General features: G+C 69.3%; 199 protein-coding genes, 4 tRNA genes, 3 pseudogenes and 1 other annotated feature (1 of these 207 cut by a window edge). Of the genes and pseudogenes, 117 read left to right on the forward strand and 89 right to left on the reverse strand.

Going from position 1 to position 213,546, the window contains the following annotated elements:
* Window positions 1-561, forward strand: partial view of a 3-isopropylmalate dehydratase large subunit gene (gene leuC, locus NPA30_RS12575; RefSeq protein WP_256803045.1) — the final stretch only. 849 nt of this gene lie to the left of the window's left edge; the window shows 561 of its 1,410 coding nt (coding positions 850-1,410); its start codon lies off the left edge, out of view; it ends in the stop codon at window positions 559-561.
* Window positions 562-757: 196 nt separating this feature from the next.
* Window positions 758-1,921 carry a GGDEF domain-containing protein gene (locus NPA30_RS12580; RefSeq protein WP_256803046.1) on the forward strand — a complete coding sequence of 388 codons (1,164 nt, stop codon included), beginning with the start codon at window positions 758-760 and terminating at the stop codon, window positions 1,919-1,921.
* A 196-nt stretch (window positions 1,922-2,117) separates the two neighbouring features.
* Here the strand turns inward: NPA30_RS12580 and NPA30_RS12585 are convergent, their stop codons facing one another.
* Window positions 2,118-3,266, reverse strand: coding sequence for a GGDEF domain-containing protein (locus NPA30_RS12585; protein ID WP_256803047.1), 1,149 nt, complete (start codon window positions 3,264-3,266; stop codon window positions 2,118-2,120).
* A 199-nt stretch (window positions 3,267-3,465) separates the two neighbouring features.
* On the opposite strand from NPA30_RS12585, the gene NPA30_RS12590 reads away from it, so the two are divergent.
* A complete protein-coding gene (locus tag NPA30_RS12590; RefSeq protein WP_256803048.1) occupies window positions 3,466-3,939 on the forward strand; it encodes a GNAT family N-acetyltransferase in 474 nt (157 codons plus the stop codon).
* A 57-nt stretch (window positions 3,940-3,996) separates the two neighbouring features.
* Here NPA30_RS12590 and NPA30_RS12595 read toward each other — a convergent pair whose 3' ends face one another.
* On the reverse strand, window positions 3,997-5,172 hold the full coding sequence (locus NPA30_RS12595) for a YbfB/YjiJ family MFS transporter (protein ID WP_256803049.1): 1,176 nt from the start codon (window positions 5,170-5,172) through the stop codon (window positions 3,997-3,999).
* A gap of 291 nt (window positions 5,173-5,463) precedes the next feature.
* On the opposite strand from NPA30_RS12595, the gene sdhC reads away from it, so the two are divergent.
* The 5 genes from sdhC (at window position 5,464) to NPA30_RS12620 (ending at window position 11,969) form a co-directional block, all read left to right on the forward strand.
* Window positions 5,464-5,856, forward strand: coding sequence for a succinate dehydrogenase, cytochrome b556 subunit (gene sdhC, locus NPA30_RS12600; RefSeq protein WP_256803050.1), 393 nt, complete (start codon window positions 5,464-5,466; stop codon window positions 5,854-5,856).
* 11 nt (window positions 5,857-5,867) lie between these two features.
* A complete protein-coding gene (gene sdhD, locus NPA30_RS12605; protein ID WP_256803051.1) occupies window positions 5,868-6,245 on the forward strand; it encodes a succinate dehydrogenase, hydrophobic membrane anchor protein in 378 nt (125 codons plus the stop codon).
* Between the two features lie 2 nt (window positions 6,246-6,247).
* Entirely contained in the window at window positions 6,248-8,104 is a 1,857-nt protein-coding gene (sdhA, locus tag NPA30_RS12610; RefSeq protein ID WP_256803054.1) for a succinate dehydrogenase flavoprotein subunit, read from the forward strand.
* A 121-nt stretch (window positions 8,105-8,225) separates the two neighbouring features.
* Window positions 8,226-9,542: an LGFP repeat-containing protein gene (locus NPA30_RS12615; RefSeq protein WP_256803055.1), complete on the forward strand. Its 1,317-nt coding sequence runs from the start codon at window positions 8,226-8,228 to the stop codon at window positions 9,540-9,542.
* A 213-nt stretch (window positions 9,543-9,755) separates the two neighbouring features.
* Window positions 9,756-11,969 (forward strand): primosomal protein N', encoded by a 2,214-nt coding sequence (locus NPA30_RS12620; protein WP_372338798.1) that lies wholly within the window; start codon window positions 9,756-9,758, stop codon window positions 11,967-11,969.
* A gap of 22 nt (window positions 11,970-11,991) precedes the next feature.
* On the opposite strand, the gene NPA30_RS12625 is transcribed toward NPA30_RS12620, so the two are convergent.
* Window positions 11,992-12,828, reverse strand: coding sequence for a PDZ domain-containing protein (locus NPA30_RS12625; protein WP_256803057.1), 837 nt, complete (start codon window positions 12,826-12,828; stop codon window positions 11,992-11,994).
* Window positions 12,829-13,046: 218 nt separating this feature from the next.
* Here NPA30_RS12625 and NPA30_RS12630 point away from each other — a divergent pair, with 218 nt between their 5' ends.
* Window positions 13,047-13,445 carry an AGROH133_08824 family phage infection protein gene (locus NPA30_RS12630; protein WP_256803058.1) on the forward strand — a complete coding sequence of 133 codons (399 nt, stop codon included), beginning with the start codon at window positions 13,047-13,049 and terminating at the stop codon, window positions 13,443-13,445.
* A 12-nt stretch (window positions 13,446-13,457) separates the two neighbouring features.
* Here the strand turns inward: NPA30_RS12630 and NPA30_RS12635 are convergent, their stop codons facing one another.
* Complete coding sequence (locus NPA30_RS12635; protein WP_256803059.1) at window positions 13,458-13,898, reverse strand: hypothetical protein; 441 nt, start codon at window positions 13,896-13,898, stop codon at window positions 13,458-13,460.
* Window positions 13,899-14,156: 258 nt separating this feature from the next.
* Between NPA30_RS12635 and fsa the strand changes: the two genes are divergently transcribed.
* The gene (fsa, locus tag NPA30_RS12640) at window positions 14,157-14,807 is read left to right on the forward strand and encodes a fructose-6-phosphate aldolase (protein WP_256803060.1); all 651 of its coding nucleotides are present in this window, start codon (window positions 14,157-14,159) and stop codon (window positions 14,805-14,807) included.
* 36 nt (window positions 14,808-14,843) lie between these two features.
* On the opposite strand, the gene NPA30_RS12645 is transcribed toward fsa, so the two are convergent.
* The 6 genes from NPA30_RS12645 to NPA30_RS12670 all read right to left on the reverse strand — a co-directional run bounded on the left by NPA30_RS12645 (window position 14,844) and on the right by NPA30_RS12670 (window position 20,277).
* The gene (locus tag NPA30_RS12645; protein ID WP_256803061.1) at window positions 14,844-15,938 is read right to left on the reverse strand and encodes an NAD(P)/FAD-dependent oxidoreductase; all 1,095 of its coding nucleotides are present in this window, start codon (window positions 15,936-15,938) and stop codon (window positions 14,844-14,846) included.
* A gap of 30 nt (window positions 15,939-15,968) precedes the next feature.
* Window positions 15,969-17,279 carry a cation:proton antiporter gene (locus tag NPA30_RS12650; protein ID WP_256803062.1) on the reverse strand — a complete coding sequence of 437 codons (1,311 nt, stop codon included), beginning with the start codon at window positions 17,277-17,279 and terminating at the stop codon, window positions 15,969-15,971.
* A gap of 97 nt (window positions 17,280-17,376) precedes the next feature.
* Window positions 17,377-17,877, reverse strand: coding sequence for a DNA starvation/stationary phase protection protein Dps (gene dps, locus NPA30_RS12655; RefSeq protein ID WP_256803063.1), 501 nt, complete (start codon window positions 17,875-17,877; stop codon window positions 17,377-17,379).
* 233 nt (window positions 17,878-18,110) lie between these two features.
* Window positions 18,111-18,743: a peptide-methionine (S)-S-oxide reductase MsrA gene (msrA, locus tag NPA30_RS12660; RefSeq protein WP_372338801.1), complete on the reverse strand. Its 633-nt coding sequence runs from the start codon at window positions 18,741-18,743 to the stop codon at window positions 18,111-18,113.
* A 150-nt stretch (window positions 18,744-18,893) separates the two neighbouring features.
* The gene (locus NPA30_RS12665) at window positions 18,894-19,673 is read right to left on the reverse strand and encodes a succinate dehydrogenase iron-sulfur subunit (RefSeq protein ID WP_256803066.1); all 780 of its coding nucleotides are present in this window, start codon (window positions 19,671-19,673) and stop codon (window positions 18,894-18,896) included.
* Between the two features lie 175 nt (window positions 19,674-19,848).
* Window positions 19,849-20,277, reverse strand: a complete 429-nt coding sequence (locus NPA30_RS12670; protein ID WP_256803067.1) for a type II toxin-antitoxin system HicB family antitoxin — start codon at window positions 20,275-20,277, stop codon at window positions 19,849-19,851.
* A 402-nt stretch (window positions 20,278-20,679) separates the two neighbouring features.
* Here NPA30_RS12670 and NPA30_RS12675 point away from each other — a divergent pair, with 402 nt between their 5' ends.
* The 8 genes from NPA30_RS12675 to NPA30_RS12710 all read left to right on the forward strand — a co-directional run bounded on the left by NPA30_RS12675 (window position 20,680) and on the right by NPA30_RS12710 (window position 27,586).
* Window positions 20,680-21,240 carry a F0F1 ATP synthase subunit delta gene (locus tag NPA30_RS12675; RefSeq protein WP_256803068.1) on the forward strand — a complete coding sequence of 187 codons (561 nt, stop codon included), beginning with the start codon at window positions 20,680-20,682 and terminating at the stop codon, window positions 21,238-21,240.
* Window positions 21,240-22,769: a F0F1 ATP synthase subunit alpha gene (atpA, locus tag NPA30_RS12680; protein WP_256803069.1), complete on the forward strand. Its 1,530-nt coding sequence runs from the start codon at window positions 21,240-21,242 to the stop codon at window positions 22,767-22,769. Before NPA30_RS12675 ends, atpA begins: the two co-directional genes overlap by 1 nt.
* Window positions 22,770-22,801: 32 nt before the next feature.
* Window positions 22,802-23,689 (forward strand): F0F1 ATP synthase subunit gamma, encoded by an 888-nt coding sequence (locus tag NPA30_RS12685; protein ID WP_256803070.1) that lies wholly within the window; start codon window positions 22,802-22,804, stop codon window positions 23,687-23,689.
* A 23-nt stretch (window positions 23,690-23,712) separates the two neighbouring features.
* Window positions 23,713-25,167, forward strand: coding sequence for a F0F1 ATP synthase subunit beta (gene atpD / locus NPA30_RS12690; protein WP_256803071.1), 1,455 nt, complete (start codon window positions 23,713-23,715; stop codon window positions 25,165-25,167).
* A gap of 119 nt (window positions 25,168-25,286) precedes the next feature.
* On the forward strand, window positions 25,287-25,691 hold the full coding sequence (locus tag NPA30_RS12695; RefSeq protein ID WP_256803072.1) for a F0F1 ATP synthase subunit epsilon: 405 nt from the start codon (window positions 25,287-25,289) through the stop codon (window positions 25,689-25,691).
* A 58-nt stretch (window positions 25,692-25,749) separates the two neighbouring features.
* Entirely contained in the window at window positions 25,750-26,457 is a 708-nt protein-coding gene (gene lepB / locus NPA30_RS12700) for a signal peptidase I (protein WP_256803073.1), read from the forward strand.
* Between the two features lie 188 nt (window positions 26,458-26,645).
* On the forward strand, window positions 26,646-26,987 hold the full coding sequence (locus NPA30_RS12705; RefSeq protein ID WP_256803074.1) for a hypothetical protein: 342 nt from the start codon (window positions 26,646-26,648) through the stop codon (window positions 26,985-26,987).
* The gene (locus NPA30_RS12710; RefSeq protein ID WP_256803075.1) at window positions 26,984-27,586 is read left to right on the forward strand and encodes a hypothetical protein; all 603 of its coding nucleotides are present in this window, start codon (window positions 26,984-26,986) and stop codon (window positions 27,584-27,586) included. The genes NPA30_RS12705 and NPA30_RS12710 overlap by 4 nt, the downstream gene beginning before the upstream one ends.
* 1 nt (window position 27,587) lies before the next feature.
* On the opposite strand, the gene NPA30_RS12715 is transcribed toward NPA30_RS12710, so the two are convergent.
* Together NPA30_RS12715 and NPA30_RS12720 are read right to left on the reverse strand one after the other, a co-directional pair.
* On the reverse strand, window positions 27,588-28,295 hold the full coding sequence (locus NPA30_RS12715; protein ID WP_256803076.1) for an aspartate/glutamate racemase family protein: 708 nt from the start codon (window positions 28,293-28,295) through the stop codon (window positions 27,588-27,590).
* Between the two features lie 2 nt (window positions 28,296-28,297).
* A complete protein-coding gene (locus NPA30_RS12720) occupies window positions 28,298-28,822 on the reverse strand; it encodes an RNA pyrophosphohydrolase (protein WP_256803077.1) in 525 nt (174 codons plus the stop codon).
* A 146-nt stretch (window positions 28,823-28,968) separates the two neighbouring features.
* Between NPA30_RS12720 and NPA30_RS12725 the strand changes: the two genes are divergently transcribed.
* Both NPA30_RS12725 and mepA read left to right on the forward strand, forming a co-directional pair.
* Window positions 28,969-29,955 carry a Gfo/Idh/MocA family protein gene (locus tag NPA30_RS12725; RefSeq protein WP_256803078.1) on the forward strand — a complete coding sequence of 329 codons (987 nt, stop codon included), beginning with the start codon at window positions 28,969-28,971 and terminating at the stop codon, window positions 29,953-29,955.
* Window positions 29,956-30,049: 94 nt separating this feature from the next.
* A complete protein-coding gene (mepA, locus tag NPA30_RS12730; RefSeq protein ID WP_256803079.1) occupies window positions 30,050-31,036 on the forward strand; it encodes a penicillin-insensitive murein endopeptidase in 987 nt (328 codons plus the stop codon).
* A 54-nt stretch (window positions 31,037-31,090) separates the two neighbouring features.
* On the opposite strand, the gene NPA30_RS12735 is transcribed toward mepA, so the two are convergent.
* The 10 genes from NPA30_RS12735 to NPA30_RS12780 all read right to left on the reverse strand — a co-directional run bounded on the left by NPA30_RS12735 (window position 31,091) and on the right by NPA30_RS12780 (window position 41,519).
* Window positions 31,091-31,672, reverse strand: a complete 582-nt coding sequence (locus NPA30_RS12735) for a methyltransferase (protein WP_256803080.1) — start codon at window positions 31,670-31,672, stop codon at window positions 31,091-31,093.
* On the reverse strand, window positions 31,669-32,382 hold the full coding sequence (locus NPA30_RS12740; RefSeq protein WP_256803081.1) for a PIG-L deacetylase family protein: 714 nt from the start codon (window positions 32,380-32,382) through the stop codon (window positions 31,669-31,671). Before NPA30_RS12740 ends, NPA30_RS12735 begins: the two co-directional genes overlap by 4 nt.
* The gene (locus NPA30_RS12745; RefSeq protein ID WP_256803082.1) at window positions 32,379-33,479 is read right to left on the reverse strand and encodes an acyl-CoA dehydrogenase family protein; all 1,101 of its coding nucleotides are present in this window, start codon (window positions 33,477-33,479) and stop codon (window positions 32,379-32,381) included. Before NPA30_RS12745 ends, NPA30_RS12740 begins: the two co-directional genes overlap by 4 nt.
* Complete coding sequence (locus tag NPA30_RS12750; RefSeq protein WP_256803083.1) at window positions 33,469-34,548, reverse strand: glycosyltransferase; 1,080 nt, start codon at window positions 34,546-34,548, stop codon at window positions 33,469-33,471. The genes NPA30_RS12745 and NPA30_RS12750 overlap by 11 nt, the downstream gene beginning before the upstream one ends.
* Before the next feature lie 132 nt (window positions 34,549-34,680).
* Window positions 34,681-36,606 carry an FAD-binding monooxygenase gene (locus tag NPA30_RS12755; protein WP_256803084.1) on the reverse strand — a complete coding sequence of 642 codons (1,926 nt, stop codon included), beginning with the start codon at window positions 36,604-36,606 and terminating at the stop codon, window positions 34,681-34,683.
* Between the two features lie 81 nt (window positions 36,607-36,687).
* Window positions 36,688-37,434: a class II aldolase/adducin family protein gene (locus tag NPA30_RS12760; protein WP_256803085.1), complete on the reverse strand. Its 747-nt coding sequence runs from the start codon at window positions 37,432-37,434 to the stop codon at window positions 36,688-36,690.
* Between the two features lie 52 nt (window positions 37,435-37,486).
* A complete protein-coding gene (locus NPA30_RS12765) occupies window positions 37,487-38,551 on the reverse strand; it encodes an ABC transporter substrate-binding protein (RefSeq protein WP_256803086.1) in 1,065 nt (354 codons plus the stop codon).
* Window positions 38,552-38,573: 22 nt separating this feature from the next.
* Window positions 38,574-38,993, reverse strand: coding sequence for a tripartite tricarboxylate transporter TctB family protein (locus NPA30_RS12770; RefSeq protein WP_256803087.1), 420 nt, complete (start codon window positions 38,991-38,993; stop codon window positions 38,574-38,576).
* The gene (locus NPA30_RS12775) at window positions 38,990-40,465 is read right to left on the reverse strand and encodes a tripartite tricarboxylate transporter permease (RefSeq protein ID WP_256803088.1); all 1,476 of its coding nucleotides are present in this window, start codon (window positions 40,463-40,465) and stop codon (window positions 38,990-38,992) included. Before NPA30_RS12775 ends, NPA30_RS12770 begins: the two co-directional genes overlap by 4 nt.
* Before the next feature lie 19 nt (window positions 40,466-40,484).
* A complete protein-coding gene (locus NPA30_RS12780) occupies window positions 40,485-41,519 on the reverse strand; it encodes a tripartite tricarboxylate transporter substrate binding protein (protein WP_256803089.1) in 1,035 nt (344 codons plus the stop codon).
* A 142-nt stretch (window positions 41,520-41,661) separates the two neighbouring features.
* Here NPA30_RS12780 and NPA30_RS12785 point away from each other — a divergent pair, with 142 nt between their 5' ends.
* Window positions 41,662-42,651: a LysR substrate-binding domain-containing protein gene (locus tag NPA30_RS12785; protein WP_256803090.1), complete on the forward strand. Its 990-nt coding sequence runs from the start codon at window positions 41,662-41,664 to the stop codon at window positions 42,649-42,651.
* Here NPA30_RS12785 and NPA30_RS12790 read toward each other — a convergent pair.
* Window positions 42,641-43,600, reverse strand: coding sequence for a LysR family transcriptional regulator (locus NPA30_RS12790; RefSeq protein ID WP_256803091.1), 960 nt, complete (start codon window positions 43,598-43,600; stop codon window positions 42,641-42,643). The genes NPA30_RS12785 and NPA30_RS12790 overlap by 11 nt on opposite strands.
* Window positions 43,601-43,759: 159 nt before the next feature.
* Here NPA30_RS12790 and NPA30_RS12795 point away from each other — a divergent pair, with 159 nt between their 5' ends.
* From NPA30_RS12795 to NPA30_RS12835, 9 genes are all read left to right on the forward strand, one after another.
* Entirely contained in the window at window positions 43,760-44,500 is a 741-nt protein-coding gene (locus tag NPA30_RS12795; protein WP_256803092.1) for a class II aldolase/adducin family protein, read from the forward strand.
* 33 nt (window positions 44,501-44,533) lie between these two features.
* Window positions 44,534-46,342 carry a thiamine pyrophosphate-dependent enzyme gene (locus tag NPA30_RS12800; protein ID WP_256803093.1) on the forward strand — a complete coding sequence of 603 codons (1,809 nt, stop codon included), beginning with the start codon at window positions 44,534-44,536 and terminating at the stop codon, window positions 46,340-46,342.
* Window positions 46,339-47,211: an ABC transporter ATP-binding protein gene (locus tag NPA30_RS12805; protein ID WP_256803094.1), complete on the forward strand. Its 873-nt coding sequence runs from the start codon at window positions 46,339-46,341 to the stop codon at window positions 47,209-47,211. Before NPA30_RS12800 ends, NPA30_RS12805 begins: the two co-directional genes overlap by 4 nt.
* Entirely contained in the window at window positions 47,208-47,966 is a 759-nt protein-coding gene (locus NPA30_RS12810; protein WP_256803095.1) for an ABC transporter permease, read from the forward strand. The genes NPA30_RS12805 and NPA30_RS12810 overlap by 4 nt, the downstream gene beginning before the upstream one ends.
* Entirely contained in the window at window positions 47,945-48,745 is an 801-nt protein-coding gene (locus tag NPA30_RS12815; protein ID WP_256803096.1) for an ABC transporter permease, read from the forward strand. The genes NPA30_RS12810 and NPA30_RS12815 overlap by 22 nt, the downstream gene beginning before the upstream one ends.
* A gap of 68 nt (window positions 48,746-48,813) precedes the next feature.
* Window positions 48,814-49,764, forward strand: coding sequence for an ABC transporter substrate-binding protein (locus NPA30_RS12820; RefSeq protein ID WP_256803097.1), 951 nt, complete (start codon window positions 48,814-48,816; stop codon window positions 49,762-49,764).
* 80 nt (window positions 49,765-49,844) lie between these two features.
* The gene (locus NPA30_RS12825; RefSeq protein WP_256803098.1) at window positions 49,845-50,816 is read left to right on the forward strand and encodes an ABC transporter substrate-binding protein; all 972 of its coding nucleotides are present in this window, start codon (window positions 49,845-49,847) and stop codon (window positions 50,814-50,816) included.
* A 73-nt stretch (window positions 50,817-50,889) separates the two neighbouring features.
* Window positions 50,890-52,398, forward strand: a complete 1,509-nt coding sequence (locus NPA30_RS12830) for an aldehyde dehydrogenase family protein (RefSeq protein WP_256803099.1) — start codon at window positions 50,890-50,892, stop codon at window positions 52,396-52,398.
* A 36-nt stretch (window positions 52,399-52,434) separates the two neighbouring features.
* Window positions 52,435-53,427 carry a substrate-binding domain-containing protein gene (locus NPA30_RS12835; RefSeq protein ID WP_256803100.1) on the forward strand — a complete coding sequence of 331 codons (993 nt, stop codon included), beginning with the start codon at window positions 52,435-52,437 and terminating at the stop codon, window positions 53,425-53,427.
* 69 nt (window positions 53,428-53,496) lie between these two features.
* On the opposite strand, the gene NPA30_RS12840 is transcribed toward NPA30_RS12835, so the two are convergent.
* From NPA30_RS12840 to NPA30_RS12865, 6 genes are all read right to left on the reverse strand, one after another.
* Entirely contained in the window at window positions 53,497-54,276 is a 780-nt protein-coding gene (locus NPA30_RS12840; RefSeq protein ID WP_256803101.1) for an SDR family oxidoreductase, read from the reverse strand.
* Between the two features lie 16 nt (window positions 54,277-54,292).
* Window positions 54,293-55,441, reverse strand: a complete 1,149-nt coding sequence (gene dgoD / locus NPA30_RS12845; RefSeq protein WP_256803102.1) for a galactonate dehydratase — start codon at window positions 55,439-55,441, stop codon at window positions 54,293-54,295.
* Entirely contained in the window at window positions 55,438-56,355 is a 918-nt protein-coding gene (locus NPA30_RS12850; RefSeq protein ID WP_256803103.1) for an aldose 1-epimerase, read from the reverse strand. The genes dgoD and NPA30_RS12850 overlap by 4 nt, the downstream gene beginning before the upstream one ends.
* A gap of 2 nt (window positions 56,356-56,357) precedes the next feature.
* Complete coding sequence (gene araH, locus NPA30_RS12855) at window positions 56,358-57,308, reverse strand: L-arabinose ABC transporter permease AraH (RefSeq protein ID WP_256803104.1); 951 nt, start codon at window positions 57,306-57,308, stop codon at window positions 56,358-56,360.
* Window positions 57,309-57,313: 5 nt separating this feature from the next.
* Entirely contained in the window at window positions 57,314-58,822 is a 1,509-nt protein-coding gene (araG, locus tag NPA30_RS12860; protein WP_256803105.1) for an L-arabinose ABC transporter ATP-binding protein AraG, read from the reverse strand.
* Between the two features lie 67 nt (window positions 58,823-58,889).
* Window positions 58,890-59,873 carry an arabinose ABC transporter substrate-binding protein gene (locus NPA30_RS12865; protein WP_256803106.1) on the reverse strand — a complete coding sequence of 328 codons (984 nt, stop codon included), beginning with the start codon at window positions 59,871-59,873 and terminating at the stop codon, window positions 58,890-58,892.
* 149 nt (window positions 59,874-60,022) lie between these two features.
* Between NPA30_RS12865 and NPA30_RS12870 the strand changes: the two genes are divergently transcribed.
* Window positions 60,023-60,772: a FadR/GntR family transcriptional regulator gene (locus tag NPA30_RS12870; protein ID WP_256803107.1), complete on the forward strand. Its 750-nt coding sequence runs from the start codon at window positions 60,023-60,025 to the stop codon at window positions 60,770-60,772.
* 210 nt (window positions 60,773-60,982) lie between these two features.
* Here NPA30_RS12870 and NPA30_RS12875 read toward each other — a convergent pair whose 3' ends face one another.
* The 6 genes and pseudogenes from NPA30_RS12875 to NPA30_RS12905 form a co-directional block, all read right to left on the reverse strand.
* Window positions 60,983-62,497: an ABC transporter substrate-binding protein gene (locus NPA30_RS12875; protein WP_256803108.1), complete on the reverse strand. Its 1,515-nt coding sequence runs from the start codon at window positions 62,495-62,497 to the stop codon at window positions 60,983-60,985.
* Window positions 62,494-64,529 (reverse strand): annotated as a pseudogene (locus tag NPA30_RS19625) (dipeptide ABC transporter ATP-binding protein). Before NPA30_RS19625 ends, NPA30_RS12875 begins: the two are co-directional and overlap by 4 nt.
* The gene (locus NPA30_RS12890; RefSeq protein ID WP_256803252.1) at window positions 64,526-65,350 is read right to left on the reverse strand and encodes an ABC transporter permease; all 825 of its coding nucleotides are present in this window, start codon (window positions 65,348-65,350) and stop codon (window positions 64,526-64,528) included. Before NPA30_RS12890 ends, NPA30_RS19625 begins: the two are co-directional and overlap by 4 nt.
* 32 nt (window positions 65,351-65,382) lie before the next feature.
* Window positions 65,383-66,321 carry an ABC transporter permease gene (locus NPA30_RS12895; protein WP_256803110.1) on the reverse strand — a complete coding sequence of 313 codons (939 nt, stop codon included), beginning with the start codon at window positions 66,319-66,321 and terminating at the stop codon, window positions 65,383-65,385.
* A 20-nt stretch (window positions 66,322-66,341) separates the two neighbouring features.
* The gene (locus tag NPA30_RS12900; protein ID WP_256803111.1) at window positions 66,342-67,292 is read right to left on the reverse strand and encodes a proline iminopeptidase-family hydrolase; all 951 of its coding nucleotides are present in this window, start codon (window positions 67,290-67,292) and stop codon (window positions 66,342-66,344) included.
* Window positions 67,289-68,179, reverse strand: coding sequence for a proline iminopeptidase-family hydrolase (locus tag NPA30_RS12905; protein WP_256803112.1), 891 nt, complete (start codon window positions 68,177-68,179; stop codon window positions 67,289-67,291). Before NPA30_RS12905 ends, NPA30_RS12900 begins: the two co-directional genes overlap by 4 nt.
* A 174-nt stretch (window positions 68,180-68,353) precedes the next feature.
* Here NPA30_RS12905 and NPA30_RS12910 point away from each other — a divergent pair, with 174 nt between their 5' ends.
* Window positions 68,354-69,115 carry a LuxR family transcriptional regulator gene (locus NPA30_RS12910; RefSeq protein ID WP_256803113.1) on the forward strand — a complete coding sequence of 254 codons (762 nt, stop codon included), beginning with the start codon at window positions 68,354-68,356 and terminating at the stop codon, window positions 69,113-69,115.
* A 259-nt stretch (window positions 69,116-69,374) separates the two neighbouring features.
* On the opposite strand, the gene NPA30_RS12915 is transcribed toward NPA30_RS12910, so the two are convergent.
* Window positions 69,375-69,449, reverse strand: a tRNA-Gln gene (locus NPA30_RS12915).
* Between the two features lie 178 nt (window positions 69,450-69,627).
* Between NPA30_RS12915 and NPA30_RS12920 the strand changes: the two genes are divergently transcribed.
* Window positions 69,628-69,704, forward strand: a tRNA-Pro gene (locus NPA30_RS12920).
* A gap of 306 nt (window positions 69,705-70,010) precedes the next feature.
* Here NPA30_RS12920 and NPA30_RS12925 read toward each other — a convergent pair.
* A complete protein-coding gene (locus NPA30_RS12925) occupies window positions 70,011-70,958 on the reverse strand; it encodes a dihydrodipicolinate synthase family protein (protein ID WP_256803114.1) in 948 nt (315 codons plus the stop codon).
* Between the two features lie 119 nt (window positions 70,959-71,077).
* Complete coding sequence (locus NPA30_RS12930) at window positions 71,078-71,743, reverse strand: GntR family transcriptional regulator (protein ID WP_256803115.1); 666 nt, start codon at window positions 71,741-71,743, stop codon at window positions 71,078-71,080.
* A gap of 206 nt (window positions 71,744-71,949) precedes the next feature.
* Here NPA30_RS12930 and NPA30_RS12935 point away from each other — a divergent pair, with 206 nt between their 5' ends.
* Genes NPA30_RS12935 through NPA30_RS12960 form a run of 6 tightly spaced genes read left to right on the forward strand, consistent with a single transcriptional unit; the run spans window position 71,950 to window position 78,971 of the window.
* Window positions 71,950-73,008 (forward strand): ABC transporter substrate-binding protein, encoded by a 1,059-nt coding sequence (locus NPA30_RS12935; protein ID WP_256803116.1) that lies wholly within the window; start codon window positions 71,950-71,952, stop codon window positions 73,006-73,008.
* Between the two features lie 16 nt (window positions 73,009-73,024).
* Complete coding sequence (locus NPA30_RS12940; RefSeq protein ID WP_256803117.1) at window positions 73,025-74,458, forward strand: BPL-N domain-containing protein; 1,434 nt, start codon at window positions 73,025-73,027, stop codon at window positions 74,456-74,458.
* The gene (locus tag NPA30_RS12945; RefSeq protein WP_256803118.1) at window positions 74,451-75,515 is read left to right on the forward strand and encodes an ABC transporter ATP-binding protein; all 1,065 of its coding nucleotides are present in this window, start codon (window positions 74,451-74,453) and stop codon (window positions 75,513-75,515) included. The genes NPA30_RS12940 and NPA30_RS12945 overlap by 8 nt, the downstream gene beginning before the upstream one ends.
* Before the next feature lie 12 nt (window positions 75,516-75,527).
* Window positions 75,528-76,382, forward strand: a complete 855-nt coding sequence (locus NPA30_RS12950) for an ABC transporter permease (RefSeq protein WP_256803119.1) — start codon at window positions 75,528-75,530, stop codon at window positions 76,380-76,382.
* Complete coding sequence (locus NPA30_RS12955; RefSeq protein WP_256803120.1) at window positions 76,382-77,170, forward strand: ABC transporter permease; 789 nt, start codon at window positions 76,382-76,384, stop codon at window positions 77,168-77,170. Before NPA30_RS12950 ends, NPA30_RS12955 begins: the two co-directional genes overlap by 1 nt.
* A 4-nt stretch (window positions 77,171-77,174) precedes the next feature.
* A complete protein-coding gene (locus NPA30_RS12960) occupies window positions 77,175-78,971 on the forward strand; it encodes a gamma-glutamyltransferase family protein (RefSeq protein WP_256803121.1) in 1,797 nt (598 codons plus the stop codon).
* 213 nt (window positions 78,972-79,184) lie between these two features.
* On the opposite strand, the gene NPA30_RS12965 is transcribed toward NPA30_RS12960, so the two are convergent.
* The 8 genes from NPA30_RS12965 to NPA30_RS13000 are packed head-to-tail and all read right to left on the reverse strand — an operon-like array spanning window position 79,185 to window position 87,718.
* Complete coding sequence (locus NPA30_RS12965) at window positions 79,185-80,180, reverse strand: ABC transporter ATP-binding protein (protein ID WP_256803253.1); 996 nt, start codon at window positions 80,178-80,180, stop codon at window positions 79,185-79,187.
* Between the two features lie 17 nt (window positions 80,181-80,197).
* Window positions 80,198-81,229 (reverse strand): ABC transporter ATP-binding protein, encoded by a 1,032-nt coding sequence (locus NPA30_RS12970; RefSeq protein WP_256803122.1) that lies wholly within the window; start codon window positions 81,227-81,229, stop codon window positions 80,198-80,200.
* Entirely contained in the window at window positions 81,229-82,473 is a 1,245-nt protein-coding gene (locus NPA30_RS12975) for an amidohydrolase family protein (protein WP_256803123.1), read from the reverse strand. The genes NPA30_RS12970 and NPA30_RS12975 overlap by 1 nt, the downstream gene beginning before the upstream one ends.
* A 49-nt stretch (window positions 82,474-82,522) precedes the next feature.
* Window positions 82,523-84,112 (reverse strand): ABC transporter substrate-binding protein, encoded by a 1,590-nt coding sequence (locus NPA30_RS12980; protein ID WP_256803124.1) that lies wholly within the window; start codon window positions 84,110-84,112, stop codon window positions 82,523-82,525.
* Between the two features lie 39 nt (window positions 84,113-84,151).
* Window positions 84,152-85,069, reverse strand: coding sequence for an ABC transporter permease (locus tag NPA30_RS12985; protein WP_256803125.1), 918 nt, complete (start codon window positions 85,067-85,069; stop codon window positions 84,152-84,154).
* 11 nt (window positions 85,070-85,080) lie between these two features.
* Window positions 85,081-86,004 carry an ABC transporter permease gene (locus tag NPA30_RS12990; RefSeq protein ID WP_256803126.1) on the reverse strand — a complete coding sequence of 308 codons (924 nt, stop codon included), beginning with the start codon at window positions 86,002-86,004 and terminating at the stop codon, window positions 85,081-85,083.
* Window positions 86,001-87,446: an amidase gene (locus NPA30_RS12995; RefSeq protein WP_256803127.1), complete on the reverse strand. Its 1,446-nt coding sequence runs from the start codon at window positions 87,444-87,446 to the stop codon at window positions 86,001-86,003. Before NPA30_RS12995 ends, NPA30_RS12990 begins: the two co-directional genes overlap by 4 nt.
* Window positions 87,443-87,718 carry a hypothetical protein gene (locus NPA30_RS13000; protein ID WP_256803128.1) on the reverse strand — a complete coding sequence of 92 codons (276 nt, stop codon included), beginning with the start codon at window positions 87,716-87,718 and terminating at the stop codon, window positions 87,443-87,445. Before NPA30_RS13000 ends, NPA30_RS12995 begins: the two co-directional genes overlap by 4 nt.
* A gap of 484 nt (window positions 87,719-88,202) precedes the next feature.
* Between NPA30_RS13000 and NPA30_RS13005 the strand changes: the two genes are divergently transcribed.
* From NPA30_RS13005 to NPA30_RS13085, 17 genes are all read left to right on the forward strand, one after another.
* A complete protein-coding gene (locus NPA30_RS13005; protein ID WP_256803129.1) occupies window positions 88,203-88,979 on the forward strand; it encodes a DeoR/GlpR family DNA-binding transcription regulator in 777 nt (258 codons plus the stop codon).
* 47 nt (window positions 88,980-89,026) lie between these two features.
* The gene (locus NPA30_RS13010; protein WP_256803130.1) at window positions 89,027-89,845 is read left to right on the forward strand and encodes a BtpA/SgcQ family protein; all 819 of its coding nucleotides are present in this window, start codon (window positions 89,027-89,029) and stop codon (window positions 89,843-89,845) included.
* Window positions 89,842-90,825, forward strand: coding sequence for an ABC transporter permease (locus tag NPA30_RS13015; RefSeq protein WP_256803131.1), 984 nt, complete (start codon window positions 89,842-89,844; stop codon window positions 90,823-90,825). Before NPA30_RS13010 ends, NPA30_RS13015 begins: the two co-directional genes overlap by 4 nt.
* Window positions 90,822-91,922 carry a M42 family metallopeptidase gene (locus NPA30_RS13020; protein WP_256803132.1) on the forward strand — a complete coding sequence of 367 codons (1,101 nt, stop codon included), beginning with the start codon at window positions 90,822-90,824 and terminating at the stop codon, window positions 91,920-91,922. The genes NPA30_RS13015 and NPA30_RS13020 overlap by 4 nt, the downstream gene beginning before the upstream one ends.
* The gene (locus NPA30_RS13025) at window positions 91,919-93,412 is read left to right on the forward strand and encodes an FGGY-family carbohydrate kinase (RefSeq protein WP_256803133.1); all 1,494 of its coding nucleotides are present in this window, start codon (window positions 91,919-91,921) and stop codon (window positions 93,410-93,412) included. Before NPA30_RS13020 ends, NPA30_RS13025 begins: the two co-directional genes overlap by 4 nt.
* Window positions 93,413-93,468: 56 nt before the next feature.
* Complete coding sequence (locus tag NPA30_RS13030) at window positions 93,469-94,464, forward strand: autoinducer 2 ABC transporter substrate-binding protein (protein ID WP_256803134.1); 996 nt, start codon at window positions 93,469-93,471, stop codon at window positions 94,462-94,464.
* 78 nt (window positions 94,465-94,542) lie between these two features.
* The gene (locus NPA30_RS13035; RefSeq protein WP_256803135.1) at window positions 94,543-96,039 is read left to right on the forward strand and encodes a sugar ABC transporter ATP-binding protein; all 1,497 of its coding nucleotides are present in this window, start codon (window positions 94,543-94,545) and stop codon (window positions 96,037-96,039) included.
* Window positions 96,039-97,049: an ABC transporter permease gene (locus tag NPA30_RS13040; RefSeq protein WP_256803136.1), complete on the forward strand. Its 1,011-nt coding sequence runs from the start codon at window positions 96,039-96,041 to the stop codon at window positions 97,047-97,049. The genes NPA30_RS13035 and NPA30_RS13040 overlap by 1 nt, the downstream gene beginning before the upstream one ends.
* An 18-nt stretch (window positions 97,050-97,067) precedes the next feature.
* On the forward strand, window positions 97,068-98,066 hold the full coding sequence (locus NPA30_RS13045; RefSeq protein ID WP_256803137.1) for a dihydroxyacetone kinase subunit DhaK: 999 nt from the start codon (window positions 97,068-97,070) through the stop codon (window positions 98,064-98,066).
* Between the two features lies 1 nt (window position 98,067).
* The gene (locus NPA30_RS13050; protein WP_256803138.1) at window positions 98,068-98,679 is read left to right on the forward strand and encodes a DAK2 domain-containing protein; all 612 of its coding nucleotides are present in this window, start codon (window positions 98,068-98,070) and stop codon (window positions 98,677-98,679) included.
* 190 nt (window positions 98,680-98,869) lie between these two features.
* Complete coding sequence (locus tag NPA30_RS13055; RefSeq protein ID WP_256803139.1) at window positions 98,870-99,361, forward strand: CYTH domain-containing protein; 492 nt, start codon at window positions 98,870-98,872, stop codon at window positions 99,359-99,361.
* A complete protein-coding gene (locus tag NPA30_RS13060) occupies window positions 99,358-100,326 on the forward strand; it encodes a CHAD domain-containing protein (protein ID WP_256803140.1) in 969 nt (322 codons plus the stop codon). Before NPA30_RS13055 ends, NPA30_RS13060 begins: the two co-directional genes overlap by 4 nt.
* Before the next feature lie 114 nt (window positions 100,327-100,440).
* Window positions 100,441-102,249: a translation elongation factor 4 gene (lepA, locus tag NPA30_RS13065; RefSeq protein ID WP_256803254.1), complete on the forward strand. Its 1,809-nt coding sequence runs from the start codon at window positions 100,441-100,443 to the stop codon at window positions 102,247-102,249.
* 63 nt (window positions 102,250-102,312) lie between these two features.
* The gene (locus NPA30_RS13070) at window positions 102,313-102,522 is read left to right on the forward strand and encodes a type II toxin-antitoxin system CcdA family antitoxin (RefSeq protein ID WP_256803141.1); all 210 of its coding nucleotides are present in this window, start codon (window positions 102,313-102,315) and stop codon (window positions 102,520-102,522) included.
* The gene (locus NPA30_RS13075; RefSeq protein WP_256803142.1) at window positions 102,522-102,821 is read left to right on the forward strand and encodes a CcdB family protein; all 300 of its coding nucleotides are present in this window, start codon (window positions 102,522-102,524) and stop codon (window positions 102,819-102,821) included. Before NPA30_RS13070 ends, NPA30_RS13075 begins: the two co-directional genes overlap by 1 nt.
* 75 nt (window positions 102,822-102,896) lie before the next feature.
* Window positions 102,897-106,529, forward strand: a complete 3,633-nt coding sequence (locus NPA30_RS13080; protein WP_256803143.1) for a class I SAM-dependent DNA methyltransferase — start codon at window positions 102,897-102,899, stop codon at window positions 106,527-106,529.
* Between the two features lie 12 nt (window positions 106,530-106,541).
* Window positions 106,542-107,402 (forward strand): restriction endonuclease, encoded by an 861-nt coding sequence (locus tag NPA30_RS13085; protein ID WP_256803144.1) that lies wholly within the window; start codon window positions 106,542-106,544, stop codon window positions 107,400-107,402.
* Between the two features lie 1,049 nt (window positions 107,403-108,451).
* On the opposite strand, the gene NPA30_RS13090 is transcribed toward NPA30_RS13085, so the two are convergent.
* On the reverse strand, window positions 108,452-109,177 hold the full coding sequence (locus tag NPA30_RS13090) for an SDR family NAD(P)-dependent oxidoreductase (RefSeq protein WP_256803145.1): 726 nt from the start codon (window positions 109,175-109,177) through the stop codon (window positions 108,452-108,454).
* Between the two features lie 96 nt (window positions 109,178-109,273).
* On the opposite strand from NPA30_RS13090, the gene NPA30_RS13095 reads away from it, so the two are divergent.
* Window positions 109,274-109,666, forward strand: a complete 393-nt coding sequence (locus NPA30_RS13095; protein ID WP_256803146.1) for a winged helix-turn-helix transcriptional regulator — start codon at window positions 109,274-109,276, stop codon at window positions 109,664-109,666.
* A gap of 148 nt (window positions 109,667-109,814) precedes the next feature.
* On the opposite strand, the gene NPA30_RS13100 is transcribed toward NPA30_RS13095, so the two are convergent.
* Together NPA30_RS13100 and NPA30_RS13105 are read right to left on the reverse strand one after the other, a co-directional pair.
* Window positions 109,815-111,878 (reverse strand): TRAP transporter permease, encoded by a 2,064-nt coding sequence (locus NPA30_RS13100; RefSeq protein ID WP_256803147.1) that lies wholly within the window; start codon window positions 111,876-111,878, stop codon window positions 109,815-109,817.
* A gap of 91 nt (window positions 111,879-111,969) precedes the next feature.
* Entirely contained in the window at window positions 111,970-112,950 is a 981-nt protein-coding gene (locus NPA30_RS13105) for a TAXI family TRAP transporter solute-binding subunit (protein ID WP_256803148.1), read from the reverse strand.
* Window positions 112,951-113,272: 322 nt separating this feature from the next.
* On the opposite strand from NPA30_RS13105, the gene NPA30_RS13110 reads away from it, so the two are divergent.
* Window positions 113,273-113,560 (forward strand): hypothetical protein, encoded by a 288-nt coding sequence (locus tag NPA30_RS13110; RefSeq protein WP_256803149.1) that lies wholly within the window; start codon window positions 113,273-113,275, stop codon window positions 113,558-113,560.
* Window positions 113,561-113,578: 18 nt separating this feature from the next.
* Here NPA30_RS13110 and NPA30_RS13115 read toward each other — a convergent pair whose 3' ends face one another.
* The 3 genes from NPA30_RS13115 to NPA30_RS13125 form a co-directional block, all read right to left on the reverse strand.
* Window positions 113,579-115,246: an ABC transporter permease gene (locus NPA30_RS13115; protein WP_256803150.1), complete on the reverse strand. Its 1,668-nt coding sequence runs from the start codon at window positions 115,244-115,246 to the stop codon at window positions 113,579-113,581.
* A gap of 148 nt (window positions 115,247-115,394) precedes the next feature.
* Window positions 115,395-116,384, reverse strand: coding sequence for an ABC transporter substrate-binding protein (locus tag NPA30_RS13120; protein ID WP_256803151.1), 990 nt, complete (start codon window positions 116,382-116,384; stop codon window positions 115,395-115,397).
* A 138-nt stretch (window positions 116,385-116,522) separates the two neighbouring features.
* The gene (locus NPA30_RS13125; protein WP_256803152.1) at window positions 116,523-117,599 is read right to left on the reverse strand and encodes an ABC transporter ATP-binding protein; all 1,077 of its coding nucleotides are present in this window, start codon (window positions 117,597-117,599) and stop codon (window positions 116,523-116,525) included.
* Window positions 117,600-117,736: 137 nt separating this feature from the next.
* Window positions 117,737-117,789 (forward strand) — a sequence feature (sul1 is cis-regulatory element that is thought to sense ions involved in sulfur or methionine metabolism; They are found in Alphaproteobacteria).
* A 45-nt stretch (window positions 117,790-117,834) separates the two neighbouring features.
* Here NPA30_RS13125 and NPA30_RS13130 point away from each other — a divergent pair.
* From NPA30_RS13130 to NPA30_RS13180, 11 genes and pseudogenes are all read left to right on the forward strand, one after another.
* Window positions 117,835-119,319, forward strand: a complete 1,485-nt coding sequence (locus NPA30_RS13130; protein WP_256803153.1) for a SulP family inorganic anion transporter — start codon at window positions 117,835-117,837, stop codon at window positions 119,317-119,319.
* 20 nt (window positions 119,320-119,339) lie between these two features.
* Window positions 119,340-120,194 (forward strand): universal stress protein, encoded by an 855-nt coding sequence (locus tag NPA30_RS13135; RefSeq protein ID WP_256803154.1) that lies wholly within the window; start codon window positions 119,340-119,342, stop codon window positions 120,192-120,194.
* 149 nt (window positions 120,195-120,343) lie between these two features.
* Entirely contained in the window at window positions 120,344-120,421 is a 78-nt protein-coding gene (gene pqqA, locus NPA30_RS19630; RefSeq protein ID WP_372338802.1) for a pyrroloquinoline quinone precursor peptide PqqA, read from the forward strand.
* 42 nt (window positions 120,422-120,463) lie between these two features.
* Complete coding sequence (pqqB, locus tag NPA30_RS13140; protein WP_256803256.1) at window positions 120,464-121,375, forward strand: pyrroloquinoline quinone biosynthesis protein PqqB; 912 nt, start codon at window positions 120,464-120,466, stop codon at window positions 121,373-121,375.
* Window positions 121,372-122,402, forward strand: a pseudogene (gene pqqC / locus NPA30_RS13145) (pyrroloquinoline-quinone synthase PqqC). Before pqqB ends, pqqC begins: the two are co-directional and overlap by 4 nt.
* Before the next feature lie 5 nt (window positions 122,403-122,407).
* A complete protein-coding gene (pqqE, locus tag NPA30_RS13155) occupies window positions 122,408-123,550 on the forward strand; it encodes a pyrroloquinoline quinone biosynthesis protein PqqE (protein ID WP_372338803.1) in 1,143 nt (380 codons plus the stop codon).
* Between the two features lie 333 nt (window positions 123,551-123,883).
* Window positions 123,884-125,035, forward strand: a complete 1,152-nt coding sequence (locus tag NPA30_RS13160) for a TRAP transporter substrate-binding protein (RefSeq protein ID WP_256803158.1) — start codon at window positions 123,884-123,886, stop codon at window positions 125,033-125,035.
* Between the two features lie 91 nt (window positions 125,036-125,126).
* Window positions 125,127-125,711 carry a TRAP transporter small permease subunit gene (locus NPA30_RS13165; protein WP_256803159.1) on the forward strand — a complete coding sequence of 195 codons (585 nt, stop codon included), beginning with the start codon at window positions 125,127-125,129 and terminating at the stop codon, window positions 125,709-125,711.
* Complete coding sequence (locus NPA30_RS13170) at window positions 125,708-127,126, forward strand: TRAP transporter large permease (RefSeq protein WP_256803160.1); 1,419 nt, start codon at window positions 125,708-125,710, stop codon at window positions 127,124-127,126. Before NPA30_RS13165 ends, NPA30_RS13170 begins: the two co-directional genes overlap by 4 nt.
* Window positions 127,116-128,465, forward strand: a complete 1,350-nt coding sequence (locus NPA30_RS13175; RefSeq protein WP_256803161.1) for an amidase family protein — start codon at window positions 127,116-127,118, stop codon at window positions 128,463-128,465. The genes NPA30_RS13170 and NPA30_RS13175 overlap by 11 nt, the downstream gene beginning before the upstream one ends.
* The gene (locus NPA30_RS13180; RefSeq protein WP_256803162.1) at window positions 128,462-128,629 is read left to right on the forward strand and encodes a hypothetical protein; all 168 of its coding nucleotides are present in this window, start codon (window positions 128,462-128,464) and stop codon (window positions 128,627-128,629) included. Before NPA30_RS13175 ends, NPA30_RS13180 begins: the two co-directional genes overlap by 4 nt.
* Before the next feature lie 47 nt (window positions 128,630-128,676).
* Here the strand turns inward: NPA30_RS13180 and NPA30_RS13185 are convergent.
* Window positions 128,677-128,752: transfer RNA gene (locus tag NPA30_RS13185), tRNA-Phe, on the reverse strand.
* Between the two features lie 294 nt (window positions 128,753-129,046).
* Here NPA30_RS13185 and NPA30_RS13190 point away from each other — a divergent pair.
* A tRNA-Thr gene (locus NPA30_RS13190) sits at window positions 129,047-129,121 on the forward strand.
* Window positions 129,122-129,186: 65 nt separating this feature from the next.
* Here the strand turns inward: NPA30_RS13190 and NPA30_RS13195 are convergent.
* Window positions 129,187-130,251, reverse strand: coding sequence for a hypothetical protein (locus NPA30_RS13195; RefSeq protein ID WP_256803163.1), 1,065 nt, complete (start codon window positions 130,249-130,251; stop codon window positions 129,187-129,189).
* Window positions 130,252-130,495: 244 nt separating this feature from the next.
* Here NPA30_RS13195 and NPA30_RS13200 point away from each other — a divergent pair, with 244 nt between their 5' ends.
* The 6 genes from NPA30_RS13200 (at window position 130,496) to NPA30_RS13225 (ending at window position 135,629) form a co-directional block, all read left to right on the forward strand.
* Entirely contained in the window at window positions 130,496-132,802 is a 2,307-nt protein-coding gene (locus NPA30_RS13200) for an FdhF/YdeP family oxidoreductase (RefSeq protein WP_256803164.1), read from the forward strand.
* A gap of 13 nt (window positions 132,803-132,815) precedes the next feature.
* On the forward strand, window positions 132,816-133,052 hold the full coding sequence (locus tag NPA30_RS13205) for a hypothetical protein (RefSeq protein ID WP_256803165.1): 237 nt from the start codon (window positions 132,816-132,818) through the stop codon (window positions 133,050-133,052).
* A 127-nt stretch (window positions 133,053-133,179) separates the two neighbouring features.
* Window positions 133,180-133,977 (forward strand): SH3 domain-containing protein, encoded by a 798-nt coding sequence (locus NPA30_RS13210; RefSeq protein WP_256803166.1) that lies wholly within the window; start codon window positions 133,180-133,182, stop codon window positions 133,975-133,977.
* 134 nt (window positions 133,978-134,111) lie between these two features.
* Window positions 134,112-134,234 carry a hypothetical protein gene (locus tag NPA30_RS13215; protein WP_256803167.1) on the forward strand — a complete coding sequence of 41 codons (123 nt, stop codon included), beginning with the start codon at window positions 134,112-134,114 and terminating at the stop codon, window positions 134,232-134,234.
* A gap of 111 nt (window positions 134,235-134,345) precedes the next feature.
* The gene (purU, locus tag NPA30_RS13220) at window positions 134,346-135,200 is read left to right on the forward strand and encodes a formyltetrahydrofolate deformylase (RefSeq protein WP_256803168.1); all 855 of its coding nucleotides are present in this window, start codon (window positions 134,346-134,348) and stop codon (window positions 135,198-135,200) included.
* Between the two features lie 69 nt (window positions 135,201-135,269).
* A complete protein-coding gene (locus NPA30_RS13225; RefSeq protein ID WP_256803169.1) occupies window positions 135,270-135,629 on the forward strand; it encodes a hypothetical protein in 360 nt (119 codons plus the stop codon).
* 25 nt (window positions 135,630-135,654) lie between these two features.
* Here NPA30_RS13225 and NPA30_RS13230 read toward each other — a convergent pair whose 3' ends face one another.
* Both NPA30_RS13230 and NPA30_RS13235 read right to left on the reverse strand, forming a co-directional pair.
* A complete protein-coding gene (locus NPA30_RS13230) occupies window positions 135,655-136,485 on the reverse strand; it encodes a quinoprotein dehydrogenase-associated SoxYZ-like carrier (protein ID WP_256803170.1) in 831 nt (276 codons plus the stop codon).
* A gap of 54 nt (window positions 136,486-136,539) precedes the next feature.
* Window positions 136,540-137,499: a quinoprotein relay system zinc metallohydrolase 2 gene (locus NPA30_RS13235; protein ID WP_256803171.1), complete on the reverse strand. Its 960-nt coding sequence runs from the start codon at window positions 137,497-137,499 to the stop codon at window positions 136,540-136,542.
* Window positions 137,500-138,108: 609 nt separating this feature from the next.
* Here NPA30_RS13235 and NPA30_RS13240 point away from each other — a divergent pair.
* From NPA30_RS13240 to NPA30_RS13255, 4 genes are all read left to right on the forward strand, one after another.
* Entirely contained in the window at window positions 138,109-139,956 is a 1,848-nt protein-coding gene (locus NPA30_RS13240; RefSeq protein WP_306228889.1) for a methanol/ethanol family PQQ-dependent dehydrogenase, read from the forward strand.
* 173 nt (window positions 139,957-140,129) lie between these two features.
* Complete coding sequence (locus NPA30_RS13245) at window positions 140,130-140,708, forward strand: c-type cytochrome (protein WP_256803172.1); 579 nt, start codon at window positions 140,130-140,132, stop codon at window positions 140,706-140,708.
* A gap of 74 nt (window positions 140,709-140,782) precedes the next feature.
* On the forward strand, window positions 140,783-141,607 hold the full coding sequence (locus NPA30_RS13250; protein ID WP_256803258.1) for a substrate-binding domain-containing protein: 825 nt from the start codon (window positions 140,783-140,785) through the stop codon (window positions 141,605-141,607).
* Window positions 141,608-141,828: 221 nt separating this feature from the next.
* Complete coding sequence (locus NPA30_RS13255) at window positions 141,829-142,365, forward strand: PQQ-dependent catabolism-associated CXXCW motif protein (RefSeq protein WP_256803173.1); 537 nt, start codon at window positions 141,829-141,831, stop codon at window positions 142,363-142,365.
* Between the two features lie 507 nt (window positions 142,366-142,872).
* Here the strand turns inward: NPA30_RS13255 and NPA30_RS13260 are convergent.
* The 10 genes from NPA30_RS13260 to NPA30_RS13305 form a co-directional block, all read right to left on the reverse strand.
* A complete protein-coding gene (locus NPA30_RS13260) occupies window positions 142,873-143,136 on the reverse strand; it encodes a DUF2171 domain-containing protein (protein ID WP_256803174.1) in 264 nt (87 codons plus the stop codon).
* A gap of 172 nt (window positions 143,137-143,308) precedes the next feature.
* Window positions 143,309-144,040, reverse strand: a complete 732-nt coding sequence (locus tag NPA30_RS13265; protein WP_256803175.1) for a hypothetical protein — start codon at window positions 144,038-144,040, stop codon at window positions 143,309-143,311.
* Window positions 144,041-144,075: 35 nt separating this feature from the next.
* Entirely contained in the window at window positions 144,076-144,918 is an 843-nt protein-coding gene (locus NPA30_RS13270) for an ABC transporter permease (RefSeq protein WP_256803259.1), read from the reverse strand.
* A gap of 5 nt (window positions 144,919-144,923) precedes the next feature.
* Window positions 144,924-145,715, reverse strand: a complete 792-nt coding sequence (locus tag NPA30_RS13275) for an ABC transporter ATP-binding protein (RefSeq protein WP_256803176.1) — start codon at window positions 145,713-145,715, stop codon at window positions 144,924-144,926.
* An 8-nt stretch (window positions 145,716-145,723) separates the two neighbouring features.
* The gene (locus tag NPA30_RS13280; protein WP_256803177.1) at window positions 145,724-146,290 is read right to left on the reverse strand and encodes a cupredoxin domain-containing protein; all 567 of its coding nucleotides are present in this window, start codon (window positions 146,288-146,290) and stop codon (window positions 145,724-145,726) included.
* Window positions 146,291-146,388: 98 nt separating this feature from the next.
* Window positions 146,389-147,360: a YVTN family beta-propeller repeat protein gene (locus NPA30_RS13285; RefSeq protein WP_256803178.1), complete on the reverse strand. Its 972-nt coding sequence runs from the start codon at window positions 147,358-147,360 to the stop codon at window positions 146,389-146,391.
* Between the two features lie 246 nt (window positions 147,361-147,606).
* Complete coding sequence (gene gnd / locus NPA30_RS13290; protein ID WP_256803260.1) at window positions 147,607-148,584, reverse strand: phosphogluconate dehydrogenase (NAD(+)-dependent, decarboxylating); 978 nt, start codon at window positions 148,582-148,584, stop codon at window positions 147,607-147,609.
* Between the two features lie 147 nt (window positions 148,585-148,731).
* Window positions 148,732-149,361 carry a response regulator transcription factor gene (locus tag NPA30_RS13295; protein ID WP_256803179.1) on the reverse strand — a complete coding sequence of 210 codons (630 nt, stop codon included), beginning with the start codon at window positions 149,359-149,361 and terminating at the stop codon, window positions 148,732-148,734.
* Entirely contained in the window at window positions 149,358-150,740 is a 1,383-nt protein-coding gene (locus NPA30_RS13300; RefSeq protein WP_256803180.1) for a sensor histidine kinase, read from the reverse strand. The genes NPA30_RS13295 and NPA30_RS13300 overlap by 4 nt, the downstream gene beginning before the upstream one ends.
* A gap of 37 nt (window positions 150,741-150,777) precedes the next feature.
* Window positions 150,778-152,013, reverse strand: a complete 1,236-nt coding sequence (locus tag NPA30_RS13305; RefSeq protein WP_256803181.1) for an ABC transporter substrate-binding protein — start codon at window positions 152,011-152,013, stop codon at window positions 150,778-150,780.
* A gap of 128 nt (window positions 152,014-152,141) precedes the next feature.
* Here NPA30_RS13305 and NPA30_RS13310 point away from each other — a divergent pair, with 128 nt between their 5' ends.
* Genes NPA30_RS13310 through NPA30_RS13330 form a run of 5 tightly spaced genes read left to right on the forward strand, consistent with a single transcriptional unit; the run spans window position 152,142 to window position 156,444 of the window.
* Window positions 152,142-152,645 (forward strand): DUF3280 domain-containing protein, encoded by a 504-nt coding sequence (locus NPA30_RS13310; RefSeq protein WP_256803182.1) that lies wholly within the window; start codon window positions 152,142-152,144, stop codon window positions 152,643-152,645.
* Complete coding sequence (locus tag NPA30_RS13315; protein WP_256803183.1) at window positions 152,642-153,703, forward strand: (5-formylfuran-3-yl)methyl phosphate synthase; 1,062 nt, start codon at window positions 152,642-152,644, stop codon at window positions 153,701-153,703. Before NPA30_RS13310 ends, NPA30_RS13315 begins: the two co-directional genes overlap by 4 nt.
* A gap of 26 nt (window positions 153,704-153,729) precedes the next feature.
* Window positions 153,730-154,395: an amino acid kinase family protein gene (locus NPA30_RS13320; protein WP_256803184.1), complete on the forward strand. Its 666-nt coding sequence runs from the start codon at window positions 153,730-153,732 to the stop codon at window positions 154,393-154,395.
* 25 nt (window positions 154,396-154,420) lie between these two features.
* Window positions 154,421-155,878 carry a DUF6513 domain-containing protein gene (locus NPA30_RS13325; RefSeq protein ID WP_256803185.1) on the forward strand — a complete coding sequence of 486 codons (1,458 nt, stop codon included), beginning with the start codon at window positions 154,421-154,423 and terminating at the stop codon, window positions 155,876-155,878.
* Window positions 155,878-156,444, forward strand: a complete 567-nt coding sequence (locus NPA30_RS13330) for a DUF447 domain-containing protein (protein WP_256803186.1) — start codon at window positions 155,878-155,880, stop codon at window positions 156,442-156,444. The genes NPA30_RS13325 and NPA30_RS13330 overlap by 1 nt, the downstream gene beginning before the upstream one ends.
* A 48-nt stretch (window positions 156,445-156,492) precedes the next feature.
* Here NPA30_RS13330 and NPA30_RS13335 read toward each other — a convergent pair whose 3' ends face one another.
* The gene (locus NPA30_RS13335) at window positions 156,493-157,521 is read right to left on the reverse strand and encodes a hydantoinase/oxoprolinase family protein (RefSeq protein ID WP_256803187.1); all 1,029 of its coding nucleotides are present in this window, start codon (window positions 157,519-157,521) and stop codon (window positions 156,493-156,495) included.
* Between the two features lie 57 nt (window positions 157,522-157,578).
* Between NPA30_RS13335 and NPA30_RS13340 the strand changes: the two genes are divergently transcribed.
* Window positions 157,579-158,301: a HisA/HisF-related TIM barrel protein gene (locus NPA30_RS13340; protein ID WP_256803188.1), complete on the forward strand. Its 723-nt coding sequence runs from the start codon at window positions 157,579-157,581 to the stop codon at window positions 158,299-158,301.
* Between the two features lie 59 nt (window positions 158,302-158,360).
* Here the strand turns inward: NPA30_RS13340 and NPA30_RS13345 are convergent, their stop codons facing one another.
* The 9 genes from NPA30_RS13345 to NPA30_RS13385 form a co-directional block, all read right to left on the reverse strand.
* The gene (locus NPA30_RS13345; protein ID WP_256803189.1) at window positions 158,361-158,684 is read right to left on the reverse strand and encodes a metal-sensitive transcriptional regulator; all 324 of its coding nucleotides are present in this window, start codon (window positions 158,682-158,684) and stop codon (window positions 158,361-158,363) included.
* A gap of 337 nt (window positions 158,685-159,021) precedes the next feature.
* The gene (locus tag NPA30_RS13350) at window positions 159,022-159,876 is read right to left on the reverse strand and encodes a manganese catalase family protein (protein ID WP_256803190.1); all 855 of its coding nucleotides are present in this window, start codon (window positions 159,874-159,876) and stop codon (window positions 159,022-159,024) included.
* Between the two features lie 311 nt (window positions 159,877-160,187).
* Complete coding sequence (gene fae, locus NPA30_RS13355; protein WP_256803191.1) at window positions 160,188-160,697, reverse strand: formaldehyde-activating enzyme; 510 nt, start codon at window positions 160,695-160,697, stop codon at window positions 160,188-160,190.
* A gap of 235 nt (window positions 160,698-160,932) precedes the next feature.
* The gene (locus tag NPA30_RS13360; RefSeq protein WP_256803192.1) at window positions 160,933-161,820 is read right to left on the reverse strand and encodes a triphosphoribosyl-dephospho-CoA synthase; all 888 of its coding nucleotides are present in this window, start codon (window positions 161,818-161,820) and stop codon (window positions 160,933-160,935) included.
* Window positions 161,817-162,722 (reverse strand): RimK family alpha-L-glutamate ligase, encoded by a 906-nt coding sequence (locus tag NPA30_RS13365; RefSeq protein WP_372338804.1) that lies wholly within the window; start codon window positions 162,720-162,722, stop codon window positions 161,817-161,819. Before NPA30_RS13365 ends, NPA30_RS13360 begins: the two co-directional genes overlap by 4 nt.
* Window positions 162,723-162,768: 46 nt before the next feature.
* The gene (mch, locus tag NPA30_RS13370) at window positions 162,769-163,737 is read right to left on the reverse strand and encodes a methenyltetrahydromethanopterin cyclohydrolase (RefSeq protein ID WP_256803194.1); all 969 of its coding nucleotides are present in this window, start codon (window positions 163,735-163,737) and stop codon (window positions 162,769-162,771) included.
* Window positions 163,734-164,891: an ATP-grasp domain-containing protein gene (locus tag NPA30_RS13375; RefSeq protein WP_256803195.1), complete on the reverse strand. Its 1,158-nt coding sequence runs from the start codon at window positions 164,889-164,891 to the stop codon at window positions 163,734-163,736. Before NPA30_RS13375 ends, mch begins: the two co-directional genes overlap by 4 nt.
* A 5-nt stretch (window positions 164,892-164,896) precedes the next feature.
* Window positions 164,897-165,793, reverse strand: coding sequence for an NAD(P)-dependent methylenetetrahydromethanopterin dehydrogenase (locus tag NPA30_RS13380; protein WP_256803196.1), 897 nt, complete (start codon window positions 165,791-165,793; stop codon window positions 164,897-164,899).
* A 49-nt stretch (window positions 165,794-165,842) separates the two neighbouring features.
* Window positions 165,843-166,799 carry a beta-ribofuranosylaminobenzene 5'-phosphate synthase family protein gene (locus NPA30_RS13385; RefSeq protein ID WP_256803197.1) on the reverse strand — a complete coding sequence of 319 codons (957 nt, stop codon included), beginning with the start codon at window positions 166,797-166,799 and terminating at the stop codon, window positions 165,843-165,845.
* Window positions 166,800-166,868: 69 nt separating this feature from the next.
* On the opposite strand from NPA30_RS13385, the pseudogene NPA30_RS13390 reads away from it, so the two are divergent.
* The 13 genes and pseudogenes from NPA30_RS13390 to NPA30_RS13450 form a co-directional block, all read left to right on the forward strand.
* Window positions 166,869-167,234 (forward strand): annotated as a pseudogene (locus tag NPA30_RS13390) (4a-hydroxytetrahydrobiopterin dehydratase); the annotation flags it as partial.
* 109 nt (window positions 167,235-167,343) lie between these two features.
* The gene (locus tag NPA30_RS13395; RefSeq protein ID WP_256803198.1) at window positions 167,344-168,456 is read left to right on the forward strand and encodes a molybdopterin-binding domain-containing protein; all 1,113 of its coding nucleotides are present in this window, start codon (window positions 167,344-167,346) and stop codon (window positions 168,454-168,456) included.
* The gene (locus NPA30_RS13400; RefSeq protein ID WP_256803199.1) at window positions 168,456-170,087 is read left to right on the forward strand and encodes a formylmethanofuran dehydrogenase subunit A; all 1,632 of its coding nucleotides are present in this window, start codon (window positions 168,456-168,458) and stop codon (window positions 170,085-170,087) included. The genes NPA30_RS13395 and NPA30_RS13400 overlap by 1 nt, the downstream gene beginning before the upstream one ends.
* Window positions 170,084-170,995, forward strand: a complete 912-nt coding sequence (gene fhcD, locus NPA30_RS13405) for a formylmethanofuran--tetrahydromethanopterin N-formyltransferase (RefSeq protein ID WP_256803200.1) — start codon at window positions 170,084-170,086, stop codon at window positions 170,993-170,995. Before NPA30_RS13400 ends, fhcD begins: the two co-directional genes overlap by 4 nt.
* Window positions 170,992-171,801, forward strand: a complete 810-nt coding sequence (locus NPA30_RS13410) for a formylmethanofuran dehydrogenase subunit C (protein WP_256803201.1) — start codon at window positions 170,992-170,994, stop codon at window positions 171,799-171,801. Before fhcD ends, NPA30_RS13410 begins: the two co-directional genes overlap by 4 nt.
* Window positions 171,802-171,919: 118 nt before the next feature.
* Window positions 171,920-172,126 (forward strand): hypothetical protein, encoded by a 207-nt coding sequence (locus tag NPA30_RS13415; RefSeq protein ID WP_256803202.1) that lies wholly within the window; start codon window positions 171,920-171,922, stop codon window positions 172,124-172,126.
* A gap of 296 nt (window positions 172,127-172,422) precedes the next feature.
* Window positions 172,423-173,715: an urea ABC transporter substrate-binding protein gene (gene urtA, locus NPA30_RS13420; protein WP_256803203.1), complete on the forward strand. Its 1,293-nt coding sequence runs from the start codon at window positions 172,423-172,425 to the stop codon at window positions 173,713-173,715.
* Window positions 173,716-173,844: 129 nt separating this feature from the next.
* The gene (urtB, locus tag NPA30_RS13425) at window positions 173,845-175,482 is read left to right on the forward strand and encodes an urea ABC transporter permease subunit UrtB (protein WP_372338799.1); all 1,638 of its coding nucleotides are present in this window, start codon (window positions 173,845-173,847) and stop codon (window positions 175,480-175,482) included.
* A 241-nt stretch (window positions 175,483-175,723) separates the two neighbouring features.
* Window positions 175,724-176,884, forward strand: coding sequence for an urea ABC transporter permease subunit UrtC (gene urtC / locus NPA30_RS13430; RefSeq protein ID WP_256803204.1), 1,161 nt, complete (start codon window positions 175,724-175,726; stop codon window positions 176,882-176,884).
* 13 nt (window positions 176,885-176,897) lie between these two features.
* A complete protein-coding gene (gene urtD, locus NPA30_RS13435; protein ID WP_372338800.1) occupies window positions 176,898-177,851 on the forward strand; it encodes an urea ABC transporter ATP-binding protein UrtD in 954 nt (317 codons plus the stop codon).
* Window positions 177,852-178,223: 372 nt separating this feature from the next.
* Window positions 178,224-178,919 (forward strand): urea ABC transporter ATP-binding subunit UrtE, encoded by a 696-nt coding sequence (gene urtE / locus NPA30_RS13440; RefSeq protein WP_256803205.1) that lies wholly within the window; start codon window positions 178,224-178,226, stop codon window positions 178,917-178,919.
* Between the two features lie 82 nt (window positions 178,920-179,001).
* A complete protein-coding gene (locus NPA30_RS13445; RefSeq protein WP_256803206.1) occupies window positions 179,002-179,793 on the forward strand; it encodes an urease accessory protein UreD in 792 nt (263 codons plus the stop codon).
* Window positions 179,794-179,815: 22 nt separating this feature from the next.
* Window positions 179,816-180,118, forward strand: a complete 303-nt coding sequence (locus tag NPA30_RS13450; RefSeq protein ID WP_256803207.1) for an urease subunit gamma — start codon at window positions 179,816-179,818, stop codon at window positions 180,116-180,118.
* A 33-nt stretch (window positions 180,119-180,151) separates the two neighbouring features.
* Here the strand turns inward: NPA30_RS13450 and NPA30_RS13455 are convergent, their stop codons facing one another.
* Window positions 180,152-180,352 carry a hypothetical protein gene (locus NPA30_RS13455; protein WP_256803208.1) on the reverse strand — a complete coding sequence of 67 codons (201 nt, stop codon included), beginning with the start codon at window positions 180,350-180,352 and terminating at the stop codon, window positions 180,152-180,154.
* A 345-nt stretch (window positions 180,353-180,697) separates the two neighbouring features.
* Here NPA30_RS13455 and NPA30_RS13460 point away from each other — a divergent pair, with 345 nt between their 5' ends.
* Both NPA30_RS13460 and NPA30_RS13465 read left to right on the forward strand, forming a co-directional pair.
* A complete protein-coding gene (locus NPA30_RS13460; RefSeq protein WP_256803209.1) occupies window positions 180,698-181,270 on the forward strand; it encodes a HupE/UreJ family protein in 573 nt (190 codons plus the stop codon).
* A 66-nt stretch (window positions 181,271-181,336) separates the two neighbouring features.
* Window positions 181,337-181,642: an urease subunit beta gene (locus NPA30_RS13465; protein WP_256803211.1), complete on the forward strand. Its 306-nt coding sequence runs from the start codon at window positions 181,337-181,339 to the stop codon at window positions 181,640-181,642.
* Between the two features lie 78 nt (window positions 181,643-181,720).
* On the opposite strand, the gene NPA30_RS13470 is transcribed toward NPA30_RS13465, so the two are convergent.
* A complete protein-coding gene (locus NPA30_RS13470) occupies window positions 181,721-182,356 on the reverse strand; it encodes a hypothetical protein (RefSeq protein WP_256803212.1) in 636 nt (211 codons plus the stop codon).
* 113 nt (window positions 182,357-182,469) lie between these two features.
* Window positions 182,470-182,907, reverse strand: a complete 438-nt coding sequence (locus tag NPA30_RS13475) for a hypothetical protein (RefSeq protein WP_256803213.1) — start codon at window positions 182,905-182,907, stop codon at window positions 182,470-182,472.
* Window positions 182,908-183,081: 174 nt separating this feature from the next.
* Here NPA30_RS13475 and ureC point away from each other — a divergent pair, with 174 nt between their 5' ends.
* The 6 genes from ureC to NPA30_RS13505 all read left to right on the forward strand — a co-directional run bounded on the left by ureC (window position 183,082) and on the right by NPA30_RS13505 (window position 188,352).
* Complete coding sequence (ureC, locus tag NPA30_RS13480; protein ID WP_256803214.1) at window positions 183,082-184,794, forward strand: urease subunit alpha; 1,713 nt, start codon at window positions 183,082-183,084, stop codon at window positions 184,792-184,794.
* A gap of 96 nt (window positions 184,795-184,890) precedes the next feature.
* Window positions 184,891-185,367: an urease accessory protein UreE gene (locus NPA30_RS13485; protein ID WP_256803215.1), complete on the forward strand. Its 477-nt coding sequence runs from the start codon at window positions 184,891-184,893 to the stop codon at window positions 185,365-185,367.
* A 66-nt stretch (window positions 185,368-185,433) separates the two neighbouring features.
* Entirely contained in the window at window positions 185,434-185,709 is a 276-nt protein-coding gene (locus tag NPA30_RS13490) for a YrhK family protein (RefSeq protein ID WP_256803216.1), read from the forward strand.
* Window positions 185,706-186,371 (forward strand): urease accessory protein UreF, encoded by a 666-nt coding sequence (locus tag NPA30_RS13495; RefSeq protein ID WP_256803217.1) that lies wholly within the window; start codon window positions 185,706-185,708, stop codon window positions 186,369-186,371. Before NPA30_RS13490 ends, NPA30_RS13495 begins: the two co-directional genes overlap by 4 nt.
* The gene (gene ureG, locus NPA30_RS13500) at window positions 186,368-187,018 is read left to right on the forward strand and encodes an urease accessory protein UreG (protein ID WP_256803218.1); all 651 of its coding nucleotides are present in this window, start codon (window positions 186,368-186,370) and stop codon (window positions 187,016-187,018) included. The genes NPA30_RS13495 and ureG overlap by 4 nt, the downstream gene beginning before the upstream one ends.
* Window positions 187,018-188,352, forward strand: a complete 1,335-nt coding sequence (locus tag NPA30_RS13505) for an 8-oxoguanine deaminase (RefSeq protein WP_256803219.1) — start codon at window positions 187,018-187,020, stop codon at window positions 188,350-188,352. Before ureG ends, NPA30_RS13505 begins: the two co-directional genes overlap by 1 nt.
* Before the next feature lie 2 nt (window positions 188,353-188,354).
* Here the strand turns inward: NPA30_RS13505 and NPA30_RS13510 are convergent, their stop codons facing one another.
* The 8 genes from NPA30_RS13510 to NPA30_RS13545 form a co-directional block, all read right to left on the reverse strand.
* Window positions 188,355-189,137 carry a class I SAM-dependent methyltransferase gene (locus tag NPA30_RS13510; RefSeq protein ID WP_256803220.1) on the reverse strand — a complete coding sequence of 261 codons (783 nt, stop codon included), beginning with the start codon at window positions 189,135-189,137 and terminating at the stop codon, window positions 188,355-188,357.
* A gap of 328 nt (window positions 189,138-189,465) precedes the next feature.
* Window positions 189,466-192,033 (reverse strand): glucose/quinate/shikimate family membrane-bound PQQ-dependent dehydrogenase, encoded by a 2,568-nt coding sequence (locus NPA30_RS13515; RefSeq protein WP_256803221.1) that lies wholly within the window; start codon window positions 192,031-192,033, stop codon window positions 189,466-189,468.
* A 181-nt stretch (window positions 192,034-192,214) separates the two neighbouring features.
* Window positions 192,215-192,709: an ureidoglycolate lyase gene (locus NPA30_RS13520; RefSeq protein WP_256803222.1), complete on the reverse strand. Its 495-nt coding sequence runs from the start codon at window positions 192,707-192,709 to the stop codon at window positions 192,215-192,217.
* The gene (alc, locus tag NPA30_RS13525) at window positions 192,706-193,722 is read right to left on the reverse strand and encodes an allantoicase (RefSeq protein WP_256803224.1); all 1,017 of its coding nucleotides are present in this window, start codon (window positions 193,720-193,722) and stop codon (window positions 192,706-192,708) included. The genes NPA30_RS13520 and alc overlap by 4 nt, the downstream gene beginning before the upstream one ends.
* Window positions 193,719-195,146 (reverse strand): allantoinase PuuE, encoded by a 1,428-nt coding sequence (gene puuE / locus NPA30_RS13530; RefSeq protein ID WP_256803227.1) that lies wholly within the window; start codon window positions 195,144-195,146, stop codon window positions 193,719-193,721. Before puuE ends, alc begins: the two co-directional genes overlap by 4 nt.
* A 113-nt stretch (window positions 195,147-195,259) precedes the next feature.
* A complete protein-coding gene (pdxA, locus tag NPA30_RS13535; RefSeq protein WP_256803228.1) occupies window positions 195,260-196,282 on the reverse strand; it encodes a 4-hydroxythreonine-4-phosphate dehydrogenase PdxA in 1,023 nt (340 codons plus the stop codon).
* Window positions 196,279-197,622 carry a four-carbon acid sugar kinase family protein gene (locus tag NPA30_RS13540; RefSeq protein WP_256803229.1) on the reverse strand — a complete coding sequence of 448 codons (1,344 nt, stop codon included), beginning with the start codon at window positions 197,620-197,622 and terminating at the stop codon, window positions 196,279-196,281. Before NPA30_RS13540 ends, pdxA begins: the two co-directional genes overlap by 4 nt.
* A gap of 6 nt (window positions 197,623-197,628) precedes the next feature.
* A complete protein-coding gene (locus NPA30_RS13545) occupies window positions 197,629-198,657 on the reverse strand; it encodes a 2-keto-3-deoxygluconate permease (protein WP_256803230.1) in 1,029 nt (342 codons plus the stop codon).
* Window positions 198,658-198,834: 177 nt separating this feature from the next.
* On the opposite strand from NPA30_RS13545, the gene uraH reads away from it, so the two are divergent.
* The 10 genes from uraH (at window position 198,835) to guaD (ending at window position 211,681) form a co-directional block, all read left to right on the forward strand.
* Window positions 198,835-199,203, forward strand: a complete 369-nt coding sequence (gene uraH, locus NPA30_RS13550) for a hydroxyisourate hydrolase (RefSeq protein ID WP_256803232.1) — start codon at window positions 198,835-198,837, stop codon at window positions 199,201-199,203.
* Between the two features lies 1 nt (window position 199,204).
* Window positions 199,205-200,647, forward strand: coding sequence for a xanthine dehydrogenase small subunit (gene xdhA, locus NPA30_RS13555; protein ID WP_256803233.1), 1,443 nt, complete (start codon window positions 199,205-199,207; stop codon window positions 200,645-200,647).
* Window positions 200,647-203,043 (forward strand): xanthine dehydrogenase molybdopterin binding subunit, encoded by a 2,397-nt coding sequence (gene xdhB, locus NPA30_RS13560; RefSeq protein ID WP_256803234.1) that lies wholly within the window; start codon window positions 200,647-200,649, stop codon window positions 203,041-203,043. The genes xdhA and xdhB overlap by 1 nt, the downstream gene beginning before the upstream one ends.
* A gap of 295 nt (window positions 203,044-203,338) precedes the next feature.
* Window positions 203,339-204,244, forward strand: a complete 906-nt coding sequence (gene xdhC, locus NPA30_RS13565) for a xanthine dehydrogenase accessory protein XdhC (RefSeq protein WP_256803235.1) — start codon at window positions 203,339-203,341, stop codon at window positions 204,242-204,244.
* Window positions 204,228-205,766 carry an ABC transporter ATP-binding protein gene (locus NPA30_RS13570; protein WP_256803266.1) on the forward strand — a complete coding sequence of 513 codons (1,539 nt, stop codon included), beginning with the start codon at window positions 204,228-204,230 and terminating at the stop codon, window positions 205,764-205,766. Before xdhC ends, NPA30_RS13570 begins: the two co-directional genes overlap by 17 nt.
* Window positions 205,767-205,807: 41 nt before the next feature.
* On the forward strand, window positions 205,808-206,923 hold the full coding sequence (locus NPA30_RS13575) for an ABC transporter permease (RefSeq protein ID WP_306228912.1): 1,116 nt from the start codon (window positions 205,808-205,810) through the stop codon (window positions 206,921-206,923).
* Between the two features lie 5 nt (window positions 206,924-206,928).
* The gene (locus NPA30_RS13580) at window positions 206,929-207,846 is read left to right on the forward strand and encodes an ABC transporter permease (RefSeq protein WP_372338805.1); all 918 of its coding nucleotides are present in this window, start codon (window positions 206,929-206,931) and stop codon (window positions 207,844-207,846) included.
* A 28-nt stretch (window positions 207,847-207,874) separates the two neighbouring features.
* On the forward strand, window positions 207,875-208,957 hold the full coding sequence (locus NPA30_RS13585; RefSeq protein ID WP_256803238.1) for a BMP family ABC transporter substrate-binding protein: 1,083 nt from the start codon (window positions 207,875-207,877) through the stop codon (window positions 208,955-208,957).
* An 88-nt stretch (window positions 208,958-209,045) separates the two neighbouring features.
* On the forward strand, window positions 209,046-210,290 hold the full coding sequence (locus tag NPA30_RS13590; RefSeq protein WP_256803239.1) for a urate hydroxylase PuuD: 1,245 nt from the start codon (window positions 209,046-209,048) through the stop codon (window positions 210,288-210,290).
* The gene (guaD, locus tag NPA30_RS13595; protein WP_256803240.1) at window positions 210,287-211,681 is read left to right on the forward strand and encodes a guanine deaminase; all 1,395 of its coding nucleotides are present in this window, start codon (window positions 210,287-210,289) and stop codon (window positions 211,679-211,681) included. Before NPA30_RS13590 ends, guaD begins: the two co-directional genes overlap by 4 nt.
* Before the next feature lie 75 nt (window positions 211,682-211,756).
* Here the strand turns inward: guaD and NPA30_RS13600 are convergent, their stop codons facing one another.
* Both NPA30_RS13600 and NPA30_RS13605 read right to left on the reverse strand, forming a co-directional pair.
* Complete coding sequence (locus NPA30_RS13600) at window positions 211,757-212,410, reverse strand: glutathione S-transferase family protein (RefSeq protein WP_256803241.1); 654 nt, start codon at window positions 212,408-212,410, stop codon at window positions 211,757-211,759.
* Between the two features lie 423 nt (window positions 212,411-212,833).
* Window positions 212,834-213,546 (reverse strand): methyl-accepting chemotaxis protein (locus NPA30_RS13605; RefSeq protein ID WP_256803242.1); only part of this gene is annotated, 713 nt, incomplete at its 5' end.

The raw sequence follows: 213,546 nt of genomic DNA on the forward strand, positions 1-213,546 counted from the left end.
GCGGCCAACCTGCCGCCGATCGTCTCCTGGGGCTCCTCGCCCGAGGACGTGGTCTCGGTCGACGGCGTGGTGCCGGACCCGGCGGCAATTCCCGACGAGACCAAGCGCGCGTCGAAGAAGCGGGCGCTCGACTACATGGGCCTCACCCCCGGCACCAGAATGACCGACATACCGGTCGACCGCGTCTTCATCGGCTCGTGCACCAATGGCCGGATCGAGGACCTGCGCGCCGCCGCGGCCGTCATCCAGGGCCGGCGGATCGCGCCGAGCGTCTCGGCGATGGTGGTCCCCGGCTCCGGCATCGTGAAGGCGCAGGCCGAGCTCGAGGGGCTCGACCAGATCTTCGTCGCGGCCGGTTTCGACTGGCGCGAGCCGGGCTGCTCCATGTGCCTCGGCATGAACGAGGATCGCCTCGCCCCCGGCGAGCGCTGCGCCTCCACCTCGAACCGCAACTTCGAGGGCCGGCAGGGCTTCAAGGGCCGCACCCATCTCGTTTCGCCGGCGATGGCTGCCGCCGCCGCGATCGCCGGCCGCTTCGTCGACATCCGCGACTGGCACTGACGGCTCGGCCGCCGGCCCTGCGCCGGCGGCGCTCAAGCCGACGAGCCAACGCTTTGGATGCCGGGCGCTCTCCACGCAACCAGACCCGCGTCGAGCGCTAGAGCACGCTCTCGCTCCGTCAATACGCTCGGCTGAAATTAATTCGGTCCTAACGATCCCGCTTCTACAACATCGAGGCGCTCGGGGTGGGAATTCGATGGCTGCGCAGGGTCCTCTGTTTCTCTTCAACCCCTTCGGCTTGGCGGCCCTGGGCTTCGTGTTGCTGCGGCTGCGTCTGAAGCTCGGGGAGGCAGCGGTCAGCCTCTGGTGGTCGATCGGCTTCCTCACCGCGGCGGCCGCCTTCGTTCTCGAGTTCTCGCGCGGGATCCTGGAGCCGACGGTCGCCGTCTTCCTCGTCAACGCCGCGTTTCTCGCCACCGGCATCGCGCTCAACCGGGCCGTGGCGCGCACCTACGCCACCCCTGCGCGGGACGGCCCGATCGGTGTCATCGCGCTGGTCACGCTCGGGCTCATGATGTGGTTCCAGGTCGTGCATCCGGACACCGCCCTGCGCATCGTCATCGGCAGCCCGGTGCTCGGGCTGATCCTCCTGCATGCCGGGCTGCGCGTGCCGTTCGGCTCCCGCCGTCCACGCGATCATGCGATCCGCGCGTTCTTCGTGCTGCTGTTCGCCCTTCTCATCGCCCGCAGTCTTGCGACGGTCCCCTACCTGCCGCAGGGGCTGACCGTCGCGCAGTACCGGGTGTCCGACTTCTACCTCTCGATGCACATGGCGGCGGTGATGATCGGCCTGGTGCTCGCGGCGGTGATGATCAGCGCCGTGGTGCACGATCTCGTCGAGGAGCATCGCTTGCGCTCGGAGACCGATCCGTTGACCGGGATCCTCAACCGGCGCGGCTTTGAGGAGCAGGTGGGCGCCCTTGCCGGAACGCCGTGCGGACAGCCGCTGTTCGTCACCCTCGCCGACATCGACCACTTCAAGAGCGTCAACGACCGCTTCGGCCACGCGGCGGGAGACGCGGTCATCGTAGGACTCGCGCGGCTCCTGGTCTCGCTCTACGGCGAGGGCGCCGTGGTCGGACGGATGGGCGGCGAGGAATTCGCGATCGCCCGTCGCTTCGCCGACCAGCGCGAGGCGCACACGCTCGCGGAGATCGCCCGCGGCGCCTTCGCGGCGCTCGCCTTCGACGACACGGCGCCGGGCACGCGGTTCACCGTCAGCTTCGGCATTGCCGAAGTCGACGCCGCGGCGGGCCTGGCGGTCTCGCTCGGCAGGGCGGATGCCAATCTCTACCTTGCCAAGACGCGCGGCCGGGATCGGGTGGTCGGCGAGGAGAAGGCCGCGCAACTCGCCGCGTGAGGACGATGAGCGGGAAGCCCCGCGGCGCTCACGGCACGAGCCGGGCGCAGGAGTGACCGTGACCCGCCTTGCAGTCCGACGATCGGCGAGGGCCCGTCGGCTCGCAGACGGGACCCCGGAAGGCCCGTCGGCTCACAGCCGAACGTCGCGGAAATTCCGTATCACGTTCGACCAGAGTCAGATGAGGCTCCCGGCCTCAGGCCGCGGCGACCTGTGCCTCGGCGGCGGCGCGGAAGACCACCCGGTTCCGGCCGGCATGCTTGGCGGCATAGAGGTTGCGGTCGGCCCGCAGCAGCGTCTCGCCGAACAGCTCCTCGCCGTGGGCAAGGGCCACGCCGAAGCTTGCGGTCAGCCGACGGCCCTCCAGCGGTGAGGGCCACTTCGCGGTCGCGACCGCCTGGCGGAGCGTCTCGGCCAGCGCCTGCGCTTCCGCACCGGAGACGGCGGTCAGGTGTACGGCAAATTCCTCGCCGCCGATGCGGGCGACCGAGCCGATGGTGCCGACGGTGGACTGGATCAGGCGGCCGAGAGTCGCGATCACCATGTCGCCCGTGGCATGCCCATAGCCGTCATTGATCGCCTTGAAGTGGTCGATGTCGGCGAGGATCACGGCGGTGCCGCGGCTGCCGGCCTTCTGCGTCACCCGCTCTTCCAGGCCGCGGCGATTGAAGACACCCGAGAGGGGGTCCGTCGCGGCCGTCTGGCGCAGCATCTCGATCGCGTCGAGGCAGACTGCGACGAGCGCGGTGAGCGCGAAGAGGAGACTGAAGAGGGTGACGCTGGCCATGAACAGGACGGCCCAGGGCGTGTCGCGCCAGCCATCCAGGGTCAGGCCCTGCGGATAGATCACGCCATAGATCGTCTGGCCGGTGAGCACCAGGACGAGGGCCAACTGAACGAAGAAGAGGGCGCGATAGGCGGGCTTGTGCAGCGCCACGCGCAGATGCCACGCGCCGAGGAGCTGCAGTGCGGCGCACGCCATCTGCACATACGCGATCTCCCATGTGACGCTGTCGTAGACGATCAGTGCGACGGACGCCGCAGCGATCGTGGCGGCGATCAACGCACCGGCCATGCGGTCCTGCACCGGTTGCTCGAAGCGCAAGGCGAGGCCCCGGCTCATCGCAGCGATGGCCAGGAGCACCGTGGCGTCCTCGAGGAGCGCCTTGGGGATCTGCAGGTAAGGCAACGGGGTCGCCATCGAGGCGAAGCCGAGGGCCGCGACCAGATAGGCGAAGCTCCACCAGCGGGCCCCGCGCACCTGCGTCGACAGCAAGAGAAAAACACCGCCGGCTGCTGCGCACATCAGGGGCAGAAACCAGATCAGGAGATCGGCTGCGTTCACGGCACCCACCCCCAAAACGCCGACGTGTGCATCCTGTGAACGCAATGCCTCCCGTCGACCATCCGAAATCCATGTGTGCCTAACCTTAAGCCCGGGTGTGTAAACGGTTCGTCAACCCGTTTAATCGGCTTCGCAGGGATCGGCGTCACGGCTGCACTTGCGCTTGACGGCGGCCTCGTTCCGCGGGAAAGCCGAGATCATGGAGCCGAGCCCGCAGCCCGACATCGACATCGCACTCTTGCGTCTGAAGGACGCCCGCGATCTCGCGCCGCTTCTGTCGGCCTACAATCAGTCGCTGTTCCGCGGTGCGCCCGGTGCTCCGGACACCTTCTATGCCGAGCAGCTGCTGCAGGATCGCTCGGCAGAACTCCTCGGCGCGCGGCTCGACGGGCGGCTCGTCGGCTTCCTGATCTTCTACGATCTGCCCGACATCTGGACCGGCATGCGCTCCGGGCTCGCCGATCACGTCTATGTGGATCACCTCTACCGCCGCAAAGGCATCGCCAAGGCGATGATCGATCTCCTGGCCGAGGAGGCGGAGGGGCGGGGATGGTCCAAGCTGGTCTTCCATGCGCCGCGCAACGCGGGCACCAGCCGCCATCTCTACGAGCGCGTCGCTGCGCCCGCCGACTGGTCCACCTACGTCATCCGCTTCATCGACCGTCCCGTCTGACGCCGACCGGCATCGGCCAAGCCTGGCCGGCGGGTGCCGAACCCCGCTGGGCGTCGCTTAGGGCAGTGAATCGCGCACCGACAGGACGGCCAGCGTGGCGAGCGCCAGCGCGCCGGCGCCGAGGAGGCTCGCCAGGGCGAAGCTCCCCGTGAGATCGGCGGCCCATCCGCCGACGAGGGGCCCGACGATCTGGCCGACGCCGAAGGCCGCGGTCATCGCCGCCAGCACGCGCCGGCTGCTCTCCGGCGCGACCATCTGGCCGATCTGCAGCCCGTGCGCCGTCACCACCATGAAGGTGGCGCCGAGGAGCGCGCCGCCGACAAGGGGTGCGAGGCTTGCCGGCAGGGCGATCGAGGCAAGGACGCCGACCGTCTGCAGCACCAGCGCCAGCGGGTAGGTCGAGCGGAGGCCCGCCCGGCGCGCCAGCGGCGCCCAGGCGAGGATGGAGACGGCCGCCGTCAGGCCGGTGACGAACCAGGTCAGGAATTCGATCGCCGGCCCGGCATCGCCCATCCGCGCCATGGTGACGATGAAGGTCGCGGTGATCACGTAGCCGAAGCCGAAGAGGCCGTAGGACAGGGTGAGCAGCGACAGCGGCCGCGTCCAGGCGATCGATGGCTCCGGGGGCGGGACCGCGGTGTTGGCGACCGGTGCCGGCAGCAGCCGCGCGACGGCGGCGAGCATGGCGAGGGTCACCCCGGCGCAGGCGAGCCAGTCCGCGCGCCATGCCCGGGCGCCACCGCCGTCGAGGGTCGCGAGGAGGTAGACGATCAGCGAGGAGAGCGCGATGCCCATGCCGACGCCGCCGAAATGGATCGGCATGACGGTGCGATCGCCTGACGCCTGCGCCTGGCCCGACACGACGGCCGTCACGAAGATCATCGCGAACGCGCTCGCGAGGCCGGCGACGAATCGCACGAGCGCCAGGAGAGAGACATCGTCGGTGACGCCCATCGCCGCGAGCGCGAGGCTGGACACCAGGAGCGCGAGGAGCCCGATCCGGCGCTCCCGCCCGGCGCCCCAGCCGAACGAGGCGAGGATGGCGCCGGCGAGGTAGCCGGCGAAGTTCGCCGCCGCGATCCACCCGGCCTGGCTGGCGGACAGCGGCACGCCCGCCACCATCCCGGGCAGGATCGGTGTGAAGACGAAGCGGCCGAAGCCCATCGCGGCGGCCATGGCGATCGCGCCGGCCAGGGCCGTGCGGGCGGGGGAAGCGGTCGGGCGCTGAAGCATGAGCCTCTCATACCCGCGCCAGGCATCGCTGGACAGCGGCGGAGTTGCCTTCGAGCATCGGCCTGTGCCGTCGCGCCGGTGGTGGGCGCCGGCCGCAGGAGGCAGGACGATGCCGCACCGGCCGAATCGCCCTTGGCCTTCAATCGATTGAGACCTGGAATCATTCCAATCCGAATGGCGCCAGCTCTTGCATTCGCGTCCTCGTGCGCTTTTAACGTCGCAGTCCCCCGATTGCTGCGCTGCGCGCCGGCCGGGTGAGTCGGTGCACCGCAGAAAGGACGAGAGCCAAGGATGTCCGAGGTCAAAACCGCGCGGCCGATGTCGCCGCACCTGACGGTCTACCGCTTCACGCCCACCATGGCGATGTCGATCATGCACCGCATCACCGGTGTCGCGCTCTATGTCGGCACGCTGCTCGTCGCCTGGTGGTTGATCGCCGCCGCCAGCGGCCCGGAGGCCTTCTCCCACGTGGCTGCCTTCTTTGGATCGATCTTCGGGCGCCTCGTGCTCTTCGCCTACAGCTGGGTGCTGATCCATCACATGCTCGGCGGCATCCGCCATCTCGTCATGGACACCGGCCGCGGCCTGCAGAAGGAGCAGTCCCGTCAGGCCGCCATGGCGACGCTGATCGGCTCCATGATCCTGACCGTGATCCTGTGGATCATCGTCACACTCGCCGGCTGAGGAGGCCCGCCATGCTGATGAAGACGCCTCTCGGCCGGGTCCGCGGCTACGGTTCGGCGCGCGAGGGCACCGGCCACTTCTGGGGCCAGCGCCTGTCGGCGATCGCCAATATCGTCCTGATCACGGCCTTCGTGATCCTCCTGATCGATCTCCACGACGAGACCTATCTCGACCTGCGCGCCGCCTTTGCCAACCCGCTGATCGGCCTGATCGTCGGCCTCGCGGTGATCTCCTTCACCTACCACATGCGGCTCGGACTGCAGGTGGTGGTCGAGGACTACGTGCACGGCGCCTCGAAGCTGCCGCTCCTCATCCTCAACACCTTCTTCTCGGTCGCGGTCGCCGTCGCCTGCCTGTTCGCGATCGTCAAGCTGAGCTTCGGAGCCTGATCATGGCCGACACCCAGACCTTCGGCGAGACCGCCCAGCCGCACCGCACCGCACCGGCCGTCAACGGCGCGGCCTACCAGTTCATCGACCATACCTTCGACGTGGTCGTGGTCGGCGCCGGCGGCGCCGGCCTTCGTGCCACGCTCGGCGCGGCCCAGGCCGGCCTCAAGACCGCCTGCATCACCAAGGTCTTCCCGACTCGCTCGCACACGGTCGCGGCACAGGGCGGCGTCGCCGCCTCGCTCGGCAACATGGGCCGCGACGACTGGCGCTGGCACATGTACGACACCGTCAAGGGCTCCGACTGGCTCGGCGACCAGGACGCGATCGAGTACCTCGTGCGCAACGCGCCGGCGGCGGTCTACGAGCTCGAGCATTTCGGCGTCCCCTTCTCGCGCACCGAGAGCGGCAAGATCTATCAGCGGCCGTTCGGCGGCATGACCACCGAGTTCGGCGAGGGTCCCCCGGCGCAGCGCACCTGCGCCGCCGCCGACCGCACCGGCCACGCCATCCTGCACACCCTCTACGGCCAGTCGCTGCGCTACTCGTCCGAATTCTTCATCGAGTATTTCGCGATCGACCTGATCATGGACGAGGAGGGCGCCTGCCGCGGCGTCGTCGCCCTGTGCATGGACGACGGCACGATCCATCGCTTCCGCGCCAAGAAGACGATCCTCGCCACCGGCGGCTACGGCCGCGCCTACTTCTCGGCGACCTCCGCCCACACCTGCACCGGCGACGGCAACGCCATGGTGCTGCGCGCCGGCCTGCCGCTGCAGGACATGGAGTTCGTGCAGTTCCACCCGACCGGCATCTACGGCGCCGGCTGCCTGATCACCGAGGGCGCCCGCGGCGAGGGCGGCTACCTGACCAATTCCGAGGGCGAGCGCTTCATGGAGCGCTATGCCCCCTCGGCCAAGGACCTCGCCTCGCGTGACGTCGTCTCACGCTCGATGACGATGGAGATCCGCGAGGGCCGCGGCGTCGGCAAGGGCAAGGACCACATCTTCCTGCACCTCGACCACCTCGACCCGGCAATCCTCCACGAGCGCCTGCCGGGCATCTCGGAATCGGCCCGCATCTTCGCCGGCGTCGACGTGACCCGGGAGCCGATCCCGGTGCTGCCGACGGTCCACTACAACATGGGCGGCATCCCGACGAACTATCACGGCGAGGTGCTGACCAAGCGCGACGGCAACCCGGACACCGTGGTCCCCGGCCTCATGGCTGTGGGCGAGGCGGCCTGCGTGTCCGTTCACGGCGCCAACCGGCTCGGCTCCAACTCGCTGATCGACCTCGTCGTCTTTGGCCGCGCCGCGGCGCTGCGTTGCGCCGAGACGGTGAGCGCGGGCGAGGGCCAGCCGACCCTGCCGGCCGGTGCCGGCGACAACTCGCTCGCCCGGCTCGACCGCTTCCGCCATGCCAGCGGCGGCACCTCGACGGCCGAACTGCGCGACCGGATGCAGCGCACCATGCAGTCGAACTGCGCCGTCTTCCGCACCGGCGAGGTGCTGGAGGAGGGCCACGAGAAGATCCACGAGGTCTTCCGCGCCTCCGACGACGTGCGCGTCAGCGACCGCTCGCTGATCTGGAACACCGATCTCATCGAGACGCTCGAATACGACAACCTCATCGCCCAGGCCGTCGTGACCATGGACTCGGCGCTCGCCCGGCAGGAGTCGCGCGGCGCCCACGCCCGCGAGGACTTCCCCGACCGCGACGACGTGAACTGGATGAAGCACACCCTGTCCTTCTGCGACACAGCCGCCAAGACCGTGACGCTGGAGGACCGGCCGGTGCACACCTACACGCTGTCGAACGAGATGGAGTACATCAAGCCGAAGAAGCGGGTGTACTGAGGTCGCGACATTCCCTAAGGGAAAGAATGGACGGCAATAGTAATCGAGATTGCCGTCCGGAATTGGCGCCGCTAGTCTAAGGCTCTCGTTCAATGCGCGAGGGTCGAAGATGCGTGGAAGCGTGTTGCCTCGTCTCCTGCTGGCGCTCCTTTTCTGTATCGGGGTGTGCACGTCGGCATCCGCCTTCGCCGTCTACGGGGCGATCGGCGACAAATACACCCAGCTCGGCAAGGACCGGAGCCCGGTCGGCGCGCCGCTCAGCGACGAGGCCGACGCGCCCTACGGCGGCCGCTTCAACAACTTCCAGTGGGGCGCCATCTACTGGCACCCGACCATCGGCGCCCACGCGGTCTGGGGCGCGATCTTCGGCAAGTGGAACGAGCTCGGCAGGGTCGGCTACGGCTATCCGATCACCGACGAGACCGGCACGCCGGACGGGCGCGGCCGCTACAACCACTTTCGCGCCCTGCAGATCAACGGCAAGCCGGAGGCGTCGATCTACTGGACACCGCAGACCGGAGCGCACGCCGTCTACGGCGCAATCCGCGCCAAGTGGGCGGGGCAGGGATGGGAGCGCGGCCGCCTCGGCTACCCGGTGAGCGACGAGTATCAGGACGGCAACGGCCGCCGGAGCGACTTCGAATGGGGGTCGATCCGCTGGACCGCTGCCGGCGGCGCGGTGGTGAGCTACGCCGGTTCCCTGCTGCCGCCGACGGGCGGCTTCGGAGACATTGCGATCCGCGGCGTCGAAGTCGCCATGATGGGCCGGCCGATCGGAGGCAACACCGCCTTTCTCAGCGAGATGGAGCTGTGCCGCATCATCCGGTCGAGCCAGGACAGGATCGGCAACACGATCAAGGACCTCGCCCGCGGGCAGATCAACCCGCGGATCCGGCCCTTCAGCATCCGCTCCGACGCGCGCGTGCAGATGTCCCCCAATTGCGGCGCACGCGCCGCGGTCGTAACGGCCTGCGCCGACTCGGCGCGGATCCGGCTCCTGTTGCCGCGCAACGTCTTCTTCATCAACATCACGACACCCGGCCCCCTGCCGGGCTGGGCCGATCCGCGGTTCTCGATCGATTTCGATCTGTCGGCGGACGCGCAGATCATCCTTCCGACGCGCGCGGGCGCCCCGCTGGGACTGGGGCAGGTCACCGTCCGTGCGACGAACCTCCACTGGGACTCGCAAAATCTCACCGGGGATGTCGTCCGCCTGGCGAACTCGATCGCGACGCTGCTGACTGGCAACGACCTGACGGCGCAGTTCACGCGCGATCTCAGCTTTTCCTTCGGCGGCGTCACCACGACGCTGGGCCAGCTCTCGCCGCTGACGAGCCGCCTGCCCGCCAATGCCCGCATCGAAAGCTGCGTCGTCGGCAACGTGCTGCGGCTCGACGGACGCACCGATCCGGCTCCGCCGCCGCTGGTGGTCAGGTAGCCACAGCGAAACCGGTCCGCCGGCTTGGACCGCGTCCTTCTTGTCGGCGCCGATCCGGAGCGGGCGACACGGCGTCCACGGGAATGCTCCTCGCCGCCGAACGGGTGGCTTGCTGCATCGGGCGGACCTTGCCGTAGCGAAGTCGCAGGAGATCGTCGTTTCGGCGCCGCGACGTGGTTTGCGTGGCTCGGCCGATCCGCCTATCTCCGCAGCGTGTCGATCTCGTCCCCATCCCCGCCTGGCCCCATGGGCCAGCTGTTCCCGGCGCAGACCGTGCCGGTGCTGGTCCCGCTGCCGACCGAGCGGCCCTATTCCTACGTCGTCCCGGACGGAATGACGGTCGAGCCGGGCTCGATCGTGCAGGTGCCGCTCGGACCGCGCCAGGTGGCCGGCATCGTCTGGGACGGCCGCACCGACGACGTCGATCCGAAGAAGCTGCGGGCGATCACCCACGTCTTCGACTGCCCGCCGCTCGACGCCGCGATGCGGCGCTTCATCGACTGGGTCGCCGACTATACGCTGGCGCCGCCCGGCCTCGTGGCGCGCATGGCGTTGCGCGCGCCCGCCGCCTTCGACCCGGAGCCCTGGATCGAGGGCATCGCGCCGACCGGCACGGCGCCCGAGCGGTTGACCGGCGCGCGGCTGCGGGTGCTCGATACGGCGCACGAGGCGCCCGCCTGGTCCCGCTCCGGCCTCGCCCATGCGGCGGGCGTGTCGAGCTCGGTCGTCGACGGGCTGATCAAGCTCGGTGCGTTCGAGGCGGTGCGCCTGCCGCCGGCGCCGGCTGTCGCCGCGCCCGACACCGGCTACGGCCGTGCGGCGCTGTCGCCCGAGCAGTCTGCCGCGGCCGGTGCACTGGTGGCGGCGGTGCGAGGGGAGGGCTTTTCGGCGACACTGCTCGAGGGCGTCACCGGCTCGGGCAAGACCGAGGTCTATTTCGAGGCGGTGGCCGAGGCGCTCGACCAGGGACGCCAGGTGCTCATCCTCCTGCCCGAGATCGCGCTCACCCAGAGCTTCATCGACCGCTTCCATGCCCGCTTCGGCGCGCCGCCCGCCGAATGGCACTCCGACGTCGCGCCGCGCCAGCGCGAGAAGATCTGGCGGCAGGTGGCCGAGGGGCGCGTGCGGGTCGTCGCCGGCGCGCGCTCGGCGCTGTTCCTGCCGTTCAAGGAGCTCGGCCTCGTGATCGTCGACGAGGAGCACGATCCGGCCTACAAGCAGGAGGAGCGGACCTTCTACCACGCCCGCGACATGGCGGTGGTGCGCGCCTCGATCGGGCGCTTTCCGGCAATCCTCGCCTCGGCGACGCCGTCGGTCGAGAGCCGCGTGAATGCCGAGACGGGGCGCTACGGACACGTGACGCTCGCCGGTCGCTTCGCCGAAGCCGCGATGCCCGACCTCGCGCTGGTGGACCTGCGGCTCGCCGCGCCGCCGCGCGGGCGCTTCGTCTCGCCGGTGCTGACGACGGCGATCCGCGAGACGGTGGAGCGCGGGGAGCAGGCGCTGTTGTTCCTCAACCGGCGCGGCTACGCGCCGCTGACGCTCTGCCGGGTCTGCGGCCACCGGTTCCAGTGCGCCGCGTGCTCGACCTGGCTGGTCGATCACCGCCTGCGCGGGCAGTTGCAGTGCCACCATTGCGGCTTCTCGATGCCGCGCCCCGAGCATTGCCCGGAGTGCGGCACGCTCGACCATCTCGTCGCCTGCGGGCCGGGCGTTGAGCGCGTGGCCGAGGAGATGGTCACGACCTTTCCCGACGCACGCGTCATCCTCCTCTCCTCCGACCTGCCGGGCGGCGCGCGGCGGCTGAGGCGCGAGCTCGACGCGATCGCCGGCGGCGAGGCCGACATCGTCATCGGCACCCAGCTCGTCGCCAAGGGCCACCACTTTCCGCTGATGACGCTGGTCGGCGCGGTCGATGCCGATCTCGGTCTCGCCAATGGCGATCCACGGGCCGCCGAGCGCACCTTCCAGCTCCTGCACCAGGTGACGGGTCGGGCCGGCCGCAGCGGGCGCAAGAGCCGCGGCCTGATCCAGACCTACCAGCCGGAGCATCCGGTCATGCAGGCGATCGCCTCGGGCGACGCCACCCGGTTCTACGCGCGCGAGGTCGACGAACGGGCCCGCGCCGGGCTGCCGCCCTTCGGCCGGCTCGCCAGCCTCATCGTCTCCGCCGACAGCCGCAAGGCGGCCGAGGAACACGCGCGCGAGCTGCGCCGGGCCGCGCCGCCGGACGCGGAAATCGAGGTGCTCGGCCCGGCCGAGGCGCCGCTGGCGGTGCTGCGTGGCCGTCACCGGTTCCGCCTCCTAGTACAGGCGAGCCGGCGCGCGCCGCTGCAGGCCTACGTGCGCCGCATGGTGGCGACCGCGCCGAAGCCGCGCGGTTCGGTCGACGTCCAGGTGGACGTCGACCCGCAGAGCTTCCTCTAAGCCTCAGGTCCGGTCGGTCACATCACTCGTCGTCGTCGCCGCCGCCATCGTCGCCGCCACCGTCGTCATCTCCGCCGTCGTCGTCTCCGGCGTCGCCGCCGTCGTCATCCATGCCGCCGTCCCCGTCTCCGTCGTCCGCGCCGTCGCCGTCCGACATGTCGTCGTCATCGCCGGACCCGGCGTCGCCATCGCCATCGCCGTCCGGGGCATCTTCGTCCTCGGTCGCGGCGCTGTCGTCCGTCGTCTCCTCCGTCGTCGCGTCCTCGGTGCTCGTTTCCTCGCTGGTCGCCTCGACCTGCTCGATCTCGGTCTCCTCGCTCTCGTAGGACGTCTCGATTTCCTCGGAGTACTCGGAGACGAACTCGGAGTAGGAGAAGGAGCTCGAGCTGTAGCTCTCCCAGGACGCGATGCTGCCGACCGCGATGCTCTCCTCGAACAGGGCCAGCGTGATCACCGCTGCGACCGGCACGATCGCGCCGCCGCGCGCCACGGAGAAGCCATAGCTGGTGGTGCCCCGCTTCAGGCCACGGGCGACCGCGAGATCGAGCTCGACCGGCTTGTTCACCCGGCGGCCGCCGATCTCGGTGAGGACGTCGCCGGGCTTGATGCCCTGCTGCGCGGCGATGCCGCCCGGCTGCACGGCGATCACGAGCAGGCCCCTCTGGCGGGGCTCGAGCCCGAAGGCCTTCACGACCGAGCGGTCGATCGGCATCAGGACCGCGTCGAGTGCCTTCGACACGGAGGGTGCGGGGAGCTTTGCGCCGGCGGCGAGGGCGGCCGTCGGCGGAACGACGGCATACGCCGTCAGGATGTGGCTCGTCGCCACCAGCATACGCAAGGCGCGATAGATCGTCTTCATGGGAAGAGAACTCGGCGGAGGAATTCCGCGAGCTCAGGAGACACCTCGGCGCGATGGCTGTCCATCGTCCGCGCGTGGCCGCACGACACTTGCACGCGGGGTTGCAAAGCTGCCACAGCCGCCGCCGGACGCGGAACTGCCGCAGGCCGAGGTGGACGGCACGCCGGCGATCGTGTTGCCTGCGCGCGCCGACTCACTGCAGCGCCGCGATCTTCGTCATGCTCTTCGTCTTGCCCGAGACCACCGCCGATCTCCTGCCCTTCGTCGCCTCGGTGGTGACGCTCCTGCTCGGCCTGATCATGCTGGTCGCCCCGGCGGCCGGCCTCTGGCTCGGCCTGTTCGGCAGCTATGCCGGCATGGGTCCGGCGATCCCGGTGGCGCGAGCCGACGCGGGCGGCTTCCGGCTCGGCGTCGGCATCATGGGGCTGATGATGTACGACCAGCCCTTCCTGCAGTTCGCGCTCGGTGCCGGCTGGGCGGCGGCCGCGCTCGGCCGCCTCCTGTCTCTGGTCCTCGATCGTGGCGCGATCGGCGCCAACCTCGTCTGGCTGGTGCTCGATCTCGCGCTCACCGCCATGCCCCTGGCGCCGGCTCTCGGCTATGTCAGCGCGTTCTGAGCGCCGACCGGCTCAGCCCTTGCCGGCGGATGCCGGCGCGCTGCCACCCGTCTGGCTCTCCCCGGCCCGGCAGGCATCCGACTGGGTGTTGAGGAAGCCGAAGATCTCCACCTGATCCGCCTGGCCGACGCGCTTGTCCTTCAGCATGCGCTCGGCCACCGGCGGCGAGACGACGGTCGCGATGAGATAGTCGCGCTGCGGGTCGCTGAGCCCCTCGACGGTCTTTTCGGCGAGGCAGTGACAGGCGCCTTCGCTCATGTCCTTCATCTGGATGCCGCAGAGGCCCGTGATCAGCTTCACCTGATCCGGGCTGCCGGGCGCCGGCATCTGGCTCCGTGTCGCGGTGTCGGGAGGCGCATCCGGAACCGTGTCGTCGGCCCGAGCCGGCAGCGTTCCGAGGCTGGCACAGCCCATGAGGCCCGCAGCGACGCCGAGCCTGATCCACTTACGCATCTTCCCATATCCTCCCGTTCGGGGCGCTCTCCGGTGCCTCACCGGAAGGCTAGGGCGTTTTCGGCCGCAAGGCGAGAGGACCGGTCGAAGGCGGGGGCGCTGCCGCCGGTGCGGCCGCGCTGGCGCCTCGCCTCGACGCCTGCGCCCTTCGGGCGATCTGGCAAAGACTCCCGAACATTCCTAGGTACAGGCCATAGCGTCGTCCGCCGGACTCCTGATAAGGGTCGCGCGACACATCCTCACTTGCGAGAGGCACCCATGAAATTCTTCGTCGACACCGCCGACGTCAACGACATCCGCGAGCTCGAGGATGCGGGCCTGATCGATGGCGTGACCACCAATCCGTCGCTGATCCTGAAGGCGAACCGCCCCATGAAGGAGGTGATCGCCGAGATCTGCGAGGTGACGCCGGGCCCGGTCTCGGCCGAGGTTACCGCGCTCGAGGCCGAGGAGATGGTGCGCGAAGGTCGCATCCTCGCCGAGATCGCCGACAATGTCTGCGTCAAGCTGCCGCTGACCCTCGATGGCCTCAAGGCCTGCAAGACGCTGACCGATGACGGCTTCCAGACCAACGTCACGCTCTGCTTCTCGGCGACCCAGGCGCTGCTCGCGGCCAAGGCCGGTGCGACCTACATCTCGCCCTTCATCGGCCGGCTCGACGACATGAACATCGACGGCATGCAGCTGATCGCCGACATCCGTCGCATCTACGACAATTACGACTTCGAGACCGAGATCCTCGCCGCCTCGATCCGCACCATCAACCACGTGCGCGAGGCCGCGCTGCTCGGCGCCGACGTTGCCACCGTGCCGCCGTCGACCCTCAAGGCTCTGGTCAAGCACCCGCTGACCGACAAGGGCCTCGAGCAGTTCCTCGCCGACTGGAAGAAGACCGGCCAGAGCATCTGACCGGAGCGTCGTGACGACGCGGGAAGGCCCGCGTCGTCATGCGCCGTAGCGGCGCTGGTAGCGCCGCATGAACCGCCGGTCGAGCCAGTGCTTCAGCCACAGCATCAACCGGCCGTGCCGCCACTGCCGGCCGCGCATGGCGAGGCCCGTCTCGTCGCCGAGGTCGAGGATCGACAGATAGCGTGCCTGCGGCCGATAGGCCTCCGGCGGTCTGCCGTCGAGGGCGGCCAGCAGGTTGTCGCGCAGGATCGGCCCGGCACGTACGCCGTAGACCCCGATCTTCGGCAGGTCGTAACCTTCGATCGCCGCACAGTCCCCCGCGGCGAAGACCCGCGCATCCTCGCGCGCATGCAGCGCCGTCGTCACCTCCAGTTCGCCGCTCCGCCGGGTCGGCAGGCCGAGCTCCGCCATCACCGGACTGGCGGCGAGGCCGGTCGCCTGCACCAGCACGTCGAAGTCGAGCCCGGCGCCATCCGCGAAGACGATGCGGTGCGGCCTCACCGAGGCGATGCGCCGGTTCAGCAGGATCTCGGCGCCGGCTGACCCCAGCCGCTGCGCCGCCGCTGCGGACGCGCCCGGGGGCGCCTTCGGCAGCAGCCGGTCGGCGGCACAGACGAGGATCACCCGGAAGGCTCGGCGCTCATCCCTCGCCAGCCGCAGGAGGTTTCCCGCAAGCTCGCAGCTCGTCGGACCACCGCCGGCGACGGCGATGGTCAAAGGCCGGCTGTCGGCCAGCAGCGCCTGCCGCAACCGCTGCAGGTTGGCGATCGGCTTCACCGTCCACACGTCGGGCGAGTCGACCGGAAACGGCTGCCGGACCGTGCTGCCGACGTTGAACGAGACGAGGTCGTAGGACGGCCGGCGGCCATCCGCCAGGATCAGGCGCCGTGCCGGGCGATCGAGGCCGGCAACTCGGCCGCACAGATGCGTGGCACCACAGCTTGCCGCGAGCCGCTGCGGGTCGACGGTGTCGGCCTCCTCGCTCGCGGTGCCCGCGAGCATCGCCGAGCCGAGCCCGGAGTACCAGAAGCGGCCGGGGTCGATGACGCACAGCTCCGTGCCGCGCTGCCGGAACGCCCTCGCCGCGAGCAGCACCTCCAGATGCGCGTGGCCGGCGCCGACAAGGATCACCCGGCGCGTCGTCCGTCCGCCGTCCACCGTTCAACCGGCCGTGGGCGCGTGTGCTTCGCGGTCGGCAGCCGGCGGCGGTTCCTCCTCCTTTGGCCGGATGGCGAAGCGGACGAGCCGCTCCAGCGTCAGGCCCTGGACGAGGATCGAGAAGATCACGACGCCATAGGTGGCGGCGAGGATGATGTCGCGCTCCGGGCCGCTCGGCAGCGACAGGGCCAGCGCCACCGAGATGCCGCCGCGAATGCCGCCCCAGATCAAGACGGCGACCGTGCCGCGCGAGAACCGCTCGCGCAGCCGCACCACCTGGAACGGCAGGTAGACCGCGACGCAGCGTGCGGCGAGCACGATCGGGATCGCGGCGAAGCCGACGAGGAGGTGCGAGGCCTGGTACTGGATGACCAGGAGCTCGAGCCCGATGAGCATGAACAGGAGCGCGTTGAGGATGTCGTCGACGAGCAGCCAGAAGCCCGTGACGTAGCGCTGCGTCACGTCGCTCATCGCATAGGCGAAGCCCCGTTCGCCGATCAGGAGACCGGCGACGACCACGGCGATCGGACCGGACAGGTGCAGGTCCTGCGCCAGGGCATAGGTGCCCATGACGAGGGCGAGCGAGATCAGCACCTCGATGGCGTAGTCGTCGATCGCGTGCATCATCCGGTAGGCGACGTAGCCCGTCGCGAGGCCGAACAGGGCGCCGCCGAGCGCCTCGACGGCGAACAGCTCCGCCACGTCGGCGAGGCCGATGGAGCCGCCCTCCGGGCCGCCCACGGCGATTGCCACCACGATGGTGAAGACGACGACGCCGACGCCGTCGTTGAACAGCGACTCGCCGGCCATGTCGATCTCGAGCGTCTTCGGCACCTGCACGGCCTTCAGCGTCGAGAGCACGGCCACGGGATCGGTGGGACTGATCAGCGCGCCGAACACCAGCGCCCATGCATAGGGAAGCTCGAAGCCGCTCCAGCGCAGCACCAGGTAGAAGGCGGTGCCGGCGACGAAGGTCGAGATCACGACGCCGAGCGTCGCCATCAGCCCCACCGACAGGCTGCGGCTCTTCAGCGTGCTCCAGTCGACATGCAGGGCGCCGGCGAAGAGGAGGAAGCCGAGCATCCCGTCCATCAGCGTCTTGTTGAAGTCGATCGACTGGACGGTGTTGGCGAGTTCGGTCGGAAAGCGCAGGGACGGGACGGCGGCGTGGAAACCGACGAGGAGCAGCGACGCGGCAAGGCCGAGCACAAGCAGCCCGATGTTGTTCGGAAGCTTCACGAACAGCCGGTTGGCCCAGCCGAACACGGCCGTGAAGACGAGGAGGAGCGCGGCGAAATCGAAGAGCGTCAGCATCCCGCGATTGTGGCGCCGCGCCGGGCGATGGCAAGCATCGCTGTCGAAGGCCGCGTGCCGGCGGACGGCGGGGAGCCGCCGCCCGCTCCGCCTGCGGTCAGGCCTGGAAGTGGCTCTCCAGGAAGTACAGCGAGATGTCGAGGCCGCGGCCGACCTCGGTGAGGAGGTCGGACGTCAGGTCGTCGCCGGCCTCGTCCGATTCCTCGATGCCCTCCTTCACCGCGCCGCTCCACTTGGCGAAGGAGTCGGCGAGCCGCTTCAGATGGTCCTCGGACTTGACGAGATCGAGCGGGTAGGGGTCGAGCAGGGTGTTCTCGCTCGACGCCTGCACCGTGCCGCGCGCCTGCCCGCCCATCGCGGTGAGCCGCTCGGCGATCTTGTCGACATACTCCTCCGTCTCCTCGTGCAACTGGTCGAACAGCTTGTGCACGGCGATGAAGTTCATGCCCTTGACGTTCCAGTGGGCCTGCTTGGCCTGGTAGCTGAGGTCGATGGCGGTCCCGAGATGCTTCTGCAGCAGCTCGACCATCGACTTGCGCTGGTTCTCGTTCTGCGGGTTCTTGGTCGAGTGCAGGGTGACACCGGTCTTGGTGGCCATGATCGTCTCCTTCGGGTTCCGGATATCAATGAGCCTGACGGCTTCGGACCCGAATCTGGGACGCGCCGCGCCGCCGGCCAGAGGCCGCCGAACGCGACAGGCCCGCGCGCCGTTGCACGACGCGCGCGGGTCAGGCGGCAGGCCGCTGCGGGTCGACCGTCGAGAAGCTGCCGATGGAGAGCGCGCAGGAGCCGATCAGAGGCCGGCGTATCGGCGTCGCCTGCTTCGTCGCCTCAGCTCGAGTGGTCCTTGATGCCCTCATAGGCCTTGTCGCCCCAGACCTCCTCGACCCGCGCGTTGCGGCCGCAGGCGTAGCGGTAGTAGCGATACTTCAGCGGGTTCTTCTCGTAATAGTCCTGGTGGTAGTCCTCGGCCGGGTAGAAGGTCGAGGCGGGGACGACCTTGGTCGCCACCTTCCGGCCGAGATCCTTCTCGATCGCGGCTTCGGAGGCCTGCGCCTCCTTCAGCTGCGCATCGGACGTCGCGAAGATCGCGGTCTTGTAGCTGGCGCCGCGGTCGCAGAACTGGCCGCTGCCGTCGGTCGGGTCGACCGAGTGCCAGTAGGCGTCGAGGAGCTGGGCGTAGGACACCTTGGACGGATCGAAGGTGATGCGCACCGACTCGTAGTGCCCGGTGCCGCCGGCCGAAACCTGGTGATAGGTGGGATCCTTCAGGCTGCCGCCGGTGTAGCCCGAGGTGGTGTCGAGGACGCCGGTGACGTGGTCGAAGTCGGATTCGACGCACCAGAAGCAGCCGCCGGCGAAGATCGCCGTCTCGGTCTTCTGCTGCGCGCCCGTGGGTCCGGCGGCGCCCGCCGCCAGGAGAGTTGCGGCAAAGGCCAGTCCGGTCGCCCGCTTCGCACTCATCTGCATCACCTGCCTCCGATCTCGATCCGGCTCCGACGGCGGCCGAAGGCGCCGTCAGGCAAGCGGATCATAGACCAAATGCCCGGCTGCACGGACAAGACAACTCGCCGCGACGGCCCTGTGAGCCGTCGCCGGGCCAGCGCGAGGGCGTCAGACCCGCCGCTCGACCATCATCTTGCGGATCTCGGCGATCGCCTTGGCCGGGTTCAGGCCCTTCGGGCAGGTCTGCGTGCAGTTCATGATGGTGTGGCAGCGGTAGAGCCGGAACGGGTCCTCGAGATTGTCGAGGCGGGCGCCGGTGCCTTCGTCACGGCTGTCGATCAGCCAGCGATAGGCCTGCAGGAGGACGGCAGGACCGAGATAGCGCTCGCCGTTCCACCAGTAGGAGGGGCAGGAGGTCTGGCAGCAGAAGCAGAGAATGCACTCGTAGAGGCCGTCCAGCTTCTCGCGGTCGCCGTGGCTCTGGCGCCACTCCTTCTCCGGCTCGGGTGTCACCGTCTGCAGCCACGGCTCGATCGAGGCGAGCTGCGCGTAGGGCAGGCTGAGATCGGGCACGAGGTCCTTGATCACCGGCATGTGCGGCAGCGGATAGACCTTGATGGCCCCGCGGATCTCGTCCATGCCCTTGGTGCAGGCCAGCGTGTTGCCGCCGTCGATGTTCATCGCGCAGGAGCCGCAGATGCCCTCGCGGCAGGAGCGACGCAGCGTCAGGGTCGAGTCGACCTTGTTCTTGATCCAGAGCAAGGCATCGAGGACCATCGGCCCGCAGTCGTCGAGATCGACGTAGAAGGTGTCGATGCGCGGGTTCTGCCCATCATCCGGCGACCAGCGATAGATGCGGAACTCGCGCAGGTTGGTGGCGCCCGCGGGCTTCTCCCAGACCTTGCCCTCGGTCATCCTGGAGTTCTTCGGAAGCGCCAACTCGACCATGTCTTCTGTCCCGGCTGCCAGTTTAGAATCGGCGCAAACATAGCCAGTGCGCCGCAAAACGCCAGCAATGATTCGGCCGGAAGGGCCGGCTCGCCGCCGTCGGACGATCGCAGACAAGGCTTGAGATGTGACGACCCCGCTCGGGCTCTCGGCCCCGCCGCGATGCCCGGGCTCCTCAGGCGGCGGCGCGGGTGGTGATCACGATCTCCCGGCCCATTGCGGCGAGCGCCGCCTCGAGCTGCACCAGACGGGAGGCGTGATCGATGTCGAGCAGCCGGTCGACGATCATCGGCTGGACGTCGCCAAGGAGACGCCGCAGATGCGCCTTGCGCATGCCGGTCGCCACCATCGCGTTGTGCAACTCGATCTTCAGGACGGTGATCGGCGGAAAGCTGACGAAGAGCGTCGGCTCCTCGCTCGGCAGGGCGATGGCCCGGCGATCGGCGATCCGCGTGGCGAAGGCGGCCCAGATTGCCTCGCGCACCGGCGAGACGATGTCTGTGTCGTCGTCATCGGCGCAGGTGACCGAGACTTCGGGCAGGAGCGGGCAGGTGATGAGGAGCCGCTCCTGCGGCCCCGCCGCGACGGCGAAGGGATAACGCATGGCCAGATCTCTGCTTGCGAAGGCCTCGACCGATATCGGCGAACGCATCCGCATGGGTCCGCGATCCCTCGCATGCTCGCGATGGGAGTGCAACAGTTTTGTTGCATCGGTTTGTGGTTGCGGCGGGCGCTCGGCCACGACGTCTCTTCCACCGTTCCCGCCCCGCGGCGCGCGGCGGCTCTAAGGCTCCGCACGTGAGGTCGGGCGGATTGTCGCATTTCCGGGCGCACCGCGTGTTGTCGACGGCAAAACCCTATGCTAGAGGGTCCACAACTCCGCTGGCGCGAGGCTTTCCACGGCTTCGGGGCGGGAGGAAAATCAACGGTTTCAACGGCTTGATCCTCACCGCCGCAAGCGGCGCCGGTCGGTCTTGAACAGAAAACGGAAGAAAAGCGGACGTCCGTGGCTGAATCATCCTCTCCTGTCTCAGGAGTCGCAGAACGCTACGCCCAGTCGCTCTTCGAGCTCGCTCGCGACGAGGGCTCGATCGACACGGTCGAGTCGGAACTCACCCAGTTTCAGGCGCTGATCGACGAGGATGCCGACTTCCGGCGCCTGGTCGAGAGCCCGGCGTTCACCTCCGACGAGCAGTCGCGCGCCATCGCGGCGATCGTTCAGGCGGTCGGTGCGAGCGCGCTCACCGGCAACTTCCTCAAGGTGGTCGCCGGCAACCGGCGGCTCTTCGTGCTGCCCGGCATGATCCGGGCGTTTCGCCAGCTTGCCGCCGCTGCGCGCGGCGAGGTCGAGGCCGAGGTGACGAGCGCTCGGCCCCTGACCGACGCCCAGCGCGGCGAGCTTGCCGACGCCCTCGGCAGCTACTCCGGCAAGACCGTGAAGATGCGTGAGCGGGTCGATCCCGCGATCCTCGGCGGCGTCGTCGTCAAGATCGGGTCGCGTCAGATCGACACCTCGCTCCGCACCAAACTCAACTCCCTTAAGCTCGCGCTGAAAGAGGTCGGCTGATGGAAATCCGCGCCGCGGAAATCTCCGCAATTCTCAAGAACCAGATCAAGAATTTCGGCAGCGAGGCCGAGGTCTCGGAAGTCGGCCAGGTGCTTTCCGTCGGTGACGGCATCGCCCGCGTCTATGGTCTCGACAGCTGCCAGGCCGGCGAGATGCTCGAGTTCCCCGGCGGCATCCGCGGCATGGCGCTGAACCTTGAGTCCGACAATGTTGGCGTCGTGATCTTCGGCTCGGACCGCGACATCAAGGAAGGCGACACGGTCAAGCGCACCGGCGCCATCGTGGAAGTGCCGGTCGGCAAGGGCCTGCTCGGCCGCGTCGTCGACGGTCTCGGCAATCCGATCGACGGCAAGGGCCCGATCGACTCCACCGAGCGCCGCCGCGTCGACGTGAAGGCGCCGGGCATCATCCCTCGCAAGTCGGTGCACGAGCCGATGTCGACGGGCATCAAGGCGATCGACGCGCTGATCCCGATCGGCCGCGGCCAGCGCGAGCTGGTCATCGGCGACCGCCAGACCGGCAAGACCGCGATCCTTCTGGACACCTTCCTGAACCAGAAGCCGGCCCACGACGAGGGTCGCGAGAACGACAAGCTCTACTGCATCTACGTCGCCGTCGGCCAGAAGCGCTCGACCGTCGCGCAGTTCGTCCGCACGCTCGAAGAGCGCGGCGCCATGCAGTACTCGATCGTCATCGCGGCGACGGCCTCGGACCCGGCGCCGATGCAGTACATCGCGCCGTTCACCGGCTGCGCCATGGGCGAGTTCTTCCGCGACAACGGCATGCATGCCGTGATCGGCTACGACGACCTGTCCAAGCAGGCCGTCGCCTACCGCCAGATGTCGCTCCTGCTGCGCCGCCCGCCGGGCCGTGAGGCTTATCCGGGCGACGTGTTCTACCTGCACTCGCGCCTGCTCGAGCGGGCCGCCAAGCTCTCCGACGCCCACGGCGCCGGTTCGCTGACTGCGCTGCCGGTCATCGAGACGCAGGGCGGCGACGTGTCGGCCTTCATTCCGACCAACGTGATCTCGATCACCGACGGCCAGATCTTCCTCGAGACCAACCTGTTCTACCAGGGCATTCGCCCGGCGGTGAACGTCGGCCTCTCGGTCTCGCGCGTCGGCTCGTCGGCCCAGATCAAGGCGATGAAGCAGGTCGCCGGCTCGATCAAGGGCGAGCTCGCGCAGTACCGCGAGATGGCGGCGTTCGCGCAGTTCGGTTCCGACCTCGACGCCTCGACCCAGCGCCTCCTGAACCGGGGCGCGCGCCTGACCGAGCTCCTCAAGCAGCCGCAGTTCTCGCCGCTGAAGACGGAGGAGGAGGTCGCGGTGATCTTCGCCGGCACCCAGGGCTATCTCGACAAGCTCAAGGTGTCGCAGGTCGGCGAGTTCGAGCAGGGTCTGCTCAATTCGCTGCGCAGCGAGCACAAGGGCGTGCTCGACACCATCGCCACCGAGAAGCAGCTGTCGGACGACACCCGCGGCAAGCTGAAGTCGGCGATCGACGCCTACGCCAAGACCTTCGCCTGACCAGTCGTTCGAGCGAAGGAAGAAGGTAGCCCATGCCGTCGCTAAAGGACCTGCGCAACCGTATCGCCTCCGTGAAGGCGACGCAGAAGATCACCAGGGCCATGCAGATGGTCGCGGCGGCCAAGCTCCGCCGTGCCCAGGATGCGGCCGAGGCGGCGCGCCCCTATGCCGAGCGCATGGCCGCGGTGCTCGCCAACATCGCCGGTGCGATGGAGGGCGACGCGCCGTTGCTGATGACCGGCACCGGCAAGGACGACGTGCATCTGCTCGTCGTCTTCACCGCCGAGCGCGGCCTCGCCGGCGCCTTCAACGCCTCGATCGTGCGCCTGGCGCGCGAGCACGGCCGCAGGCTCGAGGCCTCCGGCAAGACGGTGAAGTACATGGTCGTCGGCAAGAAGGGCTACGACCTGATGCGCCGCGACGTCGGCAGCAAGATCGTCGACCGGCGCGACCTGCGCGAGGTCCGGCAGATCGGCTTTGCCAATGCCGACGCCATCGGCGCCAAGGTCATCGAGATGTTCGAGACGGGCGAGTTCGACGTCGCGACGATCTTCTTCTCGGCGTTCAAGAACGTCATCACCCAGGTGCCGACGGCCCAGCAGGTGATCCCGGCCGCGGTCGCCTCCGAAGAGGGTGCCGAGGCCGTGCGCGAGGCGGCGGGCGGCGCCGTCTACGAGTACGAGCCGGATCCGGCCGAGATCCTCGCCGATCTCATCCCGCGCAACATCAAGATCCAGATCTTCCGCGCGCTGCTCGAGAACGCCGCGTCCGAGCAGGGCGCACGGATGAGCGCGATGGACAACGCGACCCGCAATGCCGGCGACATGATCAACAAGCTGTCGCTCTCCTACAACCGGCAGCGGCAGGCGCAGATCACGACCGAACTCATCGAAATCATCGCGGGCGCCGAAGCGCTCTAAGCATCGAGAAGGAGGCCCCGAGGGTGGCTGACACGATTAGCACTACCGGCCAGAAGACCGGCCGCATCGCGCAGGTCATCGGCGCCGTCGTCGACGTCGAGTTCGACGAGCATCTGCCGGAGATCCTGAACGCGCTCGAGACCGACAACAACGGCACGCGGCTGGTGCTCGAGGTGGCCCAGCATCTCGGCCAGAACACCGTCCGCACCATCGCGATGGATCTCACCGAGGGACTGGTGCGCGGCCAGGCGGTTAGCGACACCGGCGGCCCGATCACGGTGCCGGTCGGCGACGAGACGCTCGGTCGCATCATGAACGTTATCGGCGAGCCGATCGACGAGGTCGGCCCGATCAACGCCGAACAGAAGCGCGCCATCCACCAGCCGGCCCCGCCCTACATCGAGCAGTCGCCGGAAAGCCAGATCCTCGTCACCGGCATCAAGGTGATCGACCTGCTCGCGCCGTATGCCCGCGGCGGCAAGATCGGCCTGTTCGGCGGCGCCGGCGTCGGCAAGACCGTGCTGATCCAGGAGCTGATCAACAACGTCGCGAAGGCGCATGGCGGCTACTCGGTGTTCGCCGGCGTCGGCGAGCGCACCCGCGAGGGCAACGATCTCTATCACGAGATGATCGAGTCCGGCGTCAACAAGGACCCGCACGAGAACAACGGCTCGACCGCCGGTTCGAAGGCCGCGCTGGTCTACGGCCAGATGAACGAGCCGCCCGGTGCGCGCGCCCGCGTCGCGCTGTCGGGCCTGACGATCGCCGAGCACTTCCGCGACCAGGGCCAGGACGTGCTGTTCTTCGTCGACAACATCTTCCGCTTCACCCAGGCGGGTTCGGAAGTGTCGGCGCTGCTCGGCCGCATTCCCTCGGCGGTGGGCTATCAGCCGACGCTCGCCACCGACATGGGCGCGATGCAGGAGCGCATCACCACCACGACCAAGGGCTCGATCACCTCGGTGCAGGCCATCTACGTGCCGGCCGACGACCTGACCGACCCGGCGCCGGCCACCTCCTTCGCGCACCTCGACGCGACGACGACGCTGAACCGCGCGATCTCCGAGAAGGGCATCTACCCGGCGGTGGATCCGCTCGACTCGACCTCGCGCATCCTGTCGCCGATGATCGTCGGCGAGGAGCACTACACGGTCGCGCGCCAGGTCCAGCAGATCCTGCAGAAGTACAAGTCGCTGCAGGACATCATCGCGATCCTGGGCATGGACGAGCTGTCGGAAGAGGACAAGCTCACGGTCGCCCGCGCCCGCAAGATCGAGCGCTTCCTGTCGCAGCCCTTCTTCGTCGCCGAGGTGTTCACCAACACCCCGGGTCAGCTGGTCCCGCTCGAGGACACGATCCGCTCGTTCAAGGGCCTCGTCAACGGCGACTACGATCACCTGCCGGAGTCGGCCTTCTACATGGTCGGCTCGATCGACATGGCGATCGAGAAGGCCGAGAAGATGGCCAAGGCCGCCTGAGCGGCTGAGCGCGTCGAGGGGCCGGCGGCTGCCGGCTCCATGAGAACGACCTGAGAAAGCCGGCGCGCCGGCTTTCGCTTTATCGGCGACCTCCAGCGTCGCGACACGGGATGGGCAGGATGGCCGACAGCTTCAAGTTCGAACTCGTTTCGCCCGAGCGGCTCCTGATGTCGGAGGACGTCACTGCCGTCGTGGTGCCGGGCACGGAAGGCTACCTGACCGTCATGGCCGGCCACGCGCCGCTGATGACGACGCTGAAGCCCGGTGTGGTGGAGGCGACCACCAGCGGCGGCGCCCAGCGCCGCATCTATGTGCGCGGCGGCTTTGCCGACATTTCGATGCAGGGCTTCACCCTCCTCGCCGAAACGGCGACGCCGGTCGAGGACCTGAAGCCGGAGGATCTCGACCAGCAGATCCGCAACGCCGAGGAAGACGTGGCGGACGCCGACACGCCGGAAAAGCGTTCGCATGCCGAAGCTCAGCTCGGCCAGCTCAGGGACGCCCGCGCCGCCATCGGCATGTGACCGCCGGCGCGCTAGATGTCCGGCGGCGGTCGCTTCAGGCCGCCATCGGAGTTCAGACATGCGGCGTGCCCTGATACCGGTCCTGTTCCTGCTTCTCTGTCCGGCGGGTCCGGCTTTCGCAGTCGAGACCATCACCATCCCCGGCGACTCGATGCTGCCGACGCTCGGCGCCGGTGACGTGGTCACGGCCGGCTTCGACGGCGTTGACGACGACGCGCGTGCGCAAGATGCGACCGCGGCGCAGGCGCGCGATCCAGCCTCGGCGCTGAAGCGCGGGGACATCCTCGTCTTCCGCACGCCGGATGGATCAACTCAAGTCGATCGTCTCATCGGTCTGCCCGGGGATCGCGTGCAGATGCAGGGCGGCATCGTGGTGCTGAACGCCGTGCCGCTGCGCACCGAACTGGTCCAGTCGCTCGCGGGGGCCTGCATGCCGGGGCGCGACTGCAGCTTCCTGCGCGAGACATTGCCCGGCGGGCGCAGCTACGTCATTGAGCGTACGGCGGCACACGCAGGGGGCGACGAGACGGCCGAGGTCACGGTGACCGCTGGCCACTACTTCGTCCTCGGCGACAATCGCAACAACTCGCTCGACAGCCGCTTCGTGGGGACGACGGCCGAAGCCCGGAACTTCTTTCCGGACGGCCTGGTGCCGGAGGACGCGGTCCTCGGGTATCTCAAGCTCATCCTCTACAGCGCTCGCGCGGGAGACGTCGCTCAGCGCCTGGCGGGTTTCCCGAACGCTCAGGCGCTGGCGCGCCAGTGAGTTAGGACGAACAAGCTCGGGCCTTGGATAGCTTGAGTGATTGCGTCGGTGGCGCCGCCGAATAGTTCTGTGGCGGTGCCCAGCGTATCTCCGATTCACCACTAGACGTGCTGCCTTAGGCCTAGGCAATTCTCGTGACGTGTGGTATTGCAATAGTGCAATCGGAGATTGGGGGTGGGGGGGGGACGGTGTTCGCGCTCAAGATCAATGATCCTGTCGTCCTCATACCCGACATCAACACTGGCGTGACGGCTGCGGCATCGTCCAATCAAGAACTGGAGGCAGACGTCTACAAAGATGTCAACAGAACTCCTGCTAGATACCTCAAGCAAGACATTATGCCGCCGACAAGTAGCTCCTTGCGGACGCAAATTAATGGCGAATTCGTAGCCATAAAGTTTGACCACGATGGCAACAAGCGGGTAGCGACATTTCACTATGCATCGGGGGACATATATTATCACAAAGTCAAAAATGGTGTACGTATAACGCGCTATATGAGTGGAAGGGTAAAGCGTGAGGTTCTTTGACGCTTTACGAAAAGACGGACGTTATATTAAATATTATAAATATATCGATATCCTATGTCACCCTCGTTATTGCGATAAATGCCCTGAGCGCGTGGAAACAGCAGGTGGATTACTCGACGATGTCGGAGGTCCGCACCGGCGCGCTGCGACAACTTATGATACTTGATGCTGCTCTTCAATCAGCGTTCGGGCCCGATTTTCAAACGATGCTGCCGTTATCTGATCCTTACAAATCGCTGATAGACGAAGAAAAGTCTAAGCCTAGAGCATTTGACGCGATGTATCACACCATATATTATGCAAATAAGGCATTCGAGAGTCTTGATGCTATAGGTGAAATTAGAGTATTTCTGGGCCATTCCGATAAAACAAAGTTTGATGATGTCCGGGGACGAGTATTGTATGAGGTCGATAAGCTAAGGCGATTTGCAGACCAGATGATCAGAAGCGAAATGGTTCGCGGCGCCGCTGACGAAGGCGAGAAGGCACTATGGAATGACTACATAATTGATAGAGAAGGACGACATAGGGCTCAGATGTCAGCGTTGACATCAGAGATCCTGGCGATAATTAACAGTCTTCCGAATCTTTCTGCATAGCTTAAGCTAAGCGGCAATATTCGAGCGCCCGCTCGACGGCCGCCGTCGCGTGCAGCGCCGTCGTGTCGAACAGCGGCAGGTCCGAGTCCTGCGGGCGCAGCAGCAGGGTGATCTCGGTGCAGCCCATGATGATCGCTTCGGCGCCCTGTTCGGCGAGGCGCTCGATCACGCCGCGATAGATCGCCCGGGACTCCTCGCGCACGGTGCCGAAGACAAGCTCGTCGTAGATGATCCGGTGCACCTCTGCCCGGTCCTCGGCCTCCGGAACGAGCACGTCCAGCCCGTGGCGCTCCGTCAGCCGGCCGCGATAGAAGTCCTGCTCCATCGTGAAGCGCGTGCCGAGCAGGCCGACCCGCGTGACGCCTGCCTGCTGCAGCGCCTCGGCCGTCGGATCGGCGATGTGGAGGACCGGCAGCCCGCTCATCGCCGCGATCACGTCGGCGACCCGGTGCATCGTGTTCGTCGCGATCACCAGGAAGGCCGCGCCCGCCGCCGCGAGACCCTTGGCGGCCTCGCCGAGGATTGCCGCCATTGCCGGCCAGTCGCCCGTCCGCTGCAGCGCTTCGATCTCGGCGAAGTCGACCGAATGAAGCACGAGGCGGGCCGAGCTGTGCCCGCCGAGCCGTTCCCGGCAGTGCTCGTTCATCAGCTTGTAATAGAGCGCCGTCGATTCCCAGCTCATGCCGCCGAGGATGCCGATGAGCTGCATGGTCAGGTCCCCGTCGCTGCGCCGAGATGACGGAAGGCCGCGATCACCTCCTCGTAGACGCCGCGCTTGAACGGCACGATGAGGTCGAGCACCTCGTCCATCGGCTTCCACGCCCACTCGCTGAACTCGGCGGTGTGACCGCCGGGCGGCGGATCGATGGCGATCTCGCTCTCTGCACCCTCGAAGCGGAAGGCGAACCACTTCTGCTTCTGGCCGCGGAACTTTCCCTTCAGGGCGATGCCGACGAGCTCGGGCGGCAGCTCGTAGGTCACCCAATCGGGCGTCTCGCCAAGCAGGCTGACGCTTTTGATGCCGGTCTCCTCGTAGAGCTCGCGATAGGCGGCCTGCTGCGGGTCTTCGCCTTCGTCGATGCCGCCCTGCGGCATCTGCCAGAGCTTGGCCGCGCCCTCCATCTCGCCTTTCGGCTCCGCGATGCGCCGGCCGACCCAGACGAGGCCGGAGGCGTTCAGCACCATGATGCCGACGCAGGGGCGGTAGGGCAGGCTGTCGGGGGAGGGATGTGCCATGGCCGGTGTCCTCGTCTTCGCGCTGGGGCAGGCTTAGCCCGCCGCGTGTGACGCGAGCAAGGCGAGGGGGGCCTGTCCCGCGATGCGCGGTCGCGTGCCGGCGGCAAGCGGTGTAGACAGGGCGCCGGAAGCAAGGGAGGCGTATCATGTTTCGTTGGGGCATCCTGTCGAGCGCGAAGATCGCCCGCGAGCAGCTGATACCGGCGATCGCGGCATCGCAGAACGGCGTCGTCGCGGCCATCGCCAGCCGCGACGTGGTGCGCGCGGAGGAGGTGGCGCGGCAGTATGCGATCCCGCTCGCGCTCGGCTCCTACGACGAGCTGCTCTCGCGCGACGACATCGACGGCATCTACATCCCGCTGCCGACCGCGCAGCACGTCGAGTGGACGCTGAAGGCGATCGAGGCCGGCAAGCACGTCCTGTGCGAGAAGCCGATCGCCTTGAACGCCGGGGACCTCGAGCCGCTGATCGCCGCGCGCGACGCGGCCGGAGTTACCGTCGCCGAGGCCTTCATGGTGCAGCACCACCCGCAATGGGCCAAGACGCGCGCGTTGATCGCGAGCGGCGCGATCGGCACGCTCCGGCATGTCCAGGGCGCCTTCAGCTACCACAACGTCGACCCGTCCAACATGCGCAACCGGCCGGAGCTCGGCGGCGGCGCGCTGCCCGACATCGGCGTCTACCCGACCGTCGTCACCCGGCTCGTCACCGGCGCCGAGCCGCTGGAGGCCGCGGCGCGGGTGGTGCGCGATCCCGCCTTCGGCACCGACATCTATGCCGACTGCCGGCTGCGCTTCGCCGACTTCGACTGCTCCTTCTACGTCGCCACGCAGATGGCGGCGCGCCAGTCGATGGTGTTCCACGGCAGCGACGGCTTCATCGAGATCGAGACGCCGTTCAACGTCGGGAGCTACGGCCATCCGGTGCTGCGGCTGGAGGACCAGGCGCACGGACGGGCGGAGGTCTTCCGCTTCGGCAAGACCGACCAGTACCGGCTGCAGGTCGAAGCCTTTGTTCGCAGGGCGAGGGGCGAGGACGCGCCGATCTTCACGCTGGAGAACTCGGTGGCCAACCAGCGGGTGATCGACGCGCTCTACCGGGCCGGCAAAAGCGGCGGCTGGGAGAGCGTCTGAGCGGGGCGACCGCCACGAAAGCGACGCATCCGGGCGGCAGGACTGCGATCACGAGCGGCGGCCGCAGCGCGAGGCAGGGATCCAGGAGATGACGATGACGGTTTCGCGCGGGCTCCTGGCCGGCCTGGCTCTTCTTGCGGCGTCGCTGAGCGCACCGGCCTTCGCCCAGTCGACCCCCGCCAAGCAGCTCTTCAGCGCCGTCAAGGCGCCGTCGGCGCAGCCGACCGAGAGCATCGGCTTCTACGCGAAGGGCTGTCTCGCCGGCGCCGACGCGCTTCCGGTCGACGGTCCGACCTGGCAGGCGATGCGCCTGTCGCGCAACCGTCATTTCGGGACGCCCGCGCTGGTCGACTTCATCGAGCGCCTGTCGCGCAAGGCCGCGGCCGAGGACGGCTGGCCGGGCCTTCTGGTCGGCGACATGTCGCAGCCCCGTGGGGGACCGCTGCCCTACGGCCACGCCTCGCATCAGGTCGGCCTCGACGCCGACATCTGGTTCCGGCCGATGCCGAACCCGCGCCTGTCGGTCGCCCAGCGCGAAACCTTCGAGTTCCGGTCGATGCTGAAGAAGGGGACCTTCGAGGTCGACGACCGGATCTGGACCGCCAGCCATCTCGGCCTTCTCAAACTTGCCGCCGAGGATCCCAAGGTGCAGCGGATCTTCGTCAATCCCGGGATCAAGAAGAAGCTGTGTCAGACGGCGGGTCGCGACCGCGCCTGGCTGAACAAGGTGCGGCCCTACTACGGGCACGACGAGCACTTCCACGTGCGCCTGTTCTGCCAGCCGGGCTCGCCGGACTGCGAGACGCAGCAGTCGACCGGAAGCGGGGACGGCTGCGATCAGCTCGACTGGTGGTTCAACGTCGCCCTGCAGCCGCCCAAGCCCGGCACCAAGCCGCCGAAGCCGAAGCCGCCGATGACGCTGGCCGATATGCCGCGCGCCTGCCGCGCCGTCCTCGCGGCGTCCGCCAAGGGCAGCGGCCGGGCCGGAGCGGAACCGGCGGCTGAAAGCGAGCCGGCCGTCGCTGCCTCCGCGGGGCCGGTGCCTCCGGTGCCCGTGCCGATGGGCCGTCCCGCACGCTGAGGCCGCAGTGGCCGCTTGCGTTGCGCCTCGATACGCGTCGAGGCCGCCGTCGGCCTATGACCGCGGCTTCTTGAAGGCGACGCAGCGATAGTCGCGGCCTGCCCATGCGCCGCACGGGATCATCCGACGTCCAAAGGCCTGCAGGATCGCATGATGCGCGATGGCCGGCGGTTGCGCGGCGTCGTCGAACGGTCGGACGTGATGCAGCGCGACGAGCCGACCGCCGGGTGCGAGGCGCCGGTCGAGCATGTCGAGCAACCGCGCAAGGTCCCGGCGCGACAGGTAGTAGGCGATCTCGGACATGACGACGAGGTCGAACGGGCCCGGCGCGATCTCCTCCGGCAGGCGTGCCTGGCGGATTTCAACATGAGCGAGATCGGCGGTGCGCCGACGAGCGGCAGCAACGGCGGTGGGCGCTGCGTCGACAGCCAGGAGGTTCAGACATCGCGCGGCCAGCGCGCGCGTCGTCTCGCCGTTGGCGCAGGCGAGCTCGAGCCCGCGGCCGAACAACCGACTGCCGCAGGCCCGCACCAGGACCTGCCGCTTGTGCATCTCGAACCGCGACCAGCGGTAGTTCCAGGGATCTTCGTTCGCCCTGAACTTCGCCTCGAACCCGTCCGGATCGATCGGTTTCATCGGAGCGGCCGCCAATAGACCTCGAGCGGGCCGGTCAGGCGCGCGATGGTTCCGGCCGACAGGCGGAACCCCTCCGGGTCGTCCGCGATCAGGTCGCTCGCCTGGCTGAGATGCGCCGCCACCGCGGCGCGCTTGCGCGCCACCTGCGCATCGATGTCGAACACCACCCGCTCCGCCTCGCCCGGCAGGGGATGATCGTCCGGGTGACCGAGTTCGTCCAGCCAGACGGCATACTCCAGTCGCTCCGGATCGAGCCCGGCGGCGGAGAGGGCCTGCGTCGTCAGCAGCCAGGCATCGCGGTGATCGCAGTGCGGGTCGCGCCGCCAGGGCAGGATGACGAGGTCGGGCTCGAAGGCGCGGACGAGCTCGGTCACTCGAGCCAGTGCCGCCGCGTGCGCCGGCGTGCCGGCCGGCGGCATCGCCGCGTCCGGCAGGCGCAGGAAGATCCGCGGGGCACGCGCGGCTCCGAGCCGCACCAGCGCCTCTTCCGCCTCCTGCTCGCGCTGCGTCGCGAGACGCGCGCGCGGCCAGGTCGGGGAGTTGCGATGCGACGCGCCGCCATCGGTGACGAAGAGGATGGAGAGCGCCCGACCGTCGGCTGCCAGAGCTGCGATCAGGCCGCCGCAGCCGAGGGATTCATCGTCCTGGTGCGGCGCGACGACGAGGATGCGTCGATGCGGCAGCGACAGCGGATCGCGGACATCGCTCACGGCGCACCGCCGCCTGGCAACCAGTCTCCCGCCGCGAGCGCCGCGCCGGCGCCCGCCAGCGCGCCGTCCGGATTGGGCTGGCGCAGATAGGTCCGCAGATCCCGGATCAGGCGCTCGAGTGGATGCGGGGCGATGAAGCCCGCGGCACCGACGCTGCGCTCGGCGATCTCGAGCACATCCAGAGCCGCGGCCTCGACGGCACAGCGCGTCGCGTTGGCGACGGCGACCAGCCGATCGGCGACCGGCCCCGCTTCGGGTTCGTCCTCGGCCGCCCTCCAGGCCTCGGCGGCATGGTCCAGCCAGAGCCGGCAGGACTGGACGGCGATCCCCATCCGGCCGAGGCGATGGCGTTGATAGGGGTCGCCGGCGCGCCCGGCGCGCCGCAGATGGGCGAGCACCGCGTCGAGCACCGCGTGGGCGCCGCCGGTCTGCACCGCCGCGAAGCGGATCGCGCCGCCGGAGAACCAGGGCTGGCCGACATAGTCGTCCGGCGCACCCAGCCGCATCGCCGGCTCGACCGGCAGGCCGCTGAAGTCGACGACGTGGCTGCCGGAGGCGCGCATGCCGAGCGGGCGCCACCAGCTGCGGTCGACCGGCAGTCCGCTCAGGGGCATCAGCAGCATCTGTCGCCCGTCATTCGTCGGCACCGTCACGATGGCATGGCTCAACCCGTCGATCCCGGTCGCAAAGCTCTTGCCGCCGACCAGCCGCCCGTCTTCCAGTCGCAGCGGGCGGTCGGGAATGTCGGTGTTCCAGATGCCGAGGCTGCCGCCCGCAGTGAGGATCGCTTCGACCGCTTCGACCTGGGAGGGCAAGCCGAAGCGACGCACCAGCCAGAGCGCGTTGACGTGACCTTCGAAGATGCGACCGGTGCTGAGGTCGCCCCGCCCGACAGCCGACAGCACCCGCAGCAGGCGGCGCATGTCACCGAGCGGAGGGGCCTGGATCAGCCCGAGTTCACCCAGTGCCTCCATCGCCGCGTGTGGAAAGCAAGCCCCGGCGTCGTTGTCGACCGATCTGAGGGCGGCCGCGGCGGTCACCTCTGCGAGCGCATCCTCCACGAGGGCACCCGGCGAAGGCGCGGCATCACGCGGCATCCTGTTCTCCTTCCGCTGTCGCGATCATCGCCTCGACAGACCGCATGGCCTGCGCCACCGGCACGGTCGGCGGCGCATCGGGCGCGTCTCCGGCGAAGCGCTCGACGAGCGCGGCGCCGCTGTCGCGCTCCGCCAGTTCGCGCAGCCCGCCGGGCGACATCGACAGCAGACGCGCCGCCTCCGCAAGGGTCGGGCGGGCAGGCTCGTCCAGCCGTCGCAGGGCTCGCCGCAGTGTCAGGCGGTCGAAGATCGCCTGCGGGTCCTCGACGAGATGCGCCCGGCCTTCCGCCTCCGCGGCCACCCAGTCGCGGATGCAGGCGGCCATGCCGCCGGCGGCACGGCCCTTGAGGCGCGCCGATACGGTGACGGTGACGGCCAGGTCGTGCCGCAGCTTGAAGCCGCCGGCGCGAAGCCGGCTCACCAGCCCGAGATCCTCCCGCACCGGCAGCGCCGGCAGGCCGCCGACCGCGCGGTAGGCCGACCCGCGCACCGCGAGGCTGCCGCCGCTGTGGTCCCAGTGCCGCGGCCAGGGATCGTGCGGCAGCGGATCGATGAGGCTCGACAGCCGGTCGACGCGCTCGGCGTAGAACCACTGGTCGAGCGCCCGCCGCCGAAAATCTGGGCCGAGCAGCGCTTCTTCCGCCGGATCTCCGATCAGGCGTCCGCCGACGGCATCGGCGCCCCGCTCGAGCGCCGCGAGGTTGGCGGAAACCCAATCCGTAGGAGGGACCGCGTCGGCGTCGGTGGTCAGGATCACCGTCCGGTCTTCCGCGCCGCCAAGCGCCAGAGCCTCCTCGACGGCAAGTCGGCGCGCCGATCCGACATGCGCCTCGGGTGCGGGAAAGGCGACGACGACGGGATGAAGCGCCAGTCCCGGCTGGCAGGCTGCCGCGTCGAGCGCAACGGCGAGCGAGGCATCGGTGCAGTTGTTGAAGACGATCACGACCGGCAGCGGCCGACCCGCCCCGGCATACCAGTCTTGCGCACCGAGAGCGGCGATCAGGCGGGGCAGGCGGGCGGCTTCATCGCGGGCCGGCACCGCCACCACCGGATCGAACGCGAACGCCATCGACACGCCACCTCACAAACACTACAGGGCCGGAGTATAAGCAGGAGCGTTCGCGGAAGTTCCGGCCGGCGGATCGGGATCGTCCCGATCACGCAGTTGTCAGCGTCATGAGGGATGGCGCCGTGAACGGGTTCAGCCGGCGTCCCGCATGAAGCCGGCAAAGAAAGCGGCGAGCGCGTCGAGCTCGTCGAGCGGCAGAACGTGGGCGACGTGCTGATCCGGGCGGACCACGACCAGGCAACCGCGCTGGCGATCGATCGCCCGCATCTCGAAGACGTCGCGGCCGCTCTTCAGGTCGGCGCAGAAGATCTTCTCGTAGTCGCGCAGTCCGTACCGGCCCTTCTGTGGCAGCAGCAGCGGCGGCATCGCTTCCAGGTCGAGAGCCTGATGGCCCTCCTGGAACACCGCGCGCACATCGATCACCGAATCGATGTCGGCTGTCTTCGGCGTGTAACGCAGGATGGGCGAGTCGGAAGCGGTCGACAGAAAGCGGCAGAGGGTGGCGATCGCCTCGCTCCCGCCCTCGCGCGCCGCGGGTGCGAAGGCGAAGAGGCGCCAGCGGCCATCCGCCTTGACCGCATGGCCGAGTTCCACGGGCTTGGCATCGGCGAGCCGGATCACCGGCGCCGAGTGGAAGCGCATCCCGAGCGGGAAACCGGTGGCAAGCGCCTGCCAATCGCGTCCGCCGGTGATCAGCGAGGGCTGGTACTGCGTCGCCGTGCCGGCGGTGAAGCGGCCCTTCTGAACGAAATAGCGCTGGAACTCGGCCGGGTCGACGCCGTCGCCGCTCGTCTCGCCCGAAGACTTCGGCGGGGCGCTGAACATCTTCGCCCACTCGCGATCAAAATCGATCAGCTCCTGGGCGACCGCATGCCGCTCACCCGAATAAGTGTGCAAGAGGTGCTCGCCAGCCTGTGCGCGCAGCACCGCCGCCAGCTTCCAGCCGAGATTGAAACTGTCGCGCATCGACACGTTCATGCCCTGTCCGGCCTTCGGGCTGTGCGTGTGGCAGGCGTCGCCGGCGATGAAGACGTGCGGCATGCGCTCCGTGTCGCCCTCGGGCACGTCGTCGAACTTGTCGCAGAGCCGCTGGCCGATCTCGTAGGCCGACCACCAGGCGACCTCCTTCACCTCGAGCGTGTAGGGCTGCAGGATGCGCTGTGCGGCGGCGATCAGGTGCTCGACCGTGAGGTTCTTGCTGGCGACGCGCTCGTCCTCGGCGAGCTTGTCCATCTCGACATAGATGCGGATGAGATAGCCGCCCTCGCGCGGGATGATCAGGAGGTTGCCCTCGTTTGCCGACTGGACCGCTGCCTTCAGGCGCACGTCCGGGAAGTCGGTGACCGCCAGGACGTCCATCACGCCCCAGGCCTGGTTCGCGGCCTCGCCGTGCAGCGCCCGGCCGATCGAGCGGCGCACCGCGCTGCGGGCACCGTCGCAGCCGACGACGTAGCGAGCGCGTACGGTCTCCACCACACCCGCATGCGCGTCGTCGGTGCGCTCCAGCCGCACCGTCACCGGATGCGAGGCGGCGGACTCGGGCCCGGCGTCGATCTCGAGGTCGAGCAGGCGGCGGGCGTAGTCCGGCTCCAGCCGGGTCGGCGCGTTGCGCATGACGTCCAGCAGGAAGTCGTGCACCCGCGCCTGGTTGAGGATGACGTGCGGAAACTCCGACAGGCCGTCCTCGGTGTCCTGCACCCGCCCGGCGCGCACGATGCGGCCCCGCTCGGTCTCGTCCGGCTTCCAGAAGCTCGTCTCGTTGACCCAGTAAGCCTCCTTCAGGACGCGGTCGGCGAAGCCGAAGGCCTCGAACATCTCCATCGTCCGGCAGGCGATGCCATCGGCCTGCCCGAGCGACAGCGGTCCCGGCTTCTGCTCGACGATGCGCGTCGTGATGTCGGGAAAGGCGGCGAGCTGCGCGGCGAGCGTCAGGCCGGCCGGCCCGCAGCCGACGATCAGGACGTCGACCGCGTCCGGCAGCGCGTCACTGCGCGGGGCGCCCGCCGCTTCGGCGATCTCGGGACTGCCGGTTCTGAAGCCGTTGAGGTGGAACTGCATGATGGGACCCGGAAGCTGTTGGAGACGATGCGAGGCTGCAGCGCCATGCCGGCGAAGCCGGAACGGCCGAATACGGTCGGACTAAAGCCCGCCGTAGCCCGCGCGCGCCACCCAGTAGTCCCAGGCGCGCGCCACCGGCATCGGGCTCAGCAGCATGCCGCTGGTCTTCTCGATCTCGCCGTCGGTGAGGTAGGTGACCTCGCCCATCTGCCGCGTCGAGTGAATCAGCTCGGCATTGTCGCGCAACCCGATGGAGATCATCACCACCGCCTTCAGGTCGCTCGCCGCGCAGGTCGCGCCGTGGCCGCGCATCAGCACCGCCCGGTTCTGGCCGAGCGTGCGGGCGAGCGAATGGCCCATCGGCATCGAATCGACCAGCATGTTCGTGTCGCCGAACTCGTGCTGGCTGTCCCAGACCGGGATCGTCGCGCCGATGACGGAGGCCATGTGGAACATCGGCCGCAGCGACACGTCCGACATCGTGAAGGGCAGGATGGACCGGGCGTGGTGATGCGTCACCGCGTTGACGTCCGGTCGGTCCTTGAAGATCGCGCCGTGGATGTGGCGCTCGGCATAGGGCTTGCGGGGGTCGTCGCCGACGAGCTCGCCCTCGAGGGTGAACTCGAGGATGTCGTCGCGCGAGACGATTTCGGGGCTGCGCGAGCGCGACAGGAAGTAGCGTTCGGGGTTCAGCGGATGGCGCACGCTGACATGGCCGAAATTGTCGATGATGCCTTCGCGCGCCAGGATGCGGTTGGCCATGACGAGCGTCGTGAGCGTCGCCTCGACGACGTCCCGGTCGTGGCTTGCAGCGTTTGAAGCGGACATTGAGCGGATCCTCCCAGAACCGGTGTCTTAGATGGTGCCGAACGGCGCGACGTCACACCTTGACGCTGGACCGGACTTCTTTGGGGAAGAGATCTTCCGGATCCAGACGGCGCTCGGTGATGCCCTGCGCGTGCCCGAAGCGGCAGAAGGCTTCGAGCGTCGTGCGGTTGGCCTCAAGCCCGTAGGGCCAGAAGTCCTCGCCGAAGGTCTTCTGCACGTCGCTGGCAAAGCTCGCGATCCACGGCAGGGGGATGCGCGACACCGCGACGTCGAGGGTGCGCTCCAGCCCGATGCGCTTGGCCTCCTCGAAGGCCTTGATCAGGCTCGTGCCGATCCAGGGGTAGCGCTCGAACACGGTGCGGCGGACCGACATGGTGTGCATGATCGGGAAGATGCCGGTCTCGGCGTAGTAGCGGCGCTCCTCGGCCTGCGGGTCGTCGAACAGCCGCCGGACCCGTTCGTCGCCGGCGGTGAAGGCCTTGGGCGGCCGGGCCGTCGCGATGGCATCGACCTCGCCGGCGAGCAGCATGTCGTTGAGGCTGGTGTCGGGCCGGCTGGAATAGCGGATGCCGTTCGGCAGGTTCAGCCGGACCTTCTCCTCGCGGCCGGCCTGGTTGACGCCGGCCTGCACCCATTCGACCGAGGCGAGATCGAGTCCGTAGCTCTCCTGCAGCATGCCGCGCACGTAGATGCCCGCGGTCTGCGCCCATTCGGGAATGCCGATGCGCTTGCCGTTGAGATCGTCCGGCGTGCGGATCGTGGAATCGGCGCGCAGGTAGAGCGCCGAGTGCCGGAAAACGCGGGACGGGAAGACGGGAATGCCGACCATCGGCGCGTCGCCCTGCGCCGTCAGCGCGAGGAACTTGGCGAAGGACACCTCGGAGACGTCGAACTCGCCGTGCTTCAGGAAGCGGAAGAAGATCTCCTCCACCGGCAGGAGCAGCGGTGTCAGCGTGATCCCTTCCGGCTCGACATCGCCATAGGCAAGGCCGTGGACGTGGTCGTAGTCGGCCATCGCCAGCGTCAGGTGCAGGCGCGCGGTGCCGCCGCTGCGCAGGAGTTCGGGCAAGCGCGCGGCGGATCCACCGGAAGGCGCGGCGGTGACATCGAGGCTCATGGGTTCGTTTCCTTGCGAGAAGTCAGCGGACGAGAGGGGCGACCAGCCAGCCCCAGTCGAAGTGCAGGCCGAGCACCCGCACGAACAGGATCTCCACGACCGCCGCGATGCCGATCGCCAGGGCCAGCGCGGGCAGCGGCTTCGTCTGGCGTGCCAGCGCGTAGACGAGGCCGTAGAGCGGCAGAGCGATGCGGAAGCCGAGGAGATAGATCAGCGGCAGCACCGCCAGCAGCCACAGGACGGCCGTCAGGGTGAGGGGCGTGCCCTCCTGCGGTGGCGGCTCGCGCAGGGCGAGCACGCCGAACACGACCACGCCGCCGGCGGCGATCGCGGGGAAGACGTTGGCGCTCGCCGGATATTCGCCGAGCGTCATGCCCCAGACGACGAGGGCGACGACCAGGAGTGCAGTCGCAACGATCAGGATGCGGTCGGCGCGGATCATGCAGGCCTCCGGCGCAGGCGTGCTGTCAGTTTGGGTGCGGCCAGCGCGATGACCATCAGCGCGATCAGGATCAGGCAGATCGGCCTGACGATGAAGGCCGGTCCGTAGATGTTGAGCGCGATCTCGAGGTAGCGCTCGACAGCCGGGCCGAGGACGAAGCCGAGGAGCAGCGCCGCCCGATTGAAGCCGAAGCGCACGCAGGCGAGGCCCACCGCACCGAACACGAAGGTGAAGAGAACGTCCTGCATGTTGTTCTCGGTCGAGTAGGCGCCGAGCAGCGCGAGCGTCAGCAGGAACGGCACGAGCAGGCGCGGCGGCACGTTGACCACCCGCGCCAGGAGCGGCGTCAGCGCCAGCATCAGCCCGGCGGCGAGCACGTTGACGACGGCGAGGATCAGGACGAGGCCGAGGCCGATGTCGAGATGGTCGCGCAGGAAGTTGGGGCCCGGCTGCAGGCCGAGCACCAGGAAGGCGCCGAGGAGCAGCGCCATGCCGGAGCTGCCGGGCACGCCGAAGACCAGCGTCGGCACCAGCGCGCCGCCTTCCTTGGCGTTGTTGCTCGCCTCCGGCGCGATGACGCCCTCGATGATGCCGGTGCCATAGCGCTCCGGGTTCTTGTCCGACTGGCGGGCGGCGGCGTAGGCGACGAAGGGCGCGGTCTCGCCGCCGACGCCAGGAATGATGCCGATGATCGAGCCGATCGCCGAACTGCGCAACACGAGGCCCATGCGGGAGAACACCGCCTTGCAGCCGTCGAAGAGCTGCTTGCCCGGCAAGTCGCCCTTCGACTGCTCGAGCGAGCCGCCCGAGGCGAGCGCGACGAGCTCGGGAATGGCGAAGAGGCCGAGGGCGAGCGGGATCAGCCGCAGCCCGTCCAAGAGGTAGTCGTAGTCGAACCAGTAGCGCGGCACGCCGCTCACCGGCTCGTAGCCGATGAAGCTGATGAAGATGCCGAAGGCGCCGGCGAAGAGGCCTTTGGCGGGCGAGCCTGCCCCCACCGCGGCGAGGAAGGTCAGACCCATCAGCGAGAGCAGGAAGGTCTCGGGCGGCCCGAACATGAGGATCACAGGCCGCAGCACCGGCAGCAGGACCAGCAGGACGAGGGCGCCGAAGACGCCGCCCACCGCCGAAGCGGTGAGCGCCGCGCCGACCGCGGTGCCGCCGAAGCCGGCATTGCGCAGCGGCACGCCGTCGACCACCGTCGCCGCGTTCGGCGGCGAGCCGGGGATGCCGAGGAGGATCGCCGTCACCGAGCCGCCGGTCGAGACGACGGCATGGGCGGTGAGGAGGAAGGCGAGGCCGGCGAAGCCGTCCATCCCGTAGACGAAGGGGATGAGAACGGCCATCGCCGTCAGGCCGCTCAGCCCGGGCAGGAGCCCGAACAGAAGACCCACCGGCAGGGCGCAGACGACAGCCCAGACCACGCCGGGCTGGAGCGTCTGGCTGCCCGCACTGAGGAGTGCGTCCCACATGATCCTGCTCGCGCCCCGCTCAGAAGTACTTGGAGAGGAGCACGTTGCGGATCTCGGACAGCTTGTCCTCCGGCAGGTTGCCGAAGATCTTGTCCACCGTCGCCTGCACGTCCGCGCCCGAAGCGTAGTCGATCGGCAAGCCACGATCCTCGGCGGTCTTCACCAGCTCCGGATCGCTCAGCACCTTCTCGAAGGCGCCGCGCAGGTACTCGATGCGGTCGTCCGGCGTGCCCGGCGTGGTGATCAGGGCGCGGCCGATGTCGACGATGCTCGCCCGGAAGTCGATCCAGAAGGCGCCGTCCTGGGGCACGTCGACCGCCTCGAAGATGGTCGGAACGTCGGGCAGGAGCTTGGAGTGCTTGTGGCCGATCACCGCGATCGGCACGAGCGAGCCGTCCTGCGAGTAGTCGCGGGCGCTGCGATCGGTGACCGCCATGCCGGTGACGTCGCCGCGGATCGCGGCGAGCGAGGCTTCGCTCGATCCCTTGAAGCCGACGACGAGGTTGCACTTGAGCTGCAGCGACTCGCAGACCACTGCGGCGGTGTCGGTCGGACCGTCGACGCGGCCGAGCCCCGAGAAGCTGAGCGTCTTGCCGTCCTTGCCGGCCGCCACCATGTCCTTCAGGCTGGTGTAGCCGGACTCCTTGCTGGCGAGCAGCACCCAGGGTTCGGCGGCGACGCGGCCGAGGAAGGGCAGGTCCTGCAGCTTGAAGCGCACCGCCGGCGCATCGGTGATCTGGCCGAGCGCGGCCGGCACGCCGTTGATCAGCATGACGCTGAGACCGTCGGCCTCGGCCGAGGCGACCTGGTTGATGGCGGTGATGCCGCCGCCGCCGGGGCGGTTCTCGACCACGACCGTCGCGCCGGTGACCTTGCCGAGTTCGGGCGCCAGAAGGCGGGCATATTGATCGAAGCCGCCGCCGGGACCGGTGCCGACGATGAGGTGAATGGTCTCGTTCTTGTAATAGTCGGCGGCGGATTCGTCGGCCGCTGCGGCGGTCAGGCTGCTGCCGGCCAAGAAGGCGGCCGCGATGAGGGCGCTGATCGGTTTCATGGTGTCCTCCCGTTCTTGTTATGGCCGGGAAGCTAGCGCCGGAGCCGACGCGAAACAAAATCGTTGCGCTGCTGGCAGATAGAACTTTTACTTATATCGCGCTCGCCGGCAGGGTGGCGCGACCACGGCGTTGGGAGGCGACGTGAATCTCAGGCAGCTCGAATATTTCGTCGCCATCGTCGAGGCGGAGAGCTTCACGCGCGCCGCCGAGGCGCTCGGCGTCGCCCAGCCGGCGCTCGGCCAGCAGATCCGCAAGCTCGAGGAGGAGCATGACGTGCGGCTGTTGCGCCGCCACTCGCGCGGGGTCGAGGCGACCGAGGCCGGCCGTCTCCTGCTCGACCACGCGCGGCGCATCCTGCCCCAGGTCGATGCGGCGACGGCCGCGCTGCGCGACTTCGCCGTCCGGCCGCACGGGCGGATCAATCTCGGACTGACCACCACGATGAGCGGCATCCTGGCGGGTCCGCTGATCCGGCGCGCCGCCGAGGAGATGCCCGGCATCCAGCTCTGCCCGGTCGAGGAGATGTCCTCGGTGCTGATGGAGTGGGTCGCCGAGGAGCGGCTGCAGATGGCGCTCGCCTTCAACGTCGCGAACGTCGCCGGTCTGCGCTGGGAGCCGGTGCTGCAGGAGAGCCTCTTCTTCGTCGAGAGCAGCGGCAAGGGCAAGGCCGACGGCGGCACCATCACGCTTGCCGAGGTCGCCGAGCATCCGCTTGTCGTGCCGGCCTCGCCGCACAGCATCCGCTCGCTGATCGAGGAGCGGGCCACTGAGGCCGGCATCCGGCTCAACGTCGTCTACGAGGTCCACGCCGTCTCGATGGTGCGCGATCTCGTCGGCCAGAGCATGGCGGCGACCGTGATGCCCTACAGTGCGGTGGAGGAAGGGGTGCGGGCCGGCCGGCTGATCGCCAAGAAGATCGTGGCGCCCGAGGTGACCCGCGACCTCTTCTTCATCCATCCGGAGCGGCGTTCGCTCTCCAAGGCCGAGCTCGCGCTGAGGGCGGTGCTGCTCGACATGCTGGCGCAGGAGATGCCGCAGCGTGACTGGCGGCCGATCGCCGACCGGCAAGCCTCGATCGCCGCGCTGGAGCGGCGGTCGCGGCCGCTCGGCAAGGCCTGGTTCAGCGCCTGACGGCGCTCACCGTCGGCCCGGACGGCACCGACACAAGGGAGAAGGCATCGTTCTCCCGGCAGACCGCTTCGAGAAGGTCGGTGACGACGCGCATCAGCTGGCGCTCGCTCGCCGTCGGCTCGACGTCCGCGCTGCGCGCCATGTAGAGCGTGCGGGTGATCGAAGGCGCGGTGATCGGGCGGGCGACCAGCGTGCCGGCCTCGACCTCGCGCGCGATGGTGCCGAAGGGCAGGATGCCGCAGGCCATGCCCCGCGCGATCAGCTCCTTCATCGCGGGCATCGATTCGACCTGATAGGGGATCTTCAGCGTCGTGCGGTTCTCGGCCATCGTCTCCTCGACGAGCTGCCGGATGAAGTCGCGCTCGCTCGGCATCACGAAGTTCGGCCGGGCGAGATCGGCAAAGGGCATGGGCTCCCGGCGGTCGAAGGGCGAGGCGGGCGCGCAGACGAAGAACAGCACCTCCTCCAGCAGCGGCCGGCAGTCGAGCCCGGTCTCGTCCGGCACCGAATAGGCGAGCGCGAGGTCGAGCCGGTCGCGGCCGAGCCGTTCCAGCAGCGTGTGGCTGAACTCCTCGAAGATCTGCAGCCGGATCTGCGGAAGCTCCTCGGCGACGAGCTGGACGAGGCGGCTCGTCAACACGGTCGTCAGGCTCGGGGTGAGGCCGAGCGTGATCGTGCGCAGCTCCTCGGCCGCCGTCTCGCGCAGCCGCCGCTGCACGTCGGTGAGCCGGCGCAGGATGTGGCGCGCCTCTTCGAGAAAGATTGCGCCGGCCTCGGTCGGCCGGGCGCCGCGGCGCGTGCGCTCGAGCAGCGTGACGCCGAGCTGCTCCTCGAGCGCCTTCAGCTGCAGGCCGAGCGCCGGCTGCGCCACATGCAGCGCGGCGGCGGCCTGCGTGATGCTGCCGGTGTCGCAAACGGCGACGAAGAACTCCAGCTGCCTGAAGCGCACGATCGATCCTCCCGCCGCCGAGCCTCTATCGAAACCCAATGCCGGTCAAACCATTTCGGTCTGACTGCAGCAGAAACATGTATTGGACAGTCTGGCGGGCTTGCGATTTCCTGCCGGCGATCAGAGGGCGGAACGCCCCGGTCTCGGGAGGAGAAAACGGTGCAGCGCACTTTGCAGCCGGTCCATGACCTGGTCCTGGCGAACCACATCCTGGCGCACGAGGACGTGCTCGACGCCTTCGGCCATGTCAGCCTGCGCGACCCCGACAGCTCCGGCCATTACCTGCTGGCCCGCGCCCGCAGCCCCGAGGTGGTCGAGGCCGACGACATCCTGCGCTTCACGCTCGATTCCCGCCCGGTCGATCCCCACGGCCCGGCGAGCTATTCCGAGCGGGTGATCCACGGCTCGCTCTACCAGATGCGGCCCGACATCGGCGCGGTCTGCCACTTCCACGCCCCGTCCATCATGCCGTTCTGCATCACCGGCAAGCCGATCACGCCGGTGTCGCATCTCTGCGCCACCGTCGGCCCGGTGCAGTTCTGGTCGAGCCGCGACGACTTCGGCGACACCAACCTCATCGTCGGCAGGCCGGAGGAGGGCGACTCGCTCGCCCGCGCCATGCAGGGCGACTGGGCGGTGCTGATGGCCAATCACGGCGCGGTGGTGGCCGGGCGGAGCCTCAAGGAGATGGTGTTCCGCACCATCCAGCTCTGCCGCAACGCCGCCCTGCTTCTGGCCGCGCAAGGCCTCGGTCCCGTCGATCCGCTGACCGAGCGCGAGACTGCGCTGTCGGCCGAATTCAATCTGCGCCAGCCGGTGCTGGAGCGGGCCTGGGACTATTGGAGCCGCAGGGCGGGCGGCTCGACGGCAGCGGCGACGGTGGAGGCCGTCGCCGGCTGAGACATCCGCTTCGGCGGTCTGGGAGGAGTACCGATGACCATTCAGGACCGGGGTCTCTCCGGCGGCGGCGACGCGTCCCGCCTGATCGAGCGCCCCATCGAGCACCACGATGCTCAGCTGTTCGGCAGCGACGTCGTCGCCGACACGCTGGGCGCGCTCGACATCCCCTATATCGCGCTGAACCCCGGGGCGAGCTTCCGCGGCTTCCACGACAGTCTCGTCAACCACCTCGGCAACGAGGAGCCGCAGATGCTGCTCTGCCTGCACGAGGAGCATGCGGTGGCGATCGCGCAGGGCTGGGCGAAGGTCACCGGCAAGGCGATGGCCGTCGCGGTCCACTCCAATGTCGGGCTGTTCCACGCCACGATGGCGATCTTCAATGCCTGGTGCGATCGCATGCCGATGGTCGTCTTCGGCGCCACCGGTCCGGTCGACGCCATGCACCGCAGGCCCTGGATCGACTGGATCCACACGGCGCGCGACCAGGGCGCGATCGTGCGCAACTACGTCAAGTGGGACGATCAGCCGGCCTCGCCGGGCGCCGCGCGGGAGGCTCTGGCCCGGGCGAAGTGGATCGCCGAGACGATCCCGCAGGGTCCGACCTACGTCAACCTCGATGCCGGCATGCAGGAGGCGCCGCTCGCCGAGCCGCTCCCGGACATCCAGCTCGACCGGCTGATGCCGCATGTCGACTACTCGCCGGGCGCCGGCGCCGTCGCCGACCTCGCGCGCCGCCTGAAGTCGGCCCGCCGGCCGGTGATCCTCGTCGGCCGCGTCTCGCGGTCCGAGGCAGGATGGGCGCAGCGCATCGCGCTGGCCGAGGCGACCGGGGCGCGGGTCCTCACCGACCTGAAGATCGGCGCCGGCTTCCCGACCGACCACCCGCTGTCGCTCGCGCCTCCGGGCGTCTTCCCGCTGCCGCAGGCGCAGGCGGCGCTCGACGAAGCCGATCTCGTCCTGTCGCTCGACTGGGTGGTGCTGCAAGGCGTGCTCCCGGCGGCGAAGAGGCCCGGTGCGCAGATCGTCCATGTCTCGCTCGACCACCACATTCACAACGGCTGGAGCATGGACCATCAGGCGCTGACGCCGGTGGACGCATACATCGCCGCCGATCCCGATGCGCTCGTCGCCGAACTGTGCCGCGAGATGGACCTGTCTCCGTCCGGGACGTACCGGCCGGCGCCGCAGCCCGAGATCGCCGTGCCGGCGGACCCGCAGGCGCCGCTCGGCGTGCCGGATCTCGCCCGCCAGCTGAAGCGGGCCGTCGGCGACAGGGCGATGTCGCTCCTGCACCTGCCGCTCTCCTGGGACGGCGCCTTCTGGCCCTTCCGTCACCCGCTCGACTTCCTGGGGTCGGACGGCGGCGGCGGCATCGGCGGCGGGCCCGGCATTTCCGTCGGCGCGGCGCTGGCGCTGCGCGGCATGGGCCGCCTGCCGATCGCGATCTGCGGCGACGGCGACTTCCTGATGGGCGTCACGGCGCTCTGGACGGCGGTTCACTACCGCATCCCGCTGCTCGTCGTCGTCGCCAACAACCGCTCCTTCTACAATGACGAGGTGCATCAGGAGCGGGTCGCGCGGATGCGCGGCCGGCCGGTCGAGAACAAGTGGATCGGCCAGAAGATGGCCGATCCCGAGATCGACCTCGCCGCGATGGCCCGCGCCCAGGGTGCCGCCGCCTTCGGCCCGGTGCGGGACCGGGCCGCGATGGACGCGGCGTTCGCGGATGCGATCCGCGCGGTGGAGCAGGGCGGGGTCGCCGTGGTCGATGTCAGGGTCGAGCCGGGCTACACGCCGGCGATGGCGGGCGCGCTGACGCGCGAGAGCGGGAGCAAGGCATGAGCACCGCCACCAACCTCCACCAGGTCTCGCGCAAGGGCGCTGCGGCAGCGACGGGCGGCCAGCCGATCCTCACCGTCGACCACGTCGTCAAGAGCTTCGAGACGCCGCAAGGCAAGGTGACGGCGGTCGACGACATGTCGCTCGACGTGCGCCAGGGCGAGTTCGTCTCGGTCATCGGCCCGTCCGGCTGCGGCAAGTCGACCCTGTTCAACATGATCGGCGGGCTGCTCTCTATCACCGAGGGCGAGATCGCGGTCGCCGGCGAGCGGGTGAACGGCCCGCACCCCTCGATCGGCATGGTCTTCCAGGAGGAGTCAACGTTCCCCTGGCGCACCGTCGAGGAGAACGTCGCGTTTCCGCTGGAAATCCAGGGCGTCGGCAAGGCCGAGCGGCTGGAGCGGGCGCAGCACTTCATCAAGCTGGTGGGCCTGCAGGGCTTCGAGAAGCGCTTCCCGGCGGAGCTGTCGGGCGGCATGCGCCAGCGCGTGGCCATCGCTCGCACGCTCGCCTTCCAGCCGAAGCTTCTCCTGATGGACGAGCCCTTCGCGGCGCTCGACGAGCAGACCCGGCTCCTGCTCGGCGACAAGGTCACGCAGATCCAGCAGGAGCTGAACCAGACCGTCGTCCTCATCACCCACAACATCACCGAGGCGGTGCAGCTCTCCGACCGCATCCTGATCATGACCTACCGGCCGGGTCGCACCAAGCGGATCATCGACATCGACCTGCCGCGGCCGCGCACCTCCGAGATCGTCGGCAGCGACGCCTTCGGCCGCTACGTCGCCGAGATCTGGAACGACCTGCGCGAAGAGGCGAGCCAGGGGATGCAGGACGAGGAGGCGCTGGCCCAGCAGCGCAAGCGCCCATGAGGAGCCTCGATCGCTACGGCCCCGCGGCGCTCGGCTTCGGCGGCTTCGTCCTGTTCCTCGTCGTCGTCGAGATCCTGATCCGGCTCGGGCTGATCAACGGCTACATCGTGCCGCTGCCCTCGCAGGTGATCGTCGCCCTGGAGCGGGTGATCGCCGAGGAGGGCATCCTGCCGCGCTTCCTCTTGACCGCCGGCGAGGCGCTCGGGGCCGGCCTGCTGGTCGCGCTGATCGGCATCCCGCTCGGCATCCTCCTCTTCGAGGCGGACCTCCTGCGCCGGGCGACCGAGAACTGGGTCGCCGCCTTCGCCGCCGCGCCGATCGTGCTGGTCTATCCGCTGTTCCTCGTCATCTTCGGCCGCTCGTCCTGGACGATCATCGCCATCGGCACGGTCGCCGGCCTGCCGCCGGTGATCCTGAAGACGCTCGAAGGCCTTGCAGGGGTGCGCCCGGTGCTGATCCGCGTCGGGCGCTCCTTCAACCTGACGCCCTGGCAGCAGTTCCGCACGATCCTGTTCCCGGCCGCCGTGCCGACCATCTTCGCCGGCCTCCGGCTCGGGTTGATCTTCGCGATGATCAACGTCGTCGGCGTCGAGTTCCTGATCAATTTCGGCGGCCTCGGCCCGCTGATCAACGAGCTGTCCGAACGCTACGACATGCCGGCCACCTATGCGGCGATCTGCTTCGTCGTCCTGGTCAGCGTCCTCTTCTTCCTCGCCGTCGAAAGGATCGAGAAATGGCTTCGACCGGCGTCCTGACCTCCTCCGAGCGCGCCTCCGGCTGGCGGCCGGACCCCGTCCTGTGGGTGCGCCTCGCAATCATCGTCGGCGTGCTCGTCCTCTGGCAGGTCGTGGCGATGTCCGGACTGCTCTACCAGGACGTGGTGCCGCAGCTGCCGGCGATCGTCGCCGCGCTGGGCCGGCTTCTCGTCAACCCGGAGCTCTACCGCAATCTCTGGGTGACGCTCTACGAGACGGTGCTGGCCCTCGTCTTCGGCGGCGTGGCCGGACTCTTCGTTGGCATCGTGCTCGGCGGCAGCCGCTTCTTCGGCAGGGCGTTCGAGCCCTATCTCTACTATCTCGGTCCGACGCCGAAGATCATCTTCTTCCCCGTGATGATCATGTGGTTCGGCACCGGCGGCGGCTCAAAGATCGCGATGGGCGCCTTCTCCTGCTTCTTCCCGGTGGCGCTCTCGGTCGCGGTCGGGATGCGGGCGATCCCGCCGATCCTGATGCGGGTCGGCCAGAGCTTTCGCGCCAGTCCGCGCCAGATGGTGCAGAAGATCTATCTGCCGGCGATGCGCGAACCGGTGGTCAACGGCCTGCGCCTCGGCTTCGGCATCGCGCTGATCGGCGTGCTTCTCGCCGAGACCAAGCTCTCGAACCAGGGGCTCGGCTTCCTGGTCATCCAGAACTACCAGCGCTTCGACATGCCGGCAATGTACGCGCTCCTGATCGCGATCTTCGTCCTGTCGATGGGCGCCAATGCCGCCATCACCCGTCTCACGTCGAGATCCGCCGCGTCGGGAGCGCGGTGAGACAAGCCGATGGCCGGCGGCGGGAGAGCCGGCGGCCACGCCACATAACATCCGGGAGGAACAGTCTCATGCGTATCAAGCTCATGCTCGCCGCGCTTCTGGCGAGCACCATGGCCGGGCAGGCCTTCGCGGCCGACAGCCTGAAGCTGGCGATCGGCCAGCGCGGCAACTGGGACACGGCGGTCGCCGAGCTCGGCCAGCGCGGCGGCATCTTCAAGAAGCACGACCTCGAGCTCGACCTGCTCTATACGCAAGGCGGCGGCGAAACGCTGCAGGCGGTGATCTCCGGCAGCGCCGACATCGGCGTCGCCGCGGGTACGCTCGGCGTGCTCGGCGCCTTCTCCAAGGGCGCTCCGGTGCGCATCATCGGCGCGCAGGCGACCGGCGCGGCCGACTTCTGGTACGTGCCGGCCTCGTCCAAGATCCAGTCGATCAAGGATGCCGGACCGGACACCACGATCGCCTATTCGACCAACGGCTCGTCGACCAATTCGATGGCGCTCGGCTTCGTGCAGCAGTACGGCCTGAAGTCGAAGCTGGTCGCGACCGGCAGCCCGTCGGCGACCTTCACGCCCACGATGACCGGCCAGGTCGACATCGGCTGGTCCTCGCCGCCCTTCGGCTTCGATGCGCTCGACCAGGGCAAGATCCGCATCGTCGCCCGCGGCAACGACGTCGAGTCGATCCGCAACCAGTCGATCCGCACCCTCATCGGCAACGCCCAGTTCGTCGATCAGCACAAGGACGAGCTCGACCGCTTCATGGCCGCCTACCGCGAGACGGTCGACTGGATGTATTCGAGCGACGAGGCGCTGAAGATCTATGCCGACTTCGCCGGCACCGACGAGAAGACCGCGAGGCGCATCCGCGACGAGTTCTTTCCCAAGAGCCTGATCGACCCCGACGAGATGAAGGGGCTCGACCAGATCATGGCCGACGCCGTCACCTACAAGACGCTGTCGCAGCCGCTCTCCGACGACCAGCTGAAGACGCTGATCCAGATCCCGCCGCGCCAGTAGCGAGGCGGCGACCGGAGGCGGCGGGAGACGCCTCCGGCTTCCATGCGACGTGTGACACCATCAATCCGGGAGGACTATCAATGCGCAAAGCGCTTCTGACGCTCGGTCTCGCCTTCAGCGCCGCCATCGGGGCGGTCGCTGCGGTTCAGGCCGCCGACCTCGACACCTTGAAGCTCGCCATCGGCCAGCGCGGCAACTGGGAGAACTCCCCGGCCGAGCTCGGCCAACAGGCGGGGATCTTCGAGAAGCACGGGCTGAAGCTCGACATCCTCTACACCCAGGGCGGCGGCGAGACGATGCAGGCTGTCCTGTCCGGCAGCGTCGACATCGGCATCGGCGTCGGCACCTCCGGCATCCTCAGCGCCTTCGCCAAGGGCGCCCCGGTGCGGGCGATCGGCAACTCCACCACCGGCGCCAACGACCTCTACTGGTACGTGCCGGGTGACTCGCCGGTGCAGTCGATGAAGGACGCGGACGGCAAGACCATCGCCTACTCCTCCAACGGCTCGTCGACCAACACGACCGTGCTCGGGCTCATCCAGGAGTTCAAGGTGAAGGCCGAACCCGTCGCCACCGGCAGCCCCGCCTCGACCTGGACGCAGACCATGTCCGGCCAGGTGGACATTGGCTGGTCCTCGCCGCCGCGCGGCGTGCCGGAGCTGCAGTCGGGCAAGATCCGGCTCGTCGCCCGCGGCAGCGACGTGCCGTCGCTGCGCAATCAGACGGTGCGCCTGATGATCACCTCGGCACCGGTGCTCGACCAGAAGAAGGACCAGATCAAGCGCTTCGCCGAGGCCTACGCCGAGACGCTGGACTGGATGTACTCCGATCCGAAGGCGCTCGAGGCCTATGCCAAGTGGGTGGAGATCCCGGTCGACGTCGCCAAGGAGACGCGCGACCAGTTCTACCCGAAGGAGAACCTTCGGCTGAACCGCCTGAGCGGCATCGACGACGCGATGGCGGACGCCGTGCGGCTGAAGTTCATGGCCGAGCCGCTGAGCCAGGACCAGCTCGACACGCTGATCCAGTATCCGACCAAGCCGACCGAGTGACGCGACGCGCGCCGGCTGCTCCACCCGGAGCGGTCGGCTCGCCTCCCTCCTGTTCCAGCCGAGGACCTTCGCCATGCCCGACCATCGCCCGAGCGAGATCGATTCCCTGCTGCCGCTGCAGCGCGGCCTCTTCATCGACGGGGCGTGGCGCGAACCCGCCTCCGGCCGCTTCGTCGAGCTGACCAGCCCGGGCACCGGCGGCTCGCTCGGCAAGGTCGCGGAAGCCGGCGCGGCCGACGCCGAGGCCGCCATCGCAGCCGCCTACACGGCCTTCCGGAGCTGGCGGGACGTCGCGCCGAACGAGCGGGCGAAGATCCTCAGGCGCATCGCGCAGATCGTGCGCGACAACGCCCGCGAGCTCGCCACCATCGACGCCGCCGACTGCGGCAACCCGATGACGGCGATGCTGGGCGACGCCGACATCGCCAGCGCCCAGCTCGACTTCTTCGCCGGCCTCGTCACCGAGATGAAGGGCGCCTCGATCCCGATGGGCCCGAACGCGGTGAACTTCTCGCTGCGCGAGCCGCACGGCGTCGTCACCAAGATCATGCCCTTCAACCACCCCTTCATGTTCTGCGCCGGCAAGATCGCGGCGCCACTGGCGGCGGGCAACACGGTGGTGGTCAAGCCGCCCGAGCAGGCGCCGCTGTCGGCGCTGCGCTTCGCCGAGCTGATCGAGGGCCTGCTGCCGCCCGGCGTCTTCAACCTCCTGCCCGGCGGTCGCGAGGTCGGCGAGGTGCTGTCGAGCCATCCCACCGTGGCAATGGTGTCGCTGATCGGCAGCGTGCGCACCGGTCAGGCGGTCATGCGTTCGGCCGCCGAGACGATCAAGCCGATCCTTCTCGAGCTCGGCGGCAAGAACGCGCTGATCGCCTATCCCGACGCCGACCCGAAGGAGGTCGCGACGGCGCTCGCCGCCGGCATGAACTTCACCTGGTGCGGCCAGTCCTGCGGCTCGACCAGCCGCGGGTTCGTCCACCGCTCGATCTACGACGCGGTGCTCGGCCACCTCGCTGAGGCCTGCGCCGCCTATCGACCGGGCCTTCCGACCGAGCCCGGCACGACCATGGGCGCGATCGTATCGAAGGCCCAGTACGAGCGGGTGCTGTCCTATATCGAGAGCGCGAGGTCCGAAGGTGCCCGCCTCGTCAACGGCGGCAAGCATCCGGAGGACGCGGCGCTGGCGAACGGCTTCTTCGTCGAGCCTACGGTGTTCGCCGACGTGACGCCGCAGATGCGCATCGCCCGCGAGGAGATCTTCGGCCCGGTGCTGGCGGTGGCGCCCTGGGACGACGAGGCGGCGATGCTGGAGGAGGTGAACGCCGTCGACTACGGCCTCACCTGCTCGATCTGGACCAACGACCTCGCCCAGGCGCACCTCGCGGCCCGGGAGGTCGAGGCCGGCTATGTCTGGATCAACGAGGTGTCGAAGCACTTCCTCGGCGCACCCTTCGGCGGGGTCAAGCAGTCCGGACTCGGCCGGGAGGAATGCCTGGAGGAGCTGCTCGCCTACACTCGCGAGAAGAACGTCCACGTGCGTCTCGACCGCCGCCGCACGCGGCTCTCTCAGGGCACGGCCTGAGTCCTCGTCGGCGCGCCCTTCAACGGAAAGACCACAATGAGCAAGCTTCGCCTCTCCATCGCGGTCGGCGACTACGACCGCACGCGTCCGCTGATCGACGGCACCGTCCAGATCGACGGCGTCGATCCGGTGTTCATGACCCTCGACCCGGAAGAGATCTTCTTCCGCGCCTTCCGCCATGCGGAGTTCGACGTCTCCGAACTGTCGCTCAGCTCCTTCTCGGTGAAGACGGCGCGCGACGACTGCCCCTATGTCGGCATGCCCGTCTTCCTGTCGCGGGCCTTCCGCCACACCTCGTTCTACGTCAACACGGGGGCGGGCATCGCTCGACCGGAAGACCTGCGCGGAAAGCGGGTCGGCGTGCCGGAATACCAGCTGACCGCCTGCGTCTGGGGCCGCGCCATCCTGAAGGACGAGTACGGCGTCGATCCGTCGGAGATCACCTGGGTGCGCGGCGGCATCGAGCAGCCCGGACGGCCGGAGAAGATCGCGGTCGACCTGCCGGAGGGGACGCGGCTCGAGAATGCGCCGGAGGGGCGCTCGCTCTCCGACCTCCTCCTGTCGGGCGAGATCGACGCGATGCTGACGCCGCGCGCGCCGTCCTGCTTCGACCGGGGCGACCCGCGCGTCGGCTGGCTGTTCGCCGACCCCGTTGCGGTGGCGAAGGAGTATTACGCGCGCACGAAGCTGTTTCCGATCATGCACCTCACCGGCCTGCGGCGCGAAATCGCCGAGGCGCATCCCTGGCTGCCGGGCGCGCTGATCAAGGCCTTCAGCGAGGCGAAGGCGGTGGCGGCGCGCAAGCTCTCCGACACCTCGGCGACCAAGGTGACGCTGCCCTTCGTGGAGGAGCGGCTGCAGGAGGCACGCACATTGATGGGACCGGACTTCTGGTCCTACGGCTACGGGCCGAACCGGGAGACGCTCGACGTCTTCCTCAAGCACCACCACGCGCAGGGGCTGTCGCCCCGGCAGCTCGAGGCCGCCGAGCTGTTTCACCCGGCGACGCTGGAAGCGCACCGGATCTGAAGCACCCGGCGCGGGACGGGATCGGCAGGGGTCCGCTCCAATCGATCGGGCGCTCCGGCAGCCAGAATCCTAGACGGGATGCTGCTGGACGCTGAGCCCGCCATCCACCGTCAGGCAGGTCGCGTTCATGAACGGGCACTCGTCGGAGATCATGAAGACCGCGGCGAGCGCGATCTCCTCCGGCGTGGCGATGCGCCCGCCCGGGTGGAGCCGCAGGGTCTCGGCCTTCGCCGCTTCGGGATCGGGAAAGCTGGTCCAGTAGTCGAGCACCTTCTGGGTGGCGACGTAGCCGGGTGCGAGGGCGTTCACCCGGACCCCGTGCGCGGCATATTCGAGCCCGAGCGACTTGGTCATGCCGAGCAGCGCATGCTTGGCGAGCGGGTAGGGGAAGGTGTGCGCGATGATGGTGAAGGCGTGGGTGGACGCGATGTTGAGGATCGCGCCGCCGCCCGCGGCGATCAGGTCCGGCAGAACCGCGCGGCAGCAGGTCCAGGCGCCCTTGAGATTGATGTCGAAGCAGCGGTCCCAGTCGGCATCGCTGCTTTCGAGCGGCTCGGCGAAGACGTTGACGCCGGCGTTGTTGATGAGCGCGTTGATCGGTCCGATCGCCTGCCTTGCCCGCTCGACGGACCGGGCGATGGCCGCTGCATCGGTGATGTCGGCGACGCACCACGTCACGCAGTCGGGCTGCAGCCCCAGCGATCGCGCCGCGGTCTCCAGGCGGTCGCCGTCGACGTCGAGGAGGAGCAGGCTGGCACCCTCGCGTGCCGCGGCTTGGGCGATGGCGAAGCCGATCCCCTGCGCCGCCCCCGTGATCATGATCCGTTTGCCGAGAAGCCGGTCGACCATTAGCGCGCCCTGAAAGTTACCATTCGGCGAAGCTGCCGTCGCGATGCCGCCAGATGGGGTTGCGCCACCGGTGGCCTTCCTTGGCACGCTCGATCACGTAGGCCTCGTCGATCTCGACGCCGAGACCGGGCCCGTCCGGGATCGCGACGTAGCCATCCTCGTAGTGGAAGACGCCGGGGTTGGAGACGTAGTCGAGGAGGTCGTTGCCGGCGTTGTAGTGAATGCCGAGGCTCTGCTCCTGGATGCAGGCATTGTAGCTCACCGCATCGACCTGCAGGCAGGCGGCGAGCGCGATCGGGCCGAGCGGGCAGTGCGGCGCTAGCGCGACGTCGAAGGCTTCCGCCATGGCCGCGATCTTGCGGCACTCGGTGATGCCGCCGGCATGGGAGAGATCCGGCTGGATGATGTCGACCAGGCCCTCCTGCAGCACCGCCTTGAAGTCCCAGCGGGAGTAGAGCCGCTCGCCGAGCGCGATGGGGACCGACGCGTGCGAGGCGATCTCGCGCAGCGCCTCGCGGTTTTCCGAAAGGACCGGCTCCTCGATGAACATCAGCCGGTAGGGTTCGAGCTCGCGGACGAGGACCTTCGCCATCGGGCGGTGCACGCGGCCGTGAAAGTCGACGCCGATCCCGACATGCGGGCCGACGGCCTCGCGCACGAGCGCGACGCTTTCGACCGCCCGATCGATCCGGGCATGGGAATCGACGAACTGGAGTTCCTCGCAGCCGTTCATCTTCAGCGCCTGCGCACCACCTGCGACGGCCGCTCTGGCGCTGGCCGCGACGTCGGAGGGACGGTCGCCGCCGATCCAGGAATAGATCTTGATGCGGTCGCGGCAGCGTCCGCCGAGAAGCTGGTGGACCGGCTGGCCGAGGGCCTTGCCCTTGATGTCCCAGAGGGCCTGGTCGATCCCCGCCAGCGCGCTCATGTGGATCGCGCCGCCGCGATAGAAGCCGCCGCGATAGAGGACGTTCCAGTGGTCCTCGATGCGCATCGGGTCGGTGCCGACGAGATAGTCCGCGAGCTCGTGCACCGCGGTCTCGACGGTGAGGGCGCGCCCCTCGACCACCGGCTCTCCCCAGCCGACGATGCCCTCGTCGGTCTCGATCTTGAGGAACAGCCAGCGCGGCGGGACGATAAAGGTCGACAGCTTGGTGATCTTCATGATGCGGGCCCTTGCGATGTCGGCGAGGGGGGCGGGAGGCGCTCCGGGCGCAGCCGCAGGGCGCCGCGCAGGCGTTTGCCGGTGCCGAGGACCGTCAGGCCGCCGAGATCCGGCATCGCATGCGCCCCGGCAAGGTGCGTCATCGGCTCCAGGCAGAACCAGTCCGAGGCGCAGTCGGGATCGAAGCTCGCGTCGGGCACGAACAGAAAGGCGTGGCGGAAGCACGGATCCGCGTCCAGACGCAACGCCGTCTGCTGCTCCGGCCAGGTGATCCGCGCAGAGCCGCTCCAGCCCTCGAGGCCGTTGTTGACCCAGCGGTCGGGGAGAGGGCGTGGCGCCGCGAAGTGGAGATCCGCGGGGACCGGACCAGGCTCACCCGGCAGATGGCCATCGGCCTCGCTCCAGAACCGCGCTGCGGACGTCGACATTGTCGTGCTGGACGCGCGGGGAAAGAAGGGATGCCATCCGAGCCCGAAGGGCAGCGGATCGTCCCCCTCGTTCTCGACCGAGAGCTCGATCTCGAGCGTCCCGTCCCGGATCGTGAGCCTCTGCAGGGCCCGGTAGGCGTAAGGCCGGCCCACGTGCCGAAAGCTGAGGCATGCCGAGCTGGTATCGGCCTGCTCCACGGCCCACTCGCCGAGCCAGGCATCGCCGTGGAGGTAATGGACGTCACCCAAGGTGTTGGGTGGCAGGCGGTGCTCGGTGCCGGCGTGGACGAAGCGGTTGTCCCGCAGCCGGTTGCCGAAGGGGATCAGCGGAAATGCGGCCGCTTCGCCGGCCGCTGCATCGTCGCCGCTCTCGCGCAGAAGCGACGTGCGGTTCCGGCCGTCGCCCCAGACGAGGCGGGTGAACGTACCACCGCGTGTCGACAGGCGTGCTTCCAGACCGTCTGCGGCGAGGGTGACGATGGCCATCGTCAGCGCCGCACGAGGGTTCGCGAGCGGAGATTGTCGAGGAGCACCGCGAACAGCAGGATCAGACCCCGCACGACATACTGGTAGAAGGCCTGGATGTTGAGGAGGTTCATGACGTTCTCGGCGATCCCGAGGATCAGGACGCCGACGATGACCCCGCTCATCGTGGCGCGGCCGCCGGCGAGGGAGACGCCGCCGAGGACGCAGGCCGAGATCACCGACAGCTCCAGGCCCGTGGCCGCGTTCGGCTGGCCCGAGGTGATGCGGGACGCCAGCAGGATCCCGGCGATGCCGCACACCAGGCCCTGCAGCGTGAAGATCCAGATCCGGCCCCAGTCGACGTCGACGCCGGCAAGGCGGGAGGCCTCCGGGTTGCCGCCGATGGCGAGCGTGTTGCGGCCGAACACCGACCGGTTGAGCACGAAGCCGAAGATGGCGAACAGCAGGAGCATTACCCAGACGGGCGTCGGGATGCCGAGGAAGCGGCTGAGGGCGAGCGAGTAGAAGCCGGGATCGTTGATGCCGACGGCACGGCCGTCGGAGGCCAGCAGCGCCAGGCCCCGGACGATCTGCATGCTGGCGAGCGTCGTGATCAGCGCGTTGATGCGCAGCTTGGCGATGACGACGCCGTTGCCGAAGCCGACCGCGGCGCTCGCGGCGAGCGCCGCGAGGAGACCGACCACGATCGAACTCGCGGCATTCGAGACCATGACGGCGACCATGCCGGCGAAGGCGACGATGGACCCGACCGACAGGTCGAAGTCGCGCGAGGCGAGGCACAGCATCATGGTGCAGGCGACGATGCCGATGGTGACCACCGACTGGAGGAGCCCGAGCACGTTGCGCTCGGTGAGGAAGTTCGGGACGGTCAGCGAAACCAGGGCGAGAGCGAGAACAAAGAGGACGAGCAGTCCCTGTTCGCCGAGAAGAACACGCTTGATTGTGGTGGTCATGGGACTCAGGCTTTCCGGACGTGACGGGCGCGGTCTGGAAGGGCGGCCGCCAGGAGCGTGCCCTCCGAAAAGCCGGCGCGGGTGAATTCCCCGGTGATCTGCTGGTCGCACATGACGAGGATCCGATCGCAGATCCCCATGATCTCCGGCAACTCGCTGGAGACGACGACGATCGAAAGCCCGCGCTCGGCCAGGGCGTAGAGGATCTCGTAGATCTCGGACTTGGCGCCGACGTCGATGCCGCGGGTCGGCTCGTCGACGATCAGCACCCGCACCTCGGGTTCCGACAGCCAGCGCGCCAGGATGACCTTCTGCTGGTTGCCGCCCGAGAGGTTGACGATGTCCTGGCGGTGCGAGGGCGTGCGGATCCGCAGGGTCTCGATGAAGCGGTCGGCGGTGGCGGCCTCCTGTCTCGGCCGGACCACGCCGAAGGGCGAATGGTGGCGGCGCGAGGAGATCGCGATGTTCTCCGCCACCGAACGGCTCTGCACGATCCCGTCGGCCTTGCGATCCTCCGGGCAGAGGACGAGGCCGGCACGGATCGAGCGCCGCGGCTCGGGCAAGCCGAGCGAAGTGCCGTCGAGCCGGACGCTGCCGCCGGCTGCCGGGTCGGCGCCGTAGACGAGGCGCATCAGTTCGGATCGGCCGGCGCCGACGAGGCCGAAGAAGCCGAGGATCTCGCCGGCGCGCACCTGGAACGACTGCGGCTGCGGAATGCGCGCGCCGTGCAGGGCCTCCACCTCCAGCCGGACCGGACCCGGCGTGCGCGGCCGCCAGCTCCAGATGTCGGCGATCTCGCGCCCCACCATCTCGGCCACCAGGCGCTCGCGCGTCAGCCCGTCCATCGTCTGGTGATGCGCCGCAAGACGCCCGTCGCGCAGCACCGTGCAGCCATCGCAGAGACGGAAGATCTCATCCAGACGGTGCGAGACGTAGAGGATGACCTTGCCGGCGCTGCGCAGGCGGCCGATCAGCCGAAACAGGATCTCGCTCTCATGGGCGGACAGCGAGGAGGTCGGCTCGTCGAGCGCGATCACCGAGGCGTCGACCATGACGGCCTTGGCGATCTCGACCATCTGCCGCTCGCCGATCGACAGATCCGACACCTTCCGGCGGGGATCGATGTCGATGCCGATCTCCTGCAGGATCCGCCCGACATCGGCGAACAGCGAGCCGAAGCGGACCACGCCGGCCCGGGCCGGAAAGTGGCCGAGGCGGAGGTTCTCGGCGACCGACAGGTTCGGCACGAGCTGCAGCTCCTGGTGGACGACTGCAACGCCCGCCGCGAAGGCGTCGCGTGTCGAGCCGAAGCGCTGGGGCGTCCCGTCGATCAGCACCTCGCCCGCGTCGGCGCGGGCGTCCCCCGACAGGATCCGGATCAGCGTCGACTTGCCGGCGCCGTTCTCCCCCATGAGGCCGTGCACACGGCCGGCAGGAACCCCGAAGCTGATGTCCTCCAGCGCGCGAACGCCCGGATAGGATTTCGAAATGTGAGAGATCTCGAGAGAAACCAAGGGACTGCCCTTCGCGATGCCGCCGGCGGCGTCCGTCTGCCGCCGGCATGCGTCCGCCAACCTGCTCTTACTGAAGGCCGAGGTCCTGCCGGACCTTCTGGTAGTCGGCGCGCGTCGCGAGCTGGCCGCTCGTGAGGGTCAGCTTGTCCGGCTCCTTGCCGTTGGCGATCCAGTCGTACATGTCGAGCGCGGTTTCATAGCCGTGCCGCTTCGGACTGATGATCACCGTTCCGAAGAAGCCCGTCGGGTTCGGCTTCTTGAACTCGTTGATCGCCGAGTCCGCGCCGCCGATGCCGACGCCGATCACGTTCTCCGGCGGGATGCCGACGCTCTCCGTCGCGCGAACCGCGCCGAGCACCGCCTCGTCGTTGAGGCCGACCGCAACCCAGTGCTTGATGTCGGGATGGGCGTTGATCACGGTGGTCGCCGCGTTGAGGGCTGCCTCCGTGTCGGTCTTCGCCTGCGGCGCGTTGAAGATGTGATCGGCCGGGAAGCCCGCCTTCTGCAGCACGGACGTCGCACCCTCGACCCGGTCGACGGCGGTCGGGAGCTGGTCGTAGGACACCTTGATCATGCCGACTTGCGACATGTCCCAGCCGCGGCTCTTGATCTCGTCGGCGATCGCCTGGCCGACGGTCTCGCCGATCTTCGTCGCCGAGATGCCCATGTGCGGGACGCTCTCGATGGGCTTTCCCTCGTTGTCGACGAGGCGATCGTCCACCGTCATCAGCTTGAGATCGTTGGCTGCGGCCTTGGCCGCAATTCCGGGACCGAGCTTCACGTCGGGCGTGCAGATGATGAAGCCCTGGGCGCCCTGGGCGCCGAGATTGTCGATCGCCGACTGGACCTTCTCGCCGTCCTGCGCGCCGATCTCGACGAGGGTGAAGCCCTTCTCCTTGGCGGCCTGCTGGGCGAACTTCCATTCGTCCTGAAACCAGGGCTCCTCGGGCTGCTTGACGATGAAGCCGATCTTGACGTCCTGCGCGGCAGCGCTGCCGATGGCGATCATAAGGGCCGCTCCCGCGAGAGCGGCGTGCTTCCAGATCCTCATTCCTACCTCCCAGCCGGAAATGTCCGCATGCGGCGGAACGGCTATGCGTAGACCGCCTGTGTGTGACACGTCAACATTTGTGTATGACTTATACCGGCAGTTGTCGGTCCTGACGAAATCGGCCACAAGCAGGTCTCTGGAGCTGCGTCATGTCGGTCGTCTCGCCCAATCCCTCCTCGTCTGCCCCTCGACCCCGTCCGCGGGTCGGGCGCGACTTCGTTGCCGCACTGGCGCGCGCGATCGTCGACGGACGCTATCCGGACGGATCGACCCTCCCGCGGGAACAGGATCTCGGGGCAGAGTTCTCCGTCAGCCGCACCGTCGTTCGGGAGGCTTTGAAGACCCTTGAATCGAAGGGTGTCGTGCGCTCGCGGCCGCGGGCGGGGACGCTGGTCCGGGCGCGCTCGGAGTGGAACCTGCTCGACGCCGATCTCCTGGACTGGATGGGCGACGCGGTCGTCGACGACGATCTGCTGGCGTCGGTTCTGGAAGCCCGTCGCGCGATCGAGCCCGTCGCTGCCGAGGTCGCGGCGGAGCGGGCGAGCCTCGCCGACATCTCGAGCCTCTACTCTGCCTGGGAGGCAATGCGCGACGCGCCGCCCGGCGACGACCCCGCGTTCACGGCAGCCGACGCGGAGTTCCACCGGATCCTGTTGCGGGCGAGCGGCAATCGCGTCTTCGTGCAGCTGTCGGACGTCATCGACGCGGCGCTCACCCGGGCCCTCGACCGCTCGAACCGGTCGGTGCGCTCGCACCTGGAGACGGTCGAAATCCATCGCCAGCTGGTCGAAGCCCTTCGTCTGCGCGACAAGGCCGCGGCCCGCAGGTCGTCGGAGAAGATGCTGGAACTGGCTGCCCGCGATCTCGAGCGAATGAAGCTGCGCAAGCCGAAGGGCTAGACGGGGATCTTCATGCCGTGGGTGATCCGCCGGAGCGATCCGCACAGCGGCGCCAGCGGCGCCCGGCGCCTCTTCCGGGGCCACGTGCCGCCGGCGACCCTCCGGCAGGACCGCGCGGCGGTGCCGGGCGGCCGGTGATGGCGATCGCTCGCTCCGGGACCGGCCCTTGCCGGAAGGTCGGCCCCGGATCGGATCAGGGTTGCCGTCGGCTCACTGCTTGTCGGTGTCTTCCAGGAAGAACCGGCCGAGCGGGTTCTGGTAGAAGTTGCTGACGCCTTTGCGCGAGACGTTGATGTAGGGGCTGTAGTAGAGGTCGACCCAGTTGACGTCCTCCTTGGCCTGCTTCTGCAGCTCGACATACATCTGCTCGCGCTTGGCCGGGTCCATTTCGATCCGCGCCTCGGCGACGAGCTTGGCGACGTCCGGGGCCTTGTAGCGCGTCATGTAGTTCATGTTGGTGTCGTCGCCGAGGACGAAGGTGGTCTTCTGGTCGGGGTCGAGGATGTCGTTGGTCCAGTAGCCGACCGCGACGTCGTAATTGCCGTCGACCAGCTGGTCCCATTGCTGGCTGGCGTCGATCTTCTGGATGTTGACCGTGACGCCGGCCTTGGCGAGTTGCTGCTGCAGCAGCACCGCGATCTGCTCGTCGACCTCGTCGCCGGCCTTGACCAAGTAGTCGAACGACAGGTCGCCGGCGCCGGCGCTCTCGAGCAGCTGCTTGGCCTTTTCCGGATCGTAGGGGCGGCGCAGGTTGTCGGCGTAGTAGTAGAGCGCGCCCTTCGGGATGTAGGAGTTGGCGACCTCTCCGATGCCGAAGGTCACGGTGTCGATGATCGCCTGCTTGTCGATCGCGAGATCGAGCGCCTGGCGCACCTCCTTCTTGCCCAGATCGCCGTGCTCGTGGTTGATCAGCAGCGCATCCTCACGGGTCGACGGTTCGAGATGCACCTCCAGATCGGGATCCTGCTTCAGCTGCGCGACGCGCGAGAACGGGACGAAGATGGCGGCGTCGATCTCGCCGGCCTGGACCTTGAGCATCCGCGTGTTGTCGTCCGGGATCGATATCCACTCGACGCCGTCGAGCTTGACGCGGTCGGCCTGCCAGAAGTTCGGGTTCTTCTCGAGCACGACGCGGTCGCCGCGCGCCCAGTCCTTGACCGTGAAGGCGCCCGAGGCGACCGGCTTGGCCGCATAGGCCTCCTCGCCCATCTCCTCCATCGCCTTCTTCGAGATGATCGAGGCGCCCGGCATGGCCAGCGTCGACAGGAAGGGCGCCGACGGCGAGGTCAGCTTGACCACCAGCGTGTGGTCGTCCGGCGTCTGCATGTCCTCGATGATCTTGTAGGAGTCGCTCCACAGCGAGAGCTCGTCGTCCCGGATGCGGGTCAGGGAGAACTTGGCGTCCTCGGCGGTGATCGGCGTGCCGTCGGAGAACTTCGCGTCGCGCAGGGTGAAGGTGTAGGTCAGGTTGTCGGACGACACCTCCCACGACTCCGCCAGCCCGGGCTCCAGTTTGGTGCCGGTCTTGTCGACCCGAACCAAGACGTCGAAGACGTTGGAAAACACCCAGAAGTCGATGTTCTGCGCGGTCGCGATCGGGTCGAAGGTGGTGGAATCCTCGCGGCGGCCGATGCTGAGGACACCGGCCGCCTCGGCGATGCCGGTGCCGAGGGTCAGGGCGGCGAGGGCGGTGGCGGCGGCAAGGTGCAGATGTCGTCTGGTCATGCGGACTCTCCTGTTGCGATCGGAATTGGGGACGCGTTCAGCGGGGTCGGCAGGGCGCCGGGCTCGAGGATGCAGGCCCAGCCGTGATCGTCGCGGCGGCGCAGCGACGGCGGCGGGTCGGCGTGGCAGCGCGCTTCGGCATGGGGGCAGCGGGGATGGAACGGGCAGCCGGCCGGCAGGCTCAGCGGGCTCGGCGGCTCGCCCTGCATCGGCGCGTCCGGCAGGACGATGTCCGGATCGATCTCCGGAATCGAGCGGATGAGGGCTGCCGTGTAGGGGTGGCGCGGCGCCGAGAACACGGCCTCGGTCGGACCTTCCTCGACGATCCGGCCGAGATACATCACCGCCACCCGATCGCAGAGCCGGCGCACGACCGCGAGATCATGGGCGATGAAGACCAGCGTCAGGTTCATCCGCTCCCTGAGGTCGATGAACAGGTTGATGATCTGGCCCTGGATCGAGACGTCGAGCGCGGCGACGCACTCGTCGGCGACGATCATCGTCGGCTCGATCGCGAGCGCCCGGGCGATGCCGACGCGCTGGCACTGTCCGCCGCTCAGCGCCTGCGGTCGCCGGTTCCCGAGCGTCGGATCGAGACCGACGAGGCTCAGAAGTTCCGACACCCGCGCCGGGATCTCGGCCGGCAACACCTTGCGGTGGACGCGCAGCACTTCGGCGATCGCCTCGCCGGCGGTGAGGCGCGGGTTGAGGGCGTTCGACGGATCCTGGAACACCATCGCCGTCTCCCGCCGAAGTCGGGCAAGATCCGCCCGGCGGCCGGCTGTCACGTCGATCCCGGCGAAGGCGACATGGCCGGAGGTGACCGGTTCGAGCCCGAGTATGGCGCGGCCGAGCGTGCTCTTGCCGCTGCCCGATTCGCCGACGAGGCCGATGGTCTCGCCGCGCCGGATGGCGAGCGAGACGCCGTTCAGCGCCTTGACGCTGCGGCGCCACAGACCGAGCGCACCGCCGCCGGAGACGGGGAAGTGCAGGACGAGATCGTCGACCTCGAGCAGCGACGCGGCCCGGTTCATGCCGTCTCCCGCGTCCGGAGGCTCGCCTGCCGAACGGGATTGTGGCAGGCGGCGAGGTGGTCGGGCGCAAACGGGTCCAGCGGCGGCTGCACCTCGGCGCAGGGCGAAACGGCATGCGAACAGCGCGGATGGAAGCGGCAGCCGGACGGCAGGGCATCGCTGGCGGGCGGGTAGCCGGGGATCGTGCGCAGCCGTCCCGAGCCGCCTGCCGTGCCCGGCTGGCAGGCCATCAGCCCCGCCGTATAGGGGTGCCGCGGATGCGCCAGCACCTCGCGCTTCGGCCCGATCTCGCAGACCCGTCCGCCATAGAGGACGCAGATCGAATCGCAGAGCTGGGCGACGACGCCGAGATCGTGCGTGATGAAGATGATCGACAGGCCGCGGCTGTCGCGGATCTCCTTCAGCAGCCGCAGGATCTGCGCCTGCACGGTGACGTCGAGGGCCGTCGTCGGCTCGTCGGCGATCAGGATCTCGGGATCGGAGGCCAGCGCCAGCGCGATCATCGCCCGCTGCCTCATGCCGCCGGAGAATTCGTGCGGGAACGCCGCGGCACGCTGCGCCGGATCGGGAATGCCGACCTGCCGCAGCAGTTCGACCGCCTTCTCATTCGCCTGCCGCCGCCTGCCGCCCTGGTGGAAGCGCACGCTCTCCGCGATCTGCTCGCCGATCCGCATCACCGGGTCGAGATGGCTCGCCGGGTTCTGGAAGATCATGCCGATCCGCCGCCCGCGAATGCTGCGAAAGGCGGCCTCGGGAAGGCCCATGATCTCCTCGCCGGCAAGCTCGACGCTGCCGCCGGCGAGCGCCAGCCGGCTGCTCGGCAGGAGCCGCATCAATGCCCGGCAGGCCATGGTCTTGCCCGAGCCGCTTTCGCCGACGAGCCCGAGGATCTCGCCGCGCCGCAGTGCGAACGACACGCCGTCGACGATCCGCGTGGCGGCCTCGCCGGCCCGGCTCTCGACCGTCAGACCCTCGACGCGCAGCAGCGGCGCGCTCATTGCCGCACGCCCAGCTTCTCGCCGAGCCCGTCGGCGACGAGGCTGAAGCCGAAGGCGAGGAGCACGATGGCAAGACCTGGGAAGGTGGCGATCCACCAGGCCGAGGTGACGAAAGCCTGGCCCTCCGCGACCATGATGCCCCATTCGGCGGTCGGCGGCTGCACGCCGAGGCCGAGATAGCTGATCGCCGCCCCGTTCAGGAGCACCAGCACCGCGTCGGACATCGAGAACACGATCGAGCCGACCATGGCGTTCGGCAGCAGATGGCGGAACATGATGCGGGCGTGGCCGAAGCCGAGGCTCCGCGCCGCCATCGCGAAGTCGCTCTGCCGCAGCACCAGGATCTGCGCCCGGATCAGCCGGGCGTAGGAGACCCAGCCGACCAGCGCCATGGCGATGTAGAAGCTGGCGAGTCCCGGCCCGAGGATGGCGATGATCGCCAGCATCAGGACGAGGAAGGGGAAGGCGAGGATGATGTCGACGACGCGCATGAACAGGCTGTCGGTCAGCCCGCCAAAATAGCCGGACAGCGTTCCGGCGGCCGTTCCGATCAGGAACGGGAAGATCACGCCGAGAACCGCGATCTGCAGATCCACCCGCGTGCCCCAGACGACGCGCGAGAGGATGTCGCGGCCGTAATTGTCGGTGCCGAAGGGATGCGCCGCCGAGGGGGCCGCGAGCCGCGCCGTTGCGTCCTGGAAGATCGGATCGTAGGGCGCGACCAGCGGCGCCGCGACCGCGACGAAGACGAACGCCGCCAGCAGCACCGCACCGATCAGGAGCGCATGCGGCATGCCGGCCGTCCGCCGGCGCAAGCGCATGCGGCGCGTCGGTGCCGGCGCGGCGAGCGCGCTCACAGCGTCACCCTGGGGTCGAGGGTGACGGTGAGGACGTCGGCGAGGAAGTTCACCACCACCGAGGCCACGGCGAAGACCATGGCGACGCCCTGCACCACCATGTAGTCGCGGGTGAAGATCGCCCGCACCAGCAGCTGTCCCATCCCGGGGATGGCAAAGACGCTCTCGATGACCACGGTGCCTCCGATCAGCCAGCCGATGTTGACGGCGAGAAGGTTCAGGGTCGGGATCAGCGAGTTCGGCAGCACGTGGCGGCGGAAGACGACGCTCTCCGGCAAGCCGCGCGCGCGCACGGCCGTCGCCGCGTCCGACTGCGTCTCGGCGATCAGGCTGGCCCGCAGGCTGCGGGTGAGGACGGCCGACAGCGACAGCGCGATGGTGAGGCACGGCAGCACCATGTGGTGCAGCTTGTCGATCCAGGTGTCGCCGTAGCCGGACACCGGGAAGAGGTCGAGGCGGACGCTGAACAGGATGATCAGCATGATGGCGAGCCAGAAGGCGGGCAGCCCGAGGCCGCCGGTCGACACCACCCGGACCAGGTGGTCCACCCAGCCGCCGCGATGGGTGGCGGCGAGCGTCGCCAGCGGCACCGCGATCAGCAGCGCGAGGACGACGCTGCCGAGCACCAGGACGACCGTCGGCTCCAGCCGCTCGAATACCAGTCCGAGCACGTCGACCTTGTAGAGGATCGAGCGGCCCATCTCGCCATGGGCGAGGTTCTTCAGGAAGTAGAAATACTGCGTCCACAGCGGTTCATCGAGGCCGTACTGGGCGCGGATGCGGGCGAGGGCGGTCGGCGTCGCCCGCGTGCCCAGCAGGATCCGCGCGGGGTCGCCGGGGATCGCTCGCACCAGCAGAAAGGTGATGACGCTGATCCCGAACAGTACGGGCAGCAACTGCAGCGGTCGGGTCAGAACGAAGCGGTAGCGGTGCATCCGCGGTCAGCGTCCCCTCGTCAAGCGCGGCGATCCCGCCGCTGGCGTCCCAGGAAGTCGAGGAGCACGGCGCGGTAGGCCTCCGGCTCCTCGTAGAAGGGCGAATGCGAGCTCTCCTGAAAGATCCGGATCTCGGATCCCGGGATCGCGCGGTGCATGCGCGCGGCGCAGGCCGGCGTCAGCACGTCGTGCGTGCCGCCGAGGATCAGCGTCGGCCAGGTGAAGCCGGCGATCGCCTCGGTGCGGCGAAAGCTGCGGATCGAGCCGGTGTAGCAGTACTCGTTCGGCCCCTGGATCGCTTCGAAGATCGGCGCGTTGTAGCCGGCCTTGGAGCGCCGCACCGGCTCCGGACGCTCGGGCAGGCGACGGATGTGGCGGAAGTCCAGAAGGTCGACGGCGGCCTTGTAGGCGGGATGATCGTAGCGCTCCTCCGCCTCGAAACGCTGCATCATGGACACCGTCTCCGGGCCCAGCGCCGAGCGCAGCCGCTCGATCTCGGTCAGGAGATGCGGGATGTCCGCCGCCGTGTTGGCGAGCACCATGGAGGCGATGCGCTGCGGGTGGGTGAGGGCGTATTCGATGCCGCACCAGCCGCCCCAGGAGTGGCCGAGGACGTGCACCCGGTCGAGCCCGAAGGCGGCGAGCACCGCCTCGACCTCCTCGACGTAGCGGTGCAGGGTCCACAGGGCCGGGTCGTCCGGATGATCCGAGGCGCCGGTGCCGAGCTGGTCGTGCACGACGACGCGGTAGCCCGCATCGACCAGCGGCAGATGCGGATCGCGCAGGTAGTCGCAGGGCAGGCCCGGGCCGCCGTTCAGCAGGAACAGGACCTCGTCGCCGGTGCCGTAGCTGTAGCCGATCACCGTGCCGCCGGGCACGGCGATGTCGCGGCGCTCGTCCGGTTCCCGGTCCTGCCAGACCGCAAAGCCGGAGGGCGTCTCGCTCGAGTCCCGGATGGTGGCCGCCGTCACGTTCGGCCCCGCCGCTCGAGGAAGTCGAGGAGCACCGGGAAGAAGGCCTGCGGCTCCTCGAAGAACGGCATGTGGCTGGAGTTCGGGAACACCTTCAGTTCTGCGTCGGGCAGGGCGTGCTTCATCCGCGCCGCGCAGGCCGGCGTCAGTTCGTCGTGCTGGCCGACGGTGATCAGCACCGGCACCGTGATCCGGTGCATGTCGGGGATGCGGTTCCAGTCCTTCAGGTTGCCGGTGTAGAGGAATTCGTTCGGGCCCTGGATGGTCTCGTAGGGGGCCATGTTCCAGTCGTTCAGCGAGCGCTGTACGGGCGCCGGCCAGTCGGCGAGACGGCAGACATGGCGATAGTTCAGGATGGTGATCGCTGCCTGGTATTCGGGATGCGACAGCGTCCCCTCCGCTTCGTGCCGCTGCATCATCGCCACCGTCTGCGGGCCGAGCGCCGCGCGCAGCCGCTCCAGCTCGGAGACGAGATGCGGGATGTCGGCCGCGGTGTTCTCCAGGACGAGCGTCTTCAGCGCCTCCGGATGGGTGAGGGCATACTCGATCGACAGCCAGCCGCCCCAGGACTGCCCGACGAGATGCACCCGCCCGAGCCCGAGCGCCTGGCGCACCGTCTCCACCTCCTCGACGTAGCGGGTGATGGTCCAGAGCGCGGGGTCGCTGGGCCGGTCGGAGCGGCCGGTGCCGAGCTGGTCGAAGGCGACGACGCGGTAGCCGTGGTCCTTGAGGCAGGAATGGGAGTCGCGCAGATAGTCGCAGGGCAGGCCGGGCCCGCCATTGAGGCAGAAGACCACCTCCTCGCCCGCACCGAAGCTGTAGGTGACGACCCTGTGGCCGGCGACCTCGACCTCTCGCGTCTCGTCCGGTTCGATCTCACGCCACACGCCAGCGCTCCTTATTCTGCCCCGCCGGCATCTCGCGGCGCGGCAAACCAGACTAGCCAGGCCCGCCGATCCACTTCCAGCTATCAGTTCTGATAGGGTCTCCGGCGGCGAGCTTGCATGCGGACGCCCAAGATGTAAACATGCCTGCGAATTGATCAGGCGGCGATGTCCTTGATGTTCCGGCATGTTTCCGAGATCGAGACCTACTTCGCGCAGGCCGGGTCGCTCGCCGGACGCATCGAGCTGGCGACGCAGGCGATGGCCGGGTTCGGCCTGACCTCGCTGGTCTACGATTACACGCCGGTGAAGTACGCGCATGGCGGCGAACTGATCACGCCGTCCTACCTCAGCATGCGCAATCTGCCGCGCGACATGGCGAGCATCTGGTGCGACGAGGGCTACTACCAGATCGATCCGGTCCAGCAGCTCGCCTTTCGCTCCAGCGCGCCGTTCGTCTGGTGCTATCGCTCGAACGGACGCACGCGGCTCAACCGCTTCCTCGGGGACTGCCACGCGCCGGTGATCGACTACGTCCATGACAGCCGGATCACGTCCGGCATGACCGTTCCGGTGCATCTGCCGGACGGCGCCTGCGCGACCGTGACCGGGATCTGCCAGGACGCCGCCGACGACTTCGAGCGCGAGGCCGGCGAGGTTCTGGCCGCGTTCGGCCTGTTCGCGCACGTGATGCACGAGGCGCTGCAGCGGCTCTTCGACGACGGCCAGCGCCGCTCGCGCGGGGTCCAGCTGACGCCGCGCGAGCGGGAATGCGTGCGCTTTTCGGCCGACGGCCTGTCGGCGAAGGCGATCTCCGCGCGCATCGACCGCGCCGTGCCCACGGTCGAGATGCACCTGAAGTCCGCCGCCCGCAAGCTCGGCGCCCGCAACCGGGCGCAGCTGATTGCCCGCGCCGCGCATTACGGGCTCCTGACCTGAGACTGCCGACCTCGCGTGTCCTGCGTCTCGTTCGCCGCGGCTCGCACTGCCGACGGGGGAGGCGGGTGATGAGTAAACGGCTGGAGCCCGCTCGGATGTGTTCGGAAGGAGATGGCGCCGACGACGTTCGGCGCGCCACCCCGATCGCGCGGCGAATCGGCCGCGGACTTCGGCGCCCTTCGATGCGGCGAGCCGGCGGATCCGTATTGCCCGTTTCCGGTCATCGGGTGGTGGCGGACTGGAAGGGCTTTGCCGGCTCTGGCTGGGGCGGCAGGATTCGAACCTGCGTATGGCGGTACCAAAAACCGCTGCCTTACCGCTTGGCGACGCCCCATCGGCTCCAGACGGAACGGCGGGAGCTATATCTCGTCGCTCGCGGAGTGGCAACGCGCTGCCCGTGTGGCGCGGCCCAAATCGCCTGCGCCCCTGGCACGGACCGCCGGCTTCGACCGTGTCGCCGGTTTCGGCTTGCGGCGACGGTAAGCTCTCGCTATATACGCCGCCGCAGGTCACGGAGTGTAGCGCAGCCTGGTAGCGCACCTCGTTCGGGACGAGGGGGTCGCAGGTTCAAATCCTGCCACTCCGACCAGCCAGCCCGTTTGCACGCATCGGGCTTCACGGAGCCTCCCGAAAGGGCTTCGAGCCTCCCGACACAGAAACCGTGACAGATGCAACGCCGGACATCCCGGTCGAGTCCGTCGGGAATCGAGGACGGGCCCTTCTCGAGACGTTAGACGTCGGAAGCCGCCCGATCCGGACTCCCGGCATCGGCTGGTGCATCGTCTTTGCCGCATCGACCTTAAGCCCGTGGCTGCGGGCCGCGACGACCCCGCTTGGCAGCGCCGCTGCCCAGCCGAACGCTCTCCGGCCGGGCGAGCGGGTGATCGCCGGGGATCTACTGGTGGCGCGCCGTCTTCGACCACTCGGCATACCAGCTCCGGAACAGGTGGTACTGCTGCTCCGCATAGCCGCGCTGCGCCTCGGTGAGGGCATCGGTCTCGTTGAAATGGTGCGTGTAGGCGGCATCTCCGGTCATGACCATCAGGTGCTTGTAGAAGAGGACGAGGTCCGGCCCCTCGTCGAAGGAGGCGAGGACCGCGAAGGCCTCGTCGAGTTCCTTCGCCCGGGCGCGCGCGGCAAGGTCGCCCGCCGCCGCCTTCTCGCAGAGCGCGACGAGGTGCAGCACCTCCTTCGGCAGGACGTTGCCGATGCCGGTGATCGCGCCGGTCGCGCCGCAGTTGACGTAGCCGTGGAACACCTTGGTGTCGACGCCGACCATCAGCACCACCTCGTCGCTGCCGGAGGTGATGGTCTCGGCGGCATAGCGCAGGTCCGCCGCGCCTCCGAACTCCTTGAAGCCGACGAGGTTTGGATGCTCGGCCCGCAGCGCGAAGAAGAGGTCCGCCCGGGTGGCGAAGCCGTAATACGGGCTGTTGTAGATCACCGCGGGCAGGTCCGGAGCGGCCGCGAGCACCGCCTTGAAGTGCGCCTTCTGCGCCGTCGGCGAGCTGCCGCGCGACAGGACGCGCGGGATCACCATCAGGCCCTTCGCGCCGACTTCGGCGGCATGGGCGGCATGGGCGACGGCGGACTGCGTGTTGACCGCGCCGGTGCCGACGATCACCGGGACGCCTGCGGCGGCCAGGCGCGCCACGCCCTCCTGGCGCTCTGCGTCGGTCAGGAGCGGCCAGTCGCCCATGGAGCCGCAATACACCACCGCCGACATGCCGGCCTCGACGAGCTCGCGCCCCTTGCGCACGAGCGCGTCGAAGTCGGGGGAGCGGTCCGGCCCGCAGGGTGTCATCAGGGCGGGGATGCAGCCGGTGAAGATGCTGTTGTCCATGGGACGGGGTCCTTGCTTCGGTGTGGATGTCGTATCGGATGCCGTTCGGTTCGGAGCGGACGGGTCTCCTTTGGGCGTCGCCTCGGGCTCGACCGCGCGGGCGGGCGTCGGAGCCGCGCTCATCGATCCTGGGCCTCGTCGAGAGCCGCCCGCAGGTCGGAGCGGACGCCGTCGATGTGCTGCCAGAGCGTGGCGGTCGCCGCCGCCACGTCGCCGCTGCGGCAGAGCGCGAGCAGCCGGCCATGCTCCTCCATGGCACGATCCAGCGCCGCGGTCGTCGACAGCTGCATCCGCGTGTAGCGCTCGGAGGTCTGGAGGAGGCCGGCCACGATCTGCCGCGACTTCGGCTGGTCCGCCCGGGCATAGAGGGCCATGTGGAACTGGGCGTTGAGGACGCCGTAGGCGCGCTTGTCGCCGGCGGCGGCGGCCTCGGTGTAGCGCTGGTGGATCGTCTCGGCCGCGGCGAGGTCGTCGCCGGTCATGTGCACCATCGAGCTCGCCAGAAGGCGCGGCTCGATCAGGCTCCGCAGCGCGAAGACGTCCTCGATTTCGGCGCGCGAGACGCCGGACACGACGGCGCCGCGATGCGGCTCCATCGTCAGCAGACCTTCTGCATCGAGTTGCAGGAGTGCCTCCCGCACGGGGATCCGGCTGACGCCGAACCGCTCGGCGAGCGCATCCTGCCGCAGCAGGGTCCCGGCCGCATAGTCGCCGGAGAGGATGGCGTCGCGGATCTCGTCGAGCAGCGCGCGGGCGAGCGTCTTCGGTCTCGGCTGGAGCGTCATCAACGTTCGGTTCAACCTCGCATCTTGAAGTTGTCGTATACTGTATACGATGCGCGGACGCCATCGTGCCACGGCGAAATCGCGGCCGTCTGACCGCGGATATGCGGACAACGGCTTCCTGCGGCAAAGTTGGCATTCAAAGTTGCGCGCTGAACGTATCCCGTATACAAAATTGAAACATGATCGAGATGACGAGAGGACGGACGATGAAGAGACGCGATTTTCTCAAGCTCGCTGGCTCGACGGCGCTCGCGTCGCCGTTTCTCGGCGCGGCACCCGTGTTCGCTCAGGATGCGTCCAGCATCTCGATGATGACGTGGGGCGGCCTGTGGGGCTCCAGCATGGCCAAGCGCGTCGGCGAGCCGTTCACGGCCAAGACGGGGATCAGCGTCGTCCAGGATACGGGGTCGAGCCCGGTCGAGCGGATCACCAAGCTGAAGATCAGCGCCGGCGACCAGATGTACGACCTCGTCCAGCTGCATGACGGCGTCGTGCCTCTCGCCGAAGCCCAGGGCGTCCTGGAGACGCTGGATCCGGCGAGCCCCCGCCTGTCGAACCTTGCGGCGGTTCCGGACCGCTTCAAGAGCGACGGTTGGGTGGCGATGATCTATTCGGCGCTCGGCATCATCTACAATCCCGACATGGTGAAGACCCCGCCCACCAGCTTCGCCGACCTGTGGAACGAAGAGTATGCCGGACGCATCGTGCTGCCCGACATCAACCACTCGATCGGTCCGTACATCGTGCCGATCGGCGCACTGGCGGCCGGCAAGGATCTGAAGGACGCGGATGCCGGCTTCGAGAAGCTGCGCGAGCTGGCCGCGCTCGATCCGATCTGGGCACGCGACACCGATTCCATCATGGGCGCGCTGACGAGCGGCGAGGCGGCGATCGGCCTCCTCTACAAGTCGCAGACCTACACGGTGCGCGAGAAGGGCGCGAAGGCCGAGTGGGTGTTCCCGAAGGAGGGCGCGATCGCCTACATGTCCGGCACCAGCATCGCCAAGGGCAGCAAGCACCTCGAAGCGGCGGAGACCTACGTCAACATGACGATCGATCCGGACATCCAGGGCTGGGTGGCCGAGGTCTACAACTACGCGCCGACCAATCCGCAGGCGCTCGCCAAGCTGTCGCCGGAGCTGCAGGAGCGCGTGCAGTTCACGCCCGAGCAGAACGACCGCATCATCGCGCTCGATCAGGACTACATGTCGCAGAACCGCGCCGACTGGACCGATCGCTGGAACCGCATCATCGCGGGCGGCTGAGCGGCCCGGACCCTGCATGAGCGTCGCCTTTGCCGAACCCGGGCCCTTCGACGGCGCGGCCCTCGCCTTCGTCAGCCGCGCCCGCGCGGCGGGCGGCGTCCGCCGTCGGCTGTCCGGAGCGTACCTGCTGCCGGACGCGCTGGCAGAGCCCGCGCGCCGCGCCGGACTGCGTCCGTCCGACGCCGGGCCGCAGACGGGCGCCCAGGCGGATGCGGCAAAGGGCGATGTGCTGCCGCCGCCGCCGCCGCGGATCGCTCTCTACCGCGGCGCTGCGGTCGGCTATCCCTACTGGGCCTATTATGCGCATGCGCTCCTGAGCGTCGGACTGGTGCCGGAGCCGGTCGATGCCGAGGCCATTCTCGCCGGCGCCCTCGACCGCGCGGACTGCCTGGTGATGCCGGGAGGCTTCGCCACCTGGGGCCTCGACCGGGCGGAGCAGCGCGCGCATCTCGACGCGGCGGTCCGCAGCTTCATCGACGGCGGCGGCGCTTACGTCGGCTCCTGCGGCGGCGCCTACTACGCCTCGTCGGGCCGTCCGGGATGGCTCGACGCCTTTCCGCTGACGCCCCGCTACACCCAGGAGTATCTGTCCACCGGCGCGGGGCTGGTGAGCGTTCGCCTCGGCAGCCACGCGCTGGCGCAGGGCCTGCCGCCGGCGATCGAGATGCCGTACTACCACGGGCCGGTCTATGATCGTCCGGACTGGCCGGCGGCCGAAGACGGTCCTGCCGTCGCCGGCGCCTTCCGCTCGTTGGTCGCCCCGTCCCGGCTGTTCATCGACAACCCGCTGTCTGCCGAGCGCTTCGCCGAGATGGCCGACCGCCCTGCGATCCTTGCACGACGGGACGTCGGCGGCCGCTTCGTCGTGTTCTCCCCGCACCCCGAGATGGGCGAGTTCGTGCGCAAGGGCATCGCGCTCGACGGCTATGTCCGGCATTACCTCCCGATCCGCGGCACGAAGGTCATGGACGAGACCCTGCGCTTCTACATGGCCGACGAGTCCGCCGGCTTCCGGCTGATCGCGAACGCGGTCGACTGGCTCTGCCCGCAGGGCGCGCGGGGCGAGGCCGGCGATCGTCCCGCTCCGGCGCACGATCCGCTCGACCGCCTCGATCCGCTCGTCGCCTGCGGCCTGGCAGCGCTCGACCGCCTTGCCCGCCAGGAGACCGCCGAGATGGAAGGCCTCGTGCGGCGGCAGGCCGAAGCGCTGTCGGAGGAGTGGGCGCGCCTGCGCGATCCGCTGGCGACCGCGTCCGGCCGCAGCGCCGCGGCGATCGTCGCCGTGCTCGATGCGGCGGCCGACGATGCCGGGCCGGATTTCGAAACGCGCTTTGCCGGCGCACGCCTCGCCGAGGCGCTGGTGCTTTGCGAGCTTCCCGTCCGGCTTGCCAGCGTCGCCCGACGCTGCCTCCTCTTGGACGCCCAGATCGCAGAAGGATCGCATGCCTGAACGCGCCGCCGACGTCCGGTTCGAAGCGACGGAAAAGTCCTTCGGCCCGGTGCACGCCCTCCATCCGCTGTCGCTGACGATCGAGCCGGGAACGCTCTTCGCCCTGCTCGGTCCATCCGGATGCGGCAAGACGACGACCCTGCGGCTGGTCGCCGGTTTCGAACAGCCGAGCGCGGGGCAGGTGTTCATCGCCGGCAAGGACGTGACGGGGCTGCCGGCCTACAAGCGCAATTTCGGCATGGTCTTCCAGAGCTTCGCGCTGTTTCCCCATCTCACGGTCGGCGAGAACGTCGCCTTCGGCCTGCAGATGCGCCGCGTCTCGCGCAGCGAGACGGCCACGCGGGTCCAGCGCGCGCTCGATCTCGTGGCGCTCGGCCGCTACGCGGACCGCTATCCGTCCGAGCTGTCCGGAGGCCAGCAGCAGCGCGTCGCGCTCGCCCGCGCGGTCGTCTTCGAGCCGGACGTGCTCCTGCTCGACGAGCCGCTGTCGGCGCTCGACAAGATGCTGCGCGAGCAGATGCAGGTGGAGATCCGGCAGCTGCAGCAGCGGCTGGGGATGACCACCGTCTTCGTCACGCACGACCAGGAGGAGGCGCTGACCATGGCGGACCGCATCGCGGTGATGCGCGACGGTCGGCTGCTGCAGGCCGGTGCGCCGCGCGACATCTACGAACGGCCGGACTCACAATTTGTCGCGACGTTCCTCGGCGCAAGCAACATCCTCACCGCGACGGTCGAGGGCATCGAGGACGGTACCGTCGTCGCCGCACTCGCCGGCCAGACGGTGCGCGCCGCCGCGCCGCCACGCCAGCCCGAGCGCGGCGCCGAGATCGCCCTCGCTCTGCGGCCCGAGCGGATCGCCATCGGGGAGACCGGCCTCGTCGAAGCCCGGGTCGAAGACTTCATCTACCGCGGCGCGACCGTGCAGGTGTCGCTGGATCTCGCCGGGCAGCCGCTCAACGCGACGCTTCCGAGCGACCGCGCCCTCGGGCTCAAGCCGGGCGCACAGGTTCGCCTCTCCTGGCCCGACGACGCGCTCGTCGCGCTGTCGGGCTGAGGAGCCGCGCCGATGCCCTCGCTCCGCCTGTCCAGTCTGGCCCTCCTCGCGCCGCCCGTGCTGCTGCTCGGCGTCTTCTTCGTGATGCCGCTCTGCTATCTCCTGTTCGTCAGCTTCATGACGAACTCGATGGGCGATCTCTACGAGACGGTCCCGACGCTGGCGAACTACACGGAGATCGTCTCCGACCCCTTCTATCATCTCATCATCGAGCGCACGCTTCTGTCGACGGCGGTGATCCTGATCGCCTGCTTTCTCATCGGCTACCCGGTGGCGCTCTACGCCTCCCGCCTCGAGGCCCGCGGCCGGCTCCTCCTGCTGATGGCGCTGATGGTGCCGCTGATGGTCTCCAACGTCGTGCGCGCCTATGGCTGGGTCGCCATCCTCGGCCGGCAGGGTGTGGTGTCGGGAACGCTGAACACCGTCGGCCTCGTCGATCGCCCGATGTCCTTCCTCTACGACTTCCAGGCCGTCACCCTCGGCCTTCTGACCATCCTTCTTCCCTTCATGGTGATCACGCTCACCAATTCGCTGATGACCATCGACGAGCGCTATCGTGAGGCGGCGGAGGCGCTCGGAGCCGGGCCTTGGCGCACCTTCCTGCGCGTGACGCTGCCGATGTCGAGCCCCGGCATCGCGTCGGGCCTGATGCTCGTGACCTTCCTCACCCTGTCGGCCTACGTGACCGTCGCGCTGCTCGGCGGGCCGCGCTACAAGCTGCTCGTCAGCTTCGTGTTCGACAGCGTCTCGTCCTTCCGCTGGCCTCGCGCCGCTGCACTGTCCTTCGTGCTCCTGATCCTGGCGCTGGTCGTGGCCGCCGTCATCCAGATCATCGTCCGGCCCGGCCGGGTGAAGGGGCGCGGCTGATGACCTTCGGCGGCGTCCTCCTGCGCGCGATCGTGGTGATCGCGATGGGCCTGATCCTGGGGCCGATCGTCATCGTCCTCGTGCTGTCGTTCAGTTCGGGCAACTCCCTGTCCTTCCCGCCTCCGGGCCTGTCGTTGCAGTGGTTCGTGGAGTTCTTTCACGCCGGCCAGATGCGGGACGCCTTCCTGCTCTCGATCGGGCTCGCCTTCGCGGCGGCCTGCGGATCCACGCTGGTCGGTCTCCTGACGGCGCTCTACACGACGCGCCGGCGCGGCATCCTCGGCTCGGTCCTGCAGACCCTGGCGATGGCGCCGCTGGTGTTTCCGGCGCTGATCCTCGGCCTCGCCCTGCTGCTGCTCTACCGCACGATCAACATGCCGGTGCTGCCCGGCCTGTTCGTCGCGCATGTCGTGGTCTGCCTGCCTTATGCCTTCCGCGCGGTGCTGACCTCGCTGCAGAGCTTCGACACGCGCTACGAGGAGGCGGCCCACAGCCTCGGCGCGGGGCCGGTGCGCGCCTTCATGCGCGTCACGCTGCCGATCATCTGGCCCGGGGTCCTGTCCGGCTGGCTGTTCGCCTTCGTCGTCTCGTTCGGCGAGCTGAACACCGCGCTCTTCCTGACCGGGCCGGGCGTGACCACGCTGCCGATCGAGATCTTCAGCTACCTGCAGTTCCAGGGCAACCAGCTTGTGGTGGCCGCGGCCAGCGCCCTGCAGGTCGGCGTCATCCTGCTGCTCCTGCTGGCCGCCGAACGCGTGATCGGCGCGCGCCGGATCGTTTCGAGGTGAGACCATGACGCAGTTCACGACGCGGCCCGAGCTCAAGGGAACCTTCGGCGCGGTGTCGGCCACCCACTGGCTGGGCACCGCGGTCGGCATGTCGATCCTGGAGCGCGGCGGCAACGCCTTCGATGCCGCGGCGGCGATCGGCTTCACGCTGCAGATCGTCGAGCCGCATCTGAACGGCCCGGGCGGCGAGGTGCCGATCATCGCCATGCGCGGGTCGGACGCGACGCCCGTGGTGATCTGCGGCCAGGGCACCGCGCCGGCGCTCGCGACGACCGAGCGGTTCCGCGAACTCGGGCTGAAGATGGTGCCGGGCACGGGCCTGCTCCCCGCGGTGGTGCCGGGCGCCTTCGGCGCGTGGCTGCTGCTCCTGCGGGACTACGGCACGATGCCGCTCGACACGGTGCTGGAGGCGGCGATTGGCTATGCCGAGCGCGGTTTCCCGCTGTTGACGCGCGCCGCCGACAGCATCCGGCCGGTGCGCGATCTCTTCACCGAGGAATGGCCGAGTTCCGGCGCCGTCTGGCTCGACTCCGGCAATGTGCCGACGACGGACGTGCCGTTCCGCACCCCGGTGATCGCGGCGACCTATCGCCGGATCCTCGCCGAGGCCGATGCCAGCGCTGGCCCGGGCGCCAGCCGCGAGATGCGGATCGAGGCGGCCCGGCGCGTCTTCTACGAAGGCTTCGTCGCCGAGGCCATCGACGCCTTCTATCGACGGGAGGTGCTGTTCGACACGACCGGTCGCCGCAATGGCGGCCTCCTGCGCGGTGACGATCTCGCCGCCTGGACGGCCACCGTCGAGCCGACGCTCTCGCGGCGCTTCGCGGGCGTCGAGGTGCACAAGACCGGCCCGTGGGGCCAGGGCCCGGTGATGCTGCAGCAGCTCGCCCTGCTTGAGCAGCGCGGCATCGCCGATCTCGATCCGCGCAGCGACGCCTTCATCCACACGGTGGTCGAGTGCGCCAAGCTCGCCTTCGTCGACCGCGAGACCTTCTACGGCGATCCGGACTTCAGCGACATTCCGGTCGACGTGCTCCTGTCGGACGACTACGCCCGCCGGCGCGCGGCCTCGATCACCGATGCCGCCTCGCGCGAGCTCGTCCCCAGCCATCTCGAGGACGCGGCACGGCGGCTGGCGATCATCGCGGCGCGCGCCGGAAGCGAGGTGCCCGAGGGGCCGGGCGGCGGCGAGGTGACCTTTGCGCCGCTTCCCGCCGTGGAAGGCGACACGGTGCATCTCGACGTCGTCGATCGCTGGGGCAACATGGTGTCGGCGACGCCCTCGGGCGGATGGCTGCAGTCCTCGCCGGTGATCCCGGAGCTCGGCTTTCCGATCTCGACCCGCGGTCAGATGTTCTGGCTCGACGAGGGCCTGCCCTCGACGCTGCGCCCGCGCAGCCGCCCCCGCACCACGCTGACGCCGACCCTCGTCACCCGCGACGGCCGCCCGGCGATCGCCATCGGCACGCCCGGCGGCGACCAGCAGGACCAGTGGCCGCTCGTCGTGCTCCTGCGCCGGCTGTTGCACGGCCAGGGCCTGCAGCGGGCGATCGACGCGCCGATGTTCCACTCGCGGCACTTCCCGGGGTCGTTCTATCCGCGCGACTACCAGCCGAACCGCCTGCTGATCGAAGGTCGTCACGACGCCGGTGTACTGGACGCCCTGCGCGGCCGCGGGCACGATCTCACAGTCACCGAGGACTGGGCGCTCGGCCGCGTCTGCGCCGTCGAGAGCGACAGGTCGCTCGTCCGCGCGGCAGCGACGCCCCGCCACATGCAGAGCTACGCGATCGCGCGGTGAGGCCTCAGGCGATCGTGCGACGGCGCGCCGGTCCTCACGGGACGATCGCTTGCGCCGTTTGAGGTCAGGCGCGCGGCCCGATCGGCATCGATCGAGTCTCGCCGCCGATCTTCCATAAGCACGGCATCCTCGGACGGAACGACATCGGCAGGCCGGGCGCCGCGGCGCGTTCGGCCATCCTCGTCGCGTCTGCCGCCGCGGCGGGGGGTCGGCTCAGGTGCGGTCGGAGAAGTGGCAGGCCGCCCAGTGGTCCGGGCGCACCTCCGCCAGCGGCGGCGTCACCTCGGCACAGATCCCCTGCGCCATCCAGCACCGGGTCCGGAAGGGGCAGCCGGACGGCGGATCGATCGGGCTCGGCACCTCGCCCTTGAGCACGATGCGCTCACGCCCGCGCACGCCGCCTTCGCCGGGAATGGCCGACAGGAGGGCCTTGGTGTAGGGCATCCGCGGGTCGGCGTAGAGTTCCTCGGCCTTCGCCACCTCGACCAGCTTGCCGAGATACATCACCCCGACGCGGTCGCTGAAATACTCGACGACGGACAGGTCGTGCGCGATGAAGAGGTAGGTGAGCCCGAACTCCGCCTGCAGCTCCGACAGGAGGTTCAGCACCTGCGCCTGAACCGACACGTCGAGCGCCGAGACCGGTTCGTCGGCCAGGATGAACTTCGGCCGGAGCGCGAGGGCCCGGGCGATGCCGATCCGCTGGCGCTGGCCGCCGCTGAATTCGTGCGGATGGCGATCGAGATGCTCGCGGCGCAAGCCGACCCGCTCCACCAGCCACTCGACGCGCTCGCGCCGCTCCGGCCGGGGGAGGTCGCGCTGGATGTCGAGCCCCTCGGCGATCAGCTCGCGCACCGTCATCCGAGGATCGAGCGAACTCATCGGGTCCTGGAAGATCACCTGCAGGTCCTTGCGCCGGCGGCGCAAGCGCCGGCGCGAGAGGGAGGCGAGATCCTCGCCCTCGAACCGGACCTCGCCGGCGGTCGGCGTCTCGAGCCGCACGATCGAGCGGGCGAGGGTCGACTTGCCGCAGCCGGATTCGCCCACGAGGCCGAAGGTCTCGCCCCTGAAGATGCTGAAGGAGACGTCGTCGACCGCCTTCACCCATTGGGTTCGGCCGGAGAGGAGGCCGCCGCCGACGGGGAAATGGGTCTTGAGGTTGCGCACCTCGAGGATCGGGTCCGCCTCGCGCGCCGCAGGCGACGTCATGGGTTCGGCGGTGGTCGTCACGGCGTCGCCCCTCCCTCATAAAGCCAGCAGGCCACCAGGCGTCCGTCGCCCGGGTCCTTCAGGGGCGGCATTGCGGTGCAGACCTCCATCATGTGCGGACAGCGGGACTGGAACGGGCAGCCCTGCGGCATGGCGAGCGGCGCCGGCACCGCGCCCGGGATCGCCTGCAGCGGGCGTCCCTTCATGCCCGGCTGCGGCATCGAGCCGAGCAGGCCGACGGTGTAGGGATGCTTGGGGTCGTCGGTGAGCTTGGCGACGCTGCCGCGCTCCATGACCCGGCCGCCATACATGACGATGACCTCCTCGCAGACCTCCCGCACCACCCCGATGTCGTGGGTGATCAGCAGGACCGCGGTGTCGACCCGCTGCTGCAGGTCGCGCACGAGGTCGAGGATCTGAGCCTGCACGGTGACGTCGAGTGCGGTGGTCGGCTCGTCGAGGATCAGGAGGTCCGGCTCGTTGGCGAGGGCGAGCGCGATGGTGACACGCTGGCGCATGCCGCCGGACAGCTTGTGCGGATACTCGTTGACGCGCACCTCCGGCGCCGGGATGCCGACCATCCGGAACAGCTCGATGGCGCGCTCCATCGCCTGCTTCCGGCCGATCGGGCGGTGGGCGAGGATCGCCTCCACCACCTGCGACCCGACGGTGTAGACGGGATTGAGCGCGGCCATCGGGTCCTGGAAGACGAGGCTGATCTCGCCGCCGCGGATGCGGCGGACGTCACGCTCGGGCAGTTCGACGAGATCGCGCCCCTTGAACAGGATCCGGCCGCCGGCGATGAAGCCCGGCCGGTCGATCAGGCGCATGATCGACAGCGACGTCACGCTCTTGCCCGAGCCGGATTCGCCGACGATCCCGAGGCTGGCGCCGGCGGCGAGGTCGAAGCTCACGCCATCCACCGCCCGCACCGTGCCGCCCGAGGTCCTGAAGAAGGTCTGCAGGTTCTCGACCGTGAGCAGGGCCGGCGGCGCCGCTGCGCCGCCGCGGGAGGTCACGGCTTCGGCCTGGCCGGTTGCCATGCCCATCAGGCCCGGGCGCTCGGCGTGATCCGCATGTCCGTGCCCTGCATCACCATGCGCACGTCGCGCAGCGCCTTGAGATCGTCGAGCGGGTTGCCGGCGACCACAAGGACGTCCGAGGCGAGGCCAGGTGCCAGCGTGCCGGCCCTGTCCTCGATGCCGATCGTCCGGGCGGCGAAGCCGGTGGCCGCGACGATCGCCTCCATCGCGGTCATGCCGCCGCGCTGCATCAGCGCGATCTCGGTCGGCAGGGCATCGACCGGCGTGAAGCGCCAGCCGGCATCCGTGCCGGCGACGAACTCGACGCCCGCCTGCCGCAGCTGGGCGAACTGGTCGAGATTGTCGTCGAGCATGCGCAGCCAGCGATCGAGGATCGACTGCTCGGCCGGCGTGCGGTCGGTCTTGGCCTGCATGGCCTCCACCATGTAGCCGCCGACGGCGAGCGTCCCCGTCACCGGGATGCCGGCCTTGCCCAGCTTTTCGGCCACCGCCGCGTCGAAGATCTGCTCGCCCTTTGCGTTGACGATGAAGCCGGCATGCTCGATCTGGTCCACCCCGGCCTCGATGGCGTACTCGATCGAGGCCGCGCACAGGCAGTGCGCGGTGATCTTGCGGTCCATCCTGTGCGCCTCGTCGGCGATCGCCGACAGCTCCCGCTGGCTGAAGGCGGGGAGCCAGGAGATGGTGTTGACCGTGCCGCCGCCGCTCGCCATCACCTTGATGAAGTCGGCGCCGAGGCGGACCATCTCGCGCACCTTCAGGCGCAGCCGCTCCTCGCCGTCCGCCTCGCCACCCCAGTACCAGGTGTGGCCGCCCGTCACGGTGATCGGCTGGCCGCAGGCGCAGATGCGCGCGCCGCGCCCGTAGCCGAGTTCGAGCGTCCGGCGGACGTCGATGACCGTGCGGCCGGAGCCGCCGACGTCGCGCACCGACGTGATGCCGGCGTCGAGCGCCTTCGAGGCGGCGAAGCTCGAGGTCGCCACGAAGACGCCCTCGGTCTCGCGCATGGCGTCTTCCAGCGTCGACCCGTCGCCCGGCAGGTTGAGGTGGACGTGGGTGTCGATCAGACCCGGCAGGATGGTGCAGCCGGGAAAATCGAGCACCTCGGCGTCGGCCGGAACCAGCTCCTTCGGGGCCTGCCCCTCGAAGACCCCCTTGACGATGCCCCCCTCGACGAGGAGGACCGCGTCCTTGAGGGGCGCCTTGCCCGTGCCGTCGATGAGCCGGTCGGCCTTGATCAGAGTTGTCAAAGACGTCACTCCACTGGTGTTCGAACTGCTAGGGGGTGGTGCCGGCCCGTCACTTGGCCAGCGACGCCGCGCCGAAATACTCGAAGCCGCCGCCCGAATAGGTCACGCCGGTCAGCTTGTTCGACATCATGACGAGGTCGATGTTCTCGCGGATCGGCATCATCACCGCCTGCTCCATGATGATCCGCTGCGCGTCGGAGTAGATCTTGACGCGTTTGTCCGGGTCGGTCTCCTGCTGTCCCTTGTTGATCAGGTCGGTCAGCTCCGGATTGGTGTAGTGGCTCCAGTTGAAGTACTGGTCCGGCAGGAACCACAGGTGCAGCGCGTCGGGATCGACGGCGATGTACTGCAGCGGGGTCAGCGACATGTCGCCGTGGATGTTGGCCGCGAGCCAGGCCGGCGTCGCCAGCTGCTCGACCTCGGCGTTCATGCCGGCCTTGCGCAGGTAGCCCTGGATCGCCTGCGCGATGAGCGGGTAATGCGACACGGTCGAGATGGCGGTCAGCTTCAGCGTGAGCTGCTTGCCGTCCTTCTCCCAGAACTCGCCGGGCTTGGTCCAGCCGGCCGCCTTCAGCGTCTCCGCCGCCTTGTCCGGATCGAAGGGATACATGTCCTCCAGCGACGGGTCGTGGCCGAACACCTCCTTGACGAGCGGGGTGTTGTTGACCGGGTAGACGCCGGCCTCGGCGAGCTTGATCACGCCCTCGCGGTCGACGGCGTACATGATCGCCCGGCGCACGGCGACGTCGTCGGTCGGCCACTTCGAGGCGTTGATCGGCGCGAAGATGCCCATGCCGGTGATCGGGACGGACAGGCTGGTGTAGCGCGAGGTCTGCGGCGACAGCGCCTTCCAGAAGATCCCGGGGGTCTCCTGCATGATCTGCGACTGGCCGCTCTGGAACTGGGCGACACGCGCCTGGGCGTTGGGGACGATCTGGAAGGTGATCTTGGCGATGTCCGGCGGACCGGCATGGCCGACGGCGGCCGGACCCCACTGGTACTTCTCGTTGCGCTTCACGACGACGCTCTGGTTCGGCGTGTAGCTGACGAACTCGAACGGCCCCGTGCCGGTCGGATGCAGGCCGAGATCCTTGCCCCACTTCTTGATGGCGGCCGGCGACTGGATGCCGAGATAGGGCTCGCCCATCTGGGCGAGCAGCGGCGCATAGGGCTGGGCGCAGGTGATCTCCACCGTGTACTGGCCGGTCGCCTTGGCCGATTTGCACGGGCCGAGGAGGTTGAGCCCGATGTTGGACTGGGTGTCCTTGTCGGTGATGTAGTCGATGTTGGCGACCACCGCGGCGGCGTCGAACGGCGTGCCGTCGTGGAAGGTGACGTCGTCGCGCAGCTCGAAGGTGTACGTCTTGCCGTCGTCCGACAGCGTCCAGGACTTGGCGAGATGCGGCGTGATCTTCAGGTCGGGCGTCAGCCAGACCAGCGTGTCGAACATGTTGACGTCGAGAGGCCCCACGTCGCGCGCACCGGTGGTCGCAGGGTTCAGCGTGTCCACCGGCTCGCCCCAGCCGACCACCAGCTCGGCGTTCTTGTCGACCGCGGCGGTGTCCGCCTGGGCGAGGGCCGCGTGCGAGGCGACCGAGAGGGCTGCGACGGCGCATGCACGCAGGATCGATTTCGTCATGTCATGTCTCCTTGGGGCCGGGGGAAAGGATGCGAGGCGCTAGTGGCGCGCCAGCGTGGGGTCGAACTCGTCGCGCAGGCCGTCGCCGATGAGGTTCACCGAGACGACGAAGAGCGAGAGGAAGGCGCCGGGAAAGACGGTGATCCACCAGGCGATGGTGATGTAGACCTGGCCGTCGTTGAGGATCGCGCCCCACTCCGGCGTCGGCGGCTGCACGCCGAGGCCGATGAAGCCGAGGGCGGTGATCCACAGGGCGGCGATGCCGAGCCAGGTCGTGGTCAGGACGATGATGCCGGCCGAGACGTTGGGAAGGATGTGGCGCAGGATGATGCGCAGGTCGCCGGCGCCGAGCGTGACCGCGGCGCCCACATAGGACAGGTGACGCACCTCGGCTGTCGCCCCCTCGACCATCCGGGCGTAGATCGGCGTCAGGATCGCGGCGATCGCGATCACCCCGTTCAGGAGGCCGGGCCCCAGGATGGCGGTCACCGCCAGCGCGAGCAGAATGCCCGGGAAGGCGAGCAGCAGGTCGACCAGCCGCATGATGACGAAGCCGACGGGGCCACCGAAGTAGCCGGCCACCAGGCCGATGGTGGTGCCCGCGACCGCGCCGAGGACGACGACGCAGAGGCTGGCGAAGATCGTCGTGCGCCCGCCGTAGAGGACGCGCGCCAGCATGTCCCGGCCGAAGGCGTCGGCGCCCATCGGGTGCTCGAAGGATGGTGGCGAGAAGGTCGCCATCGGATCCTGGGCATTGGGATCGAGCGAGGTCAGCAGCGGCGCGGCGAGCACCAGGAGAACCAGCACCGTGCAGATCAGGAGGCCGACGGACAGGCTGCGGTGCCGCAGCGCCCGCAGAAGCGGATGGCGGCGCCGGGCCGGCACCGTCGCCGGGTCGGCGGCGGGGCTGCGGGTAGCCGCTTGCGGTGTCTCGGCGGCGGTCTCGAGAGTGGACATCGCGCGCTCCTTCATCGCCCGGTGATGCGGGGATCGAAGATCGGGTAGAGCAGATCGACGATGAAGTTGATGAGGGCGTAGAGGATCGCGACGATGAGGACGACGGCCTGCACCGTGAGGTAGTCCTTCGCCAGGATCGCCTGGACGAGCAGGCGGCCGATGCCGGGACGCGAAAACACCGTCTCGACGATCACCGTGCCCGACAGGAGCTGTCCGAACTGGATTCCGACGATGGTCAGGATCGGCAGCAGCGCGTTGCGCAGGACGTGGCGCAGGAAGACCTGGGCGCGCGTGATGCCCTTGGCGCGCGCCGTCACGACGTGCCGCTGGACCTGCGCCGCGATGATCGAGGAGCGCACGAAGCGGGCGTTGAAGCCGATCGTGCCGAGCGCCAGCGTCACCGCGGGCAGCACGAGGCCCTTCCACGAGGTGCCGCCGACGACGTCGAACCAGGGCAGCGTCACCGCGAAGAGCAGGATCAGCAGGAGGCCGAGCCAGAAGCTTGGGATCGACATCGCCGTCAGCGCGATGCCCATCGTCACCGTGTCGGCCGCGCGGTTGCGCCGGACCGCGGCGAAGGCGCCGAGCAGGAACCCGATCCCGACCGACAGCACGAGCCCGGCGAGGGTGAGCTGCAGCGTCGCCGGAAAGTTCGCCGCGATCAGTGAACTGACGGACTGCTGGTTGCCGTAGGAGTAGCCGAAGTCGCCCCGGAGGACGCCGCCCATCCAGCGCAGGTACTGCGTCACCAGCGGCTGGTCGAGACCGAGCTGGTGGTGCAGCCGGTCGACCAGCTCGGCGTCGCCGGCATTGGTGCCGAGGAGCGCGATCGCCGGATCGCCCGGGATGAGGCGGATCATCAGGAAGACCAGCACGCTGACGCCGAAGGCGAGGGCGACGATGGCGATCAGCCGCTGCAGGAGGTAGGCCCTCATGTCCGGGCCTCCGCAGGGCGGTTCGGCTCGGGCGGCGCGACCTCGCCCAGCGCGGGATGCAGGCTGTGCCAGGAGGTGTGCGCCTCGAATGCCATCGCGGCGGCGAGGATCGCGGTTTCCCGGAACGGCGCACCGGCGAACTGCAGGCCGGTCGGCAGGCCGTCGCGGCCGAAGCCGTTAAACACCGAGATGGTCGGCGACCCGGAGAGTACGCCGGCAAGATTCAGCGGCCGGCCGGCATCGCGCGGCAGCATGTATTCGAAGGTGCGGTCGACGTGGGACGCGACGGTGCCGAGGGTCGGCGCGAGCAGCGCGTCATAGCCACAGGCCAGCGCGCCGAACTGCGCCGCGATGATGGCCCGGATGCGCTGCGCGCGGATGTAGTCGTGTGCCGGCAGCACCGCGGCGGCGATGCGATGGGCGTGGGCCTTGGCCGCGGTCAGCTCGACGGTGCGGCCGGACGCGATGAAGTCGTCGAAGGCCGCGTAGACCTCGGCCGAGACGACGATGTTGGTGACGTCGGCGTAGGGCAGCTCGGGTAGCGAGACGAACTCGACCGTACCGAGGCTCTTCAGCACCTCGAGCGATGCCTCGAAGGCGCTGCGCACCTCTGCGTCCGCCTGTTCCATGGCCGAGGCGATCACGCCGAAGCGGAAGCCGTTCTGGCGGGCGCTGTCCGGGCGGAACGCCCAGGGCGCGGCGAGGGTGGTGGGGTCGCGCGGGTCGAGGCCGGTGATCGCCTCCAGCACCAGTCCGCAGTCGCGCGCCGAGCGGCACAGCGGTCCCAGCCGGTCGAGGGTCCAGCACAGCGTCATCGCGCCGAAGCGGCTGACGCGCCCGAAGGTCGCCCGCAGGCCCGCGGTGCCGGTGAAGGCCGCCGGCAGGAGGATCGAGCCGCCGGTGTCGCTGCCGATGGCGAACGGCACCAGTCCCGCCGCGACGGCGGCCGCCGGTCCGCTGGACGAGCCGTTGGTCCAGCGCGTCGGATCCCAGGGATTGGCCGGGGGGCCGCTGAGCGAAGCGTCCGGGTGATCGTAGCCCATGCCGCCTGCAAGCTCGATCGTCGCGAGCTTGGCGACGAGGATCGCGCCGGCGTCGCGCAGCTTGCGCGTGACGGTCGCCTCCTCGTCGAACTGCTGCGCGGCGAACGGGCGCGCGCCCCAGGTGGTCGGCGCGCCAGTGGCCGCGACGATATCCTTCAAGCCATAGGGAATGCCGTGCAGCGGGCCGCGATCGAGGCCGGCCCGCAGTTCCGCTTCGGCGAGACGTGCCTCCCGTCGGGCCGTCTCGGGCATCAGGCTGGCGACCGCATTGAGCGGACGGCCGACCCGCTCCAGGCGATCCAATGCCAGCTCCGTCAGCTCCACCGGCGACAGCTCGGCGCGGCGCAGCATCGCCCCGAGCGTGCCGATGTCGAGAAAGGCGAGGTGGTCATCCGTCATCGGGAGTCGTCTCCGGCGATGGCGGCGAAGCGGAAGGCGGGCAGATCGCAGTTGCGCAGCGGAACGCGGTGCAGGGTCTCGGTGCTGCGGATCTGCTGCGCGAGGCAGTCCGCGACGGCCGCCGCCTGAGTCTTGCTCAGAGGCGTCGGGCGCTGCGCCTCGATCGCTGCGAGCAGGTGGGTCGCGAGCGCCGCCGCCGCCGTCGTGCCGAGGCTCGGATAACCGGTTTCCCCGACACGGTCCGTAGCGGCGGAAGCTTCGTCGACTGCCATGCGCTGTACGCCTCGCTCGGCTGACTGTTCTACAGATGTGATACAGTCGGCGGCGCGCCCGCCGCTGTCAACACCAATCGATAATCAGTCTGACTGAATTTTTGGCAGGGCGAGGTGAAGGGCTGACTTAAGGGTAGCGCATCGGCAGGTTCCTGTAATGGTTGCGCCGGGTCGCGCAAACGGGGGCCTTCGGGTGCGTCTGTCGACGCCAGCAGTGCCGCGCCTCCAGCGCGCAAAGCGTCCTAGTTGACTGGCACATCAACCAACACTGCATCCGCTGCTCGCCGCCCTACGGGCGGTGCTCGATCCCCTGTCGGGGCCTTTCACGGCATCCGCGACGGTCCTGATCGCGCCGATCCTCCTGCGTCGAGCCGCAACCGCTCCTGCCGCCGACGGAGCCGGCTGCCTTGGCCCCGGCTGGGGTTAGAGCCGGATCGAACACCGCCGCTTGACGAGGGCAAAACGATCATTAATGATCATCGGCATGGCTGACGAGCTTCGCCAGATCCGGTTCCCGCAGGAGCGCCACCGCCGCATGGCGGCGCTGCTCGCGGAGCGTGGCCATCTCACCATCGGCGAGCTGACCGCGCATTTCGGTGTCTCCGGGCCGACGGCCCGGCGCGACCTGTCGGTGCTGTCGCGCGCCGGTCTTGCCGCGCGCACCCATGGCGGCGCCATGGCGCCTGGCCGGGGCACGCCGGACGAGCCGCTGTTTCTGGAAAAGCTGCGCCTGCACGACGCCGCCAAGGCGCGCATCGGCATGGCGGCGGCGGCTGAGGTGCCGGATGGCAGCACGGTGCTGCTGGATTCAGGCACAACCGCACTGGCCACCGCACGGGCGTTGGCGGGCCGCGACCTGCGGGTCGTCGCCACCGACCTCAAGGTGGCGGAGGCCGCCGCGGCCGGCGCGACCCGGGTGATGCTGGTCGGCGGCGAGGTGCGCAACGGCTACTACAGCATCGTCGGCGCCTGGGCGCGCGCGATCCTGGCGGGCCTGACCTGTGATGTTCTGGTGCTGGCGGCGGACGCCATCGACCGCGACGGCATCTCCAACTCGACGGCCGAGGAGGCCGAGGTGAAGCAGGCCGCCATCGCCTGCGCCGGCCGCACCATCCTCGTCGCCGACCACTCCAAGCTCGGGCGCCGGGCGCCGGTTCCGGTCTGTGGCCTGGAGGCGGTCGATCTCTTCATCACCGACCGCCGGGCCGCCAGTCGCCTGGATCCGTACCGGGCGGCCGTCGCAGCCATACAAGTCGTATGAGGCGCCGCAGCTCCTGACGGCGCCCACCAGGGAAGAAACGAGACGCCATGAACAAGTTCAAGACGCTGTTCGCCGATATCAAGCCGGTCATCGCCATGGTCCACCTGGCGCCGCTGCCGGGCTCGCCGCTGTACGATCCGGCCGGCGGCGTCGCGGCGATCGTCGAGGCGGCGCGGCGCGATCTCAGGGCGCTGCAGGCGGCGGACGTCGACGCGGTGATGTTCGGCAACGAGAACGACCGGCCCTACGAGCTGGCGGTCGACACCGCCTCCACCGCCACCATGGCCTATGTCATCGGCCAGCTGCGGGGCGAGATCGAGAAGCCCTTCGGCGTCAACGTCCTGTGGGACCCGATGGCCTCGGTGGCGCTGGCCGCGGCGACCGGCGCCTCGTTCCTGCGCGAGATCCTGACCGGCACCTATGCCTCCGACATGGGGCCGTGGACGCCCAATGCCGGCGCCGCCATGCGCTACCGCGACCGGCTGCATCGTCCGGACGTCGCGATGCTCGCCAACGTGTCGGCCGAGTTCGCCTACTCGCTCGACCGGCGCGAGCTCGCCGACCGTGCGCGCTCGGCGGTGTTCTCCTCGATCCCGGATGCCATCCTGGTGTCGGGCGCGATCACCGGCGAGGCCGCCGAGATGACCGATCTCGTCGCCGTCAAGGCGGTGCTGCCGGACACGCCGGTGCTCGCCAACACCGGCGTCAAGCACGCCACCGTCGCGGACGTGCTGAAGGTCGCCGACGGCTGCATCGTCGGCTCCTCCCTGAAGGTGGACGGCGACACCTGGAAGCCGGTCGACCCGGAGCGCGCCGTCGACTTCATGCAGCGCGCCAAGGCCGCGCGCAGCGGCCGGACCGCATGAGCGCTCGGCGCGACACCACCGGCTCCTACGTCGCGGGGCTCGCGGGCCTCGCGGTCACGATCTTCGTCGTGCTTGCCGTCGCCGCGCCGAACTTCCTGTCGCAGGCGAACCTCACCTCGATGGGCTCGCAGTTCCCCGAGTTCGGCCTGCTGGCGCTGGCGGTGCTGCCGACCATGATCTCCGGCGGCATCGACCTGTCGGTGGTGGCGATCTCCAACCTCGCCGCGGTCGTCGCGGCATTGCTGCTGCGCGCGGGGCCCGAGCTCGCGCTGCTGGCGATCCCGGCGGCACTGCTGACCGGCCTCGCCTGCGGCCTCCTCAACGGTCTTCTGATCGCAGTCCTGCGCCTGCCGCCGATCCTCGCCACGCTGGGTACGCTGCAGCTGTTCGGCGGTCTTGCCATCGTCATCACCCGCGGCCCCGCGATCACCGGCCTGCCGGCCTGGTATGCCAGCTACGGCAACGCCTCGATCGGTGGCGTCCTGCCAGTGCCGCTCCTGGTCTTCGGGCTGGTGGCGCTCGCGCTCGGCCTGCTGCTCCGGCTGACCGCGACCGGGGTGCGCATGCGCCTGTTCGGCGCCAACGCGCGCGCCGCGCAGTTCGCCGGCCTGCGCGAGCGCGGGCTGATCCTGCGGATCTACGGCGGCGCCGGCGTCATCGCCGCGCTGGCCGGGCTGGTCATCCTCGCCCGCGCCAACTCCGCCAATGCCGACTATGGCGGCTCCTATTTGCTGCTCGTCATCCTGATCAACATTCTCGCCGGCGTCAGCCCAGCCGGCGGCTTCGGCACCACGCTCGGGGTCGTCTTCGCTGTGCTGACGCTGCAACTGATTTCCAGCGGCCTCAACTTCCTCGCCTTCGACGCCTTCACGCGCGACCTGTTCTTCGGCGGCCTCCTGATCGTCGTGATGTCGGTGCGCGTCCTCGTCGAGAACGGCCTGGTGCCGGTGCCGCGCTTGCGAAAGGTCTCGTTACCATGAAGGAACGGCTGCGCGCCTGTCTCGCCGAGCTGATGCTGATCCCCGGCCTTGCCGGCCACGAGGATCGCGTCCGTCGGCACATTGCCCGTCGGCTCGCCGACATCGGCCTCGATTCGCGGGCCGACCGGCTCGGCAACCTGATCGCGACGCTGCCGGGCGATCCCGGCGCCCCGAGCGTCATGCTGTTCGCCCACACCGACCAGCTCGGCTTCGTGGTCCGCAAGATCGAGGCGAGCGGGCTGATCCGCATCGAGCGGCTCGGCGGCGTGCCGGAGAAGGCGCTGGCGGCCCAGTGCGTACTGTTCTGCGTCGGCGAGGGGCGGGACGTGCGCGGCGTCGTCGCCAACAAGAGCCACCACGCCACGGCGCCGGAGGAGAAGTACAAGGTCACGCCCTATGCCGACCTGTTCATCGACGTCGGCGCCGACAGCGCCGATGCGGTGCAGGCGATGGGCATCCGGATCGGCACGCCGGTGGTCTACGACCCGCGGGTGGTGCCACTCGCCGGCGACCGGGTCGCCGGCACCTCGGTCGACGATCGCGCCGGCTGCGCCGTGGTCATGGAGGCGGCGCGGCTGTTGAAAGAAGTCTCGCTGCGGCCGACCATCCACTTCGTCTTCGCCGTGCTCGAGGAGTTCAACCTGCGCGGCGCGATGGTGGCGGCGCAGGCGCTGCGGCCCGACATCGCCATTCAGCTCGACCTGGCGCTGACCGCCGACACGCCCGACATGACCCACCGCGGCGAGGTGCGGCTCGGCGGCGGCCCGGCCATGAGCCTCTACTCCTTCCACGGCCGCGGCACCCTCAACGGCACGCTGCCGCATCCCGCGCTGACCAGCCTCGTCGAGGCGACCGCCGAGGCCGAGGGCATCCCGCTGCAGCGCACCGCCCATGTCGGCGCGCTGACCGACTCGTCCTACGTGCAGCTGGTCGGCGAGGGCGTCGCGGTGATCGACCTGTGCTTCCCCAGCCGCTACACGCACACCGCTCTCGAGGTCTGCGACCTCGGCGATCTCGAGCAGCTGACGCGCCTCGTCGCCGCGGCCATCGCCCGCATCGACGCCGGCTTCAGCCTGGATCGGGACCTCTACACGTGAGCCGCGCCTATCTCGGCATCGACATCGGCACCTTCGAATCGAAGGGTGTCGTCGTTGCCGGCGATGGCCAGGTGCTGGCCAGCGCCCGCCGGCCGCACCGGATGATCGTGCCGCGGGCCGGCTGGGCCGAGCACGACGCGGAGGCCGCCTGGTGGGGCGAGTTCGCCTCGATCAGCCGCGAGCTGACCGCCGACGCCGCGGTGTCGGCATCGGAAATCCGGGCGGTCGGTGCGAGCGGCATCGGGCCCTGCATGCTGCCGGTGGACGCCGACGGGCAGCCGCTGATGAACGCCGCGCTCTACGGCGTCGACACGCGCGCCGCCGCCGAGATCGAGGAGCTGACGGCGGAGATCGGCCGCGACGCGCTGCTCGCCAGCGGCGGCAACCTCCTCACCTCGCAGTCGGTCGGCCCGAAGATCCTGTGGCTGCGCAAGCATCGGCCGGAGCTGTTCGCCCGCACCGACAAGATCCTGAACTCCAACTCCTTCCTGGTGCGCCGGCTGACCGGGCGGACGGTGATCGACCACTATTCCGGCTGCGGCTTCTCCCCGCTCTACGACATCGCGACGCGCAGCTGGACCGACCGCTACGCCGACCGGATCGTGGCGCCGGAGCGGCTGCCGGAGCTGTGCTGGTCGACCGACGTCGTCGGCGGCGTCACCGCGGCGGCGGCCGAGGCCACCGGGCTGATGCCCGGGACGCCGGTCATCGCCGGCACCATCGACGCGGCCTCGGAGGCCGTCAGCGTCGGCGTCTGCGGTCCCGGCCAGATGATGGTCATGTACGGCTCGACCATCTTCATCATCCTCGTCACCGACCGCCGCGTCGAAGATCCGCGGCTGTGGTACTCGCCCTGGCTGTTCGAGGGGCGGCACGCCTGCATGGCGGGCCTCGCCACCAGCGGCACGCTGACCCACTGGTTCCGCGACCAGTTCGCCCGCGAGCTCGACCCGGCCGAGGCGATGCGCCGGCTGGCGGAGGAGGCCGCCACCTCTCCGGCAGGCGCCAAGGGGCTGGTCGTGCTGCCCTACTTCTCCGGCGAGCGGACGCCGATACACGATCCCTATGCCAAGGGCATGATCTTCGGCCTCGACCTGACGCACGAGCGCCAGGACCTGTACCGCGCCGTGCTGGAGGGCATCGCCTACGGGGTCCGCCACGTGCTCGACACCTACGCCGAGAACGCCCGGTTGCCGGAGGCGATCGCGGCGGTCGGCGGCGGCACCCGCAACGACGTCTGGTTCCAGGCGGTCTCCGATGCCGTCCGGCGGCCGCAGGTGCTGCGCCGCGAGACCATCGGCGCCAGCTACGGCAACGCGTTCCTGGCGGCGCTGGGCGTCGGCGACGCGGCCGAGGGCGATATCGAGCAGTGGAACCCGAGCGAGCGCGCCGTCGCGCCCGTCGACGCCAACCGGTCGGTCTATGACGCGGGCTACCGGCTGTTCCGCCAGCTCTACGACCGCAACAAGGATCTCATGCGCCCGACGTGAGGGCCAGGGAGGAGGAGCGGCCGGTCGGCGGCCGCTCGCAACATGGGAGAGAGTGCATGACCATCAGTCTGAAGAGGTCCCTGATCGCCGCCGCCCTCGGGCTGGGCATCGCCGCCAGCGGCGCAAGTGCCGCTGCCGCGCAGGACAAGTCCTACTCCATCGTCACGGTGGTGAAGCTCTCCGGCATCGCCTGGTTCAACCGGATGGAGGAGGGCGTCAAGCAGTTCGCCAAGGACACCGGCAACAACGCCACCCAGGTCGGCGCGGCCACGGCCGATTCCGCCCTGCAGATCCAGTTGATCGAGGATCTGGTGGCGCGCGGCGTCGACGCCATCACCGTCGTCCCGAACTCGCCGCAGGCGCTCGAGCCGGTGCTGAAGCGGGCGCTCGACAACAACATCGTCGTCATCGGCCACGAAGGCGCCGACCTCAAGAACATCACCTATGACGTCGAGGCCTTCGACAACAAGGCCTATGGCGAGCACCTGATGAAGCGCCTCGCCGAGGACATGGGCGAGGAGGGCGAGTACGCCGTCTTCGTCGGCTACCTCACCTCCAACACCCACAACCAGTGGGTCGACGCCGCGATCGCCTACCAGAAGGCCCACTACCCGAAGATGACCCTCGTGGTCGACAAGCTCGAGTCGCAGGAGCAGCAGCAGGTCGCCTACCAGAAGACGCGCGAGCTTCTGCGCACCCATCCCAACCTCAAGGGCGTGCAGGGCTCGGCCGGCACCGACGTGGTCGGCGCGGCGCTGGCGGTCGAGGAAGCCGGCCTCAGCGGCAAGGTGAAGATCGTCGGCACCAGCCTGCCGTCGATCGCCGGCCCCTATCTCGGCACCGAGATTGACATGATATCCTTCTGGGATCCGGCCAAGGCCGGTTACGCGCAGGACGTCCTCGCCGTGAAGGCGCTGAAGAAGGAGCCGGTGAAGGCGGGCGACGATCTCGGCGTGGAGGGCTACAACGACGTCAAGGTCGACGGCAAGGTGGTCTACGGCCAGGCCTGGGTCGACGTCACCGAAGAGAACGCCGACAAGTACGACTTCTGATCGAGCGGACGGGGCCGGCGGTCTGCCGCCGGCCCTGTCCACCGCCTGTCGTCCGTTCCGCGTCCGGGAGCTCTGTCCGTGGCTGAACCCCTGCTCACAATGTCCGGCATCAGCAAGGCCTATGGCCCGGTCCGGGTGCTGGAGAACGTCGACCTGTCGCTGTCGGCGGGGGAGGTGCGGTGTCTGGCCGGCGAGAACGGATCGGGCAAGTCGACACTGATCAAGATCCTGTCCGGCGTCGTGGCGGCCGATGGCGGCACGGTGACGATCGCCGGCCGCCGGCTCGGCAACGATGCGCGGGCCGCGATCGATGCCGGCCTGTCGGTGATCTACCAGGACTTCTCGCTGTTCCCGAACCTGACGGTGGCCGAGAACATCGCCTTCCTGCGCTTCGTCGCGCAGGGGCGGCGCTGGAACAACATCGCCGAGCAGCGACGGCTGGCGGGCGACGTGCTGGCCCGCATGTCCGTCGACATCGATCCCCGCGTTCTGGTCGAGACGCTCCCGGTCGCCTCCAAGCAGCTGATCGCCATCGCCCGCGCGCTCGCCAACGACGCCCGCATCATCGTCATGGACGAGCCGACCACGGCGTTGACCCGCAACGAGGTCACGCGCCTCGCCGGCATCGTTGCGGCGTTGAAGGACGACGGCGTCGCCTTCCTGTTCGTCAGCCACAAGACCGAGGAGGTGTTCAGCTTCTGCGACACCATCACCGTCTTGCGCGACGGCCACGTGGTGGCGGCCGGCGCGGTCGGGGACTTCGATGCCGACCGTCTCGGCCGGGAGATGACCGGCCGTTCGATCGCCCATGAGCGGATCGCGCGCGCCGATGCGCCGCCGCAGCCGGTCTTCCTTGAAACCCGCGGCCTGACCCGCCGGGGCGACTACGCCGACATCTCGCTCGAGTTGCGGCCTGGCGAGATCGTCTCGATCCTCGGGCTGCTCGGCTCCGGCCGCACCGAACTCGCGCAGACGCTGTTCGGCATGGTGGCGGCCGACAGCGGCGAGATCCGGATCGGCGGCGAGCCGGTCGCCTTCGCCCACAGCAGCGAGGCGGTGGAAGCCGGCATCGGCTACGTGCCGGAGGACCGGCTGACCGAGGGTCTGTTCCTCGACCAGCCGATCGGCGACAACATCACCGTCGCCAGCCTGGAGCAGTCGGCGAGCGGCGGCCTGCTCGACCGCCGCTCCCTGGCCGAGCGGGCGCGCCGGGCGGTGGAGCGGCTGCGGATCCGCACGCCCGGCATCGAGCCGCCCGTGGCCACCCTGTCCGGCGGCAACCAGCAGCGGGTCGTGCTGGCCCGCTGGATGGAGCGCTCGCCGGCACTGATGATCCTGAACGGGCCGACGGTCGGCGTCGACATCGGCTCCAAGCGCGAGATCCACGAGCTGCTGGTCGGCCTCAACCGCAGCGGCACCGCGCTGCTCGTCGTCACCGACGACATCGGCGAGGCGCTGGCGCTGTCCGACCGCATCCTGGTGATGGTGAACGGCCGGATCACCGCCGCGTTCGATCCGCGCACGGCCGACGAGGACACGCTCTACGCCGCTGTCACCACGGGAGGAGACCGCTGATGTCGCGCCTCGTCGCCCTGATCGCCTCGCCGCGCAGCGTGGTGTTCCTCACCGCCGTCGTCTTCGCGCTGGTGATCGGCGCGCTGAACCCGAACTTCCTGTCGGTCGCAACGCTGATCGACCTCCTGCGCAACTCGCTCGTCACCGGCATCTTCGCGCTCGGCGTCATGATGGTGCTCGCCTCCGGCGGCATCGACGTCTCGTTCACCGCCGTCGGCGTCTTCGCCATGTATGCGACCGTCAGCCTGGTTCTCGGCCTCGACCTGCCGATGCCGGTGGTCGGCTTCTTCGTCATCGCTGCGCTGATCGGCGCCGGGCTCGGCATCCTCAACGGCCTGCTGATCGGGGTGCTCGGCCTGCCGACGCTGATCGTCACGCTCGGCACGCTCAGCTTCTTCCGCGGCGCGCTACTGACCTTCGTCGGCACCACCTACATCTCCAACGTGCCGCGCAACGTCATCGCCTTCGCCCGCACCAACATCGTGCGGCTCGAGAACGCCGTCGGCCAGCTCGTGTCGCTGCCGCTCGCCTTCGTGGTGCTGGCGGGCGTGGCCGTGGTGGTGGCGTTGATGATGAACGTCACCCAGTTCGGCCGGAAGATCTATGCCATCGGCGGCTCGGAGGAGGGCGCCCGGCGCATCGGCATCGACGTCGGCTGGGTGAAGCTGCGCATCTACGTGATCGCCGGCGGCATCGCCGGGCTGGCGGGGATGACCCACTTCACCCTGTCGCGCATGGCCAATCCCTTCGACCTCGTCGGCTCCGAACTCGACGTCATCGCCGCGGTGGTCCTGGGCGGCGCCCGGATCACCGGCGGGCACGGCAGCGTGTCCGGTGCGCTGCTCGGCGCGCTGGTGATCACCATGATCAACACCTCGCTGCTCAGCGCGGGCGTGCCCTCGTACTGGCAGAAGGTCGTGGTCGGCGTCCTGATCCTCGTCGGCACGGGTCTGCCCATCGCCATCGAACGCTTTCGCAGCCAGCGCGCGCGCCTCGCCCGCCCAGCGTGATCCAGAGGGAGGAAGACGATGAAGAAGATCCTGAACGCGCCCAGCGCCTATGTCGACGAAATGCTGGAGGGCTTCACCGCCGCCCATCCGGAGTACTACCGCCAGCCGGAGCCGCGGGTGATCGCCCGCGCCGGGGGCGCCACAGCCGGCAAGGTCGGCATCGTCACCGGCGGCGGCTCCGGCCACCTGCCGATCTTCACCGGCTATGTCGGCCCGGGCTTCCTCGACGCCTGCGCCATCGGCGACGTCTTCGCCAGCCCGTCGGCCGAACAGATGGCGAGCGCCATCCGCCAGGCCGACGGCGGCGCCGGCGTGCTGCGGCTCTACGGCAACTACGGCGGCGACGTCATGAACTTCGACATGGCCGGCGAGATGGTCGACATGGAGAACGACATCGCCACCACCACGGTGCTGCTGGCCGACGACGTCGTCTCGGCGCCGAAGGCCGAGGCGGCCAAGCGGCGCGGCGTGGCGGGCATGGTCTACGCCTTCAAGATCGCCGGTGCGGCGGCCGAGACGAAGGCGGATCTCGCCGAGGTCACGCGGGTCGCCCAGAAGGCGGCGGACGCCTGCCGCTCGATCGGCATGGCGCTGTCGCCCTGCGTGGTGCCGCAGGCCGGCAAGCCGACCTTCACGCTCGGCGAGGACGAGATGGAGATGGGCATGGGCATCCACGGCGAGCCGGGGATCTGGCGCGACAAGCTGAAGCCCGCCGACGCGATCACCGACGAGATGGTCGACCGGCTGGTCGACGACCTGCCGCTGGAACGCGGCGCGCGGGTCTCGGTGCTGGTCAACTCGCTCGGCGCGACGCCCCTGGAGGAGCTCTACATCATGTACCGGCGGGTCAAGGCGCGGTTCGACGGTATGGGCGTATCGATCGTCATGCCGCTGGTCGGGCGCTACGCCACCTCGATGGAGATGACCGGGGCGACGCTGACGATGATCGCGCTCGACGACGAACTCGAGCGGCACCTGCGTGCGCCGGCGGCCTGCGCCTACTGGCAGGTCGCCTGAGATGGCGGCGGACAGCTTCGATACGGCGGCGCTGGGCGTCGCCCTGCAGCGGGTGGCGCAGGGTGCGGAGGCGGCGGCGGCTGAGCTCAACGCCGCCGACGGTGCGCTCGGCGACGGCGACCTCGGCATCACCGTCTCGCGCGGCTTTGCCGAAGCCGCGGCCGCCGCGTTGCCGGAGGATGTCGGGCTGGCGTTGCTGGAGTGCGCCAAGGCCTTCCAGCGGGTGTCGTCCTCGTCCTACGGGACGCTGGTGGCGACCGGGTTCATGGCTGCCGCCAAGCTTGCCAAGGGCCGGTCCGCCGTGCCGGCCGACGAGGTCGCGGCGCTGGTCGCGGCCGCCCGCGACGCGATGATGGCGCGGGGCAAGGGCGCGCTCGGCGACAAGACGGTGCTCGACAGCCTCGACCGAGTGGTCGAGGGCCTGAAAGGCGCCGCGCCCGAGCGGATGCAGGAGGCGGCCGTCGCGGCGGCGCGTGACACCCTGGTCGCGTTCAAGGGCCAGCCCTGCCGGCTTGGCCGGGCGCGAATGTTCGCCGAAAAGAGCGCAGCGCTCGACGATCCGGGGCAGCTCGCCTTCCTGCGCATCCTCGAATCGCTCGCGGCAGGATCATAAGGATCGGCCGCGGTGACGCGGCTCGTACAAGCCGAAGGCGTCGCGGCGCGATCCGCGCCGGCTGCTGGCGCATGCCACATCGACGCGCCCGAGGCTAGAGGCTGCAGCCTGCGCGGCGACAGGCTGGCAAACGACGCTTCGCCATCCATATCAGCCGGGACTGTCGTCTTCGAAGGGACGAGCCGCCGACATGCCGACCGAGACCGAGCGCAAGTTTCTCGTCCAGAGCGACGGCTGGCGGTCCGAGGCCGGCCCGCCCCGCAGCCTGCGCCAGTTCTATCTCGGCATCCGCGAGGCGTTCTCGATGCGCGTGCGCATCGCCGACGGCACGCAGGCCTGGCTGACGATCAAGTCGGGCAAGGGGATCGTGCGGCACGAATACGAGTATGCGATCCCGCTGGTCGATGCTCTCGAACTCGAGGCGCAGGCCGTCGGCAGCGTGATCGAGAAGCGGCGGTTCGAGGTGCCGCACGGCCGGCATACGGTCGAGGTCGACGTGTTCGCGGGTGTGCTCGCCCCGCTGGTGCTGGCGGAGATCGAAGCCGAGGATGCGGCCGCGGTGGTCGAGCTTCCCGCCTGGCTCGGGCCGGAGGTCACCCATGACGGCGCCTACACCAACGCCGCGCTGGCACTGAACGGCCTGCCGGCGCGCCACTCTCGCGCAGAAGCGGACGCATCTTGAGCTACCGCATCGATCCCGCCCAGCCGCTCGACCACGAGATCCGCCGCATCGCCGGCAAGCAGATCGAAGCGGCGCTCGATGAGCTGACGGGCGAGGCCTCGGACCGCCACGAGGCGATCCACGAGGCGCGCAAGCGGTTCAAGAAGCTGCGCGGCCTGCTGCGGCTGGCGCGCACGGCTGACAAGCGCTTCTTCCGCAGGGCGAACCGGCAGCTGCGCGAGGCTGCGGGCCAGCTGTCCGGTACGCGCGACCGGGCGGCGCTGATCGAATCCCTCGACGCGCTGAGCGCGCATCACCGCAGCGAGGTCGACGCCGCGGTCTTCGCCCCGGTGCGCGAGGTGCTCGTGGCCCGCCGGGACGCGGCGGTCGCGGCCGAGACGGATCTGGCGGTGACCCTGGATGCGGTGACCGGCGAACTGCGCGACGTGCGCACCCGGCTCGACGGCTTCGTCCTGCCGGACGGGCCGAAGAGTTCCGGAGCGATCGCGGCCCGAGGCTTCGCGCTCAACCTCGCGCGCGGGCGATCGGATCTTGCGACCGCGCGCAAGAGCGAGCGCGCCGAAGCCTACCACGACCTGCGCAAGCGGGCGAAATACAACTGGATGCACCTCAAGCTCCTCGAGCCGCTCTGGCCGGAAGTCTTCACGGCGACGGCCAGGCAGGCCGACCGGCTGGGCGACGCGCTCGGGCTCGACCACGACTATGCGGTCCTGCGCGGCGAGATCGCGCTGGAGCCGGGCGCCTTCGGCCCAGAGCGCGAGCTGTCGATCGTGCTGGCGCTGATCGACCGGCGCCAGGGCGAACTGCGGCGCGAAGCGTTGGAACTCGCCGGCCGGCTTTTCCTCGACAAGGAGGCGGTCGCCGAGCGCCGCATCTGCAAGCTTTGGCGGGCGGCGGTCGAGCGCGCCAACGCGCCCGACTACGGCACGCCGGCGGAGGAGGCGCGCGCGCTCGACCCGGCTTGAGGCGCGGGACCGACGCCGGCCCGCCGCGCGGTGCGCGGCGTTGGCCGTGGACCGCCGGGTTTCCGTTCCGCAAACCCAGTTCCTAAGATTGTTCGAAGCCTCTATATGCGGCGCATGACAGACACGCCGCTCGACCACATCCGCAACTTCTCCATCGTCGCCCACATCGACCACGGCAAGTCGACGCTCGCCGACCGGCTGATCCAGATGACCGGGGCGATCGAAAGCCGCGAGATGAAGGACCAGATCCTCGACTCGATGGACATCGAGCGCGAGCGCGGCATCACCATCAAGGCGCAGACCGTCAGGCTCGAATACGACGCCAGGAACGGCGAGCACTACGTCCTCAACCTCATCGACACGCCCGGGCACGTCGACTTCGCCTACGAGGTGTCGCGCTCGCTCTCGGCCTGCGAGGGCGCGCTGCTCGTCGTCGACGCGGCGCAGGGCGTCGAGGCGCAGACCCTCGCCAACGTCTATCTCGCGCTCGACAACGACCTCGAGATTGTCCCCGTCCTCAACAAGATCGACCTGCCGGCGGCCGAGCCGGACAAGGTCAAGGAGCAGATCGAGGAGGTCATCGGCCTCGACGCCTCCGAGGCCGTGCTGATCTCGGCGAAGGCCAATCTCGGCATCGACGCGGTGCTGGAGGCGATCGTCACGCGCCTGCCGCCGCCCAAGGACGGCGACCGCGCCGCACCGCTGAAGGCGATGCTGGTCGACAGCTGGTACGACCCCTATCTCGGCGTCGTCGTCCTGGTGCGCATCATCGACGGCGAATTGAAGAAGGGCCAGACCATCCGGATGATGGGCACCGACGCCAAGTACCCGGTCGACCGGGTCGGCGTCTTCACGCCCAAGATGGTGCCGGTCGAGGCGCTCGGCCCTGGAGAGCTCGGCTTCATCACCGCCTCGATCAAGGAGGTGGCCGACACCCGCGTCGGCGACACCATCACCGAGGACAAGCGGCCGACGCCGCACATGCTGCCGGGCTTCAAGCCGGCCCAGCCGGTGGTCTTCTGCGGCCTATTCCCAGTCGACGCCGCCGATTTCGACGACCTGCGCGCCGCGATGGGCAAGCTGCGCCTCAACGACGCGAGCTTCTCCTTCGAGATGGAGTCCTCCGCCGCGCTCGGCTTCGGCTTCCGCTGCGGCTTCCTCGGCCTCCTGCACCTCGAGATCATCCAGGAGCGGCTCAGCCGCGAGTTCGACCTCGACCTGATCGCGACCGCCCCCTCGGTGGTCTACCAGATCCGCCTCACCGACGGCACCGACATCGACCTGCACAACCCGGCCGACATGCCGGACGTGGTTCGGATCGACCACATCCAGGAGCCCTGGATCAAGGCGACGATTCTCACGCCGGACGAGTATCTCGGCAACATCCTGCAGCTCTGCCAGGAGCGGCGCGGTGTGCAGACCGACCTCTCCTATGTCGGCAAGCGCGCGATGGTGTCCTACGAGCTGCCGCTGAACGAGGTGGTCTTCGACTTCTACGACCGGCTGAAGTCGATCTCGAAGGGCTACGCCTCCTTCGACTACCAGATGACCGACTACCGCGAGGGCGACCTCGTGAAGATGTCGATCCTCGTCAATGCCGAGCCGGTCGACGCGCTGTCGATGCTCGTCCACCGCAGCCAGGCCGACCGGCGCGGTCGGGCGATGTGCGAGAAGCTGAAGGAGCTGATCCCGCAGCACCTTTTCAAAATTCCGATCCAGGCGGCGATCGGCGGCAAGGTGATCGCCCGCGAGACGATCTCGGCGCTGCGCAAGGACGTCACGGCCAAGTGCTACGGCGGCGACGCCACCCGCAAGCGCAAGCTCCTCGAGAAGCAGAAGGAGGGCAAGAAGCGCATGCGCCAGTTCGGCAAGGTCGAGATCCCCCAGGAGGCCTTCATCGCCGCGCTGAAGATGGACAGTTGAGCGGGGACGCCGCCCCGTGCTAGTCTCGTCGCGTGGCTTGTCTCCCATGAGCGGAGTGTGCGCATGCACGGCGTGGTCATCGACCCGGTCCTGCTGGCCGAAGCGGAAGCACTGAATGTCGACGTCGCCAGCGCGGCATCGAGAGGCGTCGAGCAGGCCGTCCGCGCCGCCCGCCACTCGCAGTGGCGCGACGAAAATCACGCCGCGCTCGCCTCGTCGAACACCTTTGTGGAGAAGAACGGCCTGCCGCTCGCCCGTCACCGCCTGTTCTGATGGCGCGCCATGACGTCTTCATCCATCGTGATGGAGAGGGCTTCCTGCTGGATGTTCAAGCGGACATCCTCGATGCACTGGCGACGCGCGTGGTTGTGCCACTCTTGCCAATCCGCAGTGCTCCAGAGCCGGCGGCGCGCCTCAACCTTGTCTTCACGATCGGCGAAACGAAGGTGATGATGGCAACGCAGTTCCTTGCGGCTGTCCCCTCGTCGATCCTGATCGATCGCGTCGCCAGCCTGGAATCCGAGCACGACCTCATCGTCGCCGCACTCGACATGGTGTTTCAAGGGTTCTGATCGCCTCCCGCTCACATAGCCCTTGCCGCACAACCTTTCGTTTGCTTACCTCCGGCCCAGTATCGGGGGGGCGGGATGGACGACCGGCAGAGAGGCGAGGGGACCGAGGCGGCGGTCGAGGCGTTCATTGCCATGTGGTCGGCCTCGGGCGGGGCGGAGAACGCCAATGCGCAGGGCTTCATCCGCGACCTCTGCGATCTCTTGCGTGTGCCCCGGCCGGATGCGACGCGCGAGAACGAGGCGCTGAACAGCTACGTCTTCGAGAAGCGCGTCGATCACCGGGTTCGCGGGCTCTCCGTCGCCAACCGCATCGACTGCTACAAGCAGGGCTGCTTCATCCTCGAAGCCAAGCAGTCCTCGACGCAGAGCCGGCGCGGCGTGGCCGATCCGGATCAGGGCGAGCTGATGCCGTCACAGGCCGCCGCCGTGCGCGGCGGCACCGCCAAGCGCGGCACCGCGGCCTGGGACAAGGCGATGCGCTCGGCTTACAACCAGGCCGTCTCCTATGTCGGCGACCTGCCGGCCGGCCACCGCCCGCCGCCCTTCGTCATCCTTGTCGACGTCGGCCACGTCATCGAGCTCTACGCCAACTTCTCCGGCCAGGGCCGCAACTACACCCAGTTTCCCGACCGCCAGTCCTTCCAGATCCGCATGGAGGATCTTCGCGATCCCGCGGTGCGGGCCCGCCTCGCGGCCGTCTGGACCGATCCGCACGCGCTCGATCCGGCGAAGAAGTCGGCCGAGGTCACGCGCGACATCGCCGAGCGCCTGGCGAGGATCGCCCGCAGCCTGGAGAAGCGCCACGACCCGAAGGACGTCGCCGAGTTCCTGATGCGCTGCCTGTTCACGATGTTCGCCGAGGATGTCGGGCTGCTGCCGCAGGACTCCTTCCGCGACCTCCTGGAGAAGATGAAGGAGACGCCCGCCAACTTCGTCCCGGCGCTGGAGTCGCTCTGGACGGTGATGGACACCGGCGGCTATGCCCCGCATCTCAACGCCACGCTGAAGCGCTTCAACGGCGCGCTGTTCAAGACCCGCACCGCCCTGCCGCTGGAGGCGGAGGCGATACACGAGATGTGGGTCGCGGCGCGGCGCACGTGGGAGGACGTCGAGCCGGCGATCTTCGGCACGCTGCTCGAGCGCGCGCTCGACCGGCGCGAGCGCTCCAAGCTCGGCGCGCACTACACGCCGCGCGCCTATGTCGAGCGGCTGGTCGTGCCGACCATCATCGAGCCGCTGCGCGAGGACTGGCGCACCGTCCAGGCCGCGGCCGAGGTCGACCGCGCCGCCGGCCGGAGCGACGCCGCGCTGCAGCGCATCCGCGCCTTCCACCACACGCTCTGCACCTTGCGCATCCTCGATCCCGCCTGCGGCACCGGCAACTTCCTCTACGTCTCGCTGGAGCTGATGAAGCGGCTCGAAGGCGAGGTGCTGGACGCGCTGGAAGGCTTCGGCGAGGAGCAGGCGCGCCTCGCGATGGAAGGCGAGACGGTTTCGCCGCGCCAGTTCTACGGGCTGGAGCTCAATCCCCGCGCGGTGCCGATCGCCGACCTCGTGCTGTGGATCGGCTATCTCAAATGGCAGATCCGCACCGGCGGCGCGGCGTCGATCACCGAGCCGGTTCTGCATGCCTACGGCACCATTCGCCAGCAGGACGCGATCCTCGCCTATGACGCCCGCGAGCTCGCCCGCGACGAGAGCGGCGCGCCGGTCACCGTCTGGGACGGGTTGACGAAGAAGGTCTCCCCCGTCACCGGCCTCGACATCCCCGACGAGAGCGCCCGCCGCGAGACTTTTGTCTACCGCAACCCGCGCGCGGCCGAGTGGCCGCAGGCCGACTTCATCGTCGGCAACCCGCCCTTCATCGGCGGCAAGGACATGCGCGCCGAGCTCGGCGACGGCTATGCGGAAGCCGCCTGGAAGGCGCGGCCGCACATGCCGGGCGGCGCCGACTTCGTCATGCACTTCTGGGACCAGGCGGCGCAGTATCTGCGCGAGGGCTGGAAGCCTTCCGGCAAGGGCAAGCCGCATTTTCCCCGCCGCTTCGGCTTCATCACCACCAACTCGATCACCCAGACCTTTTCCCGCCGGATAATCGAGCGGCATCTCTCGGCCAAGGCCCCGCTCAGCCTCGTCTATGCCGTGCCCGACCACCCCTGGCTGAAGGCCTCGGACAAGGCGGCGGTGCGCATCGCCATGACGGTTGGAAAGCGTGGCGATCAGGAGGGCGTGCTGGCCGAGGTCGTGCGGGAGGAGGGGCTAAACACCGATGCCCCGCTGGTGACGCTGACGGAACGTAAGGGAAAGGTTCTTACTGATCTACACCTCGGAGTTGATTTATCTAAACTGCGCCTTCTAAATAGCAACGAAGCAATCGGCCTAAAGGGGTTTGAGCTAGGAACTCAGGCGCTCCTTATTTCAGCAGATCGGTGTAATGCACTCATCAAATCCAATCATTTGATTTTAAAATATATATTCCCCTATTTGAACGGCAACGATTTGAAGAATGGAAGAATGAACCGATATGTGATCGATACCTATCCCTCTGGATGGGAAGAGCTCAATACGTCGCCAGAATTACAGAATTACCTTCTTACCGAAGTTCGCCACTCACGTAATCCGAACACTGACGCTCACGTGCTGGAGCGTTGGTGGCAGTTTCGACGGACGGGGGCCGCCATACGGGAAGCCGTCTCTGAGCTCGAACGCTTCATCGCTACAACGAGAACCGCCAAGCACCGTTACTTCACCTTCCTCTCAAGCGAAGCAAGAGCCGAGAGCAAGATAGTTATTATCGCGGCTGACGCGGCTGCTATACTGACCCTGCTATCCGCTAGACAGCATATCGCATTTGCTAACCGCTTAGGCGGACGGCAGGGCGTTGGCAACGATCCTGTATATCAGCATACTGACACCTTCGACCCCTTCCCCTTCCCTGCCTTCTCCGACCTTCCGCCCGCGCTCGTTGCAAAACTGTCCGAGCTCGGCGAGCGCCTGGACGCGTTTCGCAAGGCGCGGCTGGCCGAGCATGACGATCTCACCATGACCGGGCTCTACAACGTGCTCGAACGGGTGCGCGAGCTGGAGGGGGGGGCGCCGGTCGAGCCGCTGACGGACAAGGAGCGCTCGATCTACGAGCGCGGCCTCGTCGGCATCCTGAAGGAGATCCACGACGAGATCGACCGCCTGACCTTCACCGCCTATGGCTGGGACGACCTCGCCCCCCGCCTCGTCGGCAAGCCCGGCGCGACGACGCCTTCGCCGCACAAGAGCGAGGACCAGGAGGCGGCCGAGGAGGAGCTGCTGACCCGCCTCGTCGCGCTGAACCAGGAGCGCGCGGCGGAGGAGGCGCGCGGCCTCGTCCGCTGGCTGCGGCCCGACTACCAGATCCCGAAACTCGGCCACAAGGTCGCGCGGCCCGAGGCGGCGACGCAGCTGGAGGTGGAGATCCCGCTCGCGGCGAGCGGCGAGGCGCTGCCGAAGCTGCCCGATGACGTCTTCGACCGCATCAAGGTGGTGCGGGCGCTGCTCGCCCGCGCCCCGTCGCCGATCCTGCCGAAGGACGTCGCCGCCGCCTTCGCCGGCCGGCAGACGGCCAAGAAACTGGAAGGCGTCGCCGCCGTCCTCGCCAATCTCGCCGAGCTCGGCCTCGCCCGCACCGGCGAAGGCCCCGACGGCGCCACCCGCTACTTCGCGCCGAGGGGATGAGAAGAAAGCAGTATGGCAACCAGAGGCGACGTTCCGAAACTGGGCCCGTGCATCGAGGCGACGGTCGAGACATTGAGGATGCTCGGTGGCTCGGCCTCGAACGAGGAGATCCATGATAGCGTCGTCAAGCTTCTCGCCATTCCTGCCGACGTGGCCGAGGTACCGCATTCGAATGGTAGTATGACAGCTTTGGCCTACCGTCTGCATTGGGCCAGGACCTACCTCAAGAAGGTTCAAGCGGTGGACAACAGCCAGCGCGGAGTTTGGACGCTAACGACCATCGGTCGAGCGATGTCGGCTGAAGAGATCGGGGACGTGGTACGCCGCGTACGCGTTGAGGACGCCGCACAGCGGAAGGCGCGGGCGAGCGTCTCCAACGGCGATGTGGACGAAGGCGAAGGGGAAGGCGACGGTGCTGCCTGGTCCGAGCGGCTTCTCGCTGTCCTCAAAATCATGCGGCCCGACGCCTTCGAGCGTCTGTGCCAGCGCGTCCTGCGCGAGGCCGGCTTTGTCAAGGTTGAGGTCACCGGCAAGAGCGGCGACGGCGGCATCGACGGTATCGGCGTTCTGCGCGTCAACCTCGTGTCGTTTCAGATCCTGTTCCAGTGCAAGCGCTGGCAAGGCTCGGTCGGCGCCTCGACGGTGCGCGACTTTCGCGGAGCGATGATCGGGCGGGCCGACAAGGGGCTGATCATCACCACCTCCACCTTCACGCCGGACGCCCGCCGCGAGGCGACACGCGACGGCGCGCCGGTGATCGACCTCGTTGACGGCGACGACCTCTGCCAGCTGCTGAAGGACCTGAAGATCGGCGTCACCACCAAGCTGGTGGAGGAGATCGAGATCGACGAGGCCGTGTTCGCCGCGATCTGAGACAGCACGCCACCGGAGGCGGCCTGTCCGATCCGAGGCCGGCGCTCTCCAGATGTGCGCCGCCTCCGAACGTGCACCAAGCCTCCCTCTGCTTCGTCATCCTCGGCTCACCGGGCTGGAGATCCATGCCTCGGCACATCCCCTGCCGCCGCGGCGCGGGTCGCTGCCTGATCGAAGGGCCATTCCCGATGCGTCGCGGCCTGGATTCCCGCGCTGGCGCGCGAGGATTGCGAAGGGGGCGAGGAGGACCGTCAGGGCCAAGGCGTCGCTCATCTTATCCCCGCCCTCTCGTACTTCGCCTATCCTCCGTTCACCGCCGGCCCCTGAACGGGCGCGATTGATCACCGGGATCTTTCGAGGGTCGGCGGGCGGTGGCCGTGCGGCGCTCCGTCCGGAGGGGCATTGCGCGGTCGGGACGGACCAGGCCTGCCCTCCGTTCTGCGGGGAGGGCGGACAACGTTGCAACGCCGGCTTCGGAGGTCGTTCTCCTCCCGGCGGCGATCCGAAGCCCGGGCCGCAAGGCTCGCGGCGAAGGCCGGGTGAAGCGCGGGACACGAGACCTCGCGCGCGTCTTGGAAAACGCCGCGCGGAACGCCGGAGGCGGACCGAACATAATCAATGTCGGAGGGTCTGCCTCCGGCGTTCCGCCGCCCGTCACTCGGGCGGCCCCCGGGGCCCCGCCAGCGAGCCGCAAGGCGACGCTTAAGGGCGGGGCAAAGAACCGCCCCCGCCAGCGAGCCGTCAGGCGACGCTTAAGGGCGGGGCAGAGGATCCTCCCGCCAGCGAGCTGTCAGGCGAAGCCTAAGGGCGGGGCAGAGAACCACACCTCGGCTCATCGAGCGCGAGAGCGCCGACGCATGTCCGGCGGTCCGCCTGTAGCCCGTGCCAGACGGACCGAGTTTTGCCTCAGGCGGTGACGCCGTGCCGCCGCCTCCTTGCGGCTCGCCTCGCTTGCGCAGAAACACAACCGGTTCCGCGTGATCCTGAAGGGCGCACGCTGCGCCATCCGCATCCGCAGCATGGTCGCGCCTCGCCCGGCATGGCAGAGGTCAGACCTGTGCCATGCCGCCGTCGACCGGCAACTCGACGCCGGTGATGAAGCTCGCCTGATCGCTGGCGAGAAACAGCGCCGCCGCGGCGACTTCATCGGCACGCCCCATGCGGCCGAGCGGGATGAGCTTGGTCAGCGTCTCGCGAACCGCGCCGGACGCCGCCGCCATCATGGCGGTGTCGGTTGGCCCGGGTGCCACGACGTTGACGCGGATGTTGCGGGGCGCGAGTTCGTTGGCCCAGGTCCGCGCGAACGAGCGCACGGCGGCCTTGGTCGCCCCGTAGACGCCATAGCCTTTGGTGCCGATCGCGTCGGCGATCGACCCCACCAGCACGATCGAGCTGCCATCCGGCATCATCGCCGCGGCGGACTTGGCGGCAAACAGCAGCGCGCGCACGTTGAGGCCGAAGGTTCGGTCGAAATGCTCTTCGCTGATGTCGTCGAGGGTCGCGAACTCGGAGATCCCGGCGTTGACGACGAGCACGTCCACCCGTCCCACCTCGCCGCGCACCGCCTCGAAGAAGGCCTCGAGCGCCGTCAGGTCGGACGCGTCGACGCGTCGCGCCCGCAGCTCGCCGGTCCCGCGTTCGACCTCCCTCTCTTCGGCGCGACGACTGGTGGCGTAGACCGTGGCGCCTTCCGCCGCGAACTGCTCGGCGATGGCGCCACCGATGCCGCCATGGCCGCCGACCACGACGGCGATTTTTCCTGCAAGCCTGCTCATACGTCCTCACATCGCTGGTGATGACGTGCAGATATATTCTCTATATCTAAGCGCAAGAACGCACCTGTCGGTGCGTAGATAGCGAGGCGTATATCGATGTCCGACGACGTGCTCGAACTGCCGCTCGATGTTACTGCCACGCGGCCCATCCTCGAACAGATCGCCAACAAGTGGACGGTGCTGATCCTGAGCGTGCTCTGCACGGAACCGGCGCGGTTCAACGACCTCAAGCGCCGCCTCGACGGCATCACCCACAAGGCGTTGTCCGAGGCGTTGAAGCGTCTGGAGCGCAGCGGCCTGATCAGCCGCAAGATCTTGCCGACGCAGCCGATCGGGGTCGAGTACACGATCACCGATCTCGGCTGCTCGCTCCGCGAACCCTTCGCTGCTCTGTACAACTGGTCACTCGCCAATGGCCCTACGTTGGAGAAGGCCCAGCATGCCTATGACGCATCGCGGAAGAACGGAGGGTCCGGAAAGGCGATCTAGCCCGGAGGGCTTGCGGCCCCTTTCGCGGAGGTGCCGACGATGTCTGCGGGAGAAATGTCGCCGCGATCTCGATCTGACGACACCAGGCACGGTCTGCCTTCGTGGTCAGCCGCCTTGAAGGCGGTGCAGAAAATCACGCGGCCGGCGCTCAGGCCGTGACGGGGCCGCCGCCTTCGCCGCGCCCGAGCCCGCCGAACTGGCGGATCGCGACGGGCACCAGGAGCACGACGCCGGCGAGCGTCGAATAGAGCTCCGGCGCGATCAGGAGGACGGCGGCGAGCGTCAGGAGCACGCGCTCCCAGGTCGCGGTGCGCGTCAGGAACCAGCCGGAGAGCGCCGCGCCGAGGCAGGCGATACCCGCCACGCAGCCGGCGAAGGCGAGGATGAAGCTCGTCCAGGTGAAGCAGTCGGTGACGAGCAGCAGCGAGGGCGAGAAGACGAAGACGAAGGGCACCAGCGCCTTGCCGAGCCCGAGCCGGAAGGCGGCGTTGCCGGTCTTGAACGGATCGGCCCCGGCCATGCCGGCCGCCGCATAGGCGGCGAGCGCCACCGGCGGCGTGATATCGGCGAGGACGCCGTAATAGAAGACGAAGAAGTGGGCCACGATCGGCTGCACGCCGAGCAGGCCGAGCGTCGGTGCGGCGATGGTCGCCATGATGATGTAGTTCGCCGTGGTCGGGATGCCGCAGCCCATCAGGATGCAGACGACGCCGGTCATGACGAGGGTGAAGAGCAGCGTCATGGTCTGCGCGGCCATCAGCCAGGCGGGCACGATGGCGCTCGCCACGCTCGACATCTGCGCCGCGGTGGTGGTGACGATGTAGGAGATCTTGAAACCGACGCCGGTCAGCGTCACGACGCCGACGATGATGCCGACGGTGGCCGCGGCCGCGCCGACCGCGAGGGCGTATTTGGCGCCGTCGCGCAGGCAGGCGACGATGTCGGCGACGCTCATGCGCTTCTTCGGGTTGAGGAGGCCGACCGCGATGCAGAGCGTGATGCCCCAGAAGGCGGCGAGATAGGGTGTGTAGCCGGCGAAGAGGACGCCGATCAGGGCGACCAGCGGGATCACCGTCGGCCAGTCGCGCCTGAAGGCCGCCTTGAGGTCCGGCATCTCGTCCGGCCGCAGGCCGCGCAGGCCGCTGCGCTTGGCCTCGAAATGCACCTGCAGGAGCACGCCGAAGAAGTGCATGAAGGCCGGCACCACGGCGGCGAGGATGATCGTCGTGTAGGGCAGGTTGAGGAACTCGATCATCAGGAAGGCCGCGGCCCCCATGATCGGCGGGGTGATCTGGCCGCCGGTCGAGGAGGCGGCCTCGACCGCGCCGGCGAACTCGCGGCGGTAGCCGAGGCGGATCATCGCCGGGATGGTGAGCGAGCCGACGGTCACGGTGTTGGCGACCGAGGAGCCGGAGATCATGCCGAACAGCGCCGAGCCGAAGATCGAGACCTTGGCCGGGCCGCCGGCGAAGCGCCCGGCGACGAAGGCGGCGCAGTCGAGGAAGAGCTGGCCGAGACCGATGCGGGTGGCGAAGACGCCGAACAGCACGAAGTGGAAGACGTAGGTGGCGACGACGCCGAGCGCGATGCCGTAGATGCCCTGCGAGGTCAGATAGAGGTGGTTGACGAGCTGCGCGACGGTCGCGCCCGGGTGGACGAGGATGCCCGGCATCGACGGTCCGTAGAGCGCGTAGAGCATGAACAGGACGGCGATCACCGGCAGCGGCCAGCCCACCGAGCGGCGCGTCGCCTCGAGCAGGATCAGCACCAGCGCGCCGCCGAGCCACACGTCGGCCGTGCTCGGATTGCCGACGCGGAAGGCGAGGTCGTCGAGCGGGATCAGCGGCACGTGCATGACGGCCGCGACCGCCAGCAGCGCGATCAGCCAGTCGTAGAGCGGCACGCCGAGCGGCGCCATGGCGCTCGACCGCTGCGCCGGCGCGTAGCCGCGTGCGGTCAGCGGGAAGACGAGGAAGATCAGCGCCAGCACCATCGAGAGGTGGATGCCGCGGTGCATGGTCTCGCGCAGCAGGCCGAAGCCGGCGGTGTAGTAGTGGAAGATCGACAGCGCCACGAGCAGCCCGCCGACCACCCAGGCCGCGGTCGGCAGCAGCGGACGGAAGCGGATCTCGGCGTCGAAGCGCTCCTCGAGCTCGCGCGCCTTGTCCTCGTCGAGCTCCATCGGCCCGATGCCGTCCGGCTGGGTGGTCATGTCCTTGCGCGTGTCCTGCTGCCGCGACGATGGCCAAACGACCCGGCGGCGCGGCGCCGCCGGGTCGTCGATCGTGGTGAAGCGGGCGGCCTTACTTGAGGACGCCGGCTTCCTTGTAGAAGCGCTCTGCGCCCGGATGCAGCGGGATCCCGAGACTGGTGGTCGCGGTGTCGAGCTGGATCAGCTTGCCCTTGGCATGGCCGGCGTCGAGCGCGGCGCGGGTCGCCTCGTTCCACATCACCTTGGTGATGGCGTAGACGAGGTCGTCCGACTGCTTGGCGCTCGTCACCCACTGGGCGGCCACCGCGATGGTGTCGGTCGCGTCGACGCCCGGATAGGTGTTGGCGGGCACCGTGTCCTTCTTGAAGAAGCCGTAGTCCGTCAGGAGCTTGTCGGCTTCGGGCCCGGAGATCGGCACGAGCTTGATGGCGGTGGAGTTGGCGAGCTCGGAGATCGCGCCGGTCGGGTAGCCGCCGACGAAGAAGTAGGCGTCGAGCGCGCCGTCCTGCAGCCGCTCGCTGGCCGGTCCGGGCTTCATGTACTCCGCCTCGAGGTCGTCGTCCTTCAGGCCGTAGGCGCCGAGGACCAGCCGGGCGTCGACGATCGTGCCGGAGCCGGGCTCGTCGAGCGAGACGCGCTTGCCCTTGAGGTCGGCGACCGAGTTGATGTCGGCGTCCTTGCGGGCGACGAGGTGGATCGTCTCGGGATAGAGCGTCGTGATGAGGCGCAGGTCCTCGACCTTGCCCTTGTCCTGATAGAGACCCGTGCCGGTATAGGCCCAGTAGGCGACGTCGGACTGCGAGAAGCCCGATTCCATCTGGCCGGACTGGATGGCGCTGATGTTGGCGACCGAGCCGTTGGACGCGACGGCGGTGGCGACGAGTCCCGGCACGCCCTTGTCGCCGTTGCCGGAAATGGCGTTCGCGATCAGGCCGCCGATCGGATAGTAGGTGCCGGCCGTGCCGCCGGTGCCGATCCGGAAGAATTGCGGCGCCTGCGCCAGCGCTCCCGCAACCCCGAGCGTGAGAGCGCCGACGACGGCGCTCGCGAGCAGAACTTTGACCCGCTTCATCTGAACCTCCTGCAGACTGACAAGAGGACCACATTGCGCCGGTCGCGGCAGCGCTGTCCATTTCGCTGCGGCGAAATCCGGCCGGAAGATGGCATCGAGCCGGCGCGGGCGGTGCGTTTTCCCCATATCCCTGCGCGCAAAGCGCGCGGAGGGATCCCGTTGGTAAGTCTTGTTGCCTTCGAAAAGCCGAACCGTCGCCTTTACCGTGCGACCACCGCGATCCAAGGCGGCTGACTGATTCCATCGCGGAATACGGCTCGGTTTACAGCGTTTTAACCCTGCTCAGTGAAACTTTGAACGGTTCGAGTTTGGAGATTCGGTCGTGAGGGCAATTCATCTGGACGAGCAGTTGCGCATCCGCTTTCCTGGGCAGGATCCGTCCTTCGCCGCAGGTGTGGAGATCGGTATGCTGGCCACCTTGATGAGCCAGAAGCCGCGGGAGTTCTCCCGTCAGATCAGTGCGGTCAACGTCGATCAGGCGCGTATCGTCGGGCGCAAGCTGGGCTACGCCATCGCCGAGATGGAAGAGGCCTCGCCGGGCGAGATGCGGGTGACCTTCCGCGACACCTCCATCGCCCCGAAGCTGAAGCTGATTCGCTGCACCGGCTGATGCGGAGGCCGCGCGCGCTCACGCTCGCCACGGCACGGTTCCGGCCGGCAGACGGCGGGCGGACATCGAGACGAGCCCCGCGAGCGCCAGCGTCACCGCCACTGTGACCACCGCGAGCGCCGCGGCGGCTGTCGCATTCCCCTCGTAGTTCAGGAAGAACACGACGACGCCGAGCGTCTCGTGGCCGGTCGACCAGAGCAGCGCCGAGACGGTGAGCTCGTTGAAGGCGGTCATGAAGATGAGGAGGGCGCCGGCCCCCGCAAAGGGCGCGGCGGCGGGCAGGACGATCGACCACAGCCGGCGGACCGTCCCGGCGCCGACGATGCGCGCCGCCTCGTCGAGCGCCGGCTCGATCGTCTCGAGCCCCGAGACCACCGGCCGCAGCGCCAGGGTCAAGAAGCGCGCGAGATAGGCCGCGAGCAGAATCCAGAGGGTGTTGTAGAGCGAGACGCCGAGAAGCGGCAGCGGCGGCAGAAAGGCCATGATCACCCCGATCGACAGCGCCATGCCCGGTATGGCGTAGGGCGTGTCGGCGACGAGATCGAGCGCGCGGGCGAAGCGCCGCCGGCGCATCACCGACAGATAGGCGAGCGGCACGGCGAGGCCGGCGCAGACGATCGCGGTGGCGCTGGCGAGGACGAAGCTGTTGAGGAAGGCGCGCCGCGTCGCGTCGTTGCCGACGAGCGCAAAGCGGTAGTTGTCGAGCGTCGCCGTGTCCCAGCCGAGCGGGACGCCGACCGCCGGCGTGAGCGACGTCGCCAGAAGGGCGGCGAGCGGCAGCAGCGAGATCGTGCCGAGCAGCGCCCAGACCGCAAGCTCGGCCGGCCGGCGGGCGCGTCCGAGCCGGAAGGGTTCGAGCCCGGCACCGGATCGGTCGATCGCGACGGCATGGCGGGCGGCGAGCCGGGCACGCACGACCAGGGCGGCGACAGCCAGCAGCACCAGGATCAGGGCGAGTGCCCCGACCTCGCCGAGCACCGACGGGCCGAAGCCGTTCAGCCGCTGGTAGATCAGCGTGGTCAGGACGGTGACCCGTCCGGGAATGCCGAGCAGGGCGGGCACGCCGAAATTGCCGATGGCCGAGACGAAGGCGAGGATCAGCCCCGCGAGGATCGACGACAGCGTCAGCGGCAGGACGACCCGCAGCACGATCGTGACCGGCCTGGCGCCGACCACGCGGGCGGCCTCGACGACGTCGCGCGGCAGCGCGGCGAGCGCAGCGCGCACGGCCAGGAAGACCAGCGTCGAGTTTTCGATGCCCATCACGAAGACGATGCCGCCGAAGGAATAGAGCGGATTGGTCGCGCCGTAGGGCGCAGCGAGACCGAGCGGGGCGAGGATCGGGCTGGACGGTCCGACGAGATCGATCCAGGCGAGCGCGGTGATCTGCGGCGGGATCAGGATCGGCAGCATCAGGACGAAGACCATCGCGGTCTTGCCGCGGATGTCGGTCAGCCTCACGGCAAAGGCCATCGCGGTGCCGATCACCGCCGACAGGAGCGCGGACAGGACGCCGGCCCCGAGCGTGTTCATCAGCGCCCGCTCGGTCGAGCGGCTGGACCACTGGTCGAGGAGGAGGCCGAGCGGCGCGCCGTCGCGTCCGGGGCCGAGCGCCTCCACGAGCAGCCGGCCGAGGGGCCAGAGCGTCAGAACCGCCAGATAGACGGCGACGAGCGCGAGAAGCATCGTCTCGCCGGAGAGGCGCGGTACACGGGCCACAAGCGCATGGCGAAGGCGGCCGGCCGACCCGGCGGATTCATCGGAGACTGTCACTGACGCTGCGCCGTAGGGGGAAGGAGGTCGGAGCGCGGCAGCGCTCCGACCTGCGGGAGTATCAGCCACCGAAGAGTTCGGCGAACTCCTTCTTGTTCGCCTCGTCGTCGCCGAGCATCTTCGTGTAGTCGGCGTCGAGGAACTTCAGCGACGAGACCGCCGGATAGCCCTTGGGCGGGGTCATGTCGGGGAAGATCGGGAAGTAGCCCTGCGCGACCGACTGCTCCTGCGCGGCCTTCGACAGCTGCCAGTCGACGAACGCCTTGGCGGCCGCCTCGTGCTTGGTGCCCTTGAGGATCGCCACCGGCTGGGTGATCACCGAGACGCCTTCGGCCGGAAACACGAAGTCGACCGGCGAGCCCTTCGCCTTGGCGTTCAGCGCCATGTACTCGATGATGATGCCATAGGCCTTTTCGCCGCGGGCCACGGCATCGACGACCGTGCCGTTGCCCTGGCCGGCGACCGCACCGGCGTCGGCGAGCGTCTGGTAGTAGTCCCAGCCGAGCTCGGGCTGCTGCACCACGGTGCCCACATGGATCACCGCGGCGCCGGAATAGAGCGGGCTCGGCATGATCAGCTTGGAGGCGACGTCCGGCGCCGTCAGGTCCTTCCACGACGTCGGCGGCGTCTTCACGAGGTTGGTGTTGTAGATGATGCCGGTGGTGATCAGCTTGGTGCCGAAGAAGGTCCTGTCCGGATCGACGACCGAGGCCGGCAGGTTCTCGACCGGCGCATCCGCATAGGTCATCAGCCGGTCGTCGTTCTTCAGGCGCGTCATGGCGACCGCGTCGGCGATCAGGACGACGTCGGCCTGCGGGCTGCCAGCCTGGAACTCGGCCTGCAGCTTGTTCATCACCTCGGTGGTGCCGGAGCGGAAGAGGTCGACCTTGATCTCCGGGTGATCCTTGTTGAACGCCTCGATGACCGCGGCCATCTGCTCGGTCGGCTGCGAGGTGTAGACGGTCACCGTGTCGGCGCTCTGGGCCGAGGCGGCGCCGGACAGGGCGGTGAGGAGCAGGCCGGCAAGCGCCGACTTCAGAACGGGCATCATGGCTGGATCCCTTGCGAGGAGGGGTGGCGCCGAGGCGCGGTCGACGGACCGGCCGGACGGGCTCGATCCTTCGGCACCGCTAGCAAGCGCGTTTAACAGTTCGGTGACAGACGCGGCCGTCGCGGTTCCGGCGGAGCCTCAACCGCCGTCGCTGGCCGGAACCACCCAGCCGCCGCGCAGGCGCAGGCCGACTGCCGCACCGGGCTCGAGAGCCGCGGTCGCGACGGCCTGAAGAGGCGCATCCGCAAGCCCCTCCACCCGCAGATCGCAGACGAAGCCGTCGCCGCGATAGACGCTGTCGGTCACCACGGCGGTCGGCAGCCGGCTCGCCCGTGCAGCTTCGATCGGGAGGAGTTCGACGTCGGCGGGTCGCAGCGCCAGCAGTCCGGCGCCGGGTTCGGCGAGGCCCGGCACCGCGAGCACCTGGCCGGCGAGCGTGATCCGGCGGGTGCCGTCTGGCTCCACGGCGACAACGTCCACGGGCAGCATCGCCGCGCCGCCGATGAATCCGGCGACCATGGCATTGGCCGGCGCCCGCCAGAGCTCGGTCGGCGAGGCGATCTGCTGCAGCCGGCCGCGGTCGAGCACGGCGATCCGGTCGGCGAGCGCCATCGCCTCGCTCTGGTCGTGGGTGACGTAGACGAAGGTCGTGCCGCTTTCGCGGTGGATGCGGCGGAACTCGCGCTGCATCGCTCCTCGCAGGTGCGCGTCGAGGTTGGCGAGCGGTTCGTCGAGCAGGATCAGCGGCGGCTCGAGCGCCAGGCATCGGGCGAGGGCGACGCGCTGGCGCTGGCCACCCGACAGCTCGGCCGGGCGGCGTGCGCCATAGCCGCCGAGCCCGACCGTCTCGAGCGCGGCGGCGACGCGGCGGCGCCGTTCGGCGGGGGTCAGGCCCTGCACCTTCAGGCCGAAGCCGACATTGCCAGCGACCGACATGTGCGGCCAGAGCGCGTAGGACTGGAACACCATGCCGAGCCCGCGTGCCTCGGGTTCGACGAAGCTGCGATCGTCGCAGACGACCCTCTCGCCGATGCGGATCGCGCCGGCGGTCGGTCGTTCGAGGCCGGCGACGAGGCGCAAGAGCGTGGTCTTGCCGCAGCCGGATGGGCCGAGCAGCGCCAGGAACGCGCCGGGCTGCACGGTGAGCGAGACGTCGTCGACGGCGCGGCCGGCACCGAAGCTCTTGCCGAGGCGGTCGAGGGTGAGGCTGGCCATGCGGATCCGGAGTGAGAGGCGTGCGAGGTGCTTATGCCGCCGTCACATGACGGTTTTGTGCAAGGGGAGGGCTGCGGGCGGGCGGCGGCGATCAGCGGTTGATCTAGCAGGTGCAACATGGCATCCGAGCTGTCACGCATGGACCCGCGAGCGCGGGTGGCTACGCCGGGCGCCCATCCCCCGGCCAACCTTGCGGCCGGCGCTGCGATCCGCCGCCGGTCCTACGGTAGACAAGATGACCTCAGTTCAAACGCTCCGCCGGGAGTGGTTCGGCAATGTCCGCCGCGACCTCCTCGCCGGCCTCGTCGTGGCGCTCGCCCTCATTCCGGAGGCGATCGCCTTCTCCATCATTGCCGGCGTCGATCCGAAGGTCGGGCTCTACGCCTCCTTCTCGATCGCCGTCCTGACCGCGATCTTCGGCGGTCGGCCCGGCATGATCTCAGCCGCCACGGCCGCCACGGCCGTCCTGATGGTGACGCTGGTGCGCGACCACGGCCTGCAATACCTCTTCGCCGCCACGATCCTCGCCGGCCTTCTCCAGATGCTGCTCGGCGTCCTGAAGCTCGGCAATGCCATGCGGTTCGTCTCGCGCTCGGTGATGACGGGCTTCGTCAACGCGCTGGCGATCCTGATCTTCCTCGCCCAGCTGCCCGAACTCGTCGGCGTGCCGCCGCTCACCTACGTGCTCGTCGCCGCCGCGCTCGCCATCATCTACCTGCTCCCGCGGCTGACGACCGCCGTTCCCTCGCCGCTGGTGGCGATCGTGCTGATCACGGCGGTGTCGCTGGCGCTCGGCCTCGACGTCCGGGTGGTCGGCGACATGGGCGAACTGCCGGACGCCTTCCCCGTGTTCCTGCTGCCGCAGATCCCGCTCAACCTCGAGACGCTGCTGATCGTGCTGCCCTATTCGGCGGGCATCGCGATCGTGGGCCTGCTCGAGTCGCTGATGACGGCGCAGCTGATCGACGATCTCACCGACACCGAGTCGGACAAGAACCGCGAATGCGTCGGCCAGGGGATCGGCAACTTCGTCACCGGCTTCTTCGGCGGCATGGCCGGCTGCGCCATGATCGGCCAGTCGATGATCAACGTGAAGTCGGGCGGGCGCGGCCGGCTCTCCTGCTTCGTGGCGGGCGTGTTTCTCCTGTTCCTCGTCGTCGTCCTCGGCGACTTCGTGCGGGTGATCCCGATGGCGGCGCTCGTCGCGGTGATGATCATGGTGTCGATCGGCACCTTCTCCTGGAGCTCGATCGTCAACCTCAGGAGCCATCCGCGCCGTTCGTCCACCGTCATGCTGGCGACGGTCGTGGTGGTGGTCTGGACGCACAACCTCGCGATCGGCGTCGTCGTCGGCGTGATGCTGTCGGGCGTCTTTTTCGCTTGGAAGGTGGCCCAGCTCTTCCGCGTCAGCTCGACCCTGTCGGCGGACGGCCACACGCGGACATACCGGGTTGAGGGGCAGGTCTTCTTCGCCTCCGCCGACCGCTTCGCCAAGGCCTTCGACTACCGCGAATCGCTGGAAAAGGTCGTGATCGACGTCGGCCCTGCGCACATCTGGGATCTGTCCGGCGTTGCGGCGCTCGACAAGGCCGTGTTGAAGTTCCGGCGGGAGGGCGCCGAGGTTGAGATCCTCGGCCTCAACGAGGCGAGCGCGACGCTGGTCGACAAGCTCGCCATCCACGACAAGCCCGGCGCGACCGACCTGGTCGCCGGGCACTGAGGACGCGGCGGGAGGAAGCGATGAACACCATTCTGGCCTGCATCGACGGGTCGATCTACGGCACCAGCGTCTGCGGCCATGCCGCCTGGGCGGCGCAGCGCCTCGGCGCACCGGTGGACGTCCTGCACGCGCTGGGGCGGCGCGAGGTGCCCTCGACGCTCTACGACTTCTCGGGGGCCCTCGAGTTCGGGGCGCGCGAGACGCTGCTGACCGAACTCGCCGAACTCGACGCGCAGAAGGCCAAGCTCGCGGGCGAGCGGGGCCGGGTGATGGTCGAGCAGGCGGTGAAGCGGCTGCGCGCGTCCGGGGTCGGCGAAGTGCACGAGCGGCTGCGGCATGGCGACCTCAGCGATGCCATCGCCGAGCTCGATCCGCAGACGCGGCTGGTGGTGATCGGCAAGCGCGGCGAGGCCGCCGACTTCGCCAAGGGCCATCTCGGCTCCAACCTGGAGCGGGTGATCCGCACGAGCCGCAAGCCGCTGCTCGTCGCCTCCCGTGCCTTCCGGCCGGTGGAGCGCTTCATGGTCGCCTTCGACGGCGGCCGCAGCTCGCACGCGATCATCGAGCGCCTGGCCGACAGCCCGCTGCTCGCCGGCCTGCCCTGCCACCTGTTCATGGTCGGCGAGGCCGCCGGCGATCCCGGCGAGCGGCTGCGCCAGGCGCAGCAGCGCCTCGTCGGCGCCGGCTACCAGGTGAGCGTCGGGGTCGGGGAGGGCGAGCCGGAAGCCGCGATCGCCGAACGGGTCGAGCGCGACGGCATCGGCCTTCTCGTCATGGGCGCCTACGGCCATTCGCGCATCCGCCACCTCATCGTCGGCAGCACCACCACGGCGCTGATCCGCGCGACGACCGTGCCGGTGCTGGTGGTGCGGTGAGGGCCTGAAAGCGCCGATGCCCGAGACGGCGGCATCGTCTGCCTTTGGATTGTGCGACGGCTTGACCGGGAACCTTGAGCCGCGCATGCTGTTGCGACTGGGCACCGTGGAAAACCGTCGGCTTTGCCGATAGCCAAGTGGAGGACCCCATGGCCTGGAAGAAACCTGCAGTGACCGAAGTCTGCGTCGCGATGGAAATCAACGGCTACATGCCGATTGAATTCTGATTGAGCGTCGCATCCGATGATGGCAGGCGGGGAATTCCCCGCCTGCGCGTCGTCGTCCTGGGGTCGGCGGCGGGCGGCGGATACCCGCAGTGGAACTGCCGCTGTCGGGTCTGTGCGCTGGCATGGTCGGGCGACACCCGCGTGGCGGTGCGCACGCAGTCGTCCATCGCCGCGACCGCGGACGGCGAGCACTGGCTTCTGATCAACGCATCCCCGGATCTGCGACAGCAGATCATCGATACGCCCGCGGTGGCTCCGGCTGCGATGGCCGATGTATCGTCCCGTCATTCGCCGCTGCGCGCGGTGCTCCTGACGAACGGCGACGTCGATCACGTGGCGGGACTTCTGACGCTGCGGGAGCGCCAGCCTTTGACGCTCCATGCCACGGGCGAAGTTCTGCAGGTGCTGGCGGACAACCCGATCTTCGGCGTCCTCGATCCCACGCTCGTGGCGCGCCGCGCGGCTCGGCTCGACGAGACCTTCGAGCCCGTGCCTGGACTGTCGGTGACCCTGTTTGCGGTGCCCGGCAAGGTGCCGCTGTATCTGGAAGGTGAGTCTGTGGACGTCGGCTCCGAAGGCGAGATGACGGTCGGCGTCCGGCTCGAGGCCAGGGGGCGGACCGCGCACTACATCCCCGGCTGCGCTGCGGTGACCGAACGTCTGCGCGAGCGGATTGCCGGGACCGACCTTTTGCTGTTCGACGGGACGGTGTTCGAGGACGACGAGATGCGGCAGGCGGGCGTCGGCGAGAAGACCGGTCGACGGATGGGACACCTTCCGATCGCGGGCTCCGACGGCAGCCTCCTCGCGCTGGCCGATGCCGATGTCGGTCGACGGATCTACATCCACATCAACAACACCAACCCCATCCTGATCGAGGACTCGCCCGAGCGCCGGATCGTGGAGGAGGCCGGCTGGGAGGTGGCGCGGGACGGTATGGAGTTGCGGCCATGACGGAGCTGAACGAGCGCGCGCTGATGTCGCCGGACGACTTCGTGGCGGCGGTGCGGGCCATCGGTGCCGAGCGCTACCACCACCTGCACCCGTTTCATCGCCTGTTGCATGCCGGGCGGCTTGAAAAGCCGCAGGTGCAAGCCTGGGCCCTCAATCGCTACTATTACCAGTCGCAGATCCCCATCAAGGACGCACATATCCTGGCGCGGTTGCCGACTGGCGCGCTGCGGCGCGAATGGCGCCGCCGGATCATCGACCACGACGGTGAAGGCGAGACGCGCGGCGGCATCGACAAGTGGATCGCGCTCGCCGAAGGCGTCGGGCTCGACCGCGACCTCGTCGTCTCCGGAGAGGGTATCCTGCCCGGCACACGCTTCGCGGTGGACGCCTACGTGCATTTCGTGCGCGAGCGTTCGCTGCTCGAGGCGATCGCCTCGTCGCTGACCGAGCTCTTCTCGCCCGACATCATCGGCGAGCGGGTGCGCGGCATGCTGGAGCACTATCCCTTCGTCACCCGCGAGACGCTCGCCTATTTCGACAAGCGGCCGGGACAGGCCAAGGCGGATTCCGACTTCGCGCTCGCCTATTGCGTCGAGCACGCGCGGCGACGCGAGGACCAGGAGGCCGTGCTCGACGCGCTCCGTTTCAAGTGTGCCGTCCTGTGGAGCCAGCTCGACGCGCTGCACTACGCCTATGTCGAGCCGGGCCACGTGCCGCCGGGCGCCTGGCGGCCGGGGGAGGCGGTCCGATGAGCGCGCTCGCCGACGACTGCGTGCCGACCCTGCCGCGCGGCGTGCGCCTGCGCGAGGATCACGCGCGCGGCGGCACAATCCTCGTCGCACCCGAGCGGATCTTCACCTGCGACGAGATCGCGACCGAGATCCTGAAGCGCTGCGACGGTGCCGCGACGCTCGCGGCGATCGTTGCCGATCTTTCCGCGACCTTCACGGTCGGCAGCGACCAGATCCGACCGGACGTCGAGGAGCTTCTGATAAACCTGCGCGACAAGCAGATGGTGACGCTATGAACGAGATCGTCACGCCGACGCCGTCGGCCGGCCCTGCCGCCGCGACGCCGATCGCCACGCCGCCGCCGCTCGGCCTCCTCGCCGAGCTGACGCACCGCTGCCCGCTGCGCTGCCTCTACTGCTCCAACCCGCTCGAACTCGACGCCCGCTCGGCAGAACTCGACACCGACACCTGGAAGCGGGTGTTCTCCGAGGCGGCCGCGCTCGGCGTCATCCACGTGCACCTCTCCGGCGGCGAGCCGACGGCGCGCAAGGACATCGTCGAGCTGACCCGCCACTGTGCCGAGGTCGGGCTTTACACCAACCTCATCACGTCAGGCATCGGCGTCTCCGATGCGACGCTGGACGCGCTTTACAAGGCTGGTCTCGACCATGTGCAGCTGTCGCTGCAGGGCGCGGACGAGGGCACGACGGAGGCGGTCGGCGGATATCGCGGCGGCTTCGAGCGCAAGGCGGCCTTCGCGCGCAAGGTGGTGGAGCGCGGCTTTCCGCTGACGCTGAACGCGGTGATCCATCGCTTCAACATCCATCAGGTTCCGGCGCTGATCGAGGCGGCCGTCGCCTGGGGCGCCAAGCGGCTGGAGATCGCCCACACCCAGTATTACGGCTGGGCGCTGAAGAACCGTGGGCAGCTGATGCCGGCCCGCGCCGACGTCGACCGGACGATCGTCGAGGTCGAGGCGGCGCGCGAGCGCCATCGCGGCGTTCTGACGATCGATGCGGTGTTTCCGGATTACTACGCGCGCTTCCCGAAGCTGTGCAACGGCGGCTGGGGCGCACGCGTGATGAGCGTGACGCCGGCGGGGCTCGTGCTGCCATGCCATGCGGCTCAGACGATCCCGCATCTGCGCTTCGCCTCGGTGCGTGACACCGCGCTCGCCGACATCTGGGCCAGCGACCCGGCTTTCGAGGCCTATCGCGGGACGGCCTGGATGAAGGAGCCCTGCCGCAGCTGCGAACGCAAGCATGTCGACTACGGCGGCTGCCGCTGTCAGGCACTGGCGCTGACGGGCGATGCGGCCAATGCCGACCCGGCCTGCGTGAAGTCCGAGTTCCACACGATGCTCTCCGACCTCGCGGTGATCGAGGCAGAAGCAACGCCCGATCGGGCGGAGGCCTCCTATCGCATGTTTCGTAAGGATAGCTGACGTCTTGGCCGCCCCTGCAGTGCGATCTGCAGACGGAAGACCTTCGCGCTGCAGCAACGGCTGTATCGGTCTTATCCTAACGTCATAGCCGCGGCACCTTGCCGCATCTTCCGCATTCACCTACGCTGATCTGACCGGAGGCGGGTTGGGAGGCCCGCTGACGGTGCGTGACGCCTGCGTCCTGGGAGGGGCGCAGGCGCGGGCGGACCGCGTGACGCGCCGCCCCCGGACCCGAGTGCTGAAGGCGCCGGCCGCTCGACGCTTCGAGCCCTGGAAGGGCCGTTCAGGTGAAGCAACGGGCGCGGTGGCGTGTCCGGATGGGAGGAAACAAGAATGGCTGACACGCAGACCGAATCCGTTCACCGCAAGCCGGTCGACCGCCGTGCCTTCCTGCGCACCGGCCTCGTCGGCGGCGGTGCCGTCGCCGCCTCCACGCTTGGCGCGCCGGCCGTGCTGGCCCAGGCGCCGCTGGTCGTGAAGATGCAGACCTCCTGGCCCGCCTCCGACGTCTGGCAGGAGATGGCCGGCCAGTACGTCAAGCGGGTGGAGACGATGTCCGGCGGGCGGATCAAGATCGATCTTCTGCCGGCCGGCGCGGTCGTCGGCGCCTTCCAGGTGCTCGACGCGGTCAACGACGGCGTCCTCGATGCGGCCCACTCGGTGTGCGCCTACTGGTACGGCAAGAACAAGGCCGCCTCGCTGTTCGGCACCGGCCCGGTCTTCGGCGGCAATCCGACCACGATGCTCTCCTGGTTCTACCAAGGCGGCGGGCGCGAGCTCTACCGCGAGCTGACCCAGGACAACATGGGCCTCAACATCGTCGGCCTGCTCGGCTTCCCGATGCCCGCCCAGCCCTTCGGGTGGTTCACCAAGCCGGTGGCCGGCGCCGGCGACATCAAGGGCCTGAAGTACCGCACCGTCGGCCTGGCGGCGGACCTGATGCAGTCCATGGGCATGAGCGTCGCCCAGCTGCCTGGCGGCGAGATCGTGCCGGCGATGGAGCGCGGGGTGATCGACGCCTTCGAGTTCAACAACCCGTCCTCCGATCGGCGCTTCGGCGCGCAGGACGTCGCCAAGAACTATTATCTCGGTTCCTACCACCAGGCGTCGGAGGCCTTCGAGTTCCTGTTCAACAAGGACTTCCTGGACGATCTCGACGACGACCTGCGGGCGATCATGGAGTACGGGGTCGAGGCGGCCTCGACCTACAACACCGCCTTCGCACTCGACAACTATTCGGCCGATCTCGCGGCGCTGCGCGACGAGGACGGGGTAAAGATCCAGCAGACGCCGAAGGACATCCTGTCGGCGCAGCTCGAGGCCTGGAGCGCGATGATCCCGCAGCTGGAAAGCGATCCCTTCATCAAGAAGGTGCTCGACAGCCAGCGCGCCTGGGTGGAGCGCGTCACCTACTACGAGCTCCTGAACGCGCCGGACTACCGGCTGGCCTACGAGCACTTCTTCCCGGGGAAGCTTCCGACCTGAGCGGTCTCATCCGGTCCCCTTCCGGCGGCGCCGACGGGCGCTGCCGGACCCGCCTTCGGGGCTTTGCACCCTGCGTTACGACGGGACGTCCATGCTCTCCTTCATCCGCTTCGCCGACGCGCTGTCGGCGGCCTTCGGCAAGGCGTTCGCCTGGCTGATCATCCTGATGACCTTCGGCACCAGCTACGAGGTCTTCGTCCGCTACGTCCTGAACAGCCCGACGCCCTGGGCCTTCGACGTGTCCTTCATCATGTACGGCACGCTGTTCATGATGGGCGGCGCCTACACGCTGTCGCGCGGCGGCCACGTGCGCGGCGACTTCCTCTACCGGATGTGGCCGCCCCGCACGCAGGCGGCGGTCGACCTCGTCCTCTACCTGATCTTCTTCTTTCCCGGCGTGACGGCACTGATCGCCGCCGGCTGGAAGTATGCCAGCCGCTCCTGGCGCTACGGCGAGGTGAGCGCCAACAGCCCGGCCGGCATCCCGATCTTCCAGTTCAAGACGGTGATCGTGGCGGCCGGCATCCTCCTCTTCATCCAGGGAATCGCCGAAGTCCTGCGCGCCGTCCACTGCCTGCGCACCGGCGTCTGGCTGCGCGGCGACGGCGACGTCGAGGAGACCGAAGACGCAATGATGCGCCAGGCGAGCGCGGCGGAAGGCGACGCACACCCATGACCGACCCGCAGATCGCCCTCGCCATGCTGGGGCTCTTCATCCTCCTCGTCTTCCTCGGCTTTCCCATCGCCTTCACCCTGATGGCGATGGGCATCGGCTTCGGCTACTACGCCTATTTCGACGCGCCGCGGATGTGGCGCGGCTTCAACCGGCTCGACGAGACCGCCTCGACCTTCGATTCGATCTCGCTCTGGATCGACGGCTTCCTCAACAACCGCGTCTTCGACCTCTTCATCAACCAGACCTACACGGTGATGTCGAACGAGGTGCTGACCGCGGTGCCGCTGTTCCTGTTCATGGGCTACGTGGTCGAGCGGGCCAACATCGTCGACCGGCTGTTCTCGACGCTGAACGTCGCTGCGCGCCGGATCCCCGGCTCGATGGGCGTCGCGGCGCTGATCACCTGCGCGCTGTTCGCGACGGCCACAGGCATCGTCGGTGCGGTGGTGACGCTGATGGGGCTGCTGGCGCTGCCGGCGATGCTGAAGGCGCGCTACGACCATTCCTTCGCGGCCGGCATCATCTGCGCCGGCGGCACGCTCGGCATCCTGATCCCGCCCTCGATCATGCTGATCGTCTATGCGGCGGCCTCGGGCGTCTCGATCGTGCGGCTCTATGCCGGCGCCATGCTGCCCGGCCTGATCCTCGTCGGCCTCTATCTCGTCTATGTCGTCGGCCGCTCGATCCTGCAGCCTTCGGCCGCGCCGCGCCCGACGGTCGAGGAGGTGCCGCCGGTCCCGATCGGCCGGATGATCGGCATGATCGTCACCTCGTTCCTCCCGCTTGCCCTGCTGATCCTCGCCGTGCTCGGCTCGATCCTCTTCGGCCTGTCGACGCCGACCGAGGCGGCGGCGATCGGCGCGCTCGGCGGCATCGTGCTGGCGCTCGCCTACCGGGCGCTGTCGTTCCAGCGCCTGCGCGAGTCGGTCTACCTGACCATCCGCACCACGGCGATGGTGTGCTGGCTCTTCGTCGGCTCCTACACCTTCTCCTCGGTCTTCTCCTATCTCGGCGGCGAGCGAGTGATCGCCGAGTTCGTCGGCGGCCTCGACCTGACGCCGCTGCAGTTCCTGCTGCTCGCCCAGCTGATCATCTTCCTGCTCGGCTGGCCGCTCGAGTGGTCGGAGATCATCATCATCTTCGTGCCGATCTTCCTGCCGCTCCTGAAGATCTTCGACATCGATCCGCTGTTTTTCGGGGTCCTCGTCGCGCTGAACCTGCAGACCTCGTTCCTGACCCCGCCGATGGCGATGTCGGCCTACTATCTGAAGGGCATCGCGCCGCCGGAGGTGCGGCTGACCCAGATCTTCGCCGGCGTCCTGCCCTTCCTGGCGATGGTCTTCATCGCCATGACCATCGTCTATCTCGCGCCGCAGGCGGTCTATGCGCTGCCGGAGATGTTCTATGACCGCTGATCCCCGGCTTCTCGATGCGCCCGTCGGGCTTCTCCTGGATCGGCTTTCGACGGGGGCGTTGCGCGCGGGCGAGCTCGCCGAGGTCCTGATCGCCCGGCTGTCCGCGGAGGGCGCGGCCGGGCTTGCCTGGCACGATCCGGAGCATCTGCGGCGGCAGGCGCAGCATCTCGACGCGCAGCGGCTGCGCGGGCGGCCGATCGGCGCGCTGCACGGACTGCCGGTGGCGGTCGAGGACGGGATCGACACGGCGCGCATGCCGACGGGGCAGGGCCTCGCCGCGCTCAGGGACCGCGTTCCGGAAGAGGACGCCGCCCTCGTCGCAGGGCTGCGTCGGGCGGGCGCGGTGATCGTCGGCAAGGCGAAGCCGCGGTTGCCCGGGCTGTCGACCGAGCCGGTGTCGAGCGGGCCAGCGCTTTCCGGTGACTTAGGTGTCGCCGGCGAGAGTCTGACGGTGCCGACGGCCGAGGGGGTGCCGGCCGGGCAGCGTCCAGCGAGCCGCCAGCCGCCGGGTCTCGTGGCGGCGCTCGCCGCGCGTCAGGCCGTCTTCGGCGTCGGGGCCGACGCGGACGGCAGCCTTACCGTCGCCGCGGGCCAGCACGATCTCGTTGCGTTGCGCCCGACGCCGGGCCTGATCGATCGTGCCGGCATCCTGCCGGTCGCGCCCGGCCTCGACGCGGCATGCGTCGTCGCAGCCGACCTCGACGCGGCGGCGCGCCTCGCCGACGGGCTTTGCGGCACGTCGTCGGACCTGCTGCCTGCGCCACCGCCTCGGCTCGCCGAAGCGGCGGCGGGCCGGCCACCGGTGGCGCCGACGCTTGGCTTCCTCTCGCTGCCGGGGATCGCCGGCGACGCGGCGGGCGCCGAGGCCCACGACGCGCTGTGCGACATTCTCGGCAGCGGCGCCTTCGCCGCGCGCCTCCCCGCGCCATTCGCGCAAGCCGGGGAACAGATGCGGCGGGTGCTGGCGGCTGAGGCGGCGCACGCCCTGGCGCCCATCCGCCGGCGCTTCGAGACGTCGCTGCCGGCCCGCACGCTGGCGCTGATCGAGGCGGGGGCGGCGATTCGCGCCGGCGACTATCTCGCCGCGCTCGACTGGCGACGCGTGCTGCGCGCGGGGCTCGAGAACGCACTCGAACGCTGCGACGTCCTCGTTCTTCCGGACGGACCCGCACTCGCGGTCTTCCTCGGCCTGCCGCTCGTGACGCTGCCGCTGCTGCAGGACGCGAGTGGGCGGCCGGTCGCGGTGCACCTCGCGGCGCGGGCGGGCGAGGATGCGCGGCTGGTGCGCACGGCAGCCTGGCTGCAGACCGTGCTCAAGCGCCTGGAGGTGGCAGCATGACGCTCGAACGGTTCCTCACCCTTCTCGCCTTCGCGGTGTTCTGCGGCTTCCTCGCGATCCTGATGCTCTGGGTGCCTCGGCTCGATCTCGGTGCGGTGGTCGTCGTCGCCGTGCTTCTGTGCGGCTACGACCTGTTCCGCCACCGGCCGCCGAACGGCCGGTAAAACTCGAGCTGCTCAGAGGGCTTAACGAGAACTCAGGAGCGGTGGGATGGTGCCCAGGGGCGGAATCGAACCACCGACACTGCGATTTTCAGTCGCATGCTCTACCAACTGAGCTACCTGGGCATCACGCTGCGGAGGCGCCGCCTGGTGGGGCGTCTCGCTCGCGAGTCCGGGCCTTATAGAGAAGCCTTTCGGGGCTGTCCAGCCTTCGTTCGAACTGCACGGACTCGGGTTCACGAGCTCGCTCGAAGCAGCCCTCGCACGCGGCCTCTTCACCAGGACGGTTGCCGGTGCGATGTCCTGCGGCCGGGGCGAGGCGGTCCGTGAAACTGCCTTTCGCCAGGCTGGCCAGGATGAGCGCCAACGCCTTGCGCTTACGGAAGGTCTATGGCAAAAGCCGCCGCGTCGCTTCGGCGAGCTGCGGTAGCTCAGTGGTAGAGCACTCCCTTGGTAAGGGAGAGGTCGAGAGTTCAATCCTCTCTCGCAGCACCAGCGTCGTTTCCTCAGATCTGTCGGCCGACTGAACGCGTGTTTTCGCGTGGGTCGATGCCGTTGCGTCAGCGGTCGGCCGAACGCTCGTCCGGGCTCTTTTCCTTCGGCTTCACCGTCGAGCGCACGACCATGAACTTGTTGAGGACATCGAACCAGAAGGGTCCGCCGAGCATGATGGCCAGAGCAGTGATGACCCAGCCGAACGGCATCAGGAACAGGGAGCCGGCCTTCTGGCAGTCGTCCGTCCCCGTGTCGCCGCCCTTCGACGCGGCCCGTGAGGGGCAGAACTGGGGATAGGGGACCGGACCAGGTGTCGTCGACCACCGCCAGCCCAGGGGCAGGCCGAGATCCTGGAGCGCTCCGGACAGGGCCCCGAGATCGGCGCCGACGGGAGCGTCGGCGGCGGTGCCGGCATCGCCGGGCGCAGCCGGGGCGCCTGCACCCGGCAGGTCCGCGATGCCCCGTGCCCGCACGCTTTCCGCTTGCGCGACGACAGCGGCGCGCAGCGTCTCGTCACGCAGCAGCTTGTCGGCGATCGCGAAGGCATCGACGTTGAAGACGATTGCCGCCCCGAGGCCGATGCCGAGCATCCAGCGCCCGCTGGTGCGCGTGTACCAGCCGGAGACACGGTCCATCGTGCCGTCGAACCACTCTTCCAGCGTCTTGCGAAGCCGGTCCATGTCTCCGCCGACGGCATTCAGCATGGTCAGGACGACCTCCTGCACCTCGTTGCGCGGCTCGGTCTTGCGCAGGGCAGCCTCGAGCTCGGCGAGCGAGAGCGCGCGGCCGTTGTCCAGCGTGGAGGCGGCGACGTCGAGGACGGCGAGGGCGAAGCTCTGTCGTGGGATGTAGGAGGGAAGGTTGCCGGGCTTGCCGTCCAGCGTCACGCGCCCGCCCTGCGGCGTGTGGCGGTAGGTGCCCTCGTAGAGCGCGACGATCATGGGATGGCCATAGAAGGCCTCGACCAGTTCGCGGCGATTGCCGAGGATCTGGCGCACGCCCCTTTCGAGGTTCGTGGAGCGCGTCTGGAACCAGTTCTCGATGAGTTCGCGAAGGGCGGTCGCGATCAGGCTCATGAACAGGAAGACCAGCGCGAGGCCGATACCTGTCTCGATCAGGGTGCCGAACATGACGAAGCCCGTCTCCGTGCCGACGCGATGGTTTGAACATCTTACGTTGCGTCAGAAAATGCAATCGGAAGTCGTTCTTCGTGGTGTTTGAACGTCTTGAGACACGGCGGTCGGTACGCGTCGCGCGATCTGTCGCGGCCCGCGCCGGAACTCCGCCGGAGTACGACCGTTCCCGCCCCGGTAGCACCGGCCGCCGAGGCGCGGCCACCCTCGTCGTCGCTGCCGCAACGAAGGGAGATCGACCATGCAGCGAAGCGAGCGCACATCCGAGCCGGTGGTGAAAGACTACCATCATCCGACCGGCGGCTGGGGCTCGCTCAAATCGGTCGCCCGCTATGCCTTCCGCGAGAAGCTGGCGCTGTCGACGATCTGGCAGACTCTGTGGCGGCAGAACAAGCCGGGCGGCTTCATGTGCGTGTCCTGCTCCTGGGCCAAGCCTGCCGAGCCGCATCCTGCCGAGTTCTGCGAGAACGGCGCCAAGGCGACGATCTGGGAGCAGACCAAGAAGCGCTGCGACCGCGCCTTCTTCGCCAAGCACACGCTGACCGAGCTGCTGGGTTGGGACGACCATGCGCTGGAGAAGCAGGGGCGGCTGACGACGCCGATGCGCTACGACCGCTCGCTCGACCAGTACGTGCCGGTGACCTGGGAGGCTGCGTTCAAGGAGATCGGCGCCGAGCTTCAGGCGCTCGACCCGACGTCGGTCGTCTTCTACGCCTCCGGCCGCGCCTCGCTCGAGGCCTCGCACATGTATCAGTTGTTCGCCCGCATCTATGGCTCGAACAACCTGCCCGACTCCTCGAACATGTGCCACGAATCGACCTCGGTCGGCCTGCCGCAGTCGATCGGCGTGCCGGTCGGCACAGTCACGCTCGCCGATTTCGAAGCGTGCGACATGATGTTCTTCTTCGGCCACAACACCGGGACCAACGCGCCGCGGCTGCTGCACCCGGTGCAGGAGGCGCGCAAGCGCGGCGTGCCGGTGGTGACCTTCAACCCGCTGCCCGAGCGGGGCCTGATGCGGTTCAAGAACCCGCAGTCGCCGGTCGAGATGCTCTCGCCCGACGCCGGGACGAAAATGTCGAGCGAGTATTTCCAGGTGAAGGGCGGCGGTGACCTCGCCGCGATGACCGGGATCGCCAAGGCGGTGTTCGCACTGGACGACGCGGCCAAGGCCGCGGGCCGGGAGCGGGTGCTCGACGTCGACTTCATCGCCGAGCACTGCCACGGCTTCGACGAGTTCGAGGCCTTCGTGCGCCGGCAGGAGTGGAGCGACATCGAGCGCTGCTCCGGCCTCAGCCGCGCCGAGCTCGAGGATGTCGGCCGGGTCTATGCGCGCTCGAAGAAGGTCATCGCCAATTACGGTATGGGGCTCACCCAGCACCGGCACGGCGTGAAGAACGTGCAGATGCTGGTCAACCTCCTGCTGATGCGGGGCAATATCGGCAAGTTGGGCGCCGGCATCTCGCCGATCCGTGGCCATTCCAACGTGCAGGGTCAGCGCACGGTCGGCATCTCGGAAAAGCCCAAGCTCGTGCCGCTCGACAAGCTGGCGCAGCTCTACAAGTTCGAGCCGCCGCGCGAAAAGGGGCTCGACACCGTGGAGGCCTGCGAGGGCATCATCGGCGGCTCGGTGAAGGGCTTCGTGGCGCTCGGCGGCAACTTCATCCGGGCCGTACCCGAGACGCAGAAGATGGAGGAGAGCTGGCGCCGCCTGCGCCTGTCCGTCCAGATCGCCACCAAGCTGAACCGGAACCACCTGATTCCCGGCGAGGTGACCTATCTTCTTCCCTGCCTTGGCCGGATCGAGCGCGACGACCAGGCGAGCGGGCCGCAGACCGTTTCGATCGAGGATTCGACCGCCTGCATCCACGGCTCGAAGGGCTGGCGCCCGCCGGCGTCCCCGGAACTCCTGTCCGAGCCGAAGATCGTCGCCGAACTCGCCAAGGCGACCGTCGCCGGCAAGGCCGACGTGCCCTGGGACGCCTGGGTCGCAGACTATGCGCTGGTGCGCGATGCGATCGAGCGTGCCTATCCGGACGACTTCAGGGACTTCAACAAGCGCTTCCTGACGCCGGGCGGGTTCCACCGCGACCTCGCCGCCTGCAAGCGGGTGTGGAAGACCGACACCGGCAAGGCGAACTTCCTGACGCCCGAGAGCTTCGACGTCGATCCGGACATCCACACCGACGGCATGAACGTCCTGAAGTTGATCACGCTGCGCTCCAACGACCAGTTCAACACCACGGTCTACGGCTATGACGACCGGCTGCGCGGCGTGCACGGCTCGCGCCTGGTGCTCCTGATGAACGAGGCCGACATGGATCGGTTGGGCTTCGAGGACCAGGATCTCGTCAGCGTCGAGACCCACGCCGACGACGGCGTCGAGCGGCGGATGGAGAATCTGCGGGTGCACAAGTTCTCGATCCCGAAGGGCAATGTCGGCGGCTACTATCCCGAGCTCAACCGGCTGATCCCGCTCTGGCATCACGAGAAGGAAGCGCATGTGCCGGCGGCGAAATCGGTGCCGGTCCGCGTCCTGCGCGCCTGAGGAAGGACTGGCTATGTCGGAGATCGGTCGGCCGCGGCCGGATACGGACGTCAATACCAGCATCGGCTCGATCAACGACGCGGGCGAGGAGGGCTTGCACCAGCCGGTGGAGCCGAGCCTTCCCGATGCGGCCGCGGGTGCCGACCAGCTCGTCGACGAAGTCCTCGAGAACCCCGACGGGAATGTTGAGGGCGACGAGACCGGGATCGAGCGGAGCGCGCAGTCTCACCAGCAGGCTGATCTCGCCTGAGCCGCTTCTGCCCGGAGCGTCCGGCCGTGTCGCGGCGGATCCATCGTGTCCGGCCCGTCCGGTGAGCCTTTGGCAACCATATCGCCGCTAGACTGGCGCCCGGACCGATCGACCGGGTGGAGTGGGAATGGGCAGACTGATCGCCGTGACGGGGTGGCTGGTGGCGGGCAGTCTCGCCGCCGCGAACCTGCCGACCGACGCCCTTCCGGGCAAGACTTGGGTGCCGCGTTCGCTCTCCCGCCTTCCCGATACCGTGGGCGCCATGGCGGCGAGCGGCTGGTCGCGCGTCACCGGACGGGGCGCGCCCGCACCCCGCATGGCGCGCACGGCGCCGGCCCGTGCTCCGGATGCCGTCGAGGTGCCCTCGCGTCGCCCCGATGCCATTCGAACCGCGGCCATCAGGCGCGACGTCGAGCTGGCGCGGCCGGCGCCGGCCGCGGTAACGGGTCCGGCAGACGACGTCGACCCGCCGCTGCCGCGCAGCCGGCCGCGGGCCGTCCGCATGCAGCCGGTCCGTCCGCAGCCGCAGGGCTCGTCGGCTTTGATCGTGCCGCAGCGTCTGCCGCCGGGTGCCATCCCGCAGGCGGGTGTCGCGGCATCGGCCGGGCCGGAGCTGTCGCGCCGCAGCCGCATGCCGCAGATCCAGACAACGGGTGGAGCAACGGCGGCTGTCGCTGCCGCCGGCGGCAGCCTGCACGCCAAGATCGACTTGCCGATGCGGAGCGGCCCGGCACCCGAAAAGTCCGTGGTCTCCGTTCTGGACAAGGCGGAGGCCGTCGAGGTGCTGGGCAAGAGCGGAGCCTGGACGCGCGTCCGTTCGACCCGCAGCGGGCGCACCGGGTGGGTGCTCACGGCCGACCTCGACACGGCGCCCGTCGGCGGCAGCCTGCCGCCGCCGGAGGTGATGGCCATCATGCAGCGCTGAGGGCGTTCGCCGCTGCAAGCGCACCGGCGGGACGCCAGCTCCGCATCCGCCCCGGTTGAGCTCCCGTCGATCTTCGGCCAAGGTGCGGCGCTGGCCGGGCGATTCCCCCGGCCTGCGACGATCGGGGAGGGGACATGACGGATCTGTGGCGCAAGCTCTTCGAGGATGGCGAGATGCAGGGCTTCATGCGCCTCTGCGCCTTCATCGCCGCCTATGTCCTGATCTTCGGGCTGATCTTCGCATTTATCCACGCCTGATGCCCGCGCGCCAGCACCCGCGCCCGGTTCCGCCGCGGCGCGAAATGCCGTAAGGCGCGGTGCCGCATCGAGATCGCCCGATGGCGCGGCGATCGGGACGGCGGAGGTATCGTGGCGCTCAACACCTTCATTCTCACGCTCTCCTGCGTCGATCGGCCGGGCATCGTCGCGGCGGTGACGACCGAGCTCGCCGCCAACGGCGCCAACATCGCCGAGTCCAGCCAGTTCTGGGACCGGCGGACCGACCGCTTCTTCATGCGCATCGGCTTCACCGCGCCGGAGGGGACGAGCCGGGAGCAGCTGGAGCGCGCGCTGCAGCCGGCGGTGACGCGCTTCGACATGAAGACCGCGCTGGTCGCCGAGGCGCGAGTGCCACGCATCGTCATCATGGTGTCGAAGTTCGACCATGCCCTGCAGCACCTCCTCTACCAGATCCGCGTTGCCTGGCTGCGGGCGGAGGTCGCGGCGATCGTGTCGAACCACGAGGACGCGCGGTCGACCGCCGAGGCGCAGGGCATTCCCTTCCACCACTGGCCGGTGACGCGCGACACCAAGGCCGAGCAGGAGGCGCGGCTCATCGACCTCGTGCAGAGCGCCGAGGTCGATCTCGTCATACTCGCCCGCTACATGCAGGTGCTGTCCGACACCCTGTCGAACCGCCTCTTCGGCAAGGTGATCAACATCCACCACTCGTTCCTGCCGAGCTTCAAGGGCGCCAAGCCCTATCACCAGGCGCACGAGCGCGGGGTGAAGCTGATCGGGGCGACGGCGCACTACGTCACGCCCGACCTCGACGAGGGGCCGATCATCGAGCAGGAGACCGAGCGCGTCACCCATGCGCTGAGCGCGGACGATCTCGTCGCGGTCGGCCGCGACATCGAGGCGCGGGTGCTGGGGCGCGCCGTCAAGCTGCACCTCGAGAGCCGGGTGATGCTGAACGGCAAGAAGACGGTGGTCTTCGGCTGAGCCGCCCGTCGCATCTTCTCTCGTGGCGCCGACGGCTCTAATCTTCCGGCGGGCACCGGGAGGAACGACATGAGATCAATGGTTGCGCGGGTTCTCGCCGCTGCGCTTCTCGCTGCCGGCCTGACGGCGGCGGCCCGTCCCGCATCGGCCGCCGAGGACTATCCGACGGTCGCCACCGCCGACTACGTCTTCGCCTGCATGCAGACGAACGGCAGCACCCACCAGGCGATGGAGCGCTGCTCCTGCTCGTTCGACGTGGTCGCCTCGATCCTGCCCTACACGCGCTACGAGGAGGCCTCGACCTTCCTCAGCCTCGGTCAGGTGCAGGGCGAGAACGGCTCGCTGTTCCGCTCGACCGCCGAATCGAAGGCGGCGATCGGCGATCTGCGCCGGGCGCAGGCCGAGGCCGAAATCCGCTGCTTCGAGTGAGGCGGGGCGAGACGCTGCCGGCGCCTCAGGAGGCGTCGGCCGGGAAATCGTGCGCGAAGGTCATGTTTTCGGTGTCGACCGCCTTCACGTGGAAGGGCTCCGGCGTGTCCGCCCGATAGTCGAAGCGGAAACTCGGGTCCTCCGAGATCGAGATGCCGCCCTCCATCGTGAAGAGCGTGCGCTCGCCCCGTGCCACCGTCAGCTCGGTGATGAAATGCGCGGGAATGTAGAGCAGCGTCACCTGATCCTTCTGCAGGCCCGAATTGTTGGGATGACGGATCATCAGCTGCGCCTCGTCGCGGGTGCCGCCCGAGCCCTCGGCCGCGCCGAAGCGGCGCAGCTTCATCTGGCCGATGCTCCTGGCCGCGGCCGCCGGGTCCTTGGAGGCCGGCGCGGCGCAGCCGCCGGCCGCCTTTACGTAGCGGCTGGTGACGTAGAGCGTGCCGTCGTCCGCTTCGCCGACGAGATGGATGTCGGTATAGGCGTTGACCCGCACGCGGGTCTCGATCCGGGTCACCCCGGCGCCGTCGCCGAGGGTGAAGCTCGCGGCGACCGGCGCCGGATTGTGGTCGATCACCAGCGTCAGCTTGCGGATGTGCCGGGTCGGATCGACCGACAGCGTGACCGGGACGAGGGCCGGGTCAGCAGCGCGCGCCGGCGCCTCGAGGCTGACGATGCCGGTGCCGTCCTGCATCGGCTTGCCCTCGAAGACATCGGTGACCAGCCCCTGCCAGACCTCGTCCGCACCCGGCTCGGCCGCTTTCGCGCCGCTCGGCGCACTCATGGCTGCGGCCGTGAGGCCGATGGCGAGGACGGCCGCCATGCGGCTCCGGCCTGTGAAGATCGACTGCGACATCTGACGTCTCCTCCCGAACTTCGGTGCCCCCGATACTCCGTTGTCGACGCTCGCCTATTGCCACTCGAGCTCGGCATAGGCGGCCGTCGCATTGCGTGGGTTGTACGCGTCGAACAGCTGCCAGTTCGCCGCTTCGCTTGCGGCTGCGCTCGCCGCCGCATTCTCCAGCCGGAGTCCGGCGTCGATGTCCGCGTCGAGGTCGCGCTTCAGCGTCTCGAGATAGCGCGCCTCGGGTTCGAGCGCCGCCGGAAACGGCGCGACCGATGGACCATGACCGGGCACCACGCGCGCGGCCGGCAGGGCCTTGAGCGATTCGATGTCCTTCAGCCAGCCGGTGAGGCTGCCGTCGATCACCGGCAGATGCTCCAGAAACACGAGATCGCCGGCAAACAGCGTGCCGCTCGTCGTGTCGAGGACGGTGAGGTCGGTGTTGGTGTGGGCGGTGGGCCAGGTCTGCAGCCGAAGAGCACGGTGCCCGAGGTCGAGCGTCAGGCTGCCGTCGACGCTGCGGTCCGGTGGCAACAGCTCGACGCCCTCGACGAGCGCCGGCCCGAGCTGGTCGCGATAGCTTGCGAGGTAGGTGTCCGATCGCGCCGCCAGCGCGTCGCCCAGTGCGGCGCTGCCGACGATCGTCGCCCCGGCGTCCTTGAAGATGCGGCTGCCGAAGACGTGATCCGGATGCATGTGGGTGAGGATGAGGTAACGGACCGGCTTGTCGGTCACCCGCCGAATGGCGGCGAGGGCCTCGCGGGCGACCGGCAGGCTGCCGCCGGCGTCGATCACCGCCACGGCCTCGTCGCCGACCACAAAGCCGAAATTGGACGTGTCGCCGCGATTCTCGGAGCTCGGCAGCGCGACCGCACCGGCATGGGCATAGACGTGCGGCGCGATCTCGTCGAACGCCAGGGTGTCTTCGGCGCAGGCACACGGGACCGATCCGAAGACGCTCATGAGGACGGCGAGAGCGGCAGGGCCGACGCTCCGCACGCCTTCGATGGGGGTGCACAAAGCCATGCGCTCAACTTAGGCGATGTGCGCTGCACCGGGAACGGTCGCGACGAAAAAGCCGGCGCGACCGCCAGCAAAGCAGCATGTCGTAAGTCAGACATACTGCTTACGGATCGGTGAAGTGAAACTATGGACGCTTGCCGCCCATACGCGCCGACCGTCGTCCTGGCGAAGATCACCGCCCCGCGCGTTGCATGGGAGGTTGGCGGCGCCACTGCGCCACATCGTGGCGAAGCTGACCGGAAGCGCAAATGCTGCTCCCTGTGAGGCTCGGATCTTCACGGATCCGGCCGCCAATCATCTTGGCGCTCTGAAGTAAAGATTTTGCTGCGCTGCCACATTTGTGCGGCGCACAGTATAATTTTTGCATCGCTGCTTGCCAGTTTGCTGCTCTCGTCTTAGCTTGCAGTCATGGTTTCCGGCTTCAAGGTCGCAGGTGTTGGGAGCGCCGGCGGAAAACCTCGAAGGCCACGGTAGGGCGAATTCAACGGTGCCCACCAAGACCCCTATTGGCGGTCGTGACACGCTGCCGGAAACCTTCCCCATTTCGAGAGTCGACGGAACGCGTCCCTATGGCCGCGCTCCCTGTCTTTGACATGGGTTGGGAGGAAGACGATGTACAGGACGATGCTGCGGGCCGCGCTCGCGACAAGCATGATGGTAGGCCTGGCGGGCGGCGCGCTCGCGGCCGACCAGAGCCTCGGTGATCTGGCCAAGGATTCAGCCAACTGGGCGATGCCCACGGGCGATTACGCCAACACGCGCTATTCCGAGCTGGACAAGATCAACAAGGACAACGTCAAGAACCTCGTGCCGGCATGGAGCTTCTCCACCGGCGTGCTGCGGGGCCACGAAGGCAATCCGCTGGTGATCGGCGACACGATGTTCGTGCACACGCCGTTCCCCAACATCGTCTACGCGCTCGACCTGAAGAACGACGGCGCGATCAAGTGGAAATACGAGCCGCGCCAGGATCCGAACGTGATTCCGGTGATGTGCTGCGACACGGTCAACCGCGGCGTCGCCTATGCGCCGGCGCAGGGCGGCCAGCCGGCGCTCATCATCCTGCACCAGGCGGACACCACGCTGGTGGCACTGAACGCCGACAGCGGCGAGCAGGTCTGGTCGGTCCAGGACGGCGACGCGACCAAGGGCGAGACCGGCACGTCCGCGCCGATGGTGGTGGGCGACAAGGTGTTCGTCGGCAACTCGGGGGGCGAGTTCGGCGTGCGCGGCAAGCTGACCGCCTACAACCTGAAGGACGGCTCGCAGGCCTGGCGGGCCTTCTCGACGGGGCCGGACAAGGACATGCTGTTCGATCCGGAGAAGACCACCGCGCTCGGCAAGCCGGTCGGCAAGGATTCGTCGCTGAAGACCTGGGAAGGCGATCAGTGGCAGATCGGCGGCGGCACCACCTGGGGCTGGCTGTCCTATGACCCCGAGCTGAACCTCATCTATTACGGCTCGGGCAACCCCTCGACCTGGAACCCCTCGCAGCGGCCGGGCGACAACAAGTGGTCGATGACCATCTTCGCCCGCGACGCCGACACGGGCATGGCGAAGTGGGTCTATCAGATGACCCCGCACGACGAGTGGGACTTCGACGGCGTCAACGAGATGATGCTCGCCGACATCGACGTGGACGGCAAGCAGCGCAAGATCCTGTTCCATCCGGATCGCAACGGCTTTGCCTACACGCTCGACCGCGAGACCGGCGAGCTGCTGGTCGCCAAGAAGTACGATCCGGCGGTCAACTGGGCGACCGAAGTCGTCATGGACAAGAACTCGGACCAGTACGGCCGGCCGCAGGTGGTGGCGCAGTACTCGACCGAGCAGAACGGCGAGGACACCAACTCGACCGGCATCTGCCCGGCCGCGCTCGGCACCAAGGACCAGCAGCCGAGCGCCTACTCGCCGGACACCGGCCTGTTCTACGTGCCGACCAACCACGTCTGCATGGACTACGAGCCGTTCCGCGTCGCCTACTCGGCGGGCCAGCCCTACGTCGGCGCGACCCTGTCGATGTATCCGGCACCGAACAGCCACGGCGGCATGGGCAACTTCATCGCCTGGGACGCCGCCAAGGGTGAGATCGTCTGGTCGCTGCCCGAGCAGTTCTCGGTGTGGTCCGGCGCGCTCGCGACCAAGGGCGGGATCGTCTTCTACGGCACGCTGGAAGGCTATCTGAAGGCCGTTGACGCCAAGACGGGCGACGAACTCTACAAGTTCAAGACCGCCTCCGGCATCATCGGCAACGTGATGGCCTACGAGCAGGGCGGCAAGGAGTACGTCGCGGTGCTTTCGGGCGTCGGCGGCTGGGCCGGCATCGGCCTCGCGGCGGGCCTCACCGATCCGAACGCCGGTCTCGGCGCCGTCGGCGGCTATGCCTCGCTGTCGAAGTACACGGCGCTCGGCGGCCAGCTGACCGTCTTCACCGTGCCGGACCAGACGGCCTCGAAGTAACGGACGCTTGGTACGACCGAAGCGTCACCCGTTAAAGCGGCGATTCCCCGGGATCGCCGCTTTCCGGAGCCGACGCGAAAGACCTCCCGTCGCGCCGGCTCCGTTGCAGAGCCGGCGCGGCCTTGGGCCCCGCGATCGCCGGGTCCGACGGAATTCAGCTCAGGGCCTTTCGAATGAAGACACTTCTTGTTGCGTTCGCCGGTGCGATCACGCTTCTCGGCGCAAGCCAGGGCTTCGCCCAGACCGCCCCTGCCGGACAAGCGCCGGCCACCGTCGGCCAGGTGGATGCCAGTCCCTCCTCCGACACGAAGAACTTCGGCAACGAGGCGACCGAGGGCGATCTCGGCAAATACACCGATCCGGAAGGCAATCCCGTCTACCACTACGGCGACGACGGCATGGCCGACTACTACACCTGGCGCGGCTACAAGAAGTACACCGCCAACTGCATGCAGTGCCACGGGCCGGATGCGCTCGGCTCGTCCTTCGCGCCGAACCTGACCGAGGAGCTGCAGGCGCTCAGCTACTACGACTTCACCGGCATCGTGGTGAACGGCCAGCAGAACAAGTGGCATCCAAACAATTCGGTGATGCCGGCCTGGGGCGAAGACCCCAACGTGATGTGCTTCCTCGACGCGATCTACATCTACATCCGCGGCCGGGCCGATGGCGTCACGCCGCGCGGCGAGCCGAAGCGGCCGCCGGCCAACAAGCCGGCGCAGGATGCGGAGAATTCGTGTCTCGGCTTCTGAAGATCGCCGCAGGAGCGGGGCGCAGGCGCTCCGCTTCGCCGGTTCTCGCCGCAGCCGTGGCGGGCCTCGCCGCGCTGGTCCTGCCGGGCGCGGCTTCGGCGCAGCAGGATCGCGCCTTCGGCGGCGCGATCGAGCTTGTCGATCCCGACGTCCTTCGGGTCTGCGCCGATCCGAGCAACCTGCCGTTCTCCAACGAGGCCGGCGAGGGCTTCGAAAACAAGCTCGCCGAATTCCTCGCCCCGAAGCTCGGACGCAAGCGCGTCGAGTACACGTTCTTCCCGCAGGCCACCGGCTTCGTTCGCATGACGCTCGGCTCGCGCCGGTGCGACGTGATCATGAGCTACCCCCAGGGCGACGAGCTGGTGCAGAACACCAACGCCTATTACCGCACGGCCTATACGCTGGTCGTGCCGAAGGGCGGGGCGCTGGACGGGGTCGAGACGATCGAGGACCCGCTGCTGAAGGACAAGCGGATCGGCGTCGTCGCCGGGACGCCGCCGGCAAGCTACATGGCCCGCGCCGGGCTGATGGCGAAGGCCAAGCCCTATCCGCTCTTGGTCGACACGCGCATCGACAATTCGGCGCGGCAGATGATCGCCGATCTCAAGGCGGGAACGATCGACGCGGCGATTCTCTGGGGGCCGATGGCCGCCTGGTACACGGCCAAGGCCGGCGGCGACTTCACGCTGACGCCGCTCGTCAAGGAGCCGCGGGGGCCGACGATGGTGTTTCGCATCACCATGGGCGTGCGGCCCTCCGACCAGGAGTGGAAGCGCACCCTGAACACGGTGATCCGCGAGAACCAGCCGGCGATCGACGCGATCCTGCTCGACTACGGAATGCCGCTTCTCGACGAGCAGGACCATCCGATCACCACGGCGGGCGGGACCTCGAAGTGACGCCGGTGCCCGGTGGCGTGCTCCTGGCGATGGCGGCGGCTGTCCTCGCCGCGCCCCAGGGGCACGGGCACGGGCAGGAGCCGCAATCCGCAAGCCGGGCCGTGCGCATCGGCCTCGAACGCGTCGAAGCGGCCACCGCGGGGAGCATCGCGTCTGGCTGGATGGCTAGAGGTGCGCAAGGGTCGACGCTGGGGGCTGCTCCCAATGGTGAGCCGAGGTCGGTGCAGCCCCGCTTCGCGGATGCGTCCGAGGCCGGGGCGAATGGACCGACGCCCCCCGAGCCGCAAGGGTATCGCATGGGCGAGTACCGTGCGCCGACACCGGCGACGCTGGAGGGCGCAGAGGTCATCGACGTCACCGAGGCGGAGCGGCTATGGCGCGACAAGGGCGCGGCCTTCGTCGACGTGCTGCCGCGGGCGCCGCGGCCGAAGGACCTGCCGGCGGGAACGGTCTGGCGACCGAAGCCGCGCGACGACATTCCCGGCTCCCTTTGGCTGGTGGACACCGGGTACGGCGCGCTGCCGCCGGCGATGGAGGCCTATTTCGAGGCGGGCCTGGAAGAGGCGACCGGCGGCGACCGCTCGCGGCCGGTGGTTCTCTATTGCCAGCGCGACTGCTGGATGAGCTGGAATGCCGGCAAGCGTGCGGTCGCACTCGGCTACACCGGCATCCGGTGGTTTCCGGGCGGCACCGACGCCTGGGGAGAGGCCGGCCTGCCACTGGAGCGGGCCGAGCCGCAGAACCGCCCGGACGAGTGAGGCGACGGCCTTCGAGCCCTTCAGCGCCTCACGGAACCCGTTCTGGTTTTACGCGAGCGGGACCATTCCGGGAGAAGAACGGTCTAATCCCCGTGCCCAGGTGTCGACGATGTCCCTCCGAAGCTGCGGGAGATCGCTTTGCGCGTAACCCGAAAAGCCGGGCTCGTTCGCGCCGGTTCCTTCGCTCTTTGTCTCGGTCGTATCCCCCTGCAACCGTCGCTGAAGCCGGCACCCGGACCGAACGCGCTTCGGCAGAACGATTTCGGGTGGCTCTGAAAGCTTGCGATGCAGCCGTGGGAGACTGAAGTCTTTCCCGAAGGGGACAAATCCTCGGAGGGAATCGGCGGTCGGCTTGCTCCCGGTCGCCGGTCGCCTCCGAACCGCTTGCGTTGCCGCCCATCCCCCGCAAAGGGGGAGATGGGCGGTGCCGGCCACGCCGCCGCCGAGGGTTCGCCTCGCGCGCGGGCGTGTCCGGAGCGGGTGCGTGACCCGGAAGCGTAGCCGAACTCAGTCCTCGACGGGCGAGGCGTCCTCTTCCTCCTCGAAGGTGACGGCGACGTCGGCATTGGCCGACAGGCGCACAGCATCGCCCTCGATGTCGGCGACGAGGCCGAGCGAGATGTAGTGGTGATGGCCCTCGTGCGAGCCTTCGCCGCTGTCCGCCTTGGTGAGCTTGATGCGCTCGCCCTCGACGCGGTCGACGGTGCCGACATGCACCCCGTCGGCACCGATGACGTCCATGTGTTCCTTGATCTGGCTGAAGTCGGCCATGACGCTCTCCTGTGATGGCAGGCGGTGCGTCCGACGCAACCCTGCGTGCGGAGGAGCCGTCCTGCGGATGCGGTGAGAGATATCTTCCGCCGGCAAAAGGAGAAGGGGCTTACGATCGGCAGCGGCAGCGGCGCGGGGACGGCCGGTGAGGGGACTCAGGTCCCCGGCGGGTTCAGAGCGCGCCGCCGATCGCTCGCCCCAGCGCGAACAGCCGCTGCTCGATGAGCGTCGGCACCTCGCAGACGCTGCTCAGCGACTGGCGGCGCTCGTCGAAGATGCGGCTGTCCCAGAGGAACTGCTGCTCCGCCGCGTCGACCGTTTGGGGCGGTGTGTCGCTGGCGCGGCGCAGGGCGTCGAGCGCGGCGTTCTCCTGGCGCAGCTTGTCGGCGAGGGCCGTCTGTTTGGCGCCGTAGCGCTCGATGCCGCGCATCACTTCGGACCGCTCGGCGGTGAGCCGGTCGAACAGATCGGAGAAGACGGCGGTTCCGGCTGCCTGGCGCATGTCGGCGGGCAGCGCCGCGACGAAATCCGTCGCCTGCTTCTCCGCCTCGTCGAGCGGCGTGCGGCGTGCGGCGACGTCCTCCACCAGCCGTCGCATGGCGGTGCTGCGGGGCACGTCGCCGGCGGTCCCGATGTCCGGTCCCTGCCACACCTGCGCCGGCGACAGCACCGGCACCTTGCGCTGCTGGCACGGCCAGACGGCGTCCGCATCGCCGCCGCTGCCGGTGTTCGACGGCAGGTAGACCTGGCGCTGCGGCTCGCCGACGACGGCGCTGGTCGCGGCCGTCGGCATCTGGGCAATCGCAGCCGGCGGCGTCTGCGCCAGCGCGGCGCCGGCGGCGAGGACCGCCGCGACCGCGGCGCAGGCGGCGAGGCCGGAACGGCCGGTCATCTTGGGGCGCATGCGTCTCTCCTCCGCTGCCGGGTGTCGCTCCCGCCTCAGCCGACCTGCCGCTTGCGGCTGATGATCCCGCGCGCCGGATCGTAGGCGAGGATCGCCCCGCCGAGGAACAGGAGCGTGCAGCCGAGGGTGACGGCGAGGGCGATGAGATTCAGCTCGCCGTAGAGCGAGAAGCGGATCAACTCGACGGCGTGGGTGAAGGGGTTGAACTGGCAGATCCAGTAGAGCGGCGGGCTCGCCTCAAGGATGCGCCAGAGCGGGTAGAGCGCGGAGGAGGCGAAGTACATCGGGAAGATCACGAAGTTCATGACGCCCGCGAAGTTCTCGAGCTGGTGCACCATGGAGGACAGGAACATCCCCATCGCGCCGAGCATCAGCCCGGTGAGGACGAGCGCCGGGAAGACGGTGAGATAGCCGGTCACCGGCGGGCGCACGTCCCAGAACCAGGCGATGGCGAAGAAGACGTAGACCTGCAGCAGCGACACCGCGACGCCGGCGAGGAGCTTGGACACCAGGAGGAACCAGCGCGGCAGGGGCGAGACGAGCAGCGTCTTCATCGAGCCGGTCTCGCGGTCGTAGACCATCGAGAGCGAGGACTGCATGCCGTTGAAGAGCTGGATCATGCCGATCAGCCCGGGCGTGATGTAGACCTCGTAGAGCACGTAGGTCTGGTAGGGCGGCACGATCGAGACGCCGAGCACCTGGCGGAAGCCGGCGGCGAAGATGAACAGCCACAGCAGCGGGCGGACCAGCGCCGAGATGAACCGCTCGCGCTGGTGCAGGAAGCGCAGGGCCTCGCGCCAGACGATGCCGGCAAAGCAGATGGCATAGTGCCCGGCCGAGAAGCCGCGAGGCTCGTCACGGACGTAGGAGGCGGTCAGGACGCTCACGAGGCGAGCTCCAGGCCGACGGCGTGCAGCCGGGTCTCGGTGAGCTTGGCGAAGGCATCGCGGATGCCGGAGGTGCCGGTGTCCTCGACGACGTCCGCGACCGTTCCCTCGGCGAGCACCGTGCCGCGATGAAGCACGACGACCCGGTCGCTCGCGTCGACCTCGTCGATAAGATGCGTCGCCCAGAGCACGCTGACATTCTCTTCACGGACCAGGCGGCGGACCTCGGCGACGATCTCGGCGCGCGAGCGGATGTCGAGGCCGACGGTCGGCTCGTCGAGCAGGATCAGGCGCGGGCGATGGATCAGCGCACGGGCGATCTCCACCCGGCGCGACTGGCCGCCGGACAGGTTGCGCACCTTGTCGCCGAGCCGGTCGACGAGATCGCTGCCGGCGAGGATCTCGCCCATGCGCGCCTTTGCGACGCGGGCGGGGATGCCGTGCAGCGCGGCGTGGTAGACGAGGTTCTGGCGGATCGACAGGTCAAGATCGAGCGTGCGCGCCTGGAAGACGACGCCGAGCCGGCGCAGCGCCTCGCCCGGCGTACGGGCGAGGTCGTGGCCGAGGATCGCGATCCGGCCCTCGCGGGTCGCGAACAGCCTCGTGATCAGCGAGAACAGCGTCGACTTGCCCGCACCGTTCGGCCCGAGCAGGACGGTGAAGCTGCCGCGCGGCACCCGAAACGAGACGTCGTCGAGCGCCCGCCGGGCGCCATAGGCATGCCCGACGGCCTCGATGTCGAGTGCCGGCGCCGTCATGCCAGGACTGGCCGTCGATAGGTCCTGCATCTCGCCCCTCACGGCACGATCGTGATCGTGCCCTTCATGCCCTGTTCGCCGTCGAGCCCCTCGACATACCAGTCGTAGCGGCCCGGCCGGATCGTCTGGAACTGCACCGTGATCGGACCCTGGCCATCATATTCGAGCCAGGCCGGCGGGCCCGCCATATGAATCTCGCGGTCGTCGATCACGATCTGGTTCATCCAGACGTTCCGGAAGAAGCCCGGCGCCTGAAACTTGTATTCGAGGCCGCCATTCGAGGCGATGTCCCAGCGATAGGCCTGTCCGGCGCGCAGGTAGAAGTCCTTCTGCGGCGCAATCTGGAACTCGGAATCGGGCGCGCCGAGCGTCAAGGTCGGCAGGATCTGGCTCGACAGCGACTTCTTCGGCAGCCCGATCTGGTCGCCGTTGATCGCGCTCGCCGGCAGGAGGTCGGCGCCCTTCGGCAGCGTCAGCACCTGCGCTTCGGCCGCGACGGGCTTGCCCCGCTGCGCATCGTCCTTGTCGTCGTCGTCCGCCAGGACCGTCGTCGACGGTACAACCGCGAGCATCGCCGCGGCCAGCATCAGCCAATGTGCCTTCATGAACTGCTCCCTCCCGATCGACGCCGCGGTGTTCCGCTTGGCGTCCCTGCCGTCCTGCCGTCCTGCCGTCCTGCCGACATTGCCGGCCGCGGTGGCCGCTACTGCGGCGTCACCGCGACGCCCCATGGCTCGCGCCCGACCTGCACGGACTTGATCACCTCGTCCCCATCGACGTCGATCACCGAGATGTCGTTGGAGATGCCGTTGGTGGAAAACAGGTATTTCTGGTCGGGCGAGAACGCGAGCTGCCAGACCCGCTGGCCGACGAGGAGATAGTCCTCGACCTCGTAGGTGGTGGCGTCGACGACGGCGACCCGATTGGCCGGACCCAGGGCCACGAAGGCCTTCTTGCCGTCTCTGGTGATGCGGATGCCGACCGGCTGGATCGCCTCCGAGCGCAGGCCGGGGATCGCGAAGGTGATCTTGTGCTTGATCTCCTTGCTGGCCATGTCGATCACGCTGACCGTCCCGCCGATCTCGGCCGACACCCAGACCTCGGAGCCGTCCGGCTTGAACTCGGCGAAGCGCGGCCGCGAATCCACCAGAACGTTGTCGGTGATGAGATGGCTCTCCTTGTCGATGAAGTGCGCCATGTTGGTCGTCTCGGAGGTGTTGACGATGACCTTGTCGTCCGGCGAGACGGCCATGCCCTCGGGCTCGACGCCGACCGGGATCTCCTCGACGCGCTGGTTGGTCGCGAGGTCGATCACCGTCACGAGATTGTCGTCCTCGTTGGCGGCGTAGAGCTGGCTGCCGTCATGCGAGAGGGCGAGGAGCTCCGGGTCCGGCCCGGACGGCAGGTTGGCGATGAGCTTGTGGCTCGTAGTGTCATAGGCCTGGATGGTGTCGTCGTCGCTGGCGCAGACATAGAGGGTCTTGCCGTCCGGACTGACGGCGATGCCGCGCGGCCGCTGCCCGACCGGGAAGGTCTCGACCACCGAGAAGTCGGAGGAGTCGAGCACGGTGATGTCGTTGCCGCGCTCGTTGGAGACGTAGATCTTGTAGGCGAAGGCCGGGCCGGCGTGGCCGGCGAGCACCGCGGCGAGCGCCGCAGCCGGTAGACGGGTCATGTCTCCTCCCTGCCGGGCGCTGCAGCGCCTGTCTCCCCTTCCACCGGCCGCGTTTGCCGCGTGTCTCGATGGGAGGCGTTGCATGGCGGGCTGCCGCCATGCGCGATGGATGCGGCTGCCTCGACCGGCGCGATCCTGGTTGGGAGGTCAGGATGGTCTCGGCAGCCTCGAGGTCAAGCTAGCCGGGACCGCGCCGCTCCGCCTATGGGAGAACTTCCCGATCGACGACGGCGCGGCGCGACACGCCTACTGCGGGATCTCGACGTGGCCGCCGAAGCCGAAGCGCATGGCGGAGAGGAGCTTGTCGCCGAAGGTGTTCTCGACGCGCGAGCGGTAGCGGGCGTAGAGCGCGGCCGACAGGACGTGCACCGGCACCGCCTCCTCCATCGCCGCGTGGATCGTCCAGGCGCCCTCGCCGGTGTCGCCGACATGGCCGGAGAAGCCTTCGAGCTTGCCGTCCTTGGCAAGCGACTCGGCGATGATGTCGAGCAGCCAGGACGACACGACGCTGCCGCGGCGCCAGACCTCGGCGACGTCGGTGAGGTTCAGCTCGAACCGCTCGTCCTCGGGCAGCTTCTCGGAGGCCTTGGAGGCAAGCACGTCGAAGCCCTCGGCATAGGCCTGCATCATGCCGTATTCGATGCCGTTGTGGACCATCTTGACGAAGTGGCCGGAGCCGGCCGGGCCGGTGTGGATGTAGCCGCGCTCGGCCCGCTCGTCCGGCGCGTTGCGCCCGCGGGTGCGGGCGATGTCGCCATAGCCGGGGGCCAGCGTGTCGAGGATCGGATCGATGAGATCGACCGTCTCCTTGTCGCCGCCGATCATCATGCAGTAGCCACGCTGCAGGCCCCAGACGCCGCCGGAGGTGCCGATGTCGACGTAGTGGGCGCCCTTCTCGGCGAGCGTCTTCGCGCGGCGGATATCGTCCTTGTAGAAGGTGTTGCCGGCGTCGATGACGACGTCGCCGGACTGGAGGATGCCGGTGAGTTCCTCGATCGTCTGCTCGGTCGGCGCGCCAGCGGGCAGCATCACCCAGAAGATACGCGGCGACTGCAGCTTCTCGGCCATGTCGGCGAGCGAGGAGGCCGCTACGCCGCCTTCGCCGCCGAGCGTCTGCACCGCCTCCTGGCTGCGATCGTAGACCACGCATTCGTGGCCGCCCCGCATCAGCCGGCGTGCGATGTTGCCGCCCATCCGGCCGAGACCAACAATTCCAAGACGCATCGTGATGTCCTCATCTGAGTCGCGGTTGGACACCGACATAGCGCGCTCCGCCGTCATGCAACATCCGGGACGGGGAAAGTGACGGGCAAAGCATGCCGTCACGGCCATGCTCGGGCGTCATCGACAGGGCCACGCCCCGCCGCCGAGCTACGCACCGCCCTCCAGAAGCCGCCCGCCGCGCGTCTCCAGCGCGAAGCGAACGAGGTCGGCGGTGCGCTCGAGGCCGAGCTTCTCCTTGATCCGCGTCGCTGTGTTGGCGACCGTCTTGTAGGCGACGCCGAGCCCGTCGGCGATTTCGGTGAGGCTGTGCCCGTCGCCGAGCATGTGCAGAACTTCCAGCTCCCGTGTCGACAAAGCCTGCGCGGTGTTGGGGGGCGCGGCCTCCATCTCGGCCGCGGTCAGCGCATCGACATGGGGTTCGCCACGCGCCGCCTTGACGATCGCGGTCAGGAGTTCGTCGGACGGCGCGCTCTTGGATACGTAGCCGAGCGCGCCCTCGCGCCGGGCGGAGGTGGCATAGGCGAGGTCGGAATACATCGAGAAGACGACGACGCGCGCCTTCGGGTCGTCCGCGCGGATGCGTCGCAACGCGTCGAGACCGCTGCCGCCCTTCAGGTTGATGTCGAGGATCGTCACGTCCGGCCGATGGGCGCGAAAGGCGGCGAGCGCTTCGCCCGGCGTCTCGGCCATCGCCGTCTGGACGTCCGGGAGCTCGGCGACGAGCCGGCGGATGCCGTCGCGCACCACCATGTGGTCGTCGACGATCAGGATCTTCATGCCGCGGTCCGGTCGAGCGACTTGGCGCCGTCGTCCGCTCGGACGGAGGCAGCGGCCGTTGCCTCGGTCTCGGCTGAGAAGGGCACGCTGCCGGACACCACGAGGCCCGGCGGCTGCACCGTCTCGGCCAGTTCGAGGGCACCGCCGAGCGCGGCGAGACGCTCGCGCATTCCGAGGAGTCCGAAGCCGGGTTCGGCCTGCAGGCCGCGCCAGCCGCCGCCGTCGTCGGCAACGGTGAAGCGGATCGCATGCGCGTCCGCGCCGACCGACAAGGCGAGCCGCGTCGGATGCCCGTGGCGCAACGCGTTGACGGCCGCCTCGCGCACGGCACGGGAGATCGCCGCTTCGACGACCGCCGGCCAGGCGCCCTCCTCGAAGGCGGTGCTGATCGCGACGTCCGGGTGGCGGCGGCCGAGATCCTCGGCGAGATGCCGCAGGGCGGCGGTGAGGCCGAGGCTCGGCGCGAGGCCGGGCCGCAGATGGTCGAGGATGCGTCGCACGGCGGTGCGGGCCTGGCCGGCGGCGCCGCGGATCGCCTCGGCGCGCCCGTGGATGGATTCGGCCGCGGGCACGGCGCGGGCAATGGCGGAGGCATCGACGTCGATGGCGAAGAGCAGCGGCCCGATGTCGTCGTGGAGATCGCGGGCGAGTTCGGCGCGCTCCTCGTCCTGCAGCCGCAGGATCTGCTCCGACAGCCGGCGGTTTTCGGTGGCCATGGCGGTCAGCCGCTCGGCCATGGCGTTGTAGCGTCCGGCGAGGCCGGCGATCTCCGGCGGCCCGGTTCGCGGCAGGCGCAGCGTGTAGTCGCCGGCGCCGACCCGCCCGAGCGCCAGCGCGAGGCGGTCGAGCGGGCGCAGCGACAGGGCGATGGTGATCCAGCCGAAGCCGAGCGCGAGGCCCGCGACGAGGCCGAGGATGGTGAGGCCGAGCCGCATCGCCGCCCAGACTTCCGCCAGCTCGCTCCGCGGCTCGACGCGCACCCCGACCGCCGCGATCGGGGCGGCGTAGCCGGCGAGCGAGATCCGGCTTGCGTCCGGCTCGGGTGCGACCAACGCCTCGAACCAGCCGGGTACGGCGGCCCGCGGCGCGGCGAGATAGGAGCGGGCCTGTTCGGTTCCGCTCCCGTCGATCAGCGAGAGGCGGACGTTGGTTGCGCCGTCGAAGAGGCGGACCAGCGCCTCCAGCTCCTGGCGTGGATTGGCCGCGGCCGGCAGTTCGGCGAGCATTCGGGCGACGCTGCCCCGCGCGAGCTCGCGGTCGGCCGCCATCGCCTCGGCGAGGCGGGCGCGAACATGCAGGCCTGCGAGGACGCTGCCGATCAGGAGGGCGGCGAGACAGGCGAGCGCGGTGGCGAGCGCGAGGCGGCCCCTGAGCGACACGGCGAACGATCCTCCCGGCGCGCCGGTGGGCCGGCGTCTACTTGTCGAGCCGGCACCTGGTCTCGGGCCGGTCGACGCCGAGCGTATCGAGTTCGGAGACCTGATGCAAAAATCCCTCCTGCGGCGAGGTCGATACGACCGAGTCCTGCGTTCCGAGCAGGATCGGCGTGCGGATCTGCCAGTTCCAGTCGCGGAAGGTCAGCCGCTGGCCCTTGAAGGCGGCGACGGTGAAGTCGGGGCTCTTGATGAAGGCGTCGATGGTGGCGGGATCTGCCGAGCGGGTGCGTGAGGCCGCTTCGCCGACGATGCGCACGGCGGTCCAGGCCTGCATGTCCGTCGGCTCCATGCGGCGGCCGACTGCCTTCTCGAAGCGGTTCTGGATCTGCGCGCCGCCCCATTGCTCGCTGGCCGGATGCCAGGTGGCCGGGACGAGGCCGGCGGTGCCGGCGACCGGACGCGGCACCCAGGTGCGCCAGGGGATATAGTTGCCGAACACCTCGCTCTCGTCGGCGACGAGGACGACGTCGTGCTCGGGCAGCCCTTGCATGAACACCGGGATCTGCCGCTGCACCAGCGCCTGGCCGGAATCGGTGTTGCGGGCGCCGCCCTTGTCCTCGAAGACGCGCTCCTCGAGGATGTTGCCGCCGAACTTCTTCGCCGCGTTCTTCAGCGCCTCGGCGAAGAGCTTGTCGTTGGGGTGGCTGCCGGTGATCAGCACCCAGTTCCGCCACTGCTTCCACATCAGGTACTGCACCAGCCCGTCGGCGAGCATCGAGCGGGTCGGCGCGGTGTGCAGCATGTCGGCGCGGCAGTCCTCCTCGCGGAGCCGGTCGTCCGTCGCGCCGGCATTGATGACCAGCGCGCCGGTGCCCTTCAACGCGTCGGCGACCTTCAGGGTATCCTCGGCCGACAGGTCGGTGACGATCCAGTGGGCGCCGTCGGCGATGAGCTTCTGCGCCGCCGGCAGGACGTCCTCGCCGGGCTTCAGGCTCTGCAGGTCGAGCGTGAAGTCCTGGTTCATGAACTTGCCGGTGGTGGCGTTGTCGGCGAGCGCGACCTTGGCGCCGGCGATGCCGATGTCCTCCGGCGGAATGTCGAGGACCGACAGCGCCAGCGTGCGCTCGTAGGTCCTGAGGTACCCGATCCGGATCTCCTCAGGCGGTGCCTTGCCGGGCGCGGCGGGCGCCGTCTGGGCGAGGGCGCCGGTGGCGGCGAAGCAGAGCGAAGCGAGCGTGCCGATCAGGCCCTCGCGGCGATGGGATGCGTCGAACACGCCGTCCTCCCGGTTGTCCTCCCGGACACCGCCGCCTCCCGCACCGCAGCAGGGATTGTCGTTTGCTTGTCGCGGGACGAGGCGTAGTATCCGCCGCCATGAGAGACCGCCCCCTCCGCCTCCCGCAAGTGCGACTTTTTCCCGTTCTTGCCGCAGCCGTCCTCCTGTGCGGGCCGGCGCTGGCGGCCGAGCGAAAGGTCGCGGTGTTCGACTTCGAGCTGAACGACACGAGCCTCGACGGCCAGATGCGCGGCGTTCAGCCGGCGGAGACGGCGCGGCTGGAGCGGCTGGCGCCGGCGCTCGTCGCAAAGTTCGACGCCGAGCCCGGCTTTGCCGCGGTCGATACCGCGCCGGTGGAAAAGCGCGCGGCGAGCCAGCACCTGCAGGCCTGCGGCGGCTGCGACGTGACGCTCGCGAAATCCGTCGGTGCCGACCTTGCCGTCACCGGCGAGGTGCAGAAGGTGTCGAACCTGATCCTCAACATCAACGTCTACGTGCGCGACACCGGGACCGGGAAGAAGGTCGCGGGCGGCAGCGCGGACATTCGCGGCAACACCGACGAAAGCTGGTCGCGCGGCATCGACTACCTCTATCGCAACGTCTTGAAGAAGCAGCTCGAGGCGCTGCGTTGACGGCGCTCCTGGCGAGCGTCACCGGGCCGGAGGAAGCGGAGATCGCCATTGCCGGCGGCGCCGACTTCATCGACCTGAAGGACCCGACGCAAGGGGCGCTGCGGGCCGTGTCGCCGGAGGTGCTGCAGGAGACGGTGACGGCGGTCGCGGGCCGGCGCCCGGTGTCGGCGGTTGCCGGAGACCTGCCGATGGAGCCCGAGCTCGTGGCGCAGGCGGTGAGCGCCCGGCGCGCTGCGCAATACGTCAAGATCGGACTGTTTCCGGCGGCGCCCGAGAAGCAGCGGGCGGTGATCGCCGGGCTGGAAGGGCTCGCCCGGGAGATGCGGCTGATCGCCGTCTTCTTCGCCGACGCGCAGCCGAACCTCTCGCTCCTGCCTTCCCTGAAGGAGGCGGGCTTCGTCGGGGCGATGCTCGACACCCTGCACAAGAGTGGTGACCGGCTGATCTCCCACCTGCCGCTGCCGCAGATCAAGGGCTTCGTCGACACCAGCCGCCGGCTCGGCCTGATGTGCGGCCTTGCCGGATCGCTGGAGGCGCCGGACGTGCCGCGTCTCGCCGTGCTGGCTCCGGACTATCTCGGCTTTCGCGGTGCACTGACGCGCGGGGCACGCGGCGGCGCCATCGACGCTGAGGCCGTGGCGCGGCTGAAGGCGCTCATCGTCGGCAGTGCGGGCGGGGTCGCCGAGGATGCGGCTGAGGAGCGCCTGGCGATCGATCGCATCTTCGTGCGCGACATGGAGGTCGAGATGGAGATCGGAGCCTACGGCTTCGAGCGCGGTCGGACCCAGAAGGTACGGTTTACGGTCGAGGCCGACATCAGACGCCGCGCCGCAGCGCCGCGGGCGATCGACGAGGTCTATTCCTACGACATCATCATGGACGGCGTTCGCACGCTCGTGCATCGAGGCCATACCGATCTCGTGGAGACGCTGGCCGAGGAGCTTGCGGCGTTCCTTCTGCAGGATCGGCGGCTCGCGGCGGTGACGGTGCGGGTCGAGAAGCTCGAACTGGGTCCCGGCGCCGTCGGCATCGAGATCCGCCGGCCGCTCGAGGTCTGAGGCCACCAGGCATGGGGGACGAGACGATGACCGTTCGGCAGACCGCGTCCCGGCCCGAGGGGCTGGACGATCTCCTGGTGGTGAAGCTCGGCGGCAGCTCGGCCGCCACGTCCGATCTCCACCGCTGGATCGCGGCGATGGAAGCGGCGAGGCGACCGCTCGTGCTGGTGCCGGGCGGTGGCCCGTTCGCCGACACCGTGCGGCTTCAGCAGCCGGTGATCGGCTTCGACGATGCGGCGGCCCATCGCATGGCGATCATGGCGATGGAGCTGTTCGGCGTGGCGCTGGCGAGCCTCGGCACGCGGCTGCGGCCGGCCCCGACCGAGATGGAGATTGTCGAGGCCTGCCATGCGGGCGCGATCGCTGTCTGGATGCCGGCGCGCCTGACGCTCGCCGACGCCCGGATCCCGCAGGACTGGACCGTCACCTCCGACAGCCTCGCGGCGTGGCTCGCCGCTCATCTCGGCGGCGCGCCGCTGGCGCTGGTCAAGCAGGTGGACGTCGGCGGCGGGCGCGACCTCGCCGATCTCGTCGCCGAAGGCATCGTCGATCCGGCGCTGCCGGCCATGCTGTCGCCGCGGACGCAGCTGACCCTTGCCGGTCCGGCCGATCTGCCCGGCGCGGCCGAGATCTTCGCGCGCGGCGCGGCGCTCGGGCATCCGGTGCGGCGCCGCGCGCAGGCGGCCGCCTGAGTTCGGCCGGAGCATCCGCCAGCGCATGAGCCGCGAACGCCTCCTGTTCCTCACCGGCCATCTCGCACGACCGCGGCTCGAGCGCCTGCTCGAAGGGCTCGGCGAGACGGGTTTCGCCTGGCAGATCTTCGACGTCGGGGTAAAGGTCGCCGCGCTGATGACGGGCGACATCATCCGCCGCCGCCTGCCGGTGCCGGTGGAAGCCGACCGGATCGTCGTCCCCGGTCGCTGCCGCGCCGACCTCGACGCGCTGTCACGCCACTTCGGCGTGCCGATGCTGCGCGGGCCGGACGAACTCGTCGACCTGCCGCAGTTCCTCGGACGGGATGGCGCGCCACCCGATCTCTCACGCCACGACATGCGGATCTTCGCCGAAATCGTCGATGCCTCGGCGCTTTCGATCGAGGCGATCGCCTCGCGGGCGGCGGCGATGCGGGCGGCAGGCGCGGACGTCATCGATCTCGGCTGCCTGCCGGACACGCCGTTTCCGCATCTGGAGGAGGCGGTGCAGGAGCTGAAGCGGCAGGGTCTCGCGGTGAGCGTCGATTCGGCCGATCGCGAGGAGCTGCGCCGCGGCACGGCGGCGGGCGCCGACTTCCTCCTCAGCCTGACGGAGGAGACGCTCGACGTCGCGGATGCGGGGGAGGCGGTTCCGATCCTCGTGCCGGCAAAGCCGCAGGACATGGCCTCGCTCGACCGGGCGATCGCCGAAGCGACCCGGCGCGGCATCCCGTTCGTCGCGGACCCGATCCTCGACCCGATCCATTTCGGCTTCTCGGCGTCCCTCTCGCGCTACCACGCCCTGCGCGAGCGCTGGCCCGAGGTCGAGATCATGATGGGCACCGGCAATCTCACCGAGCTGACCGATGCCGATACGGGCGGGATCACCGCGATGTTGCTCGGCATCTGCTCGGAGCTTCGGGTCCGCAATCTCCTCGTGGTGCACGTCAGCCCGCACACGCGGCGCACCATCGAGGAGCACGATGCGGCACGGCGCATGTTCTTCGCGGCCCGGGCCGACGCGGCGCTGCCGCGCGGCTATTCGCAGGCGCTGCTGCAGCTGCACGACCGCAAACCCTATGCCTCGACGCCGGACGAACTGGCGGCGCAGGCGGCCGGCGTGCGCGACCGCGCCTACCGCATCGAGACGGCGCCGGACGGCATCCACGTCTACAACCGCGACGGCCATCACGTCGCGACCGACGCGTTCGAGCTGTTCCCGAAGCTCGGCGTCGAGGAGGATGCGCCGCATGCCTTCTATCTCGGCGCCGAGCTGCAGAAGGCCGAGATCGCCTGGCGTCTCGGCAAGCGCTTCGCGCAGGACGAGCCGCTCGACTTCGGCGCCGCCGCCGATCGGCGCGAGGAGGACCGCACGCGGCTGGAGGCGGCGGGCCACACGCTCAAGGCCGGCAAGGCGGCCCGGGACGCCGCCCGCGCCGATGCCGGCGGCGCACTCGACGAGGCCGACGAGGACGAGCGCTGATGCCCTATATCCGCGAAACCATCCTGACCACGGTCGACGCGGCGGGCACGGTGCACATCGCGCCGCTCGGCATCATCGAGGACGGCGACGGCTGGGTCGTCGCGCCCTTCCGTCCGTCGCGCACGCTCGACAATCTCGCCGCGACCGGCATTGCCGTCGTCAGCTACACCGACGATCCGCTGGTCTTCGCGGGATGCCTGACCGGGCGGCGCGAGTGGCCGCTGACGCCGGTCGAGGGCTGCGCAGTGCCGCGGCTGGAGGCGGCGCTGGCGCATGACGTGCTGGCGGTCGAGCGGGTGACCGAGGATGCCACGCGGCCGCGCTTCCACTGCCGGGTCGCGGCATCGGCGAGCCACGCGCCGTTCACCGGCTTGAACCGGGCTCGCGCGGCGGTGCTGGAACTGGCGATCCTCGTCAGCCGGCTCACCATGCTGCCGCGCGACAAGATCGAGAGCGAGGTCGCCTATCTCCGGATCGCGATCGACAAGACCGGCGGTGCCGCCGAGAGGCAGGCCTGGGGCTGGCTGATGGAGCGGGTCGAGGCGCATCTGGCGGAGGGCGATTAGCGACCCGCCGCCGGCGACCGCCGCGACGGCCGACGCCGCCCAGGCGTTTCAGTCGGCCTCGGCTGCCAGAACCGCGAGCGCAGCGGCAGGCGCGACGCGTGTCACGGCGTCCCGCAGATCGGACGGGCAATCGAGGAGATCGGCGAAGTCGACGACGCCGCGGTCGAGCCGAGCGGCGACGCGCCGCAGCTGCGGGCGGCCGATCCCGGCCACCACGACCGGCGCCTCGTCGCTCAATCCGCCACGCGACAGCACCTGCAGCGCCGCGTCGTGCACCTTGCGCAGCTGCGCTTCCGCAAAACACTGCGCAAGCGCCGCCCAGGCCTCGAGCGACGCTTCGGACGCGTCGCGCCCGATCATCCGGGCGAGCCGGGCCCGCGAGGCCTCCAGCGTCTTCGCCTTGCCGTCGGCGGCGGGGTACTGGTCGTCGTCCTCCTCCAGGCAGTCGAGCAGGCGCTCGACGTCGGCCATCGTGGCGAAATGCTCGGACATCACCGGTCCGAGGGTCCCGGCGAAGGGCACGCGCTCGGCCACCGCCATCAGGCTGGTGCGGGTGAAGCCCTGATACACCAGTTCGCCTGCGACCATCCGCTCCGCGTCGGTATAGCCCGCGGCGCGCGTCGCCTTGCCGGCGACGGGAACGATGTCGGTGGTCGTGGAGCCCATGTCCATGACCAGAGCCTCGTCCATCGTCGTCGCGGCAAGGCTCGCGGTCGCGTGCCAGTTGGCCGAGGCGATGTCTGCATAACGATGCGGCGCGGCCGAGGCCGGCACGAAGCCGGCCCGTCCGGCATAGAGCTCCATGCGCCGGCCGAGCCGGGCGGACAGGATGTTGGTCAGCCGCTCGACGCCATCGGCGCGGTTGGCAAAGAGGTCGGAGAGTTCGCCAGTCATCGTCACGGCGTGTCGATCGACGTCGTCCGCCACGCCGAGGATCTCGTCGAGACTCTCCTCCAGCGACCGCAGATCCTGCCAGATCGGTGTCGCGCGCTGCCAGACGCGGACGATGCGCCCGTCCTCGGCGAGCGCCGCTTTCAAATGCGCGCCGCCGACGTCCCACCCGAGACTTCTCACCATGCGCGCCGTTCCGTTTCCTGATAGGACGCCTGCCGCTCAAGGGGAGACGCGTTCACCGTGCAGATCATACCCGTTCTCGATCTCAAGGGCGGCGTCGTCGTTCGCGGCCAGGCCGGCGACCGCGCGAACTACCGCCCGATCCAGACACCCCTCAGCGCCTCGCCGGAGCCCGTCGCGGTGGCGAAGGGCCTGGCGGGACTTCATCCGTTCGCCCGCTTTTATATCGCCGATCTCGACAGGATCGAAGGGCGCGGCGACAACATTCGCGCGCTGGCCGCCCTGCGGGCGGCGATGCCGGACGTCGAACTCTGGCTCGACGCAGGGTTCGCCGGGGCTGCCGAGGGGCGCGTGGCGCTGGCCGAACCGCAGGTGACGCCGGTCTTCGGCAGCGAGACGCTCGCCGGCGTCGAGGAACTCGAGGCGCTGGCCGGCGAGCCGCGGGTGGTGCTGTCGCTCGATTTCGGCGCCGAGGGGTTTCGCGGGCCCGCGGCGCTCCTCGATAGACCCGATCTCTGGCCGCGGCGGTTGATCGTCATGACGCTTGCGCGGGTCGGCAGCGATGCTGGTCCCGATCTCGAGCGGCTGCGATGGGTGCTCGACAGGGCGGAGGGACGAAACGTGTACGCGGCGGGCGGCGTGCGCGGCGCGGACGATGTCGATCGGCTGGAGGCGATCGGCGCCGAGGGCGTGCTGGTTGCGAGCGTCCTGCACCGGGGCGGGCTGCCGGCGCCGGACCTCGATCGATGGGCGGCCGCTGGCGGACTGCGCGGCGGCGCTTGACGCTCCGTCGTGGCGGGAGATGCGACGCGGGAGGACACGCGCTGGAGCCTCCGCTCCGGTCAGCCGTGATTGGCGGTCCGCATCCCGGCGCGCAGGACACGGATCAGATCGTCGACCGCGGTCTCCGTGTCGTTCTCGGCAATGGCGAGCTTCACGCCCGCCGTGACGTGCTGGGATATGATCAGGAGGGCGACCTCCCGCAGCGCTGCGGTGATCGCGTTGATCTGCTGCACCTCGTCGAGACAGTAGCGGTTCTCGGCGATCATGTTCTGGAGCCCGCGGACCTGGCCCTCGATTCGGCTCAGCCGCTGAAGCAGCGGCTTCTTCTCGTCATCGGACCGGCGCAACTCGATCCGACCATCCAGGATTTCGCTTTCGATCACGGACCAAGGCCTGCTCGTGGGGAGAGACGAATAGTGGATAAGGGCTCTATCGGATTAAAGTTCGACATCGCACAGAAAAATAGTGGGCCGGAGTAAAGTTTCGCACGGATATCGTGAATCGGTGGCGCCGATCACGTGCAGGGGCCGCATGCAGCGCAGGATGGGCCGATGCATCGGGGATCCTGTTGCGGCGCTGCGCGCCGCGAATCCTTCGAAGGATCTTCGACGTCGGCCGAAGTATACTTATGGGGAGTATAGCGCGATCAGGATCACCCGAGGGAGGGCGATACGGCCGCATGCCTCGCGAGCGGCCGTATCGCATTGGTGTCGCTGTCCGTCAGCCCATCTGCTCGGATTGAGCCGCGCTGTCGGGACGAGCGGGACCCAGAACCGGCTCCTCGCCCAGAGGGGTGTTCTGGAACACGCTGAACTCGCCCCTGCCATCGATCGACGGGCCGTGCGTCCAGCGACCGTCCTGCGGCGGCGTGCCGTCGACGGCGGTGGCGAAGAAGTCGTAGTTGTGCTCCTGATCCTCCTCGCTCTGCGGGAAGCTGTTGGGGATCGGGAAGGCGGCGGCTCCGCCGAGTTCCTCGACCACCGCCAGCCACTGCTGCTGGTGCATCGTGTCGCGGGCGATCATGAAGTGCAGCATCTTCTTCATGCCGGGATCCTGCGTCGCGTTGTAAAGCCGCACGGCCAGCACGCGCCCGGTGCTCTCGGCTGCGACGTTGCAGTACATGTCCGCGGCGAGATTGCCGCTGGCGTAGATGTGCGACATGTCGAACGGGACGCCGTCGGCATTGGCCGGATAGGCCGCCATGCCCGTCGAAAGGATGTGCCGCTGCAGCATGCCTTCGATCACGTGGCGCGGACTTTCGCCGCCCATCACCGCGCCGACGACCGCATCGGCGGCACCCTGCTCCTGCGCGCTGGTCGGAGCCTTTTCGAGGTTCAGCGCGACCGCAGTCGCGAGCATCTCGATGTGGCCCATCTCCTCGGTAGCGGTGTGGAGCAGCATGTCCCGGTACTTGTTGGTGGGACCGCGCGCACCCCACGCCTGGAAGAAGTACTGCATGGCGACGCGGATCTCGCCCTCGACGCCGCCGATGGCCTGCTGGAGCATCCGGGCGAAGGCGGGATCCGGCGCGTCGACCTTGACCGGGTACTGCAGGCGCTTGTCGTGGTAGAACATGAGAACCATCCCTTGCTGAGAGGGCGCCTCGAAACGAGACGCTTACACATACTGTGTTCGAGTATGCCACTCGCTGTTGAACGGTCGTCCCGCGTCATGGTCGCAAGGCTGCCATAGCAATTTGCGTGGGTCGCTAAAGGCTCCCGTCTCAAGTCGACGCGCATCGCGCCGCCGACGCCGGTCCTTCTCATGCGAAAGGGGGCCGCAGCCCCCTTTCAATCACGCTAGTTCCCGAACCCGAAGATAGCGGCCAATCGCCGGAGAAGTCCGGCTTCCATCGCCGGTCGCTCTTCTCCTGGATGGTGTCCGCTCTAGGCGCCGGCGAACGGGTGCGCGGCCGTGCCCTTCTTGGAGACGACCTCGGCCGCCGTCGGGGTGCCGGCGATGGCACGCTCGATCGACTCCTTGGTGGCGCGGTAGTTGTAGTCGCGGATCTTGGCGTCGTCCGCGGCTTCCCAGTGGATGAAGACGCCGACGCAGATGAAGATGTCGTCGGCCTCGTCCTGCGGGATGGTGCCGTTCTCGACGCAGTCGGCGACGGCACGGGCGACCGCGGTCTGGGCCGGGCCGAACATCTGCACCGCCTGCTTGGCGTCCTTGATGGTGACCTTGTTGAACAGGATGGTGTTCGGCTTGACCGGCAGGTTCGGGGCGACCACCGCGAGCAGGGTGGTGAAGCCGTCCTTGTTGTTGGTCAGCGCGTTGCAGAATGCGAGCTCGGCGGCGCTGCCGCGCGGGCCCATGATGAGATCGATGTGCGCGACCTCGTTGCCTTCGCCGACGAGCGATTCGCCGACCAGAACCTTGTTGATCTTCGCCATGGCCACTTTCCTCCTTCAAAGCGTTCCCTGGCGCCGCCGCGACCGTGAGCGGGCACGTCCGACGCCAATCCTCTTCGAACCGGGTTGATCGACGCCGGCGTCGCGGCACGCGACACCCCTTGCGACGGATCCCCCCGGAGCCGGATTCCTCCTCCGGCGGCTATCCTTGTTCGCGACGTCCGCTCAGGACCGGTTGGCCAGATAGCTGCGGGTCTTCCCCGCGGGCGACAGTCAATCACCCGGACTTGCGTTCCGCAAGCGTCCGGCACAGGCCGTCGAGGAAAAGAGTGGCCACCGTCAGATCCGCCGAGGTGCCTGGATTCAGGCCTTCGCGCTTCAACTCCGCGTCGAGCGCCGACAGAAACGCGTGACGTGCGGCGGGATCGGCCAGCGCGGGCAAGCGGTTCGCGGCGGCGGCGAAACGCAGGCGCAGGGCTTCGGCGGCATCCGCACCGTACTTGCGGCCGACATGGCTGTCGGGGAAGCCGCTGGCGAAGGCAAGGAACACCGCGACGGTGGCGCTCGCCGAATCGGCACTCGCGGCTCGCGCCGCTCGAATTGCCGGAAGCCCGACGTCGAAGAGTTCGGCAAATCCGTCGGCATATTGCCGGGCGACGAGGTCGCGATCGGCCGCGAGCCGCATGGCGCCGACGAGGGAGATGTCGGGAGGGCCGCGAACGTCGTGCTCGGCCGCCTCGCCGAGCCCTCCCGGCGCGGCGAGGGCGATCGCGCGGAAGACGGTCGCCGCATCCCGCGGCGTGAGCGCCGCGAGCACGGTGCCGAGTGTCGCGCGCAGGGCCGTCTCGGACTGGCGCTCGCCGCCGCCGGACGTGGTGCGCTCGGCGGCGGCCGCGAGCGGCGCGCAGAGCAGCAGGATCCCGAGATTGGCGTTGGTGGCGACGGCCGCGCGGGTGGCCTCGACGGCTGCGAGGATGCGTGCGCCCACCTCGGCCCGGTGATCGGCGACGTGCGGCGCGGTGACGGCGGCGGCGGTCTCGAAGGTCTCGACCGTCATGGCGTGGCCGCCGGCGAAGCGGTGGACGTTGCCGGGCTTCAGCGCGTCGAGTTCGGCGAGGCAGGCGGTCTCGTAGAGGCAGGCCACGCGGTCGGCTGAAAGGCTCATGCGGTCGCGCGTTCCGGCGTGACCGCCGCGGCACGGAGGCGGGCGAGGAGGTCGCGCGCGCGGATCGCCGCAATGTCGAGGCCGGTGGCCTTCTGCAGGCCGGTCCAGGCGGGCATCGAGTTCACCTCGATGACCTGGGCCGCACCCTCCGGATCACGCACGAGATCGACGCCGCAGAAGTCGGCCCCCACCGCCTGCGCCGCCGCGACCGCGAGTGCCTCCAGCTCCGGGTCCGGCGGAGTGGCGATGCCTTCGCCGCCCTGCTTGATGTTGGTGATCCAGCCGCTCGAACGGCGCATCATCGCGGCGACGGCCCGGCCGTGCGAGACCAGAACCCGGTAGTCGGAAAAGCGGCCGTCGATCGCCCGCCCGGCGAAGCGCTGGAGGTAGTAGACCCCGGCGACCGCCTCGGGCTCGGGCAACTCGTCCGGTTCGCGGATCAGCATCAGCCCCTTGCCCTGCGCGCCGAACAGCGGCTTCAGCACCATCGGTACCGTTTCGCGCTCCACGATGCGGACGGCTTCCGCGCGCGTCTCCACCACAAAGCTGCGCGGCGTGGGCAGGCCGGCATGGGCGAGGCGGAAGCTCGTCGCCGACTTGTCGACGCAGCGCTCGATCGCCGCCGGCGGGTTCGACACCGGGACGCCGAGCGCCTCCAGCGCATGCAGGACGGCGAGCCGCCGCGTCACCTGCTCGAACGAGCCGGCGTCGAGCGTGCGCACGCAGACGGCGGCCGGCAGGCGCGTGCCGAACGTCGGCAGGACGAGGCCCGTCGGCGAGGCCGTGTCGAAGGCGATGGCGGCGAGATCCATCGGCACGGCCGTCGCGCCCAGCGCCGCGAAGGCGGCGACGAGGTCGCGGGCGTGTCGGTCGAGATCGGCCGTGACGAGCGCGATCCCCAAATGGCGCCCCAGGGGTGCCGGTTCGCCGGGCACGCCGGCCTCGCCGTCAGCCAAAGCTCTTGTCCACCAGCGCGGGATCGATGCCGCCGCCGCGGAAGCACTCGCCGGTTTCGAGTGCGACGACCATCACCTCGGCCGGGCTGAACAGCATCGGGTCGATCTTGTAGAAGTCGCCGTTGTAGGCGCGGAAGATGTCGCCGAACGGCGTGCCGTAGTCCTTGGAGTTGCGGCTCGACAGCTGCTCGGCCAGATGGCGCGCGTCGTCGGCCGGCCCGGTGACGCAGAGCTGCACGCGGCCGCCATAGATCACCGCGTCGTTGGTGCGCCCCATCGCCGTGATGAAGTCGGGATGCGGCGGCGGCAGCGGCGCCGCACCCAGACCCTCGACGATGCGCTCCAGCGGAAACTCCAGGGCGTGCGCCTTGTGGAGCGCCACCTCGACGACGCGGGCGACGATCTGCACGGTGCCGGCGAGGCTCTGGGTCGGCGCGTACAGGATCGTCAGGCGCTCCGGCGCGACCGCGCAGTCCTCGGCGATGCGGCGCACGAGGTCGGGCGGCGGCGGCCGGTCGGTCTCCAGGACGAGCACCGCCTCGCCGGACTGGTCGCCATAGCCGAGATCCTTGTAGATCGCCTCCTGCGCGGCGAGCGCCCGCGCCGGGCCCGAGCCCATGGCGAAATAGCTCGTCTCGCCTTCGCCATGGCCGAGGTGCCAGCCGGCATACTGGCTGGCAAGGCAGGCGATCACGGGTTGCGAGGTTGCGACCGTCAGCGAGAAGGGCCAGCGCGCGAGTGTCGGATCGGACGCGATGGCGACCCGGCCGAGGCCGCCCATGCAGATCTCGGCGAGCCGCCGTCCGGCTTCCGTGCCGCCCTGTACGGCGGCGCCGAGATCGATCAGATGCTCGCCGGCCGCGCCGGTGGTGACGGCGACGCGCAGCGCCTCGCGCCGTTCAACGAGGGCGGTGACGAGCGCCGCCGCACCGGCATTCACGCTGGGATGTGACGCGCTCATGTGTCCTGTCCTTCGACCTCTCTTTTGATGATCTTCAGTCGCGCCTTAAAGAGCGCGATGGCGTCGTCCGGTGTTGCGGCCTCGGCGGTGAGGGTGCAGATCGGCGCATCGCGATGGAGAATCGTGCCGCGCGCCGGGCGGTCCGACACCCAGTCCGGCCACGTGTCCCGCGCGATCACCGCCTCGTCGCGGTCGAGATAGGCGTAGCCGAGCGCCTTGGCCGACGGGAAATGCGGGGCGGCTGGTGGCAGCCGGCCCTCGCAGGCGTCGAGGTGGATGGCAAAGAGCGGGCAGGCCGTCCCGTCGAAGACCTCGAGCGAGGCACCCGGCCGTGGATTGATCTCGAGCAGAACCGGGCCTTCGGTGCCGAGCAGGAAGTCGGCACTGCCGAGCCCGACGAGATCGGGCAGGGCCGCCGCGACGGCCGAAACCGCGCGGGTCATGCCGGCTTCGGCGTCGGCACCGGGATGGACCGGCCCGCAGGCGCCGCCATAGCGGAAGGGCAGCGCCTCCGTCGGGCCGAGCCACTGCCGGGAGAAGGCGAGCGTCACGGCTGCGCCCCGGCCGGCCGCGAAGAGCGCCGAAACGCGTTCGCCTTCGATGAAGCGCTGATAGTAGCGGTCGGCTGCATGCGGGCGGGTGGACGGGGCGCCGATATGCAGGCCGCCGGCAGCGCCGACGCGCTTCGACAGCCAGCCGTCGTCCCCAGGCGGCGGGTCGAGCCGCGTCTCCGGGTGACGGATGCCGGCCGCGGCACACAGCGCGGCAAAGCGCATCGGATCCTTCAGTGCACGCACCACCGCCGCGCCGTTGCCGAGCAAGGGCCAGCGGGCGGCGATCGCCTCCAGGAGCTCCGGCCGGTCCTCGAAGCCCGGACCGCACAGGACGCCGCGGGGCGCGCAGCGGGCCGCCAGCCGGTCGAGCGCGTCCAGAAGTTCGTCGCCGTCGAAGCCGCTGACGAAGTCGCCATGCACGGTCTCGAAGCCGTCGGCGAGGTCGCGCAGGTCGTTGTCGGCGAAGAGATCGGCGACGTAGGGCCGATAGCCCGCACGGCGCGCCGCGGCGGCCAGCGCGCGGCCTGAAAAGGTGGCGATGACGACGTCGCGCGCGGGCGCCGCGACAGACGGGGAGGCAAGCTCCGGCGCAGCGGACATGATGGTCAGGGCACCAGCGTGCGGGCGAGCGCGAAGGCGTCGCGGAAGTCGAGCGCCAGAGGTTCCTTCGCCTCGATCATGCGGCGGAACAGGCCGGCCTCGGTCTGATACTTGACGTTGCCGATGGCGAGGGCGCCGATACCCAGCGCGCGGGTGTCGCCGATCGGCTTGGCGTCGTCGAAGGGGTCGATCCCTTCGATGCCGGAGGGCGGCACGGCGTTGACGTCGGCGGCGATCAGGAGATCGGGCGCGGCGGCGATCTGTGCCGTGTCAAGGACGCGCACGCCGGCCTTCGCCGCGGCGAAGACCGCATCCGACCCGCGGATGATCTCGGTGTTCTTCTCTGCCGTCGAGCCGTCGGCGGCCTTCACCCTGACGCCGAAGCGCGCCGCGATCTCCGCCGCCCGATCCTCGACGCGCTTCAGGCCGCTGTAACCGACCAGCGTCACCTCGGCACCCTCCAGCGCGGCGATCACCGCCGAGGAGTAGCCGACGACGCCGGTCGCGCCGAACACGGCGATGCGCAGGCCGGACAGGTCGCGGCCGGTCGCCGTCTTCAGCCGCTTCTCGACGCAGGCGACCATCGCCGCCGCGGTGGTGAAGGAGCCGGCGGGATCGGCAAAGAGATGGCAGCCGAAGGGCGGCACGAGCGCCGACTTGCCGGCCTCGATCATGTCCAGCGCCAGCACCGCGTCGTCGCCGCCGAAGAAGATGCCCGTCGCCGCGCCACGATCCGGCGGGCGCGAGAAGATCGCGTCCTGCACCAGGTCGCCGACCTCCTCGAGGGTGACGTTCTCGTAGGGCACAATCACGTCGAAGCCTGCATCGGCCGCCATGTTCACGTCGAACGGGCTGACATGCTTGTGCGGGGTCAGCATGTGCAGAATCGTCTTTTCGACCATCGTCTCCTCCGATCTGGCTTCGTTTTTGCCGTCTGCTCGCGGTCGGACCTCAGCCGTTCGCCTCGACGCGCGCGCCGTGGTTCAGCCCCTCGACGATCGCGATCTCCAGCCCTTCGCAGAGGCCGGTGCGGGCGAGCGCCGCGACGGCCGCCTCGGCCTCGTCCTGCGCGGCGGCGAAGGCGAACCCGGCCGAGCCCCAGGAGCTCTGCCCGATGCCGTGCGTGCCAGCCGCCGAGAGCGCGCGCAGCGCCGCTCCGACCCTGGTGCTGGTGAAGACGCCGCCCTGCGCAGGCGCAAAATGCGAACCGACTTTCAGCTGGATCTCGGCAATGGCACGGCCGAAGGCGGAAAGATCCTCCTCGGCCAGCGCCGGCAGAACCTGCATCAGGGTGAGGCGGCAGATCTCCGCCGCCTCCGAAGCGGGAAATGTCGGCAACGCCCGGAAGGCTTCGATCTCGGCGGCGCCGGACAGACCGCGATGGGCGGGATCGCGGACTATGATCACCCGCCAGGCGGCCGGGAAGGGTAGGCGGGCGATCATCGGCGGGGTCGCCTCCGAAGCGCCCTTGCCGCCGTCGACGACGATACCGCCCGTCGCGAACAGACCGGCGCCGAGGCCGGAGCGACTGCCGCGCCCGAGGCGGGCGGCCATCTCATGCGGGTCGAAGGGGCGCTCGTGCAGCGCGCACAGTGCGGCAGCGACGGCGAGCGCCAGCTGGGTGCCGGAACCGAGGCCGGAATGGGCGGGGATGGCCTCCTCGATCGTCAGGCGGTGACCGCGCGGCAGATCGAGGAGATCGGTCAGACGCGTCAGGTGCGCCGCGGCGCGCTCGGCCTCGGGACCGTCGACTCGCGTCGTTCCGGCGCGCTCGACGGAGAGCCGCGTGGCGACGTCCGAGACCGAGAGGCCGATGCCGCCGAAGCGCCGGCCGAGGCCCCCATTGAGGTCGAGAAAGCCGAGATGCAGGCGGGCGGGCGCGCACACGCTGACGACGTCCGGTCTCACCACACCCTGCCTTCCTGTGCCCCAGTCGTTCTATTATCCTTTGCCGTCACACGGCAAGGGAGACGAACCATGACCGAGGCGACCCACGACGACGCGGTGGTGGAGGCCCGGCTCGCCGCCGAACTGCCGCATTGGCGGCTGGAGGGCGGCTGGATCCGCCGCACCTACCGGACGCACGGGTGGAAGGGCACGCTGATGGTCATCAACGCGGTCGGCCATCTCGCCGAAGCCGCCTTCCACCATCCGGACATCTGCGCCTCCTACGCCTTTGTCGAGGTGCGGCTGATGACGCACATGCCGAAGGGCATCACCGACAAGGACTTCGCCCTGGCCCGGAAGATCGAGGAGGTCGTGGGCTGGCAGCCGGGGCTCGAGGGCGGGCCCCTGACCGGCACGCCGGACGACCCGCGCTTCGCCTACATCCGGTATGACAAAGGCGGAGGCGCGCGCGGCAGGCCCGACGTGACCGCCATCGGTACCCGAGGTCTTCCGTCCTCCGGCGCCATGCCCTAGAACAGGGTACGGGTGCCAGGAAGCGGGAAGCGTGACCACAGCTTGGATCGACGGGGAGGCGGCCGAACACGCGGCGGCGATCGCGGCGGCGGCAGGGCGGATCAGGGCGAGCCGACACCCCCTTTTCACCGGCGACTACGGCGACGTCGCCACCACGCGCGCCCTGCTGCGGCTCGCCGCGCAAGCGGGTGGGGCGGTCGACCAGCAAAATGCAGCAGCGGCTCTGGGCTGGCTGTCCGTGCTGCGGGAAACCGGCAGCTTCGTCGGCGCTCCCGCCGAGATCCGGCGCCGCGCGGACATGCTGCTCTTCGTCGGGCCGAATGCCTTGCAGGCGGCGCCCGAGCTCGCCGATTTCGTCTTGACCGAACAGCCCGACCTCGGTCGTGGCAAGGGCGGGCCGCGTCGCGTGCTGTGGCTCGGCGGGCCGGCCGCGCTGCCCGATCTGCCGGGCGGCGGAAGGGTCGAGGCAGTCGCCTGCGCTCCGGGCCAGCTGCGTGCGGCGCTGTCAATGCTGCGTGCCGGCGTGTCCGGGCAGCGCTTCGGCAAGGGGCCTCTCGCCACCGATGTCATTCATGCGCTGGCCGTGACGTTGCGCGAGGCCCGCTTCGGCGCGCTCGTCTTCGCCGCCTGCGACCTCGACGAACTGGACCTCGAGATGCTCCTCGGCCTGGTGGCCGACCTGAATGCCGAAACACGTTGGACGACGCTGCCGCTGAGCGGCGACCCCGCCGCCTTCGGTGCGGCGCAGGTGGCGACCTGGACGGCCGGCTGGCCGCTACGCCTCGGCTTCGGGCGCGGCGTGCCGGAGCACGACCTCTGGCGCTTCGACGGCGCGCGGCTGGCGGCAAGCGGGGAGTGCGACCTCGTTGTCCACCTCGGATCCGGCGAGGCCGATCTGCCCGAGGCCTTCCGCGAGCTGCCGCTGATCGCCGTCACGTCCGACGCGACCGCCTGGCGCAGCGAGCCCGCGATCCGCTTCACCGTCGCCTCCACCAGCGCCGGCCATCTCATCCGCTTCAACGAGCTCTGGGGCAGCTTCGTCGCGGCCGCTCCCGGCACGGCGTCGGATCGCCCGTCGCCGGCCGAGCTGCTCGATGGCATCGCCGAAGCCCTCGATGCGGCCAGCCAGGAGGAGGCGGCCTGATGCTGACCTGTCTGAAGGGCGGCCATGTCGTCGATCCGGTCGCCGGCCTCGACGGCCCGGCGGATCTGTGGGTCGAGGACGGCCGCGTCGTCGAGGCACCCGACGGCCCGAGGCCGGACCGCATCATCGACTGCGCCGGTCTCGTCGTCATGGCGGGCGCGATCGACATCCACTCGCACATCGCCAGCGGCCACGTGAACACCGCCCGCCTGCTGCTGCCGGAGTTCCACAAGGCGTTCCAGGCCCGGCCGGGCGCGACGAAGCTGTCGCAGATCGGCTGGACGGCCGAGGAGACGGGCCTGCGTTACGCCGAGATGGGCTTCACGCTCGTCGTCGAGCCCGCCATGGCGCCGTCGAGCGCGCTGCATTCGCACCTCGAGCTCGCGGACATCCCGATCATCGACAAGGCCGCACTGGTCGTCCTCGGCAATGACGATGTCCTGCTGTCGCTGATGCGGGCGGGCGAGAGCCCGCAGGCCATCGAGGATTACGTTGCCTGGACGGTCGGGAGCGCCCGTGCGCTGGGGGTCAAGACGATCAATGCCGGAGGTTCGGCCGCCTTCAAGGACAATGTCCGCGCCTTCTCGATCGACGACGAGGTGCCGGACTACGGGGTGACGTCGCGGGCCATCGTCAAGACGCTGCAGTCGGCGGTGACCGGCCTCAAGATCCCGCATCCCCTGCACGTCCACTGCAACAATCTCGGCATCGCCGGCAGCGCGGACTCGGCCGCCGCGACCATCCAGTCGGCGGAGGGCCTGCCGCTGCACCTCGCCCACCTGCAGTTCTACGGCTATGGCGCGGGCGGCAAGCGCGGCTTCTCTTCGGAAGGGCAGCGGCTCGCCGAACTCGTCAATGCGCGGCCCGAGATCACCGTCGACATCGGCCAGGTGATGTTCGGCCCGACCGTGACGATCTCCTCCGACGAACTGCGCCAGTTCGCCGGACGCACCGCCGGCTCGCCCGGCAAGTACGTCATCATGGACGGCGAGGCGAACGGCGGCGGCGTCGTGCCGATCGACTACAAGGAGACGAGCTACTATTCGGCGCTGCAATGGGCGATCGGGCTCGAGCTGTTCCTCCTCATCAAAGACCCCTGGCGGGTGTTCTTCACCACCGATCATCCGAACGGCGCGCCCTTCACCGCCTATCCCGAACTGTTCGCGCTGCTGATGGACAGGGACGTGCGCGCCCGTTGGCTGGAGATGCTGCCGGACGCGGCGGTCAAGGCCACCTGCCTGACCGAACTCGACCGCGAGTACACGCTCGCGGAGATCGCGATCATGACCCGCGCGGCACCGGCGCGGCTGCTCGGTCTGCCCGACCGCGGGCATCTGTCGCCGGGCGCCGTCGCCGACATCGCCGTCTATCGGCCCGGCGAGGACAAGGCGCAGATGTTCGCCAGCGCCGCCTGGCTCCTGAAGGACGGCGAGGTGGTGGTGGAAAACGGCGCGGTCACGCGGCGCCGCTTCGGCAAGGCGCTGGCGCTCAAGGCCGAAACCGACGCGGCGATGGGTCGGCGGATGGAGCGCTACATGCAGGACAGATACGGCCTGCCGGCGCACTGGTTCGCCGTGCCGCAGGATGCGCTCGGCCGGGAGACGCCGTTCGGCTGGGTGGACATGCGATGAGCGAGTCCCTGATCCGCAACGGTGTCGTCCTCGACGACAGCTTCGCCGAGGCCTTTCCGATGCGCGGCACCGGCATCGTCATCACCGCCGTCAGTGAGCGCTGGGCGCTGGAGGCGGCGCGCTCCTTCACCGGCTTCGCCACTTCGGTCATCGCCTGCGGCTGCGAGGCCGGCATCGATCGCCTGCTGACGCCGGAGGAGACGCCCGACGGGCGCCCGGGCGTGATGGTGCTCCTCTTCGCGATGGACAGCGCATCGCTGGAAAAGCAGCTCGCCACCCGGCTCGGCCAGTGCATCCTCACCAGCCCGTCCTCGGCCTGCTACGCCGGGCTGGAGGCGGAGGACCAGATCCCGCTCGGCAATGCCATCCGCTACTTCGCCGACGGCTGGCAGGTCTCCAAGAAGTTCGCGGGCAAGCACTACTGGCGCATGCCGGTGATGGAGGGCGAGTTCGTCTGCGAGGCGACCACCGGCATGACCAGGGCGGCGGTCGGCGGCGGCAACATGCTGCTGCTCGCGCGCGACGCGGACCGCGCGCTCGCCGCGGCGGAAGCCGCGGTCGAGGCGATCTACAGGGTGCCGGGCGCGATCATGCCGTTCCCCGGCGGCGTCGTGCGCTCGGGCTCGAAGATCGGCGGCAAGTACAAGGGCATGATGGCCTCGACCAACGACGCCTACTGCCCGACGCTGAAGGGCATGGTCGACACGGCGCTCGATCCCGCAGTCGGTTCGGTGCTCGAGATCGTCATCGACGGGCTCTCGGACGCGAGCGTGGCCGAGGCCATGCGGGCCGGGCTGAAGGCTGTGGTCGAACTCGGCCCGGAGCAGGGCGCGCTGCGGATCGGCGCCGGCAATTACGGCGGCAAGCTCGGGCCCTTCCACTACCACCTCAAGGAGCTCGCGCCGTGAGTGGCCTGACCTTCACCCTGCGCGCCGAGCCGGAGGAGCGGCTCGACCTGTCGCCGCTGGTGCCGTCGCGCCTTTCGGGCTCCAGCGAGCGGGAGATTGCCGCGCTGCCGATCGGCACGACCAAACGGGGGCTCACGGTCGGCGACGTCTTTGCGATTATGATGGGCGAGGCCGACGCCATCCGCTTCGACGGCGGCTCGGCACGCTTCGACAATCTCGGCTTCGCCATGCAGGGCGGCGAGATCCGCGTTACCGGCGACGTCGGTGCCTGTCTCGGCCGGCGGATGGCCGGCGGGCGGCTGGTCGTCGAGGGCAATGCGGGTCCGTTCGCCGGTTCCGGGCTGCTCGGCGGCGAGGTCGTCGTCGGGGGCAATGCCGGCGACCGTCTCGCCGGCCCGCTCGGCGGCGAAATGACTGGCATGCGCGGCGGCTTCCTCCACGTGACGGGGTCTGCGGGACGGCGCGCGGCGGATCGGATGCGGCGCGGCGTCATCGTCGTCGACGGCGACGTCGGCGAGGATGCGGCGAGCCGGATGATCGCGGGCACGCTCCTCGTCGGGGGCCGTGCGGCGGACGGCGCCGGCACCCTCATGCGGCGCGGCACGGTGATCGTCGCTGGCGGGGTGTCCGAGCTCGGTCCGACCTTCCTCGACAACGGCGTCGCGCAACTCCTCGCGCTGCGCCTGATGGCGCGCGGCTATCCCGGCATCGGCTGGATCGGCGAACGACTTGCCCGGCCGATGCGCCGGTTCGGCGGCGATACGGCGGCGCTCGGCAAGGGCGAGGTCTTCGTTCCGGCCGGCTGACCGCGCCGTCGCGACTCGGCTCCTGCGGGCCGCCGCGAGCCAGGGCATCCGCAGGCCTGTTTGTCGCGTATCTCGTGACTGGTGGGCACCGTCGCGTCGACCGCCGTGGGAGCCGTCCATGATCGATCTCATCCTGTCCGTCTGTCTTCTCGCCGATCCCGGCACCTGCCGGGAGGAGCACCTGCACTACGAGAGCCGCGGGTCGCTCGCGCAGTGCATGATGCTGGCGATGCCCTATGTCGCGGAATGGGCGGGCGAGCATCCCCGCTGGACGGTGAAGACCTGGCGCTGCGACTGGCCCCAGCGGGAGGGCCAGCCCACCTGAGGTTCGGGTCGAAGGCATTTTCCCTTCAATCGGCCCGAAGATGGGTGCCCGTGTGTCGCCTGCGCATTTATTGGGCATGCAACCCTTCTGATGGCTCGCGAACGGGCAGCACGCCCGGTGCCTGCATCCGTCGCTCCCACCGGGTCACACGCGTCTTGCGGCCGCGCGGCAAGGCCGCTCTATCACCTCGAAGCGCTGCGGCGTCTCCGCGCATCGCCGGCTGGAACTGGCACGAGGCTTGCGACTGCCGCCACGGTGCCCGTGCAGGCGGGCCGTCAACGCTGGAGGTGAGATTGATGAAGTCGGGTCGCAACTGGCTGCGCGGGGGTATCGCAGCTCTGGGGTTTGCCGCGCTCGGTGCCACGGGCGCGCTGGCGCAGGAGGGAGACACCATCAAGGTCGGCATCCTCCATTCGCTGTCCGGCACGATGGCCATCTCGGAGACGACCCTCAAGGACGTCATGCTGATGCTCATCGACGAGCAGAACAAGAAAGGCGGCTTGCTCGGCAAGAAACTCGAGCCGGTGGTGGTCGACCCGGCCTCCGACTGGCCGCTCTTCGCCGAGAAGGCGCGCGAGCTGATCAGCCAGGACAAGGTCTCGGTGGTCTTCGGCTGCTGGACCTCGGTGTCGCGCAAGTCCGTGCTGCCGGTCTTCAAGGAGCTCGACTCGATCCTGTTCTACCCGGTCCAGTACGAGGGCGAGGAATCCGAGCGCAACGTCTTCTACACCGGCGCCGCGCCGAACCAGCAGGCGATCCCGGCCGTCGACTACCTGATGAACGAGGGCGTCAAGCGCTGGGTCCTCGAAGGCACCGACTACGTCTATCCGCGCACCACCAACAAGATCCTCGAGCAGTACCTCAAGGACAAGGGCGTGCCGGCCGAGGACATCAAGATCAACTACACGCCGTTCGGCTTCTCCGACTGGCAGACGGAAGTCTCGGCGATCAAGGACTTCGGCTCGGCCGGCAAGAAGACGGCGGTCGTCTCCACCGTCAACGGCGACGCCAACGTGCCGTTCTACAAGGAGCTCGCCAACCAGGGCGTGAAGGCGACCGATATCCCGGTCGTCGCCTTCTCGGTGGGCGAGGAGGAACTCGCCGGCATCGACACCGCGCCGCTGGTCGGCCACCTCGCGGCCTGGAACTACTTCGAGTCGGTCGACACGCCGGAGAACGAGGCCTTCATCAAGCAGTGGCACCAGTTCATCGGCAACGACAAGCGCGTCACCAACGACCCGATGGAGGCCCACTACATCGGCTTCAACATGTGGGTGAAGGCGGTCGAGAAGGCGGGCACCACCGATCCGGACAAGGTGATCGCGGCCCTGCCGGGCATCGAGCAGCCCAACCTGACGGGCGGCGTCTCGAAGATGCTGCCGAACCACCACATCACCAAGCCGGTGCTGATCGGCGAGATCAACGCCGACGGCCAGTTCGACGTCGTCGACGAGACCGACGACCTCGTGCCGGGCGACGCCTGGTCGGACTACCTGCCGGATTCCAAGAAGCTCGAGGCCGATTGGACCGACCCGATCAACTGCGGCAACTACAACACCGAGACGAAGACCTGCGGCGGAACGCAGTGATCGACGGCTCGGCGGCGGCCGGCGGGTGCCGGTGCTGACGTGATGCTGCGGAGCGGCCGCCGGCCGCTCCGCGACCGTCTCCCCGGATGCCGGACGTGGGGACGGGACTGCAGTCCGGCTCGTTCGAGGATGATGATCGTGGCTCTGGCGCGTGCGCTCGCCTTCTTCCTGTTCGCCGTCACCTTGGCCGGTGCAGCCCCGGCTCCCGCCGCGGCGCAGGGCGTCGATCCGCACGCAATCGTCCAGAAGTTCGGCGGCAAGCAGAGCTTCGAGGCGACCGAGGGGGTGATCGGCGAACTCGCCGCGACCGGCGATCCATCGGTGGCCGGCGCGCTGCGGGCGCTCGGCGAGGGCGAGCTCTACTGGCGCGACAGCGACCAGGCGGTCTTCATCGTTCACGGCCGCGATGACCCGGCGACGCTGCTCGATCCGATCACCGGCGAACCCGCCGGAACCGCGCCGCAGAGCAGCCTCACCAAGGTCCGCATCAAGAATTCGATCCGCAACGCGATTTCCGATGCGCTGGCCGGCCTCACATTGCGGGCAAAGGATCCCGCCGTCCGGCTGAACGCGGCCGAGACGCTGTTCTCGGAGGCCGATGCGCAGGGCATCGCAGCGCTCGACGCGGCCATCGCTGCCGAAACCGTGCCGGCGGTCCGCCAGAAGATGGAGGAGTCGCGCGCGGCCGCGGTGCTGCGCTCGGACCGGCCGTCCGAGGAGAAGGTGGAAGCGGTGAAGGTGCTTCAGCACCGGGGTGACCGCGCCGCGCTGAACGTCCTGAACTCCCTGTCGGCCTCGAGCGCCGACCCGGTCCTGCACCGTGCGGCACAGGCCGGCGCCGCAGCGATCGAGAGCACCATCGCCTTCTGGAACCAGGCGCAGAACGTCTGGTACGGCCTGTCGCTCGGCTCGGTGCTGCTGCTCGCCGCGATCGGCCTTGCCATCACCTTCGGCGTCATGGGCGTCATCAACATGGCGCATGGCGAGATGGTGATGCTCGGCGCCTACACCACGTTCGTGGTGCAGGAACTGATCCGCGCCAATGCGCCGGGCCTGTTCGACTGGTCGCTGGTGATCGCGCTGCCCCTCGCCTTCCTCGTCTCCGGCCTCGTCGGTCTCGCGGTCGAGCGCTGCATCATCCGCTTCCTCTACGGCCGGCCGCTGGAGACGCTGCTCGCCACCTTCGGCGTGTCGCTGATCCTGCAGCAGGGGGTGCGCACGCTGTTCGGCCCGACCAATCGGCAGGTCGGCAACCCCGGTTGGATGTCCGGCGCCTTCGACGTCGGCCTGATGTCGGTGACCTGGAACCGGCTATGGATCATCGTCTTCGCGCTCGTCGTCTTCGCGGTGCTGCTGCTGATCCTCAACCGCACCCCGATGGGGCTGCAGATGCGCGCGGTGACGCAGAACCGGCGGATGGCCGCCGCCATGGGCATCCGCACGCCCTGGGTCGACGCGCTGACCTTCGCGCTGGGCTCGGGAATCGCCGGCATCGCCGGCGTCGCGCTCAGCCAGATCGACAACGTCTCACCCAATCTCGGGCAGGGCTACATCATCGATTCCTTCATGGTGGTCGTCTTCGGCGGGGTCGGCAATCTCTGGGGCACGCTGGTCGGCGCCATGAGCCTCGGCATCCTCAACAAGTCCCTGGAGCCCTATGCAGGCGCCGTGCTCGGCAAGATCGTGGTGCTGGTGCTCCTGATCCTGTTCATCCAGAAGCGCCCGCGCGGCCTCTTCGCGCTGAAGGGAAGGTTCGTGGACGCATGACGCTTGGATCGAGAGACCAGGCCCTTCGAGCGGGCGCCGGCGACGGGCCGATCTCCGCCCTTGAGGGGGAGATGCCTGGCAAGGCAGAGGGGGGTGAGCGGCGTCAGGCTCTGACGCGTGACGTGGCTACGCTTGAGGTTCGGACCCCCCTCCGGGCTGCCGCCCATCTCCCCCGCGAGGGGAGAGATCAGTCTCGTCGTGATCGCCGGCGCCCGCAGTCTGCACAGGCGGAGGCCGCCCGATGATCTTCGCACGACACCTTGGCGCCCGCGTGTGGATCCTCGTCGCCGTGCTCGTCGCTGCCGCGATCCTGGTGCCGGCCGCCAATCTGTGGCTGCCGGCCAGCCATCCGCTGCACGTGCCGAACTATCTCGTCCCGCTGCTCGGCAAGTATGTCTGCTACGCGCTGCTCGCGCTCGCGCTCGACCTCGTCTGGGGCTATGTCGGCATCCTGTCGCTCGGCCACGGCGCCTTCTTCGCGCTCGGCGGGTATGCGATGGGCATGTACCTGATGCGCCAGATCGGCGGGCGGGGCGTCTACGGCAATCCGCTGCTGCCCGACTTCATGGTCTTCCTCAACTGGAAGGAGCTGCCCTGGTACTGGTACGGCTTCGACCACTTCGCCTTCGCGGCGCTGATGGTCCTCCTGGTGCCGGGCCTGCTCGCCTTCGTCTTCGGCTACTTCGCCTTCCGCAGCCGCGTCACCGGCGTCTACCTGTCGATCATCACCCAGGCGATGACCTATGCGCTGCTCCTCGCCTTCTTCCGCAACGACATGGGCTTCGGCGGCAACAATGGCCTGACCGATTTCAAGGACATCCTCGGGTTCCCGATCGCGGCCCGTTCGACCCGTGCTGCGCTCTTCGCCGCCTCCTGCGCGGCGCTGGTCGCCGGCGTCCTCGTCGTCGGCGCGGTGACCCGATCGAAGCTCGGCAAGCTGATGATCGCGGTGCGCGACGCCGAGAGCCGGACGCGCTTCCTCGGCTGGCGCGCCGAGCACGTTAAGCTCTTCGCCTTCACCCTCTCGGCGGTCATGGCGGGCGTCGCCGGCGCGCTCTACGTGCCGCAGGTCGGCATCATCAATCCCGGCGAGTTTGCCCCGGTGAACTCGATCGAAGTGGTGATCTGGGCAGCGGTCGGCGGGCGCGGCACGCTGCTCGGCCCGGTGATTGGCGCGCTCCTCGTCAACTGGGGCAAGAGCTACTTCACCGCGGCATGGCCGGAGGGGTGGCTGTTCATGCTCGGCGGCCTGTTCGTCGTCGTCACACTGCTCCTGCCGCGCGGCATCGTCGGCACCTTCGATCACGGCTGGGACGCGCTCCGCCTGCGACGCCGCGCCCGGCTGGCGGAACGGGGCGGGTCGAGCGGCGCGACCGATGCCGTGCCGAATCCGGCGGAGTGAGGGGGATATGACAATGGTCGAGGAAGCCTCCCGGCAGATCCGCGTGCTCCACGAGCCGCAGGGCTATGCGCCCTCGCTGACGTCGATCTCGCTTGCCGGGCCGGACCCGGCCGCGGGCGATCCGGACGCCGGGGAGAACGGATGGCCGCCGCGGCCTGTGGTTTCACCCCACCCCTGGGCCACCGAGCGCGCGGCGCGCCTCGCTGCCGAGGGCAAGGGACGCCGGCGCCGCGACACGCTGCTCTATCTCGACGGGGTCACCAAGAGCTTCGACGGCTTCAAGGCGATCAACAACCTGTCGCTGGTGGTCGAACGCGGCGAGATGCGCGCGATCATCGGCCCCAACGGCGCAGGCAAGACGACGATGATGGACATCATCACCGGCAAGACCCGGCCGGACAAAGGGGAGGTCTTCTTCGGCGGCGACGTCGACCTGACGCAGCACGACGAGGCCGAGATCGCCGGCATGGGCATCGGCCGCAAGTTCCAGAAGCCGACGGTCTTCGAGAGCCATACGGTCGAGGACAATCTGCGCCTCGCCCTGTCCGGCTCGCGCTCCATCCTGCGCGCCCTGTTCCACCGCAAGGACGCGCCGGAGCGCCAGCGGATCGAGGAGATCCTGGCGCTGACCCGGCTCGAGGCAAAACGCAAAATGCTCGCCGCCGACCTGTCGCACGGCCAGAAGCAATGGCTGGAGATCGGCATGCTCCTCGCGCAGGATCCGGAACTCCTCCTCGTCGACGAGCCGGTCGCCGGCATGACCGACGCCGAGACCGAGGAGACGGCGCGGCTCCTGCGCGACATTTCGCAGAAGCATTCGGTCGTCGTCGTCGAGCACGACATGCACTTCGTGCGCGCTCTCGGCGTGAAGGTCACGTGCCTGCACGAGGGCTCGGTGCTGGCCGAGGGACCGCTCGACCAGGTGTCGGCCGATCCGCGGGTGGTGGAGGTGTATCTTGGGCGGTAACGTCTTGCGCAGGGCGCGCAGCGGGCTTTCCCCGCATCCCCTGCCGGGACTTCTCCCCGGTGGGGAGAAGAACGCGCTGAAGGCTGACCCGCTTGCTCGCCGAGGTCGCGGCCTGGAGTGGCAGGTGGCTGCATGCGGCCCGGCCGGATCGAGCGCTGTTCCTCTCCCCGGCGGGGAGAGGGTGGTCGCGCAGCGACCGGCGGAGGGGTGCGGGCGCGACAGGTGGAGAACCGCGCGCCGGGCATCTGCGACCGACACCGGCAGACCGCGGGTCTTGCCCTCCCCAGTCTGGACTTCCCTCCGATGGGGAGAGGAACGCGGTGGGGGCGGGCCTGCACATCTCGCGACCATGGCCCGGCCGGAGTGTCCGACATGCTGAGCGTCTCGAAGGTCGATCTCTACTACGGTGCGGCGCAGGCGCTGCGCGGCGTCTCGCTGGAGGCCAAGCGCGGCGAGATCACCTGCGTCCTTGGCCGCAACGGCGTCGGCAAGACGAGCCTGCTGCGCGCCGTGGTCGGCCAGCAGCCGGTGCGCGCGGGCAGCGTTTCGCTGGACGGCTACGACCTCGGGCGCGAGGCACCCTACACCCGGGCGCGGCGCGGCATCGGCTTCGTGCCGCAGGGCCGCGAGATCTTCCCGCTCCTGACCGTCAAGGAGAACCTCCAGACCGGCTATGCGCCGCTCGGTCCGGCCCAGCGCTCGATCCCCGAGCACGTCTTCGAGCTCTTCCCGGTGCTGAAGGACATGCTCGGCCGGCGCGGCGGCGACCTCTCCGGGGGCCAGCAGCAGCAGCTGGCGATCGGGCGCGCGCTCGTCACCCGGCCGCAGCTCCTCGTCCTCGACGAGCCGACCGAGGGCATCCAGCCGTCGATCATCAAGGACATCGGCCGGGCGATCCGCTTCCTCAAGGAGCAGTCGGGCCTCGCCATCCTCCTCGTCGAGCAGTATCTCGACTTCTGCCGCGAGCTCGCCGACCGGGTCTACGTCATGGACCGCGGCGAGATCGTCCACGCGGGTGTCGCTGAGGATCTCGACGACCCGCAGGTGCGCCGGCACCTGATGGTGTGAGGCCGTCGCCGGTCGGCGCGACGGTTCGCGCGGCGCACGGTGCGGGGAGGGGCTGCTGGGCATCGAGGTGAGGGACGAGACCGTGACGCTGCAGCGTGCGCGTGGCACGGCGCGCGCGGTCGTGCATGCGCCGGAGGGCGCATCGACGCGGCTGAAGCGGCTGCACCAGGCGGGCTGCCTGAAGCTGCGCTTTCCGCGCCTGCCGCAGGCCGAGGCGGTGCTGATCAACACCTCGGGCGGCCTGACCGGCGGCGACCGGATCGAGCAGCATTACGAGGTCGGGGCCGCCGCAGGCCTCACCGTCACGACGCAGGCCTGCGAGCGGATCTACCGGGCATCGGCGGGAACGGCTGAGGTGGCAACGACCGTTGCGGTCGGCGAGGAGGCCGAGCTCGCCTGGCTGCCGCAGGAGACCATCCTCTTCGACGGTGGGCGGCTGCGGCGCCGGCTCGAGCTCGACTGCGCCGCGTCCAGCCGGTTCCTCGTCGTCGAGAGCGTCATCCTCGGCCGGCAGGCGATGGGCGAGAGCCTGCGCTCGGGCCTCCTGCACGAACGCTGGCGCATCCGCCGAGACGGTCGCCTCGTCTTTGCCGAAGACCTGCGGCTCGGTGGTGACCTGGAGCGGCTGACGGTCGCTGCGGCGGGGCTGGGCGGCGCGACGGCCTTTGCGACGGTGCTGCTGCAGGCCGAGGCTCTTGAGCCGGCTCTGGAGGCGGCACGGCGGATCATCGGCGAGGCGGGCGGGGCGAGCAGGTTCGACGGGCTTCTCGTCTGCCGGCTGGTCGCCGAGAGCGGCCAGGCCCTGCGGCGACGGCTGGTGCCGCTGCTCCACGCCCTCTCGACACGGCCGCTGCCCCGGCTATGGTCGTTCTGACGCCGGATCGGAGAGCCTGAGCATGAACCTGACGCCGCGGGAAAAGGACAAGCTTCTGATCGCGATGGCCGCGGAGGTCGCGCGCAAACGGCTGTCCCGCGGCGTGAAGCTGAACCATCCGGAGGCGATCGCGCTGATCACCGACTACGTGGTCGAGGGCGCACGGGACGGGCGTTCGGTCGCCGACCTGATGGAAGCCGGCGCGCACGTCGTCGGCCGCGAGCAGGTGATGGAGGGAATTGCCGAGATGATTCCTGACGTCCAGGTGGAAGCGACGTTTCCCGATGGCACCAAGCTCGTGACGGTGCACGAGCCGATTCGCTGACGGCGCTCGCGCCGCGGCGTGCCTGCCGGCGCCCTACCGACTCAGCGAGGAGACGGCGAGCGCGGGCTCGGCGTGCCCGGCCGCCTGCACGAAACGATAGCCGCCCTCGACATGCGAATAGTAGGCAGCACCGGCCATGCCATCCATCACGACGCTGCGCATCAGCGTCGGCTCCCGCGGCCCGGCACCACCGGCACAAAGGGTCGCCGCCGCAACGAGACACAGCCTGATCATTTCCCGCTCCATCCTGTCGTCGGTCTTCGGCTTCGACCGTGCGGCCGAAGCTCGATCAGCCATCCGGCGCCGCATTGGCCTGCAGCGCTTCCGAGAGACGGTCTAGCGGCGGCACGTTGCCATCGGATTGCACCGCGCCGCGCTTCATTTCGCCGTGGTTTCCTCTTCTTTTCGATGACGCGGGGCATTCGCCGATTTCGCGAGTGCGAGAAAGGCTTTGACAGGGGTCGGCTCGGCTTCCATCATCGCCAAGGTCGGAAGGCTCCCATTCCATCGCAGGAGCCACTTCCGAGCGAGACGCGACCCAACCCGGGGCGTCCGTCGACCGAACTTCAAGGGACCCACATGCTCAAGCGCCTTTCCATCGCCGCCGCCGCCCTCGTCGCGGCCACACCGGCCTTCGCCCACCTCAACCCGGCGGAGCACGGCTCGCTGCTCGCCGGCGTCTCGCACCCGCTGACGGGCGCCGACCACCTTCTGGTGATGGTCGCCGTCGGCCTGTGGGCCTCGACGATTGGCGGAGCGGCCCGCTGGGTCGTTCCGTCAGCCTTTGTCGCCACCATGAGCGGCGGATTCGCGCTGGCGCTTGCGGGCATGTCGTTGCCGTTCGTCGAGCCGACGATCCTCGCCTCGATCGTGGCGCTCGGTCTCCTGGTCGCCCTCGCGGTGAGGCTGCCCGCCGCGCCCGCCGCCGCAGTCGTCGCGCTGTTCGCCCTGTTCCATGGCTATGCCCACGGCAGCGAACTCGGCGAAGCCGGCGCGCTCGACTTCGGCATCGGCTTTGCGCTGACGACCGCCGGCCTGCACGGGATCGGCCTTCTCGTCGGCGATGCGGTCGCGCGCAGCGGCCGCCCGCTGCTGGTCCGCATGCTGGGCGCAGCGTCCGCCGTCGCCGGACTCGTGCTGATGGCCGGCTGAGGCCGTCGACTTCGGAAACCCGGCCGGCTGGGACGCCGGCCGGCTCGCAACGAGGAGACGTCGCAGATGATCCCGGGTGAAGTCATGACCGCCGAGGGCGACATCATCCTCAACGAAGGCTGCGAGACCTTGACCCTCACGGTCGCCAATCGCGGCGACCGACCCGTGCAGGTTGGCTCGCACTACCACTTCGCAGAGACGAACCCTGCCCTCGCGTTCGACCGGGAGCGGGCGAGGGGCATGCGACTCGACATCGCCGCCGGGACGGCCGTCCGCTTCGAGCCGGGCCAAAGCCGTGACGTGACGCTGGTGCCGCTGCGGGGCGGGCGTCAGGTCTATGGCTTCAATGCAGCGGTGATGGGCGCGCTATAACGCGGCGCCCCGCGTTCGCAGACGCGCCGACTCCCTCAAGGCGGGCGCGAGCCGACGGCTCCACATCGACGTCGGACGTCAGTCGCCGTTCGGCTTCGGGGTCGCGGTCGGCGTGCTCTCGAGCGCGCCGCGGATGTCGTTGAGGTCCACCGCAACGCGCGGCCGGCTGATCCGATAGGAACCGGCACCCGCGGTGCCGCTGGCCGCCTCGGTGCCTTCGACACTGGCGCTGCCGCCGAGGTTCGAGTTGGCGCCGCTGCCGCCGGTGGCCGTTGCGGCGCCCGCGTTGCCGCCGCGCGCGATCGAGTCGGCGTTGATGGAGTTGATGTCCGTCGCGCCCTCGGTCGCCTGGTACTGCGTGCTGCCGGAGTTCGACGCCGACCCGCTGGACACGGTTCCCGTCGACGTCGCGCCGGAGCTGTCGACGCCGCGGATGCTCGGGTTCGACGACGACATGCCGGATCCGCTCATGCCGCTTGCGGTCCCCGTCGACGAGCCGGTGCCGATGCTGCCGGTCGTGGCGCTGCCGCCCGGGTTGCGAAGGGTCGTGTTCGATGAGCTGACGCCGCTGCCCATCCCGGAACTGCCGCCTGACAGGCTGGAGCCGCCGGTCGAAGAGCCGCCGGAGGAGCCGCCGATGCCGCTGCTCTGCGCGTTCGCCGTGCTGGAAAGGCCGCACAGGAGTGCTGCCGCGATCGCTATCCTCGTACGCATACCGTCCTCCTCTCGGGTCCGCGGGCATTCCGCAAGCGGTGCAGCGTTGGAATCACCGCTCCGACAACAACCGGCGCGACACTGTCATGTTCCGACGCGGCGCGCCCATGCCGCTATCGGCCGCGCTTGGACGGCTTGCGGGGAACGATGACCGCGCGGTGCGAGCGCTGGCTGCCGGGACGGGTGATCGCGCTCCCGCCGATCGCACTCGGGCCGGACCTCGCATAAGCGCCGGCACTCGCATCGTCGAGCCGCGAACGACCCTGGCTCGCGCGCAGCGCATCCCTGTCGGACTGACTGCGGAACACAGGAATCTCCGGCGTCAGGTAGCTGTCGTCGTAGTCGCGGCCATAGGCGCGCTCCTCGACCGTGTCGCCGAAGACACGCGCCCCCTTGATCCGCGGCTGCGTGCGCGGCGTGTACGGCCCGATGCGCTTGCCGGCCATGCTGCTGCCGACGACGGTGCCCGGGGGGCCGGGATCGAAGGCCTGCGCCAGAGCCGGCTCGGCGATGAGCAGCGCGGCGCCGGCGCTCAACAGCAGTCGCATCATCGTCCTGCCTTCCCGTTCTCGTGGTTGGTGCCTCGGATATAGGGCGGGCGGGCGCTGGTTGCCGGCCCGTTCGGCGTCGCGGGTGTTGTGCAGCGCATCGAAGCCATTGCCTTTCTGCCACCGGCCGGGCCACTCTCGACCGTCGCCACCTGCCTTGCGAGGACCGCGCCCCTCATGCCCGCCACGATCTCCCGCGCCGCCTATGCCGCGATGTTCGGCCCGACCACAGGCGACAAGGTGCGGCTCGCCGACACCGAACTCTTCATCGAGGTGGAGAGGGACCTCACGACCTATGGCGAGGAGGTGAAGTTCGGCGGCGGCAAGGTGATCCGCGACGGCATGGGCCAGAGCCAGGCGAGCCGCGCGGAAGGCGCGGTCGACACGGTCATCACCAATGCCTTGATCCTCGACCACACCGGGATCTACAAGGCCGATGTCGGCCTCAAGGACGGGCGGATCGCGGCGATCGGCAAGGCCGGCAACCCGGATACCCAGCCGGGCGTGACGATCATCGTCGGCCCCGGCACCGAGGCGATCGCCGGCGAGGGGAAGATCCTCACCGCCGGCGGTTTCGACAGCCACATCCACTTCATCTGCCCGCAGCAGGTGGAGGAGGCGCTCTATTCGGGCGTGACGACCATGCTTGGCGGCGGCACCGGCCCGGCCCACGGCACGCTCGCCACCACCTGCACGCCCGGCCCCTGGCATCTGGCGCGGATGATCCAGGCGGCGGACGCGCTGCCGATGAACATCGGCTTCTCCGGCAAGGGCAACGCCTCGCTGCCCGCCGCGCTGGTCGAGATGGTGAAGGCGGGCGCCTGCGCCCTGAAGCTGCACGAGGACTGGGGCACGACGCCGGCGGCGATCGACTGCTGCCTGACCGTCGCCGACGACCACGACGTGCAGGTGATGATCCACACCGACACGCTCAACGAGTCGGGCTTCGTCGAGCACACCGTCGACGCCTTCAAGGGGCGCACGATCCACGCCTTCCACACCGAGGGTGCCGGCGGCGGTCATGCGCCGGACATCATCAAGGTCTGCGGCCTGCCGAACGTCCTGCCGTCCTCCACCAACCCGACCCGGCCCTACACCGTCAACACGCTCGAGGAGCACCTCGACATGCTGATGGTCTGCCACCATCTCGACGCGTCGATTCCCGAGGACATCGCCTTCGCCGAAAGCCGCATCCGGAAGGAGACGATCGCGGCCGAGGACATCCTGCACGACATGGGCGCGTTCTCGATCATCGCCTCGGACAGCCAGGCGATGGGCCGCGTCGGCGAGGTGGTGATCCGCACCTGGCAGACGGCCGACAAGATGAAGCGCCAGCGCGGGCGCCTCTCCGAGGAGACCGGCGACAACGACAATCTGCGCGCCCGGCGCTACGTCGCCAAATACACGATCAATCCGGCCATCGCGCAGGGCATGAGCCGGGAGATCGGCTCGATCGAGGTCGGCAAGCGCGCCGATCTGGTGCTTTGGGATCCGGCCTTCTTCGGCGTCAAGCCGATGATGGTGCTGCTGGGCGGCATGATCGTCGCCGCGCCGATGGGCGACCCGAACGCCTCGATCCCGACGCCGCAGCCGGTGCACTACCGGCCGATGTTCGGCGCCTATGGCAAGGCGGTCGGCGCCACGGGCGTCACCTTCGTCTCGGGCGCGGCGATGGCGGACGGTCTGCGCGGCCGGCTCGGCTGCGACAAGACCTTCCTCGCCGTCGAGAACACCCGCGGCGGCATCTCCAAGGCGTCGATGATCCACAACGCGGCCACGCCGCATGTCGAGGTGGACCCGGAGACCTACGAGGTGCGGGCCGATGGCGAGCTCCTCACCTGTGAGCCCGCCGACGTCCTGCCGATGGCACAGCGCTACTTCCTGTTCTAGTTAGCCGGACCGATGCGTGCGCTTGCGGCGGGACGTGCCGGAGGCCGATATGGATCACCGGCGGCCCGTCGCGGGCGCGATCGAGGAGCGGTGTGGATGATCGTGGCGGAGAGCGTGCGTCGCAAGGGCGACTGGGATGGGGCAGCGGACACCATCACGCTGGACGAGCAGGCCCGCCACCGCCGCCGCATGGCGATGGTCTCCGATGGCGGCATCGCCTTCCTGCTCGACCTGCCGGAGGCGCTGCTCTTGCGCGAGGGCGACGGCATCCTCCTCGACGACGGGCGGATCGTCGAGGTGCGGGCGAAGCCCGAGCCGCTCTATGCCGTCAGCGGTCGCGACGCCGGCCATCTCCTGTCGCTCGCCTGGCATCTCGGCAACCGGCATCAGGCCGCGCAGGTGTCCGCCGACGGCCTGCTGATCCGCCAGGATCCCGTCATCCGCGACATGCTGCTCGGGCTCGGCGCCCGCGTGGAGGAGGTCGAGGCGGCCTTCGATCCGGAGGGCGGTGCCTACGCGCACTCCCACGATCAGGATGCGGCGCAGGCACACGGTGTCGCCCACGAGCATTGAGAGCGCGGCCGGCTGCGCCACATCGGCGGCATCCGATCAACCGCAAGGACAGCCGGTCCCAGACGCATGCAGATGTTCCAGCCCGACACCCGCAACAAGACCCACCGGAACCGTCGCCTCTATGCGCTCTACGAGGTCGCCTACACCGTCGTCGACTTCGCCGCGGCGCTCACCTTCCTCGTCGGCTCGATCTTCTTCTTCTACGACGAGCTGATGACCGCGGGCACCTGGCTCTTCGTCATCGGCTCGGTGCTGTTCGGGCTGAAGCCGACCCTCAGGGTGGCGCGCGAGCTGCACTACCTGTGGATCGGCGACTACGACGATCTCGCGAAGCGCTCGTGAGCCTGTCGCTCCTGCGTCTCCTGACCTTTCTCTCGCCGGCCTTCCCGGTCGGCGCCTTCGCCTACTCCAGCGGGCTGGAGACGGCGGTGCGCGACGGGCGGCTTGGTGACGCCGAGGCCGTGTGCGACTGGATCGGCACGCTGCTGCGGCACGGCAGCCTCTGGAACGACCTCGTCCTCTGTGCCGAGGCGCACAGGGCGGCCTTGGCCGGCGACGGGTCGCGGCTGGCGGAGGTCGCCGAACTTGCGACCGCCCTCGCCGGATCGGCCGAGCGCCGGCAGGAGGCGCTCGCGCTCGGCGCAGCCTTCGCCGAGGCGGCCCGCCCGTGGGAGGATCTTCAAGGCGTCGACGCCGCCACGGCGGTGCTGCCCTATTGCGTTGCGGTCGGCGCCGTAACCGGTCGCGTCGACATCCCTCTGCACGACGCGCTCGCGGCGTTCGCCCATGCCGGCGCGGCCAATCTCGTCGGCGCGGCGACGCGGCTCGTGCCGCTCGGTCAGAGCCGTGCGGTCGCAGTCCTCGCCCGGCTCGAGCCCGTCCTCCTCGACGTCGCCGCACGGGCGGCGCTCTCCGACCTTGACGACCTCGGCACGGCGGCGTTCTTTTCCGAGATCGCCGCGTTGCGGCACGAAGCGCTGTCGCCGAGGATCTTCCGCTCATGACGTCCAGAGCCTTGCCGAGTTCCAAGCACGGGCCCCTGCGCGTCGGCATCGGCGGTCCTGTCGGCTCCGGCAAGACGACCCTCGTGGAAAAGCTCTGCAAGGCGGCGCGCGAAGCCTGGTCGATCGGCGTCGTCACCAACGACATCTACACCCGCGAGGACGCCGAGGCGCTGGTGCGGCTGCAGGCGCTGTCCTCCGACCGCATCATCGGCGTCGAGACCGGCGGCTGCCCGCACACCGCGATCCGCGAGGACGCCTCGATCAACCTCCAGGCGATCCGCGAGCTGCGGTCGCGGCACGGCGATCTCGACCTGGTGCTTGTCGAATCCGGCGGCGACAACCTTGCCGCGACCTTCTCGCCCGATCTCGTCGATCTTTCGATCTACGTCATCTCGGTCTGCCAGGGCGAGGACATTCCCCGCAAGGGCGGCCCGGCGATCACCCGCTCCGACCTCCTGCTCGTGAACAAGACCGATCTCGCGCCCCATGTCGGCGTCGATCTCGACCGGATGCGCCAAGACGCGGCCAAAGGCCGGGGCGATCTGCCGGTGATCTTCACCGACTTGTCCCGCAGTCACGGACTGGACGGCGTGCTCGACTTCCTGGTGCGGCAGGGCGGTATGCCGGCGCTTGCCGCCGCAGCCTGATGCGGCTGTTCCTCAAGGACCCGCTGGCGATCCTCGCCGACGGCGCCGGCGGCGGCCTCGTGGTCGAGGACGGCCGGATCGCCGAGCTGGTCCCCGGCGGCGGCAGGCCCTCGGCGCCGGTCGACGCGACGTTCGACGCCTCCCGGCACGTCGTGCTGCCCGGGCTCGTCAACACCCATCACCACTTCTACCAGACGCTGACGCGCGCCCACCCGAGCGCGACCGACAAGGCATTGTTCCCCTGGCTCGTCGGCCTCTATCCCTACTGGGCGCGTCTTGATCCGGAGAGCTTCCGGCTGTCGGTCCGCCTGGCGCTGACCGAGCTCCTGCTCTCCGGCTGCACCACCGCGGCCGACCACCACTACCTCTTCTCCGCCGGGCTGGAGGACGCGATCGACATCGAGGCCGAGGAGGCGGCACAACTCGGCATCCGGGTGACGCTGACGCGCGGCTCGATGGACGTCTCGGTCAAGGACGGCGGCCTGCCGCCGGACAGCGTCGTGCAGGACGCCGACACGATTCTGGCCGACAGCGAGCGGCTTCTGTCGCGCCATCACGACCGCGCGGACGGCGCGATGCTGCAGATCGCGCTCGCCCCGTGCTCACCCTTCTCGTCGAGCCTTGCCGTCATGCGCGCGAGCGCCGAGCTCGCCGAGCGGCACGACTGCCGCCTGCACACCCATCTCGGGGAGACCGAGGACGAGAACCGGTACTGCCAGGAGCTCTTCGGCTGCCGGCCGCTCGATTATCTCGAAGAGGCCGGCTGGCTCGGGCCACGCACCTGGCTGGCGCACGGCATCCACTTCACGACCGATGAGTGCCGGCGGCTCGGCGCGCACAAGGTCGGCGTCTGCCACTGCCCGACCTCCAATGCGGTGCTCGCCTCCGGCTTCTGCCCCGTGAACGAGCTGCAGGCGGCGGGTGCGCCCGTCGGCCTCGGCGTCGACGGCTCGGCCTCGAACGACGCGTCGAACATGATGGAGGCGGTGCGTCATGCGCTGATGGTCGCGCGGCTGAACTACCGCGCACCCGAGGCGATGACTGCGCGCGACGCGCTCCGTCTGGCGACGGAAGGCTCCGCCGCCTGCCTCGGCCGCGCCGACATCGGCCGCATCGCCGCGGGACGGCAAGCCGATCTCGCCCTCTTCACGCTCGACGAGCTGCGCTTCTCGGGCGCGCACGATCCGATCGCCGCACTCGTTCTCTGCGGCGCGCACCGCGCCGACCGGGTGATGGTGAAGGGCGAGTGGCGCGTGATCGACGGCACGCCGGTCGGCGTCGACCTGCCGGCGCTGCGCGAAGCGCACGGACGGGCAGCGCGCCGCTTCGCCTGACGTCAGTCGAGCCTGTCGGCGCGGCAGCAGAGCGTCTCGTAGCGCAGCGTCACGAGATCCCCCGCAAGCTCCGGCGCGTGGGCCACCGCCATGCGGATCTCTTCGGCGACCTCGCTCTGCGTGTCGTCAGGCAGGGCCGCGATGAAGCTGATGGAGAGCGCGCGGTCGACGATCACGCTGCTCGGGGCGACCTGGCTGTGCACGAGACGGGTATCCGCGAGCGGGCCGAAGCCGTGCCCGGGAAACAGGGCGCGCCAGGCGTCGTCACGCCGCCGCGGCGCGTCGCCGGCGTGGCGTTCGACGATCGCTGCGATTGCCTGCGCCCAGGCCGGCGTGTCGTCCCGGATGTTCCAGACGAGACCGAGGCGGCCGCCCGGCTTCAGCACGCGCCGCATCTCGCCGAGCGCGGCGGGCGTCGCGAACCAGTGGAAGGCGGTCGCGCAGAGGATCGCATCCGCCGACGCCTCGGGAAGAGGGATCGCCTCGGCCGTTCCATCGAGCGCGGTGACGCCGGGGTGGCGCGACGATAGCTCCGACCGCATGGCGGCGACCGGTTCCACGGCGGTCACACTGGCGCCCGTTGCAAGCAGCCGCGGCAGGAACTTGCCCGTTCCGGCGCCGAGGTCGATCGCCACCGAGCCCGGTCCCAGCCCCATTGAATCGCGCAGCCAGGCCTCGACGGCGGCCGGGTAGTCCGGCCGCGCCTTCGCATAGGTGGCGGCACGGGCGGCGAAGCCGTCGCGCGCGGCGCTGTGGAGCGTGTTCGTCGGGTTTGCATCGCCCATGCAAAATCCTTGCGCCGATTGCACGTCCGCTGGGTGGACAAGCAATGCGACGTAGAGCGGGGCTTGGGAGCAGGTTGCCTCTTAAGCCCTGCCACGAGCCTCCATTCCCTTGCCGTAACCTTCTCGCCGAAGGGGAGAAGAAGCGGCTCGGACGTGCGGTTCATCTCCGTGATCGCCGCGATTCCAATCCAGCAACGAACTTCCTCTCCTTATCGGGAGAGGGCAGGGCAAGGGATGCCGCGAGCGTCCGGCAACTCGCGGTGCGAGCGCACCTCCGCAATGTGCCTTTGGGACAGCCGGAAGCACGGGACAGCCGTCGCTTGCCCCGTCACTGTGCCGGCGTCGCACCCTTCGGTAGTGCATAGGCGATGACGCTGTCGCCGGCCTTGGTGCCGAGCGAGCCGTGGCCACCGGCGACGACGAGGAGGTACTGGCGTCCATCCGCGCCCATGTAGGTCATCGGCGTCGCCTGCCCGCCGGCCGGCAACCGGTCCTCCCACAGCTGCTTACCGGTCGTCACGTCATAGGCGCGGACATAGTAGTCGATCGTGCCGGACAGGAAGGCGACGTTGCCGGCGGTCATGATCGGTCCGCCGAGGTTGGGCACGCCCATCGCGAAGGGCAGCGGGATCGGCGAGGCATCGCGCGTCGTGCCGTTCTGGTGCTTCCAGACGATCTCGCCGGTCGTCAGGTCCGCCCCGGCGACATAGCCCCAGGGTGGCGCCTGGCAGGGCAGGCCGAGCGGCGAGGTGAAAGCGGACAGCTTGACTGCAAAGGGCGCGCCGAAGTTCTCGTTCAGCGCCGGCAGCGAGCCCTGCGGTCGGTTGCCGCCCTGGACGTAAAGGTCGGTCGGGTTCTGCCGCGGCACCAGCTGCGAGCGGAAGGCGAGGTAGGTCGGCGTGGTGAAGGCGACCTGTCGCTTTGGATCGACGGCGATCGAACCCCAGTTGAAGACGCCGAAATTGCCCGGGTAGATCAGCGACCCCTGTTCGGTCGGCGGCGTGTAGCGCCCCTCGTAGCGCATCCGATGGAAGGCGATGCGGCAGTAGAGCTGGTCAAACGGGGTCGCGCCCCACATGTCGGCGCCGGTCAGCTTCGGCGGATCGTAGGAGAGCGCCGAAACCGGTTGCGTCGGCGCCGTGTGATCGCCCTGCGCCGCGCCCTGCGGGGCCGGCACCTCGTTGACCGGCAGGACCGGCTGGCCGTTGCGCCGGTCGAGCACGTAGAGCTCGCCCTGCTTGGTCGGCTGCACCAGCGCCGGCACCGTCTCGCCATTGACCGTGAGATCGATGAGGCTCGGCTGCGAGGGCACGTCGTAGTCCCACAGGTCGTGATGGACCGTCTGGAAGACCCAACGCACCGTGCCGGTCGCGACGTCGAGCGCGACGACGGACGACGAGTACCGCTCGACCGCGTCCGAGCGGTTGCCGCCCCACTGGTCCGGGGGCTGGTTGCCGAGCGGCACGTAGACGAGGCCGAGTTCGGGATCGAGGGCTGAGATCGACCAGGAGTTCGGCGAGTTCGGCACGTAGTGCTCGCCGGGCGGCAACGGCGCCGTCTGGTCCGGGTTGCCGGAGTCCCAGTTCCAGACGAGCGCGCCGGTGGAGATGTCGAAGGCGCGGATGACTCCGGAGGCCTCGTTGACCGACACGTTGTCGAGCACCGTACCGCCGACGATGACGAGATTGCCGGCGATCACCACCGGCGAGGTCGAGTAATACGAGCCGGGATTCACGTTCGGCATGTTCTGCCAGAGATTGATCTGGCCGTTCTCGCCGAAGTTCGAGCAGGCTTCGCCGCTGTCCGGGTCGAGCGCGATCAGCCGCCCGTCGGCGGTCGGCATGAACAGCTTGGCGTCGCAGGTGCCTTCCGGTCCGTTCGCGGCGACCTGCGGCTGGGCGGGATCGGCCATCGCGTCCCGGGGGGCGGGCGCGGCCTGAGCCGCAGTGGGGGCCTCCCCGGCAGGCGGGGTTGTCGGCGCGGCCGCGTCGGCCGGAGGCGCCGAGGTGGCGGTGGCGCCGGCATTGGCCGCACCCGGCGGCTGATAGGACAAGCCGCGGCAGGTGAGGTGCTGCAGCGCCAGCTCGCCCTGGATCTTCGGGTCGAAGCGCCAGATCTCCCTGCCGCTGACGGCGTCCAGGGCGATGACGTTCTGATGCGGCGTGCAGAGGAACAGGCGGTCGCCGATCTTCAGCGGTGTCACCTCGTAGGTCGTCTCCACCGGATCGCCCGGGCGGCCGCGCTCGTCGCCGGTCTCGTAGTGCCAGGCGACCTCGAGCTGACCCACATTGTCGGCCGTGATCTGCGCGAGCGGCGAGAAGCGCTGGCCATAGTCGGTGCGCCCGTAGGCATGCCAGTCGGCTGCCGGCACGCCCTGCGCGTCGTCCGGCACGTCGGCGCGCGCCTGCGGCAGCTCTCCCTCGACGCGGGTCGGGTCGCCGACGAGGGCGACGCCGGCAACGAGAAGCGCGACGAGGAGCGAAAAGGAGAGCGCGAGGCCGGAGCCGCGCGTCGCGCTCGGGTGCACCTTCACCCCGTCCAACGCGGCGTTGATATCCATCGCGCCGAGGCTGCGGGTGATGAAGGGGGTGATCAGCCAGACGCCGATGATGACGAGGAGATCGCCGCGCGGCGCGAGCCGCCACCAGTCGAAGCCCGACTCCCAGATGCTCCACACGAGGGTTCCGAGGATCAGGAGGGCGTAGACCGAAAGCGCTTCCGGCCGCCGGGCAATCAGCATCGCCGCCGTCAGGATCAGCACCGCGCCGGCGACGAGGTAGTACCAGGAACCGCCGAGGAGGATCAGCCAGAGACCGCCGGCCCCGAGGATCAGGCCTATGAAGCCCAGGACGGCGCCGGTGATCCACAGGGCCGGAAAATTGCGTGCCTCGGCCATGGTGCCCCCTCATTGCAACGCAGCGCAGACTTTGTGGCGGGAACTAGGCGCGGTCGCCGGGAGGTCAAAGGGGCTGTGCGTCCCCAAGCCGCCCGCTCCCGTCCGACACGTCCGCCTCGATCGTCACCAGCCTGCGGTACGGACAGAGCGGTCACGATGTCCGCCGGTCCTGCATCGGCGCTCAGAAAGCGTCGATGGCGCACCGCTCCGGCAGGTCGATCTCCTCGAGGTTCTCCCCCTCGCCGCCGCGATCGACGACGAGGAAGTCGCTCACCGCGTCCAGCGCCAGCAGCGGGTGGTGCCAGGTGCCGGCGGCGTAGTTCACGCCGCGCCGGCCGTCGACGAGGAAGGCGCGCGGCGTGCCCGGCCGCCCGGCCTCGTCCGGCGCGACGACGACGAGATAGGGACGGTCCGACAGCGGCACGAAGGCCTGGCTGCCGAGTGGATGGCGCTCCAGCATCGCGATCCCGATCGGCGGCGCGAAGGGCTTGCCGCGGAAGATCGAGATCAGCGGCCGGCCGCCGCCGCTTTCCACGTCCACCGTCGCGACGTCGTGGAAGCGGGTCGTCGTGCCGCCGTTGATGAGCTTGATCTCGGCCGCGTGGTCCGGCTCAATCACGTCGCCGAACGGCCTGAACGCGTCGATCGTCAGCGGCTCGACGACGAGCCCCTTCATGCCTTGCGGCCGAAGAGGCGCAGGCGCGAGACGCCCCCGTCGGGGAAGATGTCGAGCCGCACGTGCGTCACCGGCCCGACCGGCCGCAGCGACTCGATGTCCTTCACCGCATCCGCGGCGAGCTTGGTCTCGGGCAGGAGCAGCGGCCAGTCGGCGCTGTCGGCCTCGGCGTCCTCCGGCAGGGGATCGTGCGTCAGCTTCGCCGCCTTCAGCGAGAAGCGATCGGGATAGTTGCCCTTGTAGTGCGCGGTATCGATCGAGATGCGCTCGATCGTGCCGGCATGCCCGAGCTTCAGGATGCACCAGTCGTTGCCGGGACGGCGCCGGCGCGCGGTTTCCCAGCCGTCGCCCATGTTCACGCCGCGGCCCGGCGCCAGGATGTTGGCGGGCGCGCCGTAATGCGCGTCGTTCCAGGCGATCGCGGTGCCGCCGTTGACGAGCGCGGCGAGATCCAGCGTCTCGGACCCGTCCACGCCGTCCCAGTCCTTGGCGATGCGGCCATAGACGCGCAGCCGCGCGACGCCGCCGTCGGGGTGGATGTGCAGGCGCAGCCAGCGCCAGGGACGCGACGCGTCGGTCTCGACGACGTGGTGGCTGTCGCCCTTGAGGTTCATGCGCGGGACGAGCACCGACCAGTCGCCCTCGCTCGGCACATCGTCGGTGTCGGCGACCTCGATCTCGGCGGCCGGTGGGTAGTTGCCGGTGAAGAACGCGGTGTCGATGTCGATTGCATGGATGGTGCCACGCTGGCCGAGCCGGATCACCGCATGGTCGTGGCCGGGCGTGCGCTTGCGGCGCGATTCCCAGCCGTCCATCCACTTGCCGTGGTCGTCGTACTTGCCGGGGATGAAAATCGCCGGCTCCGGTGAAATCATCCGGCTCTTGTCGGCGAAGAAGTCGTCGGTGGCCGAGACCACTTCGGTGCCGAGGCGGGGATGGGCGAGATCGACGAAGCGCTTCAGGAGGCCCTCGGCCTCCGGCGCCGGCTTTGCCGTGAGGAAGGTCTCGCTCATGCGTGCTCTCCGAATAGCTGCTCGAGGCGCAGACGCGCGATCCGCTCCACCTCCCGCGCGGCGGTGGAAAATTCCGTGTCGGGGTCGTTACCGGATCGCGCCTCGAAGGCCTGCACGATGGCGTCCTTCGTCCGGCCCTTCACCGCGATGATGAACGGGAAACCGAAGCGCTCGCCATAGCGGGCGTTGAGCGCCGTCAGGTGAGACAGCTCGTCCGCCGAGAGGCGGTCGAGGCCGGCGGACGCCTGCTCGGCCGTGGACTGTGCGGTAAGTTCTCCCGCCAGGGCCAGCCGGCCGGCGAGATCGGGATGGGCGCGCAGAACGCCAAGCCGCTCCTCGGGCGAAGCGCAGCGGAAGACCGCCGCCATCGCGCCGGCGAGGCCGCAGGGCGAGTCATGTGCGTCGTGCAGCCCTTGCGCATAGGCCCGCTCGGCAACGAAGGGCGAGTGCTCGTAGACGCCGCCGAAGCGGGCCATGAAGTCGGCCTGACTCATCCGGCTGGGTCGCAGGCCCGGGCGGAAGGGGAAGTGCTCGCGCCAGTGGCGGGCGATGTCGATCCGCCGTGCCACCCAGACGTCCGGCTTCGACTGGACGTAGTCGAGGAAGCGGGCGAGCCCCGCGGCCCGTCCCGGCCGCCCGACGAGGCGGCAGTGCAGGCCGACATTCAGCATCTTTGCCGCGCCGGCCTCGCCCTCGGCATGGAGCGTATCGAACGCGTCCTTGAGGTAGGCGAAGAAGTGGTCGCCGGTGTTGAAGCCCTGCGGCGTCGCGAAGCGCATGTCGTTGGTGTCGAGCGTGTAGGGCAGGATCAGCAGCGGGCCGGCCTCGGTGTCCTGCCAGTAGGGCAGGTCGTCGGCATAGGCGTCGGAGGCGTAGAGGAAGCCGCCCTCCTCGGCCACGAGCTCCAGCGTGTGCTGCGAGGAGCGGCCGGTGTACCAGCCGAGCGGCCGCTCGCCGGTGAGCGCCGTGTGGAGCGCGATCGCCTCCCGCATGTGCGCGCGCTCGGCGTCCCGGTCGTAGTCCTTGTACTCGATCCACTTCAGGCCGTGCGAGGCGATCTCCCACCCAGCCTCCTGCATGGCCGCGACGGCCTCCGGATTGCGCTCCATGGCGGTGGCGACGCCGTACACCGTTACCGGCATCGCCCGCTCGGTGAACATCCGCCAGAGCCGCCAGAAGCCGGCCCGGGAACCGTATTCGTAGATCGACTCCATGTTCATGTGGCGCATGCCCGGCCAGGCGGCGGCGCCGACGATCTCCGACAGGAAGGCCTCCGAAGCGGCGTCGCCGTGCAGGACGGCATTTTCGCCGCCCTCCTCGTAGTTGATCACGAACTGCACGCAGATCTTCGCTCCGCCGGGCCAGCGCGGGTCGGGCGGAGTGCGGCCGTAGCCGAGGAGGTTGCGGGGGTAGCGGTCGGTCATCAGGCCCATCGACTCGAAACTCGATGACGACAATAGCCGAAGCGGCGCGTCTGCAAAGCCGCACCGACGCGCCGCTTGCGGACCCGCGACGCCCGCAATCTCGCAACCCAGCCTCAGGCAGCCGCGCCGGTGGCGCGTCCCTCCGGCGCGAGCTGCACCGCGTAGCGGATCGCCGCGACGAGGCTCTCGTGGCGGGCAATGCCCTTGCCGGCGATGTCGAAGGCCGTGCCGTGGTCGACCGAGGTGCGGATGATGCCGCCCTTCAGCCCGACGGTAATGTTCACGCCCTCGTCGAAGGCGACGGCCTTCACCGGCGCATGGCCCTGGTCGTGATAGCAGGCGACGACGACGTCGAAGTCGCCGCGCATCGCGCGATAGAACAGGGTGTCGGCCGGCAGCGGCCCCTTCACGTCGATGCCCTCGGCCTGCGCCCGCTCGATCCCGGGCACCAGCTTCTCCTCCTCCTCGCCCTCGCCGAAGAGGCCGTTCTCGCCGGCATGCGGGTTGATGCCGCAGACGGCGATCTTCGGGTGCGGCGTACCGGCGGCGGCGAGCGTGTCCTGCGCGAGGCGGATCACCTGGTAGGTGCGTTCGGGATTGATGCGTCGGATCGCCTCGATCAGGCCGACATGCGTGGTGAGATGGATCACCTTCATCTTCGGCGTCGCCAGCATCATCGAGTAGCTCTCGGTGCCCGTCAGCTCGGCGAGGATTTCGGTGTGGCCGGGATACATGTGGCCGCCGGCGTGCAGCGCCTCCTTGTTCAGCGGGGCGGTGGCAATGGCCGCGACGCGCCCCGCCTGCGCGAGCTCGATCGCGGCCTTCAGGAACTCGAAGGCCGCATGGCCGGCGGCCGGGCTGATCGCGCCATAGGTAAGGTCGCCGACGGCAAGGCCGGGGTCGGCGCACAGCGCCACGTCCGGCGTCGGCTCCTGCGGCATCGGCTCGTCCGGCTTGAACGCAGCGATGCAGAAGTCGGCGCCGACGACCTGACGCGCGCGCTCCAGCGCGCCGGCGTCGCCGACGACCAGCGGTCGGCAGAGCTGCCACGTCGCGGGATCGGCGAGTGTCTTGGCGACGATCTCCGGCCCGATGCCGGCGACGTCTCCCATGGTGATGGCGATGATCGGCTTCATGGCGCGATCCTTCCTTCGATCAGATATCGCATGGCGTCGGCCAGGGCGTCCGGTTCGCCGAAGCCGCCGGCCTTGGTGACGATGTGGCAGTCCACCGTGCCGCGGGCGGTGACGAGCGGCATCCCCGGCAGCACCGTGCCGCGCACGTCGAGCGCCTCAATGCCGGCCGCCTCCAGAACGGCCCGCGCGGTGTCGCCGCCTGTGGCGAGCAGCCGGCCGATCGCGCCGCGCTCGATCAGCACCTGGGCGACCTGGCCCAGACCGCGCGCGATGATCCGGCTTGCATCGCGCCGCGACAGGCCGTTGCGGCGGGCGAGATCCATCGCACCGCGAACCTCGCCGGGCGCATGCGCCGTGGTGAGAATCCCGACGCTGCCGGCCGTGCCCAACGTCTCGGATAGGTGCGCGACGCAGCGCTCGATTTCCGCATCCGCATCGGCCCGGGTGCGAAAGAGCGCGTCGGCAGCCAGCACCACGGGCTCGACGCCATGAACCTCGGCCGCCCGGTCGAGCTGCGCGACCGCCACCGGATTGACGCTGCCGCAGACGAGGAGCGCCGGCCGAGCGGCCGGAGCAAGGGCGGGCGCGGCTTCGCCGGGCGCCAGCGCCCAGAGCTTCGGCAGCGGCGCGGCGAGGCCTGCCGATCCGGCCCACAGGATCGGACCTGTCCGCCGCGACAGCGCCGCGCCATAGACGGCGATCGCCTCGATATCGCGGTCGCTGGCCGCATCGGCGACGAGGCAGAGATAGCCGCCGGCCCCCTGCAGGCGCTCTGCGTCAGCGGCGAGGGCGCCAGCGTCGGAAAGGTCGTGCGGCTCGATCCGGCGGATCGTGACGCCCGGCATGTCGGCCTCCAGCAGTGCCGGGATCCGGCTCTCGCGCACCGGGTTGGCCGGATCGGCGGCGATCGCCGTCTCGGCGACGGGCGTCCCGTTCACCAGGAGCACGCCGTCCACCACCGTCCGTCCCATCGCCGGATAGGCCGGCGTCATCAGGACGAGCGTCGCGCCGGCGGCGCGGGCGAGTTCGTCGATCTCGGCGCCGACATTGCCGCGCAGGGTGGAGTCGATCTTCTTGTAGAGATGCGAAGCGCCGGGCGCGAAGGCTGCATGCGCCGCGCGCACCGCAGCGCGCGCTTCGTCTGCCTCCATGCCGCGACTCTCGCAGTCGAGGATCACGACGTCGCAATCGGCGCTGCCGATGCTCGAGCGGGGATCGACGAACACGCGGGTACGCAGTCCATGCGCGGCGAATTGCAGGCCGCTGTCATTGGCGCCGGTGAGGTCGTCGGCGAGAACGACCACCGCCGGTCCGCTGGCTTCAGCCGTTGGTGCGGCCATCGCCCGTCACCGCCGCACGATGCGCGTCGGCGCCGCGGGTTCGAGCCCGGCTTCGGCCGCTGACGCGTCGGTGCCGAGGTCCAGCCGCTTCGGATCGGTGCGCGAGACGAGGAAGGACACGTAGAGAGGCAGGAGGATTGCGGTCGTCACCGTTGAGGCCGCGACCTGGACGGTGGCGAGCTGGGCAAGGCCCTGAAAGGCGGGATTCGCGGCGGCGATCGCCATCGGCGTCGCCACCGCATTGCCGGCGGTCGAGCCTTCTGCCGAGCCGACGATCGGGTTCCAGCCGAGCGCGCGGAAGACGAAGTAACCGGCGGTGCCGGTGAACAGCGTCGTCATGACGCCGATCGCCACACCGGCGAGGCCGCCCTGCAGGATCGCCGCGAAGTTGATGCCCATGCCGAGCGCGAAGGCGAAGAAGGGGATCAGCATGTCGCTGCCCTTGGCGAGCCAGCTTCTGAGATCCGGATCGAGATTGCCGAGCACCAGTCCGACGAGGATCGGCAGGAGCACGCTGATGAAGGAGACGATCGAGAACAGCCCGTTGACGAAGCCCATCGCGCCGAAGATCGTCAGTGCCACCATCGTCAGGAACGGCCCGTCGTTGAGCGCGAGCAGCGAATAGGCGGCTTTGTCGTCCGGCCGGCCGTACTGGCCGACGATGGCGACGTAGAGCCCGCCGTTCGAGTTGGTCATCGCGGCGATGATGGCGAGCGGCACCATGCCGAGGAACATGCCGTTCGCGCCGGCGACGGCATAGGCGAGGAGGCCGATCGCGGCACCGACGACCCATTTCAGGACGAGCAGCGTCGCACCCTTGGCGGCGGCCGAGCCGATGTTGGAGAGGTTGATCTGGGCGCCAGCGGTGAGGAGGAAGAGCGCGATCAGTGCGCTGGCGCTGTCGACGAAGAGGGCCTGGGTGAAGTTGCCGATGCGTAGCGCCTCCGGCGCGAAGGTGTTGATCGTCGCGCCGAGAAGCAGCGGAACCACCATCATGCCGCCGGGAATGCGGTCGATCGTCGCCTTGATTTTCATCGGATCTCCCGGCCGGCGCTTGGGATACGCGGCACTGCGCAGATCCGGCCCTCTGGTCACATCAGGTAGGACAGCGCCTCCAAGTTTCCAGTGAGCGGAACGTTGGGGCGGGCTTGCGGCCGATCGCCCCGGCGTTGCACTGTGCCGGTCAACGGGGTCCGACACGGAAGCGCTTGAATGTCCGACGGAAAGGCCGCACGGCTCACGACGCATGTGCTCGACACGGCGCATGGATTGCCGGCGTCCGGCTTGCGGGTCGAACTGATCCGCCGCAGCGCCGATGCCGGCACGCCGCTCGTCACCACCTCGACGAATGCCGACGGGCGGCTGGACGGGCCGCTCCTGATCGGCGGAGACCTGACCGTCGGCACCTACGAGCTGCGCTTTCACGTCGGCGCCTATTTCCGTGCCCGCGGCATCGACCTGCCGGAGCCGGCCTTCCTCGACGTGGTGCCGATCGTCTTCGGCATCGCCGATCCGGATGGGCACTATCATGTGCCGCTGCTGATCTCTCCCTATGGCTACTCGACCTATCGGGGCTCCTGACATGGGCGAGCCGATCCGCTTCATCCTGAATGGCGAGCCGCGAGAAATTTCAGGGCTCGCACCGACGACCACGGTGCTGAACTGGCTGCGGCGCGAGGCGCGGCTGACGGGCACCAAGGAGGGCTGCGCGGAGGGCGACTGCGGCGCCTGCACGGTGCTCGTCGCGGAGCCGGACGGGGCGGGTGGTCTCAGGCGCCGGACGGTCAACGGCTGCATCCTGTTTCTGCCGAGCCTGCACGGTCGCGCGATCGAGACGGTGGAGCATCTCGGGCGCGACGGCCTGCACCCGATCCAGAACGCGATGGTCGAGCGGCACGCCAGCCAGTGCGGCTTCTGCACGCCCGGCTTCGTCATGCAGCTCTATGGCGGCTGGCTGAACGGCGGGCTCGCCGACCGGCCTTCGGTGAAGGACGCGATCGCCGGCAATCTCTGCCGCTGCACCGGCTACGGACCGATCGTGGATGCGGGGCTCGACCTTGCCGCGACGCCGAAGCCGGACACCCACGCCGCCGACGCGGCGCTGGCCGAGAGGCTGACGGCGCTGCGCGGGCCCGGCACCTTCCGCTACGAGGCGGCGGGCGGCACCTGGCTGTCGCCGGACACTGTCGACGATCTCGCCGACCTCTATGCCGCTCACCCCGACGCGCGTCTCGTCGCGGGCGCCACCGATGTCGGACTGTGGGTGACCAAGCAGCACCGCGACCTGCCGCTGATCATCGACGTCTCGCGCGTCGCGGAACTGCGGCTGATCGAGGCGGCGGGCGGTCGCTTCTTCGTCGGGGCCGGGGTGACGCATGCGGAGGTGGCCGTACGGCTCGCCGAGCTGCATCCCGACCTCGGCGAGCTGATGCGGCGCTTTGCCGGCGCGCAGATCCGCGCCGCCGGCACGGTCGGCGGCAACATCGCCAACGGCTCGCCGATCGGCGACCTGCCGCCGGCGCTGATCGCGCTCGGCGCGCAGCTGCATCTGCGGCGCGGCGACGAGGCCCGCGACCTCGCGCTGGAGGACTTCTTCCTCGCCTATGGTAAGCAGGACCGGGCGCCCGGCGAGTTCGTCGCGGCGGTCGAGGTGCCGCTCCTGCCGGAGACGGCGCGCTTCGCCGCCTACAAGATCTCCAAGCGCCTGGAGTCCGACATCTCCGCCGTGATGGCCGCCTTCCGGCTCGACATGGACGGCGACGTGGTGCGTGCCGCGCGCCTCGCCTTCGGCGGCATGGCGGCGACGCCGAAGCGGGCGAAGGCGGCCGAGGCGGCGCTCTTGGGCCGGCCGTTCGACGCGGCGGCCGTGGATGCCGCCGCGACCGCTCTCGCCGAGGACTTCCAGCCCCTCACCGACATGCGCGCCTCCGCCGGCTACCGCCTGAGCGTGGCGCAGAACCTTCTCCGCCGCTTCCAGCTGGAGCTGTCCAGCGACGTGCGCACCCGCGTGCTCGAGGTGGCGTGATGGACGAGACCCGCATTCAGGATCGCGGCGGCGCCGGCACGGTGCCGGTCGAAGCCCTGCACGAGGCGCCGCCGCCGCATCCGGCTTCGATCCGCGGCGGCGTGCGCCAGGCAATCCCCCATGACAGCGGGCCGAAGCACGTCACCGGCGCAGCGCGCTACACCGACGACGAACCCGAACTGCCGGGCACGCTGCAGGTCTACATCGCGATGGCGCAGCGCGCCCATGCCCGGCTGGTCTCGCTCGACCTTCAGCCGGTGCGCGCGGCGCCAGACGTCGCGAGCGTCCTCGCGGCGGCCGACATTCCGGGCGTGAACGACTACTCGCCGGTGTTCGGCGACGATCCGATCTTTGCCGAGGACGAGGTCCACTTCGTCGGCCAGCCGCTGTTTGCCGTGGCGGCCGAAACGGTGGAGGCCGCGCGTGCTGCCGCGCTGCTGGCGCGGGTCGAGTACGAGGATCTGCCGGCGGCGATCGACTTCGACGCGGCGGTCGCGATGGCCGATGCGGCCGGCCGCGACCTCCTCGATCCGCACGAGATGCGACTCGGTGATGCGGCCGGCGAACTCGCCAGGGCGACGCATCGGGTCGAGGGCCGGGTCGAGGTCGGAGGTCAGGACCACTTCTATCTCGAAGGGCAGATCGCCTACGCCGTGCCCGGCGAGGACGGCGACGTCCTCGTGCGCTGCTCCACCCAGCATCCGAGCGAGGTGCAGCACAACGTCGCCAAGGCCCTGGGGCGGCCGGACAATGCCGTGACCGTCGAGGTGCGGCGCATGGGCGGCGGCTTCGGCGGCAAGGAGAGCCAGCCGGCGCTGTTCGCCGCGGTCGCGGCGCTGGTCGCGGTGAAGACCGGCCGGCCCGCCAAGTGCCGACTCGACCGTGACGACGACATGGAGATGACCGGCAAGCGCCACGAGGTGCGGATCGACTACCACCTCGGCTTCGATGCCGACGGCCGGATCCGGGCGGCGGACTTCGAGCAGTTGGTGCGCTGCGGCTACTCGTCGGACCTCTCCGGCGCCATCGCCGACCGCGCGATGTTCCATGCCGACAACGCCTATGTGCTGCCGGCGGCGCGCATCCATTCGCGCCGGCTGAAGACGCACACCGCCTCCAACACCGCCTTTCGCGGCTTCGGCGGCCCGCAGGGCATTGTCGGTATCGAGCGGGCGATGGACCGCGCCGCCTTCGCGCTCCGGCTCGACCCGCTGGATCTGCGCAAACGCAATTTCTACCCGGCCGGCGCGGCGAAGCTCACGCCCTACCACATGCCGGTGACCGACTCGATCATCGCCGCGCTCGTCGACGATCTCGAAGCGTGGTCGGAGTACCGCGCGCGGCGGGCGGCGGTGCGGGCCTTCAACGACACGAGCCCGGTCCTGAAGAAGGGCCTCGCGCTGACGCCGGTGAAGTTCGGCATCTCCTTCACGACGACCCACCTCAACCAGGCCGGGGCGCTGGTGCACGTCTACAAGGACGGCTCGGTCCACCTGAACCACGGCGGCACCGAGATGGGGCAGGGCCTCTTCACCAAGGTCGCGCAGGTCGTCGCCGAGGAATTCCAGATCGACGTCGAGAGCGTGAAGATCACGACGACGACGACCGGCAAGGTGCCGAACACCTCCGCGACCGCCGCCTCGTCCGGCTCGGACCTCAACGGGATGGCCGCGCAGGCGGCCGCACGTACGATCCGGGAGCGGCTGATCGCCTTCGCCTGCGAGCGCTACGGCGTCGCGGCGGGCGACGTCGAGTTCCTGCCGAACCGGGTGCGCATCGGGCGAACCGAGAAGCGCTTCCGCGACCTAGTCGGGGAGGCTTACCTCGCCCGCGTCTCGCTGTCGTCGACCGGCTTCTACGCGACGCCCGGCATCGTCTACGACCGCGAGAGCGCGAGCGGCACGCCCTTCTACTACTTCGCCTATGGCGCGGCCTGCTGCGAGGTGGTGATCGACACGCTCACCGGCGAGAACCGCGTCCTTCGCGCCGACCTCCTGCACGACGTCGGCACGTCGCTGAACCCGGCGATCGATCGCGGCCAGATCGAGGGTGGTTTCATCCAGGGCCTCGGCTGGCTGACCACCGAGGAGCTCTGGTGGGACGAGGCGGGGCGGCTGCGCACGCACGCCCCCTCGACCTACAAGATCCCGACGGCCGGCGACCGGCCGGACACGTTGCGCATCCGGCTGTGGGAGAAGGGCGAGAACCGCGCGCCGACCATCCATCGCTCCAAGGCCGTCGGCGAGCCGCCCTTCATGCTGGCGATCGCAGCCTTCAGCGCGCTGACCGATGCGGTGGTCGCGGCGGGCGAGGGGCGGGCGTTTCCCGATCTCGACGCGCCGGCGACACCGGAGCGGATCCTGCGGGCGGTGGAGGCCGTGCGGACTTCTGGATGACAACCCATCGATCCCCGCAAGCGGGCACTTTCCGAATCCGCCACGATGCACGCCGGGGCGGCGGCACATGCGACAGGGGTTCTTCTCCCCACCGGGGAGAAGGTGCCGGCAGGCGGATGAGGATAGTCCTGGGTTCTGCCTCCGCCCACCTCAATCAACCCGGGGCCAGCATCTCCTGCGACCCCGTCGAAAATGTCGTGCGGACCTCCTCACCCTGCCCACTCCCCACGGGGGAGAGGAGGGCGCGCACTGGAGCAGCGTGCGTCGTCTCATCGCGTGGCGCATGGGGGCACGCATGACCGCTCTTCTCGATTCCATGAGGCGCGCACTTGCCGCTGATTCCCCTGCCGTGCTCGTCACTGTCGCCCGCGCGCACGGCTCGACGCCACGCGAGGCGGGCGCGGCGATGCTGGTGACGGCCATCTCGGTCGAGGGCACGATCGGCGGCGGGCGGCTGGAATTCGACGCAGTCGCGCGGGCGCGGGCGATGCTGGCGGAGGCGGAGTGCGAGGCGGCGATGGACGTGCCGCTCGGCCCGGCGATCGGCCAATGCTGCGGTGGGCGCGTGGAACTGGTCTTGCGGACGCTGAGCCCGGCCGTGCTTGCGCAGGCGGAGAACGAGGCCGCCGCGTCAGAGGCCGCCCGTCCCGCCGTGCTGATCTTCGGCGCCGGCCACACCGGTCGGGCGCTCGCCGCCGCCCTGTCGCCGCTGCCCCTCAACGTCGTGCTGGTCGACCAGCGGGGGGACGCGCTGGCGTCCCTGCCGCCCGGCGTGACGCCGCTGCGCAGCGCCGTGCCGGAGGCCGCCGTCGACGCCGCGCCGCAAGGCACCGCCTTCCTCGTCATGACGCACGACCACGGCCTCGACTTCCTGATCGCCGCTGCGGCGCTGCGGCGCCCGGACGCGGCCTATGTCGGGATGATCGGCTCGGGCACCAAGCGCGAGCAGTTCCGCCGCCATCTCGCACGCGACGGGCGGGAAGCGGAGATCGACCGGCTGCGCCTGCCGATCGGCGGGTCGGCACTGCGCGACAAGCGGCCCGAGGTGATCGCCGCCATGACCGCCGCCGAGCTGCTCGTCTGCCTCTCGAAAGGTCAGGTGGAAAGCCTGACTGATCCATTGGCAACGGGCGGTGGGCGGTGCAATAGTGGCGCCGACCCTGAAGGAGATCCTGCGCCCCGCCATGCCGCCGCGACTTGAGCTTTCCGGCATCACGAAGCGCTTTCCCGGCGTCGTCGCCAACGACGGCGTCGGATTTTCCGTAGCGGCCGGAGAGATCCACGCGCTCCTCGGCGAGAACGGTGCCGGCAAGTCGACGCTGGTGAAGATCATCTACGGCGTGCAGCAGGCCGACGAGGGCGAGCTCCGCTGGAACGGCGCCCCGGTCTCGATCGAGAGCCCGCGCGCCGCGCGCCGCCTCGGCATCGCGATGGTGTTCCAGCACTTCTCGCTGTTCGAGGCGATGACGGTGCTCGAGAACATCGCGCTCGGCATGGACGATCCGCCGCCGCAGCGCGAGCTGGAAGCGGCGGTGCGAGCGGTGCTCGACACCTATGACCTCGGGCTCGATCCGCACCGCGACGTCTTCACGCTGTCGGTCGGCGAGCGCCAGCGCATCGAGATCGTGCGCGCACTCCTGCAGAACCCCAAGCTCCTGATCATGGACGAGCCGACCTCGGTGCTGACCCCGCAGGAGGTGGAGCAGCTGTTCGCGACACTGCGCCGGATCGCCGCCGAAGGCTGCTCGATCCTCTACATCTCGCACAAGCTCGGCGAGATCCAGGCGCTGTGCGAGAGCGCGACGATCCTGCGTGGCGGCAAGGTCGTGGCGACGTGCGATCCCCGCAGCGAGACGGCCCGCTCGATGGCCGAGATGATGATCGGCGGCAGCCTCAAGGACGTCGCCCGCCGTGACGGCGCGCCGGTCGGCCCCGTCCGCCTCGCCGTGGACGGCCTGTCTGCGCCGGGCGAGCCGCCGTTCGGCACGACGCTGAAGGATGTCGGGTTCTCGGTGCGCGGTGGCGAGATCTTCGGCATTGCCGGCGTCGCCGGCAACGGACAGAACGAGCTCCTGCTGGCGCTCTCGGGCGAGCGGCTGGAGGAGGTGACCGGCGACATCCGCATCGACGAGACCTGCGTCTGCGGCCTCGGCGTTTCGGCGCGCCGCCGGCGCGGGCTCGCCGCCGTGCCGGAGGAGCGCAACGGCCACGCTGCGGTGCCGGCCCTGTCGCTGTCGGAGAACGCCATCCTGTCGGCCCGCACGCGCAAGCGGCTCGCCGCGGGCGGCCTCTTGCGGCTCGGGGCGGCCAAAGCCTATGCGAGTGGGGTGATCGAGGCCTTCTCGGTGCGCGCGACGGGTGCGGCGGCGAAAGCCAGGAGCCTGTCCGGCGGCAATCTGCAGAAGTTCGTGATGGGGCGGGAGATCCTGCAGGATCCGGCCGTCCTCGTCGTCTCGCAGCCGACCTGGGGCGTCGATGCGGGTGCGGCCGGCTTCATCCGCCAGGCGATGCTTGATCTTGCGGCCAGGGGGGCGGCGATCGTCGTCATCAGCCAGGACCTCGACGAATTGTTCGAACTCGCCGACCGGATCGCCGTCATCAACGACGGACATCTCTCGCCGGCACGTCCGCTTGCCGAGGTGACGGTGGACGAGATCGGCCTCCTGATGGGCGGCATCCATGGTGCCGCGCCGCGGCCGGCGACGTCAGAGCGCGCCGCCTGATGGTCCTGCGCCTCGTACCGCGTCGGCAGGAAAGCCGCGTGATGCTCCTCGCCGCGCCGCTGGTCGCCGTGGCGCTCACCCTCGCCGCCGGCGCGATCCTGTTCACGCTGCTCGGCTATGACGGCGCCGGCGCGGTGCGGTCGATCTTCGTCACGCCGCTGTTCGATCCCTACCGCTGGCAGGATCTCCTGGTGAAGGCGGCGCCGCTGGCGCTGATCGCGACCGGCCTGTCGATCGGCTTTCGCGCCAATGTCTGGAACATCGGGGCAGAGGGGCAGTACGTGCTGGGCGGTCTCGCCGCGACCGACGTCGCGCTCCTGACCCACGAGATGGAGGGCGCATGGATCCTTCCGGCGATGGTCCTCGCCGGCATTCTCGGCGGCATGGCCTGGGCGGCGGTGCCGGCGGCGCTGCGCACCCGGCTCGGCGTCAGTGAAATCCTGACCAGCCTGATGCTGAACTATGTCGCGATCCAGCTGCTCTACTACCTGATGCGCGGGCCCTGGAAGGACCCGATGGGCTTCAACTTCCCGCAGACGGTGCTGTTCAGCGCGTCGCAGACCCTGCCGATGGCGGTGCCGGGCACCCTGATCCACTGGGGCGTCCCTCTCGCTGCCATTCTCGCGCTCGCCGTCTGGTTCGCGGTCGGCCGCACGGTCGCCGGCTTCCAGATCCGCGTCGTCGGCCTCGCGCCCGACGCGGCGCGCTATGGCGGGTTCCGCGAACGCGCGACGGTCTGGCTGGCGCTTCTGGCCGGCGGAGGCTTCGCCGGCCTTGCGGGCGCGCTGGAGGCGTCGGGTCCTTTCGGCCAGATGGTGCCGGCCTTCCCGACCGGCTACGGCTACACCGCCATCATCGTCGCCTTTCTCGGCCGGCTGAACGCGCTCGGCATCCTCGTCGCGGCGATGGTGCTGGCGCTGACCTATGTCGGCGGCGAGAGCGCGCAGACGGCGATCGGGCTGCCGGCCGCTGCGGTCGGCGTGTTCCAGGCAATGCTCTTGTTCTTCCTGCTCGCCGCCGACGTGCTCGTACGCTACCGGGTGGCCCGAAGCGCCGCGCATGGAGCCGTCACACCGGCTGCGGCGTCCGCTCCGGCAGGCGGGAGCGCGGCCGAGCCGGCCGCGTCGAAGCGGCGCCAGCCGGTGGAGGCCGCATGAGCGCCATGCTCCTGATATCAGTGGTGATGGGCATCGCCGGTGCGGCGACGCCGATCCTGATCGCGGCGCTCGGCGAACTCGTCGTGGAGAAGAGCGGCGTCCTCAACCTCGGCGTCGAGGGCATGATGCTGATCGGCGCGGTGACCGCTTTCGCCGTGTCGGTCCATACCGGCTCGCCCGCCCTCGGCTGCCTTGCCGCCATGCTCGCCGCGGCGCTGTCCTCGCTGATCTTCGCCGTCCTGACGCTCACGCTGACCGCCAACCAGGTCGCTACGGGCCTTGCCCTGACGATCTTCGGCACCGGCGTCTCGGCGCTCGCAGGCGCCCCCTATGTCGGCATCACGACGACGCGGCTCGGCTCGATCTTCCCGCAAGCGCTTGCCGAAGACCCCTGGCTGCGGGTCCTCTTCGGCCACTCGCCGCTGGTCTATCTCGGCCTGATCCTCACCTTCGGCGTGTGGTGGTTCCTTGCCCGAACGCGAACCGGACTGGTGCTGCGGGCGGTCGGGGAGGGGGACGAGGCGGCCCACTCGATCGGCTATCCCGTCCTCAAGATCCGCTATCTCGCGATCCTCTTCGGCGGCGCGATGGCCGGGCTCGGCGGCTCCTACTTCTCGCTGGTGCTGACGCCAATGTGGGCCGAGCGGCTGACCGCCGGGCGCGGCTGGATCGCCATCGCGCTCGTCGTCTTCGCCTCCTGGCGCCCGGCCTGGGTGCTCGCCGGCGCCTATCTCTTCGGTGCCGTCATCACGCTCGAGCTGCAGTCGAAGGCCGCCGGCTTCAACGCCTTTGCGCCGGAGTTCCTGTCGAGCCTCCCGTACCTCGCCACGATCGTCGTCCTCGCCGTGATCTCGGCCGGACGGCGCAGCGCCAAGACCCGCGCGCCGGCCTGCCTCGGCAGGCCGTTCCGCGCCAGTGCATGATCCCTGTCCCGCAAAGGAGCCTGTAGAGATGTTCGAGATCACCCGCCGCCGCCTCCTCACCACCGCCGGCTCGCTCGCCACGGTCAGCGCCTTCGGCCTGCCGGCGCGCGCCCAGGGCAAGGACAAGGTGAAGGCCGCCTTCGTCTATGTCGGCCCGGTCGGCGACTACGGCTACTCCTTCGCGCACGACCAGGGCCGCAAGTTCCTGGAGGAGAAGCTCGGCGACAAGGTGGAGACGAGCTTCGTCGAGAACGTCGCCGAGGGGCCGGACGCCGAGCGCGTCATCCGCCAGCTCGCGCAGGGCGGCAACGACGTCGTCTTCGCCACCTCCTTCGGCTTCATGAATCCGACGCTGAAGGTCGCCAAGCAGTTCCCGGACGTGAAGTTCGAGCATGCCACCGGCTACATGACGGCGCCGAACATGGCCGCCTACAACTCGCGCTTCTACCAGGGCCGCGCCGTCCTCGGCACCATCGCCGGCATGATGTCGAAGAGCGGCAAGGGCGGCTACGTCGCCTCCTTCCCGATCCCCGAGGTGGTGATGGGCATCGACGCGTTCACGCTCGCGGCGCGCAAGGTCAACCCGAACTTCACCACGCAGGTCGTCTGGGTGAGCTCCTGGTACGACCCGGCGAAGGAGGCGGACGCCGCCAAGGCGCTGCTCGACCAGGGCGTCGACGTCATCACCCAGCACACGGACTCGCCGGCCCCGCTGCAGGCCGCCGAGCAGCGCGGTGCCATCGCCTTCGGCCAGGCCTGGGACATGTCGAGCTTCGCGCCGAACGCCCACATGACGGCGATCGTCGACCACTGGGGTCCGTACTACGTGCAGGAGGTGCAGAAGCTGCTCGACGGCACCTGGGAGAGCCACGACGTTTGGCTCGGCATGCAGGAGGACGTCCTCGAAATGGCGCCCTTCAATCCGAAGATGCCGGACGACGTGAAGGCCGCCGCGCAGAAGATCGTCGACGAGACCAAGGCCGGCACCTACGAGATCTTCACCGGCCCGATCAAGGACCAGAAGGGCGAACTGAAGGCCAAGGACGGCGAGCGCATCCCCGACGCCGACCTCCTGAAGCTCGACTGGTACGTGGAGGGCGTCAACGCCTGAGGCGGCGGTCCGCCGCGAGCAAACACAGGGGGCGCCGCGGCGCCCCTCATCGTGTCCGGCCCGGAGCGGGCGAACCGGCTGAAGGCAGATGTGGACCTATCTCTGGGAGTGGTTGAGCTTCGCCGCGCGCTGGCTGCACGTCGTCACGGCCATCGCCTGGATCGGCTCGTCCTTCTACTTCATCGCGCTCGATCTCGGCCTGAGGAAGCGTCCCGACCTGCCCGCCGGCGTCGGCGGCGAGGCGTGGCAGGTGCATGGCGGCGGCTTCTACCACGTGCAGAAATACTTGGTGGCGCCGGGCCACATGCCGGAGGACCTCACATGGTTCAAGTGGGAGAGCTATTCGGCCTGGCTCTCCGGCTTCGCGCTCCTGATCCTCACGTACTACATCGGTGCGCAGTGGACGCTGATCGATCCTGAGGTCGCCGACCTGCCGGTCTGGGGTGCGATCGCCATCAGCCTCGCCGGCCTCGCACTTGGCTGGATCGTCTATGACGGCCTGTGCAAGTCGCCGCTGCGCAAGAACGACACGGCGCTCCTCGCCGTCCTCTTCGTCTACGTCGTCCTCGCCAGCTGGCTGTTCACGCAGGTCTTTTCCGGCCGCGGCGCGATGCTGCACACCGGCGCGATGATCGCGACGATCATGAGCGCCAACGTGTTCCGCATCATCATCCCGAACCAGACGATCGTCGTCGCCGACCTCAAGGCCGGCCGCACGCCGCAGGCGCGGCTCGGCGCTGAGGCCAAGCAGCGCTCGCTGCACAACAACTACCTGACGCTGCCCGTCGTCTTCCTGATGCTGTCGAACCACTATCCGCTCGCCTTCGCGACGCGGTGGAACTGGATGATCGCCGGGCTCGTGCTCCTGATCGGCGCGGTCGTCCGGCACTTCTTCAACACCCTGCACAGGACCGGCGCCAAGCTCTGGTGGTGCTGGGCCGTGGCGGCCGTGCTCTTCGCCGCGGTCATCACGCTGTCCGGTGCGCCGGGCTGGACTGCGTCGGCGGGCGAGGGGGTGGCGGCGCGTGACTGGCCGGGGGATCCGGAACTGGCGCTCTCGACCTCGCCCCACTTTGCCGACGCCGAGCTGATCGTGCAGTCGCGCTGCTCGATGTGTCATGCCCGCCAGCCGCTCTGGCCGGGGCTGATCCATGCGCCGAAGGCGGTGCTTCTCGAAACCGCCGCCGACATCGTGCACAATGCCCCCCTGATCGAGCGCCAGGCGGTGCGCAGCCACGCCATGCCGCCCGGCAACCTGACGGGAATGGAGCCGGAGGAGCGCATGCTGCTCGCCAAGTGGATCGCCTCGGGCGACGGACTGCCGCATCCATGAGCCGCTCGGGGGTGGGGGCCAGCGTCGCGATCCGCGGTCGGCTCCTCTGGTTCGACGGCGATCCGACGCTCGACGGCGCGGCGGCGCTGCGCTTCGTCGAGGACGGCGTCGTCGTCGTCGAGGGCGGGATGATCACCGCCGTCGGCGAGGCGCGCGATCTCCTGGGTCGGCTGCGGCCCAACCTGCCGCTCGCCGACCACCGGCCGCATCTGGTGATGCCGGGCTTCATCGATCCGCACCTGCACATGCCGCAGACCCAGGTGATCGGCTCCTACGGCGCCGAGCTGATGGAGTGGCTGGCGAAATACACCTTCCCCGAGGAGAGCCGATACGGCGACCCGGCCGTCGCCGACGCCGCCTCGCGCTTTCTCCTGTCCGAGTTGCTGCGCAGCGGCACGACGACTGCGGCGGTCTACTGCACCTCGCATCCGCAGTCGGTGGATTCGTTCTTCGCAGCGGCGGAGCGGCTTGGGCTGCGGATGATCGCCGGCAAGGTGATGATGGACCGCAACGCCCCGGCGGCCCTGCTCGACACGGCCGAGCGCGGCTATAGCGAGACGAAGGCGCTGATCGAGCGCTGGCACGGCCGCGGACGGCTGTCCTATGCGATCACGCCGCGCTTCGCGCCGACCTCGAGCGAGCAGCAGCTTGAGGCCGCCAGGGCGCTCGCCTCCGATCATCCCGGCCTGCACATCCAGACGCACCTGTCCGAGAACGCGGCCGAGATCGCCTATGTGCGCGAGGCCTTCCCGTGGTCGAAGGACTACACCGAGGTCTACGAGCATTACGACCTCGTGCGGCCGAAGGCGCTGTTCGGCCACTGCATCCATCTGTCGGACCGAGAGCGCGCGGCGCTAGCCGAGGCCGGAGCCAGCGCGATCTTCTGTCCGACCTCGAACCTCTTCCTCGGGTCGGGCCTTTTCGACCGCGCCGGCCTGATGGAAGCGGGTGCGCAGATCGGCATCGCCAGCGACATCGGCGGTGGCACCAGCTACTCGATGCTGCGCACCGCGGCGGAGGGCTACAAGGTGCTGGCGCTGCTCGGCCAGCCGCTCGACGCGCTCGCCGCGTTCCACATGCTGACGGCGGGCAATGCCGCCGCGCTCGGCCTCGACGACCGGATCGGGCGCCTCGCTCCCGGCTACGAGGCGGACCTCACCGTCCTCGACAGCCGCGCGACGCCGGCCCAGAGCTGGCGGATGGAGCGCGTGGAGACGCTGGCCGAGGAGCTGTTTGTCCTGATGACGATGGGCGACGATCGCGCGACGGTCGCAACCTACGCCGCGGGTCGCCGGCTGTACGAAAAAGGCGGGCGGTCTCTGCCGGGCAAGCAGGAGATGCCGGTGTCGGCGCCGACACGCGGCCCGGGCGAGGGCGGCGAGGCGCAATAGCCATCGCCCTTGAGGCGGCCCCATTGGAAGCGTCTACCGACTGCATCGCCATGAGTGACCCCGCGACGCCTATGATCAGCGGCTTGCCGTGCTGCCGGTGAAGACTGCCAGCTGAGCGGCGAAGGCGCGCGCGTAGGCCGGTCGAGCCTCGCCCCGTGCGACATAGGCGCCGAGGTTCGGATGGTCTTCCAGAAGACCCGTGCCGATCAGCCGGCGCAGCACCGTGACCATCAGAAGGTCGCCGGCGCTGAAGGCGCCGTCGAGCCAGTCGCCATCGCCGAGATGCGTGGCGAGTTCGCCGAGCCGAGTGCGGACACGATCCTGGAGCATCGGCAGCCGCTCGGCGTACCACGGCTTGTCGCGCTCGATGATCATGGTGATCTCGAGATCGACGATCGGCGGCTCGATCGTGTTCAGCGCGGCGAACGTCCACATGATCGCCCGTGCTCTGGCCTGCGGGGCGTCCGGCAGCAGCCCCGCATTGTGCTCCGCGATGTGCATGATGATCGCGCCGGACTCGAACAGGGCGAGGTCGCCGTCCTCGTAGGTCGGGATCTGCGCGAAGGGCTGAAGCCGGCGGTGCGTGGGCTCCTTCATCGCGTCGAAGGAGAGAAGGCGGACCTCATAGGGCCGACCGACTTCCTCGAGCGCCCAGCGGACGCGCATGTCGCGCGCGTGCCCGCATCCTCGGTCCGGCGATCGGGCGAAGGCGGTGATGGTCACGGTCATCGTCGGTCTCCAACTGGCCGCACGATGCCCGCACGATCGCCGTCCGGCAACAGATCGCCAAGGCGCCGATGGCGGAGATGGTCAGGTGGAGACATCGAACGGATGCGGTCGCGCGCTCCGTCTCGGCCATTGGACGTCCCGTCGCAGTCGTGGCGCGGGCGCGTGCGCTGGTGCAGAAGTGGAGGGGATGGAGGACCGTCAGCCGGTGCAGGACGCACGCGACGTGCATGCGACGATCCTCGCGGCTCAGCGGCTCGCTGACCGTCTCCGGGCACCAGCGCGAGGCGCTGCCCTGTGGGATGATCGGTCCACTCGCGCTGAGCGGGCGGGGTCGGCCGATGGCCGGCCGGCAAGACGGATCCCGCGGATGTCGACGCCCTCTCTTGGCCTCAACGGCCGCTGTGGTTGTCGCTCCCCCGCGGCTCAGAACTCTTCCCAGCCGTCCTCGGCGGCGGCCGGCTTGCGGGCGGCGCCACCGGTGCCGACCGTCTTCAGCTGTGCCACCGGGCGCGGCGCGGACGCTGCCGCGGGTTTGGCCGCCGGGCGGGCCGGCGCGGCGGCGCTCGGCCGGCTCGCGGCGCGGCGCGCCTGCTGCTGGTGGCCGCTCGAGGCCGCCGTCCTGAAGCGCGAGATCAGCCGCGCAAGCTCGTCGGTCTCGTTCGCCAGCGTCTGCGCCGCCGCCGTCGCCTCCTCCACCATCGCCGCGTTCTGCTGCGTGACCTTGTCCATCTGGTCGGCCGCCGCCGACACCTCCTTCAGGTTCGCCGCCTGCTCCCGGGCGCTGCGCGCGATCTCCGACACCTCCGACGACATCGCCGCAACCTGCGCCACGATCTCCTCGAGCGACTTGCCCGAGGCCGAGACCAGCTCGACGCCCTCCTCCACCTGGCTCGACGAGGTCGAGATCAGGTCCTTGATCTCCTTGGCCGCTTCCGCCGAGCGCTGCGCCAGACCGCGCACCTCCTGCGCCACCACCGCAAAGCCCTTGCCGGCCTCACCGGCACGTGCGGCCTCGACGCCCGCGTTCAGCGCCAGCAGGTTCGTCTGGAAGGCGATCTCGTCGATGACGCCGATGATCTTGCCGATCTGCTCGGACGACTGCTCGATCGCGTGCATGGCTTCCACCGCCCGGCCGA

Source organism: Mangrovibrevibacter kandeliae (assembly GCF_024519155.1).
Lineage (GTDB): Bacteria > Pseudomonadota > Alphaproteobacteria > Rhizobiales > Rhizobiaceae > Mangrovibrevibacter > Mangrovibrevibacter kandeliae.

Coding starts and splice junctions, on each gene's coding strand:
- NPA30_RS13230 (WP_256803170.1), bottom strand. CDS start 136,485: ATGTCGCAGTCGATCTTCACAGGCCGGAGCCGCATGGCGGCCGTCCTC.
- NPA30_RS12665 (WP_256803066.1), bottom strand. CDS start 19,673: ATGGTCGAGTTGGCGCTTCCGAAGAACTCCAGGATGACCGAGGGCAAG.
- NPA30_RS13485 (WP_256803215.1), top strand. CDS start 184,891: ATGATCGTGGCGGAGAGCGTGCGTCGCAAGGGCGACTGGGATGGGGCA.
- NPA30_RS12670 (WP_256803067.1), bottom strand. CDS start 20,277: ATGCGTTATCCCTTCGCCGTCGCGGCGGGGCCGCAGGAGCGGCTCCTC.
- NPA30_RS13085 (WP_256803144.1), top strand. CDS start 106,542: ATGGCAACCAGAGGCGACGTTCCGAAACTGGGCCCGTGCATCGAGGCG.
- lepB (WP_256803073.1), top strand. CDS start 25,750: ATGCGGCGTGCCCTGATACCGGTCCTGTTCCTGCTTCTCTGTCCGGCG.
- NPA30_RS13460 (WP_256803209.1), top strand. CDS start 180,698: ATGCTCAAGCGCCTTTCCATCGCCGCCGCCGCCCTCGTCGCGGCCACA.
- NPA30_RS13095 (WP_256803146.1), top strand. CDS start 109,274: ATGTCCGACGACGTGCTCGAACTGCCGCTCGATGTTACTGCCACGCGG.
- NPA30_RS13545 (WP_256803230.1), bottom strand. CDS start 198,657: ATGAAAATCAAGGCGACGATCGACCGCATTCCCGGCGGCATGATGGTG.
- urtE (WP_256803205.1), top strand. CDS start 178,224: ATGCTGAGCGTCTCGAAGGTCGATCTCTACTACGGTGCGGCGCAGGCG.
- NPA30_RS12895 (WP_256803110.1), bottom strand. CDS start 66,321: ATGCACCGCTACCGCTTCGTTCTGACCCGACCGCTGCAGTTGCTGCCC.
- NPA30_RS12720 (WP_256803077.1), bottom strand. CDS start 28,822: ATGGCACATCCCTCCCCCGACAGCCTGCCCTACCGCCCCTGCGTCGGC.
- ureG (WP_256803218.1), top strand. CDS start 186,368: ATGACGTCCAGAGCCTTGCCGAGTTCCAAGCACGGGCCCCTGCGCGTC.
- NPA30_RS12695 (WP_256803072.1), top strand. CDS start 25,287: ATGGCCGACAGCTTCAAGTTCGAACTCGTTTCGCCCGAGCGGCTCCTG.
- NPA30_RS13540 (WP_256803229.1), bottom strand. CDS start 197,622: ATGGCCGCACCAACGGCTGAAGCCAGCGGACCGGCGGTGGTCGTTCTC.
- NPA30_RS13325 (WP_256803185.1), top strand. CDS start 154,421: ATGAGCCGCGAACGCCTCCTGTTCCTCACCGGCCATCTCGCACGACCG.
- NPA30_RS12875 (WP_256803108.1), bottom strand. CDS start 62,497: ATGACCAGACGACATCTGCACCTTGCCGCCGCCACCGCCCTCGCCGCC.
- fsa (WP_256803060.1), top strand. CDS start 14,157: ATGAAATTCTTCGTCGACACCGCCGACGTCAACGACATCCGCGAGCTC.
- lepA (WP_256803254.1), top strand. CDS start 100,441: ATGACAGACACGCCGCTCGACCACATCCGCAACTTCTCCATCGTCGCC.
- NPA30_RS12635 (WP_256803059.1), bottom strand. CDS start 13,898: ATGCGTAAGTGGATCAGGCTCGGCGTCGCTGCGGGCCTCATGGGCTGT.
- dgoD (WP_256803102.1), bottom strand. CDS start 55,441: ATGAAGATCACCAAGCTGTCGACCTTTATCGTCCCGCCGCGCTGGCTG.
- NPA30_RS13515 (WP_256803221.1), bottom strand. CDS start 192,033: ATGGCCGAGGCACGCAATTTTCCGGCCCTGTGGATCACCGGCGCCGTC.
- NPA30_RS13455 (WP_256803208.1), bottom strand. CDS start 180,352: ATGATCAGGCTGTGTCTCGTTGCGGCGGCGACCCTTTGTGCCGGTGGT.
- NPA30_RS13575 (WP_306228912.1), top strand. CDS start 205,808: ATGCTCCTCGCCGCGCCGCTGGTCGCCGTGGCGCTCACCCTCGCCGCC.
- NPA30_RS13195 (WP_256803163.1), bottom strand. CDS start 130,251: ATGTTCGGCACCCTGATCGAGACAGGTATCGGCCTCGCGCTGGTCTTC.
- NPA30_RS13600 (WP_256803241.1), bottom strand. CDS start 212,410: ATGACCGTGACCATCACCGCCTTCGCCCGATCGCCGGACCGAGGATGC.
- NPA30_RS13030 (WP_256803134.1), top strand. CDS start 93,469: ATGACCATCAGTCTGAAGAGGTCCCTGATCGCCGCCGCCCTCGGGCTG.
- dps (WP_256803063.1), bottom strand. CDS start 17,877: ATGGCCACCAAGACCGGTGTCACCCTGCACTCGACCAAGAACCCGCAG.
- NPA30_RS12780 (WP_256803089.1), bottom strand. CDS start 41,519: ATGAAACCGATCAGCGCCCTCATCGCGGCCGCCTTCTTGGCCGGCAGC.
- NPA30_RS12965 (WP_256803253.1), bottom strand. CDS start 80,180: ATGACGTCGCCTGCGGCGCGCGAGGCGGACCCGATCCTCGAGGTGCGC.
- NPA30_RS13090 (WP_256803145.1), bottom strand. CDS start 109,177: ATGAGCAGGCTTGCAGGAAAAATCGCCGTCGTGGTCGGCGGCCATGGC.
- NPA30_RS13400 (WP_256803199.1), top strand. CDS start 168,456: ATGCTGACCTGTCTGAAGGGCGGCCATGTCGTCGATCCGGTCGCCGGC.
- NPA30_RS12595 (WP_256803049.1), bottom strand. CDS start 5,172: ATGCTTCAGCGCCCGACCGCTTCCCCCGCCCGCACGGCCCTGGCCGGC.
- araH (WP_256803104.1), bottom strand. CDS start 57,308: ATGACCACCACAATCAAGCGTGTTCTTCTCGGCGAACAGGGACTGCTC.
- NPA30_RS13215 (WP_256803167.1), top strand. CDS start 134,112: ATGACGGATCTGTGGCGCAAGCTCTTCGAGGATGGCGAGATGCAGGGC.
- NPA30_RS13375 (WP_256803195.1), bottom strand. CDS start 164,891: ATGTCCGCTGCGCCGGAGCTTGCCTCCCCGTCTGTCGCGGCGCCCGCG.
- NPA30_RS13510 (WP_256803220.1), bottom strand. CDS start 189,137: ATGGGCGATGCAAACCCGACGAACACGCTCCACAGCGCCGCGCGCGAC.
- NPA30_RS13050 (WP_256803138.1), top strand. CDS start 98,068: ATGGCGGCGGACAGCTTCGATACGGCGGCGCTGGGCGTCGCCCTGCAG.
- NPA30_RS13450 (WP_256803207.1), top strand. CDS start 179,816: ATGAACCTGACGCCGCGGGAAAAGGACAAGCTTCTGATCGCGATGGCC.
- sdhC (WP_256803050.1), top strand. CDS start 5,464: ATGTCCGAGGTCAAAACCGCGCGGCCGATGTCGCCGCACCTGACGGTC.
- NPA30_RS13245 (WP_256803172.1), top strand. CDS start 140,130: ATGAAGACACTTCTTGTTGCGTTCGCCGGTGCGATCACGCTTCTCGGC.
- NPA30_RS12810 (WP_256803095.1), top strand. CDS start 47,208: ATGAGGAGCCTCGATCGCTACGGCCCCGCGGCGCTCGGCTTCGGCGGC.
- NPA30_RS13130 (WP_256803153.1), top strand. CDS start 117,835: ATGACCTCAGTTCAAACGCTCCGCCGGGAGTGGTTCGGCAATGTCCGC.
- NPA30_RS12865 (WP_256803106.1), bottom strand. CDS start 59,873: ATGAGGATCTGGAAGCACGCCGCTCTCGCGGGAGCGGCCCTTATGATC.
- NPA30_RS13180 (WP_256803162.1), top strand. CDS start 128,462: ATGACGCTCGAACGGTTCCTCACCCTTCTCGCCTTCGCGGTGTTCTGC.
- NPA30_RS12800 (WP_256803093.1), top strand. CDS start 44,534: ATGACCATTCAGGACCGGGGTCTCTCCGGCGGCGGCGACGCGTCCCGC.
- NPA30_RS13120 (WP_256803151.1), bottom strand. CDS start 116,384: ATGATGCCCGTTCTGAAGTCGGCGCTTGCCGGCCTGCTCCTCACCGCC.
- NPA30_RS12805 (WP_256803094.1), top strand. CDS start 46,339: ATGAGCACCGCCACCAACCTCCACCAGGTCTCGCGCAAGGGCGCTGCG.
- NPA30_RS13000 (WP_256803128.1), bottom strand. CDS start 87,718: ATGGCAGTCGACGAAGCTTCCGCCGCTACGGACCGTGTCGGGGAAACC.
- NPA30_RS12775 (WP_256803088.1), bottom strand. CDS start 40,465: ATGTGGGACGCACTCCTCAGTGCGGGCAGCCAGACGCTCCAGCCCGGC.
- NPA30_RS13100 (WP_256803147.1), bottom strand. CDS start 111,878: ATGACCACCCAGCCGGACGGCATCGGGCCGATGGAGCTCGACGAGGAC.
- NPA30_RS13135 (WP_256803154.1), top strand. CDS start 119,340: ATGAACACCATTCTGGCCTGCATCGACGGGTCGATCTACGGCACCAGC.
- NPA30_RS12850 (WP_256803103.1), bottom strand. CDS start 56,355: ATGGCCATCGTCACCCTCGCCGCAGACGGTCTGGAAGCACGCCTGTCG.
- NPA30_RS13125 (WP_256803152.1), bottom strand. CDS start 117,599: ATGGCCAGCCTCACCCTCGACCGCCTCGGCAAGAGCTTCGGTGCCGGC.
- NPA30_RS13260 (WP_256803174.1), bottom strand. CDS start 143,136: ATGGCCGACTTCAGCCAGATCAAGGAACACATGGACGTCATCGGTGCC.
- NPA30_RS13320 (WP_256803184.1), top strand. CDS start 153,730: ATGACCGTTCGGCAGACCGCGTCCCGGCCCGAGGGGCTGGACGATCTC.
- urtD (WP_372338800.1), top strand. CDS start 176,898: ATGGTCGAGGAAGCCTCCCGGCAGATCCGCGTGCTCCACGAGCCGCAG.
- NPA30_RS13020 (WP_256803132.1), top strand. CDS start 90,822: ATGAAGGAACGGCTGCGCGCCTGTCTCGCCGAGCTGATGCTGATCCCC.
- pdxA (WP_256803228.1), bottom strand. CDS start 196,282: ATGAAGCCGATCATCGCCATCACCATGGGAGACGTCGCCGGCATCGGG.
- NPA30_RS12750 (WP_256803083.1), bottom strand. CDS start 34,548: ATGGCGTTCGCGTTCGATCCGGTGGTGGCGGTGCCGGCCCGCGATGAA.
- NPA30_RS12820 (WP_256803097.1), top strand. CDS start 48,814: ATGCGTATCAAGCTCATGCTCGCCGCGCTTCTGGCGAGCACCATGGCC.
- NPA30_RS13175 (WP_256803161.1), top strand. CDS start 127,116: ATGACCGCTGATCCCCGGCTTCTCGATGCGCCCGTCGGGCTTCTCCTG.
- NPA30_RS13240 (WP_306228889.1), top strand. CDS start 138,109: ATGTACAGGACGATGCTGCGGGCCGCGCTCGCGACAAGCATGATGGTA.
- NPA30_RS12970 (WP_256803122.1), bottom strand. CDS start 81,229: ATGGGCATGGCAACCGGCCAGGCCGAAGCCGTGACCTCCCGCGGCGGC.
- NPA30_RS12580 (WP_256803046.1), top strand. CDS start 758: ATGGCTGCGCAGGGTCCTCTGTTTCTCTTCAACCCCTTCGGCTTGGCG.
- urtC (WP_256803204.1), top strand. CDS start 175,724: ATGATCTTCGCACGACACCTTGGCGCCCGCGTGTGGATCCTCGTCGCC.
- NPA30_RS13580 (WP_372338805.1), top strand. CDS start 206,929: ATGCTCCTGATATCAGTGGTGATGGGCATCGCCGGTGCGGCGACGCCG.
- NPA30_RS13350 (WP_256803190.1), bottom strand. CDS start 159,876: ATGTTCTACCACGACAAGCGCCTGCAGTACCCGGTCAAGGTCGACGCG.
- NPA30_RS12935 (WP_256803116.1), top strand. CDS start 71,950: ATGAAGAGACGCGATTTTCTCAAGCTCGCTGGCTCGACGGCGCTCGCG.
- mch (WP_256803194.1), bottom strand. CDS start 163,737: ATGAGCGCGTCACATCCCAGCGTGAATGCCGGTGCGGCGGCGCTCGTC.
- NPA30_RS13205 (WP_256803165.1), top strand. CDS start 132,816: ATGTCGGAGATCGGTCGGCCGCGGCCGGATACGGACGTCAATACCAGC.
- NPA30_RS12765 (WP_256803086.1), bottom strand. CDS start 38,551: ATGAGCCTCGATGTCACCGCCGCGCCTTCCGGTGGATCCGCCGCGCGC.
- NPA30_RS13330 (WP_256803186.1), top strand. CDS start 155,878: ATGCCCTATATCCGCGAAACCATCCTGACCACGGTCGACGCGGCGGGC.
- NPA30_RS13590 (WP_256803239.1), top strand. CDS start 209,046: ATGTGGACCTATCTCTGGGAGTGGTTGAGCTTCGCCGCGCGCTGGCTG.
- NPA30_RS12745 (WP_256803082.1), bottom strand. CDS start 33,479: ATGCCGCGTGATGCCGCGCCTTCGCCGGGTGCCCTCGTGGAGGATGCG.
- NPA30_RS13490 (WP_256803216.1), top strand. CDS start 185,434: ATGCAGATGTTCCAGCCCGACACCCGCAACAAGACCCACCGGAACCGT.
- NPA30_RS13360 (WP_256803192.1), bottom strand. CDS start 161,820: ATGAGCCTTTCAGCCGACCGCGTGGCCTGCCTCTACGAGACCGCCTGC.
- NPA30_RS12630 (WP_256803058.1), top strand. CDS start 13,047: ATGCTCTTCGTCTTGCCCGAGACCACCGCCGATCTCCTGCCCTTCGTC.
- NPA30_RS13165 (WP_256803159.1), top strand. CDS start 125,127: ATGCTCTCCTTCATCCGCTTCGCCGACGCGCTGTCGGCGGCCTTCGGC.
- xdhC (WP_256803235.1), top strand. CDS start 203,339: ATGACCGCTCTTCTCGATTCCATGAGGCGCGCACTTGCCGCTGATTCC.
- NPA30_RS12985 (WP_256803125.1), bottom strand. CDS start 85,069: ATGTCCACTCTCGAGACCGCCGCCGAGACACCGCAAGCGGCTACCCGC.
- NPA30_RS12755 (WP_256803084.1), bottom strand. CDS start 36,606: ATGCAGTTCCACCTCAACGGCTTCAGAACCGGCAGTCCCGAGATCGCC.
- NPA30_RS12760 (WP_256803085.1), bottom strand. CDS start 37,434: ATGTCCGCTTCAAACGCTGCAAGCCACGACCGGGACGTCGTCGAGGCG.
- NPA30_RS13045 (WP_256803137.1), top strand. CDS start 97,068: ATGAAGAAGATCCTGAACGCGCCCAGCGCCTATGTCGACGAAATGCTG.
- NPA30_RS13015 (WP_256803131.1), top strand. CDS start 89,842: ATGAGCGCTCGGCGCGACACCACCGGCTCCTACGTCGCGGGGCTCGCG.
- fhcD (WP_256803200.1), top strand. CDS start 170,084: ATGAGCGAGTCCCTGATCCGCAACGGTGTCGTCCTCGACGACAGCTTC.
- NPA30_RS13295 (WP_256803179.1), bottom strand. CDS start 149,361: ATGAAGATCCTGATCGTCGACGACCACATGGTGGTGCGCGACGGCATC.
- NPA30_RS13210 (WP_256803166.1), top strand. CDS start 133,180: ATGGGCAGACTGATCGCCGTGACGGGGTGGCTGGTGGCGGGCAGTCTC.
- NPA30_RS13280 (WP_256803177.1), bottom strand. CDS start 146,290: ATGAAGGCACATTGGCTGATGCTGGCCGCGGCGATGCTCGCGGTTGTA.
- NPA30_RS13070 (WP_256803141.1), top strand. CDS start 102,313: ATGCACGGCGTGGTCATCGACCCGGTCCTGCTGGCCGAAGCGGAAGCA.
- NPA30_RS12925 (WP_256803114.1), bottom strand. CDS start 70,958: ATGGACAACAGCATCTTCACCGGCTGCATCCCCGCCCTGATGACACCC.
- urtB (WP_372338799.1), top strand. CDS start 173,845: ATGATGATCGTGGCTCTGGCGCGTGCGCTCGCCTTCTTCCTGTTCGCC.
- NPA30_RS13055 (WP_256803139.1), top strand. CDS start 98,870: ATGCCGACCGAGACCGAGCGCAAGTTTCTCGTCCAGAGCGACGGCTGG.
- NPA30_RS13200 (WP_256803164.1), top strand. CDS start 130,496: ATGCAGCGAAGCGAGCGCACATCCGAGCCGGTGGTGAAAGACTACCAT.
- NPA30_RS12590 (WP_256803048.1), top strand. CDS start 3,466: ATGGAGCCGAGCCCGCAGCCCGACATCGACATCGCACTCTTGCGTCTG.
- NPA30_RS12770 (WP_256803087.1), bottom strand. CDS start 38,993: ATGATCCGCGCCGACCGCATCCTGATCGTTGCGACTGCACTCCTGGTC.
- NPA30_RS13415 (WP_256803202.1), top strand. CDS start 171,920: ATGATCGATCTCATCCTGTCCGTCTGTCTTCTCGCCGATCCCGGCACC.
- NPA30_RS13225 (WP_256803169.1), top strand. CDS start 135,270: ATGAGATCAATGGTTGCGCGGGTTCTCGCCGCTGCGCTTCTCGCTGCC.
- NPA30_RS12650 (WP_256803062.1), bottom strand. CDS start 17,279: ATGCTGACGCTCTTCGATTTCGCCGCGCTCCTCCTCGTCTTCACGGCC.
- NPA30_RS12715 (WP_256803076.1), bottom strand. CDS start 28,295: ATGCAGCTCATCGGCATCCTCGGCGGCATGAGCTGGGAATCGACGGCG.
- guaD (WP_256803240.1), top strand. CDS start 210,287: ATGAGCCGCTCGGGGGTGGGGGCCAGCGTCGCGATCCGCGGTCGGCTC.
- xdhB (WP_256803234.1), top strand. CDS start 200,647: ATGGACGAGACCCGCATTCAGGATCGCGGCGGCGCCGGCACGGTGCCG.
- sdhA (WP_256803054.1), top strand. CDS start 6,248: ATGGCCGACACCCAGACCTTCGGCGAGACCGCCCAGCCGCACCGCACC.
- NPA30_RS12995 (WP_256803127.1), bottom strand. CDS start 87,446: ATGACGGATGACCACCTCGCCTTTCTCGACATCGGCACGCTCGGGGCG.
- NPA30_RS13275 (WP_256803176.1), bottom strand. CDS start 145,715: ATGCAGGACCTATCGACGGCCAGTCCTGGCATGACGGCGCCGGCACTC.
- NPA30_RS12930 (WP_256803115.1), bottom strand. CDS start 71,743: ATGACGCTCCAGCCGAGACCGAAGACGCTCGCCCGCGCGCTGCTCGAC.
- msrA (WP_372338801.1), bottom strand. CDS start 18,743: ATGAGTGCGAAGCGGGCGACCGGACTGGCCTTTGCCGCAACTCTCCTG.
- pqqA (WP_372338802.1), top strand. CDS start 120,344: ATGGCCTGGAAGAAACCTGCAGTGACCGAAGTCTGCGTCGCGATGGAA.
- NPA30_RS12960 (WP_256803121.1), top strand. CDS start 77,175: ATGACGCAGTTCACGACGCGGCCCGAGCTCAAGGGAACCTTCGGCGCG.
- alc (WP_256803224.1), bottom strand. CDS start 193,722: ATGAGCGAGACCTTCCTCACGGCAAAGCCGGCGCCGGAGGCCGAGGGC.
- NPA30_RS13080 (WP_256803143.1), top strand. CDS start 102,897: ATGGACGACCGGCAGAGAGGCGAGGGGACCGAGGCGGCGGTCGAGGCG.
- uraH (WP_256803232.1), top strand. CDS start 198,835: ATGTCCGACGGAAAGGCCGCACGGCTCACGACGCATGTGCTCGACACG.
- NPA30_RS13235 (WP_256803171.1), bottom strand. CDS start 137,499: ATGGCTTTGTGCACCCCCATCGAAGGCGTGCGGAGCGTCGGCCCTGCC.
- NPA30_RS13380 (WP_256803196.1), bottom strand. CDS start 165,793: ATGGTCGAAAAGACGATTCTGCACATGCTGACCCCGCACAAGCATGTC.
- NPA30_RS12840 (WP_256803101.1), bottom strand. CDS start 54,276: ATGGTCGACCGGCTTCTCGGCAAACGGATCATGATCACGGGGGCGGCG.
- NPA30_RS12815 (WP_256803096.1), top strand. CDS start 47,945: ATGGCTTCGACCGGCGTCCTGACCTCCTCCGAGCGCGCCTCCGGCTGG.
- NPA30_RS13585 (WP_256803238.1), top strand. CDS start 207,875: ATGTTCGAGATCACCCGCCGCCGCCTCCTCACCACCGCCGGCTCGCTC.
- NPA30_RS13105 (WP_256803148.1), bottom strand. CDS start 112,950: ATGAAGCGGGTCAAAGTTCTGCTCGCGAGCGCCGTCGTCGGCGCTCTC.
- NPA30_RS12945 (WP_256803118.1), top strand. CDS start 74,451: ATGCCTGAACGCGCCGCCGACGTCCGGTTCGAAGCGACGGAAAAGTCC.
- NPA30_RS12830 (WP_256803099.1), top strand. CDS start 50,890: ATGCCCGACCATCGCCCGAGCGAGATCGATTCCCTGCTGCCGCTGCAG.
- NPA30_RS12950 (WP_256803119.1), top strand. CDS start 75,528: ATGCCCTCGCTCCGCCTGTCCAGTCTGGCCCTCCTCGCGCCGCCCGTG.
- NPA30_RS13470 (WP_256803212.1), bottom strand. CDS start 182,356: ATGCGTACGAGGATAGCGATCGCGGCAGCACTCCTGTGCGGCCTTTCC.
- NPA30_RS12735 (WP_256803080.1), bottom strand. CDS start 31,672: ATGAAACCGATCGATCCGGACGGGTTCGAGGCGAAGTTCAGGGCGAAC.
- gnd (WP_256803260.1), bottom strand. CDS start 148,584: ATGCGTCTTGGAATTGTTGGTCTCGGCCGGATGGGCGGCAACATCGCA.
- NPA30_RS12725 (WP_256803078.1), top strand. CDS start 28,969: ATGTTTCGTTGGGGCATCCTGTCGAGCGCGAAGATCGCCCGCGAGCAG.
- mepA (WP_256803079.1), top strand. CDS start 30,050: ATGACGGTTTCGCGCGGGCTCCTGGCCGGCCTGGCTCTTCTTGCGGCG.
- xdhA (WP_256803233.1), top strand. CDS start 199,205: ATGGGCGAGCCGATCCGCTTCATCCTGAATGGCGAGCCGCGAGAAATT.
- NPA30_RS13570 (WP_256803266.1), top strand. CDS start 204,228: ATGCCGCCGCGACTTGAGCTTTCCGGCATCACGAAGCGCTTTCCCGGC.
- urtA (WP_256803203.1), top strand. CDS start 172,423: ATGAAGTCGGGTCGCAACTGGCTGCGCGGGGGTATCGCAGCTCTGGGG.
- NPA30_RS13075 (WP_256803142.1), top strand. CDS start 102,522: ATGGCGCGCCATGACGTCTTCATCCATCGTGATGGAGAGGGCTTCCTG.
- NPA30_RS13005 (WP_256803129.1), top strand. CDS start 88,203: ATGGCTGACGAGCTTCGCCAGATCCGGTTCCCGCAGGAGCGCCACCGC.
- puuE (WP_256803227.1), bottom strand. CDS start 195,146: ATGACCGACCGCTACCCCCGCAACCTCCTCGGCTACGGCCGCACTCCG.
- NPA30_RS12910 (WP_256803113.1), top strand. CDS start 68,354: ATGTTCCGGCATGTTTCCGAGATCGAGACCTACTTCGCGCAGGCCGGG.
- NPA30_RS13265 (WP_256803175.1), bottom strand. CDS start 144,040: ATGCGCCCCAAGATGACCGGCCGTTCCGGCCTCGCCGCCTGCGCCGCG.
- NPA30_RS12870 (WP_256803107.1), top strand. CDS start 60,023: ATGTCGGTCGTCTCGCCCAATCCCTCCTCGTCTGCCCCTCGACCCCGT.
- fae (WP_256803191.1), bottom strand. CDS start 160,697: ATGGCGAAGATCAACAAGGTTCTGGTCGGCGAATCGCTCGTCGGCGAA.
- NPA30_RS13040 (WP_256803136.1), top strand. CDS start 96,039: ATGTCGCGCCTCGTCGCCCTGATCGCCTCGCCGCGCAGCGTGGTGTTC.
- sdhD (WP_256803051.1), top strand. CDS start 5,868: ATGCTGATGAAGACGCCTCTCGGCCGGGTCCGCGGCTACGGTTCGGCG.
- NPA30_RS12835 (WP_256803100.1), top strand. CDS start 52,435: ATGAGCAAGCTTCGCCTCTCCATCGCGGTCGGCGACTACGACCGCACG.
- NPA30_RS12890 (WP_256803252.1), bottom strand. CDS start 65,350: ATGCGCTTGCGCCGGCGGACGGCCGGCATGCCGCATGCGCTCCTGATC.
- NPA30_RS12825 (WP_256803098.1), top strand. CDS start 49,845: ATGCGCAAAGCGCTTCTGACGCTCGGTCTCGCCTTCAGCGCCGCCATC.
- NPA30_RS13285 (WP_256803178.1), bottom strand. CDS start 147,360: ATGACCCGTCTACCGGCTGCGGCGCTCGCCGCGGTGCTCGCCGGCCAC.
- NPA30_RS13475 (WP_256803213.1), bottom strand. CDS start 182,907: ATGATGCGACTGCTGTTGAGCGCCGGCGCCGCGCTGCTCATCGCCGAG.
- NPA30_RS13170 (WP_256803160.1), top strand. CDS start 125,708: ATGACCGACCCGCAGATCGCCCTCGCCATGCTGGGGCTCTTCATCCTC.
- NPA30_RS12990 (WP_256803126.1), bottom strand. CDS start 86,004: ATGAGGGCCTACCTCCTGCAGCGGCTGATCGCCATCGTCGCCCTCGCC.
- NPA30_RS13010 (WP_256803130.1), top strand. CDS start 89,027: ATGAACAAGTTCAAGACGCTGTTCGCCGATATCAAGCCGGTCATCGCC.
- NPA30_RS12940 (WP_256803117.1), top strand. CDS start 73,025: ATGAGCGTCGCCTTTGCCGAACCCGGGCCCTTCGACGGCGCGGCCCTC.
- NPA30_RS13160 (WP_256803158.1), top strand. CDS start 123,884: ATGGCTGACACGCAGACCGAATCCGTTCACCGCAAGCCGGTCGACCGC.
- NPA30_RS12625 (WP_256803057.1), bottom strand. CDS start 12,828: ATGAAGACGATCTATCGCGCCTTGCGTATGCTGGTGGCGACGAGCCAC.
- atpA (WP_256803069.1), top strand. CDS start 21,240: ATGGAAATCCGCGCCGCGGAAATCTCCGCAATTCTCAAGAACCAGATC.
- NPA30_RS13335 (WP_256803187.1), bottom strand. CDS start 157,521: ATGGTGAGAAGTCTCGGGTGGGACGTCGGCGGCGCGCATTTGAAAGCG.
- NPA30_RS13505 (WP_256803219.1), top strand. CDS start 187,018: ATGCGGCTGTTCCTCAAGGACCCGCTGGCGATCCTCGCCGACGGCGCC.
- NPA30_RS13520 (WP_256803222.1), bottom strand. CDS start 192,709: ATGAAGGGGCTCGTCGTCGAGCCGCTGACGATCGACGCGTTCAGGCCG.
- NPA30_RS12980 (WP_256803124.1), bottom strand. CDS start 84,112: ATGACGAAATCGATCCTGCGTGCATGCGCCGTCGCAGCCCTCTCGGTC.
- NPA30_RS12955 (WP_256803120.1), top strand. CDS start 76,382: ATGACCTTCGGCGGCGTCCTCCTGCGCGCGATCGTGGTGATCGCGATG.
- NPA30_RS12685 (WP_256803070.1), top strand. CDS start 22,802: ATGCCGTCGCTAAAGGACCTGCGCAACCGTATCGCCTCCGTGAAGGCG.
- NPA30_RS13465 (WP_256803211.1), top strand. CDS start 181,337: ATGATCCCGGGTGAAGTCATGACCGCCGAGGGCGACATCATCCTCAAC.
- ureC (WP_256803214.1), top strand. CDS start 183,082: ATGCCCGCCACGATCTCCCGCGCCGCCTATGCCGCGATGTTCGGCCCG.
- NPA30_RS13115 (WP_256803150.1), bottom strand. CDS start 115,246: ATGCTTCTCGCGCTCGTCGCCGTCTATCTGGCGGTTCTGACGCTCTGG.